This window comes from Saccharospirillum sp. MSK14-1, from assembly GCF_003054965.1.
In the GTDB taxonomy this organism is placed as follows: domain Bacteria; phylum Pseudomonadota; class Gammaproteobacteria; order Pseudomonadales; family Natronospirillaceae; genus Saccharospirillum.
In genome coordinates, this window is sequence record NZ_MIES01000026.1 from 680,959 (window position 1) to 911,644 (window position 230,686).

At 56.4% G+C, this 230,686-nt stretch carries 194 protein-coding genes, 1 other RNA gene and 1 riboswitch (2 of these 196 running past the window's edge); of the genes, 113 read left to right on the top strand and 82 right to left on the bottom strand.

Going from position 1 to position 230,686, the window contains the following annotated elements; translation table 11 throughout:
- Positions 1-1,809, bottom strand: the 5' portion of a protein-coding gene (locus tag BGP77_RS07175; RefSeq protein ID WP_108164026.1) for an NADH:flavin oxidoreductase. The gene continues 228 nt to the left of window position 1, outside the view; the window shows 1,809 of its 2,037 coding nt (coding positions 1-1,809); its start codon is at positions 1,807-1,809; the stop codon falls past the left edge of the window.
- 105 nt (positions 1,810-1,914) lie between these two features.
- Between BGP77_RS07175 and BGP77_RS07180 the strand changes: the two genes are divergently transcribed.
- Positions 1,915-2,598, top strand: a complete 684-nt coding sequence (locus tag BGP77_RS07180; RefSeq protein WP_108164027.1) for a TetR/AcrR family transcriptional regulator — start codon at positions 1,915-1,917, stop codon at positions 2,596-2,598.
- A gap of 6 nt (positions 2,599-2,604) precedes the next feature.
- On the opposite strand, the gene BGP77_RS07185 is transcribed toward BGP77_RS07180, so the two are convergent.
- Positions 2,605-3,021 (bottom strand): GFA family protein, encoded by a 417-nt coding sequence (locus BGP77_RS07185; RefSeq protein ID WP_108164028.1) that lies wholly within the window; start codon positions 3,019-3,021, stop codon positions 2,605-2,607.
- Between the two features lie 60 nt (positions 3,022-3,081).
- On the opposite strand from BGP77_RS07185, the gene BGP77_RS07190 reads away from it, so the two are divergent.
- The 3 genes from BGP77_RS07190 (at position 3,082) to BGP77_RS07200 (ending at position 4,940) form a co-directional block, all read left to right on the top strand.
- Positions 3,082-3,882 carry a pyrroline-5-carboxylate reductase gene (locus tag BGP77_RS07190; protein WP_108164029.1) on the top strand — a complete coding sequence of 267 codons (801 nt, stop codon included), beginning with the start codon at positions 3,082-3,084 and terminating at the stop codon, positions 3,880-3,882.
- Between the two features lie 71 nt (positions 3,883-3,953).
- The gene (locus BGP77_RS07195; RefSeq protein WP_108164030.1) at positions 3,954-4,304 is read left to right on the top strand and encodes a MerR family transcriptional regulator; all 351 of its coding nucleotides are present in this window, start codon (positions 3,954-3,956) and stop codon (positions 4,302-4,304) included.
- 54 nt (positions 4,305-4,358) lie between these two features.
- The gene (locus BGP77_RS07200; protein ID WP_199224211.1) at positions 4,359-4,940 is read left to right on the top strand and encodes an NAD(P)H-dependent oxidoreductase; all 582 of its coding nucleotides are present in this window, start codon (positions 4,359-4,361) and stop codon (positions 4,938-4,940) included.
- Between the two features lie 5 nt (positions 4,941-4,945).
- Here the strand turns inward: BGP77_RS07200 and BGP77_RS07205 are convergent, their stop codons facing one another.
- The 18 genes from BGP77_RS07205 to BGP77_RS07290 all read right to left on the bottom strand — a co-directional run bounded on the left by BGP77_RS07205 (position 4,946) and on the right by BGP77_RS07290 (position 19,555).
- Complete coding sequence (locus BGP77_RS07205) at positions 4,946-5,521, bottom strand: HupE/UreJ family protein (RefSeq protein WP_108164032.1); 576 nt, start codon at positions 5,519-5,521, stop codon at positions 4,946-4,948.
- Positions 5,522-5,536: 15 nt separating this feature from the next.
- Positions 5,537-6,184 carry an urease accessory protein UreG gene (gene ureG / locus BGP77_RS07210; protein WP_108164033.1) on the bottom strand — a complete coding sequence of 216 codons (648 nt, stop codon included), beginning with the start codon at positions 6,182-6,184 and terminating at the stop codon, positions 5,537-5,539.
- Between the two features lie 12 nt (positions 6,185-6,196).
- A complete protein-coding gene (locus BGP77_RS07215) occupies positions 6,197-6,874 on the bottom strand; it encodes an urease accessory protein UreF (RefSeq protein ID WP_108164034.1) in 678 nt (225 codons plus the stop codon).
- Positions 6,855-7,298: an urease accessory protein UreE gene (gene ureE / locus BGP77_RS07220; protein ID WP_108164035.1), complete on the bottom strand. Its 444-nt coding sequence runs from the start codon at positions 7,296-7,298 to the stop codon at positions 6,855-6,857. Before ureE ends, BGP77_RS07215 begins: the two co-directional genes overlap by 20 nt.
- A gap of 146 nt (positions 7,299-7,444) precedes the next feature.
- Complete coding sequence (gene ureC / locus BGP77_RS07225) at positions 7,445-9,151, bottom strand: urease subunit alpha (RefSeq protein ID WP_108164036.1); 1,707 nt, start codon at positions 9,149-9,151, stop codon at positions 7,445-7,447.
- A complete protein-coding gene (locus tag BGP77_RS07230; RefSeq protein WP_108164037.1) occupies positions 9,148-9,471 on the bottom strand; it encodes an urease subunit beta in 324 nt (107 codons plus the stop codon). Before BGP77_RS07230 ends, ureC begins: the two co-directional genes overlap by 4 nt.
- Positions 9,472-9,481: 10 nt before the next feature.
- Complete coding sequence (gene ureA / locus BGP77_RS07235) at positions 9,482-9,784, bottom strand: urease subunit gamma (protein WP_108164038.1); 303 nt, start codon at positions 9,782-9,784, stop codon at positions 9,482-9,484.
- A gap of 27 nt (positions 9,785-9,811) precedes the next feature.
- On the bottom strand, positions 9,812-10,678 hold the full coding sequence (locus BGP77_RS07240; RefSeq protein ID WP_108164039.1) for an urease accessory protein UreD: 867 nt from the start codon (positions 10,676-10,678) through the stop codon (positions 9,812-9,814).
- 11 nt (positions 10,679-10,689) lie between these two features.
- Positions 10,690-11,385 (bottom strand): urea ABC transporter ATP-binding subunit UrtE, encoded by a 696-nt coding sequence (gene urtE, locus BGP77_RS07245; protein WP_108164040.1) that lies wholly within the window; start codon positions 11,383-11,385, stop codon positions 10,690-10,692.
- Positions 11,382-12,203 (bottom strand): urea ABC transporter ATP-binding protein UrtD, encoded by an 822-nt coding sequence (gene urtD / locus BGP77_RS07250; protein WP_108164041.1) that lies wholly within the window; start codon positions 12,201-12,203, stop codon positions 11,382-11,384. Before urtD ends, urtE begins: the two co-directional genes overlap by 4 nt.
- On the bottom strand, positions 12,200-13,336 hold the full coding sequence (gene urtC, locus BGP77_RS07255) for an urea ABC transporter permease subunit UrtC (RefSeq protein ID WP_108164042.1): 1,137 nt from the start codon (positions 13,334-13,336) through the stop codon (positions 12,200-12,202). Before urtC ends, urtD begins: the two co-directional genes overlap by 4 nt.
- Positions 13,333-14,925, bottom strand: coding sequence for an urea ABC transporter permease subunit UrtB (urtB, locus tag BGP77_RS07260; protein WP_199224212.1), 1,593 nt, complete (start codon positions 14,923-14,925; stop codon positions 13,333-13,335). The genes urtC and urtB overlap by 4 nt, the downstream gene beginning before the upstream one ends.
- A gap of 74 nt (positions 14,926-14,999) precedes the next feature.
- Entirely contained in the window at positions 15,000-16,286 is a 1,287-nt protein-coding gene (gene urtA, locus BGP77_RS07265) for an urea ABC transporter substrate-binding protein (RefSeq protein ID WP_108164043.1), read from the bottom strand.
- A gap of 255 nt (positions 16,287-16,541) precedes the next feature.
- Positions 16,542-17,234 carry a GNA1162 family protein gene (locus BGP77_RS07270; RefSeq protein WP_108164044.1) on the bottom strand — a complete coding sequence of 231 codons (693 nt, stop codon included), beginning with the start codon at positions 17,232-17,234 and terminating at the stop codon, positions 16,542-16,544.
- A 1-nt stretch (position 17,235) separates the two neighbouring features.
- The gene (locus BGP77_RS07275) at positions 17,236-17,574 is read right to left on the bottom strand and encodes a DUF4810 domain-containing protein (protein ID WP_108164045.1); all 339 of its coding nucleotides are present in this window, start codon (positions 17,572-17,574) and stop codon (positions 17,236-17,238) included.
- On the bottom strand, positions 17,571-17,909 hold the full coding sequence (locus BGP77_RS07280; RefSeq protein WP_108164046.1) for a hypothetical protein: 339 nt from the start codon (positions 17,907-17,909) through the stop codon (positions 17,571-17,573). The genes BGP77_RS07275 and BGP77_RS07280 overlap by 4 nt, the downstream gene beginning before the upstream one ends.
- The gene (locus BGP77_RS07285) at positions 17,909-18,865 is read right to left on the bottom strand and encodes a CsgG/HfaB family protein (RefSeq protein ID WP_108164047.1); all 957 of its coding nucleotides are present in this window, start codon (positions 18,863-18,865) and stop codon (positions 17,909-17,911) included. Before BGP77_RS07285 ends, BGP77_RS07280 begins: the two co-directional genes overlap by 1 nt.
- A gap of 132 nt (positions 18,866-18,997) precedes the next feature.
- On the bottom strand, positions 18,998-19,555 hold the full coding sequence (locus BGP77_RS07290) for a nucleotidyltransferase domain-containing protein (protein WP_108164048.1): 558 nt from the start codon (positions 19,553-19,555) through the stop codon (positions 18,998-19,000).
- Positions 19,556-19,657: 102 nt separating this feature from the next.
- Between BGP77_RS07290 and BGP77_RS07295 the strand changes: the two genes are divergently transcribed.
- Entirely contained in the window at positions 19,658-20,287 is a 630-nt protein-coding gene (locus BGP77_RS07295; protein ID WP_108164049.1) for a response regulator transcription factor, read from the top strand.
- Here BGP77_RS07295 and BGP77_RS07300 read toward each other — a convergent pair.
- The 6 genes from BGP77_RS07300 to BGP77_RS07325 form a co-directional block, all read right to left on the bottom strand.
- Positions 20,284-22,029 (bottom strand): hybrid sensor histidine kinase/response regulator, encoded by a 1,746-nt coding sequence (locus BGP77_RS07300; protein ID WP_158269306.1) that lies wholly within the window; start codon positions 22,027-22,029, stop codon positions 20,284-20,286. The two genes, BGP77_RS07295 and BGP77_RS07300, sit on opposite strands and share 4 nt — an antisense overlap.
- 225 nt (positions 22,030-22,254) lie before the next feature.
- The gene (locus BGP77_RS07305) at positions 22,255-23,307 is read right to left on the bottom strand and encodes a hypothetical protein (RefSeq protein WP_108164051.1); all 1,053 of its coding nucleotides are present in this window, start codon (positions 23,305-23,307) and stop codon (positions 22,255-22,257) included.
- 171 nt (positions 23,308-23,478) lie between these two features.
- A complete protein-coding gene (locus tag BGP77_RS07310) occupies positions 23,479-24,540 on the bottom strand; it encodes a hypothetical protein (protein WP_108164052.1) in 1,062 nt (353 codons plus the stop codon).
- Positions 24,541-24,711: 171 nt separating this feature from the next.
- Positions 24,712-25,596 carry a hypothetical protein gene (locus tag BGP77_RS07315; protein WP_108164053.1) on the bottom strand — a complete coding sequence of 295 codons (885 nt, stop codon included), beginning with the start codon at positions 25,594-25,596 and terminating at the stop codon, positions 24,712-24,714.
- Between the two features lie 287 nt (positions 25,597-25,883).
- Positions 25,884-26,912 (bottom strand): hypothetical protein, encoded by a 1,029-nt coding sequence (locus BGP77_RS07320; protein WP_108164054.1) that lies wholly within the window; start codon positions 26,910-26,912, stop codon positions 25,884-25,886.
- Between the two features lie 179 nt (positions 26,913-27,091).
- Positions 27,092-27,706, bottom strand: coding sequence for an FMN-dependent NADH-azoreductase (locus BGP77_RS07325; RefSeq protein WP_108164055.1), 615 nt, complete (start codon positions 27,704-27,706; stop codon positions 27,092-27,094).
- A gap of 131 nt (positions 27,707-27,837) precedes the next feature.
- Between BGP77_RS07325 and BGP77_RS07330 the strand changes: the two genes are divergently transcribed.
- The 3 genes from BGP77_RS07330 (at position 27,838) to BGP77_RS07340 (ending at position 32,330) form a co-directional block, all read left to right on the top strand.
- On the top strand, positions 27,838-28,752 hold the full coding sequence (locus BGP77_RS07330) for a LysR substrate-binding domain-containing protein (RefSeq protein WP_108164056.1): 915 nt from the start codon (positions 27,838-27,840) through the stop codon (positions 28,750-28,752).
- Positions 28,753-29,058: 306 nt separating this feature from the next.
- Positions 29,059-30,696, top strand: a complete 1,638-nt coding sequence (locus BGP77_RS07335; RefSeq protein ID WP_108164057.1) for a DUF4034 domain-containing protein — start codon at positions 29,059-29,061, stop codon at positions 30,694-30,696.
- Positions 30,696-32,330, top strand: coding sequence for a tetratricopeptide repeat protein (locus tag BGP77_RS07340; RefSeq protein ID WP_108164058.1), 1,635 nt, complete (start codon positions 30,696-30,698; stop codon positions 32,328-32,330). Before BGP77_RS07335 ends, BGP77_RS07340 begins: the two co-directional genes overlap by 1 nt.
- Positions 32,331-32,336: 6 nt before the next feature.
- Here the strand turns inward: BGP77_RS07340 and BGP77_RS07345 are convergent, their stop codons facing one another.
- Positions 32,337-33,245: a response regulator transcription factor gene (locus tag BGP77_RS07345; protein WP_108164059.1), complete on the bottom strand. Its 909-nt coding sequence runs from the start codon at positions 33,243-33,245 to the stop codon at positions 32,337-32,339.
- Complete coding sequence (locus tag BGP77_RS07350; RefSeq protein WP_108164060.1) at positions 33,242-36,646, bottom strand: ATP-binding protein; 3,405 nt, start codon at positions 36,644-36,646, stop codon at positions 33,242-33,244. Before BGP77_RS07350 ends, BGP77_RS07345 begins: the two co-directional genes overlap by 4 nt.
- Positions 36,647-36,823: 177 nt before the next feature.
- On the opposite strand from BGP77_RS07350, the gene BGP77_RS07355 reads away from it, so the two are divergent.
- From BGP77_RS07355 to BGP77_RS07370, 4 genes are all read left to right on the top strand, one after another.
- Complete coding sequence (locus BGP77_RS07355) at positions 36,824-37,423, top strand: aminodeoxychorismate/anthranilate synthase component II (protein WP_108164393.1); 600 nt, start codon at positions 36,824-36,826, stop codon at positions 37,421-37,423.
- A 64-nt stretch (positions 37,424-37,487) separates the two neighbouring features.
- A complete protein-coding gene (trpD, locus tag BGP77_RS07360; protein ID WP_108164061.1) occupies positions 37,488-38,525 on the top strand; it encodes an anthranilate phosphoribosyltransferase in 1,038 nt (345 codons plus the stop codon).
- A complete protein-coding gene (gene trpC, locus BGP77_RS07365) occupies positions 38,525-39,328 on the top strand; it encodes an indole-3-glycerol phosphate synthase TrpC (protein ID WP_108164062.1) in 804 nt (267 codons plus the stop codon). The genes trpD and trpC overlap by 1 nt, the downstream gene beginning before the upstream one ends.
- On the top strand, positions 39,328-39,507 hold the full coding sequence (locus tag BGP77_RS07370; protein ID WP_108164063.1) for a hypothetical protein: 180 nt from the start codon (positions 39,328-39,330) through the stop codon (positions 39,505-39,507). Before trpC ends, BGP77_RS07370 begins: the two co-directional genes overlap by 1 nt.
- A gap of 123 nt (positions 39,508-39,630) precedes the next feature.
- Here BGP77_RS07370 and BGP77_RS07375 read toward each other — a convergent pair whose 3' ends face one another.
- Entirely contained in the window at positions 39,631-41,427 is a 1,797-nt protein-coding gene (locus BGP77_RS07375) for a DEAD/DEAH box helicase (RefSeq protein WP_108164064.1), read from the bottom strand.
- Positions 41,428-41,674: 247 nt separating this feature from the next.
- Entirely contained in the window at positions 41,675-43,330 is a 1,656-nt protein-coding gene (locus tag BGP77_RS07380) for a multidrug ABC transporter permease/ATP-binding protein (RefSeq protein WP_108164394.1), read from the bottom strand.
- Between the two features lie 173 nt (positions 43,331-43,503).
- Between BGP77_RS07380 and pepD the strand changes: the two genes are divergently transcribed.
- Positions 43,504-44,994 (top strand): beta-Ala-His dipeptidase, encoded by a 1,491-nt coding sequence (gene pepD / locus BGP77_RS07385; RefSeq protein WP_233252320.1) that lies wholly within the window; start codon positions 43,504-43,506, stop codon positions 44,992-44,994.
- Between the two features lie 118 nt (positions 44,995-45,112).
- On the opposite strand, the gene BGP77_RS07390 is transcribed toward pepD, so the two are convergent.
- The 3 genes from BGP77_RS07390 to BGP77_RS07400 form a co-directional block, all read right to left on the bottom strand.
- Positions 45,113-46,510 carry an aminoacyl-tRNA deacylase and HDOD domain-containing protein gene (locus BGP77_RS07390; protein ID WP_108164065.1) on the bottom strand — a complete coding sequence of 466 codons (1,398 nt, stop codon included), beginning with the start codon at positions 46,508-46,510 and terminating at the stop codon, positions 45,113-45,115.
- 120 nt (positions 46,511-46,630) lie between these two features.
- A complete protein-coding gene (gene recG / locus BGP77_RS07395) occupies positions 46,631-48,700 on the bottom strand; it encodes an ATP-dependent DNA helicase RecG (protein WP_108164066.1) in 2,070 nt (689 codons plus the stop codon).
- Between the two features lie 20 nt (positions 48,701-48,720).
- The gene (locus BGP77_RS07400; RefSeq protein ID WP_108164067.1) at positions 48,721-49,641 is read right to left on the bottom strand and encodes a hydrogen peroxide-inducible genes activator; all 921 of its coding nucleotides are present in this window, start codon (positions 49,639-49,641) and stop codon (positions 48,721-48,723) included.
- A 150-nt stretch (positions 49,642-49,791) separates the two neighbouring features.
- Here BGP77_RS07400 and BGP77_RS07405 point away from each other — a divergent pair, with 150 nt between their 5' ends.
- The 3 genes from BGP77_RS07405 (at position 49,792) to BGP77_RS07415 (ending at position 52,125) form a co-directional block, all read left to right on the top strand.
- A complete protein-coding gene (locus tag BGP77_RS07405; RefSeq protein WP_146171212.1) occupies positions 49,792-50,601 on the top strand; it encodes a sugar nucleotide-binding protein in 810 nt (269 codons plus the stop codon).
- A gap of 70 nt (positions 50,602-50,671) precedes the next feature.
- On the top strand, positions 50,672-51,319 hold the full coding sequence (locus BGP77_RS07410; protein WP_108164069.1) for a dienelactone hydrolase family protein: 648 nt from the start codon (positions 50,672-50,674) through the stop codon (positions 51,317-51,319).
- Positions 51,319-52,125 (top strand): ABC transporter substrate-binding protein, encoded by an 807-nt coding sequence (locus BGP77_RS07415; RefSeq protein ID WP_108164070.1) that lies wholly within the window; start codon positions 51,319-51,321, stop codon positions 52,123-52,125. Before BGP77_RS07410 ends, BGP77_RS07415 begins: the two co-directional genes overlap by 1 nt.
- Here BGP77_RS07415 and BGP77_RS07420 read toward each other — a convergent pair.
- The 3 genes from BGP77_RS07420 to BGP77_RS07430 are packed head-to-tail and all read right to left on the bottom strand — an operon-like array spanning position 52,122 to position 56,323.
- On the bottom strand, positions 52,122-53,924 hold the full coding sequence (locus BGP77_RS07420) for a diguanylate cyclase (RefSeq protein ID WP_146171213.1): 1,803 nt from the start codon (positions 53,922-53,924) through the stop codon (positions 52,122-52,124). The two genes, BGP77_RS07415 and BGP77_RS07420, sit on opposite strands and share 4 nt — an antisense overlap.
- A gap of 22 nt (positions 53,925-53,946) precedes the next feature.
- Positions 53,947-55,311, bottom strand: a complete 1,365-nt coding sequence (gene ppnN / locus BGP77_RS07425; RefSeq protein WP_108164072.1) for a nucleotide 5'-monophosphate nucleosidase PpnN — start codon at positions 55,309-55,311, stop codon at positions 53,947-53,949.
- Positions 55,312-55,366: 55 nt separating this feature from the next.
- The gene (locus tag BGP77_RS07430; RefSeq protein WP_108164073.1) at positions 55,367-56,323 is read right to left on the bottom strand and encodes a homoserine kinase; all 957 of its coding nucleotides are present in this window, start codon (positions 56,321-56,323) and stop codon (positions 55,367-55,369) included.
- A 148-nt stretch (positions 56,324-56,471) separates the two neighbouring features.
- On the opposite strand from BGP77_RS07430, the gene polA reads away from it, so the two are divergent.
- A complete protein-coding gene (polA, locus tag BGP77_RS07435) occupies positions 56,472-59,282 on the top strand; it encodes a DNA polymerase I (RefSeq protein ID WP_108164396.1) in 2,811 nt (936 codons plus the stop codon).
- Positions 59,283-59,391: 109 nt separating this feature from the next.
- The gene (locus BGP77_RS07440) at positions 59,392-60,111 is read left to right on the top strand and encodes a ZIP family metal transporter (protein WP_108164074.1); all 720 of its coding nucleotides are present in this window, start codon (positions 59,392-59,394) and stop codon (positions 60,109-60,111) included.
- Between the two features lie 140 nt (positions 60,112-60,251).
- Here the strand turns inward: BGP77_RS07440 and BGP77_RS07445 are convergent, their stop codons facing one another.
- The 5 genes from BGP77_RS07445 to BGP77_RS07465 all read right to left on the bottom strand — a co-directional run bounded on the left by BGP77_RS07445 (position 60,252) and on the right by BGP77_RS07465 (position 67,839).
- Complete coding sequence (locus tag BGP77_RS07445) at positions 60,252-63,869, bottom strand: hydantoinase B/oxoprolinase family protein (protein WP_108164075.1); 3,618 nt, start codon at positions 63,867-63,869, stop codon at positions 60,252-60,254.
- Positions 63,870-63,902: 33 nt separating this feature from the next.
- Positions 63,903-65,204 carry a TRAP transporter large permease gene (locus BGP77_RS07450; RefSeq protein WP_108164076.1) on the bottom strand — a complete coding sequence of 434 codons (1,302 nt, stop codon included), beginning with the start codon at positions 65,202-65,204 and terminating at the stop codon, positions 63,903-63,905.
- Positions 65,205-65,215: 11 nt separating this feature from the next.
- Complete coding sequence (locus tag BGP77_RS07455; protein WP_108164077.1) at positions 65,216-65,731, bottom strand: TRAP transporter small permease; 516 nt, start codon at positions 65,729-65,731, stop codon at positions 65,216-65,218.
- Positions 65,732-65,822: 91 nt separating this feature from the next.
- Positions 65,823-66,800 carry a TRAP transporter substrate-binding protein gene (locus tag BGP77_RS07460; RefSeq protein WP_108164078.1) on the bottom strand — a complete coding sequence of 326 codons (978 nt, stop codon included), beginning with the start codon at positions 66,798-66,800 and terminating at the stop codon, positions 65,823-65,825.
- Between the two features lie 535 nt (positions 66,801-67,335).
- On the bottom strand, positions 67,336-67,839 hold the full coding sequence (locus BGP77_RS07465) for a winged helix DNA-binding protein (protein WP_108164079.1): 504 nt from the start codon (positions 67,837-67,839) through the stop codon (positions 67,336-67,338).
- 103 nt (positions 67,840-67,942) lie between these two features.
- Positions 67,943-68,050, top strand: a riboswitch (TPP riboswitch).
- A gap of 174 nt (positions 68,051-68,224) precedes the next feature.
- On the opposite strand from BGP77_RS07465, the gene thiC reads away from it, so the two are divergent.
- The 8 genes from thiC to BGP77_RS07505 all read left to right on the top strand — a co-directional run bounded on the left by thiC (position 68,225) and on the right by BGP77_RS07505 (position 75,711).
- Positions 68,225-70,117, top strand: a complete 1,893-nt coding sequence (thiC, locus tag BGP77_RS07470; protein ID WP_108164080.1) for a phosphomethylpyrimidine synthase ThiC — start codon at positions 68,225-68,227, stop codon at positions 70,115-70,117.
- Complete coding sequence (thiD, locus tag BGP77_RS07475; RefSeq protein WP_108164081.1) at positions 70,110-71,594, top strand: bifunctional hydroxymethylpyrimidine kinase/phosphomethylpyrimidine kinase; 1,485 nt, start codon at positions 70,110-70,112, stop codon at positions 71,592-71,594. The genes thiC and thiD overlap by 8 nt, the downstream gene beginning before the upstream one ends.
- Complete coding sequence (gene thiS, locus BGP77_RS07480; RefSeq protein ID WP_108164082.1) at positions 71,591-71,800, top strand: sulfur carrier protein ThiS; 210 nt, start codon at positions 71,591-71,593, stop codon at positions 71,798-71,800. Before thiD ends, thiS begins: the two co-directional genes overlap by 4 nt.
- 2 nt (positions 71,801-71,802) lie before the next feature.
- Positions 71,803-72,579 carry a thiazole synthase gene (locus BGP77_RS07485; protein ID WP_108164083.1) on the top strand — a complete coding sequence of 259 codons (777 nt, stop codon included), beginning with the start codon at positions 71,803-71,805 and terminating at the stop codon, positions 72,577-72,579.
- Complete coding sequence (gene thiH, locus BGP77_RS07490; protein WP_108164084.1) at positions 72,566-73,678, top strand: 2-iminoacetate synthase ThiH; 1,113 nt, start codon at positions 72,566-72,568, stop codon at positions 73,676-73,678. The genes BGP77_RS07485 and thiH overlap by 14 nt, the downstream gene beginning before the upstream one ends.
- Before the next feature lie 90 nt (positions 73,679-73,768).
- The gene (locus tag BGP77_RS18225; RefSeq protein WP_108164085.1) at positions 73,769-74,140 is read left to right on the top strand and encodes a response regulator; all 372 of its coding nucleotides are present in this window, start codon (positions 73,769-73,771) and stop codon (positions 74,138-74,140) included.
- A gap of 3 nt (positions 74,141-74,143) precedes the next feature.
- Positions 74,144-74,752, top strand: a complete 609-nt coding sequence (locus tag BGP77_RS18230) for a histidine kinase (RefSeq protein ID WP_108164086.1) — start codon at positions 74,144-74,146, stop codon at positions 74,750-74,752.
- Positions 74,753-74,754: 2 nt separating this feature from the next.
- Complete coding sequence (locus BGP77_RS07505; RefSeq protein ID WP_108164087.1) at positions 74,755-75,711, top strand: diguanylate cyclase; 957 nt, start codon at positions 74,755-74,757, stop codon at positions 75,709-75,711.
- Here BGP77_RS07505 and BGP77_RS07510 read toward each other — a convergent pair.
- The 5 genes from BGP77_RS07510 to gshB all read right to left on the bottom strand — a co-directional run bounded on the left by BGP77_RS07510 (position 75,698) and on the right by gshB (position 82,018).
- A complete protein-coding gene (locus tag BGP77_RS07510) occupies positions 75,698-77,986 on the bottom strand; it encodes an ATP-dependent DNA helicase (RefSeq protein WP_108164088.1) in 2,289 nt (762 codons plus the stop codon). The genes BGP77_RS07505 and BGP77_RS07510 overlap by 14 nt on opposite strands.
- Complete coding sequence (locus tag BGP77_RS07515; RefSeq protein ID WP_108164089.1) at positions 77,979-79,604, bottom strand: VRR-NUC domain-containing protein; 1,626 nt, start codon at positions 79,602-79,604, stop codon at positions 77,979-77,981. Before BGP77_RS07515 ends, BGP77_RS07510 begins: the two co-directional genes overlap by 8 nt.
- A 160-nt stretch (positions 79,605-79,764) precedes the next feature.
- Positions 79,765-80,190 carry a Holliday junction resolvase RuvX gene (ruvX, locus tag BGP77_RS07520; RefSeq protein WP_108164090.1) on the bottom strand — a complete coding sequence of 142 codons (426 nt, stop codon included), beginning with the start codon at positions 80,188-80,190 and terminating at the stop codon, positions 79,765-79,767.
- Positions 80,187-81,065, bottom strand: coding sequence for an energy transducer TonB (locus BGP77_RS07525; protein WP_108164091.1), 879 nt, complete (start codon positions 81,063-81,065; stop codon positions 80,187-80,189). The genes ruvX and BGP77_RS07525 overlap by 4 nt, the downstream gene beginning before the upstream one ends.
- Positions 81,065-82,018 carry a glutathione synthase gene (gene gshB / locus BGP77_RS07530; RefSeq protein WP_108164092.1) on the bottom strand — a complete coding sequence of 318 codons (954 nt, stop codon included), beginning with the start codon at positions 82,016-82,018 and terminating at the stop codon, positions 81,065-81,067. Before gshB ends, BGP77_RS07525 begins: the two co-directional genes overlap by 1 nt.
- A gap of 300 nt (positions 82,019-82,318) precedes the next feature.
- Here gshB and BGP77_RS07535 point away from each other — a divergent pair, with 300 nt between their 5' ends.
- The 6 genes from BGP77_RS07535 (at position 82,319) to BGP77_RS07560 (ending at position 93,083) form a co-directional block, all read left to right on the top strand.
- On the top strand, positions 82,319-82,699 hold the full coding sequence (locus tag BGP77_RS07535; RefSeq protein WP_108164093.1) for a PleD family two-component system response regulator: 381 nt from the start codon (positions 82,319-82,321) through the stop codon (positions 82,697-82,699).
- A 63-nt stretch (positions 82,700-82,762) separates the two neighbouring features.
- The gene (gene pilH, locus BGP77_RS07540; protein ID WP_108164094.1) at positions 82,763-83,140 is read left to right on the top strand and encodes a twitching motility response regulator PilH; all 378 of its coding nucleotides are present in this window, start codon (positions 82,763-82,765) and stop codon (positions 83,138-83,140) included.
- Positions 83,141-83,150: 10 nt separating this feature from the next.
- Entirely contained in the window at positions 83,151-83,693 is a 543-nt protein-coding gene (locus BGP77_RS07545) for a chemotaxis protein CheW (RefSeq protein ID WP_108164095.1), read from the top strand.
- Positions 83,694-83,751: 58 nt separating this feature from the next.
- A complete protein-coding gene (locus BGP77_RS07550; RefSeq protein ID WP_108164096.1) occupies positions 83,752-85,848 on the top strand; it encodes a methyl-accepting chemotaxis protein in 2,097 nt (698 codons plus the stop codon).
- 268 nt (positions 85,849-86,116) lie between these two features.
- Positions 86,117-92,623, top strand: a complete 6,507-nt coding sequence (locus BGP77_RS07555) for an Hpt domain-containing protein (RefSeq protein ID WP_108164097.1) — start codon at positions 86,117-86,119, stop codon at positions 92,621-92,623.
- Positions 92,607-93,083, top strand: coding sequence for a chemotaxis protein CheW (locus BGP77_RS07560; protein ID WP_108164098.1), 477 nt, complete (start codon positions 92,607-92,609; stop codon positions 93,081-93,083). Before BGP77_RS07555 ends, BGP77_RS07560 begins: the two co-directional genes overlap by 17 nt.
- On the opposite strand, the gene BGP77_RS07565 is transcribed toward BGP77_RS07560, so the two are convergent.
- On the bottom strand, positions 93,060-95,954 hold the full coding sequence (locus BGP77_RS07565) for a class I adenylate cyclase (protein WP_146171214.1): 2,895 nt from the start codon (positions 95,952-95,954) through the stop codon (positions 93,060-93,062). The two genes, BGP77_RS07560 and BGP77_RS07565, sit on opposite strands and share 24 nt — an antisense overlap.
- A 183-nt stretch (positions 95,955-96,137) precedes the next feature.
- On the opposite strand from BGP77_RS07565, the gene BGP77_RS07570 reads away from it, so the two are divergent.
- From BGP77_RS07570 to glpX, 5 genes are all read left to right on the top strand, one after another.
- Positions 96,138-96,863, top strand: a complete 726-nt coding sequence (locus tag BGP77_RS07570; protein ID WP_108164100.1) for a response regulator — start codon at positions 96,138-96,140, stop codon at positions 96,861-96,863.
- Positions 96,863-98,308, top strand: coding sequence for an ATP-binding protein (locus BGP77_RS07575; protein WP_108164101.1), 1,446 nt, complete (start codon positions 96,863-96,865; stop codon positions 98,306-98,308). Before BGP77_RS07570 ends, BGP77_RS07575 begins: the two co-directional genes overlap by 1 nt.
- A 95-nt stretch (positions 98,309-98,403) precedes the next feature.
- A complete protein-coding gene (gene deoD / locus BGP77_RS07580) occupies positions 98,404-99,114 on the top strand; it encodes a purine-nucleoside phosphorylase (protein WP_108164102.1) in 711 nt (236 codons plus the stop codon).
- Positions 99,115-99,116: 2 nt separating this feature from the next.
- The gene (gene cdd / locus BGP77_RS07585; RefSeq protein ID WP_108164103.1) at positions 99,117-99,521 is read left to right on the top strand and encodes a cytidine deaminase; all 405 of its coding nucleotides are present in this window, start codon (positions 99,117-99,119) and stop codon (positions 99,519-99,521) included.
- 262 nt (positions 99,522-99,783) lie between these two features.
- A complete protein-coding gene (gene glpX / locus BGP77_RS07590) occupies positions 99,784-100,806 on the top strand; it encodes a class II fructose-bisphosphatase (RefSeq protein WP_108164104.1) in 1,023 nt (340 codons plus the stop codon).
- A 55-nt stretch (positions 100,807-100,861) separates the two neighbouring features.
- Here glpX and BGP77_RS07595 read toward each other — a convergent pair whose 3' ends face one another.
- Positions 100,862-101,395: a GNAT family N-acetyltransferase gene (locus BGP77_RS07595; RefSeq protein ID WP_108164105.1), complete on the bottom strand. Its 534-nt coding sequence runs from the start codon at positions 101,393-101,395 to the stop codon at positions 100,862-100,864.
- A 108-nt stretch (positions 101,396-101,503) separates the two neighbouring features.
- Between BGP77_RS07595 and rraA the strand changes: the two genes are divergently transcribed.
- The 3 genes from rraA to BGP77_RS07610 are packed head-to-tail and all read left to right on the top strand — an operon-like array spanning position 101,504 to position 103,002.
- The gene (rraA, locus tag BGP77_RS07600; RefSeq protein WP_108164106.1) at positions 101,504-101,980 is read left to right on the top strand and encodes a ribonuclease E activity regulator RraA; all 477 of its coding nucleotides are present in this window, start codon (positions 101,504-101,506) and stop codon (positions 101,978-101,980) included.
- A complete protein-coding gene (locus tag BGP77_RS07605; RefSeq protein WP_108164107.1) occupies positions 101,980-102,495 on the top strand; it encodes a GNAT family N-acetyltransferase in 516 nt (171 codons plus the stop codon). The genes rraA and BGP77_RS07605 overlap by 1 nt, the downstream gene beginning before the upstream one ends.
- The gene (locus tag BGP77_RS07610; protein ID WP_108164108.1) at positions 102,496-103,002 is read left to right on the top strand and encodes a GNAT family N-acetyltransferase; all 507 of its coding nucleotides are present in this window, start codon (positions 102,496-102,498) and stop codon (positions 103,000-103,002) included.
- Positions 103,003-103,014: 12 nt separating this feature from the next.
- Here BGP77_RS07610 and BGP77_RS07615 read toward each other — a convergent pair whose 3' ends face one another.
- Both BGP77_RS07615 and BGP77_RS07620 read right to left on the bottom strand, forming a co-directional pair.
- Positions 103,015-103,899, bottom strand: a complete 885-nt coding sequence (locus tag BGP77_RS07615; protein ID WP_108164109.1) for a DMT family transporter — start codon at positions 103,897-103,899, stop codon at positions 103,015-103,017.
- A 107-nt stretch (positions 103,900-104,006) separates the two neighbouring features.
- Entirely contained in the window at positions 104,007-105,149 is a 1,143-nt protein-coding gene (locus BGP77_RS07620; protein WP_108164110.1) for a hypothetical protein, read from the bottom strand.
- A 172-nt stretch (positions 105,150-105,321) separates the two neighbouring features.
- On the opposite strand from BGP77_RS07620, the gene BGP77_RS07625 reads away from it, so the two are divergent.
- Positions 105,322-105,780, top strand: a complete 459-nt coding sequence (locus BGP77_RS07625) for a GNAT family N-acetyltransferase (protein WP_108164111.1) — start codon at positions 105,322-105,324, stop codon at positions 105,778-105,780.
- 126 nt (positions 105,781-105,906) lie between these two features.
- Here the strand turns inward: BGP77_RS07625 and BGP77_RS07630 are convergent, their stop codons facing one another.
- The 4 genes from BGP77_RS07630 to BGP77_RS07645 all read right to left on the bottom strand — a co-directional run bounded on the left by BGP77_RS07630 (position 105,907) and on the right by BGP77_RS07645 (position 111,149).
- Positions 105,907-106,749 carry a carbohydrate ABC transporter permease gene (locus BGP77_RS07630; protein WP_108164112.1) on the bottom strand — a complete coding sequence of 281 codons (843 nt, stop codon included), beginning with the start codon at positions 106,747-106,749 and terminating at the stop codon, positions 105,907-105,909.
- A 9-nt stretch (positions 106,750-106,758) separates the two neighbouring features.
- Entirely contained in the window at positions 106,759-107,679 is a 921-nt protein-coding gene (locus BGP77_RS07635) for a carbohydrate ABC transporter permease (RefSeq protein ID WP_233252321.1), read from the bottom strand.
- 184 nt (positions 107,680-107,863) lie between these two features.
- Positions 107,864-109,117, bottom strand: a complete 1,254-nt coding sequence (locus BGP77_RS07640; protein ID WP_158269307.1) for an ABC transporter substrate-binding protein — start codon at positions 109,115-109,117, stop codon at positions 107,864-107,866.
- A 166-nt stretch (positions 109,118-109,283) separates the two neighbouring features.
- A complete protein-coding gene (locus BGP77_RS07645) occupies positions 109,284-111,149 on the bottom strand; it encodes a beta-N-acetylhexosaminidase (protein WP_158269308.1) in 1,866 nt (621 codons plus the stop codon).
- A gap of 159 nt (positions 111,150-111,308) precedes the next feature.
- Between BGP77_RS07645 and BGP77_RS07650 the strand changes: the two genes are divergently transcribed.
- From BGP77_RS07650 to BGP77_RS07690, 8 genes are all read left to right on the top strand, one after another.
- Positions 111,309-112,205, top strand: a complete 897-nt coding sequence (locus tag BGP77_RS07650; protein ID WP_108164115.1) for a BadF/BadG/BcrA/BcrD ATPase family protein — start codon at positions 111,309-111,311, stop codon at positions 112,203-112,205.
- Positions 112,205-112,984, top strand: a complete 780-nt coding sequence (locus tag BGP77_RS07655; protein WP_108164116.1) for a GntR family transcriptional regulator — start codon at positions 112,205-112,207, stop codon at positions 112,982-112,984. Before BGP77_RS07650 ends, BGP77_RS07655 begins: the two co-directional genes overlap by 1 nt.
- Before the next feature lie 27 nt (positions 112,985-113,011).
- Positions 113,012-114,151, top strand: coding sequence for an N-acetylglucosamine-6-phosphate deacetylase (nagA, locus tag BGP77_RS07660; protein WP_108164117.1), 1,140 nt, complete (start codon positions 113,012-113,014; stop codon positions 114,149-114,151).
- Positions 114,152-114,180: 29 nt separating this feature from the next.
- Positions 114,181-114,963, top strand: a complete 783-nt coding sequence (nagB, locus tag BGP77_RS07665; RefSeq protein ID WP_108164118.1) for a glucosamine-6-phosphate deaminase — start codon at positions 114,181-114,183, stop codon at positions 114,961-114,963.
- 52 nt (positions 114,964-115,015) lie between these two features.
- Positions 115,016-115,939, top strand: a complete 924-nt coding sequence (locus tag BGP77_RS07670; RefSeq protein WP_108164119.1) for a glyoxylate/hydroxypyruvate reductase A — start codon at positions 115,016-115,018, stop codon at positions 115,937-115,939.
- 435 nt (positions 115,940-116,374) lie between these two features.
- On the top strand, positions 116,375-118,156 hold the full coding sequence (locus BGP77_RS07680) for an acyl-CoA dehydrogenase C-terminal domain-containing protein (protein ID WP_108164121.1): 1,782 nt from the start codon (positions 116,375-116,377) through the stop codon (positions 118,154-118,156).
- Positions 118,157-118,344: 188 nt separating this feature from the next.
- A complete protein-coding gene (locus BGP77_RS07685; RefSeq protein WP_108164122.1) occupies positions 118,345-120,105 on the top strand; it encodes an acyl-CoA dehydrogenase C-terminal domain-containing protein in 1,761 nt (586 codons plus the stop codon).
- 265 nt (positions 120,106-120,370) lie between these two features.
- Complete coding sequence (locus tag BGP77_RS07690; RefSeq protein ID WP_108164123.1) at positions 120,371-121,981, top strand: methyl-accepting chemotaxis protein; 1,611 nt, start codon at positions 120,371-120,373, stop codon at positions 121,979-121,981.
- On the opposite strand, the gene BGP77_RS07695 is transcribed toward BGP77_RS07690, so the two are convergent.
- A complete protein-coding gene (locus BGP77_RS07695; protein WP_108164124.1) occupies positions 121,978-123,417 on the bottom strand; it encodes a YdiU family protein in 1,440 nt (479 codons plus the stop codon). The two genes, BGP77_RS07690 and BGP77_RS07695, sit on opposite strands and share 4 nt — an antisense overlap.
- Before the next feature lie 369 nt (positions 123,418-123,786).
- Here BGP77_RS07695 and BGP77_RS07700 point away from each other — a divergent pair, with 369 nt between their 5' ends.
- Positions 123,787-126,108 carry a DNA polymerase II gene (locus BGP77_RS07700; protein WP_108164125.1) on the top strand — a complete coding sequence of 774 codons (2,322 nt, stop codon included), beginning with the start codon at positions 123,787-123,789 and terminating at the stop codon, positions 126,106-126,108.
- Here the strand turns inward: BGP77_RS07700 and BGP77_RS07705 are convergent.
- The 7 genes from BGP77_RS07705 to BGP77_RS18055 are packed head-to-tail and all read right to left on the bottom strand — an operon-like array spanning position 126,105 to position 132,645.
- Complete coding sequence (locus tag BGP77_RS07705) at positions 126,105-127,025, bottom strand: glycosyltransferase (protein WP_108164126.1); 921 nt, start codon at positions 127,023-127,025, stop codon at positions 126,105-126,107. The two genes, BGP77_RS07700 and BGP77_RS07705, sit on opposite strands and share 4 nt — an antisense overlap.
- A 3-nt stretch (positions 127,026-127,028) precedes the next feature.
- The gene (locus BGP77_RS07710; RefSeq protein ID WP_108164127.1) at positions 127,029-127,946 is read right to left on the bottom strand and encodes a glycosyltransferase; all 918 of its coding nucleotides are present in this window, start codon (positions 127,944-127,946) and stop codon (positions 127,029-127,031) included.
- The gene (glf, locus tag BGP77_RS07715) at positions 127,943-129,085 is read right to left on the bottom strand and encodes a UDP-galactopyranose mutase (protein WP_108164128.1); all 1,143 of its coding nucleotides are present in this window, start codon (positions 129,083-129,085) and stop codon (positions 127,943-127,945) included. Before glf ends, BGP77_RS07710 begins: the two co-directional genes overlap by 4 nt.
- A gap of 14 nt (positions 129,086-129,099) precedes the next feature.
- Positions 129,100-130,839: a glycosyltransferase family 2 protein gene (locus tag BGP77_RS07720; RefSeq protein WP_108164129.1), complete on the bottom strand. Its 1,740-nt coding sequence runs from the start codon at positions 130,837-130,839 to the stop codon at positions 129,100-129,102.
- Complete coding sequence (locus tag BGP77_RS07725) at positions 130,836-131,555, bottom strand: ABC transporter ATP-binding protein (RefSeq protein ID WP_199224213.1); 720 nt, start codon at positions 131,553-131,555, stop codon at positions 130,836-130,838. Before BGP77_RS07725 ends, BGP77_RS07720 begins: the two co-directional genes overlap by 4 nt.
- Entirely contained in the window at positions 131,552-132,373 is an 822-nt protein-coding gene (locus tag BGP77_RS07730) for an ABC transporter permease (RefSeq protein ID WP_108164131.1), read from the bottom strand. The genes BGP77_RS07725 and BGP77_RS07730 overlap by 4 nt, the downstream gene beginning before the upstream one ends.
- Before the next feature lie 20 nt (positions 132,374-132,393).
- Positions 132,394-132,645, bottom strand: a complete 252-nt coding sequence (locus BGP77_RS18055; protein WP_158269309.1) for a hypothetical protein — start codon at positions 132,643-132,645, stop codon at positions 132,394-132,396.
- A 117-nt stretch (positions 132,646-132,762) separates the two neighbouring features.
- Here BGP77_RS18055 and mrcB point away from each other — a divergent pair, with 117 nt between their 5' ends.
- Positions 132,763-135,015, top strand: coding sequence for a penicillin-binding protein 1B (mrcB, locus tag BGP77_RS07735; RefSeq protein WP_158269310.1), 2,253 nt, complete (start codon positions 132,763-132,765; stop codon positions 135,013-135,015).
- The gene (locus BGP77_RS07740; RefSeq protein ID WP_108164133.1) at positions 134,994-135,482 is read left to right on the top strand and encodes a tetratricopeptide repeat protein; all 489 of its coding nucleotides are present in this window, start codon (positions 134,994-134,996) and stop codon (positions 135,480-135,482) included. Before mrcB ends, BGP77_RS07740 begins: the two co-directional genes overlap by 22 nt.
- Before the next feature lie 85 nt (positions 135,483-135,567).
- Here BGP77_RS07740 and BGP77_RS07745 read toward each other — a convergent pair whose 3' ends face one another.
- The 5 genes from BGP77_RS07745 to BGP77_RS07765 form a co-directional block, all read right to left on the bottom strand.
- Entirely contained in the window at positions 135,568-136,578 is a 1,011-nt protein-coding gene (locus BGP77_RS07745) for a peptide ABC transporter ATP-binding protein (protein WP_108164134.1), read from the bottom strand.
- The gene (gene dppD, locus BGP77_RS07750; protein WP_233252322.1) at positions 136,575-137,570 is read right to left on the bottom strand and encodes a dipeptide ABC transporter ATP-binding protein; all 996 of its coding nucleotides are present in this window, start codon (positions 137,568-137,570) and stop codon (positions 136,575-136,577) included. The genes BGP77_RS07745 and dppD overlap by 4 nt, the downstream gene beginning before the upstream one ends.
- A gap of 9 nt (positions 137,571-137,579) precedes the next feature.
- Positions 137,580-138,464 carry a dipeptide ABC transporter permease DppC gene (dppC, locus tag BGP77_RS07755; protein WP_108164135.1) on the bottom strand — a complete coding sequence of 295 codons (885 nt, stop codon included), beginning with the start codon at positions 138,462-138,464 and terminating at the stop codon, positions 137,580-137,582.
- Between the two features lie 10 nt (positions 138,465-138,474).
- Positions 138,475-139,485: an ABC transporter permease subunit gene (locus BGP77_RS07760; protein ID WP_108164136.1), complete on the bottom strand. Its 1,011-nt coding sequence runs from the start codon at positions 139,483-139,485 to the stop codon at positions 138,475-138,477.
- 77 nt (positions 139,486-139,562) lie between these two features.
- Positions 139,563-141,194 (bottom strand): ABC transporter substrate-binding protein, encoded by a 1,632-nt coding sequence (locus BGP77_RS07765; RefSeq protein WP_108164137.1) that lies wholly within the window; start codon positions 141,192-141,194, stop codon positions 139,563-139,565.
- 576 nt (positions 141,195-141,770) lie between these two features.
- Between BGP77_RS07765 and BGP77_RS07770 the strand changes: the two genes are divergently transcribed.
- The 5 genes from BGP77_RS07770 to astE all read left to right on the top strand — a co-directional run bounded on the left by BGP77_RS07770 (position 141,771) and on the right by astE (position 146,081).
- Entirely contained in the window at positions 141,771-142,544 is a 774-nt protein-coding gene (locus tag BGP77_RS07770; RefSeq protein WP_108164138.1) for an ABC transporter ATP-binding protein, read from the top strand.
- Positions 142,545-142,700: 156 nt separating this feature from the next.
- Complete coding sequence (locus BGP77_RS07775) at positions 142,701-143,459, top strand: transporter substrate-binding domain-containing protein (RefSeq protein ID WP_108164139.1); 759 nt, start codon at positions 142,701-142,703, stop codon at positions 143,457-143,459.
- Between the two features lie 142 nt (positions 143,460-143,601).
- The gene (locus tag BGP77_RS07780; RefSeq protein WP_108164140.1) at positions 143,602-144,309 is read left to right on the top strand and encodes an ABC transporter permease; all 708 of its coding nucleotides are present in this window, start codon (positions 143,602-143,604) and stop codon (positions 144,307-144,309) included.
- Between the two features lie 3 nt (positions 144,310-144,312).
- Positions 144,313-145,026: an ABC transporter permease gene (locus BGP77_RS07785; protein ID WP_108164141.1), complete on the top strand. Its 714-nt coding sequence runs from the start codon at positions 144,313-144,315 to the stop codon at positions 145,024-145,026.
- A 50-nt stretch (positions 145,027-145,076) separates the two neighbouring features.
- Positions 145,077-146,081 carry a succinylglutamate desuccinylase gene (gene astE, locus BGP77_RS07790; RefSeq protein WP_199224214.1) on the top strand — a complete coding sequence of 335 codons (1,005 nt, stop codon included), beginning with the start codon at positions 145,077-145,079 and terminating at the stop codon, positions 146,079-146,081.
- An 18-nt stretch (positions 146,082-146,099) separates the two neighbouring features.
- On the opposite strand, the gene BGP77_RS07795 is transcribed toward astE, so the two are convergent.
- Together BGP77_RS07795 and BGP77_RS07800 are read right to left on the bottom strand one after the other, a co-directional pair.
- A complete protein-coding gene (locus BGP77_RS07795; RefSeq protein ID WP_108164143.1) occupies positions 146,100-146,795 on the bottom strand; it encodes an LrgB family protein in 696 nt (231 codons plus the stop codon).
- Positions 146,792-147,133, bottom strand: coding sequence for a CidA/LrgA family protein (locus BGP77_RS07800; protein WP_108164144.1), 342 nt, complete (start codon positions 147,131-147,133; stop codon positions 146,792-146,794). Before BGP77_RS07800 ends, BGP77_RS07795 begins: the two co-directional genes overlap by 4 nt.
- Before the next feature lie 123 nt (positions 147,134-147,256).
- Here BGP77_RS07800 and smpB point away from each other — a divergent pair, with 123 nt between their 5' ends.
- The 5 genes from smpB (at position 147,257) to BGP77_RS07825 (ending at position 150,423) form a co-directional block, all read left to right on the top strand.
- A complete protein-coding gene (gene smpB / locus BGP77_RS07805) occupies positions 147,257-147,742 on the top strand; it encodes an SsrA-binding protein SmpB (protein ID WP_108164145.1) in 486 nt (161 codons plus the stop codon).
- Positions 147,743-147,919: 177 nt separating this feature from the next.
- Positions 147,920-148,305, top strand: a transfer-messenger RNA (tmRNA) gene (ssrA, locus tag BGP77_RS07810).
- 164 nt (positions 148,306-148,469) lie between these two features.
- Complete coding sequence (locus BGP77_RS07815) at positions 148,470-149,852, top strand: replication endonuclease (protein WP_158269311.1); 1,383 nt, start codon at positions 148,470-148,472, stop codon at positions 149,850-149,852.
- Positions 149,853-149,873: 21 nt separating this feature from the next.
- On the top strand, positions 149,874-150,119 hold the full coding sequence (locus BGP77_RS07820) for a hypothetical protein (protein WP_108164146.1): 246 nt from the start codon (positions 149,874-149,876) through the stop codon (positions 150,117-150,119).
- Positions 150,112-150,423: a hypothetical protein gene (locus BGP77_RS07825; RefSeq protein WP_108164147.1), complete on the top strand. Its 312-nt coding sequence runs from the start codon at positions 150,112-150,114 to the stop codon at positions 150,421-150,423. The genes BGP77_RS07820 and BGP77_RS07825 overlap by 8 nt, the downstream gene beginning before the upstream one ends.
- Here BGP77_RS07825 and BGP77_RS07830 read toward each other — a convergent pair.
- Positions 150,412-151,371 (bottom strand): hypothetical protein, encoded by a 960-nt coding sequence (locus BGP77_RS07830; protein ID WP_108164148.1) that lies wholly within the window; start codon positions 151,369-151,371, stop codon positions 150,412-150,414. The two genes, BGP77_RS07825 and BGP77_RS07830, sit on opposite strands and share 12 nt — an antisense overlap.
- A 121-nt stretch (positions 151,372-151,492) precedes the next feature.
- Here BGP77_RS07830 and BGP77_RS07835 point away from each other — a divergent pair, with 121 nt between their 5' ends.
- The 3 genes from BGP77_RS07835 (at position 151,493) to BGP77_RS07845 (ending at position 153,300) form a co-directional block, all read left to right on the top strand.
- Entirely contained in the window at positions 151,493-151,678 is a 186-nt protein-coding gene (locus BGP77_RS07835) for an excisionase (RefSeq protein WP_108164149.1), read from the top strand.
- Positions 151,651-152,733 (top strand): site-specific integrase, encoded by a 1,083-nt coding sequence (locus BGP77_RS07840; RefSeq protein ID WP_108164150.1) that lies wholly within the window; start codon positions 151,651-151,653, stop codon positions 152,731-152,733. The genes BGP77_RS07835 and BGP77_RS07840 overlap by 28 nt, the downstream gene beginning before the upstream one ends.
- 123 nt (positions 152,734-152,856) lie before the next feature.
- Entirely contained in the window at positions 152,857-153,300 is a 444-nt protein-coding gene (locus tag BGP77_RS07845) for a Panacea domain-containing protein (RefSeq protein ID WP_108164151.1), read from the top strand.
- 843 nt (positions 153,301-154,143) lie between these two features.
- On the opposite strand, the gene BGP77_RS07855 is transcribed toward BGP77_RS07845, so the two are convergent.
- On the bottom strand, positions 154,144-155,169 hold the full coding sequence (locus BGP77_RS07855; RefSeq protein ID WP_108164152.1) for a M48 family metallopeptidase: 1,026 nt from the start codon (positions 155,167-155,169) through the stop codon (positions 154,144-154,146).
- A gap of 54 nt (positions 155,170-155,223) precedes the next feature.
- Complete coding sequence (locus BGP77_RS07860; RefSeq protein WP_108164153.1) at positions 155,224-156,246, bottom strand: YjgN family protein; 1,023 nt, start codon at positions 156,244-156,246, stop codon at positions 155,224-155,226.
- A gap of 1,024 nt (positions 156,247-157,270) precedes the next feature.
- On the opposite strand from BGP77_RS07860, the gene BGP77_RS07865 reads away from it, so the two are divergent.
- From BGP77_RS07865 to BGP77_RS07935, 15 genes are all read left to right on the top strand, one after another.
- Positions 157,271-157,747, top strand: coding sequence for a hypothetical protein (locus BGP77_RS07865; RefSeq protein ID WP_146171215.1), 477 nt, complete (start codon positions 157,271-157,273; stop codon positions 157,745-157,747).
- Positions 157,748-158,144: 397 nt separating this feature from the next.
- On the top strand, positions 158,145-158,456 hold the full coding sequence (locus BGP77_RS07870) for a hypothetical protein (protein WP_108164155.1): 312 nt from the start codon (positions 158,145-158,147) through the stop codon (positions 158,454-158,456).
- Between the two features lie 305 nt (positions 158,457-158,761).
- Positions 158,762-160,753 carry a hypothetical protein gene (locus BGP77_RS07875; protein ID WP_146171216.1) on the top strand — a complete coding sequence of 664 codons (1,992 nt, stop codon included), beginning with the start codon at positions 158,762-158,764 and terminating at the stop codon, positions 160,751-160,753.
- A 243-nt stretch (positions 160,754-160,996) separates the two neighbouring features.
- The gene (locus BGP77_RS07880) at positions 160,997-161,506 is read left to right on the top strand and encodes a hypothetical protein (RefSeq protein WP_108164157.1); all 510 of its coding nucleotides are present in this window, start codon (positions 160,997-160,999) and stop codon (positions 161,504-161,506) included.
- Between the two features lie 938 nt (positions 161,507-162,444).
- Positions 162,445-164,250 (top strand): ShlB/FhaC/HecB family hemolysin secretion/activation protein, encoded by a 1,806-nt coding sequence (locus BGP77_RS07885; RefSeq protein ID WP_108164158.1) that lies wholly within the window; start codon positions 162,445-162,447, stop codon positions 164,248-164,250.
- Complete coding sequence (locus tag BGP77_RS07890) at positions 164,228-175,066, top strand: filamentous hemagglutinin N-terminal domain-containing protein (RefSeq protein ID WP_158269312.1); 10,839 nt, start codon at positions 164,228-164,230, stop codon at positions 175,064-175,066. The genes BGP77_RS07885 and BGP77_RS07890 overlap by 23 nt, the downstream gene beginning before the upstream one ends.
- A 1-nt stretch (position 175,067) precedes the next feature.
- The gene (locus BGP77_RS07895; RefSeq protein ID WP_108164160.1) at positions 175,068-175,640 is read left to right on the top strand and encodes a hypothetical protein; all 573 of its coding nucleotides are present in this window, start codon (positions 175,068-175,070) and stop codon (positions 175,638-175,640) included.
- Positions 175,641-175,666: 26 nt separating this feature from the next.
- Positions 175,667-176,569, top strand: coding sequence for an adenylate/guanylate cyclase domain-containing protein (locus BGP77_RS07900; RefSeq protein WP_108164161.1), 903 nt, complete (start codon positions 175,667-175,669; stop codon positions 176,567-176,569).
- Between the two features lie 19 nt (positions 176,570-176,588).
- Positions 176,589-177,338: a PP2C family serine/threonine-protein phosphatase gene (locus BGP77_RS07905; protein ID WP_199224215.1), complete on the top strand. Its 750-nt coding sequence runs from the start codon at positions 176,589-176,591 to the stop codon at positions 177,336-177,338.
- A 13-nt stretch (positions 177,339-177,351) separates the two neighbouring features.
- Entirely contained in the window at positions 177,352-181,839 is a 4,488-nt protein-coding gene (locus BGP77_RS07910) for a protein kinase (protein WP_108164162.1), read from the top strand.
- 50 nt (positions 181,840-181,889) lie between these two features.
- Complete coding sequence (locus BGP77_RS07915; protein WP_108164163.1) at positions 181,890-182,081, top strand: SHOCT domain-containing protein; 192 nt, start codon at positions 181,890-181,892, stop codon at positions 182,079-182,081.
- Positions 182,082-182,130: 49 nt separating this feature from the next.
- On the top strand, positions 182,131-183,024 hold the full coding sequence (locus BGP77_RS07920; RefSeq protein ID WP_158269313.1) for a hypothetical protein: 894 nt from the start codon (positions 182,131-182,133) through the stop codon (positions 183,022-183,024).
- Positions 183,025-183,159: 135 nt separating this feature from the next.
- The gene (locus tag BGP77_RS07925; protein ID WP_108164402.1) at positions 183,160-184,329 is read left to right on the top strand and encodes an MFS transporter; all 1,170 of its coding nucleotides are present in this window, start codon (positions 183,160-183,162) and stop codon (positions 184,327-184,329) included.
- Between the two features lie 60 nt (positions 184,330-184,389).
- Positions 184,390-185,355, top strand: coding sequence for a calcium/sodium antiporter (locus tag BGP77_RS07930; protein ID WP_108164165.1), 966 nt, complete (start codon positions 184,390-184,392; stop codon positions 185,353-185,355).
- Between the two features lie 99 nt (positions 185,356-185,454).
- The gene (locus BGP77_RS07935; protein ID WP_108164166.1) at positions 185,455-186,372 is read left to right on the top strand and encodes a DMT family transporter; all 918 of its coding nucleotides are present in this window, start codon (positions 185,455-185,457) and stop codon (positions 186,370-186,372) included.
- Here the strand turns inward: BGP77_RS07935 and BGP77_RS07940 are convergent.
- Positions 186,369-187,922 carry an FMN-binding glutamate synthase family protein gene (locus BGP77_RS07940; RefSeq protein WP_108164167.1) on the bottom strand — a complete coding sequence of 518 codons (1,554 nt, stop codon included), beginning with the start codon at positions 187,920-187,922 and terminating at the stop codon, positions 186,369-186,371. The two genes, BGP77_RS07935 and BGP77_RS07940, sit on opposite strands and share 4 nt — an antisense overlap.
- Positions 187,923-188,088: 166 nt before the next feature.
- Between BGP77_RS07940 and BGP77_RS07945 the strand changes: the two genes are divergently transcribed.
- On the top strand, positions 188,089-188,982 hold the full coding sequence (locus BGP77_RS07945; RefSeq protein WP_108164168.1) for an NAD-dependent protein deacetylase: 894 nt from the start codon (positions 188,089-188,091) through the stop codon (positions 188,980-188,982).
- A gap of 95 nt (positions 188,983-189,077) precedes the next feature.
- Here the strand turns inward: BGP77_RS07945 and BGP77_RS07950 are convergent, their stop codons facing one another.
- A complete protein-coding gene (locus BGP77_RS07950) occupies positions 189,078-189,425 on the bottom strand; it encodes a hypothetical protein (RefSeq protein ID WP_146171217.1) in 348 nt (115 codons plus the stop codon).
- Positions 189,426-189,888: 463 nt separating this feature from the next.
- Here BGP77_RS07950 and BGP77_RS07955 point away from each other — a divergent pair, with 463 nt between their 5' ends.
- The gene (locus tag BGP77_RS07955; protein WP_108164170.1) at positions 189,889-190,872 is read left to right on the top strand and encodes an isopenicillin N synthase family oxygenase; all 984 of its coding nucleotides are present in this window, start codon (positions 189,889-189,891) and stop codon (positions 190,870-190,872) included.
- A gap of 49 nt (positions 190,873-190,921) precedes the next feature.
- On the opposite strand, the gene BGP77_RS07960 is transcribed toward BGP77_RS07955, so the two are convergent.
- Together BGP77_RS07960 and BGP77_RS07965 are read right to left on the bottom strand one after the other, a co-directional pair.
- Positions 190,922-191,734: an SDR family oxidoreductase gene (locus tag BGP77_RS07960; RefSeq protein ID WP_108164171.1), complete on the bottom strand. Its 813-nt coding sequence runs from the start codon at positions 191,732-191,734 to the stop codon at positions 190,922-190,924.
- A gap of 52 nt (positions 191,735-191,786) precedes the next feature.
- Positions 191,787-192,365 carry a TetR/AcrR family transcriptional regulator gene (locus BGP77_RS07965; protein ID WP_108164172.1) on the bottom strand — a complete coding sequence of 193 codons (579 nt, stop codon included), beginning with the start codon at positions 192,363-192,365 and terminating at the stop codon, positions 191,787-191,789.
- Positions 192,366-192,531: 166 nt separating this feature from the next.
- Here BGP77_RS07965 and BGP77_RS07970 point away from each other — a divergent pair, with 166 nt between their 5' ends.
- Positions 192,532-193,410 (top strand): sulfite exporter TauE/SafE family protein, encoded by an 879-nt coding sequence (locus tag BGP77_RS07970; protein WP_108164173.1) that lies wholly within the window; start codon positions 192,532-192,534, stop codon positions 193,408-193,410.
- Here the strand turns inward: BGP77_RS07970 and BGP77_RS07975 are convergent.
- On the bottom strand, positions 193,306-194,427 hold the full coding sequence (locus BGP77_RS07975) for a PQQ-dependent sugar dehydrogenase (protein ID WP_108164174.1): 1,122 nt from the start codon (positions 194,425-194,427) through the stop codon (positions 193,306-193,308). The genes BGP77_RS07970 and BGP77_RS07975 overlap by 105 nt on opposite strands.
- An 88-nt stretch (positions 194,428-194,515) precedes the next feature.
- Here BGP77_RS07975 and BGP77_RS07980 point away from each other — a divergent pair, with 88 nt between their 5' ends.
- Genes BGP77_RS07980 through BGP77_RS07990 form a run of 3 tightly spaced genes read left to right on the top strand, consistent with a single transcriptional unit; the run spans position 194,516 to position 196,654 of the window.
- Positions 194,516-195,889: a hypothetical protein gene (locus tag BGP77_RS07980; RefSeq protein WP_108164175.1), complete on the top strand. Its 1,374-nt coding sequence runs from the start codon at positions 194,516-194,518 to the stop codon at positions 195,887-195,889.
- Between the two features lie 35 nt (positions 195,890-195,924).
- Positions 195,925-196,356, top strand: a complete 432-nt coding sequence (locus BGP77_RS07985) for a type II toxin-antitoxin system RatA family toxin (protein WP_108164176.1) — start codon at positions 195,925-195,927, stop codon at positions 196,354-196,356.
- Positions 196,349-196,654 (top strand): RnfH family protein, encoded by a 306-nt coding sequence (locus BGP77_RS07990; RefSeq protein ID WP_108164177.1) that lies wholly within the window; start codon positions 196,349-196,351, stop codon positions 196,652-196,654. The genes BGP77_RS07985 and BGP77_RS07990 overlap by 8 nt, the downstream gene beginning before the upstream one ends.
- 18 nt (positions 196,655-196,672) lie before the next feature.
- Here BGP77_RS07990 and BGP77_RS07995 read toward each other — a convergent pair whose 3' ends face one another.
- Positions 196,673-196,948 (bottom strand): outer membrane protein assembly factor BamE, encoded by a 276-nt coding sequence (locus tag BGP77_RS07995; RefSeq protein ID WP_108164178.1) that lies wholly within the window; start codon positions 196,946-196,948, stop codon positions 196,673-196,675.
- A gap of 106 nt (positions 196,949-197,054) precedes the next feature.
- Here BGP77_RS07995 and fur point away from each other — a divergent pair, with 106 nt between their 5' ends.
- Positions 197,055-197,462, top strand: a complete 408-nt coding sequence (gene fur / locus BGP77_RS08000) for a ferric iron uptake transcriptional regulator (RefSeq protein ID WP_108164179.1) — start codon at positions 197,055-197,057, stop codon at positions 197,460-197,462.
- A gap of 92 nt (positions 197,463-197,554) precedes the next feature.
- On the opposite strand, the gene recN is transcribed toward fur, so the two are convergent.
- On the bottom strand, positions 197,555-199,228 hold the full coding sequence (gene recN / locus BGP77_RS08005) for a DNA repair protein RecN (protein WP_108164180.1): 1,674 nt from the start codon (positions 199,226-199,228) through the stop codon (positions 197,555-197,557).
- Between the two features lie 227 nt (positions 199,229-199,455).
- On the opposite strand from recN, the gene grpE reads away from it, so the two are divergent.
- The 5 genes from grpE to BGP77_RS08035 all read left to right on the top strand — a co-directional run bounded on the left by grpE (position 199,456) and on the right by BGP77_RS08035 (position 206,137).
- Complete coding sequence (grpE, locus tag BGP77_RS08010) at positions 199,456-200,049, top strand: nucleotide exchange factor GrpE (RefSeq protein WP_199224216.1); 594 nt, start codon at positions 199,456-199,458, stop codon at positions 200,047-200,049.
- Positions 200,050-200,140: 91 nt separating this feature from the next.
- On the top strand, positions 200,141-202,057 hold the full coding sequence (dnaK, locus tag BGP77_RS08015) for a molecular chaperone DnaK (RefSeq protein ID WP_108164182.1): 1,917 nt from the start codon (positions 200,141-200,143) through the stop codon (positions 202,055-202,057).
- A 116-nt stretch (positions 202,058-202,173) separates the two neighbouring features.
- Positions 202,174-203,301, top strand: coding sequence for a molecular chaperone DnaJ (dnaJ, locus tag BGP77_RS08020; RefSeq protein WP_108164183.1), 1,128 nt, complete (start codon positions 202,174-202,176; stop codon positions 203,299-203,301).
- A gap of 132 nt (positions 203,302-203,433) precedes the next feature.
- A complete protein-coding gene (gene dapB / locus BGP77_RS08025; protein ID WP_199224238.1) occupies positions 203,434-204,243 on the top strand; it encodes a 4-hydroxy-tetrahydrodipicolinate reductase in 810 nt (269 codons plus the stop codon).
- 652 nt (positions 204,244-204,895) lie between these two features.
- Positions 204,896-206,137 carry a hypothetical protein gene (locus BGP77_RS08035; protein ID WP_108164186.1) on the top strand — a complete coding sequence of 414 codons (1,242 nt, stop codon included), beginning with the start codon at positions 204,896-204,898 and terminating at the stop codon, positions 206,135-206,137.
- A 178-nt stretch (positions 206,138-206,315) separates the two neighbouring features.
- On the opposite strand, the gene BGP77_RS08040 is transcribed toward BGP77_RS08035, so the two are convergent.
- Entirely contained in the window at positions 206,316-207,215 is a 900-nt protein-coding gene (locus BGP77_RS08040) for a LysR substrate-binding domain-containing protein (RefSeq protein ID WP_108164187.1), read from the bottom strand.
- A gap of 101 nt (positions 207,216-207,316) precedes the next feature.
- Between BGP77_RS08040 and BGP77_RS08045 the strand changes: the two genes are divergently transcribed.
- Positions 207,317-208,147: a pirin family protein gene (locus BGP77_RS08045; protein ID WP_108164188.1), complete on the top strand. Its 831-nt coding sequence runs from the start codon at positions 207,317-207,319 to the stop codon at positions 208,145-208,147.
- 65 nt (positions 208,148-208,212) lie between these two features.
- Here BGP77_RS08045 and rpsT read toward each other — a convergent pair whose 3' ends face one another.
- Entirely contained in the window at positions 208,213-208,482 is a 270-nt protein-coding gene (rpsT, locus tag BGP77_RS08050) for a 30S ribosomal protein S20 (RefSeq protein ID WP_108164189.1), read from the bottom strand.
- Between the two features lie 168 nt (positions 208,483-208,650).
- Between rpsT and murJ the strand changes: the two genes are divergently transcribed.
- The 13 genes from murJ to BGP77_RS08115 all read left to right on the top strand — a co-directional run bounded on the left by murJ (position 208,651) and on the right by BGP77_RS08115 (position 221,618).
- Entirely contained in the window at positions 208,651-210,216 is a 1,566-nt protein-coding gene (murJ, locus tag BGP77_RS08055) for a murein biosynthesis integral membrane protein MurJ (protein ID WP_108164190.1), read from the top strand.
- Between the two features lie 75 nt (positions 210,217-210,291).
- Positions 210,292-211,209, top strand: coding sequence for a bifunctional riboflavin kinase/FAD synthetase (gene ribF, locus BGP77_RS08060; RefSeq protein WP_108164191.1), 918 nt, complete (start codon positions 210,292-210,294; stop codon positions 211,207-211,209).
- Positions 211,210-211,268: 59 nt separating this feature from the next.
- Positions 211,269-214,088 carry an isoleucine--tRNA ligase gene (ileS, locus tag BGP77_RS08065; RefSeq protein WP_108164192.1) on the top strand — a complete coding sequence of 940 codons (2,820 nt, stop codon included), beginning with the start codon at positions 211,269-211,271 and terminating at the stop codon, positions 214,086-214,088.
- A complete protein-coding gene (gene lspA / locus BGP77_RS08070; RefSeq protein WP_233252323.1) occupies positions 214,081-214,599 on the top strand; it encodes a signal peptidase II in 519 nt (172 codons plus the stop codon). Before ileS ends, lspA begins: the two co-directional genes overlap by 8 nt.
- A gap of 2 nt (positions 214,600-214,601) precedes the next feature.
- Complete coding sequence (gene fkpB, locus BGP77_RS08075; RefSeq protein WP_108164193.1) at positions 214,602-215,042, top strand: FKBP-type peptidyl-prolyl cis-trans isomerase; 441 nt, start codon at positions 214,602-214,604, stop codon at positions 215,040-215,042.
- Entirely contained in the window at positions 215,032-215,979 is a 948-nt protein-coding gene (gene ispH / locus BGP77_RS08080) for a 4-hydroxy-3-methylbut-2-enyl diphosphate reductase (protein ID WP_108164194.1), read from the top strand. Before fkpB ends, ispH begins: the two co-directional genes overlap by 11 nt.
- Positions 215,980-216,103: 124 nt before the next feature.
- Positions 216,104-216,634 (top strand): GspH/FimT family protein, encoded by a 531-nt coding sequence (locus BGP77_RS08085; protein ID WP_158269314.1) that lies wholly within the window; start codon positions 216,104-216,106, stop codon positions 216,632-216,634.
- The gene (pilV, locus tag BGP77_RS08090) at positions 216,631-217,083 is read left to right on the top strand and encodes a type IV pilus modification protein PilV (protein WP_108164195.1); all 453 of its coding nucleotides are present in this window, start codon (positions 216,631-216,633) and stop codon (positions 217,081-217,083) included. Before BGP77_RS08085 ends, pilV begins: the two co-directional genes overlap by 4 nt.
- 14 nt (positions 217,084-217,097) lie before the next feature.
- Entirely contained in the window at positions 217,098-218,075 is a 978-nt protein-coding gene (locus BGP77_RS08095; RefSeq protein WP_158269315.1) for a PilW family protein, read from the top strand.
- A 2-nt stretch (positions 218,076-218,077) separates the two neighbouring features.
- Complete coding sequence (locus BGP77_RS08100) at positions 218,078-218,740, top strand: hypothetical protein (protein ID WP_146171219.1); 663 nt, start codon at positions 218,078-218,080, stop codon at positions 218,738-218,740.
- Between the two features lie 26 nt (positions 218,741-218,766).
- Positions 218,767-219,258: a type IV pilin protein gene (locus BGP77_RS08105; protein ID WP_108164406.1), complete on the top strand. Its 492-nt coding sequence runs from the start codon at positions 218,767-218,769 to the stop codon at positions 219,256-219,258.
- An 84-nt stretch (positions 219,259-219,342) separates the two neighbouring features.
- Positions 219,343-220,965 (top strand): NAD+ synthase, encoded by a 1,623-nt coding sequence (locus BGP77_RS08110; protein WP_108164197.1) that lies wholly within the window; start codon positions 219,343-219,345, stop codon positions 220,963-220,965.
- A complete protein-coding gene (locus BGP77_RS08115; RefSeq protein ID WP_158269316.1) occupies positions 220,962-221,618 on the top strand; it encodes an HAD family hydrolase in 657 nt (218 codons plus the stop codon). Before BGP77_RS08110 ends, BGP77_RS08115 begins: the two co-directional genes overlap by 4 nt.
- A gap of 4 nt (positions 221,619-221,622) precedes the next feature.
- On the opposite strand, the gene BGP77_RS08120 is transcribed toward BGP77_RS08115, so the two are convergent.
- The gene (locus tag BGP77_RS08120; RefSeq protein WP_158269317.1) at positions 221,623-222,447 is read right to left on the bottom strand and encodes an outer membrane protein assembly factor BamD; all 825 of its coding nucleotides are present in this window, start codon (positions 222,445-222,447) and stop codon (positions 221,623-221,625) included.
- Positions 222,448-222,512: 65 nt separating this feature from the next.
- On the opposite strand from BGP77_RS08120, the gene rluD reads away from it, so the two are divergent.
- The 7 genes from rluD to BGP77_RS08155 form a co-directional block, all read left to right on the top strand.
- A complete protein-coding gene (gene rluD / locus BGP77_RS08125) occupies positions 222,513-223,484 on the top strand; it encodes a 23S rRNA pseudouridine(1911/1915/1917) synthase RluD (RefSeq protein ID WP_108164200.1) in 972 nt (323 codons plus the stop codon).
- Positions 223,481-224,209 (top strand): peptidoglycan editing factor PgeF, encoded by a 729-nt coding sequence (gene pgeF, locus BGP77_RS08130; protein ID WP_108164201.1) that lies wholly within the window; start codon positions 223,481-223,483, stop codon positions 224,207-224,209. The genes rluD and pgeF overlap by 4 nt, the downstream gene beginning before the upstream one ends.
- A 119-nt stretch (positions 224,210-224,328) precedes the next feature.
- Positions 224,329-226,908: an ATP-dependent chaperone ClpB gene (clpB, locus tag BGP77_RS08135; RefSeq protein ID WP_108164202.1), complete on the top strand. Its 2,580-nt coding sequence runs from the start codon at positions 224,329-224,331 to the stop codon at positions 226,906-226,908.
- Positions 226,909-227,036: 128 nt separating this feature from the next.
- Positions 227,037-228,098 (top strand): LacI family DNA-binding transcriptional regulator, encoded by a 1,062-nt coding sequence (locus tag BGP77_RS08140; protein ID WP_108164203.1) that lies wholly within the window; start codon positions 227,037-227,039, stop codon positions 228,096-228,098.
- Between the two features lie 68 nt (positions 228,099-228,166).
- A complete protein-coding gene (locus BGP77_RS08145; protein WP_108164204.1) occupies positions 228,167-229,417 on the top strand; it encodes a sugar ABC transporter substrate-binding protein in 1,251 nt (416 codons plus the stop codon).
- Positions 229,418-229,488: 71 nt separating this feature from the next.
- Positions 229,489-230,397 (top strand): carbohydrate ABC transporter permease, encoded by a 909-nt coding sequence (locus BGP77_RS08150; protein WP_108164205.1) that lies wholly within the window; start codon positions 229,489-229,491, stop codon positions 230,395-230,397.
- Position 230,398: 1 nt separating this feature from the next.
- On the top strand, positions 230,399-230,686 hold the beginning of the coding sequence (locus tag BGP77_RS08155; protein ID WP_108164206.1) for a carbohydrate ABC transporter permease. The gene runs 603 nt beyond the window's last position; only the first 288 of its 891 coding nucleotides appear in the window; it begins with the start codon at positions 230,399-230,401; its stop codon lies off the right edge, out of view.

Consider the following 230,686-nt stretch of genomic DNA (forward strand, 5'->3'; position numbering starts at 1 on the left):
GACCTGATCGACGCGCCGTTGTTGCGCAATACTGAGGTAGTCACTGCCGACGGTGGCCACCAATTCGGCGTCGTCTTTGGTGACCGAGGTTAATCGATAGGTCGGCGTAAAACGGACATTATCGCGCTGAAGCTTGCGCATATAAGGCACCAGATTCATCGCCATAATTTCTGGCGACACGCTGCGATCCGGCGTCATGATTTCCAGTTCAGCACCGCTGGCCGCGATGATCTCGGCAGCCTGCAATGCGGGATGATCACCGGCTTCATCGAATAGTAAAACGCGTGCGCCGGGTTTCACGTGGCCGGATAAAATGTCCCAGCTCGACACTGTTAATTCATGGCCGTTGCTGGGCTGATCGTCAATCGGGAAACCGCCGGTGGCGACAATCACCGCATCCGGTTTTTCGGCCAGCACGTCGTCGGCTTCCGCCCAGCAGTTATAACGAAATTCGACACCCAGTCGTTCGCATTCGGCCACGCGCCAATCGGTAATGGCGATCATCTCGCGACGACGTTCGCTTTGTGCCGTGAGCCGAATCTGACCGCCAGCATCGCTCATGGCTTCCATGACCACGACGGTGTGTCCGCGCTCGGCGGCCACGCGAGCGGCTTCCAGGCCGCCGGGCCCGGCGCCGATGACCACTACTTTGCGGGTCACGTCGGCCGGTTCAATATCCTGCGGCATGGTGGTTTCGCGCCCGGTCGCGGCGTTGTGAATGCAGTAAGCCGCGCCGCCTTGATAAATGCGGTCGAGACAGTAATTTGCACCAACGCACGGACGAATGCGATCTTCCTGGCCGGCCATCAGTTTGCGCACGATGTGGGGATCGGCCATGTGCGCTCGGGTCATGCCGATCATATCGACCTTGCCGGTTTCGATGGCGTAACGAGCGGTGCCGATGTCCTGAATTTTGGCGCCGTGAAAGGTGGGGAAATCGGTGTGCTTGCGAATCTCACCGGCAAATTCCAGGTGCGGCGCGCTGCGCATGCCTTGCACCGGAATCACATCCGTTAAACCCGGGTCGGTATCAATATGACCACGCACCACATTGAGAAAATCAACCAGGCCGCTGTCTTTTAAGCGCTGCGAAATGCCGAACCCTTCTTCAGCGGTCAGGCCGCCGTCGAGCATTTCGTCGCCGGTGTAACGCACCCCCAATAAAAAATCGGGGCCGACGCGTTCGCGGATGGCGCCGAGCACGTCAAAGGTAAAACGCAAACGGTTATCCAGATGACCGCCGTAAGGGGCTTCGAGTGTGTTGGTTAACGGCGACCAGAACTGATCCATTAAATGACCGTAGGCCTGTAATTCCAAACCATCGAGACCGGCTGCCTGCATGCGTTCGGCGGCATCGGCGTAATCACGGATCAGGCGTTCGATGTCCCAGTCTTCAACTTGCTTGGCAAAGGCACGGTGGGCCATTTCGCGTTGGCTGGATGCCGAAAGAGTGGGCAGCCAGTCGGCTTTGTCCCAGCGCGTGCGTCGTCCCAGATGCGTCAGCTGAATCATCACCGCCGTGCCGTAGTCGTGACATTCGTCGGTCAGATCACGCAGCCAGGGCACCACCTCATCCTGGTAGGCGAGGATGTTGTTGAACACCGGCGGGCTGTCTTTGGCAACCGAGGCGGAACCGGCGGTCATGGTCAGACCGATGCCGGCTTTGGCACGCTCAACGTGGTAAGCCCGATAGGCTTCCTTGGGCATGCCATCCACCGGGTAGGCCGGTTCGTGGGCGGTCAGCATCAGGCGGTTTTTCAGCGTCAGATGCTTCAGTTGGTAGGGCTGCAACAACGGATCAAGGGCCATGACGAGCCTCGGCTTGGGTGGGCGAGCCGTCAACTTAGCGATGACTGTACATAGGTGTCAATATATAAGACACTGATGTACATCTTGTGTCGTATATGGACCATCATGACCGCTCATACGGAGAAAGGCGCCGATAAGGGGCGCGCGGAAGACTGGCTGAACCTGGCCTATGAAACCCTGGTTCGTTCCGGTGTCGAGGCGGTAAAAATTCAACCGCTGGCTAAGGCGATGAACACCTCGCGCACCAGTTTTTACTGGTTTTTCAAAGACCGTGATGCCTTGCTCAGTCAGCTCATCGAGCGCTGGAAAAACACCAACACCCAGGGACTGGTGGGTCAGACTGAGCGCTATGCCGAAAACGTGATGGAAGCCATGCTGAATGTGTTCGATTGCTGGCTGGAGCCGAAGCTGTTTGATGCCGACTTTGAATACGCCGTGCGCCATTGGGCACTGCAATCGAGCGATGTCGCTGACGCCGTTGCCGAGGCCGACGAGCGTCGGTTGGCAGCACTGCGCGCCATGCTTAAACGTTATGACTATCCCGATGGTGAAGCCGATGTCCGGGCGCGGACCATCTATTTAACGCAGATTGGCTACATCTCCATGCGCACTCAGGAAGATTTAAGCGAGCGCCTGAGCCGGATGGCGGAATACGTGCGCGTTTTCACCGGACGAACGTGTACGGACGGTGATCTGGCGCGCTTTGTAGCACGCCATCACGATGACCCGAAAGGCTGGTTGGAAACACATCAAAGCCAGACGCTGGAAACCTGGCTGGCCGATCGTTGAGGTCGATCAGGGTTGGCGTGGGTGTGCTTCGACGCCGCTGGGTAGCTCGAACCAATCCTGCTTCTCACTCACCCAGACGTGCAAGGTCGGTTGAATCACCCGGGTGTCTTCCAGGGTGCTGGGTTTGAGTTTGATGTGCTCCGGGTCAGCCGGATTAAAGTGGTAGATACGATTGCCACAGTCAGGGCAGAAAGCGGCACCATTGGTGTTGCCGCTGTCGGATGTGCGTTCCCAGAATTTCAGTTCGCCATGAAGGGTGAGAGCGCTGGCTTTCACCAGGGCGGTCACACTGAACGCACTGGTCGACAGCTTCTGGCACTGGCGGCAATGGCAGGCCATGACTTTTAACGGCGGCTCGGCCAGTTCGTAGGTAATGCCACCACATTGGCACGCACCTTTGAGCGGATATTTAAGGTCGGTCATCGTCGGGATCCGGCGGTTGGCAAGGGGCTTTAATTTCCCTGCTTTTTGGAGATTTGGCAAATGCAAGATCACACACGCATCGGCATCATCGGTGGTTTTGGCTGGATGGGACGTTCGCTGGGGCGGGCCGCTTTGGCACAAGGCATTATCGAACCGGCGCAATTAATCGTCTCGTCGCGTTCACCGCAAGCGGCCGTTTATGCCGACTGGCCGGGCGTTGAGATTACCACTGATAATCAGCAATTGGTTGAGCAGGCAGACCTGATTGTTTTATCGGTCCGCCCGCAGGATTTGCCCGCGTTGTCGGTAAATGCACACGGCAAAACGGTGGTTTCTCTGTTGGCAATGACCGATGCCGATCAACTGAAACAGTCGTTGGGAACCCACCGCATCGTGCGTGCCATGCCGAATGCCGCCGCCGAAATTGGCCGGGCGTTTTATCCGTGGTGGGCCACCGAAGCGGTGTCGCCAGCGGATCGCGACAGCGTGCAGCAACTGCTATCCAGCTGCGGCACGGCGCGTGAAGTGCCGACCGAAGCCGCTTTCAGTTATCTGGCTGCTTTGTCAGGCCCCGGTCCGGCGCTGCCGGCTTTGTTGGGCCGAGCGATGTTGGCGCATGCCAAAGCTCAGGGGCTGGATGATGAACTGGCACTGGAGGCCGTCTTGCAAACGCTGGCCGGTGGCAGTGAACTGTTGCTGCGCGAAGGCACCGACCCGACCGCCATGGTCGATACGCTGGTTGGTTATCAGGGTGTCAGCGCGGCAGCCTTGCAGACGTTGATCGACAGTGGCTTCGAGCAAAACCTGGCCGAGGCTTTAACGGCTGCGCATCAGGTTGAACTGAAAAACTCCGCACGATAAATCACTGCCATCTGGAAAACCCGGCAGATTCCCCCATTTGCTAAGGTGAAGCATTTTTTCAGGGCTTGAGAATGTATATCGGGGAACTCGCTCGTCGCACCGGCACCACACCCAAGGCGCTGCGTCATTATGAAAGCCTGGGCATTCTGCCGGCGCCGAGACGGCGTGGCCGCTATCGCGATTACAGCGAAGAACATCACCACTATGTCGAGTTCATTCAGTCGGCCAAAGCACTGGGGCTGACGCTGAACGAAATCCGTGCTGCTGGCCCGGTCGATCCGCAAGCGCCGTATTCGACCGGCGTTGCCGCCTTGCTGCAACGCAAACGTCAGGCACTTCACGACGACATTCAGCGTCGTCAACAGGCGCTCAATGCCATCGATCAATGCCTTAACGATTGGCAACGTTGTACTGACGCTTGACTTTGCCCTTAGGGTCAGACGCCAGACTGACGGTTCATTGTTTGAGGAGTAATAATGATGAGTCGCAAGATACTGGTGTTAAATGGCAACCCGAAAACCGATAGCCTGAGTAAGGCGTTGACCGAGCGCTATGTCGCTGCCGCCAAGGCGCAGCACGAGGTGCATCAACTGAATATCGGTGAAATGGATTTCGAGCCGGACCTGATCGAAGGCTATGATCGCGTCCAGCCGTTGGAAACTGACCTGGAAATCTTCCAGACCGAATTGCAGTGGGCCGACCATTGGGTTGTCGTCGCACCCACCTGGTGGGGTGGACCACCGGCCAAACTAAAAGGCTTGTTCGATCGCGCCCTGCACCCCGGTTTCGGTTTTAAATATCGACCCAATTCGCTGTTGCCTGAACGTCTGCTCACTGGCCGTAGCGCACGCTTAATTCTGACCATGGATACACCCATCTGGTACGACCGACTGGTGTTGAAAAAACCGGGTGTGCGCTTGCTAAAAACCGCAACGATGGAATTTTGCGGCATCAAACCGGTGCGGGTGACCAGCTTCGGTCCGGTGGTGAAATCCACCGAACAACAACGCCGGCGCTGGCTGGAAAAAGTGGCCCGCCTGGGAGCGGCAGGCCGCTAGTTGGTTTAGCTAATGGCTAAGCTGGCGCCCAATAAAGCAATGGCGGCGCCAGCCCAACGTTCCAGTTCTCGACCGGCCAGTTTCTGGCTGAGCGCGCCACTGGCCAGGCCGGCCAAATGCAACAACACCGTCGCCAATGCAAAGCCAGCAGCGTAACCAAAGGCGCTGCCATTGGCCGGCATTTCCAGGCCGTGCGCCAGACCATGAAAGACCGCAAATAAACCACAGCCGGCGGCTGCTAATACTGTCGGTACGCGTCCGGCCAACGCCAGGGCCAAACCGATGGCAACGCTGGAGGCAAGGATCATCGGCTCCATGGCAGGCAAGCTGAAGCCGGCCATACCCGCAGCACCACCAAGCAATAACGCCAGGACAAAACTGGCGGGTACCCAAAAGCGGGCAGAGCCGCCTAAGTAGGCTGCCCAGATGCCCACGGCGACCATGGCCAGCAGATGATCATAACCACCCAGAGGATGACCAAAACCAGACGCCAGACTGGCTTCGTGATGGCCGCTGTGTGCCAAGGCGAGCGATGGCAGAACCGCTACTAAACTCAGACTGATTCGAAGCAGATTTTTCATAACGTTCTCCTGAATTTAAACAACCGCTTGAGCCGGCGGCAGAGTTTTCGATTCGAGCATGCCTTCGCGCACGATGACGTCGATAACGGCATCCAAGCCTTCGGCTTTCTTCAAGTTGCAGAACACAAAGGGTTTGTCGCCGCGCATTGTTTTGGCATCGCGATCCATCACATCCAGATCGGCACCAACCAACGGCGCCAGGTCGGTTTTGTTGATAATCAGCAAGTCAGATTTGGTAATACCCGGACCGCCTTTGCGCGGTATTTTGTCGCCAGCAGACACATCGATCACATAGATGGTTAAGTCGGATAATTCCGGACTGAAGGTGGCGCTCAGGTTGTCGCCGCCGCTTTCGACAAAGACGACATCTAAAGCGCCATGGCGTGCAACCAGTTCATCAATGGCTGCAAGATTCATCGACGCATCTTCGCGAATAGCGGTGTGCGGACAGCCACCGGTTTCGACGCCCAGAATGCGATCGGCATCGAGCGCTTCGTGGCGCGTTAAGAAGTCGGCGTCTTCGCGGGTGTAGATGTCGTTGGTCACCACGGCAATGTCGTAGTGTTCGCGCAGCGCAGCGCAAAGCGAGCGCAATAAAGCGGTTTTCCCGGAACCTACTGGGCCGCCGACACCGACGCGTAAGGTTTGTTTGTTGTGGCTCATTCTGTTGTCTCCTTAAGATCGAAACAGACGACTGTATTGATGTTCGTGTTGGGCGCTGGCGATGGCGAGCGCGGGTAAGCCGGCGCCGATGGCGTCGTCATTTAAGTTTTCTGCGCTGGCCAGTGCGGCCGGAATCTCCGGTTGTAATTCGCCGAGTAATTTCTGCGCATCGGTCTGGCCCAGTGGGACCAGTTTTGTGGCGGCGGCAACCTGGTTTTCCAGCCAGGCCCAGCTGTAGCCAAAGGCAGCGGCCTGCGCATTAATGCCCCAGCGCGACGCGGCGATGGCAAAGGCGGTAACAAAGCTCAACTCGGTCGCCGGGGCGAACGGCAAGGGCATATCGAGGTGTCGCAACAGTCTCGCCAAGGCGGCACCCATGGCAGTGTCGGTCAGGCGTAATTCTTTGGTTTCGCGACACGCCAGCGCGAGGTCATTCCATTCGCTGAGTTGGTCAACGTTGCCGTTCTCGTTAGCGTTGAGTGCGCGCAGCAGTAACGGCAAATCCAGCCGCGCCAGCGACAGTTTCATCTGTGCCGACAAGTACTCGCGTGTGCTGTCTCGGTCGGTCAGCCAACCGTTTTCGATCGCGCTTTCCAAGCCTTGTGAAAACGAAAATCCGCCCACCGGTAAGCTCAGACTCGCCAACTGCAACAGCCTTAACAGGCTGCCATCAGTGGTGGTGATGACCATGGCTATAAGCTCCGGATTCTGGATTAAAAATTGCCATCTCCGCTTCGGTGGTTAAACCCAGGCCGTGCAGCATGTCTTCCAATACATGGTCGGGTTGAATGCGCAACCAGCGCTCGCCAACTTCCACTTTGGTGTGGCGGTTGCCCAGGTGATAACAGGCGCGGGCGAAGGTTGGCCAGTCGTCGCAACGCGCGATCACGGTGGCTTCGAGCGCGCCTTTTACTTGCAGGTGACGGCCGCATTCACTCTTTAATATTTCGCCGACCGCAAGAGGGCGACCACGTTCTAAAAATAAGCGAACTTCTTCGCCGTTGTCAGCGAACACTCTGAGTCGGCCTTTTTCGCGTTGTTCAAAAGTCAGGGTGACACCGGCTTCGGAATCAACCGGGGTTTGGGTGCCTAGACGTTCGTGGATATTGAGCATGTGTTTGGTCCTGTGGTAATGGATCCGCCCCAGGCTCGGGTGCGACTTCAGTGACACGCTGTAAATCCTTCCCTGGACGCTCGACGGCAGCATCCCTGCTGCCGACGGTCACTGAAGTCGCACCCGAGCCCGGGGCTGTGTCTGTGCTAGAACAAACAATACCGCTGCGCTAATGGCAGTTCGGTGGCTGGTTCGCAGGTCAGTAACTTGCCATCGGCCCGCACTTCATAGGTTTGCGGATCGACGCTGACATCCGGTTGCCAGTCGTTCAGTTTCATATCGCTTTTGCGGATATTGCGGGTGTTTTTGCAGGCGACTAACGGACGCGTTAATCCCAATTGTTTGCCGATGTCGGCATCGAGCGATGCCTGGCTGACAAAGGTGATGGAGGTTTGTGCCGCGGCCTGGCCATAAGCACCAAACATGGGCCGGTAGTGCACCGGCTGTGGTGTGGGAATGGACGCATTCGGGTCGCCCATGGGGGCGGCGGCAATCATGCCGCCTTTTAAAATCATCGCCGGTTTGATGCCAAAAAAGGCAGGCTTCCACAGCACCAGATCGGCCAGTTTGCCTGGCTCAATAGAACCGATGTCTTCAGCAATGCCATGGGTGATGGCGGGGTTGATGGTGTACTTGGCAACGTAGCGACGGGCGCGGAAATTATCGCAACCCAGATCGAGATCTTCCGCCAATAAACCGCGCTGCTTTTTCATCTTGTCAGCGGTTTGCCAGGTGCGAGTAATGACTTCACCGACCCGACCCATGGCCTGAGAGTCGGAAGCGATCATGCTGAACGCACCGAGGTCGTGGAATAAATCTTCAGCGGCAATGGTTTCTTTGCGAATGCGCGAATCGGCGAAGGCAACGTCTTCGGGAATGCGCGCATCCAGATGGTGGCACACCATCAACATGTCGAGGTGTTCGTCGATGGTGTTGACGGTATAAGGCCGCGTCGGGTTCGTGGACGACGGCAATACGTTGGACTGCGCGCAGGCTTTAATAATGTCCGGAGCATGGCCGCCACCGGCACCTTCAGTGTGGTAGGTGTGAATCACCCGGTCTTTAAATGCCCCAAGGGTGTCATCGACAAAACCCGATTCGTTCAGCGTGTCGGTGTGAATCGCGACCTGCACATCGTATTTTTCAGCGACGCTCAAACAATTGTCGATGGCCGCCGGTGTGGTGCCCCAATCTTCATGCAGCTTTAATCCACACGCACCCGCGAGGATTTGTTCTTCCAGAGCTTCCGGCTGGCTGCCATTGCCTTTGCCCAAAAATCCCAGGTTCATCGGCATCGTATCGGTGCTTTGCAACATCTTGCCTAAATACCACGGGCCGGGTGTGCAGGTGGTCGCTTTGGTGCCGGTGGCTGGGCCGGTGCCGCCGCCAATCATGGTGGTCACACCGGACATCAAGGCTTCTTCAATTTGCTGTGGGCATATAAAATGAATGTGCGCATCAATGCCGCCGGCGGTGACAATGTTGCCTTCACCGGCAATCACTTCAGTGCCGGGGCCGATGATGATATCGACGTCATCCATGATGTCTGGGTTGCCGGCTTTACCGAGTGTTTCAATACGGCCACCGCGAATGCCGATGTCGGCTTTAACGATGCCCCAGTAATCGAGCACCAACGCATTGGTGATCACCAGATCAACCGCGGTTGCATTGCTCTGTTGGCTTTGCCCCATGCCGTCGCGTATCACTTTGCCGCCGCCGAATTTCACTTCGTCGCCGTACTGACTGTGGTCCGCTTCCACCTGTATCCATAAATCGGTATCGCCGAGGCGAACTTTGTCACCGGTGGTGGGGCCGAACATCTGCGCATAACTTTGGCGATCGATCGAACTCATTGTTGCTTCTCCTTCGGCAAAGCGCCCATGACTTCAGCGCGAAAGCCCTGAACAACGCGCTTGCCCACAAAGGGCACCAAGGTGACGGTGCGCGACTGCCCTGGTTCAAAACGCACGGCGGTGCCTGCGGCAATGTCGAGGTGAAAACCAAGGGCGGCGGTGCGATCGAAATGCAGAGCCGGGTTGGTTTCGGCGAAGTGATAATGCGAACCAACCTGTACTGGCCGGTCACCACTGTTTTCAACACTCAGCGTCAGCCGCTTGCGGCCGGTATTCAGTTCAATGTCGCCATCGGCAACCTGAATTTCTCCGGGAATCATGGTCGTCTCCTCAGGCAATGGGGTGGTGAACGGTGACCAGCTTGGTGCCGTCCGGAAACGTGGCTTCGACCTGCACCTCATCGATCATGTCAGCAATGCCCTCCATCACCTGGTCGGCACTGAGCAGCTCTTTGCCGTCGCTCATCAATTCGGCCACGGTTTTGCCATCACGCGCGCCTTCGGCAATCGCCAGACTGATGTAGGCCACCGCCTCGGGATAATTCAGTTTCAGACCGCGAGCCAAGCGACGTTCGGCCAGGAGTCCGGCGGTAAACACCAGCAGTTTGTCTTTTTCTCGGGGCAACAATTCCATAACGATTTCCTCAACCTAAGCGGTGATTCAGGTATTCCAAACACGGGGTGGACAGGCCGCCATACCGATCAATGCCGGCCGTAACAGCGACCAGCACTGGTTGAATAATTCACGCAGTGGTTCGGCTCGGTTGGCCAGGGCGCGCACGGTGATAAAGTGGCCCACCTGACTGACACCGGCCAAAGGTTCGCGCTGACACAGTGCGCGTAATTCATCCAGTAATTTATGGTTTTCCTGACCAAAAGGGCCTGCGACCAGCAACCCATTGACGGCGTGTTGGCGCAGACCCGCGCTGCCATAAACGGCTTCACGATGAGCGTGCTGTACGGCAAAGTTTTCGCGCAAAACCACTTTGCCAGCCTGACGTATTTGCAGGCGCTGTTGCAGTTCACCATCTTCCAGATCACGCGCGCTGGCAGGCCAGCCCAGGCTGGTAATTTCCCAACCGATAAAGCGCGACCCGGCATCGAGTTCAACGTCGGTATCCAGTCGTGCACGGGCGTTGGGGTAGATGATGTTTTCCTGTGGCAACCATTCCAGAACACCGGCGTTAGCCACGGTTAACTGATTGCGTTGGTACTGCAGGGCGCCATCGCTTCGAGCGCGATAAGCGCGGCCGGCTCCGGGTGTGGTAATCAGCGCATGAGCGTCAGACTCGACCTTGATGGCAATGCGCAGATCATCGCCCGAGACCAACCCGCCGGGTGGGTGTAACAAATAAGCGTGCGCGCAATGTGCGCCTTCTGGATAGAACGCCTTTTGCACATACAGCGGGCCCTGATGGCGGCAGCGAACCAGACGCGTACCGCGCGCGCTGTTGGCAAAGCCGAGGCCCAGCCAGGCATCCCAATGGCTGGCAACGGTGGTGGCGGGCAAGTCGACTCGGCTGTTCATAACGCGAGTCCTTACACCGCCAGATGTTGACGAATCAGATCGTCGGTCAGGTTGGCCATCTGGTCGCTGGCGACGATGCGGCCTTTTTCCATTAAGCGGAATTCCTGACCCACACGCCGGGCAAAGCCGAGTTTCTGTTCCACCAAAATGACCGTGAGCCCATCTTCGCGTTGCAGACGCTGAATCACATCGCCAATTTGCGCCACAATGTTCGGCTGAATGCCTTCGTTGGGTTCGTCGAGAATCAGCACTTTCGGATCGAGCACCAGGGCGCGACCGATCGCCAGTTGCTGCTGTTGACCGCCGGATAAATCGCCGCCCCGCCGGTGCATCATTTCTGCCAGCACCGGAAACAGATCGAAGATTTTTTCCGGGATCTTTTTGGCTTTGTCCGGGCGCGCCTTCAAACCGATGCGCAAGTTTTCTTCAACCGTCAATAGCGGAAAAATATCGCGGCCTTGTGGCACATAACCGATGCCGGTGCGCGCACGCGTTTCGGCTGATTTATGGTGAATGCTGTCGCCATCGAAAATAATTTCGCCACTTTTTATGGGCAGCAAACCCATCAGACATTTCAGTAAGGTGGTTTTGCCCACGCCGTTGCGTCCCATAATGCAGGTACAGGCGCCGGGTTGAATGTCCAGATCGAGGTCCCACAGAATCTGGGTGCCGCCGTAGAGTTGGTTAAGACCGCGCAGTTCAATCATGCTTCTTCCCCCAGGTACACCTCGATCACATCCGGGTGGTTCTGAATCTGGTCCATGGTGCCTTCAGCCAACACCGAGCCTTGGTGCAGCACGGTGACGGTGCGGGCAATGGAACGTACAAAAGCCATGTCGTGTTCGACCACTATCACCGTGCGCTCACCAGCCAGTGACGTCAGTAATTCGGCGGTGCGGTCGGTCTCTTCGGCCGTCATGCCGGCGACCGGTTCGTCGATGAGCAACAGCCGAGGGTCGGCCACGAGCAACATGCCGATTTCCAGCCACTGTTTTTGGCCGTGCGATAAACTGCCAGCTAGCATCAGGCGTTGTCCGCTTAGGCCTATGGTTGTTAATACCGAGTCAATGCGATCGATGTCGGAAGAGGACAGCCGTGCCATTAATGTGGGCCACAAACCCTTGCGGCTTTTCATCGCCAGCTCGAGGTTGTCGAAAACCGTCTGAGCTTCAAAGACGGTCGGCTTTTGAAACTTCCGTCCAATACCGAGCTGGGCCACTTCGGCTTCAGAGTGCTTGAGCAAATCGATGGTCTGGCCAAAAAATGCGCGTCCGGAATCGCAGGCGGTCTTACCGGTAATCACATCCATTAAGGTGGTTTTTCCGGCGCCGTTGGCACCGATCAGACAGCGCAATTCACCGTCGTTTACATAGAGGTTTAAGTCGTTCAACGCTTTAAAACCGTCGAAGCTGACGCTCAAACTTTCAACGTACAAAATGACTTGATGCGACACGTCTACCGGCACGTGAGACGGCGCTAAAAACGGCCAGACGTGATCGCGATCGAGAATAGGAGAGGTCGTCATGCGGCGGGCTCCTCAGTCGTCTTCGAGGGTTTAAAACGCGAGCGCAACTGGCCGACGAGACCGACCAGACCTTTGGGCAGAAAGAGCGTGACCAGTACAAAAAGACCGCCGAGAATAAATAACCATCCGTCGGGCAGAATGGCGGTAAAACGCGTCTTGGCGTAATTAACCAGCAGTGCTCCCACGACCGCACCATAGAGCGTGCCGCGACCGCCGACGGCCACCCAGACCACCAATTCAATCGACTTCAGCGGTGCAAATTCACCGGGATTAATAATGCCGACCTGAGGCACGTAGAGTGCTCCGGCAATGCCCGCAATGACTGCGGAATAAACAAACAGACCGACCTTGTAGCGTTCGGTTCGGTAACCGAGAAAACGCACCCGGTTTTCGCCATCACGAATGGCTTCAACCACCTTGCCAAAACGCGATTTCAGTATCGCCTGACTGAGGACATAGACCCCACCCAGAATCACGGCGGTGATGGCAAACAGGGCTACGCGGGTGGTGTCGGACTGCAGATCAAAACCGAGCAAGTCTTTGAAATCGGTCAGGCCATTGTTGCCACCAAAACCCATTTCATTGCGGAAGAAGGCAAGCATTAGGGCGTAGGTCAACGCCTGGGTGATGATCGATAAATAGACGCCGGTGACGCGTGAATGAAACGCCAGCCAGCCGAACACAAAGGCGAGCAAACCGGGTACAAATACCACCATCAGCATGGCGAACCAAAACTGGTCCATCCCCAGCCAGAACCAGGGCAGTTCGTCCCAGTTCAGGAACACCATAAAGTCGGGCAGGATGGGGTTGCCATAGACACCGCGATCGCCGATCTGGCGCATTAAATACATGCCCATGGCGTAACCGCCGAGCGCAAAGAAAGCGCCATGCCCCAGACTTAAAATGCCGCAGTAACCCCAGATCACATCCACTGACAGCGCCAGCAAGGCGTAGCTTAAATATTTGCCGAGCAAGGTGATGGTGTAAGTCGAGACATGCAGTGCCGAGGTTTCCGGTATCAGCAAATTACCCAGCGAAGCCAACAAGGTGACGCCGAATAAGATCGCCACGAACGGCAGCGTTTTGCTGCCCGGTGCGCGGCCCAGTGACAGAAAGTGCATAACGGCGTTCATTCAGCGGCCCTCCCACGTTGCGGGAACAGACCCTTGGGTCGCTTCTGAATAAACAGAATGATGAACACCAGAACCAACGTCGTGGCGAGCACCGTTCCGGTAATCGGCTCCAGGAATTTATTGGCAACACCCAGACTGAAGGCGGCAACCAAGGTGCCGTACAAATTACCGACGCCGCCGAACACGACGACCATAAAGGAGTCGATGATGTACGACTGACCAAGGTTCGGCCCGACGTTGGTGAGCTGGCTTAACGCCACACCACCGACGCCAGCGATACCAGAACCCAGACCAAACGTCAGCGCATCCACCCAGTCGGTTTTGATGCCCATGGCTTTGGCCATGGCGCGGTTTTGCGAAACAGCGCGCACCTGTAAACCGAGGGCGGTTTTTTTCATGATCAGAACCAGCAACGCAAACACAATGAGTGCGAAGATCAGAATGTAGAGTCGGTTAAACGTCAGCGATAACGCCGGGTTGATTTGCCACGAACCGCTGAGCCAATCCGGCGCGACAACGCGACGGTTCAAAGGTGAGAAAATGGTGCGCACCAGCTGTTGCAAAATCAGGCTGATGCCGAAGGTGGCGAGCAGAGTTTCCAGTGGGCGGCCATGCAGAAAACGGATCACGCAGCGTTCAATCAAAACCCCCACGCTGCCAGCCACCAAGAAGGCCATAGGAATCGCCACCCAGATGGATTGGTTAATGGCGTTGGGCATCAATTGCTGCACCACAAAGGTGGTGTAGGCACCCAGCATGAGCATTTCGCCGTGCGCCATATTGATCACGCCCATCACGCCGAAGGTGATGGCCAGACCAAAAGCAGCGAGCAACAGCACCGAACCGAGGCTCAGACCAAAAAAGAGTTGGTCTACGTAGCCGTAAAAGGTGAATTTTTGTTCGATGCTGTTTAAGGATTCAGCGGCAGCATTCTGTACGGCTTCTGGTGCGTCTTCGTCTTCAGCCAAGCGAGCTAGGGCATTGCGTACCGCGTTTTGCAAACTGCTGCTGAGTTCGCCAATGGCTTGTACTCGAGCGCCGACCTGATCGCTGCTTTGAGCGGTGTATAAATTCAGGGCGGTATCGAGCGCCTGTTGAACCTTGGCGTTTTGTTCGTCGGCACGCAGCACATCAAGTTGGGCGATGGTGTCGGCGTTGAGTTGAGTCAGTAATTCATTGACGGCGGCTTCGCGAATGGCCGGATCGGGTGCGGTCAGTTTTAAACGCGCCAGCGCATCGTTGAGGTAACGACGCAGGCGATTGTTAACGCGAACTTTGGTGACATTGTCTTCGTTGAGCGAGGCGATCACCTCACCACTGAGAATGCCGATGTAAGGTGCGTCGCCGGTATTTGGGTCGGCGGCAACCAGGGTTTGGTCAGCATCGCGGTAATAGAGATTGCCGTTAAACAGGGCGTCGAACAGTGGCAACAAACGCGGGTCGCCTTCGGCTTCCAGTGCTTCTAATAATGACTGGGTTTCGGCCAGGCTGGCTTCGGTTAGTTCACCAAGGCGTTGTTCAAACAGCGACTCCGCCAGCGCTGTACTGGTCAGCAGCCAGAGCGTGGCCCAAAGGCAAAGACGTTTCACAGCGAAACCTCCAAACGAAAGCAAAAAAGCGGGCGACAGAGTCGCCCGTAAAAGAGAGAGTCGGGCTTAAAAACTCAGTAGTTCTGTCCCGAGCAGGTTTCGGTTTCGGTGTTGTAGTTGCCGCAGTTGATTGGGTCGGTCCAATCGGCGATCAGCATTTTGGAATCCGGCAGGAAGTCGGACCAGGCGTCACCGGCGACTACGCCATCGGTGCTCCAGACCACTTCGAATTGACCGTCGTCCTGAATTTCGCCAATCAGAACCGGCTTGCTCAGGTGGTGGTTGGCGTTCATGACCGCCATGCCACCGGTCAGATTCGGAACTTCCTGGCCGATCATCGCGGCTTCTACCGCATCGACGTCGGTAGTGCCGGCGTCTTCAACGGCCTGTACCCACATTTTGAAACCGATGTAAGTGGCTTCCATCGGATCGTTGGTGACGCGGCTGTCGTCGCCGGTGAACTCATGCCACGCAGCGATGAATTCGTCGTTGGCATCGCTGTCGACGCTTTGGAAATAGTTCCAGGCGGCCAGGTGACCAACCAGCGGACCGGTGTCGATGCCGGAGAGTTCTTCTTCACCGACCGAGAATGCAACCACCGGAATTTCGAAAGAATCGATGTTCTGGTTACCCAGCTCACGGTAGAATGGCACGTTGGCATCACCGTTAATGGTGGAGACCACGGCGGTGGGTTTGCCGGCGCTGCCGAATTCTTTGATGTCAGAAACAATCGACTGCCAGTCGGAATGACTGAACGGCGTGTAGTTGATCATGATGTCTTCTTCGGCCACGCCATGATCCATCAAATAGGCTTCAAGAATTTTGTTGGTGGTTCGCGGGTACACGTAGTCGGTACCAGCCAATACCCAACGCTCAATGCCCAGATCGTTCATCAGATAGTCGACGGCCGGAATCGCTTGCTGGTTTGGCGCCGCACCGGTGTAGAAAATGTTTTCCGACGATTCTTCACCTTCGTACTGAACCGGGTAGAACATCAAACCGTTCAGTTCTTCAACGACAGGCAAGACCGATTTGCGCGATACCGAGGTCCAGGAACCGAAGATCACATCAACTTCTTCTTCCTCTAACAGTTCGCGCGCTTTTTCAGCAAACAGCGGCCAGTCGGAAGCTGGGTCAACCACAACGGCTTCGAGTGGGCGACCGAGCACACCACCGGCTTCATTTTGTTGTTCCACCATCATCAAAACGGTGTCTTTCAGTGTGCTTTCACTGATGGCCATGGTGCCGGACAGTGAATGCAGTACACCGACTTTAATCGGATCTTCTTCGGCCAGCGCGTTGCCGCCAATGGCCGCACTCAAACCCAGCGCCAGGCCGGGCAATAAATGCTTGGTGTTCATGTTAGGACTCCCCTTGCTCTTTTTAGGTAGGAAACGGATCAGCGATTCGTTCGAACCCACGCATTTTTAGACGCAGGCTCACTGAAGGCATCAGCACAGCCGATGGTGGGCGAGGGTGGCAAGCCGGCCTAGTGGCCGATTGGCGGGGAGGGGTGGGGTAATTGACGTATTGATTTTATCGAGCGCAGTTGGCTCGGTGATTTGTAGCGATAAAAAAGCCGGGCGATGCCCGGCTTTTTTGGTTTGTTTCTTGGGTTACTGTTCCGCTTCAGCGGCCGCTTTTTCTTCCGCCAGTTGCTGATAGTACTGTTCGTAATAATGCGAGTACGGCCCGGGTGGTAAGGGTGTGTAGCCGTAATAAAAGGCTTGCGCGTTGGCTTCGCGCGTCAGCGGTAAATAATTTGGCGCAGCGCGTTCTACTGCGGCGGTGATCGCCGATGAAAGCAGACTCGCCATGCCGCCACCCTGACTTTCGTTTTGCGGCGTGTAGCTCAGGTTTTCGCGAGCGGTCCAGAGTTCCACGCCGTTTTTGTCGACGATGCGGTATTCAAAATCGACTTCGGTGGTGGTGGAAATCACCACGTAACGCGAGGTCCATTCGTGAATGGTGACGTACAAAACGGCATCGGCTCCGAACCAGCTGGCCAGATCGCTGGTCGCCAGTTGGTGAATTTCTGCCGGTTCATAGAGGCCTTCGAATTCCAGAATGGTTTTCACCGTGTTCACCGGAAAAACGTAATAGCCTTTTTCACCGAGCAGTTTAGGCAAGGTGGTTAACACCGACGACGGGGCCTGCACATCGACCGATTCATTAACCACCGGCACTACCAGAATGGAGGTGGGTTTGACCTCGTGGTACGTCGCTAACGGATCGTTGTAGGGCAGATTCATACAGCCGGCGAGCAGGGCAGCAAACGCCAGCGAGACCATCAAACGCAGTGCGTTCATCTTATTGCCCTCCCAGGTTTTCAATCAGCGAACCCATCAGCGGTCGGCTTTCCGGCCAGGTGTCGTACTCCAGTTGGTAGTACTCCAGCGCTTGCTCGGTGTTGCCCGCCTGCAAATAAAAGGTGCCGGCTTCGGCCAGTAAACCGGGGGCGGGTGTCTGGCCGCGAGCCATCACTTTATCGAGAAAGGCGACGTGATCGGCGAGCACGGCGTCTTGCTCGCTGGGCTCGGTGTAGTACACGAAGAGGTCTTCTTCATAGCTGCCCCAGTCGTACAACTGGGTGGATTCGCAGCCCGCCAACACCAAGGCCGGCAGGATTAACCACAGAATACGCGTCATGGGGTGACCTTCAGAATGCGAGTGTCGCCTTCGCTGAGAAAGATTTCACGGCTGAGCTTGCGCTGGCCGTTGTACCAGACTTCCACCACGTGACGGCCGGTAATGACCCGCACGGCGCTGGCTGAACGAGTGCCAGCGAGGTATTGGCTCATGTCGCCGTATTCGATGCCATCAATCACCACCTGATAGCCATTGGCTGAGGTGCCTTCGGGCAGTTCAAAAGCGATGCGCGGACGGTCGTCTACGGTGGTCGTTACTTGTGTGGCTGACTGAGCGCAGGCGGCCAGCATAAGCACTGTCATCAGTGCGATCAGTACTGCGTTGAATGCTTTCATCAGTTGGCCTCCCGGACTTCCAGTTGATTCAGATCCTGACCAGCGATGGAGCCAGAGATCAGACCGCCATAGGCGCCTTCTTCCAGTTCGCTGTCGCCGAAGGTGCCGTCGATGCGCAGTTCTCCCACTTTATTGCCCGGCAGCGTGATAATGCCGCCGGTGGTTTGTGAGGTGACCTCGCGACCGCGAGTCATCACATCGAACACCATGCCAGCACGAATGCCCTGGCTGGCGCCGCCACTGATGTAAATCAGGCCGTCTTCCACCGCCAGTACGTCGGCCGACCAGGGTTTTTCCAGCATCAGCAGCGTGAGTTTTTCAACCGCCGCATTGACCGCCGCGCCGATGGCCTGATCATTCAGGCTGCCGTCGTAACTGGCGACCGAACCGAAGCCCATGGTGCTGCCGGTTTCGGTTGACGAAGAACCGGTGCCGGTAACCGATTCAGTGACCTGGCCGGTGCGGGTGTCGACCAAGCGCAGGTCAACCGTCGCGGTGGCTTCCTGGCGCTTGGAGGAGGACAGAAACCCGGATTCACCGGTGGTGGAGCGACCAAATTCAGTGAGTGAACCGATGACCAGCGTATCGACGCCAATGATGTTAACGCTCTGGCCCGAGAGTTCGGACTCGCGTTCCAGCAGTTCGATGTCCGGGCGCTCGAACACTAAATAGTTGTTCGAGTTGATCAGCGACTGCACGAACATATCGGTGATCTTCTGATCGATGTTATCGCCCGCGTTGGTACCCAGCAGGCTGCGGCCATAGGTGGTTTCATTCGATAACCGGCCGACGGCGATTTTACGTTTCAGCGCCAGGCGAGTAGGCGCGGCGGCTGCCTGTTGGGCGGCGCGTTGTTGTTCAGCGGAGACCGGCGCTTCGACGTCTTGAAGGGTCGGGCTCTGGCTGGCGCAGGCGGCCAGAACCAAAGGCAGCGTCAGTAGCATGAATTTTTTCATGGAATCGTCCTTTCCGATAAGCGCCGCCGGAATGGGGCGCAGAACAAGCGGTAAGCCGCGTCACCATAGCAAAAGCGGCCCGGTTGTGAAGTGACTTTTAGCCAAATATCGTACGCGAACGGGAAGGCCGTGCTAGAGCGCTCTGGCCAGCCGTTTCAGATAGTTCTTGGCGAATGCTGTTTGCCCCCGGCTTAACCACTTGATGCAGCTGAGTAATTCCCAGATTAAGCCAGCGTCGCCGTGTTCATAGACGGCAAAATCTTCATGCGTTGGAGCCGGTTTATCGGTGAGGCGTGCTGAAACAATATCGTCTTTGTCGAACAGAACTTGATAAGGTCGGGCAATGTCGAAGGGTTCGCTGAGATCGGCGCAGTGAATCTCTGCACTGGCGCAATCATCGAAGAGGTATTTTTTAAAACAGGCACGTTCATTATGGTTGCCGTCCAGTCGATAGAAGATGGTGAACGGTTGTTCAAAACGTGTGTGAGCTGCGTGGCTATTACGATGAAAATCATTGCGCGTAAACACCATGAGATCGAGGTCAGACAGACGATCGCCGCTACCGCCAGCCAGTGAACCGAGCAATACCGCGGCAACGACGTCGGGTTCGGGTTCGAAAGTGTTTATAAAATGTTCGAGCAGTCGTTGTTGGTGAGGCAAGTGGCTCAGCTTATTGGTGACATCGGTCATTTTTTTACCTCGGTTAATCGCGCTTTCATCACTTTGGTGTAGGCTAGCGGATAACAGTGCGTTAATTGCAGTTCCGTTTTGGAAATCACATGACGGCGATTTATGGATAGAATTCCACAGCGATGGTTGATCGTCGATGACCATCAGATGTTTGCAGAGGCGTTAGCGTTAACGCTTTCCAGTCTCGACCCTCAACTGACCATCACCACCGTCACTCAAGGTGATGCGGCCTTAGCCGAGCTTTCAGCCAATGGTGATATCACACTGGTGTTGCTGGATTTAGACTTACCCGATCTGCACGGCCAGAGCGTCTGTGAACTGCTGTTGCAGCATAACCCTGGCTTGGCCATTTTGGTGTGTTCGGCCAATCCAAGCCCGATCAGTGCGCAACAATTACGCGCCGCTGGTGCGCGTGGTTATCTGACTAAGGACCAACCCGCCGAAGCGTTGCTGGCAGCGGCGCGTGCCATTCTCGATGGCGAACGTTGGGTGACGACGCCGCAGTTGCGTCAATTGACGGAGCAGCATGATGCGGGTACGGATTTGCTGTCGCCGCGTCAGCGGTCGATTTTACGTCTGATGCAAAGCGGTCAGACGGTGGATGAGATGGCGCAGCAACTGCACCTGAGTTCGAACACCGTCAAAACCCATATCCGGTTAATGTACGACAAGCTCGATGCGCGCAACCGCAGTGACTGCCTGCGCATCGCCGAACGGCTGGGGCTGATTTAAGCCGACTTGGACAACGTCGTTTTGGTGCTTGCCAGTGCCGACAAGACGTGCGCCAGTTGTTTCGGTTGCACCGGTTTGAACAAGACTTCAACGCCGTCGCGCTGGCGCTGCTGGCACTCCAGGGCGGTGTTGCCCGAGAGGATGACGACAGGTACCCCTGGCTGATGTTCGTGCACTCGGGTGATCACGCGGTCGCTGTTGGTTTGGCTGTCGATTTCATCATCCGTAATTAGCAAATCGAACGGCTCACCGGCCGCTAAATGATGCTCCAGTTCTTCGGCGTTGCGCGCGGTCCAGACGTCGCAATCCCAGCCGACTAAGGTTGTCGATAAGGCGTTGAGTACGGTGACTTCATCATCCACCAGCAGCACTCGCAATGCAGGAATGTTCAGGTAATCGCCTGCCACCGCTTGTGTCGGCTTAATGGCGGTTTCCGAGGCCAGCGGCACATGCAACTGGAAGCGACTGCCAAAGCCAGGCTGTGATTCCAGTTGCAGATGAATGCCCAGTCGCTGGCACAGCCGAGTCACAATCGACAGACCCAAACCAAACCCTTGTACCTTGGCTTCACGGCCATCGGCGATGCGATAAAAGGCATCAAAGACATTCGCCTGATGACTGGCATCGATACCCGGTCCGCTGTCCCGCACGCTCAGTAAGCAAAAATGACCGTGCGGTTCGAGTTCTATTTCAACGCCGCCTTCGGTGGTGTACTTCAGGGCGTTATCGACCAGATTGCTGACAATTTGGCTGAGCATTTGCGGGTTGGTCTCGACCCAAAGGTCGGTATCGGCCGCTGTTAACGTTAAGCCTTTGCGTTCGGCCTGGGGCATAAAGCGGTGCCGCAAAGGCTGCATCCAGGCGCCAAGATTAAACGCCACTTTGTCGGGTTTTTGCGTGGGGGCGTCCATGGCGGATAAATCGAACAAGTGGCTGAGCAGATCGTTCACTGTGTGCAAGCTGTCGTCCAATCGTTCGATGATGCTCGGATCAATCGGCCCGTTTTTATGTTTGTTCAATAAACCACTGTAGAGTGCCGCCGCTTGCAACGGCTGACGTAAATCGTGGCTGGCGGTGGCAATAAATCGGTTCTTCTCCGCCACCGCTTGTTCGGCTTCGCGGTTGGCCATTTGCAACTCCACCCGCAAACGCATGTGTTCCATTTGTTTGCGCTGGCTGATCAGGCTGGAAAGCGTTAGTACTGCAATGGCAACCGGTCCGATGGACCAATATCGCCCTTCACTGTTCAAAATAAACTGAGCCGTAAATGACAATACCGTCGGTGCCAAAAATGCCAGGTAAATAATTGGGTAAGGGTAGGCACCCAGCGTGACTGAAGGCATTGCTGAAAACAGCATTAAAATGGATAACAGAGAAAAAACCTGGAACTGTGAAGCGGAACCAAAAAAAAGCCAAGGCGCCGTCGCCCAAAACAATCCCCACATGATAGCCAGAGAAAGGTTCTGGGTTCGCCAGCGTCTCAACTGATGTAAGTCTGTTGGTGGGTGAGCCTGAAAATGACGTAAGGCAAAGAGGGTTACGGTTGAAACAACGGCAAGGCAGCCGAACCAGAATACCAGCGTCCAAAGTGGTGCGCTGAGGCCAAATATTAATACCGGTAACGCCGATGCTGGAATAGATGACAACGCTCGGGGGCGCAGCTCTTTACTGAACTGCTGAAAACGCAGCCACTGAATCTGGTTTTCAACAGCGTGATTGTGCGACAAAGGCATATGCAGCATGGTTCTAGCCTGGCAAGGCCCGGATGGTGCCATATCCTGGGCGGGGTTCAAGCGAAAGTGTCGTTTCAACAAGGTTCATTAAAAACGCTTAGGGCTGGCCCTGCTTCACCTGAAAAGGTGAACGTTAAAAATCCTTGAATTGCGATCAGACCTGTCTGGCGCTACGAACACTGTCCGGTAACGCCAGTCAGGCTTTGACTGGAGAGCGTTAGCCTCCAGTTCGGCTTAGTTGATGGCCGGTGGGCTGAAACGAATCAGGCGGCCTTCGCTGGTGGCGTCGTGACACCAAAGATTTTCACCATCCCAGGCCAGGGCATCGATGCAACGGTTGCCGTCGCCACTGAGTTTTTGGGTGTCGCTAACGATATAGCCGCCGGAACTACTGATGGAGTTGCCAACCAGCCCCTGATCTTCGCTGACCATGTAGAGGCCTTGATCGGGTACCAGGACCAGGTCGGTGACGTTAAAGTTTTCCGTCGCGCCGGTAAACGGGTTGACGGCGCTGTTGTAGTAAAGTGACTTGCTGCCCGTCGGCGGTTTTCTTATTTCAATGTAGTTATTGTTGTTGCTCTGTACCGCGTACAGCGGAGCCGTTTGGTAATCGTCGTAGAAATAGCCTTCGATGGCACGAATTGATTCACCGGATGAGCCGGCACTGTATGTATAGGTGTAAGAAGGTGAGACGATCCTGCCGGTTATGGTGCTGGCGAACAAATCGACATTGATATAAAGGTTAGTGATTTTAGGGCTGGTGGTTTCATAAGCCACGCGATATGAAAAACGGTCGTCGCCATTGCTGTAGTTAACCGGGTCAACGGCAACACTGGCGCAACGGGTAGCGTCCGTTGCCAAGGTTGTTCGAATCTGGTTTGGGTCACTGGCTAAGAACAGCGCTACAGCGCCGTCTTGTGCGCAGGCGGCAATGGCGTAATCGGTTCTGGTTTCACCGTCCTGGCTTTGGGTAATTCGCACGGCAGCGATGTCGTTGTACGTGTCGCTGGTCGTCAGTTGCGTCGAGGTAAAGGTACTGTCACCGCGCTGGCCGCTGAGCAGGCGTTGTACGTTGGTGGTGTCGTTGCGAACCAAGGCAAAGATACTGGCTTTGGTATCGAAATCCGGAATGGCAATGGACGCCCAGGTATCGGCACCCGCACTCCAGTTGGGGTCGTTGATGGTGGCGCTGCCGCTGCCGCCAGAACTGTCGGATGATGAACCACAGCCAGTCAATATCAGGGCCGTCAGGGCAATACCTGCGCAGGCCAGTTGAGGAAATTTCATGATCACTCCATCGGGGAAAAGATGGAGCGATTTAAATGCTAAGGCGGCTTGGTTACTTCACCTGAAAGGGTGATTTGTAGGCAACTCCGACCAGATTTGTTTAGGCGTTCACACTTTTGCAAGGATCTGGATCCAGGCCCTCCCTGGCCTCGATCAAGTTGGGTTCGCTGGTTAGCCGGCGCCGCCGACCTCAAACTCATCGGGGGGCGTAAAACTGATCAAACGGCCTTCACTGGTGGCATCGTGGCACCAGAGTTTTTCACCGTCCCAGGCCAGCGCATCGATGCAGCGATCGCCATCGCCACGGAGTTTTTGGGTGTTGTAAACGATGACGCCGGAACTATTGATGGAGTTACCGACCAGCCCCTGAACTTCACTGACCATATAGAGGCCTTGATCGGGTACCAGGACCAGATCGGTGAGGTCAAAGTTCTCCGTTGCGCCGGTAAACGGATTGGGTGAGTTGTTGTAGTAAGCTGAGGTGTAGCCCGCCGTCGCTCTTTTTCCTTCAATGTAGTTGTTGGTGCTGCTCTGCATCGCGTAAACAGGAACCGCTGTGTAATCGTCGTAAAAATAACCTTCGATGGCGCGAATGGAATAATCGGATGCGCCGACACTCTCTCCAGTCGAGAAACTGGGTGTTCCGATCATGTAGGCGGAGGTGGAAAACAAATCCACATTGAAAGAAATGTTAGCGATATGGGGACTGGTGGTGTCATAAGCGATGCGGTATTTAACACCCTTGCCGTCGCTGTAGTTGATTGGGTCAACAGCAATACTGGCGCAACGGGTAGCGTCCGTTGGTGTGGGTGTTCGGACCTTGTTTGGGTCACTGGCTAAGAACAGTGCTACAGAACCGTCTTCTACGCAGGCCGCAATGGCGTAATCGGTTCTGGTTTCACCGTCCTGGCTTTGGGTTATTCGCACGGCAGCGATGTCGTTGTAGGTGTCGCTGGTTGTCAGTTGCGTCGAGGTAAAGGTGCGGTCGCCGCGTTGGCCGCTGAGCAAGCGTTGCACGTTGCTGCTGTCGTTGCGAACCAATGCAAAGATACTGGCTTTATTGTCGAAATCCGGAATGGCAATGGACGCCCAGTTATCGGCGCCCGCGCTCCAGTTGGGGTCATTGATGGTGGTGCTGACCCTGCCGCCAGAACCGTCGGATGACGAATCGCAGCCAGTCAATATCAGTGCCGTCAGGGCAAGGCTCGCCCAGGCCATTTGAGGAAATTTCATGATCACTCCATCGGGGAAAAAGATGGAGCGATTTAAATGCTAAGGCGGCTTGGTTACTTCACCTGAAAGGGTGATTTGCAGGCAACGCCGACCAGATTTGTTTAGGCGTTCACACTTTTGCAAGGATCTTGATCCAGGCCTTCCCTGGCCTCGATCAAGAAACATTCCCCCTTAGGACGCAGGCGCCTCTGGGGGAGTAAAGCGGATCAGGCGACCTTCACTGGTGCCATCGTGACACCAGAGCTGCGAGCCATCCCAGGCCAAGGCATCGATACAACGGCTGCCATCGCCGCTGAATTTGGTCATGCTGGATAAAACGCCACCGAACTGTTCATGATACAGGGCAGCCAAACCCTGATCTTCACCCACCATAAAGAGTCCGTTGTCAGGGATCAGAATTAAATCGGTCAGGTTGGCTTTGCCCAAACTGCCGGTCAGCGGGTTGGATGTGGATTTATAAATCTCACTGGAAGTCGTGCTGCTGGTACGTCTCTTGATTTGATTGGTGGATCCCTGAATGGCGTAGTGCGGGTAGATATCATTAAATAGATTTTCAATGCCCGCGACGGCTCGTATTTCAACCGCCGAGCCCTCTGGAATGACGGAGACAGAAGAATTAAAAGCGGTCACGTCAAAACCACTGTTGTCGAACAAATTGACTGAGAAGGTGATTTCACCAAGGCGTGAGTTGCCGGCGATATAAGCCTTCATGGCAATGCCATTGGTGTAGTCTTCCGGTTTGGCGGCAATGGAAACGCAGCTGCTCATGCTGCCAAGATCATTGCTATCAACCTGGCCCGGGTTGCTGGCGAGAAAAATATCCGCGTTGCCTTCATTGCTGCAAGCAACGATAACGTAGTCAGATTTGGTATTGCCATTGCTGCTTTGAGTGACCCGAAAAGCGGTGATGTCGTTGTAGCTATCGGTTGAATTGATGCTGGCCGAGGTGAAGCTGCGATCACCAATCTGGGCGCTGAGAAAGCGCTGTGAGTTGCCCCGAACCAACGCAAAAATGCCCGCTTGGTTGTCGTGAAACGGCGTGGAGATCGACTGCATTGTATCTTGACCCGCACTCCAGTTTGGATCGTTGAGGGTGGCGCTGCCAGGGCCATCGGATGACGAATTGCAGCCAGCTAAAACGAGTGCTGTCAGGGAAACGCAACTCCAAAAAAAATGGGGGAACTTCATAATGACTCCATAGCGGGGATCGTGTACGGACGAATTCAACAAAAAAGGAAGAGCCAGCCGCTTTATCTGAAAAGATGATTGGGTGTGAGCGCCGACACGCTCACACTTTTTAATGGCTGTCGCCTTAGCGAGGCGACGATTGGCCTCAGCCGGACTCAGTCAATCGATGGCAGTTCAAAGCTGATGACCCGGCCTTCGCTGGTGGCGTCGTGACACCAGAGTTGCGAGCCATCCCAGGCCAGGGCATCCGTGCATTGACTGCCTTCTCCCGTGATGCGCACGGCGGTGGTGGAAAAACTGGAGCCAAGCCCCTGGCTCAGTGCGGCCAAGCCTTGGCCTTGGCCAACCATAAACAGGGCTTGATCGGGCACAATGACGAGGTCGGAGAAAAAGGCGTTTTCATCGACACCGCTCATCGGGTTGATGGTCGAGGAATAAAGTCCCGCGGTCTGGTTGCTCGGCAGGGCTCGGATCACTTGGTTATTCGAACTACGCACGGCGTATATCGGCGTGATGCCGTTGTAGTCCTGAAAGGCTGTGACCGCTCTCATGGCCACTTTGCTGGCCAAGATTTCATCGGCCATCATGATTACCCCGGAAAAGGGTTCGCTGTTGGTCAAATAAACAGAGAGTGAAATGCTACCCTGCACCGCTGACGTGCCGTTGTAACCGGCAATATAGGCGCGTAGGCCGTTGCCGTTGGTGTTGTCGGTCGGAAAAGCGGTAATAGATCTGCATTCGGTTAAGTTCGCCGTGCTGTAGGTGCGTACGACGGACGGATTGCTGGCGAGAAAGGCGGTTACCTTGCCTGAGGCCGTGCAGCCCAGAATGACGTAATCGGTTACGGGTGAGCCACCTTCAGGACTCTGTGTGACTCGAAAGGCGGTGATGTCACTGTAAACTGCTTCGTTGCTGATGTTGCTGGATTGAAACGTCCGGTCACCCCGTTGTGCGCTGAGTAAACGGGGAGGGTTCGAAGGGTCGTCGACCAATGCAAAGATGGTCGCTTGGTTGTCGAAGTACGGAATGGTGATCGATTTAAATCGACTGTAACCGCTGTTCCAGTTCGGGTCGTTGATGGTGTAGGTGGTAGCACTACCGCCGCCGCCGGATGATGAGCTGCAACCGCTGAGTACTATCGAGGCCAGGACCAGGCTGGCCCAGGCAAGTTGAGTGAACTTCATAATCGCTCCGGATAGGGAAAGTAAGTGGGGCGATTAGAAGAGATAGCATCAGGGCACTTCTTCACCTGAAAGGGTGAAATGGACGAAGCGTGTTGTTGTTTTGAGGCAGCGTTAACACTATTGACCGCTGAGTCGGGGTGACTAAGCGGTCGAATTAAGTAATGCGGTAGATATCGGGTTCAGGCGGCGACCGTCAGCCGGTCAATCTGTTCGCCCGCCGCAGCCAGCGCCTGGTTTTTGAAGTCGTCACCCATGTTGACGCCTTCGGCGCGTACCGTCACCACATCGCTCAAGCCGAGCAAGCCGAATACCGAGGTCAGATGGCTTTCCTGGTGTTCCATGGCCGACGCCGGGCCTTGGCTGTAAACGCCACCGCGCGATGATGCCAGTATCACTTTCTTGCCAGTGACCAGACCTTCAGGGCCGTTTTCGGTATAACGGAAGGTGCGGCCGGATTGCGCGATGCGATCGATCCAGGCTTTCAATTGAGACGGCATACCAAAGTTGTAGAACGGCAATCCAATGACGATGACGTCGGCACTGAACAGTTCATTCAGCAGGGTTTCGGTCAGTTCAAATTGGGCGCTTTGATCGGTATTACGCTGATCGGCAGGTACCTGGCCGGCAGAGAGCGACGCCATATCGAGATGCGGAATAGCGTTGGCAACCAGATCGCGATAGGTGACTTGGGCAGCTTCGTGCTGTTGGCGCAAGCGCTCAACCACTTGGCGGCTCAGTTGGCGGGAAACGGACTGGTCGCCCAGAATGGACGAGTCGAGATGCAGAATATTCATGGTGGATAGCTCCGGGTTAGTTGAACGGAGCGCAGCATAGCCTTGTTCATTTGTTGCTATTAGTCATTTAATATTGGTTTCATTGTTCTGTTTTTGGAACGATCTTTCAGCACTCGACGGATGCAGAAACCATGCAGGATCTCACCAGTTTGGCGCTCTTCGCGCATGTCGTGGAACACGGTGGCTTCAGCGCCGCAGCCCGTGCTCTGGGTATGCCCAAATCGACGCTCAGTCGTCGCATCAGTGAACTGGAACGCCATCAAGGCGTGCAGTTGCTGCGCCGCTCAACCCGACAGTTGGTGCTGACCGATGTCGGGCGGGCGTTTCTGGTGCATTGCCAGGAATTGCTGGCGGCGGCCGAAGCGGCCGATCAGGTGACTCAGTTTGTGCAGGAAGCGCCGCGCGGCACGATACGGGTGAGCACACCGCAGCAGTTGTCGCAGTTGGTGTTGGCGCCGCTGGTGCCGGTGTTTATGCAGCGCTATCCCGAGGTGAAACTGGAGTTTCTGGTCACCAATGCGCCGGTGGATTTAATCGCTGAACAGGTGGATGTCGCGTTGCGGGTGCGCAGCCATATTGAAGATTCGTCATTGGTGGCACGGCCGTTGGCGTCGGGGTCGAATTATCTGTACGCCCAGCCTGCGTTGGTGGAGCGATTGGGCGAGCCCGTTCATCCGAACGATCTTCACGATTGGCCGACGGTGTCGGTGTCCTACAGCAGCGGTCGCTATCAGTATGAAATGATTGGCCCCGATGGCGTTAAGTCGACCTTGCGCCACCAACCTATTCTGATCAGCGATGACATGCGCATGCTGCGCGAAGCGGCGATTCATGGGTTGGGCGTGGTGATGTTGCCGGAGCAACTGGGCGACCCGCGTGTGCGACAGGGACAGTTGCAACGCATACTGACCGAGTGGACGTTACCGTCGGGTAATCTGCATTTGCTCTATCCCTCGCGGCGGGGTTTGTTACCGGCCGTGCGTGCCTTTATTGATTTTATTGTTGAGCATTATCAGACGCATCCGATTCATCCGGAATGCCAGTGACGGCGTCGGAAAGTTGTCAAACGGACGGTCGCGCTGATCAAGGCGATCAAAGAGCGTCAATAGCTGGTCATTCTGGGGGGCTGGCGGGAATTTCACTCTGGTTTGGGTATCACTTCTAGTGCATTGATTTCACTAAATTTTTCCTGTTGATAGGCTCATTTCTGTCCGTTTAGACACACAAACTCTTTGGACAAGGCACCCTGGGGTTGCGAAGCTGTATGGCCGTATCGCTGAGTGCAGCGGTGACTTCGCCTTAATTGGGTTATTGGGATTATCCATTGCGGGTGATCGCTGGGGAAAGTCGTTATGAAACGCCTACTTTTGCTGGGACTTTCAGTGTGGTTGGTGGCGTGCCAAAGCAATGCACCCATTCGTTCCTCTGTATTGAAACCAGCTCAGGATTTTGGCCCGATTGAGGTTATGTCTCAGGCCGAAACGCTGCAGGGCGCCATTCGCCAGCGTGATTATGCGCGGGTTAATGACGGCCTGCTTTCGTGTTTGAACGAAAGCTTCGATCAGCCGGTTCTGGAAGTTCGCTGTGCCGAATTGTATGCCGCCATCGCCGTCCTCGATCAACCCTTTATCGACGCCGTCAAACACTGGCTGGAAACCGAGCCGACCAACTATCACGCTCGTCTGCTGATGGGCGAAGTACAAGCGCATGCCGCCTGGGCTGAACAGGGACGGCACTACCCGCGCAACACCCCATCTTTTTATCGTCAACGCGCTACGGCCTTGCGTTCCTTGGGCCAATCGCATTTCGAAGTGGCCATGTCGCTGCGTCCGGATTTGTCCTACGCCTATGCCGGTGCCATTCATCTGCTCAGTGACGAAGATGAAATGGACAGCGTCGAAAGTGTGTATCAGCGTGCCCGTTTCTGGGTGCCGACAAGCCTGGTGGTGACCAAAGCTTATCTGGATGCCAATCAGGCGGGCGGGATGAGTGTGTATGGTCGGCTGGATAGCGTGGTGGCCGACTATGGTCATCAGGCAGACGATGCGATTGCCAATCGGATTGCGGCCTATGCCACGTTTTTGCAGAGCTGGAATACGCCGATGAATGGCGCTCTGTTTCAAAGCCCGAGCCATGCGCGTGAACAACTGCAATCGCTGGTCGATCTGGGATATGACTGGCCCCGTTTGTACTGGGCACTGGCGGATGTGAATGCTCGTTTGGGTGACTTGTCGGCGGCGCGCCATGCCATCTTGACCGCCGTCGAAGCGGCGCCTTACGACGAATTTATAGTAGCCACATCCGCCTGTACTTGTTTCGGGTTAAGCCTGGATGAGGCGGTGGCTTTAAATGAGCGTTATGTGGCGCGTTACCCAACCGCGTTTTATGGCTGGCGTAATCTGGCACGCGATTATTTAAATCAGGGCGATCACGAGGCCACCTTAGATGCGGCGCAACACGCCCTGACATTGCGCCCTCTGGATGCCGAAATGCAACGCTATCGACGCGGCGCTTTGGCCGTGCTGGAGCAACCGGAACCGAGCCCGCCGTCCATTGACTATTATCAGTCACTGGTGCTCGACAGTCTGCAATTGGAGCTGCAAATGGCGCAGGTGCGCAACAACGTCCGGCGCCAGGCACAACCGCGCTTGAGCACCAGCGAATTGCAGGCGTTCGACCGGGCTTTGATCGATCATCTGAATGGCACCAACCTCACGCCAAAGCTCGATCAGCAGCTTGCAGAGCTGGGTTGGGATTTGGAAACCTGGCAGGCGGTGAGCACCTTTTTGTTTGACCAGGCCGGAATTGCCGATGACCTGGACGTCGACTATCGCCAGCGTGTGCGACTGCGTTTTCCGAACGATCAGGACGACCATGCCGTGGCCGATCTTGACGTGCTGTTCCGCCAAACCGTGAATGCGTTGGTGCAGGAATTTATTTATCGGCAGAGTCAGGAACTGCCGCTGACCAGTGGTGGGATGACCAGTTGATGGGTGTGCAATACCGCGGCGGTTTTTGCCCGATTGATCTTTCGAAACTGCTCTGCCTGCTCCTGGCTTTATTACACCTAAAGGTGGGTGTAACCGCCGACCTGAATTCTCCATCGAATTCATCGGCATTCGATGACGCGACTCTGAATGAGCAGATTCAGCAGCTCACAGCACTCATTGCTGAGCGCAACATACCCGCAATTGAACTGTTATTGGCACCCTGCATTCAGGCGGTCGCCATTGACCCGCAAACGGAACGACAGTGCATTCGGCTATATACGGACAGCGTTATTCTCGACGACTCGTTTCAAGCCGTTATCCATCATTGGGCGCTGAGCGAGCCGGATAATTATCACGCTCTGATGCTGAAATCGCAGTTGCTGTATCTGTCGGTTTGGTCCGAAATGGGCTTAGAAGAGTTTGAAGAGATACCGCCGTACCAATTGCATCAGGCTGCGCTACTGCGTGAAGAAAACCGGGCCTTGCTGGAGTTTGCCATAACACGCCACCCGGATCTTCCATATGCCTATCGACTGCTTTTAAAAAACCTACATTGGACGGGCAGCCTTGAAGAACTTGAAACCGTTCGCCAGCAAGCCGTTCGGCGAGTGCCGGGCAGTTTTTATGTGGCAGCCGCGGTACTCGACAGTGCCCGGTTACATTTCGGTGGGTCTTATGATCTCCAGTATGAATTGATGCAGAGTTATTTAAAAAACGTCGATATCTATCCGTACCTATCAAGGCTGGCCGATTATCGGCGTCTGGTTTACGCACGCGACGTGCGTGACGGCTATGACGATGAAGCAGATCCTGAACGCGCCCTGGTTATTCTCAAGCCTTTGCTGGAAAAACAGTACCCGTGGCTGGAACTCTACATCGATATGATTGCCTTGTACTGGCAACTCGAGCAACCCGATCAGGCGCGGCGTCTGTTGTTAGAGGCCATGGAAATAGCGCCCGATAATGAAACGCTGTTAGCCATGGCCTTCTGTACGTGTTATGGCTTAAAGCCGTCTGAAACCATCACGGCGGCGCAGCGATATACCGAGCGGTACCCGACGTCATTCGATGGGTGGGCCAAGCTCGGCAACAAATATTATGACTCTGACGATTACCAGTCCGCGCGGCGTGCCTATGATAAGGCTTTGGATCTCAGGCCTCTGTCGCCTGCGATTTTGGTATACCGAAGTTGGGTCAGGGACGAGTTGGGGTTGTACACGCCGGACTTTCAAAGTACGGATTATTTTATTGACCTGACGTTATACAGTATTCCCAGTTTCGAGTTTGTTGAAAGTCTGGCGGAACGCGCACGCGACGCGCTGTATCCCGATATTCGAGGTCGACAACGCGTTCGATTAGACGCTCATATCGATGAGTTTTTTACGGCCAGTAAGCTGGATGCCGACGTTCGCCCGTACCTTGAAGCGCTCGACTGGGACATTGATACCTGGCGTGACGTAGCGTTTTATTTTGCAGATCGAGTTCGTCTCACAAGCCATCTTCAGGACGACTATATCGAGCCGGTTCGTGAACGGTATTCGGACCCGGAGGAAGATCACGAAGTGAGCCAGATACACCGAATTTATCAGAACGTAAGTCAGGACGTTTTAGAGGAATTTATCGCGAGATACTAGCGCTGTTCAGGCGTCGGCCAGTGCTAATTTCTTCAATGCCATGCCCGCCGCGGCCGTTCGATTATCCACCCCCAATTTAGCAAACACCTGTTCTAAATGTTTGTTCACCGTGCGCGGACTCAGCTCCAATATTTGAGCAACTTCGCGATTGGTTTTGCCGTTGGCGACCCAGTACAACACTTCGGCTTCGCGGTCGGTCAGTGGTAATTCGGCTTTTAAAACATCCGCACCAGACGCACGTTCGCCATCGATTAAGCGCAATAAAACTTCGTCTTCGCTGGGACGGGCAACAAAGCGCAGCGACAGTGGATACTCCGGGTGTTCCAGTGCCAGGCTGTGGCCGGGTTCGGGTTGGTGATTGAGCCAGTCACTGAGGCGCGGTGCCAGGTCGCGGCTGAGCCAGTCATCATTGGCACCGGCGCGGGCAAAAAGCGCGTAAGTTTGGGGCGTCGCCCAGCGAATCTGTCCGTCTTGGCTGGCGGTTAACAGGTTTTGCCCGGTGCGGTCGAGGGCGGTTTGCGCACTGGTGGTGAGGCGGGCATTGTTCAGGTGAACGCGCATTCGCGCCAGCAGTTCGTTGGGGTTGATGGGTTTGGTCAGGTAATCAACGCCGCCGCTTTCCAAACCGCGGACGATGTCGTCGGTGTCGGTCAGACCGGTCATAAAAATCACCGGTATGGAGGCCAGCGCCGGGTCGGCTTTGAGGGTTTCGCAGGCGGTGAAACCATCCATATTGGGCATGACCGCATCCATTAAAATGATGTCGGGTCGAATGCGTTTGGCGATGGTCAGCGCCTGTTTGCCTTCCAGTGCCAATAACACGTCTAGTCCGGCGTTTTCCAGGGCGTCATGAATCAGCCCGAGCGCATCGGGTGAGTCGTCTACCACCAACACAATGTCGTTGCGATCGGTCATTTCGGCTCGAACTCCAAGTGTTGCGCCAGTTTATCGAATTGCAGCCGCCCGGCCAGTGTTTCGAAATGGTGTTGCGCCTGAGCCGGAATCAGCGTGGCTTCGGCCAGCCGTTCCAGGGTGGTGATGACGCCACGCCGATGGCCGATTTCGGCGTAGGCTTTTAACTCTCGCAGCAGCGGATGATCGGGGAGCGGAATCGGTTTGTTCAGTGTTGGACTGGGCGCGGGTTGGTGGTGCTGGACGGGGTCGTCATCTTGTTGATACGTCCAATCGAGTTTCAGATGCACAGCGATTTTGTCGAGCAGACGCTGGTTGCTGACGGGTTTGACGAGGTAGTCGTCGTAGGCGTTTTGGTAACTCGGGTCGCGTTGGTGTTCCTGGGCGTCCGCTGACAGCATCACAATGGGCGCTTCGATGTCGCGGCTGCGCAGCGCTCGTGCCAGTTCCAGTCCGTCCATGCCGGGCATGGAAACATCGAGCAAGAACAGATCGGGGCTGACTTTGTCGAGCATGGTCAGGCAGCTTTCGGCGTCGTGGGCTTCTAAGGTGGTGAAGCCCAGCGGAATCAACAAGTCGGCTAACAGACCGCGTAGCACCGGGTCATCATCGACGACGCACAGGGTGCGTTGTAGACCTTCGTAACCGACAATGCGGCGTGGTTGATCGGTGGCATCGGCCTCGCTGGTCACCCAGGGCAGCATCAGGCTGACGTTGAAACGACTGCCCACGCCCAGTTCACTGTCGACATTCAGGTTGCCGCCCATAATTTCGGTGAGCAGTTTTACAATGGTCAACCCTAAACCGGTGCCGGGCAGGTTGGGTGTATCGGCATTCCGTACTCGTTCGAACGGATCGAAAATGCGTTCTAAAGCGGTATCGGGAATGCCGGCGCCGGTGTCGGTAATGGCGAAATCGGCGACCTGATTTTTGTAGTGAATATCGACGGTGACCGAACCGCTTTGCGTATATTTCACCGCGTTGGATAACAGGTTGATCAGGATTTGTCGCAAGCGCTTTTCATCGGTAATAACGGTTTTCGGCAGCGGGTCGTGACGGATGCAGGAAAACTCAATGCCTTTGGCGTCAGCCTGCATGGCGAACATGGTTTCCAGCTGATCGATCAACTCTGGTAATTGCACCCGGTTGCGATAAAGATCGAGGCGTCCGGCTTCGATTTTCGAGACATCCAGCAAGCCCTCAATTAAATCGGTCAGGTATTGGCCACTGCGGCGTATCGTCGCCAGGCCATGTTGGTGGTTTGCCGGTGTGTCGTTGCGGTCGGCCAACAACTGGGCATAACCAAGGATCGATTGCAGCGGTGTGCGCAGCTCGTGACTGAGACCGGTCAGGTATCGGCTTTTGGCTGCGTTGGCACGTTCGGCCAGTTCCTTGGCGCGTTGCAACTCCAGGTCAGTACGTTGGTGGGCTTCAATTTCGCGGGTCAGTTTTTGCGTTTGTCGATTGGATTCTTTTTGCGCCACCACCCGACTTTCGTGCGCTAATAAGAACAGCCAGGCGATCACGCCGGAGACGATCAATAACGTGAAAAACAACGTGCCCATGGTCTGATCAAGCAGTGCAATTTCGCCGGGCGTCGTTGGTGACATACGGCGATTGATCAGCGCCAAAAGTGCGGCGGTTAATAAATTGATGATCAGCAGAATGGCCACAAATCGACCCAGTCGCGAGTTCACCCAACGCACCGCTTTGACGGGTAATAACACGCGCAGCGAGTCGATCAATTGTTGTGACAAACGCGCCTGGGGTTTGCAGCTGTCGAGGCAGCGCACGTCCAGTGAGCAGCATAGCGAACAGATCGGTTGCTGGTAGGCTGAGCAGTAACTCATGTCTTCAACTTCAAAATCGTTTTCGCAAATACCGCAGGTTAACGTTTGATGAGCGGCGGCGGTTTTGGGTTGCGCCAGCGGAATCAGTTCGGGTGATTGTCGCGCCAGGTAGTAACGGCCTTTGGTCAGCCAGGCGATGGCGGGCACGCACACAAAGCAGGTGGCCAGGCTGATAAAGTGCGCCAGGGTGGCGGCGACTTCACCAAACAAGCCCAGGTACGCCACCATCCCCAGCGCGGTGGCAATCAGCATGGAACCAGTGCCGACCGGGTTGATGTCGTACAGATGAGCGCGCTTAAACTCGACGTGGACCGGGCTTAATCCGAGCGGTTTATTGATCAGCAGATCCGCCGACAGAGAACACAACCAGCTGACGGCGACGATGGCAAAGACGCCAAGAATGGCTTCCAGTGACTGGTAGATGCCCAGCTCCATCAGAATCAGCGCGATGGTGACATTGAACACCAGCCAGACGACACGGCCAGGATGGCTGTGGGTTAAGCGGGAGAAAAAATTCGACCAGGCGATGGAACCGGCGTAAGCGTTGGTGACGTTAATTTTCATCTGGCAGAGGATGACCATCAGCGCGGCCAATATCAGTGCCATGGCATCGGACTGAGTCAGGTAGAAAAACACCGTCTGATACATATGCGTTGGGTCAGACGCGGTTTCGGCCGGTATGCCCTGGCGAATGGCGAGAAACGCGAGAAAGGAACCGAGCAGCATCTTAATCACACCGAACACCACCCAACCGGGGCCTGCGAGGATCAACCAAAACCACCAGCGTTTGCGATTGGCTGAGGTTTTTTCCGGTAGAAAGCGCAGGTAGTCGACCTGTTCGCCAATCTGCGCCACCAGTGCAAAAAAGACTGAGGCGGCGGCGCCGAAGAGCAGAATATTGAAGTCGCCGGCGGCGGGCAGCTCGGCCGGGGCAAAGTGCGTCCAGTCGGGAATGGAATTGAAATCGTGCACAATGACGACCGCCAGCGCAGCGCATTGCAACGCTAACCAAATCCATTGCGAGCCAGCCTGGAATTTACTGATGGCGCGAATGCCGTGAGTGACGATGGGAATGACAGCGACCGCGCAGAGGAAGTAACCAATCGCTAACGGAATGCCCAGCAAGGCTTTTAGGGCGGAGGCCAAAATTGCCGCTTCGATGGCGAAAAAAATAAAGGTGAAGGAAGCGTAGATCAGCGACGTGATGGTGGAGCCGAGGTAGCCAAAACCGGCGCCGCGTGTCAGTAAATCGATGTCCAGGCCGTGCTTGGCCGAATAATAGGTAATCGGAAAACCGGTGATAAAAAACAGCGCACAGACCACCAGCATGGCCGCGACGGTATTAATAAAGCCATAACTCAGTGTGACCGCTGCAGCGATGCCTTCGAGCGCTAAAAAGGCGGTGGCACCGAGTGCGGTATGACCGACACGGTCGATGCTCATACGCCGGCCTTTGTGAGCGGTAAACCGCAGCGCATAGTCTTCCAGCGTCTGGTTGGCGACCCACTTGTTGTAGTGACGGCGTACCTTGAAGATTTTCTGGGAGGCGGTCATGCCATTGGCTCGTTAGCGTTGTTAGGGTGCGCGCACCGCCCTGTTTTGGTGCGTTGTGGGTGGGCTGGCGCTGAGGTGCCGCCGGGCAGTGTGCCCGCATTACCTGCTCACTGCCTCTACAGCAGTCTTTGTGCCAGTGCTAAACTCGCCAGCCGTTTCCGCCGGGCCGACCGTTTTATGCGCATTCTGATGCTCGATAACCACGATTCCTTCACCTACAACCTGGTGCACTACCTTCAGGAGCTGGGTGCGCAGGTCGTGGTTTGGCAGAGCGATGCCACCACCTTGGCCGACATTGACGCCCTGGCACCCGATGGTCTGATGATTTCGCCCGGGCCGGGTACGCCCGATGACGCCGGTATTTCGATGGCAGCGATTGAACACTGTGCCGGTCGCTTACCCATTCTGGGGGTGTGTCTGGGGCACCAGTGCATCGCTCAGCTGTTTGGCGGCCAGGTGATTCATGCACCGAGTGTCATGCATGGCAAGACGTCAGCCGTGACGCACTACAACGTTGGGGTGTTTGCCGGTTTGCCGACGCCGCTGAAGGTGACGCGGTATCACTCCTTGGTGGTCGATGCCGATCGTCTGCCGTCTGAACTGGAAGCCACCGCCTGGGTGCATGAAGGCGATGCGGCCGTGCTGATGGGCTTACGCCACCGACACTGGCCGATTGAAGGTGTTCAGTTTCATCCCGAGTCGATTCTGACTCAGGCCGGGCATGACCTGTTGGCGAATTTTCTGCGCCAGATTGAAGCCTGGGGCGGCTTGGAGTGAACCTCGCCGATGCGATCTGATATAGTCGGTCGTCACTGATTCAAGCCTGCCAGGAGCCGCCGTTATGGACATTAAAGCCGCGTTGAAACGCATCTCGGAACACGGACATTTCAGTCAGGATGAAATGCAGGCGGTGATGCGCCTGATCATGACCGGTGAATGCACCGATGCCCAGATTGGCGCCTTCCTGATGGGCTTGCGCATGAAGGGTGAAACCATCGAGGAAATCACTGGCGCGGCCATGGTGATGCGCGAGTTGTCATCCAAGGTTGAGGTGAACGGCGATCATCTGATTGATACCTGTGGCACCGGTGGCGATGGCCAGGATTTGTTCAACGTTTCGACCGCCGCGGCCTTTGTGGCCGCTGCTGCCGGTGCTCGGGTTGCCAAGCACGGAAACCGGGGCGTGTCATCCAGCTCTGGCAGTTCCGATCTGTTGGAAGCCGCAGGCATCAACATCAGCCTGACGCCGGAGCAAACGGCACGCGCGATTGATTCGGTGGGTGTGGGTTTTATGTTCGCTCCAGCCCATCACTCAGCGATGAAACATGCCATTGGCCCACGCAAAGAATTGGGCATGCGCACCATCTTTAATCTGATTGGCCCGCTGACCAATCCGGCCGGTGTGAAGCGCCAGGTGATCGGTGTGTTCAGCGCCAACCTGTGCGAACCGCTGGCCAATGTGTTGCACCGTTTGGGCAGTGACCATGTGCTGGTTGTGCATTCGCGCGATGGCCTCGATGAGTTCAGTATCGGCGGCGCAACCGAAGTGGCGGAGTTGAAAAACGGTGAGGTGACCACCTACACCGTGCGCCCGGAAGACGTGGGTTTGGCGACTCAGGGCTTGTCCGGTCTGGCGGTTAGCTCGGCGCAACAGAGTTATCAATTGATTCGCGAAGCGCTGAGCGGTGCCGACGATGAAGTCGCGGCCCGCGCGGCGGATTTGATTGCATTCAACGCCGGTGCGGCCATCTACACCGCGGGCGTAGCGCAAACATTGGAAGCCGGTGTGTCGATGGCACAGGATGCCATTTCTACCGGTTTGGCGTTTGAAAAAATGAAAGAACTGGCGGCCTTTACGGACGCGTTGGCAGGGGCCTGATGAACGACACTCCGACCATTTTAAAGAAAATTCTGGCGCGCAAAGCCGAAGAAATTGCAGAGCGCTCGGCGCAGGTTTCCGTCAGCGATCTGGAGCAACGCTTTGAGGAGCAGCCGGCACCACGCGGTTTCGCCCGCGCGATGACCGAGCGCGTGCAGCGCGGACAATCGGCAGTGATTGCTGAAGTCAAAAAGGCGTCGCCCTCGAAAGGCGTGTTGCGTGAAAATTTCGATCCGGCAGCCATCGCTCGCAGTTATGAAAAAGGCGGTGCGGCCTGTTTGTCGGTGCTGACTGATCGCGATTTTTTTCAGGGTCATGAAGACTATTTGAAAGCCGCACGCGCGGCCTGTTCATTGCCGGTTATCCGCAAAGATTTTCTGGTTGACCCGTATCAAATTACCGAAGCACGTGCCATCGGTTCTGACTGCATTTTGTTGATTGTCGCCGCCTTGCAACCAGCGCAATTAAAAGCCTTGCACGATCAGGCCATAGAGCTGGGCATGGACGTGTTGGTGGAAGTTCACAACGCTGAGGAAATGCGTCAGGCACTGATGTTGTCGACACCGTTAATCGGCATTAACAACCGTGATCTGCACACCTTTAATTTAACGCTCGATACGACATTGACGCTGAAAGACATGGTCGATGACGGCCGTACCTTGATTACCGAAAGCGGCATTCTCGAACCGGCCGATGTGCAGTTGATGAAGTCGGAAGGCATTCACGGTTTTCTGGTGGGCGAAGCTTTTATGCGTGCGGATGATCCCGGTTCACGTTTGAATGAATTGTTTGGAGTTGTCTGATGCCACCCATCGTTACCATTTTACTGGTTTTATTTGTTGCCATTGTGATCGTGCTCAAGGTGACCTCGGCGCGGGGTTCTGAAGTCTCTGACGAACAGATGGCAATGTACAGCAAATGGATTCGTATCCTGGTTCCGCTGGTGTTGATTGCCTTTGCGATTCGGTACTTTTTCTTTTAAGCGTTTAGCTTAAAAGAAAATGCAAGACGCTTAACGGGAGACGGGAGACGCTTAGTCGCGAAACCCGTCGTGACGCTAATCGGCGTCTCCCGCCAGCGAAGCATGCGTTAAGCGCCTCCCGTTTTAAGAAGCGTCCTTACCTTTGCGATGCGGCGCTTTTGCCCGCGGCTTGCGTGGTGCGCCTTTCGGCTTATCACCTTTGGGCTTGTCGCTGCGTGAACGATCACCGCGTGGCGCGTCCTTGTCATCGTCATGCCAGACACGCAGATGCAGCGGACGACCTTTCACCCGGGTTTTGCGCAGCTGCTCGAAAATTTCTTTCGGCATGCCGGTCGGTAAGTCGACCAGGGTGTAGCTGTCGCGGATGGAGATGTTGTTGATAAAGCGACCTTCGATGCCGGCTTCGTTGGCGATGGCGCCAACGATGTTGCCCGGTTCGACGCCGTCTTTGCGACCCACATCCAGACGGTATTTCTGCGCATCGTAATCGAGCGGTTTGTCGGGCTTGGGTCCGCGTTCACGGCGTTCGCCACGTTCGCGACGTGGACGCTCACCGCGTTCACCGCGCTCGGCACGTTCACGTGGTGGGCGTGGTTTTGGATCTTCCGGGATCTGCAGCGGACGATCTTCCTGCGCCATCATGGTCAAAGCAGCCGCCAGATCGCGCAGCTCGATGCCATCGCTTTCCACCCAGCCATCGACCAGCGCGCGGAAAAAACCGAGGTCGGCGGTTTCGATGCGGTTTTCCAGATCGGCGCGGAAAGCCGCGGCGCGATGTTCGCCCAGTTCAGCCGCGTTCGGCAGCGGATACGGTTTGATGACCGCTTTGGTGACGCGTTCGATGTCGCGCAGCAAACGACGCTCGCGCGGTTTGACGAACATGATCGCCTTGCCAGAGCGGCCGGCACGACCGGTACGACCAATGCGGTGAATGTAGGTTTGTACGTCACCGGGAATGTCCCAGTTGATGACGTGACTGATGCGTTCAACGTCCAGACCGCGAGCGGCGACGTCGGTGGCAATCAACAAATCCAGCTTACCTTTCTTGAACTGGTTGATGATGTCTTCACGCTGTTTCTGAGCAACGTCGCCACTGATGGCGGTACAGGCATGACCGCGGGCCGCGAGTTTTTCCGCCAGGAACTGGCTTTCTACCTTGGTGCGGACAAACAGAATAACGGCGTTCCATTCTTCCACTTCCAGAATGCGGGTCAGGGCATCCAGCTTGTCGATGCCGCCCACGTGCCAGACAAACTGCTCAATGTTGCCCAGTGAGGTTTCGTTCGCCTTAATTTCGATGCGTGTCGGGTTTTTCAGGTATTGCTGAGTCAGGCGTTTAACCTGCGGCATCATGGTCGCCGAGAACAAGGCGACCTGCTTTTCCGCCGGGGTGTGTTCGAGAATCCAGTCGATGTCTTCAACAAAACCCATGCGCAGCATTTCGTCGGCTTCATCGAGCACCAGATGGCGCAGGTTCGACAGGTCGAGGGAATTACGACGCAAGTGATCCATCACCCGGCCCGGTGTGCCGACGATGACTTGTGGGTTTTGCTTCAGGCCGCGCAACTGGTTGCGCATATCGGCACCGCCGTAAATCGGCAGTACGTGAAAGTTGGGCAGGTCTTTGGCGTACGCCTGGAAGGCCTCGGCAACCTGAATGGCCAACTCACGCGTTGGGCACAGCACCAGCGTTTGCGGTTCGCGGCTGTTGGTGTCCATGCGGCTGAGCAGCGGCAGTGCAAAGGCTGCGGTTTTACCAGTACCGGTCTGCGCCAGGCCAAGTACATCCTGACCGTCCAAAACCGCAGGAATGGCTTGTTGCTGAATGGGAGTGGGGGTTTCGTAACCCAGGCGGCTCAAAGTTTCGAGCAACGCCGGAGCCAGGCCCAGTTCAGAGAAATGGGGGCTTTCAGTTGTCATGCTATTTTCCTCGAGGTCCGGCATTGGCCGGATACAGACTGCGACAGGAGCCTGTGTTCGAGGGCGATACAGAGTGGAAACGTATCGGGCACAACCGCCGAAGCGGGATCGACTAACGGGCTCCTTACCAACCCCTGGCGCTGTGACGTTTCGTCGGGCCGGGGGCAAAGGGGCGCGGAGTATAGCGAAGCGCATCGCCGCTGTCTGTTTTTTTGTGCACCTAAGTGTCAATCAGTGGCTACAGGCGTTACAGCTCGCGAATCACATCCTGATGGGCATCGTCGCGTTGGCGACCGGTCAGTTCTTCGGCCTGGCCGTGTTGCATGCGAATCAGCCGGTCGGCCTGATCGAAATACTGATTGTCATGGCTGATGGCAATGACGGTGATGCCGGCGCGCTTCAGCTGCGGCAAGATGTCGCGATAGAAGGTGCGGCGGAATTGCGGGTCCTGATCGGCGGCCCATTCATCGAGCAGCAACACCGAGCGTTGTTCGGCCAGCGCCAGCATCAGTGCCAGGCGTTTTTTCTGACCTTGCGACAGTTTCAGGTGATCGAAGCGGTGGTTGTGCAGCGTGACTTTGTGATCGATTTCCAGACGACGCAGCCATTCATCAATACGGGCTTCATCGGCCTCGGCATCGTCTTTGCCGGTCACGCGGCTGAACAGATGGAAGTCGGTGAATACTGAGGCGAAGCAATGTCGGTAGGCGGCGCGATGGTTGTCGTCGATCACCACGTCGTCCAGCCGGATGGTGCCGGCGTCGGGCTGATAGAGGCCGGTGATCAGCATTGCCAGCGTCGATTTACCGCTGCCGTTTCCGCCGATGATAAACAGCGTTTCACCGCGTTCGATGTGCAGGTTCAATGGGCCGACGCTGAAGCTGCGGCCGCTGTCGTCGGCTGGATAGTCGAAACGCACCTGGTCGAATTCAATACGCTGCCAGTCGGGGTTGGAGCGAGCATCCAAGTCAAAAGACGCGCGATGTTCGGCCAGCGTCAGGCTGTCGATTTTGTTGAACGCCACCTGAGCGCTGAGCAGCGTTGGGAAAGCACCCACGGCTTGCAGCAAAGGCGTGCGCAGATACAGCAAGGTCAGCGAGAAGGTCGCCGCGACGGTGGTGTTGGCCCAGCCCAGACTGTTGGCGAGGAAGAACACCCAGCCGATGGCGGCCAGCATCATGATGTTTGACCAGTTGATGGCACTCAGGTGAAAGGTATCGGCGCGGATCACATGATGGCGATAATCGCGGGCGTTGCTGTCGTAGTCGTCGGTGTAATGACGGTGCGCTCGGTGCCGGTTCAGCCGCAGTTCCTTGCGCCCGAGCACCAGGGTTTCGAAATCCTGAAACAGCCGGTCTTCACTGTGACGCACCGCTTCCAGATGACGGTACACACGCGCTACCAGCCAGCTGCCGGCGATGATGGTCAACGCAATCCAGCCCGCAGCGGCAAGCAACAGGCGCGGTGATAAATAGAACAGATAGGCCGAGGCGGCGAGTGTCAGGATCACGCCCTGAAACAGTTCGGGCAGGCGCACAAAGGCGAGCGTAATGGCGCGAATATCAGACGACAGGCTGGCGATGAGTTTCGGGCTACCCAGGCGATCAAGCTGCAACACCGAGGTGTCGAGAATGCGTTTGACCAATTGGCCGCGAAAGTCATAAACGAAGTGATGACCCAGCCGCGTCAGTGTCCATTGCGAGGCCAGGGTGACGGCCATCAACACCAGAATCAGCAGCAGAAATTGTGGCAGTAACCACAGGCTCGGTTCGGGATGATCGATCAAACGGGTGTTGATAAAGGCGATGACGGCAACACCCAGAGCGGCGCTGATCAGGTTGAGCAAGAGGATGGCGCTGAACGCCAGGCGGAAGTGTCGAAAAACAATCGCCAACAATTGCATGAGCTTACCCGACCGTTGAATGGGCGGCGCAGTGTACTCTTTTTGTGACACAACAAAAATGATTTGCATCCGCGTTAAAAGGATTCAACGCCTGGGGAATGTGGTCATTTTCGCTGCGGATGAGTAAGCTACGGAGCCTTCGCAGCCACGGGTAGGGACAGCCGGGGCCATCCGTGTTTCATCCCAATTCAACAACCGGTATGACCATGATTCCCGAGCATTATCCGACTCAGCCTGAACATCTTTGGCGCCATTTCTACTCCATTACCCAGATTCCGCGTCCATCCGGTCGTGAAGAAGCCGTCCGCGCGCACATTGTCTCGCTGGCCGAGCAGCACGGCTTTGAGCACGCCGGCGATGCCGCCGGGAATCTGGTGGTGTACGTGCCCGCGTCGCCCGGCCATGAAGCCGCGCCGACGGTGGTGATTCAAAACCATCTCGATATGGTGACGGTCAAAACGGGCGACAAAGAACACGACTTCGACCATGACCCGCTGACGCTCAAGGTTGAAGATGGCTGGTTGAAAGCCGACCGCACCACCTTGGGAGCCGATAACGGCCTCGGTGCCGCAGCGGCGTTGGCGGTGATGACCGACCCGACGGTGGTGCATCCGGCGCTGGAATTGCTGTTCACCACCGAAGAAGAAACCGGATTGCACGGTGCGCTGGGTCTGGATGCGAGCCTGCTCAAAGGCACCCGCCTGATTAACCTCGACACCGAAGAGTGGCCGGAAATCTACATCGGCTGTGCCGGTGGATACGGCTATGCGGCCGGTCGGCAAATTATGATGAAGCGCCCGCGTCCGGGTTTGGTGAGTTATCGGCTGCATCTGAAGGGTCTGACCGGCGGCCATTCTGGCATTCAGATTCATCAGCAACTGGGCAATGCCAATAAGTTGTTGGGCGAACTGCTCAAAGACGCCGTCGAGCTGGATTGGCAATTAAGTCGGATGCGCGGTGGCGTGGCGCACAATGTCATTGCCCGCGAAGCCTCGGCGGATCTGTTTTTAAATACCGATCAACTGGATGACTGGCAGCGTTTGGCCGATGCCGCTCGCGAGCGCTGGCTGAGCTTTTTGCCCGACAGCGATCATGGCCTGCAATGGAGTCTGGAACCGGTTGAGGTCGAGGAACCGCTGGTCGCTTCCAGCGCCGATACCCGCACCTTGCTGAACCTGCTCAGCGTGATGCCGCACGGGGCGCAGCGTTATAACCTGAATCAGCCCGCTGACCTGGTGGATCTGAGCGTTAACCTGGCCACGGTGTCGCTGCGTGAAGACGAATTCAAACTGCAAACCAGCCTGCGCTTTTTCAACGCTGACGAAGCCAGACCGCTGCAACAACATCTGGAAGCGCTGTTTGAAACCTTCGGTCTGGTGCCGCAGGTGATTCTGGATTACCCGGGCTGGAACCCGGATTTTGGCAGCGATCTGGTCGCTCGCACGCGGGCCTTGGCGACTCAACAGCTGGACCGCGAACCGCAATTAAAAGCGATTCACGCCGGTCTGGAATGCGGCATTCTCAAAAGCAAAAAACCGGATTTGGATATGGTCTCGTTCGGCCCGACCATTCTGGGCGCACACAGCCCGGTCGAGCGTTTGGAGATCGCGACGGTGGAACCGTTTTGGGAATTGTTGAAGGCGTTGTTGGCGGATCTGGCGTAAGCCAGATCCGGGAAACGCTGGACGCACGCTTCGCTGACGGGAGACGCTTGTTAGCAGAAGACCTAGCTGGCGTCTCCCGTCTCCCGTCTAGCGTCAAGCAGAGTTAATCGCCAAGCGATTAACTCTCAAGTCCCTGCACAATAATCGCCAATTGATCACGCGCGTCGCGGATTTCCTGAATGGCGTCTTCGGCTTCTTCCGGGTCCAGATGCAGGTAATCATAAACCGCCGGATCGAACTCCTGTTCGGCGCCCGGCAGTAAGCCATGCTTTTGCAGCAGATGGTTGGCCAGGTACACCAGTTGGGCGTGATCGGCGTGTGCGCCCTGGTAATGCGGTTCGACCTGGTAGCGAATGCCCAGGCAAACCTCGTTTGGCATTTTCCAGTAGTGCAGGAGCGCGGCGGCAATCTGATCACCCGTGATGCCGAGCAGGTGCTGTTCAATGTGCTGATGCGGCAAATGTCGATTGCTTTCCATCATCCGGCAGGTGGCGGAAAAGTGCGGACGGAAGGCGTGCGCCAGAATCAGATAACCAAAGTTGTGCAGCAGACCGGTGAGGTAAACCAGACCAAAACCGGGACGGAATTCGCGCGGAATTTTAGCCAGTAAGGCACCGCAGGTTGCGGCCACGAAGACGGCGCGCGTCCAGTAAGATGAAAACCCTTCGGGCTGGTCGTCCGGCATGTCCAATGTTTTACCGAGTGCCAGGCCGAGCGCCAGATTCATCACCAGATCGTAACCGAGCACCCGCACGATGGCGTCCTGCACCGATTTAATCGAGCCGGGTGCGGCGTAATAGGAAGAGCTGGCCCAGCTGACCACCTGAGCGGCAAGGCTGGGGTCTTTTTCGACAATGCGACTGAGTTTGGTGATGTCGGCATCGGGGTCCGCGCGCAAACGAATGATCGACTGAGCGGTTTCGGACAGCGGTGGAATTTCCAGCGTTTCAGACAGCCGCTGACGAATGCGCAGCGCGGTAAAGCTGGTGACGGCGCGATCAATTTCCACCTGATCGTGCGCGAACACACCGAGATCATCGATGTCGGGCAGCGCGCCGGGCAGGTCGACGCACAGATCCAGAATGCGGGTGCTGTCTCTGTGTTTGAGTTCGGCGCCATTGCGCACCCGGATCAGCTTGTCGCTGTTGCCCGAGTGCACGAAAAAGTCTTCGGCCTGAAACAGCCGTTCGTCGATCAGGGTTTCGGCGTCGACCAGATCATCGAACGCTGGCAGGGTGTTGACCGATAACTTGGCTTTGATGCGATCGATGTCGAGCGTGGTCAGCGGTTCGAGTTTACGACCGGTCTGGCGCTGGATTTTCTCAAGGTCCAGTAACGTATCAGAGCGGAAAAATACCTGGACGAGACCAAAGGTATCTCTCAAAAGAGTCACTTCTGCGCGCATGTCTTTGACGTCGGTTGGTCCGGTTTCAGGCTGAATACCGTGTTTGCGTAGGTGTTGTTTAACCAGAAAGGGCAGGTCGGAAAGGTGCGGTTCGGCCATGGCTTTCTGCATGGGGTGTGGTTCCTTTTATCATCCGTGATCAACAGCCCACAAACTATGGTAGCCGTTTTGCCGTTCCGCAACCTTGGTTCGGCGTAAAAAAAGAGCCCTGCGACGAAAAGGCCGATTTGGTCACACTTGAGCGTAGCGGTCCGCGCCCCAGAGCCAGCGCTGCACCAAAGGTTCGACGTGAGATGGGTATTCCGCCGTCAAACGTTTGGCGAGATCGGGAATGACATCGAGCCAATGCCGGTCGCGCTCCAGGTCGGCAACGCGAAATTCCAAAGCGCCGGTCTGACGAGTGCCGAGCACCTCGCCAGGGCCGCGCAGTTTAAGGTCTTCTTCGGCGATGCGAAAGCCATCACTGGTTGAACGCATCACTTCCAGGCGTTGCTGACCCTGTGTCGATAACGGCGAGCCGAACATCAGCAGGCAATGACTGTCGACGGTGCCACGACCGACCCGCCCGCGCAGCTGATGTAATTGCGCCAGACCCAGCCGTTCCGGGTTTTCGATGATCATCACCGAGGCGTTGGGCACATCGACGCCGACTTCGATCACCGTGGTCGCCACCAGAATGTCCAGCTGCTGATCTTTAAAGGCCTGCATGATGCGGTTTTTCTCCGCCGGTTTCATGCGGCCGTGCAGCAAACCAACGCGCCGGTTGACCAAGGCGCGTTGCAGAACGTCCGCGGTCGCTTCGGCGGCTTCGGCCTGCAGTTCTTCCGATTCTTCGATCAGGGTGCACACCCAGTAGACCTGGCGTCCGTCGCCACAGGCTGCATCGACGCGGCGCACGACGGCATCGCGTCGTTCCTGACTGATGACCGTGGTGGTAACCGGCGTTCGGCCCGGTGGCAGTTCGTCGATGATGGACACGTCGAGGTCGGCGTAGGCGGTCATCGCCAGCGTGCGTGGAATGGGGGTGGCCGTCATGGTGAGCTGATGCGGCAGGCCGTGCACCGCCTTTTCTTTTAAAGCCAGGCGTTGATGCACACCAAAACGGTGCTGTTCATCGATGATCACTAAGCCGAGCCGTTGATACTGCACCGCCTCCTGAAACAGGGCATGGGTTCCCACCGCCAGATGCACGCGGCCGCTGGCCAGATCATCGAGCACTTCACCGCGCTGGCGCTTGCCCAGTTTGCCGGTGAGCAAACCACAGCTCAGGCCAAGCGGTTCGAGCCAGGCGCTTAAGGTGCGAAAGTGCTGCTCGGCGAGCAGTTCGGTGGGCGCCATCATCGCCGCCTGATGTCCGGCTTCGATCGCTTGCAGCGCCGCTAATACAGCCACCAGCGTTTTGCCCGACCCGACATCACCCTGCACCAGTCGCAGCATGGGTTTGCTGCTGGCCAGGTCGGTCTGAATGTCACCGAGCACACGTTGCTGGGCGCCAGTCAGTGTGAACGGCAGTTGTTTGAGCAGAGCGCTGACCAGTTGCTGGCTGGGGGGTAACGGCGTCGCGCCTTCGGCTTGGGTGCGTTGGCGCATCTGCATCAGGCTGAGGTGGTGTGCCAGCAGTTCTTCCAGCGCCAGCCGCTGTTGTGCCGGATGCTGACCGGAGAGCAGCGCTTCGGTGTCGCAGTCGGCCTGAGGGTGATGCAGGGTCAGCAAGGCATCCGTCAGCGACGGCAGTTGCCAGTGTGCCAGCCAGTCCGGCGGCAGCCATTCCGGCAAACCGCCTTGTTGCTTGAGCGCTGCGATGGCCTGATCGACCAAAGCGCGCAGCCGGTTTTGATTGAGACCGTCGGTGCTGGGGTAGAGCGGGGTCAGGGCGTTATCGAGTGGCGGGAAGTCGCCTTCATCGCGCACCTCGTATTCCGGGTGCATCATTTCCAGGCCAGTCGAACCCTGGCGCACTTCACCGTAGCAACGAATGCGGGTGCCGGCACGCAGGCGGTTCTGTTGCGCTTTGCTGAAATGAAACAGTCGCAGGCTGAGCAGGCCGGTGCCGTCCTGAATGCGGCAGATCAACGAACGGCGGCGGCCAAACACCACCTGAGTACCGCGTACCTCGCCTTCGATCACCACCGCCATGCCAAAACGCAACCGGCCAATGGGCGTGATACGGGTACGGTCCTGATATTTGTAGGGCAGATGAAACAGCAAGTCGCCAACGCTGTTCAGCCCCAAGCCCTGGCATTTTTCCGCCAGTTTGGGGCCGATACCGCTGAGCGCTTCTAAAGGTTGGTCGAGCTGCATCGAAGGTCGCCTTTCACAGGTCAGGCGACCTCAGGGGTTTTGCACTGACGGATGCAGGTTTCCAGCAGATCGATCGCCTTCGGCCGTGGGAAACTGGCGCGCCAGGCGAGCGCGATGGTGCGGCGTGGCGCCTTGCCAGAGAACGGCCGTACTGCGACTTGTTTGTCGTTGTACAGCGACGAGCCGGTGGCCGACTGCGGCAAGATGGTCAGGCCCAGGTTAGAGGCGACCATATGGCGCAACGTTTCCAGTGAGCTGCCGTCGGCCATGGTGCGGATGTGACCTTTAGGGTCGCGCGAAGCCGAGGCGATGTTCGGGCAGGCGCTGAAAATGTTGTCGCGGAAACAGTGACCTTCGCCCAGCAATAACAAGGGTTCTTTGATCAGGCGTTCGGCCGCTATGGCTTTTTCCTGAGTCAAGGGGTGATCGGCCGGCAGCAGCACTTCGAAGTCTTCGTCGAACATCGGCTTGGTCAGCACGTCAGGTTCTTTGAACGGCAGGGCAATAATGATGGCGTCGAGCAAACCATCGCGCAGCCGCTGACGTAAGGTGCCGGTGAAGTTTTCTTCAATTTCCAGCGGCATGTCCGGCGCCAGCTGACGCAACTGTGGGATAATGTGCGGCAGCAGATAAGGACCGACGGTGTAGATCACGCCCAGTTTCAGCGGGCTGGACAGCTGGTTTTTACCGGCGTGCGCCAGGTCTTCGATCTTGTGGCTTTCTTCGAGTACGCGCTGCGCCTGTTCGACGATGCGCTGACCAATCGGCGTAACCTGAACGCCGCTCTTGCCGCGTTCAAAGATGGCGACGCCGAGGCGGTCTTCGAGTTTTTTGATGGCGACGCTCAAGGTCGGTTGGGCGACAAAGCAGCGCTCGGCCGCTTTGCCAAAATGCCGTTCCTGGGCCAGGGCAACGATGTAACGCAGTTCGGTCAAAGTCATGGCGGGTTGTCCGATGCGGGCCGGCCGAGGGTCGGCTAGGTTGAACACAATCTGGATTGCAAAAATAGAGTTGAACGCCGGCTTGGGAACGCTCAGGCTATTAAGGCGTAAGCTATCGAAAGTTGGTTTTTAATACAAGTGGGTAATGATATGACAGCCGTTCATCTGTTGGCTGGTGTCGGCGATCTGAACCGCCGCGTCGCCCGACGTTTGCTGGAACGAAAACACTCAGTGGTCGGTCTGCGCCGCCGCGAGGCAGAACCGGCACTGGGCTTTGAACAACGCTCCATGGATCTTGCCCAAAGCGCCTGGCCAGATGTCTCGGCCGACACTGTGATCGTCGCGCTGTCGGCGGCTGAACGTACCGCTGAAGGCTACCGGCGGGCTTACGTCGAGCCGATCAAGCGACTGGCGGAGAGTCTGGATGGCTGGCAACAACCGCCGCGTCGGGTGTTGGTGGTCAGTTCCAGCCGGGTTTACGGCGCCGATGATGGTCGCCAGCTGGATGAAACCAGCGCGCCCGATCCGGACGGCTGGGCCGGTGCAACGCTGCTGGAAATGGAACAGCGGCTGGCGGAATTGCCGGTAACCACTGTCGTCGCGCGGCTCAGTGGCATCTATGGTCCCGGTCGTGACTGGTTGCGGCGTCAGGCGCGCCAGGCCGACAGCCAGCCGCCGGCGCGCAATCACTGGACCAACCGCATTCATATCGAAGACGCCGCTGCTGCCCTGGTGCATCTGGCGCTGGATGTTGAGCAGCCGCAGGACTGTTATCTGGTCACCGATCGTCAACCGACGCCCTTGTTCGAGGTGCTCAATTATCTGCGTGAACTGGAGGGATTGCCGCCTCTGGCCGATACCCTTTCCGTTGGCGGTGGCAAACAGCTGAGTTCGGAGCGTCTGGCAGACAGCGGTTTTCGCTGGCAATTCCCCGATTTTCGCGCCGGTGGCTATCGCTAAAGGTGGTCTCGGACGGTGTTTGATATAGAGTGGTAGCTGAAAACTGAGTTATCCGCAGGAGGGTCGTGCCATGAGTTCACAACCGGATGGTTACACTGCTTTTAGCACCGTGGACGAGGCACCGGGCGTGCTCGTGTTGCACGCCTGGTGGGGTTTGAATAAAGACGTTCGTGATTATTGTGACGCCCTGGCGCAGGCCGGGTTTAACGCCTTCGCGCCCGATTTTTATCAGGGCCAGGTGGTGACCACGGTCGAAGCCGCTGAAGCGGCCGGCGATGCATTGGATCATCAGCAAGCGACACAGCGCCTGGTCACAGCCGCTGATTGGCTGGCCGGGAAGACCGGTGAGCGTCACAGCGGTGTTGCCGCTGTGGGTTTTTCCCTGGGTGCCTTTCTGGCCCTGGGGGTGTCGATCAACCACGCCGATTTGCTGCATTCGGTGATCAGTTATTACGCCGCCCGGCCGGACGATTATGGCTCGGCGCGGGCTCGCTATCTGGCGCATATGGCGCAATCCGATGCCTTCGCCACCGAGGCTGAAATCGATGCCTGGCAGGATGTCTTGGCTGCCGCAGGCCGGTCATTGGCACTGCATCGTTATCCACAGACCGGCCATTGGTTCGCCGAACCATCACGCCCGGATGCCTATCAACCGGCGGCGGCAGAACTGGCCTGGCAACGCACCCTGAGCTTTTTGCGCAGTGGGCAAGCGGACTGATGTGGCGGCGATTGCGAACCGTCGTGGCGCTGTGCGCCAGCCTGTGGAGCATTGCCCTGGTGGCGGCTGAGCCCTTGCGGGTGCTTACCGAACATTCACCGCCGGGCGAATATCTGGACGACAACGGCCGGGTGACTGGCGCTACCGCCGAGATGGTGCGCGCACTGATGCAGCGGCAGGGGCTCGACGGCGATATCTCCTTGTTGCCCTGGGCCCGCGCCTATGCGCTGGCGCTGGAGGGGCCGAACATCATGCTGTTCGAAACCACCCGTACTGCCGAACGCGAAGCGCTGTTCAAATGGGTCGGGCCGGTTAAGCGGGTGGTGCACGGTTTATACGCCCTGGCAGATTCTGAACTGGAACTGATCAGCCTCGATCAGGCGCGTAACGTCACGGGTATTTGCGCCTATCTGGGCGGTTCCGGTGGCGATCAGTTGGAAGCTTTGGGGTTCACCAATCTGGAGCGGCCGGCGCAGCCGGAGCAGTGTCTGCGCATGTTGCGCCATGGCCGGGTGGCGTTGTGGTTATCCAGCGATATCGGCCATCGGCCGTATCTGCTCGATGCCGGCCTGGATGAAACGGCGTTGCGCCGCGTCTACAGCCTGGAGCATCGTTATTTGTATCTGGCGTTTTCGCGCGATGTGTCCGATGCCACCATCGCCGACTGGCAGGCCACCCTCGATGCGATGAAAACCGATGGCACGCTGGCGGGTTATTACCGCGGCCATTACCCGGCTTCGATGATCGAAGCGCTGAGCCATCCCGGCCAACCCGATTTTCCCTGGCTGCAATCGCCGTCGCCTTAAGAATCGCCGGCTTCGACGCGGTTACGGCCAGCTTCTTTGGCGCGATACAGCGCCTGATCGGCGCGGCGGAAGATCTGGGTTAAGGGCTGATCGGCCTGACCACTGGCCCAGCCGATGCTCAGCGTCAGTTGCACCTGGGGCGCTTCTTCAAGCCGTATCTGGCTGACCGCCTCGCGCACCGCTTCCAGCAGGGGCGGCAGTTGCTCGTCATCGAGGCTGTAACAGATTAAAGCGAACTCTTCCCCGCCGAGCCTGGCTACCAGTCGTTGATCGTGATCCTTGCTCAGCAACTGGGTTTCCAGACAACGCGCCACCGCCTGCAAAAACAGATCGCCGATGGGATGGCCATAGGTGTCGTTGACCCGTTTGAAATGATCCAGATCGAAGATGGCGGTGTGTAGCCGGGCCTGCGTCAGGCGGGCCAGGCGATGGTGCAGTTCGCCGAAATCGTCCAGCTGGCGACGATTGGGCAGACCGGTCAGCGGGTCGGTCAACGCCATCTGGCGCAGCCGGCGATTGCTCTCAGCCAACTGTTGAGTCCGTTCTTCCACTTCCTGCGCCAATCGGTCGGCCTGGGCGGTTTTCAGCTCCAGCGATTCCTGCTCCAGCCGTTGACGCCGCAAAATCGATTGGCGCAATTGAAAGCCGAGCAGCACGAAAAACCCCAGGCAGGTCATGCCCAGACCGGCCAGACAGAGCGTGATCAGCGCGTCGGTGTAGGCAATCCAGTCGAGCCAGGCGAGCAACAGCAGCAGCGCCGAGAGCAGCATCGGCGACCAGATCAGTGCGAATAACCGCGCCCGGCGCGAACCGCCGCGCACTTCCAGAAACAGCATGGTCAGAATCAGAGCCAGAATGACGAACAACCAGTAGATGGCGAACTGAATCAGCCAGGTGCGCTGACCGATCAGCGCCAGCACCAGACCGCCGGCCACCAGCACCGCCAGCAGAGTTTTGATGATGCCCGACAGGCGTGGCCGGTGATGACGCCCACTGAGCATAGTCGGCGCCATCCAGCCAAAACTGAGCGCCAGCAGATAGGTGCTCAGCGGCCCGGCAATGCGATTGACGACCAGAGCGTCGGGCCACAAATACTGAAAGCCGTAGCCAAACACCTGCAGGAAAAACAACATCGCCGCTATGTTGAACAGACCGAACGCCAGATAGGCTGGCAGCTGGGTAGCGACGTAGGTGACCAGACACAAACTCGCCAAGACAATAACGGTGGCGAAAAACAGGCCGTTGCGGATGGTGCGTTTTTCCGCCCAGGCTAGATAGGCGTCCGGGCGCCACAGCGAAATCGGCAAACGAATCTGCCGGCTTTCGATCCAACCGCTTAGGGTTTTGATCTCGCCGGCCTGCAGCACCAGCGGAAACAGATAGCTGGTGTGGGCGATGGGACGCGAGTCGAACGGTTGGTGATCACCGGTGTGCCAGTGCTGGTTGCCACCGATATTGAGACTGATGGTATCGAGCGTCGATTCATCGATATGCAGCCACAGCGTGGTCGCCTGGTCGGTGCTGTTGTGCAGCTGGGCGCGAAAATGCAGCCGCACATCCTGGCCGGTAAAACGCGCCGCTTCCAGGTGCTGATGCGCCAGCCAGTCATCCGCCTGCGGCAGCAGACCGGGCGGCTGCACCGCGACTTCCAGATGACCGTCCAACCACAGCCGATCCTCACCCTGCCACGACAGTGGCGGGGCGTGCTCATGCGCCTGTGACTGATCGATCAACAAGATCAGACACAGCGCAGCACCATAGATCAGGCGGTGTTTGGCAAAGCAATCAAGCGGTCGCACTGGGATCACCCGGGTTGCGCTCTCAGCGGCGCACCCGATAGCAGGGTACGTATTCGCTGCCCGGCAGCTTCATGCGTTGCTGGCGGACAAAGGCTTCGAGCAAATCATCCAAAGGTTCCAAAATGTCGGCATCTCCGTGCAAATCATAAGGCCCCTGTTCTTCAATCAGGCGAATACCCTGTTCTTTGACGTTACCGGCGACGATGCCACTGAAGGCGCGGCGCAAATTGGCGGCCAACAGATGCACCGGTATGTCTTTGCGCAAATCCAGCTTGGTCATGTTGGCGTGCGTCGGCTCGAACGGACGTTGATATTCCAGGTCGATGTGCAGTTGCCAGTTGAAATGGTAAGCGTCGGTGTGCGAGCGACGGAACGCCTGTACCTGGGCAATGCCCTGAGCCATTTCCCGCGCCGCCAGTGCCGGGTCGCCAATGATGATTTTGTAGCGTTGCTGGGCGGGTTCACCGAGCGTGCGACCGATAAAATCGTGCAGTTGCTGGAAATACGGTTCAGCCGATTTCGGGCCGCTGAGCACCAGAGGAAAGGGCAGGTCGGCGTTTTGCGGGTGCAGCAAAATACCCAGCAGATACAGCAATTCTTCGGCCGTACCCGCACCGCCGGGAAAGATCACTATGCCGTGACCCACGCGCACGAAAGCTTCGAGACGCTTTTCGATGTCCGGCAGAATCACCAGTTCATTGACGATGGGGTTGGGCGCTTCGGCGGCGATGATGCCGGGCTCGGTCAGACCCAGATAACGAGCGTGGCGAATGCGCTGTTTGGCGTGCGCAATGGTGGCGCCTTTCATCGGGCCTTTCATCGCGCCTGGGCCGCAACCGGTGCAGATGTCCATGCCGCGCAAGCCCAGTTCATGGCCGAGGTCTTTGGTGTATTCGTATTCTTCGTGGCCGATGGAGTGACCGCCCCAACACACCACCATGCGCGGTTCTTGCGCGGGCACCAGAACGCGGGCGTTGCGCAGCAAATGGAAGACATAGTCGGTGACGCCTTCGCCGCTGTCGTGATTGAGCCGTTTGCTTTCGATTTCACTCTGGGTGTAGACGATGTCGCGCAGCGCCGAGAACAGCATTTCGCGCGTTGAGGCGATCATTTCGCCATCAACAAAGGCATCGGCCGGTGCGTTGTTCAGGTTCAGGCGAATGCCTCGGTCCTGCTGCACGATGTCGATGGAAAAATCCGGATAGGTTTCCAGAATGGTTTTGGCGTTGTCGCTGTCTGAGCCGGTATTCAAGATGGCCAGCGCACAGCGACGGAACAATTCGTAGTGGCCGAATTCGACCGATTTAAGCTTGTGGACTTCGCGTTGCGACAGCACTTCCAGGCTGCCTTTTGGGGTTACAGAGGCGTTCAGTGTGGCACGTTGCATTCAGTCTTCCTGTGAGCGTACTGCATGGATGGCGAATGTTTGATCGCCCGGTCCTTTAGTCTAGCTCGTGAAGCAGCATCTCGCCGAATTTTGCGCCTTCTTGCAGTGCCTGATGCGCCAGAACTTTCATGGCGGTCGGGTCTTTAATGGTGATCTGGCTGGGGTCGGCGTGCTCATCAAACGCCAGCGCACGACTGAGCCAGAATCGGGTTGCCGCTTGCACGACCAGAGCCGGCATGGCCTCCAGTTCATCGCGTTGCAGCGGCCGTTGTTGGTGATACGCCTGTACAAAATCGAGGCTTTGTTGCCAGTCCAACTGGCCATCAATATTGAGGCACCAGTCGATCAGGCAGACGGCAATATCCAGCGCGTAATGATCGATGCCCGCGAAATACCAATCGATGATGCCTGCCAGATCGTCGCCGTCGAACAAAGCGTTGTCGTGAAACAGGTCAGCGTGAATCACGCCGCGAGGCAGGTTTCTCGGCAAGGTATCGATGCTTTGCAGTGCTTCAGTGAGCAGCGCCTGATCCGCACTGTCGAAGCCGGGTGCTAAGTGCACGGCTTGCTGATGAATCCAGGTGGCGCCATGGCTGTGTATGCGTTGGCCGTTAAATTTGGCGGTGCTGGTGTGGATATTGGCCAGCGCCCGAGCCAGGGTTTGGGCGTGTTTCGGGCTGGCCTGATGGTGCTGGCCAATGACTCGTTCAAACATCACCGCTGGCTTGTCTTTCAGTACAGTCAGCAGCTCGCCTTCGGCGGTGCGATAAGGTTGTGGTACGGCGCAATTGTCGTCGTGCAGGTGCTCGCCGAGTGACAGAAAAAACGGCAGTTCGTCTGCATGCAGCTTTTCAAAAATGGTCAGCACAAAGCGCGACAGGTTGGTATCGATAAAATAATTGGTGTTTTCCGTGCCCGCGGAAATGCCCTGATGATCGCTGTAGCGACCCAGGGTGTACTGATCGAGCAGGGTTTCGATATCGGAGCGTGTCAGCTCGGTAAAAACGGACATACCGTACCGTCGGCTGGAATGGGACCGCGAGTATAAACGGCCCGGGCCTGCGGGCCCAGACTTGAAAGCGTCATCGGGCTTATCGAGGGCGTCAGCGTCGGCCGTGCGTGTTAAGATGCCCGCCAGTTTAATCGAGGACTTTGCTGCTATGGCTGACAACAAGACCGGGCCGGTGGTGCTGGTGGATGGCTCTTCTTATTTATTCCGCGCCTTTCATGCGTTACCACCACTGACCAATTCTGAAGGTCGCCAAACCGGCGCGATCAAAGGCGTCATTTCCATGTTGCGGCGTCTGGTCGATCAGTATCCAGACAGCTGCATTGCCGTCGTCTTTGACGCCAAAGGCCCGACCTTTCGCAATGAGATGTACGAGCAGTACAAGGCCAACCGGCCGCCCATGCCGGATGAGCTGAGGGAGCAGATTGAACCCATTCATACCCTGGTGCGGGCGCTGGGGTTGCCATTGCTGTCGGTCAGTGGCGTCGAAGCCGACGATGTCATCGGCACGCTGGCGCGCGAAGCCACCGAAAAACGCCTGGAGTGCATCGTCAGCACCGGCGATAAAGACATGGCGCAGTTGGTCAGTGAGCACGTCACCCTGATCGACACCATGAAAAACGAAACGCTCGACATCCCCGGCGTGGAAAACAAATACGGTTTCCCGCCCAACCTGATGATCGATTATCTGGCGTTGATGGGCGATAAGGTCGATAACATTCCCGGCGTGCCCGGTGTCGGTCAGAAAACGGCGCTGGCGTTGATTCAAGGCCTGGGTGGTTTGGATGACATCTACGCCAATCTCGACAAGATCGCCGAACTCGATTTCCGGGGCGCTAAGACGATGGCGAAAAAGCTAGAAGAGCATCGTGAGATGGCGTACCTCAGTTACGATTTGGCCACCATCAAACTCGACGTTGAACTCGATGTCAGTCTCGACGCCTTGGCCCCGGCGGACCCCGATAATGAAGCGCTGTTGGCGCTCTATCGCCAGTTCGAATTCAAAACCTGGATTCGCGAACTGACCGGCGAGAGCGAAGACCCGGCGGCGGCCAAAGCGGCGCAAACATCCTCATCCGCGGGTGGCACGAAAAAAACCGATGCCCGGCCCAATCTGGAAGCCCCGAAAGAAACGCATTACAGCGTGCTGGCCAGCGCCGATGAACTGGAAACTTTTCTGAAACAGGCTGATGACAGCGGCAACCTGTCGGTGTTGGCGGTGCGTGAAATCGGCCACTATCACCAGTCCGATCTGGTCGGTCTGGCGCTGGCGGTAAAAGCCGGCGTCGGTGCCTATGTGCCGCTGAAAGCCGAGCAGGGCGACACGCTCAGCGAAAGCGAACTGTGGGACAAACTGGCGCCACGCCTGGGCCGTTTTTCAGTGCGCAAAACCGGCTACGATTTTAAATCGTTCTGGCATGTGCTGACGCCGCGCAAACTGAAAGCCAGTAACTTAGGTCGCGATACCCTCTTGATGGCCTTTGTTTACGACAGCACGGTGCGCCGCGACACGCGGCTGAGCAATCATTTCAGTTCGCTCAGTCTGGATAATTTATTTTTGCAATACCTCGGCGCTGAACCCAAAACCATCGAAGATTTTCTCGGTAAATTCGGTAAACGCCAGTTACCCATCGCCAGCGCCGATCCGGCCGAAATCGGCCCCTGGTTTGCCGAACGCGCCGACCTGACTTTGCGTCTTGGTGAATGGCTCGATCAGGGCTTGAGTGGCCGTGAACTGACCGGTGTGTATGAGCACATCGAACGACCGCTGTCGAAAGTGCTGGCGGCCGTGGAAGACAACGGTACGCTGCTCGATACCCATTACATCCGCAAACTCAGCCACGATTTTAAAGAACGTCTGGCCGAGCTGGAAAAGCAATGCCATGAACTGGCGGGCAGCGAATTTAACCTCGGTTCGCCCAAACAACTCGGCGAAGTGTTGTTCCAGAAAATGGCATTACCGGTGATCTCAAAAACCGCCAGCGGCGCGCCATCGACCAACGAAGAAGTGCTCACCGAATTGTCGCAGCAAGGTTACGAATTACCGACGCTGATTTTGCAGTACCGGCATCTGTCGAAACTGGTCGGTACCTACACCGATCCGTTGCCGGAATCGGTCGAAGATGGCACCGGCCGTTTGCATACCTCTTATAACCAGACCGGTGCGCAAACCGGTCGGTTGTCATCGACCGATCCGAACCTGCAGAACATTCCGGTACGTACCGAAGAAGGCCGGTCGATTCGTCGTGGTTTTGTCGCACCCAAAGGCTGCAAGGTGGTAGCCGCCGACTATTCGCAAATTGAATTGCGCATCATGACGCATCTGTCGCAGGACGAGAATTTAATCACCGCCTTCCGCGAAGGTCGTGACATTCACCGCGCCACCGCCGCCGAGGTGATGGGACTTGCTGAAGACGAAGTCAGCAACGAGCAGCGCCGTTCGGCGAAGGCGATCAACTTTGGGCTGATCTACGGCATGTCGGCCTTCGGTCTGGCCAAGCAATTAAACATCAGCCGCACCGATGCTCAGACCTATGTGAATACTTACTTCGAGCGTTATCCGGGCGTGCGCCGTTATATGGATGAAACCCGCGCCGAAGCCGCCGAGACCGGCTATGTGGAAACGCTTTATGGCCGTCGTTTGTATCTGCCGGACATCAACGCCGGCAAACAGATGCTGCGCCGCGCCGCCGAACGCACGGCAATCAACGCACCCATGCAAGGCACCGCCGCCGACATCATCAAACTGGCGATGGTCGATGTCGCCAACTGGCTGCATTCAGGCAAATACAAAGCCAGGATGGTGATGCAGGTGCACGATGAATTGATCTTCGAAGTGCCCGAAGATGAACTCGATGAAGTGTGCGAAGGCATTCGCTTCCGCATGCAGCATTGCGCCCATCTCGATGTACCACTGATCGTCGATGTCGGCATCGGCGATTCGTGGGAAGCGGCGCATTGATTGTTTGCTTTTGCCGCTGTCTTGATCCAGGACAACCGCTGCCAATCGGCGGCGGTCATAATACTAAGCCTAGAGCCAACCCTAGCGTTCAAGCGCGGTAAGGATCGTCATGGGTGCCACCTTAATTAACATTCTGATCGTCGCCTGGATTTCCGGTCTGGGCGCTTTCTTAGGCGCGTTAATTGCCGGCCTGGAACGCTTTCGTGAAACGCGGCTTAAGCGGGAAGTCATCCACGGCGTAATCGCTTTTGGTGGCGGCATTCTGTTGGCGTCGGTGGCTTTTGCACTCACGCCCGAAGGCATTAAAGATTTGAGTGCGTTGCATTTGGCGCTGGTCTTTGTCGCCGGTGGTTGTGTGTTTTGCGCCATGGATATCTGGCTGTCAAAACGGCGTGGTTCGATGGCGCAGTTGATGGCGTTATTGATGGATTACATTCCCGAAGCCATCAGCCTGGGTGCGGTGTTCGGTTATAACCCGAAGCTGGGTTTGCTGTTGGCGTTGATGATCGGTATTCAGAATATTCCTGAGGGGTTTAATGCCTATCGCGAGCTGCGTCAGAACCAGCGACGGTTGCGCATCAAGGCTATTCTGATCATCTTTTTCGGCATCAGTTTTTTGGGCCCGTTGTCGGCCAGCATCGGCTATTTTCTGTTACAGGAACGTTCGGTTATTACCGCCAGTATTATGATCTTTGCCGCCGGTGGCATTCTCTATCTGGTCTTTCAGGACATCGCGCCGCAAGCACGGATGCGTCGCCACTGGACGCCGCCCTTGGGTGCGGTACTGGGGTTTATGGTGGGAATGTTGTGTCATCAGGTGTTGATATAGGGTGCATCGACCCTGGGAGGCTTTGTTAGCAGGACGCCGCAAGTACATCCATGTAGGCTCGGCCGTCGCCATCCATGGCGACAGACGCCTGCCAACAAAGCCACCCAGGATCAATGCTGGCTGAGTGGTTGGGTTAAATTTTAAACCTTCCCGAACCCACCACCTCCCGGCGTTTCCACCTGCAACTGATCATCCACATCCAGTACCGCGCTGGCTTTGCCGGCCAGGGTTTCTTCGTTGCCATTGGCGCGAATCACGGTGTTGCGACCGAGTTCGCCAGGCGCGCCGCCGTCCATGCCGTAGGGCGGCACTTCACGGCGGTTGGAGAGGATGCTGACGTCCATTTTCTCCAGGAAACGAATGCGTCGGCTGACGCCGTTGCCGCCGTTGTGCTGGCCTTTGCCGCCGGAATCCGGACGAATGCGGAACTCTTCCAGCCGGACCGGGAAACGCCATTCCAGAATTTCCGGGTCGGTTAAGCGCGAGTTGGTCATGTGCGTATGCACCGCACTGACGCCGTCGGCCTTGGCTGTGGCACCGCTGCCACCGCACAGGGTTTCGTAGTACTGGAAGGCGTTGTTGCCCCAGGTCAGGTTGTTCATCGTACCCTGCGAAGCCGCGGCCACACCGAGCGCGCCGAACAACGCATCGACCGCCACCTGCGAGACCTCAACGTTGCCCGCGACGACCGCCGCCGGATAAACCGGATTCAGCATGCAGCCTTCCGGCACGATGATGTTCAGCGGTCGCAGGCAACCGCCGTTGAGCGGAATCTGATCGTTGACCAGGCAGCGGAATACGTACAAAACCGCTGCGTGCGTGACCGCCAAAGGTGCGTTGAAGTTGTGCGGATGCTGACCGCTGGTGCCGGTGAAATCGATGGTCGCTTCACGGTTGGCTTTGTCGACCGAAATCGATACGGCGATGGATGAACCGTCATCCAGCGGATACTCGAATTTGCCATCACTGAGCACGTCGATCACCCGGCGCACGCTTTCTTCGGCGTTGAACTGAACGTGGCGCATGTAAGCACTCACCACGGCCAGACCATACTGTTTCACCACGCCGTGCAGCGCTTGCATACCGGCTTCACAGGCGGCGAGCTGAGCGCGCAGGTCGGCGATGTTGACGTCGATGTTGCGCGCCGGATAACGCGCGCTGCTGAACAGATCGCGCACCAGCGCTTCCTGGAAAATTCCGCTGTCGACCACTTTAACGTTGTCGAGCAGCACGCCTTCCTGTTCGATGTGGCTGGAGTCAGATGGCATCGAGCCCGGGCTGGTGCCACCGACGTCAGCGTGGTGACCGCGCGAGGCCACATAAAACGCCACTTCGCCGTCCATAAACACCGGCTTGATGACGGTGATGTCGGGCAGGTGCGTGCCGCCGTTGTAGGGGTCGTTCAACATGTAGGCATCGCCATCGGTCATGCGACCGGCGTTCTTGGCGATCACCGCTTTGATGGAGTGACTCATCGACCCTAAATGCACGGGCATGTGCGGCGCATTGGCGACCAATTCGCCCTCGGCGTCGAAAATCGCGCAACTGAAATCCAGCCGTTCTTTGATGTTCACCGAGGTGGCGGTGTTTTGCAGCACCAAGCCCATCTGTTCGGCGATGTGCATATAGAGGTTGTTGAAAATCTCCAGCGTGATCGGGTCCGCCTCGGTGGTGTCGGGCGTGGTGTTGTGAGTCGTGGCAACCTGTTCGAGCAGGATGTCGTTGTTCTCGGTCAGCACGGCTTGCCAGCCGGGTTCGATCACCAGCGTCGCGGTTTTCTCAATGATCACCGCCGGGCCACTCAGTGCTTTGCCGACCTGCAATTGATCGCGCTGGTGGAACGGCGCCTGGTAACGCTCGCTGCCGGTGGTCAGGTCGTGACAGAGCGGCTCGGCTGAATCGGTGTTGCCCGCCGCAGCGCTGGCGGTGAGTTCGGTACCGCCACCGAGCGCTTCCACTTGCAGCGCTTCGATAATCAGCGGCGTTTGCGCCGAGATAAAACCAAAACGCTGACGATGTTCGGCTTCGAAAGCGGCCTGAATATCGGCGCGGCTGCCGAACGGCACCAGCAAGGTGGTGTCTGAACCTCGGTATTTCACATGCACCCGGCTGATGGTTTCGATGGCCTCGACCGGCACACGCTGATCGACCAGCTTGGCAATGCCGTTGTCGGCCAGCTCGATTTGCTGCTTATCCAGCCTGGCAACGCTGTCGTCGTCGAGCGGCAATTCGACGCTGACTTCACTGAGGTCGCGCACATCGGCCAACCCCATGCCATAAGCAGAGAGCACGCCGGAATAGGGATGCAAAAATACCTTCTTCATGCCCAGCGCTTCAGCCACCAGGCAAGCATGCTGACCACCGGCGCCACCGAAGCAGCACAGCACGTAGTCCTGAATGTCGTACCCGCGCTGGGTGGAAATGTGTTTGATGGCGTTGGCCATGTTATCGACGGCGATGGTCAGAAAACCTTCGGCGACTTGCTCGGGCGTGTAACGCTGCCCGGTCTGCTCTTCAATACTGGCTGCCATTTCGGTGAAGCCACGGCGTACCGCTTCCACATCCAGTGGCTGGTCGGCATTCGGTCCGAAGACTTTGGGGAAGTAATCCGGTTGCAGTTTGCCGAGCATGACGTTGCAGTCGGTTACCGTCAGCGGGCCGCCGTTGCGATAACAGGCCGGGCCGGGAAAGGCTCCGGCGGAATCGGGGCCAACGCGGAAACGGCTGCCGTCGAAATTGAGAACGGAACCACCACCGGCGGCGACGGTGTGAATCGACATCATCGGCGTTTGCAAACGGAAGCCCGCGACCTTGGTTTCGAAAGCGCGTTCGTATTCGCCCTGATAGTGGCAAACGTCGGTCGAGGTGCCGCCCATATCGAAACCGATCAGCTTATCAAAACCGGCCTGTTCGGCGGTTTTTACCATGCCGACTACGCCGCCGGCCGGGCCACTTAAGATGGCGTCTTTGCCGTTGAACAATTGCGCATCGGTGAGGCCGCCGTTGGATTGCATAAACATCAAACGGCCGGGTTCGTCGACGAAATCGTCGAGTTCGCTGGCTACCTGATTGACGTAGCTTTTTAAGATCGGCGACAGATAGGCATCAACCACGGCGGTATCGCCGCGGCTGACAATTTTCATCAGCGGGCTGGCTTCGCTCGAGGCGGTGACCTGCGTAAAACCGATTTCACGGGCGATGGCCGCTGCCTGTTGCTCGTGCGTGCCGTTGCGATACGAATGCATCAGTACAATGGCGCAGGCGCGCAGACCGTCATCAAACGCCGCTTGCAGAACCTGGCGAGTCTGATCCAGGTCGAGGCTTTCAAGCACCTGTCCCTGGGCGTCAAGACGCTCATTGAGTTCTTCGGCGCGGGCATAAATCATCTGCGGCAGCTCGATATTAATGGCGAACAAATCCGGCCGAGATTGATAGCCGATGCGCAATACATCGGAAAAACCGCGCGTGGTCAGCAGCAGCGTCGGCTCGCCTTTGTGTTCGAGCAAGGCGTTGGTGGCGACGGTGGTACCCATCTTGATGGCGTCGATTTGTTCGACCGGAATGCGCGCGTCTTTTGCCAACCCCATCAGGTGGCGAATGCCTTGAATAACAGCATCGCGGTACTGCGCCGGATTGTCGGATAAGAGTTTATGACTGATCAATTCACCGTCGGGTTTGCGCGCCACGATGTCGGTGAAGGTGCCGCCACGATCCACCCAGAAAGACCAGGAATTCGTTGCAGGGCTTGGCGTACTCATAGCGAAATAATCTCCGAAAAAATTCGTTCACACTCAGTTATTCAGAACCGTCGGTAACCACAGGGCGATCTGCGGGAAGACGGTGATCAATACCACGGCGAGAATCAGCAACAGGAAAAATGGCAATGCGTAACGGGCGACCGTGAAGATGTCTTTGCCGGTCAGCGACTGAATCACAAACAAGTTAAAACCGACCGGTGGTGTGATTTGCGACATCTCCACCACCAGCACCAGATAGATGCCGAACCACAGCAAATTAATGCCCGCTGCATCGACCAGCGGCAGAATCACCGAAGTGGTCAGTACCACCACCGAAATGCCGTCGAGAAAGCAGCCGAGAATCACAAACAGGATGGTCAAGGCGATCAACAACATGGCGACCGACAAATCCATGCTGGCCACAAATTCTGCGAGCATGGCCGGAATGCGCAGAAAGCCCATGGCGGTAGTGAGCAGGTGAGCGCCGGCGAGAATCAGCAGAATCATGCACGACATGCCGGTGGCACCGATCAGCGATTGGCGGAACAGCGCCCAGTTCAGATTGCCACCGAGTTTCGCCAGAACCAGTGAGCCGAGTACACCCAGCGTGGCCGCTTCGGTGGCCGTGGCCCAACCCATGTAGATGGATCCGATGACGAAGGTAATTAAGGTAGCGATGGATAACAGTCGACGCGATTGTTTGAGTTTTTCAATAAAACTCATCGGCTCACCGAGCGGCGCCGCTTTGGTCTTATTCAACAGCGACCACAACACCACATAGGCGATGAACAAACCGGCCAACATCAAACCGGGCAAGGCGCCGGCCATAAACAAACGCGACACCGAAACTTCAGCGGAAACGCCATAGACGATCAGAATGATCGACGGCGGAATTAAAAAACCGAGTGTGCCGGAACCGGCCAAGGTGCCGATGGCCATGGATTCGTGATAGTCGCGTTTTTTCAGTTCTTTCAAACTGAATTTGCCAACGGTGGCGGTCGTCGCCGCCGATGAACCGGACACCGCGGCAAACAAACTGCAACCGAGCACATTCACGTGCAGCAAACCGCCGGGAATTTTATCGAGCCAGGGCGCCAGGCCGTTGAATAAATCTTCCGATAAGCGCGTACGAAACAGAATCTCGCCCATCCAGATAAACAGGGGTAACGCCGCCAGTGTCCAGGAAGCGCTGCCGCCCCAGGTGGAGGTCGATACCACCATGCCGATGGCGAACTGATCGTTCAGGACCAGCGCCAGCAGCCCGATCAAAAACAGTGAGCCGGCGACCCAGACACCCAGGCTGAGCAGGGTAAACAGAACGACGACCAAAATGATGGAGATAACAATGGGATCCATGTTTGCAGCCTCTATTCGGTGCCTTCGCCATTCGCTTCGGCGATGACATAGCTGGGTGTTCGGCCGCTGATAACGCGCAACCAATCTTCAAAAACGGCGAGGCAAAACAGCGCCATGCCAAACACCATGGAACTTTGCGGAATCCACAACGGCACCGCGACCATGCCAGTACTGACATCGCCAAAGGCGTGGGTTTCCAGCACAAAACGGCTGAAGGCGATGGTCAGATAGAGGCTCAGACCGAGCATCAATGTCAGGCCGAACACTTCGGCAAAGCGGCGTTTGTTGCCGAGGCGATCCAGCAATAACACCACCCGGATATGAGCGTTGTGACGAAAGCTGTAGGCCAGTCCGTAAAACAAAACCGAGACCAGTAAAAAGCCGGTGAAGTCTTCGGCAGAGGGAACAATAATGCCGAACCAGCGCCCGACAATTTGCGCCAGAATCAGCAGGCCGATACCAGCCAGGCTGGACGCAGCCAGCACCAGACCGACCGCATAGAGGCCATTGAGCAAACGATTAATCATGGCGTTGGCTCCGAGAAAAAGCGGGGCGCGGAACGCCCCGAAGGGAAATTGGCCGATCAGTGACGCGTCGACTGACCGGCCAGCGTGTTACTTACTGACCGACGATGTCGGCGATGGGGTTATCGCTGTCGTAACCCATTTCTTCGAACCACTCGTTGGTCATGGTCTGACCAACGTTGCCCAGGGTTTCCGTCAGGTCAGCGTTCGGGGTGTAAACGGTGATGCCGTTGTCGGCCAGCTCTGCGGTTTTGGCATCGGTTTCGGCGATGGCCATTTCCCAACCGCGCGTTTCAGCGGCAGCGGCGGCTTCCAGTACCGCTTCCTGAACTTCAGACGGCAGACGGCTGAAGGCACGAGCGTTTACGAACACCATGTTTTTCGGAATCCAGGCGCGCGCGTCCAGGTAGTAATCGGTGTAATCCCAGGCCTGGCTGGAAACACCGGTGGTCGGAGAGGTCGCCATGGCTTCGATGATGCCGGTGCTGAACGCCTGCGGAATTTCCGGCGTTTGTACCGTCGTCGGGGTGGCGCCCAGCAGTTCAGACATGCGCGAGGTGGTGGCACTGTAAGCCCGCATTCTCATGCCTTCGAAGTCGGCACCGCTGGTGATTTCTTCCTTGCTGTAGAAACCTTGCGGCGGCCACGGCACGGCGTACAACAGTTGCAGACCTTGCTCGGCCATCGCAGCTTCAACTTCCGGACGGGTGGCATCCCACAGCGCTTTGGCGCCATCGAAACTGGTTACCAAAAAGGGAATATTGTCGGCTTGATAGAGCGGGTTTTCGTTACCCAGCAGGCCCATAAAAACTTCGCCGATCGGCACCTGGCCGGAGCGCACGGCGCGATGAATTTCCGGGTGTTTCACCAAAGACGCACCGGAGTGCACGATGATTTCCATTTCACCATCGGTTGCCGTGGCCACGTCATCGGCAAATTGGCGAACGTTCTGGGTGTGGTGAGTGCCGTCGGCGTAAGGCGTTGGCATGTTCCACTTGATTTCCGCTTGTGCTGCCGTGGCTGCAAAAGCCGTCAGAGCGCTTAACGCCAGGGGTTTGATCAGTTGTTTCATGTCCGAATCCTCAGTCATCAGTTTGTGTCCGCCGCAGCGAACGAAGGGTGCAAGGTGCGATCGTTCAGCGGCGAACCACGACAGTAAGACGGTTAATCGCCGTAGCGATCAGCCGGACATGGCGGGTTGGCTGTGGGTGCAAGGTCATTGGTTTTGACGCCTCTCACGGATCGCTTTTTTTATCGTTGTTAGTGATTCCTTATCCGGAATCTTTTTGGTGATTTAAGGCGTGATTTGCGATTTTTCGTTTTAGTGAGATCACTATAGCGACCAGTAAAATGCAGAGTCAATAAAAATTGAATACAAATTGTATTCAATGTCGTGCAGAGACAGTGGGCGTCGTTTTCAGGTGATTGGGTGGGTAATCCGCCACCATCCTGGGCAGGCTCTTTGGAGGCACGCCGTAAACCCATCCCTGGGGGCTCGGCTTTGACCATCCTGGTCAAAGACGTCCTCCAAAGAGCCTGCCCAGGACGGTGGCTACCTTCAGTGGTTTGAAAAACTATTGCCGGCGTTGTTGAGAAACCACTATGGGTTACAGCGACGCAGCGGCCCGAGCGGCCTGATCGTAGAGGGTGGAGAGGGTGCGCAGTTTCTTCGCCATATCGCTCAGGTCGGCTTCGTCGATACCCAGGTTATCGAACCAGTCGAGCAGGCAGTCGTTGCGGATATCGCGGTAGCGCAGGCACAGCGCCTCGCCTTCACCGGTGGTGTTGTAAAAGGTTTCCTTGCCGACTTTCTTACTTTCTACCAGCCCCATCTTGCCCAGTTTGCGCAGTGAATAAGAGACCGTGTGGGTGTCTTCCACGTTCAGCACAAAGCAGATATCGGCGATGCGCTTGGGCCGCTGGCGGTGGTAGACGTTGTGCAGCACCAGGATATCGATGGGGCTCATTTCTTCGTTGCCGGCGGCGGTCATGCAGTGCACCAGCCAGCGCGAGAAGGTGTTCTCGGCGGTAATCAGGGCGTATTCGAATTCGCTGAGTTCGCTGCTGCGTTCGCTCAGATGGGCGGAGGAAACAATGGACGCCTTGGGCATGAGAAGTTCGACTCGGCAGTGGTGGAACGGAAAGCTGCGATCATAACCGCCGATTTTTGGCCTGTACAACTTGCCCCCGGTGCGGGCCTGGCGTTAGGCTTGCCCCGTCTTGTCGGAGTGCCGGGTTGATAACCTGGCTGAGATCGCATCAGCGGGATCCGTGGAACCTGATCGAGTTAAGGCTCGCGAAGGGAACAAGTCGAGGTGGCAGTGCTGTTTTTGTTGGCTTTTGGCCGCCTCGGGTTTGCTCAGTGCAAACCGCTTGTTTGGGTCCGCGTCGACAAAAGCGCCGCCCGAACCGCGTCGTTTTTGTTGGCGCGTACCGTTCATATTGTTTTGCCCCGGTGCGGTCGCTCCGTCGCTCAACCAGCGAGGAACGACCGAAATGACCACCTCTACCTACACCCCCGATCTGGGCCAGCGCGTCCAGACCATCAGTGCTGCTTCGCGCGAACCTTTGCCTGGTTCACGGCGGATATATGTGCACGGCAGCCGCAGCGATATTCGCGTCGGCATGCGCGCCATCGACCTGACCGATAGCCTGCTCAGCGATGGCAGCCGCCAGCCCAACGAACCGCTTTACGTCTACGACAGCGCCGGACCATACGCCGACCCGGAGATCGATATTGACCTGCGGCGCGGCCTCGAACCGTTGCGTCTAGGCTGGATCGAAGCGCGCGGCGACAGCGAAGCGCTCGCCGAACCGACGCTGCGCCCGGCCAGCGAGCGCGACGATAACCCACTGCGTTTCGCCCAGAACCGGCCGCCGCGCCGCGCTTTGCAGGGCCGCAACGTCACCCAGCTGCATTACGCCCGCCAGGGCATCATCACCCCGGAAATGGAATACATCGCGCTGCGCGAAAACGAAGGCTGTGCGCTGGAGAACGATGCCGAACGGGCGCGGCAGCATCCGGGCAACGCTCGCGGCGCCAGCCTGCGTGATCCGATAACGCCGGAATTCGTGCGCGAGGAAGTCGCCCGCGGTCGCGCCATCATTCCGGCGAACATCAATCACCCGGAAAGTGAACCGATGATCATCGGCCGTAATTTCCGGGTGAAGGTCAACGCCAACATCGGTAATTCGGCGGTGACGTCGAGCATTGAAGAGGAAGTCGACAAGCTGGTCTGGGCGACGCGCTGGGGCGCCGACACCGTGATGGACCTGTCGACCGGCAACAACATCCACGAAACCCGTGAATGGATACTGCGCAACTCGCCGGTGCCGATTGGCACGGTGCCGCTCTATCAGGCGCTGGAAAAGGTGAACGGCGTGGCCGAAGACCTCAGCTGGGACATCTTCCGCGATACCTTGATCGAACAGGCCGAACAGGGCGTCGATTACTTCACCATTCACGCCGGCCTGCGTTTGCACCATGTGCCGCTGACGGTGGATCGGGTGACCGGCATCGTCAGTCGTGGTGGTTCGATCATGGCGAAGTGGTGTCTGGCGCATCATCAGGAGAGTTTTCTCTACACCCACTTCGAAGACATCTGCGCCATCATGCAGGCGTACGATATTGCCTTCAGTCTGGGTGACGGCTTGCGCCCGGGTTCGGTGGCCGACGCCAACGATGCCGCCCAGTTCGCCGAACTCGATACGCTGGGTGAATTGACCCGTATCGCCTGGCAGCACGATGTGCAGGTGATGGTTGAAGGCCCGGGTCATGTGCCGCTGCATCTGATTGAAGAAAACATGCAGCGCCAACTCGACAGCTGTGACGAGGCGCCGTTCTACACCCTCGGCCCGTTGGTCACCGACATCTCGCCTGGCTACGACCATCTGTCGTCGGCTATCGGCGCCGCCCAGATCGGTTGGCACGGTTGCGCCATGCTGTGTTACGTCACGCCCAAAGAACACCTGGGCCTGCCCGACCGCAATGACGTCAAAGAAGGCCTGATTGCCTACCGCATTGCCGCTCACACCGCCGACCTCGCCAAGGGTTTTCCCGGAGCGCAGCGACGCGACAACGCCATCAGCCGGGCGCGTTTTGAATTCCGCTGGGAAGACCAGTTCAACCTCGGCCTCGATCCGGAACGGGCGCGCGAATTCCACGACCAGACGCTGCCCAAGCAAGGCCACAAGGTGGCGCATTTCTGCTCCATGTGCGGCCCGAAATTCTGCTCGATGAAGATCAGCCAGGAAGTGCGCGACGCCGCCCGCGCCGAGCGCATTCCCATTGCCGAGGCCAACGACGGCATGGCGCGCAAGGCCGAGGAATTCCAGGCCAGCGGCGGCGCGCTCTATCAGCCGGTGGGTGAGGGCGCCGATCATGACTGAGCCCAGGTCGCGAGTGTGGAGTATTGCCGGCAGCGACAGCGGTGGTGGCGCTGGCATTCAGGCCGACTTGGCGACGCTGGTCGATCTCGGTGTGCATCCGTGCACGGTGATCAGCTGCATTACCGCCCAGAACAGCCTGGGCGTGCAGGCGCGACAGGCGGTGGAGCCGGATATGTTCGCTGCCCAACTCGATGCGCTGGAAGCCGACTTGCCGCCAGCCGCGATCAAGATTGGCCTGCTCGGTTCGCTGGGTCAGGTGCAGCTACTGGTGCAGCGCCTGCCCGGCTGGCGGGCGCGCTGGCCGGGTTTAACGGTGGTACTCGACCCGCTGACGGCGTCGTCGAGCGGTGACAGTCTGGCTGACGTCGAGCTGCAAGATGGCCTGAAACAACTGCTGCCACTGGTTGATCTGGTAACGCCCAACACACCGGAACTGGAGCAACTGACCGGCCATCGCATTACCTCAACCGACAGTGCCCGACGCGCTGCCCAAGCCTTACTGAAGGCGACGGGCAAGGGCGTGCTCGCCAAGGGTGGGCATCTGGAAGACGCCGCCCGCAGTCTGGATCAGTGGATCAGCGCGAAGGCCTGTTGGTGGTATCAGCAACCGCGCCAGAACACGCCGCACAGTCATGGCACCGGCTGCACGCTGAGCACTGCCATTGCTGCGTTTTGCGCGCAGAACTGGCCGCTCGAAGATGCCATTTTGCTGGCCAATGCCTATCTGCGCCGGGCGCTGGCGCAGGCGTATCCGACCGGTCAAGGCAGCGGCACGCTGGCGCGGCCGGGTTGGCCAGCGGTGGCGGACTTCGCGCAGGTTCGCTTGGCTGACGATCCACAGGAACTGGGCGCTTTCCCCGCCCTGAAAGCCCCCATCGGTGTTTATCCGGTGGTGGCGGATATCGATCTGCTCGAAGCGCTGTGCGCGGCCGGTGCCACCACGGTGCAGCTGCGCCTCAAAAGCGGCGAGGCGGCGGTGGTCAAAGCCGCCATCGAACGCGCCGTCGCCGCCGGTCAACGCCACGGCACTCAGGTGTTCATCAACGACCACTGGCAATGGGCCATCGATGCCGGTGCTTTTGGCGTGCATCTGGGGCAGGACGATGTGGCGGAGGCGGATTTGCCCGCCATTGCGCGCGCCGGTCTGCGCCTGGGGTTATCAACCCACGGTCACGCCGAGTTGGCACGGGCGCTGCGTTTGCGGCCGTCTTATCTGGCGCTCGGGCATGTCTTTGCTACCCAAACCAAATCGATGCCGAGTCAACCGCAAGGGTTGAGACGGCTGGCGATGTATCGGCGTCAGGTGGGTGATCAATGCCCGACGCTCGCCATCGGCGGCATCAAACACCTTCACTTTGCCGAGGTCGCGGCGACTGGCGTGGAAGGCGTGGCGCTGGTGACCGCTGTTACCGAAGCCGCCGATCCGGTCGCCGCCTGGCAGCAACTGAATCAACACTGGCAGGAGGTTGGCCGATGAAACCCATTGCGCTGTTTGTGAACGGCGAGGTCGTGCAACTGGACAGCGGCACCACGCTGGCCGCCTTGATGAACGAACGCTATGGCGAACGCGACAACATGGCCGTGGCGTTGAACCGAATGGTGGTGCCACGTGCCGACTGGGCCCGCACCGAACTGAACCAGGCCGACCGCCTGGATGTGTTTCACGCCGTGGCCGGAGGCTAAGCATGCTGACCATCGCCAATACTCAGTTCTCCAGCCGGTTACTGACCGGTACCGGTAAATTCAGCCAGCCGCAGACCATGATCGAAGCGTTGCAGGCCAGCGGCACCGAACTGGTCACGCTGGCGCTGCGCCGGCTGGAACCGCAGCACAGTGACCACATTTTTCAGCCGCTGAGCGCAGCCGGTTATCGCCTGCTGCCCAATACCTCGGGTGCGCGCAGCGCCGACGAAGCGGTGCAGGCAGCGCGGCTGGCGCGCGAAGCGCTGGGCACGCACTGGCTGAAACTGGAAATCCATCCCGACCCGCGCTGGCTGATGCCCGACCCGGTGGAAACGCTGGCCGCCGCTGAGCAATTGGTGCGCGAAGGCTTTGTCGTCTTGCCCTATGTGCACGCCGACCCGGTACTGTGCAAACGGCTCGAAGAGGTCGGCTGCGCGGCGGTGATGCCGCTGGGCGCGCCGATCGGGTCAAATCGCGGCCTGGAAAGTCGCGCCTTTCTCGACATCATCATTGAGCAAAGCCAGGTGCCGGTGATTGTCGATGCCGGCATTGGCCGACCCTCGCACGCCGCCGAGGCCATGGAACGCGGCGCTGATGCGGTGCTGGTCAATACCGCCATTGCCACAGCGGCCGATCCGATTGCGATGGCGGCGGCGTTTCGTCAGGCCGTTGAGGCGGGACGGTCGGCCTATCTGGCGGGTCTGGCAGGCACCGCGGCCAGTGCCGCCGCCTCCAGTCCACTGACCGACTTTCTGGAGGCCGATCATGAGCTTCGCTGATCATTTAAACGGCATCGACTGGAATGCCGAACGGCTGTCGTTGTACAGCCAGAGCGCGGCGGATGTGGAACGCGCTCTGGTGGGTAACGGTGAACCTCTGGCGCGTTTCAAAGCGCTGCTCAGCCCGGCCGCCGATGCCCATCTGGAAGCCATGGCGCAACGCAGCCGGACGTTAACCTTGCAGCGTTTTGGTCGCGTGCAGCAGTTGTTTGCGCCGCTCTATTTGAGTAACGCCTGCGCCAACGAATGTCTCTACTGCGGTTTTTCGATGAGCAATCCGATTCGGCGCAAGGTGCTCAAACCGGATGAGATTCGCACCGAAGCCGCTGCCCTGCGCGAACGGGGCTTTCAGCATGTGTTGTTAGTCGCCGGTGAAGCGCCCAAGGTGGCGGGGGTCGATTATTACTATCAGGCATTGAGTGCGTTGCTGCCGGATTTTTCGCAACTGAGTCTGGAAGTGCAGCCGCTGAATACCGACGACTACCAGCGTCTGCGCGACGCTGGTTTACACGCCGTGCTGGTTTATCAGGAAACCTACGATGCGGCCTGTTATCAGCAGTTGCATACCCGCGGTCAGAAACAGGATTTTGCCTATCGGCTGGATGCGCTCGACCGTGCTGGTAAAGCCGGCGTGCACAAACTCGGGCTGGGCGTGTTGCTTGGCCTGACCGACTGGCGGCTCGATTCGTTAAAATGCGCGCATCATTTGCAGTGGTTAAGCCGACGTCATTGGCGCAGCCGTTTTTCGGTGTCGTTTCCGCGCTTGCGACCGGCCGAAGGTGGCTTTTCGGCCCCGGCGCCGGTGAACGATCGACAACTGGTGCAACTGCTCTGCGCCTGGCGATTATTTGCGCCGGATCTGGAGCTGACGCTGTCGACGCGTGAATCACCAGCGCTGCGTGATCGTTTGATGTCACTGGGCGTTACCAGCCTCAGCGCCGCCTCTTCCACGCGTCCCGGTGGCTACGCGGTTGAGCCGGGAGGCGCGCTGGAGCAATTCAGCACGGACGATCAACGACCGGTAGCCGAGGTTGTGCAATCCTTGCGCAACCAGCACTATCAACCGGTGTGGAGTGACTGGCACCCGCGGCTTGGCTAAGCCGCTGATTTCTGGTTTGCTGTTTGCCCATCCATCAACTTTACTGACGCTGTTGGCTCGGTTAGGCCCGGGCCGATCTTTGGAGTAGGCATGTCGATCCCAGTGCTGATTTGTGACGATTCCAGTTTTGCCCGTAAGCAAGTGAAACGCGCGCTGCCCCCCGGTTGGGAGGTGAGCGTTGAATTCGCGGGGAATGGAGAAGAAGGTCTGGCCGCCATTCGCGAGGGCAAAGGCGAAGTCGTTTTTCTCGATCTGACCATGCCGGTTATGGACGGCTATCAGGTTTTGGAAACCATCAAAGCGGAAGATTTGCCGTCGGTAGTGATCGTTATTTCCGGCGATATTCAACCCGAAGCGGTCAGTCGCGTGAAAAAAATGGGCGCTTTGGAATTTATTAAAAAACCGGTGGACCAGGCTCAGTTAACGAAGGTGCTGAGCGATTTCGGACTCTATGCGGAGTGATGCATGAGCGATTACCAGTTGGATGACGAACTGCGTGATGCGTTGCGCGAAGTCACCAATGTCGCCATGGGCCGGGCGGCCGATCTGCTGGCGCGCCTGCTCGATACCTATGTGGTGCTGCCCATTCCAGTGGTGAATCTGCTGGAGCGTTCGGAGCTGAATATGGCGCTGTCGTCGTTGCGCAGCGTGTCATCGGTCAGCGCCGTTTGCCAGGGGTTTGTCGGCTCGAGGATCTCCGGCGAGGCGTTGTTGATTTTCAATGACACCAGCTTTGCCGACATCGCCGAACTGACCAGTTACAGTGGCGATGTCACACCAGAAATTGAACTGGAACTGTTGATGGACATCGCCAATATTTTGATTGGCGCCTGTCTGAAAGGTCTGGCTGAGCAGCTTGATTTAACCTTCAGTCAGGGCCAGCCGGTGTTGCTGGGTCAGCATGTGAACATCGAAGATCTGGTGCGCAATTCTTCCTCCGGCTGGCAGCGCGCTCTGACCGTGGAAATTCCCTATCGCCTGGAAGGTCACAGTGTCGATTGCGACTTGCTGCTGTTGTTCACAGAAGACAGCATTAACGTGCTCGAAAATAAGATTCATTATTTGATGGAGTAAGGATGTCGACCGCAGATTCAAATCTGGCCGAATTTCATTGGCTGATGGATGTGTTGCAGACCATCGACGTGGGCATCCTGGTGGTTCGTCTCGATAACCGCATCCTGGCGTGGAACAGCTTTATGGAAAACCACAGTGGCATCTCACCGGACGATGCCATTGATCAGGATTTGTTCGAAGTGTTCCCCGACTTACCGCGCGAATGGTTTGAGCATAAATCGCGCACTGTCGTGCAATTAAAAAACCGCGCGTTTACCACCTGGGAACAACGGCCGTATTTGCTGCGCTTTAAAAATAACCGGCCGATTACTGGTTCGGCCGAGTTTATGTATCAGAACTGCACCTTTATTCCGGTGACCAATATCCGTGGCGAAGTCGAAAGTCTGTGCATCATTATTTATGACGTGACCGACGAGGCAATCAACAAGCTTGAACAACAGCGCACCAACGCTCAGTTAAAAGAACTCTCGCGTCTCGATGGTTTGACCGGTTTGTACAACCGCAGCTATTGGGAAAAACAGCTGGAGCAGGAATTTCGTCGTCAAAAACGCGCGGTTCAAACGACTTCTTTGATTATTTTCGACATTGATCACTTCAAACAACTCAACGATATTAATGGCCATCTGGCGGGCGACCATATGTTGCGCCAAGTCGCCGATGTGGTCCGTAAAACAATTCGTACCAGCGATATTCCTGGCCGTTTTGGTGGCGAAGAATTCGCGCTGATTCTGCCCGATACACCGCCAGACGATGCCGTGCGTTTAGCCGAACGGCTGCGCGAACAGGTGGAATCGCTGGTCGTTGAAGATGAGCAAGCCGGGCCGCTTCAGGTCACCATCAGTCTTGGCGTAGCCGGCTGGCACAGCCGCTATGAACGCCATCAGGACTGGATGGTCGAAGCCGATCAGGCGCTGTATCGATCCAAAGCCGCCGGCCGTAACTGCGTTACTCTTGCTTAAATGACGGCTTAAGCAACTCCTGACGGCGGGCGTGTCGCACTGTCCAGTGCGGCGGCAGCCAGCCGTTTTGCTGGTACTGACGAAAGCGATCATCCACCAGCCAGATATCCCCACGATCACTTTCATTGCGTACGCAGCGACCGGCTGCTTGCAACACTTTATGCAGGCCTGGAAAACGATAGGCGAAATCAAAACCGGGTTGGCCGTCAGCATCGAGCACACCACGGATGCGATCGTTCAGCTCGTTCACCTGCGGCAACCCTGGCCCAACGACCAACACACCGGTCAGCGCGTCGCCGGGTAAATCCACACCTTCGCCCAGTACGCCACCGAGCGGTGCCAGTACCATTAAGCCGCGTTCAGTGCGTAGCCGGTCCAGCAACGCCAGGCGTTCCAGCAAGGTGGTTTCGCGCCTTTGTGCGATGACACCGGGGTCATCCGCCAACTGCATTTCACAATCGGCCAGTTGCCGGTAGCTGGAAAAAAATACCAGTGCATTGCCGGGCGTACTTTGGCGAAATGCCTGAATCAGCGGCACGATTTGCTGTGGCAGTGATTGCCGGTCGCGAAATCGGGTCGACACATCGGTTACCAGCGTTACCTGAAATTGCTCGGCCTGAAAGGGCGATTCTAGCGCCAAGGGCACCGCCTCGGCTAAGCCAGTCATGGTTTGGCTGTAGTGCCAGGGGGCGAGCGTTGCGCTGAACGCCGCCACCGAATTCACCAGTTGATGCTTTTCACTGAGCAGCCGCGCCGGGTTTAAACACAGCGTTTCGACGCCGCGTTCGGCGGGTTTTCCCTGTGCATAGCGCCAGCAGAAATCGCGCGGGTCAGAGAGTTCGTGAATGCGGATAAAACGACCGGCGTCGAAGATCAGCCGTTGCCATTCCGGCGGCGGTTCCCAGAACGGCGACTCTCGTAACAGTCGGGCGCTGGCCTGTAACCAGGTGCGCAGGCTTTGCACCAAAGCGTCCGGTGCCTGATCCGACAGGCCGGGCACCTCCGGCTGACAACGTCGCAACGCATCGCGCACCGGACGCAGCGATTGCTTAATGCTTTCCGGCGCTTTTTGCCGAACGGCTTCGACGACCGCGCCGGTCAGTTCGGCGCTGTACATGGCGCGACCGCGATCGATCAGGTTGTGGCTCTCATCGATCAGCACTGCGACTTGGTTGTCGATTTCTTTTAGCAGGTATGGCTGTACCGCCGTGGTGTCGTACAGATAGTTGATGTCGCCCACCACCAGATCGGCCCACAGCGCCCAGTCCTGACTCAGGTAATAGGGGCAGATTTGTTCGGCTTCACCGAGTTCTTTCAGCGTCGCTGAGTCCCAGCGATTGCGGTCAAACAACCGCTCACGCAGCCGTTGGCGTTTGCCGAAATAATCGTTGGCATACGGACAGAGCGCGCCGTCGCAGGGCGTGTCCGGGCTCAGGCAAAGGCGATCCTTGGCGTGCAGATTAACGGTGTTGAGGCTGCCTTCATCGATTGCCAGTTGCTCAACCGTTTCCAATACCAGCGGCTGGCCGGTGGTTTTCATGGTCAGGTAATAAACGCCCTGATGATGATTTTCGCCGAGTGCTTTTAATGCCGGAAAAAGAGCCGCCAGGGTTTTGCCGGTGCCGGTGGGCGCTTCGATTAATGTCTGCCGATGTGTGGCCTGGGCTTTATAAACGGTTTCGGCCATCTGACGCTGTACCGGGCGCATGGTGGCGAACGGAAAGCTCAGTTGATTCAAGGCGACATCACGCTCGCGTCGGTGCCTGAGCAACCGTTTTAGCCAGGCATCATAACGCGCCAGCGCGGCCATGAGTTGATCGACCAGATCGAGCCGCGTGTGGGTTTCATCCTGCGGCCATTCCTGTTGAGTCTGGCTGTGAATGTAGCTGAGCCGAACGATCCATTGTTCGGGCTCGCTGTGCTGTACCGCCCACAGGCCCGCATAAAGCTGCGCCTGCAAACGGTTCAGCGCGCGGGTCGAATCCGGTAATTCTTCCGGCGGAACGCGACAGCTTTTGATTTCTTCGATGCCGTCGGGCCAGACGCCGTCAATGCGTCCCCCAACGATCAGATCAAACTCCGGTTGTTGCCACAGCAGTTCGACTTTCTGTTCGGCGCGATAATGACCCGGCCGTTTTTTCTGCGCCAGGCCGTGAATTTCCCGACCTTCGAGTGCGCTGGGGGTGACTCTGAAACCCGAGACCAGATCGCCTTCGGCCAGACAAAAATCGGCCAGGGCTCGCACCGATACTTTAAATCTGGCCCGTTCACTCATAACGGATATACCAGACTTCGGCGTCGATGCCGGCCTGCTCAAACACGGCCAGCCAGTCGCGCTGGTTGTCCTGCAGTCGGTCGCCGGGGCCTTTCACTTCAATAAAACGGCCGCCGGTTGCGGTGAACTGAAACAGATCGGGAAAACCCGCGCGGTGGCGTTTTAAATCGAGCCAGAGGTGATTGAAAATCGCCTGCCAGTGTTGCCAGGGCAATGCGTCAAAGGCGCGCAATAGCAGTTCTTTTTCCAGCGCGCCCCAGTGCACGAACGGATTCTGGCGACCGACTTTGGCGTCCCAGTTTTCGCTGATCCATAGCCGCGCCTGATCCACCGTTACGTCGGCGTAAAGTTGTTGGCTGCTGATACCGCGCCGCGCCAAAAAATCCGCTTCGTACAAATCCGCCGGTGCCTGTTGAAACGGATGGTGAAACGCGCCGGCTACGGGCTGAAAAATCCACCGCCAGTGAATCAAACCGAACACCCCCAACGGCAGTAAATTTTCCAGCCAGTAAGCGTCATCGAGCCGTGAGCAGACCAATTGTTCAACGCTTCCTTCGCCCTGCGGCCATTGGTGCGTTTGTTCGATCAGTACCGGCGCCGCAACCGGATCGATGGTGAGCTTGAGTTTTTTTGCCACCCGCGCTGCGAAGCGGCTGATAAAGCGCGCTTCGGTGGCGTCTTTGGGTTCAATGCGAATGGCGTCGAGTTCTTCCTGAGCGGCAACAAAACGTTCGGCTTTGTAGTGAATGCGACAACGGCGTTCGCGCGCCGGTGGCTGGTGGTTAGTCTGAAATAATTGCAGCGCCAGTTCCGGTTCGCCCCATTGTTCCAGCCGAAAGCCGAGCCGGTTGGCGAGGCGGTCAGCGCGGGCTTTGGCGCTGCCCAGCCAGTCGGTTTGCAGAATGGGTTTGGCGAGTCCGACCAGCGTTTCGACATCACCGGCTTCGCGCGCTTCATAGACCGCGCTTTTCAGGTCGCCGATGAGCAGATGCTGTTCCAGTTCATCGCTGTGTTCGAACCAGCGGTTGGCTTTGCCGAGCGGATAATTCTCGTACTGAAACAGGCCGAGGTCGGAGAGCACAAAGTCGGTGAGGCTTTGGTATTCGTTGCCGAAGTAGAGCAGTTGCAGGCGGCGTAAGGTCAGCCAGTGTTGCGGTTGGATCAGCCGGTCTTGGAGTTGCCAGTCGCGCGCGCAGCGAGCGTCGTCCCAGTCTTCCAGTTCGACCAGTAGTTCGCTTTTGGGGCGTTTGGAGCTGGGTACCCAGTCGAGTTGGCGCAGCTCGGCGAGCGTCAGCAGTTGGGCAATTTCTGCAGCGGTGAGCAGCGGATCAGCGTCGAGTAGAACGGTATCGGCGAGCTCATCGATGGCGCTGTCGAGATCGGGGATTTCGGCGTAGTTCAGTTTGCTTTGCCGGAAGGTCGGACCTTTGCGGGTGTAGAGCCGGACCAGTAAGCGGGCGCTGGGTAATTCCAGGTTTTGATAGGCGCTGACAAAAGCACGGTCTTCGTCCGACAGCAGGTCGTCGTAGCGCTCGACGACGGTGGCGAGCAGACGGTCGAAGTTGTCTTTGTAGTAGCCGGTGGGCAGGTCGGGTTGTGGGACCGTTTGCTGTGGCATAGGGCGGAAATTCGGTTTAGTGGTGCTTGGCTTTTATGAGTACGACGCCTTCCGGGGCCGCTGTAAATACATCCCTGTACGCTAGACGGCAGCATCCATGCTGCCGACACCCTCATCAGGCGCCGGATCTGCCCGAGCCGGTGCGTTGGTTGCTCCGTCGTTACTGAGAACCCAGTAAAAACGTTTCCAATATCAATTGCGCCGCAATGCTATCCACCTGCGCCTGCCGTGCCTTGCTTAAATTTTTGCCGCGTTCGCCCAGTTGTGCGCGGGCTTCGCGGCTGGTCAGGCGTTCGTCGACCGCCTCGGCGGGCAGGCCGTAACGGCCGTGCAATCGTTTGCGGAATTTGTTGGCGCGGGCGCCCATTTCGCTGTCGCTGCCATCCATATTGTAGGGAATACCGACGACAAAACCGGCCGGTTTCCATTCGGCGACCAGCGCATCGATGTCGTCCCAGTTGGGAATGCCGTCGCGGGCGCGAAGGGCGGGCAAGGGGCTGGCGGTTTGGGTCAGATGTTGACCGGCGGCGACGCCGATCCAGGCGAGGCCGAAGTCGAAGCCCAGCCAGCGGCCGTCCTGACTCATGAGTCTTCCCGGCCGAAGCGGTTGTCGGTGCGGAATTGCCAGGTGCGGATGATTTCCAGCTGATCGTATTCCTGGCGCATCTCCAGCGTAAAGGGTTCGAACGGCGCCGCTAAATGCACGATGCGCTGCGCCGCTTGATCGAGCACGGCGTGGCCGGAGCTGCGCGTGACCGACACATTGCCCAGACTGCCGTCGGCGCGGATGGTAACCGCCAAACGCACGTTGCCGGTCAGGCGTTGCTGACGCGCCGCTTGCGGGTAGTTCTGGTTGCCGATGCGTTCAATCTCTTCCAGCCAGCCATAAACGTAGGCGGCATCCAGCGATTGCCGGGCGGAGACCGCGGTCAGCGTCCGGGTACGCGGCGCTTTGGCCAGGTTCTGGCGGCTTTCATCGAGCATGGCGCGCAGGGTGGCGATGTCGCTGACTTGGCTGACCAGCAGCGCTGAATCGCTGGCTTGGCTGGGATCGGTGATGGCTTCTTCGCTGGGTTGATTGGCGATGCTGCGCTCGCTGTCGCCCGTTGTGGTGACCAGGGCGCGTTGGGCGTCCTGTTGCGCAAAACTGATTTGTTGAACTTCCGGTGTAGTGCGGAAAATCTGGTTGTCTTCGATCTCGGCCTGTTCCGTCGAGGTCAGCTGGGCTTTGTCTTCCTGGGTGCCGCTGCCTTGCTGGTTGGCGTCGGCCAAAAAGTCGGCTTCGTCCAGGGGTGTGCTGCGGTCACTGGCGTGTTGAGCCAGGGTGACATCCAGCGTCGGCGGTAACGGTTGTGATTCGGGATTGCTGAAGCCAATGCCGAAAATCACCAGTGCATGGAGGCCAACCGCCACAAAGAGCGTAAAGCTGAGGCGGTCGACCGCGCCGACGCTGACCGCCATCAGTTCAGACCTCGCTTGGCGGCGATGACGTCCATCAGTTTGCCGGCGATGTCGGTGTCATAGGCGTTATCGATTTCGCGGATGCAGGTCGGACTGGTGACGTTGATTTCGGTGACGTAGTCGCCAATCACATCCAGGCCAACAAAGATCAAACCGCGTTTTTTCAGTTCCGGTCCAATGTGCTCGGCAATGGCGCGGTCGCGCTCGCTCAGCGGTTGCGCCCGGCCAGTGCCACCGGCGGCCAGATTGCCTCGGGTTTCGCCCTTAGCGGGCAGGCGCGCCAAACAGTAGTCGATCGGTTCACCGTCGATCATCAGAATGCGTTTGTCGCCGTCCTTGATTTCCGGCAGGTATTTTTGCGCCATCGTTTGCTGCTGGCCGTGGTCGGTCAGTGTTTCGATGATCACCGAGACGTTCGGGTCGTCGGCTTTCAGGCGGAAAATCGAACTGCCACCCATGCCGTCGAGCGGTTTAAAAATGACGTCGCCATGTTCCTGGTGAAAGGCCTTCAGCCGGGCTGCATCGCGGGTGATAACGTGCGGCGGCGTAAAGTCGGCGAAGGCAGTGGCGTAGAACTTCTCGTTGCAGTCACGCAGTGCCTGCGGCTTGTTGACGATCAGTACGCCAGCTTCTTCCGCACGCTCAAGCATATAGGTGGCGTAGATGTATTCGTTGTCGAACGGCGGATCCTTGCGCATCAGAATGACGTCGAGGTCGGCCAGTGCTGAGGTCGTGGCGTCACCCAAATCGTAAAAATGCTCGGGATCGCGATGCACCTGTAACGGCCGTGTCGTCGCCAGCGGTTTGCCGTTGTCCAGATACAGGTCGGTCATCGTCATGTAGTGGATGTTCCAGCCTCGGTCCTGGGCGGCCCAAAGCATGGCCAGGGTGCTGTCCTTTTTGTAAGTCACGGCTTCGATGGGGTCCATGACGACGCCGATGTTCAGACTCATCTGTGTGTTCGCCTTACGCGTTAATGTGAGGGCTATGGTAATGGATGCCGTCGATAGCAAAAACAACTGCGTGCGTTTGTCTATGTGGTGGCTTGTCGCCTTGCGGTCAGCGTACCTTGAGACGGGGTTCTTATAGCGAATGCCACCGATCTGTGATACAAGAATTGACGGTTTTAGACGGAATATCCCGGCGCTTTCTGCCAGCGCTTTGACACTTGGTTTGCGCGCTGATGTGAGCTTTGATGCACCGCAGAATAAGCCGGCCCGACAACCTCAGGCAGTATTAACCTGGGCTACGCCATGGATTACAGCTACGAGAGTCTGACGGTGATGGTCATCGACGACTCTAAAACCATTCGCTTCAGTGTCAGCCGGGTATTGCTCGATGCTGGCTGTCAGGTGGTCACCGCCAGTGATGGTTTTGATGCATTGGCCAAAATTGCCGATTCCAAACCGGATATTATTTTTCTGGATGTCATGATGCCGCGTTTGGATGGTTATCAAACCTGCGCGCTCATTAAGAACAACAGCCGGTTTCGCGAAACGCCGGTCATCATGTTGTCGAGCAAAGACGGTTTGTACGATCAGGCCCAGGGCCGAATTGTGGGGTGTGATCATTACCTGACCAAACCCTGTGACGATGCGGACCTGTTGCAGATTGTTCGCGATTACGTTCAATAACGAAGATACTAAGCTCCAGATAGCGGGCATGGCGCTCGCCTGGATTGAAACAATAGGAAACTCATGGCACGTGTTCTGATAGTAGACGATTCCCCCACCGAGACGTATGCCTTCCAAGGCATGCTGGAAAAGCACGGCTACGAGGTGCTGACCGCGGATAATGGCGCCGATGGAGTTGCTCTGGCGCGTCAGGAATTACCGGATGTGGTGCTGATGGACATCGTTATGCCGGGCCTCAATGGGTTTCAGGCAACGCGCCAACTCACCAAGGGCAGCGATACGGCCCATATTCCCGTCATCATCGTCACCACCAAAGATCAGGAAACCGACCGTGTTTGGGGTAAGCGCCAGGGCGCCAGCGGTTATCTGGTCAAGCCGGTGACCGAAGACCAGTTGGCTGCCGTTATTGCCGGTGCGCTGACCGGTCACACCCAGGACTGATCGCACCACCATGGCGGAACTGACGCCCGTGCAACTGCTGCGTGATATGGCTCGTCGCTGTCACGCTCAGGCCGCTGAATTGCCGGAAGGGACCGATATGGAGGCGGCCTGGCACGGCATCGGTTTCCGCCTCGGTGAGCAGTCATTGGTGGTCGCCATGTCGGAAGTCAGTGAAATACTTCAGGCACCGGCGACCACGCGCTTGCCCAATGTGCAGCCCTGGGTGCTGGGCGTGGCTAACGTGCGTGGCCGGTTGATCCCGCTGGTCGATTTGAGTCGTTTTTTCGGCTTCAGTGAAGCTCGCCACCCTCGATCGGGTCAGCCGGTGCTGGTTATGGAGCAGGGCGAGCAGACCGAAGGCTTGTTGGTCGATGCACTCGACGGCGTGCAGCATTTCGATGACGCCGATTTCAACCCCGCAACGCCCGATGTCGATGAACGCTTAAAACCCTTTATTCGCGGCCAATACCAACGTGATCAACGCCATTGGGCGCTGATCAGCCTAACCGCACTCTATGCGGATCGCCGTTTTCAGGAGGTGGCACTGTCGTGAAGCGATTGCCGTCTCCGTGCTGTCCGTGCAAGCCGATTTGCCATCCTGAGGCCCGTTCATGAAACATAACGCTGGCAACGTTTTGACCATTCTCAGCACCAACCGCCAGCTGGGTTTGCTGCTGGTATCGCTGCTGGTGGTGATTCTGGCGCTGGTGGCGTTGGTGGTGCAAAACGTCCGGCTCAACCGCTTCGATCAGGATTTGCTCGATCAGGTGGGGGAAATGCGCGTGCTTTCTCAGGAAATCGCCAAAAATGCCTCCGAAGCCTCGGCCGGTCAGGCCGATGCCTTTATGTTGTTGCAACGCGCGCGAGACGACTTTCAGGCGCGCTATGACTATGTCCTCAACGGCGATGCCAGCACTGAGACACCGCCGTTAATTGAGCACGCAGCCAGCATTGATACCGAACAGCTGGCGCGGGTCTGGGAGCCGGTCAGTGACAATGCCAGCCGCATTGTGGAATCGCGCGAGACCATTTTGAACCTGCTGGCGACCGCCGAGGTTCTGGCCGCGCGGGTGCCGGAGATGCAGGTCGAGTACGACGAAGTGGTTGATATCATGTTGCGCGGCGACGCCGAACCGGAACAGGTGGCGCTGGCGACGCGGCAAATCTGGCTGGCCGAACGCATTATGCGCTCGATCAACCGGGTACGGGTGGGTGGCGAAGGCGCGGTGGTTGCCGCCGATACCTTTGAACGCGATGCGGCGCGTTTCCAGCAGGTGCTGAACGGTATGCGCGTTGGCCGCGTGAATCCGAGAATTGTTCGGGTCAGTGATCCGGCGGCGCGGGAAACGCTCGATGAAATCAATCGACTGTTCGATCGCGTGTCACAGTCGGTGAACGAAATCATCGCCACGTCGCCGGAGCTGTTTGCGGTGCGTGCCTCAGCGGCCGCCATCTTTATCGATTCTCAGCGGTTGCTGGAAGAAACCTCGGCGCTGGCCGCGCGCATTCAGCAGGCGGCCAATCAACGTCCGCTCAGCAGTACCTGGTTGCTCTATGGTCTTGGGGTACTGGCGCTGGTGTTGGTGATGCTGGCGGTCTTTGTCATCGTGCGCGATACCCAGCGCGACCTGCGCGAAACGGCCGAAGCCAATGAACAGAATCAGAACGCCATCTTGCGCTTGCTCGATGAACTGACCGACCTGGCCGACGGTGATTTGACCACTCAGGCGTCGGTGACCGAAGACTTCACCGGCGCCATCGCCGATTCCATCAACTTTGCCATTGATCAGATGCGGCAATTGGTCTCATCCATTAACTCCACCGCCGTGGAAGTGTCGTCGGCAGCGCAGCAGACGCAGGCGACCGCCATGCATCTGGCAGAAGCCTCCGATCATCAGGCGCATGAGATTGCCGGGGCATCATCGGCCATCAACGAGATGGCCGCCTCCATTGATCAGGTATCGGCCAACGCTCTGGAATCGGCGAGTGTGGCCGAGCGTTCGGTAGGCATTGCCAAAAAGGGCGCCGATGGCGTGCAGGCGACGATCAGTGGCATGGACAACATTCGCGAACAAATTCAGGACACCTCCAAACGCATTAAGCGCTTGGGTGAGTCGTCGCAGGAGATTGGCGATATTGTCTCGCTGATCAATGACATTGCCGACCAAACCAACATCCTGGCGTTGAATGCCGCCATTCAGGCGTCGATGGCGGGCGATACCGGCCGGGGGTTTGCGGTGGTGGCCGATGAAGTGCAGCGCCTGGCTGAACGCTCGTCGGCCGCGACCCGTCAGATTGAAGCGCTGGTGACCACCATTCAGAACGACACCGTTGAAGCGGTGATGTCCATGGAGCAAACCGTGGCCGAGGTGGTGCGCGGTGCTAAGCTGGCGCAGGATGCCGGGGTGGCGCTGGAAGAGATCGAAACCGTCTCCAGTAATCTGGCCGACCTGATCCAAACCATTTCTAACGCGGCGCGCCAGCAGGCGTCTTCGGCCGGTCACATCTCCAATACCATGAATGTGATTCAGGAAATTACCTCTCAGACGTCCGCAGGGACCACCGCCACGGCACGCTCCATTGGCAATCTGGCGCAGTTGGCGCGCGATCTGCGCTCGTCGGTCGCCGGTTTTAAATTGCCACCGGAAGAGACGTTTCCCGAAGTGCCATTTCTGCCGGCATTAGATGATGATGGCACGGTCCGCTGAGCGCCTTAGAGGGCTTCGGATTGTTCTCACAAAAACGGCATTGCGCATTACAGCCTGCGGGCTGCGCGCCGATAACTGATAGATGTCGACTCAGAGCTGGCCGGGTCGAATTGGGCAAGAGGGCCGGACTTGAGTCAAAATACCGTGCTAACGGAACACAACAGGCTTGACGGGCGGCGCCGCCCGTCGAGTGAATCAAGTGTCGCCAACGCTCAGTCTGCCTGGGTCGATGGGCAGATGATCGATACGCAGGACAAGAGGTAACGGCATGGTCGAGCGCCGTGATTACATGGCATTGGAATGGGTCCGCGGTGAGATCGACACCACCTTGCGGACGGCGACGGATGCGCTGAAAAGCCATCTCGATGCGCCCGATCCCGCTGTTTTAGAGACCAGTTTGCAGGCGTTGCACCAGATCAGCGGTTCGCTGCAGATGGTGGAGTGTCACAGTGCTTCCCTGCTGGCCGACGAATTGGAACAATTGAACCAGGCCTTGCTGGATGACGAGGTCGAGAACCCCTCGCACGCCGTACAGACACTGCTGGATGCCAGCGCACAATTACCGGTTTATCTTGATCGCCTGGCGCAGGGTCAGGACGACAGTCGAACGCTGATCTTACCGGCGGCCAATCAGTTGCGCGCGGCGCGCAGCGAAGACGAACTCACCGAAGCGGCTCTGTTCCACCCCGACCTGGAAGCAGCGTATTTTACCAGTGACAACTCCGGTATTGAGTTGTTCCGGCAGAGCAATGTGCTGCAATTGGTGCGTAAGTTGCGCCAGATGTACGAACTGGCGCTGTTGGGTTGGCTGCGCGAAGTCGATGTGGACGCCAACCTGGGCTATCTGGGCAAAGCGGTTTCCCGACTGGCGCTGCTGACTGAAAAAACGCCGGTGGCGGCGCTGTGGCGCATCAGTGATGTGTTTACCTCCGCGCTGTCGTCGGGGCGGCTGACTCGCAATACCGCGGTGGTGGAGTTGCTGCGTCAGCTCGACAGCGAACTCAAACACCTGCTGGAAAACCCGGTGGAAGTGGTCAGTCTGCCGCCGGATGACGACCTGCTCAAAGCCTTGCTCTATCAATTGGCCGAGGCTGACCGCCAGACAACCGACGACACCGCCGCACCGGCGGAGCTAGAAACCACCCCGCTGGACAATACCTCACCGACAGAGGAAAGCGCCGACATCGAGGCCCCTTCGTCGGGCCTGAGTCCTGCCCAGGATGCCATTATTCAGGATGCCAGTTCCGGTCTGGAACGCATCAAAGATGCCTTGGCGGAATTCGCCGATTCGCGCTGGGATACCTCGACACTGGCCACCGTACCGGCGGAAATGGGGTCCTTGCGTTCGGATCTCGACGAAGTGCCACTGCCGGAAGCCGACGAGGTATTGCGCTGCATTGATGGCTACATCAGCCAGCAACTGATGGTGGATGACGAAGTGCCGGAAGCGACCGATATGGACGCCCTGGCCGATGCCATCATCGGTGTTCAGTATTACCTTGAGCAGTTGGCACGCGAAGGCGCCGCCGATGTCGGCCTGCTGGAAAATGCGGCCGAAGCCATCACCTCGCTGGGCTTCCCGGCCGACCTGCAAGCGGCCAGCAGCAGCGATCTCGATGATGACCTTGATAGCGTGTTCAGCGCGATGGAATCGGACGACGATTACAGTTCGGTGCTCGATGAGCTGGATGGCTTTAACGCGGCCTCGGAACACGAAGAACCCGACACTTTGGCGACGCTGGAAATGGACGCGGGTGACGTGCGTCGCCCCGTCGAAAACCCGGACGCCGCCGACGACGAAGTCGACTCCGCCGCGACAGCAGAGCAGGAACAGGACGAGGACGGCGAATCGCTGGATGCCGATGGCATCGACAGTTGGCTGGCACAAGCCGAATCGAATTTTGCCACCGACCCGGATCTGAACGACATCGAAGGCGAAGACGGCGATGACGAAACCGCCGCCGACGAAGCCGCGTTAGAGAACATCGGTAACCCGGCCGCAGCTTCAGCGGAAGCAGCGGATGCAACGACGACAGACGAAACCGAGTTCGACGAGCCGGAGGCGGAAGGCAGCGACTACGATGAAGCCGACGTTGCCAATCTGCTCAGTGACGACGGTGATGACGACGCGACAGCAGACGACACCGATCTGACCACTCTGGAAGAACTCGATGAGGCCGGTGTCGCCAATCTGTTGAGCGATGAGGACGCTGACTTCAGTGATCTGGATGCCTTGCTGGATGACTCAGACGATGACGACGACGCCATCAGTGCCGAAGAACTCGATGAAATTGCCGCGCTGGCGGCCGCCGGGCTGGATGACGACGAAGACGAAGACGACGAGCTTGACCTGACTCGGGCCATCGACGATGCCTTTGAGGTCGACGATGAAGACCTCGATCTGGACGACCTGCCCCTGACCGACCTGGAATTGGCCGACCTGGGCAACAGCCTCGATGACGACGCTCATCTCGATGCGCCGGGTCTGGGCCAGACCGACCTGGATCCGCGGGATCTGGAACCGACCGATCTCGATCCGAGTGACCTCGACGGCATCGAGCTGGATCGTGCCATCGACGCTGAATTGGTCGCCTCCGACATCGTCGATATCTTTATTGAAGAAGTCGGGGCGGTGCTCGATGCGCTGGCTGAATACTATCCGCGTTACCGCGATCAGGCCGATGACAGCGACGCACTGGGTGAGTTACGAGGCGCTTTCTACACGCTGAAAAGCAGTGGCGAATTGGCCGGTGCCGAGGTGATTGCCGAAACCGCCTGGGCGGTCGAGAACATGCTCAGCCGCCTGATCGACGGCACCATCAGTCGCAGTGACGATCTGCTGCAGGTGCTGGAGGGTGTGATCGATGAACTGCCAGCACTGGTGGCCGCCTACCATCAACGCCAAACCCCCGATGCCCGTCGCGCTGACGACTTGGCCGATAAGGCACATCTGCTGGCGCGCGGTCAGCCGATCGATTGGAACGCCAGCAGTGACGTTGATGACACCGATGTCACTGAGCCCGAAGACGCCACCGACGCATCGGGCAGCGATGATGAACTGCTGGCCGTGTTCCAGCAGGAACTGGACGAGCATCTGGAGTTCATCGAACACTTCCTTGAAGAAGCCGATACCGATCAGCCGGTGCCGGAACGATTGCATCGCGCCTTACACACCATCAAAGGCTCAGCCCGAATGGCCAGCGTCGATGCCGTTGCTGATCTGGTCTTGCCGCTTGAACAACGGGTGCGCGAGCTGAATGAACAACGTCAGCCGCTCGATGCCGAGATGATCGAATTGCTCAACGAAGGCGTGCGGCGTCTGCGTGCAGCGGCGGATGGCCGCAGTGAGCCGGACGATCTCGACTTTATCGACCGGGTGGTGCGTGCCAGCGGCGCAGCCACCGAGCTTACCGCCGAATTTGAAAGCGAACAGGCGGCGGATGCCGAATCGTCGACAGAACCGCCGACCACCGACCTGAATTCACTGCTGATGTCGAAGAGCGTCGATACGCTGCTGGATGCGCCCCGTACCCTGGCGCAATGGCAGGACAGTGGCGAGCCGGGCGAGGCAGTCGAAACCCTGGGGCACGAACTGAACCGCCTCTCGGAGCAAGGTCGTGATCTGAATCTGCCCCCGGTAGTGGAAACGAGCCGGGGTTTGGCGTTGATGATTGAAATGGCGCTGGCCGGTGAAGTGGAACTCGACGATAACTTCTTTGCCCTGGCGCAAAGCGGGCAGGAAAAACTGATTGAGCAACTCGATCAGTTGGCCGCTGGTCAGGAGGTCTCGGTCGACAGCGATTTTGTCACTCAGTTGCGCCGTTATCGCTCTGACGCCGATCCGCTGAATCAGCCGCCGCAGCGGTTAACGCCGATGGACACCATGATCCGTCATGACCTGATACCTGAAGAGGGTGACCTGCCACCCCCTGATGCGACGGCGGACAGCAGCGACCTGAGCGATGCCGAAGAGGTGTTCCGGGTCAGCGGTGACAGTGAGCTGGTGGATATCTTCCTCGAAGAAGCGCGCGATCTGGTCGACAGCATGCAGACGGCACTGGAGCAGTGGGAAGCCGATACCACCAACACTCTGGCGGTGGAAGGATTGCAGCGCGATCTGCATACCCTCAAAGGCGGCGCGCGATTGGCCGAGATCGAGCCGGTGGCGGAGCTATCGCATGATATGGAGTCGATGTACGAGGGCCTTAGCCAGGGAAAGTTGCAACCCAGCAAGCGATTGCTGGGACTGATGCAACGCAGCCAGGATCAACTGGCGACGATGATCCAACAGATCACGACGAGCCGGAGCTGCTATCGGGCGACGACGCTGAGCCAGAAGATTCGTCAACACCATCAGCCGACGACGAGCCGGACGAAGGCGACAGCGAAGCCGACGACGGCGCCGCTGGCCGAAGCTGATGTTGGCGCGCGTACGGCCGTGTCAGCGAGCTCAGCGGTGACGCCGTCGACCGATGAAGTGGATCTGGAGATCCTCGACATCTTTGTGGATGAAGCCGGTGAATTACTGGTCGAAATCGAGCAATTGCTCGAAGCCTGGCAGAGCAACCCCACAAACCCCGAATCACCAGCGGAACTCAAACGCGTGCTGCATACGCTCAAAGGCGGCGCGCGTCTGGCCAAACTCAAGCGATTGGGCGATCAGTGCCACGAATTCGAGACCGAAGTCGAGCAAGGTGAAGCGGAGCCCGCACAACTGAACGAGGCGTTTTTTGCCGCCCTGCTGGCACGTCAGGACCGGTTGGTGCAGGGCGTCGACAGCATGCGTACCTTGCTCAGCCACGACGACAGCGGTGCGCAGAATTTCGCCCCCAGCATAGAGGCGCAGGCTCCGCAGCCGACGCCGGTCGAACCCTCCGAGCCGGCATCAGCACCGGCGTCGCGCGCTCCCACTCAGGACAGCATTAAGGTGAATGCTGATTTGCTCGAACGGTTAGTGAACCTGGCCGGTGAATCGTCGATTGTGCGAGCGCGACTGGAGCAGGAAGTCAGCGATTTTCAGTTTACCCTGACCGACATGGACGCCACCTTAGAACGACTGCGCGAGCAGGTGCGCCATCTGGATATGGAAACCGAAGCCCAGGTGTTGTTTCGTCAAGAGCGCGCCATCGATAAGGGCGATGCCGATTTCGACCCACTGGAAATGGACCGCTATTCGCACATCCAACAGCTGTCGCGCTCATTGCTCGAAGCCAGTTCCGACCTCAGCGACCTGAAAGACACCCTGGCTGACAAGAGCCGCGCGACGGAAACCTTATTGCATCATCAGGGACGGCTGCATTCCGAGTTGCAGGAAGGTTTGATGCAAACACGGCTGGTGCCGTTCAGCCGGTTAGTGCCGCGGCTGCGTCGTATGGTGCGCCAGCTGTCGTCAGAATTGGAAAAAGAAGTCGAGTTCGTTGTTGCCAACGCCGAAGGCGAAGTCGACCGGACGGTCTTGGAGCGCATGATTTCGCCGCTGGAGCACATGCTGCGCAATGCCGTTGATCATGGCATTGAAACACCGCAGCAGCGGCGCGCAGCGGGTAAGTCCGCGGTCGGCCAGATTGAGTTGAGTCTGGCGCGTGAAGGCGGCGATATTGTGTTGCGGCTGAGCGACGACGGCGCCGGTCTCGATGTTGAGCGCATTCGCCAGCGTGCTCAGCAAATGGGATTGATCGGCCAGGATACGGCGCTCGATGATCACGCCATTTTGCAGCAGATTCTCGAACCCGGATTTTCCACCGCTGAGGCGCTGACGCAGGTGTCCGGCCGCGGCGTTGGCATGGATGTGGTGCACGCGGAAGTCAAACAGCTCGGTGGCAGTATGAGTCTCGATGGCCAGCCGGGTGAGGGCAGTCAGTTCACCATTCGCTTACCCTTTACGGTTTCGGTCAACCGGGCGCTGATGGTTCGCATCGGCAGCGATCTGTACGCGCTGCCACTGAGTACCATTGACGGCATTGTGCGGGTTCCGGGCCAGCAGCTCGATGCCATCGCTCGCGGTGAACAATCCGGATTCGATTACGCCGGAACTCGTTATCATACGCTTTATCTGGGCGCCTTGCTCGATGCCGACGACCTTCCCGAAATCCATGCCGACGCCGCTCCGGTGCCATTGATTCTGGTGCGCGGCAGTGACGCCAATGCGCCGGTTGCGCTCTTTGTTGATCAATTGCTGGGTTCGCGCGAGATTGTGGTCAAAACATTGGGCCCGCAGTTCAGCGCCTTGGCCGGGGTGTCTGGGGCCACCATTCTGGGCGATGGATCGGTGGTGGTGATTCTTGATCCGGCAGCGCTGCTGCGTCACCGCCCGCTCGATGCTCAGCGCGTCGCGCCCTTAATGCGGCGCGCAACCCAGTCCACCACGTCCGCCTCATCAGCCCAAGCGCTGAACGTTCTGGTGGTCGACGACTCGGTGACGGTGCGCAAGGTCACCAGTCGCTTGCTGGAGCGTCGGGGCTGGCATGTCTGGTTGGCGAAAGACGGTCTGGAAGCGATTCAGGTGCTAAAGACGCAAACGGTAGATGTGATGTTGCTGGATATTGAAATGCCCAACATGGATGGCTTTGAGGTGGCGCAGCAGGTGCGCCACGATGGACGTCTGCACCGGCTGCCGATCATCATGATTACCTCTCGAACCGGTGCGAAACATCGTCAGCGGGCGTTGTCGATCGGCGTCAATGAGTACCTGGGTAAACCGTTCCAGGAAGACGTGTTGTTCGAGTGCATCAGGCGTTTATGCGCGCCGGTGAGCGCCAATGACACGCCATCCTGAGTCGTCGTCAAGCGACGAGCGTCTGGCGACGTTCTGGGTGCCAATGCAGCAAAAAAGCCTGCTGGTGCCGCAGGTGGCCCTTGCAGAAGTCATGGCCAATGCCGCGTTAACCGACGCTGCTAACGCACCGGACTGGCTGCTCGGTTGGCTCGATTGGCGGGGGCAGACGGTGCCGGTGATCAGCTATGAAGTGGCCAACGGCCACAGTGCGGCGGCGGATTCACCCGGTGCCCGTTTAGCGATTTTTAATGCCGTGTCTGAACAGACAGAACCGCGTTTTTTTGCCGTGCGCATTCAGGGGATTCCACGACTGTTGCGCTTAAGCGACGCCGAAGTGCGTGAAGACAGCCTGGCGCATCGGGCGCCGCTGGAACGCATGGCGGTGATTACTCAGCTGGGCAAAGCCAGCATTCCCGATCTGGACGCCTTGGAGCGATTATTGACCGCGTTGCGCCGTTGATGGGCGGGTCGGTGCTGTGTCGGAAGGCTGACGCGAGGTCTGTTGCTGCATGGCTTCATTAATGCGGTGTTCCAAGCGCATCTTATAACGCAAATAGTGAATGCTCTGCGCTTGGCCATTGGGCAGGCTGGCGACCACGCGATCGGACAGCGACAGGTCGGTAATGTGCAGCGGGCAGGGTTCATTGTCATCGCGTGAACGCAGCATATGGTCGGCAACCTGAGTGAAAAACTCATCGCCCAGTTCCTGGCTGGAAAATTCCTGGTTGTTGCACAGCACCAGATATTCCGGGCTGCCGTCTGGGCTTAATTCCATCACCACGGGCACATGGGTGTCGTACTTGGCTTCCATCAAGGTCGAGGTGCGCATCCGTTTCATGCTCGGAATGCCACTGGGTAAGAGCGTCATTTCGTAACACTGAATCGGCGTAGTGCCGGGGGGCAAATCGCTGTCGTGAGCGCGCAAACGATGCTCGGTTACTTTCAGAAAACGCAGCAACGAGGCCAGCAGGCTGGTCTTGCTGCGCACCGCCTGACGGAAGCAAAACAGCGAGCCGTTTTCATCGATCACATGGACAGTGGCGATGCGTTTGGTCACCTGATACACCAAGGTGACACCTTCCTCTTCCTGTTGGTCGATCACCGCGCGCAAGCGGTTTTTATCGGTCTCGAAATGGCGGTCTGGCAACAGGCGACTGCGCCGGGGTTGCTCCTGGCCGAGCCAGTCGATCAGTTCATCTTCGGTATCAAAGCTCAGGCTGTTGAGCTGACGTTTATTGATGGTCAGCGCCTGATACTGTTCGCCCAGGTTGTAGAGGAAGCGGACCGGCTGTCGTCGCGCCACGTCGTACAGCGCGGCAACGGCGTCTTCGAACAAATCCTGAATGCGCTTAGCGATGGCCGACGGCCGGGTCTGATTGTGGCAAAACGATTCCAGCAATGGCCGGTGCACGTATTTTTGTCGTGCCAGCAACGACAACAGAAAGTGAATCGCCTGTGGCAACGCATCGGCTTGATCGAAGTGTTCGACCACCACTTCGCCCCAGGAATTAATCACCACCATATCGATGCTGGCGACCAGGTTTTCACGCAAGGAACTGAAATCGAGGCTGTTAGAGCGCGCGGAAATTTTTTGCAGGCCGCGTCGGGTCAGATGTTGCAGCGGGTCACAGCCCAGGTTGGAAAACAGCAGGACGCGTTCTACTTGCGCCGGTTTGTAGAAGTTCGACTGCGCCACCGGTGGCATGCCCAACGGCAGCGACTGACGCAAATCGGCCAGCGTTTTGCGCACTTCAAAGTTGGTTACCGCACTGAACTGAGAAAACACCGGAATGTGCAGGTGAGCTGCCAGCAGACCATTGAGATGACACCACAGCATGGTTTCCAGCAGACCGCTGGATTTCTTCAGCGTGCTGCCAATCTGGCCATTGGGCAGCTGACTGTGCGCGACCCAGTAAGACGGCTTGCCTTTGCGAGGACCGACTTCCTTGATGCGGATTTTCTCGTGGCTTAAATCAACCTGGTGGCCAAAGCTGATGAAATCGATTTTGCCACGACGGCGGTCGAAAGCAGCGTGCAGTTTGCGGCTGAGAATCAACAGATCCTGCTGACTCATCATGTGGTTGCTTTGGTGTTCGGCGGCGAACTGGGTGAGGAAACGGTAAGAGCGCGTCAATTCGTTAATCAGTAATTTGCGCTCGGCCATGATGTCCTGAATCGGCCAGCTGGTGTGGCCGTCGAGATAGGCCAGATAATCGCTTTTCCAGCCCCATTCTTTGGCCAGTTCCGACATCAGCGTGCGCCGCCAGGTGCTCGATTTTGCCGGTTTCGACAAAGGAATGCCGACTTTGAAATAGAAACAGCGGCGAATCAGTTCCAAACGGCTGGATTCTTGTTGCTCGCTTAAATATCGCTCGATGCGCCGGTACAGCATGACGTAAGGGTCGAGCGCATTGAGCTCGGTGGTGCCCTCGTGGATGGCGGTTTTATATTGGTGCGCCAGGCTGGTGACGTTCGGGAATTCGCGCGCGTAGACTTCCAACAGCAGCAGTTTCAGCACCGATTTATGCGGTGAGTCGATGCCCTTATAGAGCTGCCACATGCCAGCACCGATAAACTCGCCGGCGGGCAACGCCGGTAAGGCACCAAAATCGATGGACTCTTCCAGCCGGGCAACACCACGACCGCGAAAATCGTTCACCAGCGACTCGTAACGGTCTTCCTGGTCGGATGGCACAAACCACCAGGCCGGCGGTGCACCCGCCAGCAACTGACCGGTGCGATAGAACTCATCGAGTAATAAAAAATGCTGGGTGGAGCCGCAGTTTTCGCCGGTCAGCGAGCGTTGGTCGCCGGCCTCGAATTGCTGCGAATTCATCAAAAAGAAGTGCACTTCCAGATTAAAGCCTTCGGCCCAAAGGCTGATCATTTCGGCCTTGGTTTCCAGTAGATCGATCTGGCGCGGGGTCAGGTCGGGCCGGTAGCACAGCCAGATATCCAGGTCGGAACTGGTCGATTGCGCCACCGAGCCGGAGGAGCCCATCAGGTATAAGCCGGAAATCTGCGGATTCAGGGCGCGGGCCGTGCCCGGGCGGGCTGAGAAGTTAATGGCTTGCAGCAGGTTCAGGGTGCCCTGGGTGGGCTGGTATTGAATCAGCCCTGTGGGCACATCCGCTTCAACAAAGTAACCCGGAGAGCCGCGCAGATGGGTATGGAACAGCAGTGGCAGCAGTTCTAGGCATTGTTTCTGTTTGGTCTGCAAACTTTCGCGCAGGCGCGTCAAACGCCCCTCGTTGATCGCCAGAAACCGATCGCGATGGGTGCGCAGTGCTTGTTGGGCGGGTGCCGGAGCAGCCTGAGCTTTTTTGACCACAACTGAGCTCGAATACGCAGCAGACGATCTTGCAGTGTAATGCAAATTTTGCACTTGAACCGAGGCCGTCGTCTCATTCGTGGCCACGATGATATACTTTGTTACCGAATTAGCCGGCGAGCACCGTTAGACTTTCCCGCCGTGCCAATTCTGGCTCAGTGAACGGAAAGCAGTGGAACCAAGATGCACGCAGAACAACAAAAGCGCATCCTGGTGGTGGATGACGACGAAGAAATCCGCAATCTGCTCAAGGAATACCTTGAGAAGAACGGCTTTGTGGTTGTCACCGCCGCCGATGGGCAGCAAATGCGCCAGTACTGGCCGCAGGAACGACTGGACCTGATCGTCCTCGACATCATGATGCCCGGCGACGATGGCTTTACGCTGTGCAAGGAAGTGCGCGCCCGTTCCCGCATTCCCATCATTATGCTGACCGCTGGCTCCGATGAAACTGACCGCATCATCGGCCTGGAATTGGGCGCCGACGATTACGTTGGCAAACCCTTTAACCCCCGTGAACTGCTGGCGCGCATCAAAGCCGTGCTGCGGCGTTACGAAGAAAGCCCTGACAGTTCACCGCTGGACGCCCGTCAGCGGCTGCGTTTCGGCGATTGGTTGCTCGATCTGACCAACCGCGAACTGACCGATCCCGGCGGCACGGCCCATTCGCTCAATGGCGCCGATTTCAATTTACTGCGGCTCTTTGTCAGTCGCCCGGGCGAAGTGCTCAGTCGCGATGACTTGAGTAATGAGTTGCGCGGTCGCGATTCCTCGCCGTTTGATCGCTCTATTGATGTTCAGGTCAGCCGGCTGAGGTCGCGTCTGAACGACGATGGCAAGTCACCGCATTTGATCAAAACCGTGCGCGGTGCCGGCTATATCCTGACGGTGCCGGTTTCGGCTGAATAATGCCGCGCTTCAGTTTCACCTCGCTCTACAGCCGCTTGCTGGCACTGATGGTGTTGGGTCTGATCAGCGCCTTCAGTTTCAGTAACTACGTCTGGCTGTATTTCCTCGAAGGTCAGCGCCAGCAGCAGGGCGAATCGATGGCCCGCGATATGGCGTTTTCGGTGGGCTCAACCATGGAGTTCATCCGCGCCTACCCGCGCGATTACCGGCATCTGATCATCAATCAGCTGCGTGATATGGGCGGCTCGCGCTTTCTGGTGTCGGTGAACGACAACTTCATTCCGGTCGAACCGATTCGCGATAGCCTGACGAAACAGCAATTTCTCGATCAGTTTCAGCGCTCCATCGAAGAAAAGCTCGGTCAGCGTCTGGCCGATCTGAATGTGGAGTTTGCCGACCCGCGGTTTCTGCACGTCTATGAAGCCGATATCCGCCTGGTCGATCTGCCGCCGCGCTGGGCGCAGAACACCTTGATTTTGGAACCCGATCCACCGCCCGTACTGGTGGCCCAAGTACCGGTGGGCGACGGTGAATGGCTCTATCTGGCGGGCTTGCTGCCTGATCCCTACTTTCTGTCTGAAAACGAATACCTCGATCAGGGGCAGTTGTTTTTTCTGACCATCCTGCTGATCGTCCTGGTGACCATCGCCTGGTTTGTGGTGCGCTGGATGACCCGGCCGTTGTCGAATCTGGCCGCTGCCGCACGTCAGCTCGGCACCGACATCCACCTGGCGCCATTGGACGAAAAAGGCACCCGCGAAGTAAAGGAGACTGCGCGCGCTTTCAACCTGATGCAGGAACGCGTACTGCGTTTCGTTGATGATCGTGAACGGCTGTTCTCGGCCATCTCGCACGATCTAAAGACCCCCATTACCCGCTTGCGGCTGCGCGCCGAAATGATGGATGACGAAAACGGCGTTAAGCCCAGCATGATCAAGGATTTAGAAGAGCTGGAGGCCATGGTTAAAGGCGCGCTCGATCTGGGCCGCAGCACCGATGTGCACGAAAATACCCACCCGATCGACATCAATCAGATGGTCAATACGTTGAAAGACGACCTGGCGTTGCTTGGTTATCCGTTGGAAATCCGCGGCATGGCGCGTTGGCCGTTTTATGGCAAACCACTGGCGCTTAAACGCTGTCTGTCAAACCTGGTGCATAACGCGGCGTTTTACGGCACTCAGGTGAAGCTGGAGATTGTAGACAGCCGTCAGGAACTGAAAATCTACGTGGTCGATAACGGCCCGGGCATTCCCGAAAGCGACATCGATAAGGTGTTTGAACCCTATGTCCGGCTGGAAACGTCTCGCAACCGCAATACTGGCGGTGCCGGACTGGGTCTGAGTATTGCCCGTAATATTGCCCACGCCCATGGCGGACAGCTGAAATTGCGCAATCGCATCAGCACGGGTTTGGAAGCGGCGGTGTTGTTACCCCGGCGTTAAACCCTTGCGACGACGCGCCGCCACTGGTCGCCCGGCGGGCAAGCCGTTATAGTGCGGCAAGTTGAACAATTGGTCAGAAAATTCACGAGGACTTTATGCCCACTCCCCATATCAATGCCAACGCCGGCGATTTCGCCGAAACCGTCCTGATGCCCGGTGATCCGCTGCGCGCTCAATACATTGCCGAAAACTTTCTCGACGACGCCAAACGCGTGACCGACGTGCGTGCCATGTTCGGCTACACCGGCACCTTCGATGGCAAACCCGTCTCGGTGATGGGGTCGGGCATGGGCGTTCCATCGATCTCCATTTACGCCAAAGAACTGATCACCGAATACGGTGTTAAAAACCTGATTCGTGTCGGTACCTGTGGCGGTATCGGTGACGGCATCAAACTGCGCGACGTCATCATTGCCAGCGGTGCCAGCACCGATAGCGGTGTTAACCGCACCCGCCTGCTGGGCTACGATTTCGCCGCCACCGCCAGTTATTCACTGTTGGAAGCGGCGGTCAACAGCGCGCGACACGCTGGCGTTGAAGCTCAGGTCGGTAACGTATTCACCTCTGATCTGTTCTATTCACCCGAAGAAGCCTTGATTCCGACGTTGCGCAAGATGGGTATTCTGGCGGTGGAAATGGAAGTCGCCGGTCTGTACGGCGTGGCGGCTGAATTCGGCGCGCAGGCGCTTGGCATTATGACCGTCAGCGACCACATCGTGCGTGGCGAAGCGACCAGCTCGGACGAACGCCAGACCACTTTTAACGAAATGATCCAGATCGCCCTCAAAGCGGCTGTGAGTCTCTAATCATGGCGGCTCCCAGCGATCTGAAAGCGGCCGCCAAGTCGGCCGCCGGTAACGCTTACGTGCCCTACAGCGACTTTCCGGTCGGTGCCGCCCTGCGCACCGCGGATGGTCGTATCTTCAGTGGCTGTAACGTGGAAAACCGCTCTTATCCGCTGGGCATGTGTGGCGAACGTACTGCCATTGGCACAGCGGCGTCGGCCGGCGTGCGCCCGGGCGAGATAGTGGAACTGGTGGTGTTCATGCCAGGCACCAATCTGTTTTCGCCCTGCGGCGGCTGCCGCCAAGTGATCGCCGAGTTTATGCCTGCCGATGGCAAAATCTGGGCAACCAACGATGGCGAAGGCCAGCGGGAATGGACCGCCAACGATCTGCTGCCCGACGGTTTTAGTTTCGACGGATTGAGCTGACCGAACGGTCAAATTAAAGGAATAAAACTACAACTTAAACGTTTAGGCCCGGCCCATCACCAGGCCTTTTTCGTCATTAAATTTCTTTTCCGCCTGAAACCGTTTTCCGTGCTTGTGCCGGGTCTTTGCGCCGGTATAGTCGCTGCTACCGGTCGGTCTGATTCCCCCCTTGAGAAGAGCCAGCTAACTGGCCACGGAGCGCCCGACCGGTGCCTATCATTTGACGATCCTTAGGAAACAAGATGAAGCCGCAGGTAACACCATGAAGCAGCAGCCCGATCGAAACCTGGGCATGGAGCTGGTGCGGGTGACTGAGGCGGCGGCCCTTTCCGCATCGCGCTTTATGGGCGCGGGCGATAAGGAGGCCGGCGACGGCGCTGCCGTGGACGCTATGCGTGCTGTACTGCAAACAGTCAGCATGGATGGCGTCGTGGTCATCGGCGAGGGCGAGAAAGACGAAGCGCCCATGCTCTATAACGGGGAAAGCGTCGGTACCGGCGCCGAACCCAAACTCGACATTGCAGTAGACCCGGTCGAAGGCACCCGCCTGTTGGCCACAGGCCGCCCCAATTCCATTGCCGTTGTCGCCGCGACCGAACGCGGCGCCATGTGGGACCCGGGACCGTCCTTCTATATGAATAAGATCGTTGTCGGTGAAGACGCCCGCGACGCCATCGACATCACCCAGTCAGTCGCCCGTAACCTCTATTCCATTGCCGAAGCACTGGAGCGCAAGGTCAACGAAGTCACCGTCTTCGTGCTCGACCGGCCGCGCCACAAGACGCTGATCGAAGAAATCCGCGCGGCGGGTGCCCGGGTGCAACTGCACACCGATGGCGATGTGATGGGCGCTTTGATGGCGGCCATTCCCGGCACCGGCGTCGATGTGCTGATGGGCATTGGCGGTACGCCGGAAGGCGTGATTTCGGCAGCCGCGGTCAAAGCGCTGAACGGTGGCATGGAAGGTGTGCGCTCACCTCAATTGGAAAGCGAACGGCGGAAGTTGATGGAGTTGGATATCGATCTGGACCAGGTGGTTCGGCTCGACGATCTGATTGCCGCCGATGACGCCTTCTTCGCCGCGACCGGCATTACCGGTGGGCCGTTCCTCGATGGCGTGCATTACGATCGCGACGGTGGCATCACCACTCATTCGATTGTGATTCGTGCTGAGTCCGGTTCGCTGCGCTTTATCAAGGGCATCCACCGTCTCAAGCGTTCGGTCGAATTCGGTCGGCCGTCAAAGCAGAGTTTCCAGGACATGGTGGATATCGCTGCTAAGTGATCGGTGGCTCGGTGAGCGGAGTTCCGTTCCGCTCACCGGTTTCCTGTTAGAGGTGTTACCAGTCCGTATTGACCAGGGCGGTCAACACATGATCGCGCCATTGGCCGTTGATGAATAAATAATCCTTGGCCAGGCCTTCGCGTTCGAAACCGAGTTTTTCCAGCACGCGACTGCTGGCCACATTCCAGGGTTGGTAGTTGGCCATCAACCGATGCAGGTTGAGCGTATCGAAGGCGTAACCCACAACCGACACCAGCGCTTCGGTCATCAATCCTTGCCCTTCGTGCGTTTGCGCAGTGCGGTATCCCAAATGAGCCGCTTGAAAGGCACCCCGGACAACATTGGATAAACCCAGATCCAAGACCAACTCGCCGTTTTGGAAACCATAAAAGCGATATCCGCGACCTTGTTTCCACAACCGTTTCTGCGCCTTAAGCCGGGCGCGTGTCAGTCCGACTCTGGCTGGCAAATCGCCGCCCCCTTGGGCAAAATGATCGGCGTTGCGTTGATAGTAGCGATGCAGTTCGCGAGCGCGAATGCCATGCGGGCCGGTCACGGTGAGGCGAGGCGTTTGCAGTTTGACGGTCATAAAGCGTTCCTTGTACAGACGTTATCAACGAACAAAATTCAGTGCCCGGTCGGTGCGTTTTAATGCCGCCGAGTCTTCTTCCCCCAGTCGAATAAGCGAGTCTACCTCATGTGGAATACGCCTGACCTTTGTGATGATCATCCCGATGCCGTTCACGTGCTCGAACCTCTGTTTCAGGATTTTGGCGGCAAGCCAGCCTTCTTCGGCCAAGTGGTGACTGTGCATTGTTACGAAGACAATTCCCGGGTGAAAGAACTGGCCGGAACCGAGGGCGATGGCAAGGTGATGGTGGTCGATGGCGGTGCATCTTTGCGTCGCGCATTGATCGGCGATCAGATCGCACTCGATGCGGTCAATCACGGTTGGCAGGGCGTTGTCATCAACGGCTGCGCGCGCGATATTCATGAGCTGCGTCGTATGCCGATTGGCGTGCGGGCACTGGCCAGTATTCCGGTACGCACCGAGAAAAAAGGTCTGGGCGATGTCGATGTGCCGGTCGAATTTGCCGGTGTCACCATCGAGCCGGGTATGTGGCTGTACGCCGACGAAACCGGCATTGTGGTGAGCAAGGATAAATTGTTCTGATGGTCACTGAATGGTCTTACGAGCTGACCTCGCCCGACGCCGTCAATGCGAAACCCTGGCCAGCCAATGTGCCGTTGCGCTTTGAGGAAGTCGAAGTCAAGCAGGGCGAGTTCAACCGCTTTTTGTATCAGTGGATTGGCCAGCACTGGAACTGGTTTATGAAACTGGAATGGTCGCTGGAGCAGTGGCGCGAACACACCGAACGTCCCGAGCACCGCATCTGGCTGTTAACGGTGCGCGGCACACCCGCCGGCTATGTCGAAATGGAACGTCAGGATGGCAACCAGGTTGAGTTTATTTCGGTCGGTCTGGCCAAGCCGTTTATCGGTCAGGGATTGGGTGGACCGATGTTGTCCGAAGCGTTAAAGGTTGCGTTCGAATGGACCGATGATGCCGGGCAACGTCCGGATCGCGTCTGGTTGCATACCTGTTCAGATGATCATCCCACTGCGCGCAATAACTACGAAGCGCGCGGCTTCAAGGTGTTTAAAACCGAAGAATTTCCCGACCCTTAAATGACAACCGTCTGGTATTACGCGCTGGATCAGATGGACGATTTGCAAGCCAAAGCCTGGCCTGACAATCGCTCCTTGCGCTTTGCTGAAGCCGAACTCAAAAGCGGCGAATTGAACCGCTATTTTTACCAAAGCGTCGGTCGTGCCTGGCAATGGCAGGACGCTGATGACTGGCCACTCTCTCGCTGGCAAACACACACCGAACGCGCTGAGCTGCGTGTGTGGGTTTTATGGATTTCCGGCAGTCCGGCCGGTTATGTCGAGATGGAACGTCAGCAGGACGGCAGCGTGGAATTTATTTCCTTCGGACTGACGCCGCCGTTTTTAGGTCAGGGTTTGGGTGGGCCGTTATTGAGCGAGGCCGTCAAGGTCGCCTTTAACTGGCAGGATGATAATGGCCAGATTCCAACGCGCGTCTGGCTGACCACCTGCAGCGATGATCATCCCAACGCGCGCACGAATTACCAAGCGCGCGGCTTTCGTTTATTCAAAACCGAAACGGAATAGGGCATCGAATCATCAATTCGACCGCGCCTTACTCTGTTGAATCCACAGACCTGCGATGATCAAACCCAGGCCGCCAAAGGTGAGCCACTGTAAGGGTTCACCGAGCACGATGTGAATTAAAAACAGGCTGATAAAGGGCGATAAAAAAATCAGCGTGCCGATGCGGCTGGCGTTGCTGGTGTGGTGCATCGCCAGCTGCCAGAACACAAAAGTAATGCCCATTTCGAACACACCCACGTAGGCTAGACTCGCCGATACAGGCCATTCATTCAGCGCCGGCAGGCCATCGCGCCACAGCATCCACAGCACCAGCAGTGGAAAAGCGTACACAAAATTCTGGAACAGACCGATGATCGGCGGGCGATCATCACGGGTGTTCACCAGCCAGTAACCGGCCCACAACAGCGTTGAAGCCAACGCCAGAAACAGGCCGAAATAATCGAGCGAGCCACTGACGTTTTGCCCGGCGATCGAGATAAACACCACGCCGGAATACCCGAGTAGCATGCCCGTTAAATCCCAGCGCGTCAGTCGATGGCCGAGAAACGGCACCGACAATAAACCGAGCGTGATGGCCCAGGTGTAATTCACCGGTTGTGCAACCTGCGCGGGTAACCGATCGTAAGCCTCAAACAGCACCGCGTAATACAAAACCGGATTGATCAGCCCCAAGCGAAACGCGGCTGTGCGATCCGACCACAGCCGGTTCAGGGCCGTGCGCAATTCATCGCGTATAGCCAGTGTTGCTAACAGCGCGATAATGGAAAACAGCGCGGCACCCGCCATTAACTGGCTGACGCTGACGTGCTGCAACGCGACTTTGAAAGCGGTGGCGACGGTGGACCAGAGCAGGACGGCGATCAGGGCGTAACCCAAAGCGCGGCGTTCGGATGACATGCAACAACCTCGGCAGACAGCGATTCAAACAACAACAACGAATCGAAAACGGGGCAAGCCAGACTAAGCGGGAAGCTCGCTGGCTGCAACGGTGTCAGTGTTGGTTGTTAGAATTGCCACTCCACATACCAGCCACCGGAGAGCGCGTTGTAGTCGCTCAGATCAGGGCGCAGTTTCCAGGTGAACATCCAGCCAACGTTGGGGCCGAAACTGGAATTGGTTTTGATGTTGATATTGGTCTGAATGTAATCCTGAGTTTCATACACCCGGCCGTTGTCGAGTGTGACGTCAAACGGTTCGGTATCTACGTAGTAGAGGCTGTTTTCAACCGTCATGTCGCGGCTATCGAAGAGGCGATAACCGAGGCCGATACCGAAGACGCCATAGCGACTGTCGTCGTTACGAACGTAGTGGTTGTCGTTGGCGATGCCCGGCCGCTCTTCTCCCCAGAAGGCCGATACGCCCAGACGGTTATTAACCCACAAGCCCAGTCCCCAGCGGTTGGTGCTCAGTGCCAGATCATTCGGATCGGCCGCGTTATTACCGTCCCAGACGTAGAAGACGGTGACATCCAGATCGTCGTAGCCGTTGTCCTTTTCTTTGCGCTCGATGCGCAAATCGCCCTGAGTTCCGGGTGCCGGTGTAATGGGGCCGAATTCGCTCTGGTCGAGTCGGAAATAAAACAGGCCGTTCATGGTGACGCTAACTCGTTCACCTTTGTAGGTAAATGCCTGATCACCTTCGAAGCCGTCGAAGGCCAGGCGGTAACCGTTGAGGCGTTGCGGATCATCGGCCTGCAACAGAGTGCGCAAATCACTGGCCGCCTGAGTTTCAATGCGGCGCTTGCAGGCGGCGGCTTCATCGGCCGCGCTGCATTCGGAGCTGTATTCGCCGTCGATGGTTTCAATGCGACCGTTGAGGGGTTCGGGTTCGGCATCGTCCGACGCCACGGCAATGGCCGCCCAGCGACCTTCAACACGACAGCCGGGTTGGGCGTTCAGGGCATCGGCGGGCAGTCGTTCATCGGTGCGTTCACGCAGCTCAATACGCCGAGCCTGAGGCCGGTTTTCAGACAGAAAGGCGGCTTCGAAATCGGCCAGCGCTTTGGCCTCGGCCTGTTTAAAGGCATCGTCACAGGCCTGGGCAACGGTCGCGGCACGCGCGCTGGCACTGGCGTCAAAGGGGCCTTCTTCTGCCAACAGTCCTGGGCTGATGGCCAGGGCTGAAAGCGCAATCAACAGCGAGCGCATGCACGATCCTCGTTGGGTTTTGATGCTCTAGGTGAGCACCATAATAACAGGGCACTGACGAGAAACAGTGCTGGTGGTCATCTTTGTTAGCAGGAGGCCCTTAATGGTCTGCTTTTCCAAGCCAGAGTCGCTACTGTTAAAGTAGCCTCGCCCCCGGCCCTAGGAACCCAATATGCCCGACCTGATTGTTTCCCTGCAGCAATTACCGGCGCCGCCTGACCTGCCACAAGATTGTCAGCTGCAATCCGCCCAGGCGTGGGATCGCGAGGTAATAGTCGACTGGGTGCGGCGTGAATTTGGCACCGGCTGGGCCAGTGAAGTGGCCAATGGTTTAAGCGGACATCCCAGTCGGGTGTTGGTTGCTCGTCACGGTGCGCAACTGCTCGGCTTCGCCTGTTTTGATGTCACCTTTCCCGGTTTTTTTGGTCCGACCGGTGTCAGTGAAGCCGCGCGTGGTCTGGGGTTGGGCAAGGCCCTGCTGGTGGAATCGCTGCATCGTTTAAAGCAGCGTGGTTACGTCTACGGTTTTATCGGCGATGCCGGGCCGGTTGAATTTTATCGCAAAACGGTGGGAGCCGTCGCGGTGCCGGATGAACTGACCGGTGGCTATACCGAACCGTTGCAACCCTAATCAACGGTCCTTTTTCTGTGCAAAAAAAAGCCCTCGCGCGGAGGGCAATAACGAAGACGGCGTTGCGGACAGATCGACAACGCCTTGCAGGACCACTTAATGTCTTAGGTTGTTTTTCTTCACGCTTTATTCTTTAACCCCACCTTGGGTCAGGCCAGCAATAAACTGTTTCGACGCCAGCATAAAGGCGATGATGGTTGGGCCCATCATGATCAGAATGCCCGCAAACATCATGTGCCATTGAATCGCGAACTGCTGATTAAAACGTTGCAACCCCAACGTTAATGGGTAGTTGGATTCACTTTGCAAAAAGATCAGCGGCAGGAAGTATTCGTTCCAGGCTTGCACGAAGGTGAGCAGGGCGATGGTGGCAATGGCCGGACGCACCAACGGGAAAATAATACGACGGTAAATGGTGAACGGCAGCGCGCCATCCATCTTGGCCGCTTCTTCCAACTCGGTGGAAATGTTCTTCATAAAACTGACCAGAATAAACACGGCTACCGGCATCATGCTGGCGCTTTGCACCAGGATCACACCGAGCAGTGTATCGAGTAACCCCAGGCCACGAACGATGTCGAACAGCGGTGCCAACGCCAGCCGAATCGGAATGATCACACCCACCAGAAACAGCATAAAAATAAAGGTACTGCCGCGAAACGGCATACGCGCCAACACAAAGGCGGTGGTGCTGGCACAGAAGGTGACCAGAATCACCGAGCTGATGGAAATGATCGCCGAGTTCAAAAAGTACTGTGCGAAATTCGCGTTGACCCAGGCCTTGGCAAAGTTGCTCCAGGTGACTGGGTCGGGCAGACCGAATGGTTCACGAAATACCTGACCAACGTTGGGTTTTAAGGCGTTAAGAACCGCGGCACCAAAGGGCACCAGCACAACCACGACCCAGGCCAGCATGATCAATTGCACGACCATCTGTTCGCGCTTATTGAGTTTGAAAATCTTGTCCATGGGTCGTCCTTAACTGCTGCGCAGGTTTTTCAGCGCCAGGAAGATGGCGGCCGGTAAAATTAACAAGGCGGTCATCAAACCAATTGCCGCGGCCATGCCGAAGTTGGTGTCGGTGGTGTCGGCGTTGCCACCGAAGGCGGTGCGAAACAGGAAGGTGCCCATGATGTCGGTCGAACGCAGCGGGCCCGCTTCGGGTCCCATGATCAGCAACACATAGTCGGCGTTGTTGAACACATCGACCATGACGATCACGGTGATCAGCACGAAAGCCGGACCAAGCACCGGCAGCACCACGTTGCGGATCGATTGCCAGCGGTTAGCGCCATCGAGCATCGAGGCTTCGAGCAGGTCAGAACGCACCGCCAAAATACCCGACAAAATCAACATGATGGCAAAACCCATGCGGTGCCAGGTGTAGAACATCGCCATGGTAATAAGCGCGGTATCCTGGTCGCCTAAGAACGGAATGGCGCTGTCGACTAAACCGGTTTGTACGAGAAAGGCGTTCAGCGGACCGCGTGGGTGAACGAACAGATCGAGCAAATAAGCCACGGCTGCACCGGCCATGGGATACGGCAAAAAGAACAACACCTGGTAGGTTTTTCGGCCCCAGGTTTTAAAGCTCAGCAGTAACGCCAAAGCAGTGCCGATGATCAGAAATGAGCCGATGATGACGACAAAAAAGATAACGTTTTGCACCAGGGCGTTGAGCATCTGGTCGCGGTAATAATCCTGAGTCAGGACTTTGGCGAAGTTGTCGAAACCGACAAATTCTTTCGGGCCAATACCCGGCCATTTGACCAGACTCAGCGAGAATAAAGCCATCAGCGGGATGAAATTAAAAATGCCGTAGAGCAGCACGCCGGGTGTTAACAATAAGGTGCGCTGAATTTTTTCCAGAGCGGTATAACTGAGCCAGGAACGGGGCATGGTATCGGATCTCGATGGCGTCTGAGTGTCGGATTTTGCGTCCGCAGAATGATCAGAGTCAGAGTGTAGCGTCATGATGGTCACACGGGCTGAAGGTCGTGGAAAGGCAGTGGGCGGGTCAGACTGACCCGCCCCTGACCGGATAACCCGGTCAGCCTAGCGCACTATCAATCGTGGGTAACGATCAGAGTGCGCAGCGATCGGCGCCAATGTAACCGGCGTCGTTCAGGCCGCTTTGAATGTGCTCGGCCAGTTCACGGGCGGTGATTTCACCCGCCAGCAGTTGCTGCATGCCTTCAGACACCAGCGGGCGGTAACCCGGGTCAACGCTGATCAGCGCATCGTGGAAGAAGGGTTGAGCCGCCAGCGAGTTGCTGGAAATCATTTCCGCCGCGGCTTGCACGCGCTCGTTGTTCACATCCACCGGATGGTTGGAGGCGGGCACCGCTTCCACCATGTCGGCGAACAGCTGCGCGAACATGGGGGTGGTGTAGAACTCCATGACTTTCTTAACGGCATCGATGTCATCGGAATTGGGGTTGTACGCCAGGTGGGCATCGGTGAAACCGTAGACCTTATTGGCGTTACCCGGAATAGCCATAAAGCCCAGTTCCAGACTCGGATCAATCTGATACATCGGTGACGCCGGTGTGGCGGACCAGATGCCGTCGATCATCATCGCCGAGGTACCCAGTGCAACACCGGTGCGCATGGCGCCGTAGTCATCGGCCAGCGGGTTGGGGTTCAGGTAGCCTTCATCCTGCCAGGATTTGAAACGTTCCATGGCGTCGACATACAGATCGTCGGTGAAGCACGCTTCGCCGGTGACCACTTGCTGCGCCCAGTCGTCGCCAGTCATGCCGGCCAGAATGGTTTCGTGCAGCACCTGGTTCAGGTACCAGCCGTCACGACCATCAACGTGCATCGGCACGATGCCCTGATCTTTCAATTCGGCAAAGGCCGCTTCCAGTTCATCCAGGGTGGTCGGTGCGCCGTCGAAAACGGCCTTGTTGTAGAGGATGGATTCCATCTGCATGACGAACGGTACGCCATAGACTTCGCCATCGCTGCCGGTGGCGCCCGCTAAAGCGGCATCGCCAAAGGCACTCATATCGAGACCTAAGTCTGCAACCGGAGCAGCCACACCGGCATCGATCCAGGGCTGCATCCAGGCTGAACCGGCTTTGGCGTGGTACAGGTCTGGGCGATTGGTCTGCATATCGATCCGCAGTTTGGATTCAATGTCTTCGGTATAGACATTCAGATTGACCTGAACACCCGGGATCAGGTTCTTTTCGTTGATGTAATCAAACAGCGCTTCGTCTTGGACGCGCCAAGTATAGAGTTCCACCACGGTGTTTTCGGCGAATGCCAGCTGGCTGGTCGCCAGGGTAGCCGCGGCAGTAGCCAGTGCCAGGGATTGCTTGATGAGTTTCATACGAACCTCGTTTGTTTTTTTCATAATGGATCATGCGAAATGGGCAAGCCCAATATAGTACCAATGATAGGACCAAGCAATACCCAATGATCGGACCGATCATTTTCACCGAAGTTGGTTTCTAACTTATTGTTTTTCGGTCGTTTTTTGCTTTTTTTGTGTTCTTTTACCAGCCCAGGCTGGCGTCCCGGCCGGTCACGCCCAGGTGCGCCAGCAGGTTCATCCAGTGCGTGGCGCGCGCTTCAAAGTCGGCATATTCACCGCTTTGATTGCTGCCCCAGGCAACCTCGGCCAGACCCAATAATCGGGGGAACCACATAAATTCGGCTTCGGCAGGCGTGGTAACAACCTCGGTCCACAGACACGCCTGAACGCCCTGGATATAGCCAGCAGCGTCGTCAGACAGGCCCTGTGTTGGGTTGTAATGCCAGGCCGCGGCCAGATTAACGGTACCCGCCCAGTAGTAGCCCGGGTCTTCCGGCCGGTCGGTTACTGCCAGATCCAGGTAGCAATGTTGCGCGGGGGTCATGACCACCGGATGGCCGGCTTCGGCCGCGGCCTGACCGGCTTCCACGCCTTGCCAGGAGAGAATCCAGGTGGCCGGACTGACCGCGTTGCCGGTGCGAATTTCTTCCCAGCCCATGGCGGTTTTGCCGTGCGCCTGAACCGCCTGTTCGAGCTCGGCCATAAAGACGCCGTGCAGGTCTTCCGGCGTGCGCTGCTGCGCCTGTGCCCAGCTTTTCGCCGCTGGCGAGCCCAGCCAGGCGCCTTCGGGAACTTCGTCGGAACCGAGGTGGAATAAGGGGCCTTCGAACAGCTCGCACCATTCGTCGATCAGGGTGCGGATGACGCTTTGAGTGGCGCTTAACGCAGGGTTGATGACGTTGTCGTCGTGGTGTTGAACGCTGCGATAGACCGATTGGTCGTCGCTTTCAACCAGCTCCGGCAACGCTTTGAGCAGCGCCCGGCAATGGCCGGGTACATCCATTTCCGGCACCACGGTGATGCCCAATTCAGCAGCCCGCTGTACCGTCGTTCGGATTTCATCGGCACTGTAGCAGCCGCCATAGCGCTGCTCACCGGTGCCCATCTGTGGTGGCAAAGCCTCATCAGGTCCGCGCCAGGCGGCCGTTTCAGCGATTTGCGGATACGCCTTGCTGGGCACGCGCCAGCCGTCATCGTCGCTCAGGTGCCAATGGAAATGGTTCAGTTGGAACAGAGCGAAGAGGTCGAGCCATTGCTGGATTGGCTGCGCCGCAAAGAAGTGGCGCACCACATCCAGGTGGACGCCGCGATAGCCGAAACGAGGTGTACCCGAAAGGCTGCAAGCGGGCAGCGAACCGGCAAGCGTCCACTGCAACAGGTATTGCATCAGATAGGCCTGGCCTGCCTGAAAACCCGCGTCGTTGCGGTAATCCAGCTCGATGCCGTGGTCGGAAATCTTGAGGTGGAAATCGGTGATCAGGTCCGTTTGATGCTTCTCAACCACGCTCAGGCCGTGCTCGGATTGGGTCAGAGCGGAGCTTTGACCGAGCCGATCCAGCAGTCGTTGTAGCCAAGCGCGGTTCCAGCGCTCACCTTGAAAATTCACTTCGTTTGGGCAGTTCAGTTGAGTGGTGCTGGTTTCAACCTGTTCTGGTTGGGGCAGCAAGACCAACTGGCCTTTCGGTACTGATTGCGGCGAAAACGCCAGGCGTTCAGCTTCTCCAGGCAGCATCACGGCACGGCGCTGGTGACCGTTTTGCACATAGATGCCGCTGGGCCGGTCGGTCAGTTTGCGCAAGCTGCCGACACCGGCAAAGCTGATTCTTAGCGGCTGCTGGCCGTCCCAGGCGCTGTCCAGTTGCAGCCGGTGCCAGTCACCCTGGCGTTCAATCAATTGGCCGCCTTCGATGCGATCGGCATCCAAGGGGTGCAGCAGGCTGAAGCACAGCTCGGTGGCGGCGAACGCCTGTGTCTGAGCCGGCAAATGCAGGCTGACGTGATAGCCGTTGTCAGTGGGTCGAATGTCGGCAGTGGCATTGAGCGTCATGATGGGTGTCCTCAGTCCGGGTGCTGGCATTGCAAAAGTTAAAGGTATTATATTGGTATTGTTGTGGGTAGTGAAAGGTTGTAATCTACCGATCTTACAGCGACCTCTTTTTTAGGGTCGGCATAACAATGACACGCGAATACAGGAAGCTTCGATTCGATGACCGCGGGAACTTCGTTGCCGACGTTGTATATGGGCATTGATGGTGGTGGAACCGCTTGCCGGGTGCGTCTGACCGACGCCGATGGTCAGGTTCTGGCGCACGCCCGCAGCGGCAGTGCCAATGTGTTTCAAAGCGCCGACGTCAGTTGGCAGTCGATCGATGCAGCCACCGCCCAGGTGTTGACCCAGGCGGGCTTGCCGGCCCAGGCGCGTCAGCAATTGGTGGTGGCCGCCGGACTGGCGGGCTCTGAATTCGAATCGGCCGCCGCGCAGTTTTTGCAGCGTGACCATGGTTTTGCCCATTTCGATTTATACAACGACGGTCAGATTGCCTGCGTTGGCGCCCATGGTGGCGCCGATGGCACCTTGTTGATCGTCGGCACAGGCATTATTGGATTTAACTACAACGCCGGTGACTGGCGCCGTGTTTCGGGCTGGGGTTTTCCGCTCGACGATGCTGCCAGTGGCGCCTGGCTGGGGTTGCAGGCAGTTCGGCGCGCCCTGGCTCAGCGCGACGGACTGGCGCCATCCTCCGCCTTAACCGAGGCCGTTTGGGCGCGGTTTGAAGACTCCGGCAGTGGTCTTATTGGGTGGGCCCAAAAAGCCCGGTCGGTCGATTACGGTCAGTTGGCGCCCATGGTCGTGGCTTGCTTTGAACAGAACGACCCTCATGCCCATGCCATCGTGGCTGAACAAACCCGAGTGCTCGATGAGTTACTCGATGCCTTGCAGCAACCACCGCAACCGCTGGTGGTGCAGGGCGGTCTGGCGGCGTTTGTATCGGCGCATCTGGCGGCGCGGCATCGCGACCGTCTGCGTGAACCCAAAGGCGATGCACTCGACGGTGCGTTGCGCTTAGCCCGGTTATCGTCTCGAAAAGGGAGTGTTTCCTGATGTCATCATTACCGGTTCGTGGTGATCGTGAACTGATCGCCTTCCTGACTCCGGATCCCAATCAAGCCGGGTCGCTCTATACCCAGCTGGCGCGTTCATTAAGTCAGGCCATCCACGAAGGCCTGCTCAAAGACGGCGATTATTTATTGCCGCAACGCGAACTGGCCGAAGCGCTGGGCGTCTCCCGCGTGACGGTGCGCAAGGCGATTGAAACCCTGGTCAGCGAAGGGTTGCTGCGCCAGCGTCAGGGCGCGGGCACCGTAGTGACCTCCGGCGGTAAGCAATCGATTCATAAGAATTTGTCAGTGCTCAACAGCTTTACCGAAGACATGGCGATGCGCGGCATGCGGCCGTCATCGCGCTGGGTGAGTCGTCAGAGTCTGCAGTCGTCGCCGCGCGAGGCGATGGCATTGAACCTCTCGCCCGGTGCGCGCATCGGGCGCTTTACCCGGGTGCGTTTTGCCAGTGAAACACCCATGGCATATGAAATCGCCACGGTGCCGACCAGCATCATTGGCGATGCTGAGAAAGTCGGCGATTCCCTCTATCAGGCGCTCGATACGGTACGTGCCCGGCCGGTGCGTGCGCTGCAAACCATGACCGCGCATAACGCCGATGCCGAAGTGGCGCGCTACCTGAAAATCGCCCCGGGTGACGCGGTGCTGTACATCGAGCGCCAGGGCTTCGACAGCAACAACCGACCGGTGGAATTTACCCGCTCCTGGTATCGCGGCGACATCTACGACTTTGTGACCGAGCTGTCGGTCAGTACTGATTAACCGCCCTTGGCGGAAGGACACCTGCTTATGCACACGGCTCTGATCGCACCCAGTCTCTTTGATGGCGTTACCCGCCATGGCCCGTCAGCGTTGCTGATCGAGGGCGAGACGGTGCACGGGCGCGTGCCGGTGTCTGAGGTGCCGTCGCATTATCAGCAAGAAACGTTGAACCGTGGCGTGCTGACGCCGGGTTTGCTCGATTTACAGGTCAACGGCGGTGGCGGTGTTTTACTGAATAACCAACCTGACGCCGAGGCGTTGGCAGCCATGGCCAGTGGTCACGCCAGCGCCGGTGTGGCGCGTATTTTGGCGACGCTGATCAGCGATCGCCTGGCGGTCACCGAAGCCGGTGTGATGGCCGCCGTCGAAGCGGCGAAGGATCTGCATTCAGGCATTTTAGGCGTGCACGTCGAAGGGCCGTTTTTCAGTCAGGAACGCAATGGCGTGCACCACCCCAACTGGCTACGCCGACTCGACGACGCCGACTGGGTCTGGCTGAAACAGGCCGCCCATGTGCCGGCGATCATTACGGTGGCGCCAGAGCAGATCGACCCAATCGACATTCAGCGCATGGTCGCGCTGGGACTTCGTGTCAGCGCGGGCCACACCAACGCGCTGCACGATGAAGTGCGGCGCGCCCTCGATGCCGGTTTGTCCGGTTTCACCCACCTCTACAACGCCATGCGGCCGATGACCGGGCGTGAGCCGGGCGTGGTGGGCACAGCGCTGGCCGATCAAGACAGCTGGTGCGGCATCATTGCCGACGGCATTCATGTGCATCCGACCTCGGTGCAATTGGCGCTGCACGCCAAACCGCGTGGCAAGCTGTATTTGGTGTCCGATGCCATGGCAACGCTGGGTGCGTCCGACAAAACTTTCGAGCTGTACGGTGAGCAGATTCACGAAGACAACGGTCGGCTGGTGAACGCCGCCGGGCGCCTGGCAGGCAGTGCCATTTCCCTGGTCGATGCGGTGCGCTATTGCGTGCAAACCCTCAACGTATCGCTCGATGAAGCGGTCGCCATGGCCAGTCGTTATCCGGCTGAATATCTGGGCATTGATGATCGCTTTGGCAGCTTGCGCGAAGGCCGGGTGGCGGACATCAGCTGGTTCGATGACGACCTCACCGTTCAGGGACTTTGGCGCGCCGGCAAACGGCTGTACTGATTCAATCGCGCACGGAATTCGACGCTCTTATGCAGATAGTGATTCTCGATACACCCGAAGCGGTGGCCAACTACGGCGCCGATCAATTTGTCGCCCGCTTGCAGAAAAAACCGCAGGCGGTGCTGGGGCTGGCCACCGGTTCAACCCCCATCGCCCTGTACCGCGAACTGATTCGCCGCTATCAGGCAGGTGACGTCAGCTTCGCGCAGGCGCGTTCTTTTAACCTCGATGAATACCTCGGTTTGGATGGCGATCATCCGCAAAGTTATCGCCACTTTATGAACGCAGAGTTGTTCAGCCAGATCGACATTGACCTGGCCCATACTCAGGTGCCTGATGGCGCTGCTGACGATCCGCTCGCCGCGTGCGAGGCGTATGAAACCGCGATCAAAAACGCCGGCCTCATAGACCTGCAATTGCTGGGTATCGGCCGCAATGGGCATATTGGTTTTAATGAGCCCAGTTCCAGTTTGGCGTCACGCACGCGGGTAAAAACCCTGACACCGGATACCGTCGAAGCCAACAAGCGCTTCTTTAAGCCCGACGAATTCCAACCCAACCTCGCCATCACCATGGGCATCGGCACCATTATGGAAGCGCGCCATATTTTGTTGCTGGCAACCGGTGAGTCCAAGGCCGAGGCGATCCGCGAAGCGGTCGAAGGCCCGGTGGCGGCACGCTGCCCGGCGTCGATTCTGCAAATGCATCCGCGCGCAACGCTGGTGCTCGATCGCGCTGCGGCCCGAGGCCTCAAAGACGTCGATTTCTACGAATACATCGAGCGTGAGAACCAGCGTTTGCTGGGCGGCTGAGCAGCGCCTCGCTGTGTTAAAGTGAGGCCTCACTTCGTACCTTGGTTGATCCATGTCTGTTCTCGTTCTGATGAGCGGCGCCGAAAGCCGTCTCGATGCCATCGCCCAGGATTTCGCCGATCGGGGGTTTAATGAACCGGTCTGGACAGCGGCCGATGCGCTTGATCCGGCGGCGGTGGAGATGATCGTCGCCTGGAAACCCGAGACGCTGGATTGGTCGATCTTTAATAAGCCGTTGGTGCAAAGCTTCGGCGCCGGTGTCGACCATCTGCTCAGTGCGAGCTTGCCAACGGACTGGTCGGTGGCGCGTTTTATGAGCCAGAGCCTCAAAGACCGGATGGCGCGTTACGTCGGCGCGCAGCTCAATAACTGGCAACTCGATGTGCCACGTCTGTTGCGCGCCGAAGATGCGCGCCAGTGGGCCTGGCACAATGGCACCTATGGCGAACGCGTGCTGGTACTGGGCATGGGTGAGCTCGGCCAGACGGTGGCTCGGGCGTTATTGGCTCAGGGCTATGCCGTGGATGGCTGGAGTCGCTCCGGCCGCACCATTGACGGTGTGCAAGCGCTGACTGGGGATGAGGGTTTAAGCGAGGGACTGGCGCGTTGTGATTATCTGGTTAATCTCTTGCCACTGACCGAAGCCACTCGCGGCTTTTTAAACGCCGAGCTGTTCAAGCGCTGCCAGCGTCAGCCGGTGGTGATGAACGTCGGTCGTGGTGGCAGTCTGGTCGATGCCGACCTGTTGGCCGCCATCGATAGCGGTCGACTCAGCGGCGCCATTCTCGATGTCTTCAACACCGAACCGCTGCCGGCCGATCACGATTTCTGGTCGCATCCGCTGGTGCGAGTCACGCCGCACATCGCCTCGACCAGCGAACCGTCCGAAGTGATCGATCTCGCGATCGAAAACCTGAGACGGCACCGGGCAGGTAAAGCGCTGTTGTTTCCGGTGGATTTGTCCAGAGAGTACTGACACCTAAGGAGTGGGGCGTGTTAGTGCCGCCAGGGCCCGAACTGGGCTTCAAACGGGCACGCTGCAAGTACATCCCTGTACGCTCGACGGTCGCCCTCCATGGCGACCGACGGCCAGTTTGAAGCCCAGTTCGGGCCCTTGCTCCGTTCGTGCTGAGCGCGAATGTCTTCGTCGAGTTGCTTTCCTTGTTAATCACAGGGCCTCTCCCTAACGCCGGCACCACCCATTCACGCCGCTGTTCAAACCTCGAATCTTTCCCCCCAGGCACCAATCGCAATCTGGTCTAGGCTACCTGTGAATGCGGGTGCGTCATCGCTTGACAGGTTACTAAGCCGAACGTATGTTTCAAACGCTCGTTTGAACCCCTTTCCGACCGCCTGCTGCCGCAGTCGGTCTTGGCCGATACCGGCCCTGTTATCGATTAGAGGTGACATCATGCCCGAATACAAAGCGCCCTTGCGTGATATGCAATTCGTCCTGCACGAAGTGCTCGACAGTGAAGCTCATTACCAGTCCATCGGTGCTGAAGACGCCAGTCGCGATATGGTCGACGCCATCATGGGCGAAGCCGCCAAGTTCTGTGAAGAAGTGCTGGCGCCGCTGAATCAGGTCGGTGACAAAGAAGGCTGCACCTGGAACGACGGTGTGGTCACCACGCCGACCGGCTTTAAAGAAGCCTATCAGCAGTGGACTGAAAACGGCTGGCCGTCGCTGTCCAACCCCGTCGAATTCGGTGGTCAGGGCATGCCGGACTCCATCGGCAATATGGTCTCTGAGATGGTGTCCACCGCGAACTGGGCCTGGGGCATGTACCCCGGTCTGTCGCACGGTGCGATGAACACCCTGGAATTGCACGGCACCGACGAACAGAAAGACACCTACCTGACCAAGCTGGTCTCCGGCGAATGGACCGGCACCATGTGTCTGACCGAACCGCATTGTGGCTCCGACCTGGGCACGCTGAAGTCCAAGGCCGAACCGCAAGCCGATGGCACCTACGCCATCTCCGGCACCAAGATTTTCATCTCCGCCGGTGAGCACGACATGGTCGATAACATCGTCCACATCGTACTGGCGCGTCTGCCCGATGCACCGGAAGGCACCAAAGGCATTTCCCTGTTCATCGTACCGAAGGTTCTGCCGGACGGTACCCGCAACGCCGTTGAGTGTGGCTCCATCGAGCACAAGATGGGCATTCACGGCAACGCCACCTGCGTGATGAACTTCGACGGCGCCAAAGGCTTTTTAATTGGCCCGCCGAACCAAGGTTTGAAGTGCATGTTCACCTTTATGAACTTCGCTCGCCTGGGCACTGCGATGCAAGGCGTCGCCTCGGCTGAACTGTCGTTCCAGGGCGCGCTGGCCTATGCCAAAGATCGTCTGGCCATGCGCAGCTTGAGCGGCCCGAAAGCGCCGGAAAAAGCGGCCGATCCCATCATCGTGCATCCGGACGTGCGCCGTATGCTGCTGACTCAAAAAGCCTTCGCCGAAGGCGGTCGTGCCATGCTGATGCACGCCAGCCAGTTGGTGGATACCGTCAAGCGCACGGACGATGACGACAAGCGCAAAGAAGCCGACGACCTGCTCAGTTTCTTAACGCCCATCGCCAAAGCCTTCCTGACCGAAGTCGGCACTGAAGCGGCCAACCACGGTGTGCAGGTGTTCGGTGGTCACGGCTACATTCAGGAATGGGGCATGGAGCAAATTGTGCGCGATAACCGCATTGCTCAGCTCTATGAAGGTACCACTGGCATTCAGGCACTCGACCTGCTGGGCCGTAAAGTGCTGATGAGCCAGGGCGAGCTGCTGAAGAAATTCACTAAGATCGTGCACAAGTTCTGCAAAGCCAGCGACGCCAAAGGCGCTCTGAAACCCATCATCGGCCGTCTGGCTGAGGTGAATAAAGAGTGGGGCGACATGACTATGAAACTGGGCATGAAGGCGATGAAGAACCGCGAAGAAGTTGGCGGTGCAGCGGTCGATTACCTGATGTACTCCGGTTACATCACGCTGGGTTACTACTGGGCGCTGATGGCTGATAAAGCACAGGCGGCGATTAGCGCCGGTACCGACGACGTGGATTTCTACAACGCCAAGATCAAGACCGCGACCTTCTACTTCGAGCGCATCTTGCCACGCATCGAAAGCCACAAGCAGGCGATGCTGGCTGGGGTCGACAGCATGATGGATCTGGACGAAGAGCACTTCGCGTTCTGATTGTTTGCTAGAGGGCCGGTCCGTGCCAGCGGGCCGCCTTATCCGGGGTCGCTGTGAATACGTCCCTGTACGCTAGGCGGCGGCCGTCCATGGCCGCCGACTTCCCCGGATAAGGCAACCCGTCGTCCCGGACCTCCTGTTGTGCTCTGCGCTGTTAACCAAAATCCAAATAACAAAGGTTCATCACCATGGCGGAATACAAAGCACCCATTCAAGACATGCAGTTCGTGCTGAACGATGTCTTCAAGGCCGATCAGCTTTGGGCCAGCATGCCGCATACCTCTGAAGTCACGCCGGATCTGGTGTCGGCCATTCTTGAAGAAGGCGCCAAGCTGTGTGAGAACGAGCTGTTCCCAATCAACCGCAGCGGTGATGAGGAAGGTTGCACCTGGAACGACGGTGAAGTGACCACGCCGACCGGATTCAAAGATGCTTACACAACGTACGCCGAAAGCGGCTGGGTTGGCCTGGGTGGCGATCCGGAATTTGGGGGTCAGGGCATGCCCAAAATGCTCACCGTCATGTTCGAAGAGATGGTCTACGCCGCCAACACTTCCTTTGCGCTGTACCCTGTATTGAGTGCTGGCGCGACGCTGTGTTTGTTGCGTCATGCCAGTGATGAACTGAAACAAACTTACCTGCCGCCGATGTATGAAGGTCGCTGGAGCGGTTCGATGTGTCTGACCGAACCGCATTGCGGCACCGATCTGGGCATCATGAAATCCAAAGCCGTGCCCAACGATGACGGCAGCTACAACATCACCGGCACCAAGATTTTCATCACCGGTGGTGAACACGATCTCACCGAAAACATCATCCACCTGGTGCTCGCCAAACTGCCCGATGCTCCTGCCGGTTCCAAAGGCATTTCTTTGTTTGTGGTGCCCAAGTTCCTGGTCAATGACGACGGGTCTGTGGGTGAGCGAAACGCTTTGGCCTGTGGCTCCATCGAACACAAGATGGGCATTAAAGGGTCGGCCACCTGCGTCATGAACTTCGATGGCGCTCAAGGCTGGCTGGTCGGCGACGCCAATAAAGGCCTGGCCGCCATGTTCACCATGATGAATTACGAGCGGCTGTCGATTGGCTTGCAAGGTGTCGGCCTGGGCGAAGCGTCGTATCAGTCAGCGGTGGCTTACGCTAAAGATCGCATTCAAAGTCGCGCACCCGGTGGTGCGGTCCAGCCGGAAGCGGCGGCTGATCCGATCATTGTGCATCCGGACGTGCGTCGTATGTTGTTGACCCAGCGGGCGTATAACGAAGGCGGTCGTGCCTTTGCCGCCTACGTGGGTATGTGGCTCGACATTGCCAAAGGTCACCCGGATGACGCCGAGCGCAAAAAGGCCGAGGGTCTGGTCGCCTTGCTGACACCGGTCGCCAAAGCCTATTTCACCGATCGCGGTTTGGACGCGACGATTCTCGGTCAGCAGGTGTTTGGCGGTCACGGCTACATTCGTGAATGGGGCATGGAGCAGTTCGTACGCGATGCGCGCATCGCTCAGATTTACGAAGGCACCAACGGCATTCAGGCGCTCGATCTGGCCGGTCGAAAAGTAGCAGCCAACGGCGGACAGTGGTTTGAATTATTCCACGCAGAAGTTAAAACAGTGATCGATGAATTGGGTGATCAGCGCTATGCGGCATTGCTCAGTGATGCGTTGGAAAAATTGAGCGATGCGACCAAAACTTTAATAGACACAGCGTCCAACGACGCCAATGCCGTGGGCGCGGCCAGCTGCGATTACCTCAATCTGTTCGGCCTGACGGCATACGCCATGATGTGGTCGAAGATGACCCTGGCCGCCACGTCCGACAGCGACTTCCACCAAGCAAAGCGCACCACGGCTGACTTTTTCATGCAGCGGTTGCTACCTGAAGTGCAGGCCTATCACACGAAAGTGATGGCCGGCAGCGCGTCTTTAATGGCCCCTTCGGTTGAGCTTTTCTAAGTAACGATTCTCATCCTCTGACATCTTCTTTTTAAAAGCCGACGTTCTTCACAAGAGCGTCGGTTTTTTTTCGTTTTTTCAGCGGCGGTTTTAAAAACCTTGTCTAAACTACTTTGAATATAGCCAAACGCTAATGTATTTCTGAGGCAGCTCTGCACTCCCTCGACTGCTCAGCGGCTGCAAGGATGGATGATTCGACCTGACAAGGAAGGGAATCCAGAAAAGTTTGAACGTTGTTAAAAGATTTCAGTGTGAGGAACGTCGTATGAAGTTTGTTAAAAACTGGTCGATTCGCAATAAGATCCGTGTGCCGCTGGTGTTGGTAGGTGTCTTTTTGTTGTGGATGTCCTGGTCTTCCTATCAAGCCACTTCCTCGGTAGGTGATCAGGTTCATGATTTTGATGTTGAATTCCTGCCGTCCATTTCGCTGGTGCTGAACGCCGATAGAGACCTCTATCAAAGCTTGGTCGCACTGCGTGAAATTATGGATCGCCGCCAGACGCTGAGCGCCTCACGCTTTGAAGCGCTGAATCAGGAACGCCTGGAGAATCATCAGCAGACGCTGGATCGTGGGTTGGAAGCGATCGATCGCATGGGTGCTTATATTGCACCGGGCCATGCTGAAGAGTTTGTGCAAAAAATGGACGCTTGGTTGCAGCATTCCAATGCGCTGGTCGCCGGTCAGGTTCAGGTTGAAAATATGGAGCTGTTTGAGTCGCCTCGAACATTGCTCGATAACCTCGGTGCGCGCGTTGACGAATTGGCGGGTCAGTCGTCCGCCTTGGCCAGTTCCATTGTCGATCGCCAAACCGTTTCACAATTGGTGCAATTAGCCATTCTGGTGGGCGTCTTCCTGATTGCAGGTTTCCTGGCGCCTTACTTCCTGGTGAAACCCATTGAAGTGTTGCGCGACCGCATGCGTGACATCGGTCAGGGCGAAGGCGATTTGACCGCACGCCTTTCCGTGGAAAGCAAAGACGAACTGGGTCAGGTTGCCGGTGCGTTTAACGGCGTGATCGAGAAATTGCAGAAGTCGATCACGGTGGTGAAGCAGGTGAACTTCCATCTGGAGCAGAGCACGGAATCTCTGCGCGAAGCCGCGGGCAACAACATTCGCATGGCCGATCAGCAACATGAAACGGTTGATCAGGTGGTCACCGCGGTGGAAGAAATGCACGGTGCGGCGCGTGAAATTGCCGCCAACTCGAATAACGGTGCTGACGCGGCAACCGAAGCCAACCAGTCGGTGGAAACCGGTGTTCGGGTATCGCGTGAATCAAACCAGCGGGTGGCGCAGTTGTCTGAACGGTTGAATCGTTCTTCGGAAGCGGTTGGACGTTTGGCGGATGAAGCCGTGAACATCGGTACCGTCTTGGATGTGATTCGTGGCATTGCCGAACAGACCAATTTGTTGGCCCTGAACGCAGCCATTGAAGCGGCACGCGCCGGTGAACAAGGTCGTGGTTTTGCGGTGGTCGCCGACGAAGTGCGCGCGCTGGCCAGCAAGACTCAGCAATCGACCGAAGACATTCAGGGCCGCATTGAAACGCTGCAAGGCGGTGTGGATGAGGCCGTTGATGCGATGCAAAGCGGTATCGAAATGTTGGATGCGACCGTGGGTGACGTGGCCAGTGCGGCGGAATCGTTCGAGACCATTCAGGGCGCCATTACTCGCATCACCGATATGTCGATGCAGATTGCCACCGCAACCGAAGAACAGACGCATGTGGTCGAAGAGATCAACAAGAACCTGCAGATGATCTCTGAGTTCTCCAGCGAAGGCACCGAGCAATCTCGTGGCCTCAGTGATCTGGCGGAGAAACTCAAAGGCCACACCGATGAACTGACCTCGGTGGTCGGCAGCTTCCGGGTTTAACTACTGCAACTGAGCGGCGCCGCCTGATAATCCTCCGGCGGCGTTTCGCTCCAGACGTGCCACTGTTCACGACGTTCAAAAGGCGATTGCAGCGCCGATAAATACTCTTTCAGGGAAGCGTAGCTTCCTTTTTTTGCGTCTTCGATAACGCTCTGAGCCAGATGGGTTCGCAACACCGAAACCGGGTTGCGCGACTGTGCCAGTGGGACGCCATTACGGTCTTCACGAAGACGTCGCTCAGCCAGGGCACTGCGCCAGCGTTGAAAGGCGGCACGGTCGATAAAGTCGTCATCCAGCTCAGTCCACTGTTGTGGGTCGCGATCGGCCAGTGCCCTGAAACTGTGGTGATAATCGCGTCGCTCACTGGCCAGCAGATGCATCCAGTCGCTGATCAGTTCCTGATCACGTTCATCGAGCTGGGTCAGGCCGAGCCTTTCTCCCATCAGCGTCAGAAAATGTTGGTTGTAGACATCGGCGTAACGATTTAAACCGGCTTTCAGATCGGCCGAGCCGACTTGTGATGACAAGGCTTGCGCCAGGCATTGCAGGTTCCAGAACGCGACTTCCGGCTGGCGATGAAACGCATAGCGGCCCTGAGCATCGGTGTGGTTGCAGATAAAATCGGGGATGGTGGCATCGAGAAAAGCGTAGGGTCCGTAATCGAAGGTTTCCCCGAGAATGCTCATGTTGTCGGTGTTCATCACGCCATGGCAAAAACCGTACGCCATCCAATGGGCGATCAGTCTGGCGGTCCGCTCGACCACCTCGTTAAAAAATTCAGCGGCATTCCGGCACTGCGGAAAATGATGCGTCAGACAATGCTCGACTAAGGCGGCCACTTGGTCCGGCTGGTTGCTGTAGGCAAACCACTCAAAGTGACCAAAGCGAATATGGCTGGGTGTGACTCGGGTGAGCATGGCCGCGCTTTCCATACGTTCGCGCTGCACCGGTTCGTCCGAGCCAATTAACGCGAGCGCGCGGGTCGTCGGAATGCCCAGTGCGTGCATGGCTTCACTGGCGAGCAGTTCACGGATCGACGAGCGCAACACCGCCCGGCCATCGCCAAAGCGGCTGAACGGCGTTTTTCCCGCGCCTTTCAGATGAAACTCCCAGGCACGGCCGTCGGCGTCGGACCATTCTCCCAGCAATAAACCGCGACCGTCACCCAAATCCGGATTCCAGACACCGAATTGATGACCGGCGTACTTCTCGGCAATGGGATCGGTGCCAGCAAAGAGACCCGCACCGGATAACGCGCGCAGGGCATCGTCGTCCGGTTCGATGGGTAAGTTCAGTTGCTCAGCCAGGGCGCTGTTCCAGCACACCCAGTGTGGGTTGGTGATGGCGGTCGGCATCACGCGTTCGAAGGTGCCGGGCAGTTCGCGCGGATAACGGCTGTCAAAGGCTGGAGCTGAGTCGGGTGTTGACCGAGTCATGGGCGGGCGTCACTGAACAGGATGTTCTTCCATCATGGGTGGCGGCGCGACCGATCTCAATGGGGGATAAGAAAGCGGGAATACGGTTAAAAGAAGGAGTGGCCTACCGTGGCCGGCTCAGCTGCCCACTGAGTGTTCCGTCGGTTGTCCAGATAACCGGGTATAAGTGGTATCACGTCCTGTAGAGAGCGCGTCCGGCGCTCACGGTTCGTCCTGAACCTGAGGCCAGTATCGGTGCAGCGGTGTTGCTGCGACAGCCGATTTTACAGACAACCTTTGTAAGAGATTTCCTACAAATCCATCGCATCCGTCCGCTGTGACCCGTTAAAACCGATACAATGTGCGCTGAGTTATTAATTGAACGAGCCGATGTCTGTCGCTGAATCCACCACCGCCTTTGTGTTAAGCCGCCACTGGAGTGAAGTTGGCCAGGCGCTGCAGCTGCGCTACTGGTTGAAGTCCGAGGCGGGCGTCGAATGCTGGACGCTGGATGGCGTTGAGTCGGTCTGTTTTGTACCCGAGGCCGAACTTGATGCCTGGCAGCGAGTCTGGACGCAACTGGCGATGTCGGTTCGTTTGGGCGAGGCCGGTAAGTTGTCTTCGCTGGACGGTCAGCCGGTGCGGGCCGCCTACAGCACTACCTTTGCTGAACAACGTCGCTGGGTGCGTCGCGGTCGCGATCAGCAATTAAGAGTCTGGGAAGACGACATTCAACCGGCCGACCGTTTTTTGATGGAACGCCTGATCACCGCTGGTCTGGAACGACGCGGCGATCGTGCCCGACCGGCGCACTATCAGCCGGCACTATCGGTGGTCTCGCTGGACATCGAAACCGCCTGGTTCGTACCCGGCCGCTGTCCCGATCTATACAGCATCGCGGTGGTCGCCAAAGATGCCAGCGCCGTCTGGGTGGTCGATCGCGGTCAGCAAAAACCCGAATCGTTGCCGGAGGATTACCACTGGGTCGCCAGTGAAGCCGATTGCTTGCGCGCCTTTATCGACTGGGTGCAGCGCTACGATCCGGATGTATTGGTGGGCTGGAGCGTGGTTGATTTCGACCTCAGCGTGTTGCAACAGCACGCCGATCGTCTGGGCATCGACATGACGCTCGGCCGTGGGCAAACACCCGTGCATTGGTATTCCACCGGCGGCAACCGCCAGCGCATTGAAGTGGAAGGCCGGCAGGTGGTCGATGGTCCGGGAACCATGCGATCGGCGGCCTGGTACCTGGACAGTTTCTCGCTGGAATTCGTGGCGCAAAGCCTGCTCGGACGAGGCAAAGCCATTGAAGACAGCGACGATCGCGTCGGTGAAATTGAACGCCTGTATCGCGACGCACCGCTCGATCTGTACACCTACAACCGCGAAGACGCCCAACTGGTGCTCGACATTTTCGACACCGCCGGGCTGTGGCATTTCTTAATCGAGCGCGCCGATTTAACCGGCCTGACGCTGGACAAAATTGGTGGCAGCGCCGCCGCCTTCAGTCACGTCTATTTACCCCGGCTGCATCGCGCTGGTCGCGTCGCGCCATCGGTGGGTGAACAATCACTGACCGACGCCAGCCCCGGTGGCTTTGTGATGGACAGCCGCCCCGGCTTGTACGATGACGTGCTGGTGCTCGATTTTAAAAGCCTGTATCCCAGCATCATTCGTACCTTTTTGATCGACCCGCTCGGCTTGCATCGCGGCCTCGACAGTGACGAAGCCGACACCGTGCCCGGTTTTTTGGACGCGCGGTATCACCGCACCGACCATTTATTGCCCGGCATCATTGACCACCTTTGGGCCGCTCGCGATGTCGCCAAAGCAGCGAACAACGCGTCGATGTCTCAGGCGATCAAGATTTTAATGAACTCTTTTTACGGCGTACTTGGCAGCCCGTTGTGTCGGTTTTTTGATCCGCGCCTGGCCAGTTCCATCACCCGGCGTGGCCACTGGATTCTTAACCGCAGCCGTGACTTTATTGAAGCGCGTGGCTACAGCGTTATTTACGGCGATACCGATTCGGTCTTTGTCTGGGCCGCCGGACACAACGACCCGGAAGCGCTCGGCCGTGAATTGGCGAGCGATCTTAACCACTGGTGGCAGGAACAATTGCGTGAGGAATTCCAGCTCGACTGCCATTTGGAAATGGAATTCGAAACGCATTATCGGCGCTTTTTGATGCCGACCATTCGCGGCCTCGATACGGGTTCCAAAAAACGCTACGCCGGTTTGATTGAACACAACGGCGAACAAAAACTGGTGTTTAAAGGATTAGAAGCGGTGCGTTCCGATTGGACGCCGCTGGCTAAACAGTTCCAGGAAGAGCTCTATCGGCGCGTGTTTTTGAATCAGGATTACCGGGCCTTTGTGCGCGAGGAAGTGGCGGCGCTTAAGGCCGGAGAACGGGATCATCGCTTAACCTATCGACGTCGTTTGCGGCGTTCACTGGACAGCTACGAAAAACAAAAACCACCACACGTTCAGGCCGCGTTGAAACGACGTGCCGAGCAACCCAGCTGGCACGGTCGTGAGGTACGTTATCAGATGACTCTCAACGGTGTTGAACCGGAACCGTTTATTCGTTCGCCGATCGACTATCAACATTACATTGAACGCCAGCTCGAACCCATTGCCGACGGCATTTTGCATTTTGTCGGAACCGGGTTTTCCGAACTGGTTGATGAACAGCTGAGTCTGTTTTAGTCGTTGCAGTACGACGCCTGAATGTGACGCGGTTTGGGTCGGCTGTGCATCTTGTAAGCCTCTGACAAGGCGCGCCAGATAATCGGTAATTCTTTGTGGCCGCTCATGGTAAAAGGTTTGACCAAGGTTGCTGCCAACACCAGCAGAAAGGGTTTTGCGCGCACCGCCCAGTTATTGCCATAGGCAAAGTGCACGTAGAAAAAATTGCGGTAGATGTAACGGCTTTTCCAACTCAATTCGGTGACATCGACCATATCGAGTTGGCGTCGCAAGATGGCTTTGTTCGCCAGCCGGATGGAAAAGCCGGCCTGTCGAATGCGCAGGCTGTAGTCGACATCGTCGAGAAAAATAAAGTATTTCGGATCGGGCCAACCAATGGCTTTGACGACGTCGCGGTGAATAAACAAACCTTCAAAGGTTGCGATGGCCAGTGACAGACCAGCGGGCACGGAATCGGAGTCCGGGTACAAATCTTCAATGCTGTCGCGTCTTGGATTCCCAACCCACCAGCGCTCTAAGTCGTACGTCAGACTGGCGCGTTCAACCAGCTTGCCATCACGGTCTTCGCGCAAGCAGACCATGACCGGGTCGTTTTGTGCCAACAACTGAGCCAGGCAATCGGCTTTGGGAACAACGTCATCATCCATTAACCATAAGCAATCGACGCCATCGCGGTAAGCCGCTTCCACGCCAATTGAAAAACCACCGGCCCCACCCGAGTTATCAATCATCGACAGATGGTGCAGGTTCAGCGGGCCGGTGTAGTGGTCGAGAAATTCGGTGGTGCCATCGGTGCTGGCGTTGTTAACCACATAAACCTCGTCAACGCGACGCGTCTGTTGCGCCAGAGCTTCCAGGGTTTCCTGCAACAACGACAGGCGATTAAAAGTGACAAGAACAACGGCTACGTCAGTCACGGGTTAACGTCCAATATAGTGAGTGTGTCGGGAGAAGTTGCCGCGCCAGCTGTCGAACAAACCGCGCAGTACCAACGTCAGATGTTTAGGATTCGGGCGAGTCAGGCTGTAAAACCAGAGCTGTTTAACAACAAAGGCCAGCGCCGCACGCCAGCCGAAATAGCGGCGCGCATTGGCGAAACCATTGCGGCTTTGGCAATATATTTTGAGTCGGCTGCGGCCATCGTTAAAGTGCAACCGACCAAACAGCATGGTTTGACCAATGCCGCCTTGATAGGGGTGATAAAAATTCACCTCGCTGAGCGTGCCAATACGAGCACCCGCGGCTTGTGCCCTTAACCGGTATTCGATGTCATCGCCCCAGATAAAAAACTCCGGACGGGGCAATCCGATTTGCTGCACTAATGGGCCCTTAATTAATACGCCGTTAAAGGGAATGAGCACGTCGTGAAGTACGCCATCGCTGGCGCGTTCTAAGGCATCTTTGCGATGACGCAGCGGCTGATGCTCACCTTTAAGCCGAATCGGGAAACTCAGTTGCTCGGCTTCGTTTACCACCAGCGGGCCGTAAAAATCGAAGTGCTGGTACTGCTCAAGCAGTTGTTCCAGGCAGTGTTCGGGTGCGTAGCCATCGTCGTCCATTAACCAGATGGCATCGACCGGTTGTGACATCGCCGCCTGAATACCGCGATAAAAACCGCCCGCGCCACCGGTGTTGTTGAACAACTTAATGTAGTGGGTGTTGTCGTCATCCAGCCAACCGGCCTGTTGCAGCGCCTGTTGTGTGCCGTCGGTGCTGGCGTTGTCGACGATGATGATGCGATCGACCGGCCGGCTTTGCTGGCGCAAGTGGTGCAAGCAATGTAACAGCGCTTGCTGACGGTTAAACGTCACTACGACGGCACAGATGCGTAAGCTCATTGGTGATAAAACGCTCGCAGTGACTGGTGATTGTTAAGCGCATCAATAACCTGATCCGACACTTCCAGCGCTTCGCGGACGGTCACATCCATGTCGAGATAACGGTAAGTTCCCAGGCGGCCAACAAAGGTCACCTGGGTTTCTGTTTGCGCTGCCTGAACATAGTCATCGAGCCGTTGTTTGTCGGCAGCCAATCGTTTGGGATAATAAGGCACGTCTTCCGGCCCACATTCGCGGCTGTATTCCTGGTAGCAAACCGTATCTTCGTGCTGTTCCCAGGGACTGAAATGTTTGTGTTCAGTGATGCGCGTGTAAGGAAATTCCGGATCGCAATAATTCACCACCGCATTGCCCTGATAATCGCCTTTGGCCGTGATGCGTTCGAAATCCAAGGTGCGGTAACCCAGACGACCCAGTCGATGGTTGAACCAGGCATCGAGCGGGCCCGACCAGAAAATATGGTCCACCGTTTCTGCCATAGCCGGTTCATAAGCGGTGTTAAGGTGCACCTCAATGTTGGGGTGGTCGACCAGGTTAGCGACCAGTTGGGTGTAGCCCTCTGCGGGCATACCTTGGTAGCGATGATTGAAATAGTTGTCGTCGTAATTAAAGCGAACCGGCAGACGCTTCAGAATGCTGGCCGGTAGTTCACGAGGTTCACAGCCCCACTGTTTTTTGGTGTAGCCGTAAAAAAACGCCTGGTATAAATCCGCGCCTATAAATTTCAGTGCCTGTTGCTCGAAATTTTCCGGATGCTCGATGGATGGGTCACCTTGCTGGGCGATAAACTGACGCCCTTGTTCGGGATTGAAGGTGCGACCAAAAAACTGGTTGATGGTGTGCAGGTTGATCGGTAATGAATAAACCTGCCCACCGCTGACGGCTTTAACCCGGTTCACATAGGGTTTGAATTTCGCAAAGCGATTCACATAGTCCCAGGTGCGTTGGTCATCGGTGTGAAAAATGTGCGGGCCATATTGATGCACCATGACACCGGTTTGTTGGTCGCGCTCGGTGTGGCAATTCCCGGCCAGGTGGTCACGCCGTTCAATGATGCGAATGCGATGCCCAGCCTCGGCCAGTTGCCGACCGATGACCGCATTGGAAAAACCTGCGCCAACTAATAAAAACTGTTTCATCGTTTCGATGCCACTCAGTGATCGGGCGTAAAGAGCGCGTCCCAATAACCATTGGGTACGTTCAGTTTGAGTTTTTGCAGCTGACGGAAGCGCCAGAGAAACCGCAGTGAAGCCCCCAAAAACATCAGGCTTTGTTGGCACAGCACCGACAGTCGACGCTCGCTTCGGTAGCCCTTGAATGTACTGGGATCAAAAAACAACAGGTTGCGGAAGCGGCCCGCTCCGGCGAGGGCTGAATCGGTCATGGCTACAGGGAAGGGTTTGCCGTCAGCCAGGTTGCGACGACGCAGCAACGGCAGGTAGCTAAACCCGCTGGCGACAACGAGTAGCTTGTCAAACAATCCGCGCCGCCGACCGACGTCCCGATGGTTGGACAGCAGGTTGGACACGTCCTGCATGGGAAAGTGTGTTATTGCTCGTTGATGCAGATCGGCCAGGCGCCGGGCATCGAGAAAGTAGTCGTCATTCAGCCGAGAGACTTCCTGCAACCCCCAGACAATAATCGATGAACGGTAGTGGTCACCGAGCATTAAATACTTCACGAATAAGCGCGCCATCGATGCCAGCATGGGCAGGGCGTGCGTTTTCTCTTTACTGAGAAAGCGCATGTAGCAGGCGTTACGGATTTCGTAGATGAACTGCCAGCTGAAGGGTTTTTTGTCGAAATCTTCGTGCCATAAAAAAGCGTTCGGCAATGTCACTGATGGAATGCCTTGATGGTCGAGCATCCTGCCGACCAGAATGTCATCGCTCTTGATGAACATGTTCGGCACGTAGGGCGTTTCTCGCACGGGTAGCACCGTGCCCCACCAGCCGGTAAAGGCCACGGGATGAACTCGATTCAACTTGTGCAAAGACTTGGTTTTGCGCGCGTTCAGTCCGCTGTTGTGTGGGTAAATGCGGTACACCCAGCTGTAGTCTGGAGTGCCACCTTGTTCCCAAACCATCCAGGGTTTACTGGCGCTCATCATCATCACACCCAGTGCAATCGGGTCGCGGGTCAGGGTGGAAAAAACCAGGGCGCGATACAGTAACTCCGGGTAAATCTCGACATCGTCATCCATGAATAAAATGCGGCTGGCCTCGATGCGCTTGGCATAGTGCAGCGAGCGCATAAAGCCGCCGGTGCCACCGAGGTTGTCCTGGCTGATCAGCTGCACACCGGGCGGCAGATCGTTGTTGCTCAGGGTGCGGCCGTTGTCGACCACTACGATGTCCAGGTTTAAACGGCCCAGTTCCGGGCAGCGGGTCAGTTTTTCCAGATTAGGCAGCACATACTGTTCACGCCGGAAGGTGGTGATGCCGATCACCAGTTTGTCGGTGGGCTCGGCGACCTGATCGGCAACCCAGGCCAGATCGCAGATCTCCAGGCTGGTGAGACCGGTGGTGATGCGCACAAAGAAGTAACCGCTTTCATGGCGCAGCGGGATATCGGGTGAGATAAGGTGGTCGCCGCGACTGATCGCCCAGTTCAGCACCAGGGTGTTAGTGCCCAGTCCATCGACGAAATACACCTGAACCGTGCCCTCGCCGATCACCTTTGAAAGGCGCAACTGAACCGCACCAATATCGGTAAAACGCACGTAGTGGTGATTGGGAAAACAATGCGCCAGCTGGTTCAGACGGATGTCCTGCTGGGCCGGCAGATTCAGACCGCCGCTGCCTCGAATAAATGGCCGGACGGTTTCACTGGCAAAGAGTACCCGCTTGTCGATGTGTTCGACGTTAAATTCAAAATGCTGCAGGCGGATCATACCCGGCAGTCCTCTTCGATAACGCCATGGACCATGCGGATGATGCGATTGCAGGAGCGTCGGGCCAGCTGTTCATCGTGGGTGGCCATCACCAGAATGCCGGCGGCATCGACGTAACTTTTCAGACGCGCTTCGGCTTTGTCGCGAAACTGTTCGTCACCCACGCTCATCCATTCATCCATTAACAGGATGTCGGGCGTGACGCTGGTGGAAATGGCAAACGCCAGGCGCAATACCATGCCGCTGGAATAGGTGCGTACCGGCATGTAGATAAAGTCACCCAGCTCGCTGAATTCGACGATGCTGTCGGTCAGGGCCGCCGTTTCGGTTTTGTTTTTGCCCATAAACAGCAGGCGCATGCGGATGTTTTCCAGCCCGGTTAATTCCGGGTCCATGCCGAGCATGGAATCGAGCAGGCTGGTGACGCGACCGGTGATGTCGACCGCACCCGACACTGGCGTATAAACACCTGCGAGCACACGCAATAAGGTGGTTTTGCCGCTGCCGTTGTGGCCGAGCAGAGCGACTTTTTCGCCTTGCTCAATGATCAGATTGATGTTGTTGAGTGCTTCAATTTCGACGCGGTGTTTGTCGCCTTTAAGGATGCGACCCCCCGCCGCCGAGAGCAGCGTTCGCTTGAACGACCGGTCGTCGGATTCGTAGATGGGAAAGCGAATATGGGCTTGCCGCAGGGTGATGTTCATGTGCTGCTTCATAACCAGTACACCAGTCGATGGCCGCTGCGCTTGAGCAGATAAACCGACATCACCATCAGCACCACTGCGCTGCCCAGAGCAAAACACCATTCGTTAACCGGCGGCGCCTGACCGATCACCGGTGCGCGAATCAGGTCGACATAAACGGCTAACGGGTTGAGTTCGGCGATCAGCCGGCGTTGTCCCGACAGTTGATCGGGGTGCCACACAATCGGGGTGACGAAGAAAAACAGATTCATCAAGCTGGTTAATACCGGCTGCATATCGCGAAAACGGGTGCAGAAAAAGCTGACGATCAAGCCGATAAAAAAGAAGTTGATGGTGATCAGAATCAGGCCGGGAATGACCAGCAGCAGGGTCATATTGACCGGCCGACCGAGAATTAAAAACAGCACCGGAATGATGGCCAGGTTGTGCGCCAAAATAATCAACTGCCGGTATTGGACTCTGAGAATAAACAGCGACAGCGGCAACTTCATATTGCGCAAGTAATGCGCCGAGTGCTGAAAGATCTCGCCGAACTCGATCAGCTGCGCCGAGATAAATCCCCAGGCGATCAGGCCCAGGCTTAGGTGCGGCAGAAAACTTTCCAGGTCGATGTTAAAGATGCTGCCGTAGAGCGGCCCCATGGCGGCAATGGTGACGGCCATGCTGATGGTCAGCCAAAGCGGGCCCAATACGGAGCGACGGTAGCGTGCCAGGATGTCGTTCCAGCCCAGCGCCATCCAGATGCGGAAAAGCCGTAAGGCATGAACGACGTCGTCCAGCGGAAAGCGCAGCGTTCCGGCGACATGAGAATTCAACTGTGGGTAAAACAAGGTTACTACTCGGCAGGTTACTATGTAGATACTTGTGGGGAAATCGGTGGCAATAAGGTATCAGATTTTGTGGTCTTGTCAGCAATGGTGGTCTTAAATGTGACTTTTGTCGCAAAAATATAGACAAAGGTATCTATATGAAATACCAAATCGGGGCGTGTTGGCACGTAACGGTGGGCAAGGTTCAGGATTGCTACGGGGCGTGGCGTCGGTCCGGTGTCGGGATGATCGGCGTTGTGGAACGTCAGCATCTGGATGAAGGTCGCAGACAAGTCATAAACCCGGCCTTATAATGCCGCGCCATGCCGAATCGAAAATCCCCCCGTCGTCCATCATCTTCCAAGTCACCATCAACCGACAGCCGCTGGCGTCGCTGGCGCTGGAGACTGTTGCAGGCCACTTTGATTGGTCTGGCGGTGTTGATTGCCTGGATGTTTTATCTCAACGCCGTGGTTCGCGAGCGGTTTGAAGGTCAGCGTTTCACCATACCCGCGCGCGTCTACAGTGAAGCGCAGGAGCTCTATGCCGGTGCGCCATTAAGTGCGGATCAGGCGCAGGTGTTGCTCGAACAGCTGGGTTACCGCACGGCCGGTCGCATCGATCAGCCCGGGCGCTATCAGCGCAGCGGGCAAACCCTGCGCGTTCATACCCGGGGGTTTAATTTCTGGGATGAAGTCGAACCGTCGCGCATTTTGGTGTTGGATTTCGCCGGTGATTCGCTGCAAAGCATTCGCGACATCAGCAACAACCCCATCTTGCTGGCGCGGCTCGATCCACTCTTTATTGGGCAGGTGTATCCGGGCAATCGTGAAGACCGGTTACTGATGCCATTGCAGGTGATGCCGCCGACGCTGGTGGCTGGTTTGATTGTGGTGGAAGACCGCCACTTCTTTGAACACCACGGGGTTTCCATCACCGGTATTGCCCGTGCTTTATGGGCCAATGTCACCTCCGGTTCCATTGAGCAAGGTGGCAGTACCCTGACCCAGCAGTTGGTTAAAAACCTCTATCTGTCGCCGGACCAGACCCTGTGGCGCAAAGGCAACGAAGCCTTAATGGCGTTGTTGATGGAATGGCATTACGACAAAGCCACCATCCTGGAAGCCTATCTGAACGAGGTGTACATCGGTCAGCAGGGCCAGCGCTCGGTGAACGGCTTTGGTTTGGGCGCGCAGTTTTTCTTCGGCACGCCGCTGCCCGCGTTGGATTTGCATCAGCAGGCCATGTTGGTGGGGCTGATCAAAGGGCCGTCTTATTACAACCCCAGACGTAACCCTGAGCGCGCTTTGACGCGTCGCAACCTGGTGCTGCGGCTGTGGTATGAAAGCGGCATCATCGAACAATTGGATTACCAGCAGGCTATTAATCAGCCGCTGGATATCAGCACGGCACCGGGCCAGGCCAGCTTTCCCGCGTTTATGGATCTAGTGCGTCGACAACTGGCCGAGGGCTATCGCAAAGACGATTTGCTGGCCGAAGGGCTGACCGTGTTTACCACCTTAAATCCGTTGGCGCAGTCGGGTCTGGAACGTGCCGTTGAGCGGCGGATGCCGGCCATTGAATCCGCCGCGGGTCCGGGTGAGCCACTGGAAACCGCCGCCTTGGTCTCGCGTCCGTCCACCGGGGATGTGCTTGCCATGCTTGGCGGGAGGCGTCCGGAAGTGGCGGGCTTTAACCGCGCACTGGACTCGCGCCGGCCGGTCGGTTCGTTGATGAAACCGGCGGTGTATTTGGCAGCACTGGAGCAGGGTTATACCTTGGCGTCGCCGGTCAGTGATGCCGAAGTCACGGTCTCCGGCGCCGATGGTAATCTTTGGCAGCCGCGCAACTACGATAAAGAAAGTCACGGCACACCGTTGTTGATCGATGCCTTGTCGAACAGTTACAACCAGGCGACCGCGCGATTGGGCATGGAAGTCGGGTTGGCGAATGTGTTCGATGTGATCGATCGGATGGGCATCGACGAAACCCCGCCGCCGGTACCGTCGGTGATGCTCGGCGCGCACGGTTTGTCGCCGTATCAGGTGGCGCAGTTTTATCAGACCATTTCCGGCAACGGTTTCTACACACCGCTGAACGCCATTCGTGCGGTGGTGCATCCACAGCAGGGCGTGCTGCAGCGTTTTGATTTGAGCGTGGAGCAACGCTTTGATCCGGAACAGGTGTTCCTGTTGCAGGATGCCTTGCATCAAGTCACCCTCACCGGCACGGCCCGGTCGCTGCAATGGCGTTTGCCGCAGAACTGGTGGCTGGCCGGTAAAACCGGCACAACGGATGACAACCGCGACGCCTGGTTCGCCGGTTACAGTGGCGATCGTCAGGCCGTGGTCTGGGTGGGCCGTGACAACAACGGCACCATGGCGTTAACCGGGTCATCCGGCGCCTTGCCGATCTGGGCGGAATTGATGGCTGAGCTTGCGCCCATTCAGGAACGCCGTGGTCAACCGGCACGGGTGGAATATCTGCACGTGAACCCAGTGGGCGCGGTGGTGCCTGCGCGCTGTGACGACGCTCGCTCGCTGCCGTTTATTAAAGGCACCGAGCCGCAAGCGCAGCGCCGTTGCAACGCCGACGGGCCAGCCAGTGATTTGATCGACAACGAAGTGGAGAAACCGTCGATATGGGAACGTTTGTTCAACTGATTCGCCCGGTTGCGCTGATCGTCAGTGCGGCGCTTTTGCTGGCCGGGTGTGTCAGTCAGCCCGGACCGAGCGAGCGCATGATTCAGCAGGAAAAACGGATTACGCCGGACCTCGATTCAAGCGCACCGGTTCTGCCCAAATCGCCGGTCGATAACTTGCGTCTGCAAGCCCAGGCAGCTCAGGCTGAAGGCAATTGGGATCGGGCCGCTGGCTTGCTGGAGCGCGCCTTGCGTCTGGACAGCCGCGAAGCCGATCTCTACGCCGAGATCGCCGAGGTGCGTTTGGGGCAGGGACGTTTTGTCGATGCCGAGCAGATTGCCCTGCGCGGTTTAACCGTCAACTCCGGAAATGAAGAACGCAGCGCCAGGCTCTGGTACGCCGTCGCTCAGGCGCGTTCAGGACAGGGAAATGTAGAAGGCGCACGCCAGGCCAGGGCACAGGCGTGCGAGTTCGGACGGTGTGAGTGAGGGTGCTTTGCACCCTCGGAAGTCGCTGAAAAGCAGCGACGGGGTTTGCACTTCGCTACTGGCGTCTCCCGTCCAGCGTCTCCCGTTAAGCGCTCACCAAATACGGCAAACGCCCTTCATCCACGCCAAAACACGCCACGGTCGAGGCGTCACTCTGCTCCGTAAGCACCGGCGTTTCTGCGCTGCAGCGTTCGTTAGCGAACTGGCAGCGACCGTGGAAGGCACAGCCTGACGGCGGATTCAGCGGTGACGGCAACTCGCCGGTCAGACGAATCTTGTCGATGCGTTTTTCCGGTTCGATGCGCGGCGTCGACGACAGCAGCGCCCGGGTGTAAGGGTGTTGCGGGTTGCCGAAAATCTGCTCGGTCGAACCGTATTCCACCACCTTACCCAGGTACATCACCATCACTTCATCGGCGATGTGTTCCACCACTGACAGATCGTGCGAGATAAACACATAGGCCAGGCCCAGTTCATCCTGCAAATCCATCATCAGGTTCAGCACCTGCGCCTGCACCGACACATCCAGAGCCGAGACCGGTTCGTCAGCCACCACCACTTTCGGGTTCATCATCAACCCGCGCGCAATGGCGATGCGCTGACGCTGACCGCCGGAAAACATGTGCGGGTAGCGGTCGTAATGTTCCGGGCGCAGGCCGACTTTCTGCAGTAAGGCAATCGCCTTTTCCTTGCGCTCGGCCTTGCTCAGCTTGGTGTTGATGACCAGCGGCTCTTCCAGAATGGTGCCGACTTTCTTACGCGGGTTCAGCGAGCCATACGGGTTCTGAAAGATGATCTGAATGCGCTGGCGCAGTTCTTTGCGTTTGGCTTTATCGAGCTTGAGCAAATCCTGGCCGTCGAATTCCAAGGCGCCTTCGGTCGGCGTTTCGATCATCGTCAGCAGACGCGCCAGCGTCGATTTACCACAACCGGACTCACCAACCACGGCCAGCGTTTTACCGGCTTCAACCGAGAAGTTTACGCCATCGAGCGCCTTGACGGTGCCCTTGGGCTTCATCATGCCCTGGTTAACGCTGTAATGCTGTTTCAAACCCAGCCCTTGCATGATCGGGCGGGTGCTTTGGGTGTCCGTCATGCGGCGGGCCTCCCGTTATCATCCAATGGGAAGAAGCACTTGGCCTGGCGACCTTCGGGGCCGATGTAACCAGGTTCTTCAGTTCGGCAACGCTCGGTGGCGTAGGGGCAACGCGGGTTCAACAGACAGCCGCTGGGGCGGTCGTTAGCGCCGGGTACCACACCGGGCAACGCTTGCAGTCGGTCACTGCCGCTGGCTGATTCGGGCAGCGAGCGCATCAACGCCTGAGTGTAAGGGTGACGCGGCGCCTTAAAGATTTCGCTGGCCGGTCCCGTTTCCACAATCTGACCGGCGTACATCACCACGACGCGATCGGCGGCTTCAGCCACCAACGCCAGGTCATGGGTGATGAGGATCAGACCCATCTGTTTTTCGCGCTGCAGCTTCAGCAGCAGTTCGATGATCTGCGCCTGAATGGTCACATCCAGCGCCGTGGTCGGTTCATCGGCGATCAGCAGTTTCGGATCGCAGGCGATGGCCATGGCGATCATCACGCGCTGGCTCATTCCGCCGGAGAGCTGATGCGGGAAGTTATCGATGCGGCTTTCCGGTGCCGGAATACCGACCTGACGCAGCAGATCGATGGCTTTGTCGCGGCGCTCGGCGGGTGTGCCGCCCTGATGCACTTCAATGGCTTCCATAATCTGATTGCCCACGGTGAACGCCGGGTTCAGCGAGGTCATCGGGTCCTGGAAGATCATCGAAATGTCAGCGCCGGTGATTTTACGGCGCTGCTTTTCACTGAGGGTCAGCAGGTTAGTGCCTTTAAAGCTCAGGCCTTCGGCGCTTACTTTGCCGGGAAAATCGATCAGGCCCATCAGTGCCAACGAAGACACACTCTTGCCCGAGCCGGATTCACCGACAATGCCGACAACTTCGCCTGCATCGACGTGATAACTGATGCGATCGACCGCGGTGAAGGGTCTCTTACCGGTGCCGAAGGCGACGCTGAGCTGATCGACCGACAGCAGGTGGTTTGCGTGATCTGTCACTGCGGTCTCCTATTGTTTGAGTTTGGGGTCGAGGGCATCTCGCAAGCCGTCGCCCATCAAATTAAATGCCAGTACCGTCAGCAGAATGACCAGGCCGGGGAAGGTCACAACCCACCAGGCGCTTTGGATAAATTCGCGAGCGGTCGCCAGCATCGAACCCCATTCCGGCAGTGGCGGCTGAGCGCCGAGGCCGAGGAAGCCCAATGCGGCCATATCGAGGATGGCATTGGAGAAGCCCAGCGTGGCCTGAACAATCAAAGGTGCCAGGCAGTTGGGCAGAATGGTGATAAACATCAGACGCAGCGAAGACGCACCCGCCACGCGGGACGACACCACATAGTCTTTGTTGATTTCGCTGAGCACAGAGGCCCGTGTTAAGCGCACATAGTGCGGCAGATACACCAGCGACAGCGCCAGACCGGAGTTGACAATGCTGGGGCCCAAAATGGCGACCACAGCAATGGCGAGCAGCAGCGGTGGCATGGCCAGTAGCACGTCGGCAACGCGCATCACTGCACTGTCAACCGCTCCACCGAAGAATCCCGCGGCCAGACCCAGGCAAATGCCCATCGCCAGCGACAGCGTCACAATGACCAGACCAATCAACAAGGACAGCCGCGCACCGTGGATCAGGCGCGACAGAATATCGCGGCCCACGCCATCGGTGCCGAGCAGGAACTGGCTGGTGCCGCCATCGGTCCAGGCCGGTGGTGTGAGAATAAAGTCACGGAACTGTTCGTGTGGGTGATGCGGGGCAACAAAGTCGGCAAAAATGGCCAGCAGAACAATAACCACGATAAAGCCCAGGCCAGCCAAGGCGCCTTTGTTGCTGGAAAAATAAGACCAGAATTCGGCCAATGGCGAAACCGGTTTGGTAGCAAGTGTTTGTGTCATGACCGGCTCCTTATTTGCTGTGGCGAACGCGTGGGTTGACCACGCCGTACATCAGATCAACCAGCAGGTTGATCACGATGATCAGCGTTGCAATCAACAGCAGGCCGCCCTGAACGACGGGGTAATCGCGTCGGTTAATGGCTTCGATCAGCCATTTGCCGATGCCCGGCCAGGCGAAGATGGTCTCGGTCAGAATCGCCCCGGAGAGCAGCATGCCCACTTGCAAACCCATGACGGTAATCACCGGAATCAGCGCGTTACGCAAGGCGTGTTTGGCGACGATACGGCCTTTGCTCAGGCCTTTGGCGCGCGCGGTGCGGATGTAATCTTCACCGAGCACTTCGAGCATGGACGAGCGCGTCATTCGGGCAATCACCGCCATCGGAATGGTGCCCAGCACAATGGCCGGCAGCAGCAGGTGTTGCAGCGCCGAGGCAAAAGCGCCTTTGGCCGGTGACAGCAGGGTGTCGATTAACATAAAGCCGGTGACGTCCTCGACCCAGAACATCACGTCCATACGACCGGATACCGGCGTCCAGCCGAGGGTGACCGAGAACAGCAAAATCAGCAGCAGACCCCACCAGAAGATGGGCATCGAATAGCCAGCCAGAGAAATGGTCATCACCGTATGGTCGAGCCAGCCGCCGCGACGGATGGCTGCCAGAATGCCCAAGGTCAAACCGACGGCGACGGCAAAGATGCCCGCGCAGAGGGTCAGTTCCAGCGTGGCGGGGAAGCGGGCCATAAATTCACTCAGCACCGGTTTGCCGGTGACGTAGGACGTGCCCAGATCGCCCTGAAGAATACCGCCAATGTAGATGAAGTACTGTTGCCAGAGCGGCTTATCAAGGCCGAGCATGGCTTCCAGTTCGGCACGGGTTTCGGCAGAAACACCGCGTTCGCCACCCATGATGGTGACGACATCGCCAGGGATCAGGTGGATCAGGGCGAAGGCGAACAAAGACACCCCGATAAAGGTTGGGATCACCATCCCCAGGCGTCGTAAAAAGAATTGCAGCATGTGGCTAACCTGAAACGAGAAAGGGCGGCAGTATAACTGCCGCCCTGAGAAGGTCTGTCATTATATTGTTGCCGGTCTTATTCAGACTCGGCCAGGCTGACACCGTAGAAAGTATGAACGCCGAACGGGCTCATCTTGTAACCCTGAACAGCCGGGCTCATCGGTTCGTATACAACAGAGTGAGCAACCGTGATCCACGGGGCTTCTTCTTTGAACACCAACTGAGCTTGTTCGTACAGCGCAGTCCGTTGTTCGCTATCAGAAACACGCAGAGCGTCGTTCACCAGCGTGTTGAACTCGTCGTTACACCAGAAAGCAATGTTGCCACCGGTCGCCGCAGCCTGGCAGCCGAGCAGGGTGTTCAGGAAGTTATCCGGATCACCATTGTCGCCAGTCCAGCCCAGCATGGCGGTTTGGTGGTCGCCATCGGACGTGCGGTCGAGGTATTCACCCCATTCGTAAGAAACGATTTCAGCGTCAACGCCAACAGCGGCCCAGTCAGACTGGATCAGCTCCGCCATACGGCGAGCGTTGGGGTTGTAAGGACGCTGTACCGGCATCGCCCAGATGTCGGTGGAGAAGCCGTTCGGGTAGCCCGCTTCAGCCAGCAACTCGCGCGCGCCTTCCGGATCGTATTCGTAGTCGACAACGTCGTCGTTATAAGACCACATGGTCGGCGGAATCGGGTTCTTGGCGGTTTCGCCAGCGCCCTGATAAACCGCTTCCAGGATGGACTCTTTGTTGGTCGCCATGTTCAGAGCTTGACGAACCAGCTTGTTGTCGAACGGCGGTTTTTCGGTGTTGAACGCCAGGTAACCTACGTTCAGGCCCGGTGCGGACATGACGTTGATGTTTTCGTCATCCTGCATTTCAGCGATGTCGGCCGGGTTCGGGTACACCATGTGGTGACACTCACCAGAGCGCAGCTTGGCGTAACGCACGCTGGCGTCCGGAGTGATGGAGAACACCAGACGATCGATGTCCGCAGCGCCTTCCCAGTAAGTCGGGTTAGCGGTGTAACGAATAACGGCGTCTTGCTGGTAATCGGTCAGCATGAACGGACCGGTTGCGATCGGCAGCTGGTCAACTTGTTCCGGCGTACCGGCTTCCAGCATGGCGTCGGCGTATTCGGCAGAACCGATGGAGGCGAAGTCCATGGCCAGATTAGCCAGGAACGGCGCGTTTGGAGCGCTCAGTTCGAAGACAACGGTCATGTCGTCCGGAGCGGTCAGCGATTCGATGGCATCGGCCATGCCCATGTAACCGAAGTAGGAGTAATCCTGGTTGGATACACCATGGTACGGGTGGCTTTCGTCCATTTGACGGTTGAAGCTCCACAGCACGTCTTCAGCGTTGAAGTCGCGGCTCGGCTCGAAACCGTGGTTGGTGTGGAACTCAACGCCTTCACGCAGGTGGAAGGTGTAAGTCAGACCGTCGTCGGAAATTTCCCAGCTCTCAGCCAGGCCCGGAACGACGTTGGTGCCGCCACGCTCGAACTCAACCAGACGGTTGAACATGGTGCGGCCAGCAGCATCGAAGGTGGTGCCAGACGTGTAGAACGCCGGGTTAAAGCCTTCAGGGCTGGCTTCTGAACAGTAAACAAAGGTGGTGGCTTCGGCGACCTGCTGGTCGTCAGAGCTGCTGAACCACCAAACTGCGGCGGCCAGAATAGCGATGACTACCACAAGAATGGGTATGCCTTTTTTCATTATTATGACTCTCCTAGATGGATGAACAGCCCACGATGGGCTTTGAACGAGTCGGACCCCGGTGAGGACGGCGTCCATGAACCAAAACCAACAGCAAAAACAGGGCCACCGTAGAAAGTGGCGGTTTCAGTTGTTTATAAGCTTATAACTGGTTCAAATTGGTGCGTGAGAATAAAACAAGCCTCACAATAGGGCAAACACTGGGCGGCTGCCAGCGGAGGGCGACATTACCCGCGTTCGCGGCAATAATGAGGCGCTTGGGCGATGGGCAAGATTCTGTCAGTGAAAGCTGTGCCTTGTCTGTAGCTTAGCAATGGAGCGGCGCTGTTAATTATGCTAGAAACGCGATTCTGGCTTAAGAGTTGCTTAGCCCGGCTTGGACTCTCGGCAAACGGGCACCGCCACCCGACGGCGTCGCTTTGGTGAAAAGCGACGGTCCCAGAGTGTTTTGCATCGCGCTGGGGCTTTGCGCACTATCGGTGCGCCAGAAATGAACAATAAACCATCCTCTCTCGAAGGACCTTCTGGTGAGTGATCCTTGCCAGTACCCAGGGAGAGACCGACCAGGAGAATCAGATGGGTCAGGCAAGCGCCCCGCTGTTGGCCACCGACATTTATAAGCAGTTCGGTGATGTCGAAGTCCTCAAAGGCATTTCACTGGAGGCAGACAAGGGCGATGTGATTTCCGTTATCGGCTCGTCCGGCTCCGGTAAGAGTACCTTCCTTCGCTGCATGAACATGCTGGAAATTCCCACTTCCGGCGAACTGCGCGTTCATGGTGACAGCGTCCGTTTTAAAACCAATCGGCACGGCCTGCGTGAACCGGCGGACATCCGTCAGGTTGAACGCATTCGCTCACAGCTGTCGATGGTGTTTCAGAGCTTTAACCTCTGGTCGCACATGACGGTGATGCAGAACATCATTGAAGCGCCGATTCATGTGCTGGGCGTCAGTCGCGCTGAAGCGACCGAACGCGCCGAAGAACACCTCAATCGTGTGGGTCTGTACGACCGCCGCGATTATTACCCGGCACACATGTCCGGCGGCCAGCAGCAACGCGCCGCCATTGCTCGTGCGCTGGCGATGAACCCGGAAGTGATGTTGTTCGACGAACCCACCTCAGCGCTCGACCCGGAACTGGTCGGTGAAGTTCTGAAGGTGATGCGCGGCTTGGCCGAAGAAGGCCGTACCATGGTGGTGGTGACTCACGAAATGGCCTTTGCCCGCGACGTCTCGAACAAGGTGATGTTTTTGCATCAGGGGCGCATCGAAGAAGAAGGCAACCCGCAGGACGTCTTCAACAACCCCAAATCCGAACGCTTTAAACAGTTTATTTCACCGAGTTACTGAGCCATCTAAGCTCAGCAATCGGAGGGCGAAGCTCGTTCTTAGAGCGGGCAACTAAAAGCAGTAAACCGAGAGAGCGCAAGCGCCCACAAGGCGCTTTGTTTTAACGATGAAGGTCAGGTACCACTGACCGAATGATAACAACTGGAGTCAAAGAGAATGAAAAAAGCACTGATGACAGTGGCCGCGTTGCTGGCCCTGAGCACAACCGTAAGCGCAGAAGATTACGACGTAATTCGTGTGGGCGTGGATGTGCCTTATCCTCCGTTCGAATTCCGTGATCCCAGCGGTGAACTGACCGGTTTCGAAATTGAACTGGGCAACGCCGTGTGCAACGAAATCACCGGTCAGGATTGCGAGTGGGTTGTGCAAGCATGGGATGGCATCATCCCGGGTCTGCTGGCGCGTAAATACGACATGATCTTCTCTTCTATGTCGATCAACCCTGAGCGTGCTGAGCGCGTTCTGTTCTCCGATCCGTACTACACAACGCCGTCTGCATTCTTCGCAGTTGAAGGCAGTGACTTCGATCATGAAAGCACCGAAGGCACTCGCATCGGTGTACAGCGCGCCACCATTCAGGACACCTATCTGACCGAACTGCACGGCGACGCTGAAATCGTTCGCTACACCACTGCTGACGACATTCTGGTCGATCTGGAAGGCGGTCGTCTGGATGCCATGTTCATCGACGCTCTGGCCGGTCTGGGTCTGATCGAAACCAGCGATGACGTTGTTCAGGTCAGCGACGACATCTCCGAGCCGGTCAGCATTCTCGGCGAAGGCGTTGGCGCTGCATTCCGTAAGCGTGATTCTGCGCTGGAAGAAGCGGTGAGCGAAGCGCTGGAGAAATTTAAAAATGATGGTACTTACGACGCCATCATGGAGAAATATTTCGAATCCAACATCAAGATCTGATCTTGATGCGGTGCAAGGGCCCGGTTTCGGGCCCTTTAGCCGGTTTACGTTTGGCAATGGCCAAACGCAAGCCGACTCGCAATTCATCGGGCCTGAAACTAAAACAATTAAGCCCCGACATTGACCTCACAGAGCACACACTATGCTAGACCTACACGGCTATGGCCCGTCGATTTTTAACGGCGCCATTCTGACCATTCAACTGGCGTTTCTGTCGTTACTGATCGCCGTCTTACTGGGGCTGTTGGGCGCCAGTGGCAAACTCTCTTCCAAGCGACCACTGCGGTGGTTGTCGACACTCTACACCACGTTAATTCGCGGCGTGCCCGATCTGGTATTGATGATGCTGATTTATTTCGGCGGTCAGATTGGCATTAACGCCGTCACCGATTGGCTCTACAACACCAGTGATGGCGCCATCGATATTTTCTTCCAGGTCAATCCGTTCGTCGCCGGTGTCGCCACCATCGGTTTTATTTTCGGGGCCTACATGAGCGAAACGTTTCGCGGCGCATTTATGGCCGTGGAAAACGGTCAGATTGAAGCGGGCAAAGCCTATGGTATGACCGGCTGGCAGGTGTTTAACCGCATCATGTTTCCGCAGATGATGCGTCACGCGTTACCCGGTCTCGGTAACAACTGGCAGGTGCTGCTGAAAACCACGGCGCTGGTCAGCGTCATCGGTCTGGCCGACATGGTGAACCTGGCCACCGAAGCGGCCAAAACGGTCCGCGAACCCTTCATCTTTTTCGTACCGGTGGCGCTGGTGTATTTAGCGTTGACCACGGTATCGGAATGGGTCTTTCGTCAACTCAAGCGGCGCTACAGCGTCGGCGTGATGGAGGGTTGATCGATGGATGCCATTCTCGCACTGCTCGAAAACAACGATATTTTTAATCCCACCACCCTGGCGCATTACTGGGATGGTTTGGTGAATACCGTTCAACTGGTGTTCTTATCGCTGGTGCTGGGCTTGGTGCTGGCGGTGCCGCTGGCCATCATGCGCACCTCGAAAAAACCCTGGATCAACTGGCCGGTCTGGTGTTTTACCTACGTTTTTCGCGGTACGCCACTGCTGATCCAGCTGTACATGATTTACTACGGCGTCACCTTAATTGACGGCATTCAGGAATCGGTTTTCTGGGTGATTTTCGAACGCGCTTTTTATCCGTGTTTGATTGCTTTCACGCTCAACACTGCCGCTTACACCACCGAAATTTTCCGCGGTGCCATTGAGGCTACACCACGCGGTGAAATTGAAGCGGCCAAAGCGTACGGCATGAGTGCGGCTAAACGCATGCGGCGCATTGTATTGCCCAGTGCTTTCCGGCGCGCCATTCCGGCTTACAGTAATGAGGTGGTGTTTATGCTGCACTCCAGCGCCATTGCCTCGACGGTGACCATCATCGATTTAACCGGCGCTGCGCGCGATATTTACGCGCGCTTTTACGCTCCTTTCCAGGCGTACATCTTTGCTGCGCTGATTTATCTGTGCCTGACGTTTACCATCTTCTATATTTTCAAGCAGTTGGAAAAACGCATGCTCGGTCATTTACGGCCGCGCTGAAGGTAACGACAAACAGGCCGCATCGCGGCCTTTTTTAATCGAGGTTCATTGTGTTCGGTGCCTACGAAAATTTTCTGGAACATTGTCTGGCAACGGCCGATGCCGAGGTCAACGCCAGTTTTGAAATACTCAGCGCCGGTACCGAAGTGGCGCTGCTCGACAGCGGCGTGTTGCGCGTTGAACCCAACACCGCCTGCGATACCTCACTGGTGATTTCCTGCGGCGTTCACGGCAACGAAACCGCGCCGATTGAAATCATCCGCGACATCGTGCGCGACGTGCTCGAAGAAGAGCAGAAAGTCGGTCAGCGGGTGTTATTTATTCTCGGTAACCCCTGGGCCATGCAAGCGGCCAAACGCTTTACCGACGTGAACATGAACCGGCTGTTTGCTGGCGATTGGCAGAACTACGACACCGCTTTAAAAGAAGTAAAACGCGCGGCCAAACTCGAAGCCTTTGTCGCCAACTTTTACGCCAGCGAACCAGTCACCGTCACCCGGCGGTACCACTACGATTTGCACACTGCCATTCGTGGCAGTCAGCGCGAACGGTTTGCAGTTTATCCATTCGTACCCGGTCGCGCCTTACCGAAAAACCAGCAAGCATTTTTGGCGCGATCGGACATTGATACCGTGCTGCTGCAAAACGAAGAGGGCAATACGTTCTCATCGTTTTCATCGCTGAAATACGGTGCCGAAAGTTTCACGCTGGAGCTGGGGCAAGTGAAGCCCTTTGGCGAGAACGATTTAAAACGCTACAACGGCATCGACTACGCCTTGCGTGAACTGATTGCCGGAGAACCCTTGCCTGCCGAACCCAAACAACCGGTCACGCAATTCGAGGTGTGCCACAGCATTGAAGTGACCAGCGATCAGTGGGAATTCTATGTGCCCGACGATGCGTTGAACTTCACCGAATACGAACCGGGTACCCTGATCTGGCGCGACGGTGAACGCGAATACCGCGTGGGTGAACAACCCGAAAGCATTGTATTTCCGAACCCCAAGGTCCCGGTCGGCCAACGCGCGGGTTTGATGTTGCGGGTGCTGTCTTAGGCCGGACTTAAACGCGCCTCACAGCAACCAAAACGGCACCAGCGGCGGTACCAGAAAGGCGGTGATGACCCCGGTTAAACTCATCGCCAGGCCAGCAAAGGCACCGCAGGTAATCGACTTCTCAAACGCCTGAGCGGTGCCGAAGCCGTGTGCCGTTACGCCCAGCACAAAGCCATACAAGGCGTGGTCGTGCAGACGACACATCCGCATTAAACCGGGTAATACCAGAGTGCCCACGGCACCAGCCAGCAACACCAAACCCGCCGCCAGCGAGCCGCTGCCACCCAGGCTGTCGGCCATGCCGATGGCAATGGGTGTGGTGATCGACTTAGCGCTCATGCTCAGCGCCAGTACGTCATCACCGGTGATCCACCACGCCAGCATGACCGCGCTGGCCGAAGCCACTAATGCGCCACTGAAACAAGCCAGTAATAAGGGCACTGCCATCTTGCGAATCAGCGCCATGTTCTCGTGCAGCGGCACCGCCAAAGCCACGGTCGCCGGGCCCAGTAGAAAATGAATAAAGCGGGTGTCGTGCTGGTATTGCGAGTAATCCCAGCCGAGCAGGGTGATCGCGCCCATCAAGGTGAAAATGCTGACGATCACCGGATGCACCAGTGGGCTGCGCCTGGCCTTGATATACAGCTGTTCGGCCGCCAAATAGACGCCCACGGTCATACTGATGGCCAGCAGGGTTTGAATCGAAGCAATCATGCGCCGGGTGCCTTCAGCAGTTTGAACAGGCCGATCATCACCAACGCCGCGCCGACGGTGCTGATGGTAATGATCAGGATCATCCACAAACCATGGCTCATCAGCCGATCCCAATGCTGAATCAGCCCCACACCGGCGGGCACAAACAGCAAGGTGAGATAACGGATCAGCGAGCGGCTGGCATCGGCCAAGCCTTCGGGCACACGTCGGTAAATGGTCAGGCTGATCCACAGCAGCACCAGGCCGACCACATTGCCCGGCACCGGCCAACCGATGGCTGCGGTTATCAGCTCACCGAGCAGCCAGTAAACCATCAGTATGAAAAACCCGAATAACATAGCGCACCACCCTCCACGGATGCCTATTGTGACTCAATCGCTGCGGTTGAGCCCAGCAAATGCACGAAGACAGTGTTGCGCCATATAGCCCTGGTGGCACCCGGGCCTGTATAATGGACGGTTATGAGTAAAGCCAAGAAAAAGCCGCAACCCGGCAGCAGTACCATTGCCCAGAACAAGAAGGCACGCCACGACTATGAGATTGCCGAAAAAGTCGAAGCGGGCCTGCAACTGATGGGCTGGGAAGTCAAAAGCCTGCGCGAAGGCAAGGCGCAATTAGTAGACAGCTACGTCATCTTCAAAGACGACGAAGCCTGGCTGATTGGTGCCCACTTCACGCCGCTGAACACCGCCTCCACCCACGTGATCGCGGATCCGACACGCACCCGCAAACTGCTGATGCACCGCCGTGAAATCGACAAGCTGAAAGGCCAGTCCGAACAGCAAGGCTACACCGTGGTGTGCTTATCGCTGTTCTGGAAGCGCAACAACGTGAAAGCTGACATTGCCTTGGTGAAAGGTAAAAAGCTGCACGACAAACGCGCCACCATGAAAGAGCGCGACTGGAACCGCCAGAAAGAACGGGTGATGAAAGCCTATAACACCTGATTGCGATAACGCAGCCTGTTTGGGTTGTGTATTGAAAGATGTTTTAACAGAGGGTGGCGTGCTAGACTCCGCCACCCGGCGATTCCGGGGCCTGCTGCCAACGCAGACGGGCCTTGAAATCACCGACCATCGGCAGCATTAAGCCGAGACCACCGGAACTTTCGGTGAACCGTTTTCGGGGGCGACATGGCTTCGACGCGGGTTACAAAGTTCAAGGTGCATGCCGAGATGGTAGCGAATCTCGTAAAACCAAAGCTGCAAACTCATAGTTGCAAACGATGACAACTACGAAGGTTACGCTCTAGCAGCCTAATCCTTCAAAACTGGACCCCTTAACCGGTCCGGCAGTCACTGGGCTGTGCCTGAACGGCCCAACTGACTGTCAAAAATTCAGGATCGCAGTGAAGGTTGTCTGGGCCGGAGCTGTTAAACAAACATCCCAGGCTCCCCGAGTCGCACCTGTCCTTCGGTAACGGCAAGGGTAAATTAAAGAAGAGACTAAGCATGTAGGACCGAGAATGGAGGACTTGCGGACGCGGGTTCGATCCCCGCCGCCTCCACCAATTACGGGGCTGGTCTAGGCCAGCCCCTCCCCCTTTCCACCCCTCTACCATGCGGCTTTCAGAACGCTCGGCAGTTTTGCCAGTTGGTCTGTGAAAGTCTCCGTGGGTCTCCAAAATGGCACAAATTGGGCACAAGCCCAGGCTCGACCGATTCAGTCCGTCTCTTGTCAGCGTCGCTGGCTCGCCATGTCCATTGGACGTTTAAACGCTTAGACGACCCGGCCGAAGCGTTAGCTTACGGTTCCGAGCTGGCTGACTTCATCGGTTTAACGGCACCCGATCCAAAGCAAGGCAGAACGGTGACTGGCTGTCTGTCGCGTTTGCGTGAGGCGTCATGGTGGCGCAGGAATCTTCACAAGCACTGTCAACGGCAGATCGAGAATAGCTACCGTCAGATCGGCCACGTTCACCATAAGCGTTGCGCCTATGTCTCCAGTCACACCTATAACCTCTATCAGCATTGCCAGAAGCTGAGCCGTGAATACCTCCTCCGCACCTACCTGCAAAGCCAGGACGGCGTGAACCTGTCATTGGCTGAGATCAGCGATTCCACCATAGCCAACCCTGCTAACCGGCGGGCGGAACTGATGACGCGTGTTCGTGGCATGGAGGAATACGCTCAAGCCCATGGCCAAGTCGGCCTATTCGTTACTCTCACTCTCCCGTCGGAATACCACGCCTCACTTAAAGAAGGTCACTGCAACTCCAAGTTCAATGGCTCAACACCGAAGCAAGGGAACAAACACCTAGTTGGGCTGTGGGCCAGCATCCGATCAAAGTTTCACCGTGACGACATAGCTCCCTTTGGCCTTCGGGTTGTTGAGCCTCATCACGACGGCACCCCGCATTGGCACCTGATGTTGTTCGTCGATCAATCACAGCGAGACCAGATTGAAGAAGTGTTCACGAACTACGTTCTTAAAGACGGCGCTTCGCCGGAGCTGCTGCCCTATCGGCTCAAAATCGTGCGTATCGATCCGAGTCGAGGGACTGCCGCTGGTTACGTTGCCAAGTACGTTTCTAAAAACATCGACGGCGCGGGCCTCGATTTCGACAAAGAAGGGCGACCGTTCAAAGACACTGCCTCTCGAATTCGTGCCTGGGCGAGTACCTGGGGCATCCATCAGTTCGACTTCATTGGTGGCCCGCCTGTGGGGGTATGGCGTGAACTTCGACGCCTGTCCGGCATGAATACCAGTGGCTCTATGGGATCGGCAATCGCAGCCGCGGATGAGGGTGATTGGTTTCGTTTTATGGAGGCTATGGACCTGCCACAGGACTGTGGAGGGGGCTTTGGCGTTCAGTTAATGAAAGCACACACTGAAGCGGTTAACCGTCGCACCGGTGAAGTTTGGTCATCGCTTAAGAATCGTTATGGAGAAGATTTGCCCGCCAGGGTGATCGGAGTGTGTGCCGGGGTCTTACGCCAGCCTACCCGGCTACGTCATTGGCTGGGAACCCAATTCGATCCGCTCAAGGTGATAGGGCTTGCCGGCCGGCAGGACGGCAACCCTATCAGTCTGAGCGGACATCTTGGACTTGTGTAAATAACTGTACGGAGCGATTAGATGCAGCCCATCAAGACACTTTTGACACCTACTTTTTCAATCGAGTCAGCCGTTCAGTACCTGAATTACACAGTGGCCGAACGTACCAAACCAGAATCAGAGCGTTATCGCCCTTCACAGCGAGGCGTCATTGTTGGCGTACTGACTATGAACGACGAAGTCGAATTGATCATCAAATTCATGGAAGGCGTGCGTCAGTACACCCTCTCTGAAGTAAGAGCCAGCCTAGAGGTGATCGATGACTGATTCGCGCATCGAATTCGAAGATACCTATACCGCTTTGGAAATATACCAGGCTGCCGGATGTGACTTCCCGTTCACCATGAAGTCTTGGGCACATCCTTATTACGACCGTCTCTCCGTGATCACTATTAAAGGCTGGTATGGAAAGGATGGTTATACACGTGAAGTCTTTTTCGACGATGAACCCGAAGAAGGCAAACCACTTGCGTTTGCCGGTGAGCGTCAGGGTGACCCCAATATTTTAAGAGTAGATCCGGTTGACGTTAAAGGCTGGCTACCCGGTGACTGGGAGCCTTTAAGGTTGTAGTGCGTAGCGGCCAGATAGGGTCATGTGATCAAAGGTGTACAGATGTTCAGGGCTGTATTGGCACTGACCTACAAAGCGTCCCTTGAGGTGCCTTTTGCCTTTTTGAATGAACACGGACCCGTTACAGATGGGGCAGTTGGCTTCAAAAGTTTTGATGCGCAATACCTTTTGGCTCGACAAGGAGTCGAGGGGTTCAAGTGTGAAAAAGGAAGTGCGGACAAAGGATTCAGAAAGCCAAGTCGGCGCTATGGAGATTCCTCGTTCCACTGCCAAGTAGATTGGATTGACGAGCCAGCTAGTAATGGCAAATACGGCACTGAAAATTAAAGGCAACCCTGGCCCCCAGAGCATGAAGCCGGGAAACAGGGACGCTAGGAACGTCAACAGACTAATGCTGAGACCAAACAAAGGAAGGCTCCAAAGTGCGCCTTTGGATTTGCTTAGAGCCAAAACACCGATTCGAGATACCAAACGGTTAGGTTTTGGAGCGGAATAAATATGGTACTCGATGGCTTTGTCCGAATCCTGGATGGGTTGTGATTTGGTCGGTGATCCAATCGGCTTTGTATCCAGGTGAAGGTACTTTCGCTTGCTTTCGGTGACTTCCGCAATAGCAAGATATTCACGGTAACTCCGCTTTTGGAGCTCGCGAGTGATCTTGGCTTCGTACTGGCTGAGCAACTTGTTCAGCTCTTTGAGGTGCCGATTGACGTAGCGACGGGAGTGTTCTTTGTCCTGTGGCCGAATCATCTGTTTCGCCAGGTCGTCGAAGGTGAATCCGATTTTGTCGACGTCTAGCCGTTGGCTAATCCGTTCTTTCGTAAGCGAGACAAGGCTCTCAAGCAGTTCGAGGGGTTTGCTACTGGAATCGACTTCGTCGAGGTCGCTCAGAATTTCGAGGGTTGCGTGGGCAACCTGTACCACTAAGCCATCTGTTCTGTTTTCCATTGGGGTCTCCCTAACCCTGAATTTTCGAGTCGCTAACCGGTTGTGTACCGGTTCGGGCCCGTCCGGTTAATGCCAGACCAATTGAGACTGGTCGAGAACCCATTGAAACAGGATTCGAGCCATGCGCCGGTTCGTCACCATCAAACGCTATTCGGAGCTATCAGGATATACCCAAGAAGCTATTCGCCAGAAGATCAAAAAAGGTGTTTGGCGACTACAAAAACATGTCTATCGCGCACCCGACGGACGACTGATGATCAATGTGGAGGAGGTCGAGAAGTGGATCGTAAGTTGCCAAGAGGCGTGACCGTCCGGGGAAACAGTGTCCAGGTCAGTTTTTCCTATCAGGGCCAGCGGTACCGCGAAACGCTTAGAATGGAACCCAGCACGCCCAACATCAAAGCAGCCGCCCGGCTGCTGGAAGCGGTAAAGCACGACATCGCAATGGGCAAATTTGACTACCTTGATCACTTCCCTAATAGCAAACACGCCATGCGCCTGTCATCCAAGGCCGGCCATCTGATCACGGTCGACAAGCTGCTGAACGACTGGCTCAAGCGAGTCGCCAACCGAGCTGCCTACAGCACGTTGAAGGACTACAGTTCAGCGGTGCGATACCACTTGATACCAAGGTTCGGAGCCATGCGTGTCGCAGAGCTGAAAACCTCACAGATCGAAGACTGGCTCACAGAGCTGCGCTTATCCGGCAAGCGCAAGAACAATATCCTAATCCCGCTGCGCCAGGCATTCGAAGATGCCTTGTTCGAGGGCCTAATCGATAGAAACCCCATGGACCGGGTACGCAGTGCCAAGCAGGTACGTTCTGAGCCAGAGCCATTCACCAAAGCTGAAGCACAAAAGATCATCGAGGCGCTGGAAGGGGTAGAGCGGAACTTCTATCAGTTTGCGTTCTATTCCGGCCTGAGAACGTCAGAACTGATCGCGCTCAGATGGGAGAACGTCGACATCGAGCGAAACGTTGTCCATGTGCGCAGTGCCTGCGTTCGAGGGATTATTAAAGAAACAAAGACGAAATCCGGCTGGCGCAGTGTCGAATTGCTGCCGATGGCGAAGAAGGCGTTGGAGGATCAATTCAAACGGCAGGCCAATTCAGATGGTTTTGTGTTCTTCGACCCCAAGCTATTAAAACGCTGGAAAAATGATCAAGTAGTCAGGAAGCGAGTCTGGATGAAGGCTATTCGGAAGTCAGGCGTTAGATATCGAAAGCCATATCAAACTCGACATTCATATGCATCGTGGTTGTTATCAGGTGGCGAAAACCCCCTCAAAGTCGCTAACCAGATGGGGCATTCAGATTGGGGAATGATTAGAAAAGTTTATGGGAGATGGATTGAGATCTAAATTATGATAAAAATACTTTTTTTATAACTAAAAAGTATTTTAAAGTTGAAGTATATGCTTGAATAGTAACTAATAGTGAATACTATACCGCACCCCCAAATTTAACATCTACAGGAGGCAGTCATGGCAAATGTTCAAGATGTCGCAAACTATCTCCTTTTTCTCGATCAGCAAGAAGCTGATGAAGAAGTTGGTAACATCTCAAATCTGAAGCTTCAGAAGCTTGCTTATTATGCTCAAGGTTTTTTTGCTGCCTTGAACGACGGCAAGCCTCTATTTGAAAGCAGAATTGAAGCTTGGACTCATGGTCCAGTGGTGGTTGAACTGTACCACCAGTATAAGGGCTTTGGTGCTAACCCTATTCCTTTTGATGAAAAGTCCGGATTTGACTTAGCTGATGAAGAAGCTGATTTGATCCAGGAGGTTTTTCAGGTATTTAGTCAGTTCTCTCCGTGGAAGTTGAGGAATATGACCCATGAAGAAAGCCCGTGGCTCAATCATTCTTCTGAAGCCGGTGAGATTCCAGTAGATGAGATGGCTGAATATTTTAAAACTAGGTTGAAATAATTGGCTAAGGGAAGAAAAAATAGAATCCAGACGCCTGCGGCTAATGAAGGGAAGAACGTCCAGGCGAAAGATCCGCCAGATTTTGATAAAAGGCCCCCAAAGTTCTCCCTTGAAAAGTTGCAGGATGGAAAATTCTGTTTCTCCAGTTTATCAAATGAGTGTAAGCGTCAGTTTTCCGAAGCCATGTTTGTTAGGCGTACCATGACATGGTCAGAGATGAGGAGTGCTGGTAGGCATGGGCTTGGTTACGAAAAAATAAGCAAAAGCGCTATACGTGCTCCGATTCCCCCATTTATTACTGAAGAAGTGAGCCAGTTAATTGCCTTTCGATACAATGGTAAGAGGGCTATGGTTGGTTATAGGATTCAGGATATTTTTTACGTGTTGTGGTTTGATTCTAAATTTAAATTGTACGACCACGGTTAGGCACTAAACAGACACATGTTGATCTAACTATCTGAAAGGTAAGAGTTTATGCAAGATTCGATCCCCGCCGCCTCCACCAATCAACAAAAAAGGCCACCCAACGGGTGGCCTTTTTTGTTGATCAGCAGACAGCGAGCGTCGTTCGCTTCACCGCGTCGGGTTCGACAAATTGGCGAGCAGCCGATTTGGACGCCCAAAGGGCGCCCCGTAGGGGTGAGGCCCCGAATGGGCCGAATCCTGCCCGCCGTCGGCCCGAAACCACCTATCGAGCCCATTCCACAAAACCAGTCGGGCTCAACAAACCGACACTGCCGATTTGGACCGCCGAAGGCGCTGGTGTGCCAGCCCAGCCGAAGGGGACGGGGCAAAGCCCCAAGTCCTGCCAGCCGCCGGCCCGAAGCCACCAAACATCCTAACCTACTCAAACCGCCGAATCCGCTCATCCGTTGCCGGATGACTGGACAGATATTCTTCCCAGACCTTGGCGTCTCCCTTACTAGCACCATGGCTTGCCATCATCTTGCGCAAGGCCGAGGCGAAGGCTCGGCGGTTCAGGCCGGCGGCTTGCATCAGTTCCATGGCTGTGGTGTCGGCTTCGCGTTCCATGTCGCGCGAATAGGAAAGCTGAGCCAGAGCATAAGGCGCGGTAACGATGATTTCAGAAAGGGCTTCGCTGTCGCCGGTCATCAGCATGGTGGTTGCGACCAGCGTAGAGGAACTGATGATGCCGCGCATGCCGTGATCGTGTTGAACATGGCCAATTTCGTGTGCGGCGACGGCCAGGAATTCGTCTTCGCTAACCAGCTCTACGAATTGATCGGTGAAGATCAAACTGCCGTCGGGCAAGGCAAAGGCATTGGCGCCTACGCCTTCGCTGTTGTAAAACAGCACGCGTACATTGAGCCCGTTTAACGAGTCGCCAAAATGGTCATCGAACGCTTGGCGAAGTGCTTGCTGGCGTTCTTCACTGAGTGTGGTTGGGGCGAGCCAGCTGCGTTCCATCCACTCCAACGATTCCTTCCCTGCCAGTTCCCGCACTTTGTCCGGCACTAAGGGCGCGGTTGCCTTGGCCATGGCCGGAATGCCATGGCGGTAAGTAGCCCAACCGGTAACCACCACCACAATCAGCAAGCCGAGAATCCACGAGGGCGTGCGTTCCAGTCTTGGCAACCAGAGCATGCGTTTGCTCGGGTGACCAAAGTGACGCAGGGCCATATCAATGAAGTCGTTGTCTCGGGTTTCCAGTTGTCCGATATCGGGCAACATCAGGAAGCGAGGTGCCCGGCCCAGCCGATCACTGACGGTGACCTTATCGAACGAGCACCGGTACTTCCGGCCGAAGGCTTTAAAATTCAGCCAGCCAGCGGCATCGAGCAAAACAGAAACGTCTTGGCTGTCGGCGAAGCCTTCGGGGTAGAAGTGGGCGTTGAAGGTTTGGGTCATTGCAAAAGACTGCCTGGTGGTGCCGACCGCCCGTGGCGGCCAGCAACGGGTTTGTTAGATGCCAAATCCAATATCCACATCGTAAACGTCGCCCAGTTCTTCACCCACCGCCGACATTTCTTTCGCCTGGCTGGCGGCAATGCTGCCGAGGTTACCCGCGTGCAGGAAGGTGAGGGCACTTGCATTCAAGCGCGCCATACGAACCTTGGCCCAGGGAAACAACAAGCCCAAGGTGATCAAGACCATAAAGGAACTGCTGAGGAAGACCCAGATAAAGCGAACTACCGACATATTGGCTTCAAAGCTGTTGCCCTTCAGGTTAACGCCCGGCCAGTACACGTTGAAATTCAATGGTTTGATGATCAGAGGCAGGCTGTAAATGGCCAGATAACCGGCAATAATTACGGGAGCGGCCATGGCACTGAAGCCGATGATGATGCAAGCCATGGCGGCAAAAAATACGGCCACCATGGTCAGCACAATCTTCACATAATCCCCAACCTGGGCGGTAAAGTTGAAGCTTTCGGTGCCATAGGCGTGGTTAGTGACCACGTACCGAGCGGTATAGTGCAGGGCATACGGCATCATGAAGCCCAAGGTAATTGGGCCGAGCATCGGGACCAGAATAAACGCCTTAAAAGCGCCCCAATAGGTGCCTGTGAACCGGAAGCGCACCCCTCGGTAGGCAGAATAGCGAGCATTGAATCGCAGGCCTGCATTGATCAACCAGGGCGTGCCCAGAAAAATCGCCAGCAAGAAAAAGAGCGGCGAAACAAAGATAAGCAACACATAGACGACGATAAACGCCGCCAGCGCAATCAGCCGACCTTTCAGAATTTGGCCGCCCGTGGCTAGGTACTCAAAAGAGGCACCGGCAACGTCGGTATTACCATAGAAGTACCGCTTGTTACGGACCTTCGCCCAGGCGGAATAAATGCCTAAGGTCAGTATTGATAGTGCGATATTAACAATCCAGATGCCGAAGTATTCGGCGCCACTGCCATTGAAGGTAACGGGAATCTGTTCCGGAGTAGATGGGGAATTGACTGGAGCATCGGTGGGGGATTGGCTCGTCATACTGCTTCCTTGTTCGCTATCAGATTGAATCACTACGCAGGCTTTTCGGCCTGTCGATCCTTCATGGAACGATCTTGAACATTACCTCTTTACAAAATCTTGATAAAGCATGAATTCGCCCAATAGCGGACAGATGTGCGCCTGTTCGGGTGGCAATGACGGCTTTGGGGTGGGGCAATATCATGCAACCCAACGGCACCGATAAGTACAACCTGACCCAAAAGATCACGACGGGATGGCAGGGCAAAGTTGAGATTCCTTAATCGCCTCCGAGCACGGTGGCGGCACTTCTTAAAGAGCCTTCCCCCCTAAAAACCACAGCCAGCCGGCAGACAGCGCGAGGGTGAAAACCGGCGCACCAGAAACCCACACCCCATCACAAAAGCCGGCACCCAATTCATAAAGCGGGCGACGGGTTGGCTCGGCGCTGCGTGTTCAGTGACTGCCCGCAATGAAGCAGGCGATGCATCGACCACCGTGGCGAACAAGTGGGTGCGTAAGCGCCAACGCCTCCCTGTGTTTAAAGTTCCATCCTTGTGAATAGCACGAGTCATATCTCTTTAACCTTTAATAACCAATTCGATGAACGCCATCGGTTGCTGCCACCTTTAACAGGGCAAATCTTCATGCGACTTTAGGCCGTTGCAACCGAACCTGGCGAAGCACTCTACAGAGCAAGCGTGTGAAAAATCGTTTGAAAAGCAGGCGTCGAAGTGTCAGGAAATGGCGAAAACCGTGTGAAAAGCGTGGTATTTGATAAAGGTGAGAGGTCAGTCACGGTTCTATTTCGAGTTCCCGCGCAGGAACACCGACCAGAGCAATTCGTGCGGCGCATCTCAAGCCCTTTAAGCCGTGGCCGGTCTCAATTGACAAGCAAAACCGCTCTCCGTTAGATACATCCGTCTCTTTCAGGCGATTGGCTGGGCGACCGATCGGTTGAACGAACGAAATGGCAAAGGTTGCTATCAGGACATCTCACCGGAGTTGTGAGGTGTTCCCCTCATCCAAACAATGGAGTGTTTAAATGACCCATATCCCTTCTACCCAACATCTTGTACCTGTGGAGCAATACGCCCAGCAAAACAACATGACCGCCGACCAGGTTATCCGCAAAATAAAGGCGGGCGACTATGCCGGTGAGCGCATCGGCGACCAATGGCATATCGACCCAAAAACCACCACACACGAAACCCCTGAACCGCAGCAGAAATACATCTTCGCCATCATCATCGCCAACCTGATTTCAGCCGTCGGCTGGGTAGCCTTGGTGGGCGGAATTGTTGCTTTGTGCGTCAGCGTTGCCTCTTATGGCAGTGGCACCTTAGCCTTTATAAAGTTGTTGGTGGTGGCTGTTGCCCCGAGTGTCGGCGCTATTCTCACTGGCATTTTATTCATCGCCTTGGGGCAGGTGATGCGAGCCACATTCGATACCGCCAACTACAACCGCGAAGTACTTCGGCTGTTGCAGCAGCAACGCACAGCTCACCCGCTGGAGTGTTGAAAAGAAACGTCAGCGAAGACCTCCAGCCAGGCGGCGTTTTAGCGCGGGGTGTCGACAGGCTGAACAAGAATAGGATGTGACACCTATTAAAAAGCCACCGAGCGACGGGACACCGCATCGCTCGGTGGCTTTGTTGTAAGCACCACCCCGCCACCCTGTAGCGCCCACATACTCACTCCCAACGACCGCTTTCAATCCGTTCCCCGCCAACCGCTCCTTGTGGATGCACCGACCCACTTGTCCCAACGCGAAAAGCGGACACAAGCGCGCTACCTAGCCTTGAACCACGTCACATAAAAGCGTCATCCTAGCCGAGCTCTACAAACACTCGACAATTCAAACGCTTGGCGTGCTCTGTATCCGGCTGGGCGGTAGCGTGCGGTCTTGATGTGAAAACATGGATAAGAAAGCGAAACGAGAAAAACTGCTTGAACATCAGCTAAAAGCCAAAGGCTATGTTGTTCAGGTAATTAACCGTGGTGAGCAGGTGAAGTACTTTGATGGTGTGTTTTATGTGGAAGGTGAGATTACGCGAAGCGGGCTCGATAGTAATACGGCGGCATGGATAACCGTTCACTGCAATACGCTTTATGTGGCTAACCCTTCGGAACAACGATGGCGAATTATAGAGCCGGTGGAGAGGCAAGAGATTGCAGCGCGTATTAGAGACTGGTTTGTTGAGAGTGGTACGGGTGCAGTTGTGGAATGATAGATTCCGATTGCCATAATGGGGTATTGAATTAAGCAATAAATTAATGTTGAGCTGATATTTTGCTCTTCAAGGAAATATTTATAGGAATATATAGCGCTTTATAAATAATACGGTGTCATACTATTTCATTGTATAGTATTTACGGTTGCATTGGCTGTTAAATATTAATATTTGATGTCATCGTCTAAGTGACCATTGGCTCTTATAGAATGCTGGAAATATTTTCTGGGGCGGCAAGGAAATACCTAATGCACTCTAGAAGAGTAACCTAAAATTGGATGTAGATGATAAATAGGTTTTTAATGAAATTACCAGGCTTCCTAGAAAGTATCGAGATTAAGAAAGTAAAGGCCCCTGCTACACACGATGATAAGAATCTTCCGTTTAATATGCTTGAGCCACGCATTTTTGAGCGGTTTTGTTGTGAGCTTCTTTGGAAGAAATATGAATCTGAACTAAATACAAATATTGTTGATATTCTTCCGATAGGCGTTTCAGGACAAAAACAGTATGGCGCTGATATCTTTGTAAAAGAGAGTGGCGGTTCTTCCAATAAATATGCTTTGTATGAAGTAAAAAGGGTTGGTTCATTTAGTATTGCAGAGTACAAAAAAACTGTATCGAGGTTCTTACATTACTATGAATCTTGGGGGCTTGAAATAACAGAGTTTAATGTTTTTGTGGCTGAAAACATTTCAGCTGATGAAATTATACTTTGGCAACGAGAGGCTAGTGCATTATCGGATAAGTCGATTAATTATAAAATCATTCCCTCTGTGACCCTTGATAGGTGGATAAAAGAATTCCCGGAGTTAGTATATAAATATTTCCACCCGGCTTGGACTCAACTTTTGTATGGAGATGTTGGTTTATGGCACTTGGAAAAATATGGCATTTGGGAGTTTAAAGAACCTACTAGCTGGAATGATTATGTCGAACCTAAGAAAAACCAATATGGAGATATCTTTGAGTTTATAAATGAACATGTGAATATTTATGCATTTTTGCCCTCTTTAGATAATAATAGTGCGAGTTGCAAAGTTGAGTTTAGAAATGGAAGGTTTTCTCATGTGACAATCACACTTAGTCATGAGCAATTGATTCAATCTTTTTTTAGTAGCGTGAACATCCCTATTGATCAATCGAAAAGACCTTTCTTACTCGAAAGACATTTTTCTGATGGTTATTACTGTGATATAGGAAACTGTCGGATAGAGCTTAGTTTCGGTGAAGCAGAAAGCCTTTGTGCTGCATTTGATGTCTTTTGGGAGGAATATAGAAAAAGAGTTAATAATATAGAAGAGGTTTGGAGGTCAAAATTCTTTAATTATCACACAGGTGTAAGCACAGATGTTGCCTTAATCAGGGTAAAGAGATGGCTATGGTCCTTACTTCTTGATTTTGCATATGCTCATGATGCTATTAATAATAATGATGGCGACAGTTGGGCTATATTTGACAGCTGTCCGGGTTACCTAAAGGTCTATACAAAAAGTTCATCCTTAACTATGGATGCTGGCCATCATGCATTCATTAAGCCACACAAGTATGATGGATGGTTTTCTAATTTTAGAAATAGTGATGATGAAGTGGTTTTGGCTTGGCAGCACCCCAGCAAATATTTTTTTGATAATAAAGGGGATAATATTAACCCGAGGGGCTATTGGGATGCTAAAACTACTCACGATTGGTTGATTCACAGTCTTATACCAAAGGCCCTGGAATGGAGAGTGTCATTAAAAAGTAGTAGGGCGGGTGGTTTTTTTGAAAGAATATTCTCATCAAAGAAAAATGCGGGCTTCAATAATTATGTTCCTCAAAACTATGTTGCATCTTTTTATGAGCCTCATATGGTAAGTGACCTAGATAATGTTGAGGATATTGACAGTCTTTTGGCGCTCTTAGAAAGGTTGCAAGGTTTTTTTAACGCAGCACCGGATTACATTTTTGTTGATTTGGATACTTATAAAGGGTTATACATTTCTATTGCTGATGTTTTTTTGAAATCCAATATAAAGAATTATTCATATTTTCATGGGAATTTAAGTTACCTCTCGGCAAGTGATATGCCCACATTAGTTAGATCAATTAATGAGCATGCTGCTGAGTCAGTGGTCGGGTGTGATAATTCATTTCAAATAGATTGTGCTTTGCGTTGCATTTTAGTCGCGTTGCGAGATTATGAAAGCTATCTGAATGGTTATGAAGTTAGGAATATAGTGACCAGATTGCGACCACTGGTTGATGTAATGGAAAATCGTAGGATGTTAAATCGTCAATCAAGGTTTGTTTGATATTGGGCTAATGGTTGGCGCGATGAATAACAATGCATGCTATCTGTTGATTAGATGCTCTTTTCTGCTAAAAACAGTATCGGCTATAAATTTATTTTTCATGTTTTTAGCGATTAGCGGTTGGTCTCAAAAGTGACTTTTGTTAAATATTAATTTTATATTTATCATCAAGGGTTTTAATAGCTAAAGTTACACTATAAAAGTAATTGATTGTTCAGGGATCAGTAATTTATGGAGGAAATTATGAAAAAGTGCATCTGTTTTCTTTTTGTTATTATGCCTGCGCTGTCTTATGCGGATTATTTCAGAGTAGTCATTGGATATGAATGTAACCAAGATGAAGACGAACTCTTAATCTATTATCGCGGCGCCTATAATGAGGAAGGCGACGCGTTGGTTGAAAGTGGCGTTGAGAACCGCTGGTCACCTTGGTCATTTATTGAGTCGATGGAAAGTGATGACCGGATCGGTACGTTAAGTTCGATAGAACGAGTTTGCTCGTTAGCGGGGAAGGATTATCAAATTCGTATTGGGCCTACTCCTGGCAGTATGAGCCTTCAAGGTGCCTGCGGTGTGGCGATGACGGCATGGGTGGAAGTGGCGTTAGACTCGGAAGTGATAGTGCCCAAGCAGGACATGGCTCCTTATTGTCATGACTTAGAAACCCCAACAACCACCGATATTCTTGTGAATGCTGCATCAGGTGATGTTGAAGTTAAAACGGTGACTCATAATGAATTTTATGGGTGGTAGTTGTTAATGTGCCTATCTTGGTGCCTGCTAACTTAAACTAGAGCAGGATGGAAAATCCACTGCTGACAGAGCGCTTGAGCCAGGAACAATAGAGTTCCTGGCACTGATAGGACACTTTTCTGATAATCCAATTTTAATGGAGATTTTTTCGACGACGAGTAAGACTCAAAAAGCCCAACCCCCGGTCAGGCTTTCCCACCTTTCTACCCTGTCTCTCATTCCCACTAATAAATAAACACCACACCCGTATTTTCTTGGCTGTCATCACCTGGGTTGCCATCAAAACGGTGGCGTTGTTCGCGTTCAGGAAGACCTTTTGTTGCCAGTTTTCTGTCCCTCGTTCGAATATATACACCGCACCACAGTCTGTTGGCGAGCCACTGTGTTGGCCGTCGTTGGAGGTACTGTCTTCATTGAGAGCACCAACTAACAATCGATTACCCGCTTGGTTGAGGATGACTGACCCTCCAATCCTCTCCCCTCACGACGTATTACTGGCTTTCAGGTAGTGGCCTTGTTACCGGGTGTCGTTGGTAAGTTCAAAGATATAGATCGCACCGTCGACAGGCGCACCATTATTGGTTGGGTCGGGGGCGTTACTGGTGTGCGGGCCCTGCTGTTCCTGTTTTGCTATGCGTAGCGACCTCCTACTCAATCCCCCCTCTCCCTAATCACTAAAAACGGAATCCGGTGCACCAAAAAGGCGCGTAGACCATTTTTCTCAAAAATCCAGCTCATTTTTTCATTATCTTGCTTTCAATCACTGGTCGATTGAAAAAACGTTCAAATATTGACCGATCAGTTGATAATTCCCATTGCCGTTTTGTGCTGAAACTGTCAAGCTATTTTGTGATACAAGTCATACTTCAGTTACTCAAATTGCCAACTTATTAGCGGAATTAAAGGAATCCGTGCATTCAAAGAGGAGTTGTTTGCAGATGAGTTGGCGTTGTAAAAGTCGTTGTAAGCTGCTCGCCTGGGCGTGTGTTCCCCTATTGGCGGGCCCTTGGCTGTGGTTGCCCGCTCTGGCAGAAGAACAAGAGCCACTGTCCGACAGTCTGCAACCCGGCGGAGTACGGCCGAACCCCTCGCCTCGTATTCCACCTGAATCGGCCAATCCGGTTTTGGATATCCCGCCTGTTGTTGAGCGACCACTGGCGGTTGATGAAGGCGAACGTATTGCTGTTACGCGCTTTGAACTGGTGAACGCCAGAGACCTGCCCGAATACGGTATCGCCCTGTCTGAAGTTGAAGCATTGGTGGAGCAGGCCCGCCTGGAGCGGCCCGAAGGCTTCACCATTGGTCAGTTGGAGGCGGTTACCGACCGCATCGTCAACTACTACCGCAGCCGTGGGTTGATTCTGGCGCAAGCGATTTTGCCAGTGCAGACGGTGACGGAGGGAGTCGTGAAGCTTGAGGTGTTAGAAGGTCGCCTGGGCCGTGTTCTGGCGGAAGGGAATCAGTTGTATTCTGAGGCGACGCTGCAGCGTCCTTTTAAGACGCTCATCAATGAGCCGGTCAGCCAGCAAGAGGCTGAGTCGGCGTTGCTGGTATTGACCGATTTTCCCGGCCTGACGGCCTTTGGCATGTTTCAGCCTGGTCAGCGCGTGGGCGAAACGAACATGCTGATTCGTGTGCCTAACGAGCAACGTTTTACCGCCACCGTACGCACCGATAACCACGGTTCCGACACCACCGGCGTTTGGCGCGGCCGTGCCAGTGCGCAATGGAATAACCCAACCGGCAATGCCGATCAGCTGGGCATGACGTTGCAGCATTCGGTGTTACCGGCGAACAGTCTGTTTGCTGAACTCAATTATCAGATCGTGATTGATCGCGATTGGCGCGCCAGCGCTTACGCCAACCGCAATGCCTTCTCAGTGGGTGGCGATTTTGAAAACCTGGATATCCGGGGCGATTCCAACCAGTTCGGCCTGGGCGCGGAACGCGTCTGGCAGCGTAGTCGTGAGCGCAATTTGTCATCGCGGTTTGAGGTTGCCTCGAAGCAGGCCACGACCGACCGGTTGGGCAGCCAGTCGAATAAAGACCAGCTGACGGTGATGACGCTGGCGGCCGATTATGATTCGGTCGATACCCGCTTTGGTGGTTTGAATTACGCCGGGCTGGAAGTATCGATGGGCTTTAACGGCTTGCTCGGCGCCATGGGCGATGCCGAGAGCGCCGAAGATTTGCCGGCTGGCGAACGGCCCAGTCGGCGTGGCGGCAGTGGCGACTTCGCCGAAGGCAGTTTTGTGAAAACGCTGCTGTTTTATTCGCGTTTGCAGAATATAACCGACAATTCCTCGATTTTAGCGCGTACCGAATTTCAGTATTCGCCCGACTTACTGGTGCCCATGGAGCAGTATGCCGTGGGTGGCGCTGACCATGTGCGTGGTTTCCCGTCGTCGTACGCGCTGTACGACACCGGGGGGTTGCTGTCGCTGGAATACATTGTTCAGGCGCCGAAAATTGGCGACCAGGAAGCCTTTGGTGGCTGGCGCTGGCGCGATTTGCTGCAACTGTCGGTGTTTTACGATCACAGCACCGGTAAAAAGAACGATCCGTTATTAAGCGAAGTGGAAGGCTGGTTCCAACTGTCTACCTTGGGTGTAGGTGTTCGTTTTGGCATTCCCGATCAACTGACATCGCGTTTGCAGTTTGCGGTGCCGGTGGTCGATGGCAGCCAAAACGATGACGAGGAGGCGCAGCCACGGCTGTGGTTTGACCTTGCCTGGAATTTTTGACCGCGCCCGTTTTCCCCGAGCGGCCTTGGCAACCGCCATTCTGGCCGCCACGGCATCGTTGGGTCGCGCTGGCCCAACCGGCGGTGATGTGGTGGCTGGCGATGGCAGTGTGTCGCGCCCCGATGCCAACACCACGAACGTGCAGCAAAACTCCGACAAGCTGGTGGTGGAGTGGGGCAGCTTCGACGTTAACGTCGGTGAGTCGGTTAACTTCTATCAACCGTCGTCCACGGCGCTGGTGCTCAACCAGATTCTTAATGGCGATGTCAGCGTTATTCGCGGGCAGATCAACGCCAACGGCCAGGTGATTCTGGCGAACCCCAACGGTGTTTATTTTGGCGACTCGGCGCAGTTGAGTGTGGGTTCACTGGTGGCGTCCGGCCACGCGATCGACACCGCCGACTTCCTGAACGGTGAGCTGAATTTTGAACATCAGGAAGGCACCGACGGCAGCGTGATTAACCACGGCACCATCGAAGCTGCCTCGGGCGGCAGCGTGACCTTGCTGGGCAGACGGGTGGAAAACCACGGTTACATCGTGGCGCATGCCGGGCGTATTAACCTGGCGGTGGGCGACCGCATTGCACTCGATTTTGACGGCGATGGTTTGATGCGTTTTTCCATCGACGAAGCGGTGCTGGAAAACCTTTCCGGTGCCGACAGCGCCCTGACCAACACCGGCGAATTGCTGGCCAATGGCGGCACCATTGTGCTGGAAGGCCAGGTCGCGCAGGACATTTTTTCTCAGGTCGTGAATAACGACGGCATTATTAGAGCCGGTCGTATCGACAACACCGGCGGCGTGATCAGCCTGGTGGGCAGCGGTGGCCGCGACAACTCGGTGGTGAACAGCGGGCAGATTGATGCGTCAGCCATGGACGCCAATAGCGACGGCGGCAAGATTACCCTGCACGCGGAAGACTCCACCTTACTGGTTCAAGACGGCAGCCAGATTTCAGCCAGCTCTAACAATCAGCAAGGCGGCCAGGTGCACTTGCTGGGTGACCAGATTGCCTTAACCGGTGACGCCAGTGTAGATGCCAGTGGCGAACTGGGCGGTGGCGAAATTCTGGTCGGTGGCGATTACCAGGGCAAAAGTACCGGCGTGCCCAATGCCGACAAAGTGATTGTGGGTTCGGGCGTGTTACTGAATGCCGACGCTCATCGATTAGGTGACGGTGGCCGCATCATCGTGTGGGCCGACGACTGGACACGCTTTGCCGGAACGCTCACCGCGCGCGGAGGTAGTGAAGGAGGCGACGGTGGTTTTGCCGAAGTCTCGGGTAAACAAAAGCTGGCGTACAACGGCTTTGCTGATTTGAGCGCCATGGTGGGTGAGTTTGGCGTGCTGTTGCTGGATCCGGAAACGATTCAAATTGTTTCCGGCGTGGGCGATGAAGACGATGAACTCAATGGCGACAATGTCGTTGATTTCACCGATGACGATGCCGGTGATCAATCGTTCGTAATTTCGGCCAGCGCGATTAATTCTCAGAGCAGCAGCGTGGTGCTGCAAGCCACTCAAGACATCACCCAAGACAGCGACGCCGCCATCAGTATGGACAATGTCGGCGTTGGCATTACCTTGCAAGCGGGTCAAAACATCGACTTGCAAGCCGGCATTACCACTCAAGGCGGCGCTATTGTTTTAGAGGCCGATTCCAGCAGCCAGCCCGGTGGCAGCAATGGCACCGGCACCTTAACGATTGCTGGCAGCGGGCTGACGACAAACGGTGGTGGCCAAGCCGGTGCCGATGTAACGCTGTCGGGTAATGTCGTGGATGTGGATTCGGCCATCGCGGCCGGCAATGGTGCGGTGGCGATGAGTGGAGCCGGTGACATCTTGCTGGGCGCGAACGTCACCACCACCGGTACGCAAACCTATAACCACGACGTCACGCTCAGTGGTGAACGCACGCTCGGTGGCAGCACGGTGAATTTTGCGGGCACTTTGACCGGCGATGGCAGCGACCTGACGATCAACGGCAACCTCGATCTGGATGACGAAGGCAGTGGTATTGGTGAGCTGGAGGTTAACGGCGACCTCGATCTCAATGCACTGGCGAATCTGAGCAGTTTGACGCGCCTGAACGTAACCGGTGCCTCCAGCCTGGGGGCCGATGTTTCCACCGCCGGCACTCAGACCTATGGCGGTGCGGTTACCTTGACCGATGCCGTTACTCTGACGGCCATCGACAGCGCTATCACCTTTAACTCAACGATTGGTGGCGCGCACCACCTGGCGGTGAATGCCGGGGACGATACTGTGTCGTTCGGCAACGGCGGTGATGACGACGATGTGAATGTCGGCAGCCTGGAAGTGACGGCCACCACCATCAATCTGTTCGACGACATCACCACCACGACCGCGAGCACGGGCAGCCAGATCTACACCGGTGACGTGACGCTGAATACCGGTGTGCAACTGGCAACCAATAACAGCGATATTACGTTTAACGGCAGCGTCGATGGCGCGTTCAGCCTGACGCTGACCGCGGGCACCGGCACGGTGACCTTTGGCGATGGCACCGATTCCGATGCGGTGACCATTGGCAGCCTGACCGCGACAGCAGGCACCATTAAATTTAACGACAACGTCACGACATCCGCCGGCGGCCAAACCTATAACGGTGCCCTTCAATTAGGCGCCAATACCACACTGGACAGTGGCGATAGCAACGTCGATTTTAACGGCGATCTGGATGCCGCTGGCAACAACCTGACGGTGAATGTTGATGGCGGGGATTTCAGTTATCAGGCACTGAACAATCTGAATGATCTGGCGATAACCGAAACCAACCTGACGCTGAGCCAAGACATTACGACCGCTGGCACGCAAACCTATAACGGCAGTGTGATGTTGGAAGGCGATCGGACATTGGCTGGGTCGTCGGTGAATTTTGCCTCGTCGGTTTCTGGTAACGACGCCGATGGTGATGACAGCCTAGCCATTACCGGTAATCTGGATTTGGATGGTGCGCTGACTGAGATCACCAGCTTGAGTGTCAGCGGTGATGCGAATCTGGCCGCCGACGTCACCACATCGGGTACTCAAACCTATAGCGGTGCGGTCACATTAAACGGCGACCGGATTCTGACCACCAACACGGATGTTCATTTCGTTAACACCGTTTCTGGCGACGGTGGCGATAACGACAGCCTCGATATCGATGGCAACCTGGATTTGGACGGCGCGGCGAGTGGCCTCACTGCTTTAGATGTCAGTGGCACGTCCAATTTGGCCGCCGACGTCACGACGACCGGTAAGCAAACCTACAGTGGCGCAGTCACATTAAACGGCGACCGTATTCTGACCGCGGGTACCGATGTTCAGTTCGTTAGCGCGGTTTCTGGCGACGGTGGTGATAACGACAGTCTCGATATCGATGGCAACCTGGATTTGGATGGCGCGGCGAGTGGCCTCACTGCACTGGATGTCAGTGGCACTGCGAATTTGGCGGCCGACGTTACGACGACCGGTAAGCAAACTTACACCGGCGCAGTTACATTAAGCGGCGATCGAATTCTGACCGCGGGTACCGATGTTCAGTTCGTTAGCACGGTTTCTGGCGATGGCGGAGACAACGACAGCCTCGATATCGATGGCAACCTGGATTTGGATGGCGCGGCGAGTGGCCTCACTGCTTTAGATATCAGTGGCACGTCCAATTTGGCCGCCGACGTCACGACGACCGGTAAGCAAGCCTACGGCGGCGCAGTCACATTAAACGGCGACCGTATTCTGACCGCAGGTACCGATGTTCAGTTCGTTAGCACGGTTTCTGGCGACGGTGGTGATAACGACAGTCTCGATATCGATGGCAACTTGGATTTGGATGGTGCGGCCAGTGGCCTCACTGCTTTAGATGTCAGTGGCACGTCCAATTTGGCCGCCGACGTCACGACGACCGGTAAGCAAACATACAGCGGCGCAGTCACATTAAACGGCGACCGTATTCTGACCGCGGGTACCGATGTTCAGTTCGTTAGCACGGTTTCTGGCGATGGTGGTGATAACGACAGTCTCGATATCACCGGTAACCTGGATTTGGATGGTGCGGCCAGTGGCCTCACTGCACTGGACGTCAGCGGCACAGCGAATTTGGCGGCCGACGTTACGACGACCGGCAAGCAAACATACAGCGGCGCAGTTACATTAAACGGCGATCGAATTCTGACCGCGGGTACCGATGTTCAGTTCGTTAGCGCGGTTTCTGGCGATGGCGGAGACAACGATAGCCTCGATATCACCGGCAACCTGGATTTGGATGGGGCAGCCAGCGGCCTCACAGCACTGGACGTCAGCGGCACTGCGAATTTGGCTGCCAACGTTACGACGACCGGTAAGCAAACTTACAGCGGCGCAGTTACATTAAGCGGCGATCGAATTCTGACCGCGGGTACCGATGTTCAGTTCGTTAGCGCGGTTTCTGGCGACGGTGGTGATAACGACAGTCTCGATATCGCTGGCAACATAGATTTGGACGGCGCAGCCAGCGGCCTCACAGCACTGGACGTCAGCGGCACTGCGAATTTAGCCGCCAACGTTACAACGACCGGTAAGCAAACTTATAGCGGCGCAGTTACATTAAGCGGCGACCGTATTCTGACCGCGGGTACCGACGTTCAGTTCGTTAGCACGGTTTCTGGCGATGGCGGAGACAACGATAGCCTCGATGTCGCTGGTAACTTAGATTTGGATGGCGCAGCGAGTGACCTCACTGCTTTAGATGTCAGTGGCACGTCCAATTTGGCCGCCGACGTCACGACGACCGGTAAGCAAACTTACAGCGGCGCAGTCACATTAAACGGCGACCGTATTCTGACCGCAGGTACCGATGTTCAGTTCGTTAGCGCGGTTTCTGGCGATGGCGGAGACAACGATAGCCTCGATATCATCGGCAACCTGGATTTGGATGGCGCAGCCAGTGGCCTCACTGCACTGGACGTTAGTGGCACCTCCAACCTCGCCGCCGACGTCACAACCTCGGGCGCACAAACCTACACCGGCACGGCCACCATGGAGGGTGATCGGGTACTGGCCGGTAGCCTGGTGACGTTCAGCGATACCCTCACCAGCAACAACAACGATCTCGATATCACCGGCAACCTGGCGCTGAACGGTGCCACCAGCGATTTCGCCGACCTCAGAGTTACCGGCAATCTCGACCTCAATGCTGACATCACCAACAGTGGCAGCCTAAGGGTTGATGGCACTGCCGATCTGGCGGCCGATGTCAGTACTACCGGCGGCCAAACCTACAGTGGCGCGGTCGATCTGAACGGTGAGCGTACGCTGACGGCATCCCTGGTGACCTTTACCACTTCACTGACGGGCGACTCGACCAACAACCTCATCGTGAATGGTGATCTGAGTCTGGGCAGTGGTGGTACGTCCAACATCGGTTTGTTGGATGTGAATGGTAATCTGACCAGTTTGACCGGTGCCATTACCAACACCGACAGCATTGATGTTTCTGGTACCGCCAATCTGGCCGCGAATATTTCCACCAATAGGACTCAGAACTATCAGGGCAATGTGACCTTGGCGTCGGGCGTTGATTTGGATGCCGACGACGACAACATCAGTTTTGGTGGCACCATCAATGGCAGCCACGATCTGACCGTTAATGCGGGCACGGCGGACGTTACTTTCGCGAACGCGATTGGCAACACCACGGCGTTGGATGACCTGACGGTAACCGGCAGCGACATTGCGTTGAATGGCAATGTCACCACCAACGGTGTTCAGACGTACAACGGCGCGTCGACGATTACCGGCAGTCGCACGCTGGATGGCACGACGGTCTCCTTCAACGGCACCCTGGCCGGCAACGGCAACAACCTGAACGTACTGCACAATCTGACTTTGGGTGGTGCGACGAGCAACTTTGGCGACTTGGACGTTGGCGGCAATTTGGATCTGGATGGCGCCATCACCAATACCGACAGCCTGGACGTGACCGGTACGTCTAACCTGGCGGCGGATGTGACCACCAGCGGAACACAGACGTACACCGGCGCGGTAGACCTTGTGGGTGTTCGCACCCTCAATGGGACGGCCATTGCGTTTGGTTCGACGCTGACCGGTGATAACAACGCGTTTAATGTGGATGGCAACCTGACCCTGGGGGATGACGCCACGGCTTTGGGTGCGGTGGACGTCGATGGCAATCTGGATGCGCAGGGCGAAATCAACAGCGCCAGTCTGGATGTGTCCGGTACTTCGTCGCTGGCCGGCAACGTCACCACGACCGGACTTCAGACGTACACCGGCATCGTCACGTTGGCAGGCAACGTCGATCTGAACAGCACAGGCAACGACATCACCTTCAGTAATAATCTGGTGGGTGCTGGATTTAATTTAGGCATCGATGTTGATGGGGGCGATTTCAGTTACCAAAGCCTGAGTGGACTCAACGATTTCACGCTCACTGAAACCAACATCCAACTGAGTCAGGACATCACTACCACCGGCAGCCAGACGTACACCGGCAACGTGACCTTGATGAACGACATTAGATTGGATACCACCAACGACGCTATCACTTTCAATGGCAGCGTCGATGGCAATGGCGATGGCACCGAATCACTGACGCTGGATATTGAAAACGCGACGGCGACGTTCACCGGTAATGTGGGCACCACCAACCAGCTTGAGTTTCTGGATGTCGAAGGTGAGACCCAGTTGGGCGGCGATGTTACGACGCTCAATCAACAGAATTATCAGCAGGCGGTCACGCTCACCGGCGATGCTACCTTAAGCACGTCCAACACCAGCCACATCACCTTTGGTTCCAGCATCGATGGCGCGGGTGCGCTGGTGTTGAATGCCGGTGCGGGTGCGATCAACTTTGGTGGGAATCTGGGTAGCGGTACGGCGTTAACCACCCTGGCCGTGAACGCCGACGAATTCGATCTGAACCACGATGTTACGACCACCGGCGGCCAAGACTACAACGGCATTGTGACGCTCACTGATGACGTCACGTTAACCGCCAATGGCGCGGTGGATTTCAGCGATACCGTCGATGGCGATCACTCCCTCATCATTGATGCCGGAACCGGCCCGGTGAGTTTTGGCAGTACCGTGGGTGTGGATGAAAACCTGGCGGCGCTGAACGTGACAGCCAATGCCATCAACTTGAACGCCAATGTCGAAACCACCGGTAACCAGGATTACACCGGTGCGGTGATCTTGTTCAATGACATCAGCCTGACAGCAACGAATGCCGACATCACTGTCGATGGTACGGTTGATGGCGACTCCAGTGGTGCTCAGTCACTGACGTTGAACAGTGGCAACGGCAACCTCGAATTTACCGGCGCTATTGGTGGCGGCACGGCGTTGAATAACCTCACCATCACAGACGCCAATGACAGCCAGTTCGATGCCATCAATTTGGCCAATACGTTCACCCAACACAATGGCGACGGCACCACCACCTTGGGTGGCGCCATTGATGCGCACAGCATTGATTTCACCGTAAGCGGATTAACCTTGCTCAGCGGCATCAGCCTGGATACCAGTGCCAATGGCAGCGGTGATATTACGCTGAATGTGGATGACTTATTAACCGTGGGTGGCAGCACGACGATTAATGCGGGCAGCGGCCAGGTCTCTTTGGCGCCATCCACCGATACCAATACGGTTCAAATCTGTCGCGGTGGTGCCTGTGATACGGGTGCCTACCAAACCGTTTATGATTTGAATGATTTGTCGATTACCGCCGATGCCATTCAGTTTGGCAGCAACGATCACACCGCAGACATCACCTTGGAAGGCATCGTTTTTGATTACGAACTGCTGGTGATTAACGACGGTGATATCAACATCACCGGTAACCTTGATGGCTCCAATGGCGGTGCGTTAATCATCAACCCGGGTGCCAGCGGCGACGCCATTTTTGAAGGCGGTGAGGTGCACACCGAATTTGATCAGACCTATTCGTCCAACGTTGAACTGACCGGCGATTTCCAACTGACCAGTGATTCAGGCGACATCAATTTCACCGGCTCAGTCACCGGTTCGGACAGCCTGACCATTACCCACGCCAGTGACGTTAACCTCGGCGGCACCGTCAACCTGGGTGGCGATTTCGACCTGCAAGACGCCGACGGCACCTTGACCTTGGTCGATGGCTTATCGCTGACGGCCGCCAACATCGTCTTGAACGCCGCTACCATTACGTCCGGCGGCGGCGCGACCATTACCTTGAGCACCACCGCCAATGGCGATATCGACTTGATCACCGATGATCTGAGCCTGGGCGGTGATCTGGAGTTGGATGCCGGGACCGGCACCATTACCTTGGCACCGCAAGACAGCACCGCCAGTCTGGAATTGTGCAGCGATGCGTCGTGCCCGGGTGCGGCCAGTGGCGGCGCTCTGTACAACATCGGCGCGGGCTTCAGTTTTAACAGCGCGGCCAACTTCCAGGTTGGGCAGGATAACCACAGCGGCGACATCATCCTGTATGGCTTTACCGCGAATTACGATTTAGCGCTTGCCAACACCGGCACCGGCAGCATCACCATTGAGGGCGATTTCACCAGTAACCATGACCTGTCGCTCACCTCCGGCAGCGGCGGCATTAGCCTGGGTGCAACAATTGATACCGGTGCCGGTACGCAAACCTATGACGGCGCTGTCACCCTGGCTGACAACACCACCTTAGCAACGGATGACGCCGATGTGTCATTCACCAGCACCGTCGACGGCACGCATGACCTGACCATTACCACCGGTGATGGCGATGTGACCTTTGATGGCGCTGTCGGGGGTGGCACCGCCCTGGCGTCGCTCGATGTGGATGCCGGTGACATCACTTTCACGGACATCGACACCAATAATGCCCTGTCGTTGCATGCTCAAAACACGCTGGGCTTTACCGCAGGCACCACGCTGACCGCGGGTGATCCATTGACGCTGGCCATCAACCAGGCCGGTGGTTCGGCGGTAACGCTCGACCTGAATGGACTGACGCTCGACAGCACCAACATTCAATTGCTCGGCAGCGGTGCTGATCGGCTGCAAGGGTATGACACCGCAGCCAACAGCTGGGCAGTGACCGGTACCGACAGTGGCACACTCGACAGCACCGATTTGTCGAGCACGGCGTCGTTCGATGGTTTCTCCGAACTGGGCGGTGGCGACGTCGGCGATACCTTTAATATCAGCGGCAGTTACGCCGGCAACCTGGTGGGCGGTGATGGTGACGATACCTTTAACCGACTCGGCACCGGCGCGGTGAACGGTCAGATCAATGGCGGCGCTGGCACCAATACCTACGATGTGTCGGGAACCAGCAGCGCGGTCACGCTGGTTTTCGGTCAGGGGTTCAGTAACATCCAGAGCCTGATTGGCGATGGTGACCTGCTGCGCGGCAGCGTCAGCGGTTCCACCACCTGGACGCTCAATGGCGACGACAGCGGCACCCTGGGCGTGGGTGGCGATACCTTCACCTTCGATGGCTTCGATACCCTGATCAGCGGCGCCGGTGGTACCAACACCTTTACCTCCGATGGTCAGTACGCCGGTGATATCGACCTGCGCGGCAACGACAATCGCTGGCACTACACCGCCGGGCAGACGCTGACTCAGGGTCAGGTGCTGGGCAGCGGTGCGCTGAGCATTCCGCATCGCGACGATCTCAGTGCAGGCGATATGAGTGTCAGCGGCGCGGATCTGTCGTTGCCCGACCTGATCAACTACACCGGCAACCTCTTTATCGGCGCCTTGATCACGCCGGGAACGCTGCCGTTGAATGCGAATTACAACAACCTCGACATCAACGCCAACCGGTTAACCATCAGCGATGCCATTCAGACCGGCGGTAACCTGATTTTGATGGCGTCAGAAATAATCCTGACCGGTGCATCCATTAACACCGGCAAAGGCGTCAGCTTTGTTGCAGTGGGCAACGACTGCGCCGTCTGTGGCGGTTTGACCGGCTCGGGCAATGTCATCGTTAACGCTGAGACGCTGGTTGAAGCTCAAAGTGGGCAGATCATTGCGGCCGGTGGTGTGAGTCAGTCTGACAACCTGATTCTGGATTTTAACGGTGGCAGCTTCGAACTGGCCGTCAGTGAAGAACAGCAGCTGACGTCGGAGCCGAGCAGTCTGTCGGATGCCGAAGGTGTTCCGCTGACCACCAACACCAGCGCCTTTATCAATCGGTTGGGTCTGGATCTGGTCAGCGTGTCGGTGAACTTCAGTAATCCGGCTGCCGCGGTGCTCGGTGTGCGTGCCATCGAGGTGATCGACCTGGCGCTCTTTGAAGAAGACCTGACGTTATTTGGTCGCATGGGTGAAGGTGTGGCTCTGGCGTTCGCGCAGTGCGAAGAAATTGAAGGGTGTACGCCAGATGTCACGGCGGAGGAATTAACGGCCTCGATTGATGATCTGCAAGAACGCATCGACCGCTTGGAAGGTGAGTTAACCACCACCAGCGATGCCCAGCGCCGTGAACAGATTCAGACCTTGCTGGCGGGTTTCCGTGCTCAGCAGTCGGAGTTCTCGACCTACAAAGCCGACCTGCAATCGTTCACCGGTTTTGAAGAGTTGATGGACGAAGAACTCGGCACCGATCAGGAAATTGATATGGAAGCGGTGGAGCGTCAGTTGGCGGTGATTGAAACCATCTACACTCGGGTTCGATTCCTGGAAAACTTGCAGTTTAATGCCGACCGTCGGGCGCAGTTTGCCGAAGCCACCGGCCTGGACTTAACCGAGCAGCGGTTGAACGAAATTATTGAAAGCACGCTGGCGGTGGCGAGCCGCGCCGAGTCTGAATTGGAAACCTTGTTGGATTGATATGAAACGACTTGTCTGTGCGCTGATCTGGATGTACTGGCCGCTGGTGATGGCAGAAGACCTGCCATTGCCGGATGAGTCGGCGCAGGACGCGCAGCCAGAGGTGTTGGCCGAAGATGGACGTGAGGCAGACACCGAGGCGGAAGCAGACACAGACGTCGAGACGGCACCGGTGGTGACGCTGGCCGAGGAAATTGAACTGCTCGAAGACGTTCAGGCAGGCCTGGCGTTAGCGCTGGCGGCCTGCGCGGAAGAAGCCCACTGCGTGACGGCACTGAACGAGCAGGAAATGCAGCACATGCGTGATGAATTGAGCGAGCTGTTGACTGAGCGCGAATTGCCGGCGGATGACCCGCTGCGTGAGCGTTACGAGACGCTGCTGCGCGAACAGGTGCAGATGCAGCAAACCATTGCCGTGGTGACGGCTAACATCGATCGAGACGAACTCGAAGGTGTATGGTCGGACCAGTTTGAAATTGACGAAATCGTTGTTGGCCCTCAGGTGCCGTTTCCGAATGAGGACATTACCCTGAGCCGATTCGAAGATCTTAACCAGCCCTTACCGATTGAGTAAGGCAGAACACGAAGGAAGCTTGAACCATGTCAGCCCAAACCAAAAAGTTAGCCATTTTGTTCGCCGATATTGTCGGCAGCACCCGGCTATACGACACCCTCGGAGATGAGCGCGCTCGACAGATTGTCAGCGTCACTCTGGATCTGCTGGCTGAAGTGGTGGCGCGCTATAAAGGCACCGTCATTAAGATGATTGGCGACGAAATCATGTGCACCTTTGATGACGTCGAAACCGCAACCAAAGCGGCCTGCGACATGCAGGAAACCATGGAAGAAGCGATTGCGGATAACGTTAACGAAGTGCCCGTCACCATTCGTGTGGGCTACCACTTTGGGCCCTGTGTGCTCGAAGACGGCGACGTTCATGGCGATGCGGTGAACGTCTCGGCGCGGATGGCGTCGCAGGCAAAATCGCGGCAGATCATCACCACCGCCGACAGCGTTAAATTGTTGCCCGCCATGCTGCGTGACAACGCTCGGGTGGTCGATTACGCCTCCATTAAAGGCAAGGGCGAAATGGAAATCGCCGAGATCATTTGGCAGGAAGAAGACGTGACGCGCATGCAGGTTGATGTGGCGTCGGTGTCGGCCAGCATGGGTCAAAGCGCGCACTTGCAGTTGGCGTATCAGGACAGCGTGATTCAACTGAATCACGATCGCGAATCGGCCATTCTTGGTCGCAGTGCGACCTGCGATATACCGGTCGCCGAGGCGCTGGCGTCGCGCCAGCACGTGCGCATTGAATTGCGCCGCGATCGGTTTGTGCTGATCGACCAAAGCACCAACGGCACCTATGTGCAGTTAGAAGGGGCTGAACCGGTGTATGTCCGTCGTGATGAGATGGTGTTAACCGGCACTGGTGTGATCAGCCTGGGGCGGGCGTTGGACAACAACCCGCAGGAACTGATTCGGTTCCAATTGGAAGGCTGATGCCACGGAGGGTAGCACCATGACCGAAATGACGGACGCAACGTCAACCGAATTTGCTCGTTCCTGTGGTCTGACCGACCGCGGACGGGTGCGCGAAGTGAACGAAGATGCCTTTCTGGATTTACCGCAGCAGGGTTTGTGGGTGGTGGCCGATGGCATGGGTGGCCATGATGCCGGCGATGTTGCCAGCCGCATGATCGTCGAAACATTGCGCTCCACGCCCATGGAAGGACCGTTGGCCAAACGTTTGGATCGGCTTGAAGACGCTGTTGAGCAGGTGAATGAACACTTACTGACCCGCGCTAACCAGAACGACGGTCGACGTCATATCATCGGCAGCACCATCGCCATTTTGATTGCTGAATCGGCGCACATGGGCGCTATTTTGTGGGCCGGCGACAGCCGTATTTATCGCTGGCGCGAGGGCAGCCTGACGCAGTTGTCGACTGACCATTCGCAGGTCGAAGCCTATGTTCGGCAGGGCATCATTACCCGTGAACAGGCGCGCTCACATCCGGAGCGCAACATCATCACCCGGGCGGTGGGCAGTCAGGACGAGTTATTTCTGGAAGCCGATGTCTGTGAGTTTAAGCCGGGCGATCGCTACTTGTTGTGCAGCGATGGCTTGAACCGTCATCTGGAAGACGACGAAATTGGCCAGATGCTGGCCAATGAAGCGCCGAAGTCAGTGTGCCGATCGCTGGTCGATCTGACACTGGAGCGCGGTGCCAAAGACAACGTGACCGTCGTTGTCGTCGAGATTAATTAGAGCGAGAGTCGCCATGGTTACCCCTCATCGACTGCTGCAAGACCTGTCTGCCAACGAGTTGGCGTTGCCGGAATTGCAGTCCATGTTGCCCAGCCTGATGAAACAGGGCGCATTCAGTGATGCCCAGTGGAAGGCTGCATTGGATGAGGCCGTGGCGCAGGGGTGGTTGTCTCCGACGCTCGCCGAGCGGGTGCGCGTCGCCTGTGCGGACGCCTTGAACGATGACGATGTGGGGGCCGAAGACGCCACGGTGGTCGCCCACCCATCGGCGCAACAGCCGGACGATGACAGCGAAGACGAAACCGTTATTGCACAGCCACCGCAAGCCGATGACGACGTGCCCGATGAAGAACAGCTCACGGTACTGGCGGACGCGCATCCGGTGGATAAAGATGTGCCGGACGATACACAGCTGACGGTCGTGGCGGATCCGGGCCCGGGTGCCAATAACGATGAGCCCGACGACACCCAGATGACCGTCATCGCCACGCCACAGGACGATGACGAAGACGACGACCGCACCATGATCAACACCAGTGCGACCAGTCAGTCGTCGGCACCGACCACCTCCAGCACCTCGCAACGTTCCTGGGACGTTCCCGGTTCGACCAGCCCGCAACTGCAAAACCTCGGTCCGGGCTCGATCATTAAAGACCGTTTTATTCTCGATAAAGTGCTCGGCGCCGGTGGCATGGGTAAGGTGTTCCAGGCGCGTGATTTGCTCAAGGTGGAAGCGAGCGATAACAATCCTTTTGTAGCGATGAAGGTCTTAACCGAAGATTTTCGCGCCCACCCCAAAGCCTTCGTTGCCTTGCAGCGCGAAGCCAGCCGTCAGCAAAAACTGGCGCACCCGAACATCGTCACGGTTTACGATTTCGACCGCATTGGCATGACCGGCACCCAGGTGTTTATCACCATGGAATTGCTGATCGGTAAGCCGCTCGATACCTTTATTCGTAAGGTGGTTCGTCCACGCGGCGGTCTGCCATTCGACGAAGCTTTTCCGATTATTAAACAGCTGGGTGCGTCGTTGTCGTACGCGCATCAGCGCAACATTGTGCATTCGGATTTCAAACCCGGTAACGCCTTTTTATGCGACGACGGCATTGTTAAAACGCTCGATTTCGGTATTGCCCGGGCGATTAACGTGCGGGTGTCTGATGATGAAGACGAGTCGGGCAGCAAAACCACAGGCACGGTGCCCGGTTTTGTCGACCCGCGTGAGGACGACGACACCACTGCAACGACCACCACCACGACCACTCAGATAGAGGACGATTTTGACGCCGGTTCTTTGGGTGCTTTAACACCGGCTTATGCGTCGCTGGAAATGTTGCAAGGCAAAGACCCGTCAACCCAGGACGATCTTTATGCGTTGGCTTGTGTGGCCTACGAACTGCTGACCGGTTATCACCCCTTTAATAAAAAATCCGCCGCCAAGGCGATGGACGCCAACCTGATTCCGGCGCCCATTAAAGGTCTGAAAAAACGTCAATGGCGTGGCCTGTTGCACGGTCTGGCGTTTGAAAAAGAGAACCGCACCGAAACCGTTGATGACTTCCTCGAAGAGCTGGAAGGCAAGGCCACCTGGTACCGTAACCCTTGGGTGGTCGGCCCGGCATTCAGTCTGATTTTTGCGATTGCGGCCTACAATCCGGTGATGAATTATCTCGATAACCGGCGCATCGAAGGCATCATCGATGACGTTTTGACAGGTGAACCGCAGGTGTTGGAGGAGACCATCGGTTTGCTGTCGGAATTGGATGTGAATGCGCAAAACCGCATCACCGACAGTGGCCGCGATATTTTCCAGGACTATTTCCGCAGCCGCATCGAACGCGTGGTGAATCTGGACGAGCAGCGTTATGGCTTTGATCAGGCTGAGCGCGAACTGGCACGAATGGAACGGCTGTATCCGGATTCGGTGGCGCTGGAAACTCAGCGCAGCGCCTTGGAGTTAGAGCGCAATCGTTACCTGCATCAACTCAGTCAGCAGCTGAACCAGGCGCTGGCCAATGAGCGTTTGTTGCCGACCGGTGAGGGCGACAGCATCGTCGATGTGCTCGATAGAGTAACGGCCGTGGCACCGCAACACAGTCTGATGAGTGACCCTCGGGTGCCGGATTTGTACGCCACCGTCGCTCAGGAAGCGATCAATCTCAACGAACTGGATGACGCTGCTGAGTATCTCGATGTGGGCATGACGCACATGCCCGAAGACATCGATTTGATCAATACACGTGACCGTCTGACGCTGGCGCGCCAACAGCAACAACGCCAAACCCGCATCGCGCAATTGCAGCAGCAATTTGGTGAACAGACGGCGCGACCGGTGAGCTGGCAATCGTTCGTGGATCAGCACGATGCCATTGTCGAGCTATCGCAATTGGCACCGGGTGATCGAGCCTTGCAAGCGCTGTCGAATCTGGCGCAGCCGTTGGCCAATACAGCGCTGGATGAAGACAGTGTGTTGCAGCCGGAGAATCAGGATTTATTGCTGGCGTTGAATTTGTCGCACCCCGATTTACCGCGCGATCAGGCGATCGAACAATGGCAGCTGCGATTGCAGGAACAGTTACAAAGCGCGCAGATGGATACCGTCTGGGAAGCGCAGTTGTACGGAGTGTTGAATCGATTGCAGGCGTTTCTGGGTCGCAATGATCCGACGCTGGTGCAAGCGCGCGACGACATTGCGGAACTCTATCTCGATTACATTGCGCAGTTGGAAGAAGAGCGTCGTTTCAGTCTGGCGGAAGCGGTGCTTGATCGTATCGACCGTTTTGCGTTGAACGAGCCGCAACTGGGGACGGCGCGGTCACGCATCCAGACCGCCTACAACGAATTTTTGGTGGAGCGCGAAGCCGCCGCTGAGCAAGCTCGGATTCAGGGTATGCAGAGCGATTTGCTGGTGCAGGCGGAAGCGCGAGCGGTGGATGACGCCGAACGGACATTGGCCGAATTACGCGCCTATCTCGACAGTGATGATCCGTTCCTGACCATTACCGCGGCCGATGCCATGGCTGAAGCCTATCTGGAATTGACCGAAGAATTGGGGTCGGACGGCGACTATCGCGAAGCGGTTCGGATGGCCGATCGCGGCCTCGATAATTCGCCGAATGATTTGCTGTTGCAGAACACCCGTGAGCAGTATTTGGTGGAAGGCAACATCGAAGAACTGAATGGTTTGTTCGCCGATTCCGATCACTTTGATACGCCGGCCGCTCAGGTGATGATTGATGAAATTCGCACCTTTGCGCCAGCGCGTTATCCCGATTTGGAACGTCAGTACATTGCCATGCTGGTTGAGCGCGTTATGGACTTGGCAGACACCGATCGCAAGCAGGGTGAAAGCCTGGCAACCCGGGCCAGTATTTTATTCCCGGGCAGCGCTCAATTAACGCAGTTGCGTGCGGAACTGGCGCCTGCGCCCTGGACCGATGGCCGGACTGCTCGGGTGGCGTTGCAGACCGGTCGTTTGTCGGAGGCGCGCAATATTCTGGAATCGTCCAAGGCGCGCTTACCGGAACATCCGGAGGTGCTCGATTTCGAAAAAGATCTCACCGCCCGAATTGCGCAGGCCGAGGAACAATTTGCGATGTTCGAGGCCAGTCTGGAGGCTCAGGAATATGAGCAGGCGCGTACGGAATTGTCGGAAGCGCGGCAGATGTGGACCGACAATCTGGATTACCGCAGCGCCATCGCGACGCTCAGTGAACAGATGGCGCAGCAGCGTTGGCAAGGGCGTATTTTGCAGCGCGATGTCGACATTCGTACTCTGCGTGATCAGTCGCAGCTGACCGGCGCGGATATTTCAGCGCAAGCCTGGTCGCCGGTGAACAGTTCGCGTCCCTGTACGGAAGACCTGGGTGGCTACGGTCGCCGGGCGCGAGCCATCTGTTTTGATATGCTGCACGATCAGGTTCGCGGTCCGTTGATGGTTGTGGTGCCCGGCAACGCCGGCGGCGCCGGTTTTGCGATGAGCAAGTACGAAATTTCTAACGAAGACTACAATAAATACTGTTTCTTAAGCGGCCAGTGCCCGGTGAATGATGCGTTGGATAAAGACTTGCCTCGCACCGGTTTGAATTATCAGCAAATTAACGACTATGTGCAGTGGGTGGCCGAGCGCACCGGACAACCGTATCGACTGCCGACGGCAGAAGAGTGGCATTACGCAGCCGATGCCGCCGGTCAACCGCCACCGCGCGACTATAATTGTCGGGTACGTTTGGGCGGCCAGATACTCAAAGGCGATCAGATGAACCGCGTTTCGACCGGTCACCAGAACGGCTGGGGTTTACAGAACGTCATTGGCAACGCTCAGGAAGTGGTGTTTGATGGTAATCGCCAATTGGCGATTGGTGGATCGTTCCAGGATCCTCATGCCGAATGTGGTCTGGAATTCTCTCGTGCTTACAGCGGTTCGGCCGATAGCATTACCGGCTTCCGGTTGTTACTGGAAAACGTACAACCGCCTGCGTTGCAGACGGTGAGTCAGTAACCAAAATTGAGTGACGGGAATAACAAGAACAGGTGTCGGGAATAATAACCATGCCAGCGAATCTGAAAACTTTATCACGTCAGTACGCCAACGGAGCTCTGAGCAAAGAAGAGTATCGCCGTGCCCGTATGGACTTGCTCGGCGGCGTGGACGACGACGACACCACCCGGCCGCGCAACACTCAGTCCGCGACGCCCACCGTGGTTCCCAAGACACGCCGGGATGAAAGTGACGACGCCTGATGATTGAGTTGGATGACGTTATTTTCCTCGGTTGGCTCAACTGATTTTCATGACCGTCTTAAGTGCATTGAAGCGACGCACCAGCAGCGGGTTTGTCGTGAACCCGGTTTATCTTTTTTGCCTGAGTGTGTTGTTGGTTAATGATTTCTATTTGAAAACGGCTTGGGGCAATGCCTTTACCGGTAAGTTGTCCGATGTGACGGGCTTGGTTGTGTTTTCCGGATTCTTGGCGTTCTTTTTCGGCTTTGGGCGCACTCTGATTCTCATTATTGCCGCAGCCTTTTTAATTTGGAAAAGCGAATTATCTGAGCCTTTTATCCAGTGGTTTAATCAGCTATCGCCGCTGACTATTGACCGGGTCGTTGATTTTTCCGATGGATTCGCACTTTTTGTGTTGCCGTTATATCGCCATTATTCGTTGCGTTATTCGACTTGGAATCAAAAGCAGCGATGGTTGCCCGTGGTGTTACCACTGGCAGTATTCAGTATTGCGGCCACCAGTGTGGTCGATCCAATGCATCAAACGCTTCGTGAACAACACACTTTGAGTTACTCCTATTCGGATGAATCGGTCTACTACTCAGTGGGACTCTCTGAAGAAGATCTGTTGGCGCGATTTGACACCCTAGGTTATGACGTGTCGGCCAGCCACCAAGGGAATTTACTGTATTACAAAAAAATTCACACGCTGATTCCGGCTGAGCGTTGTACCTCTCATTATGTGTTTGAAAAAGAGGGGGTTATGAATCGCTATTTAGACACCGCCGATATCATTATTCGAGCGTTTGGTAGCGAAACTGAAGTGCAGCTCTATCGTCTGACTGTTTGCTATGACCAAGCGCCGCCGAGTCAGGACGATGCGTTGTCCAGTTTTGAACGTAAGGTCTGGGGGGATTTGCAATCGATGGCCGAAGACCACGAGCCAGCAAATGGGTCTGACTGAGCCCGGTCACTTTATGAAACGCAAAGTTCACGAACGCTAGCCCCGCACCGTGATAACATGCCGCCGTTACCCAGCCTGGGTAACGCTGTAGATCAGCCCAATCTCTCGCTGTTGTTTCTGCCCTACGAGGCTTTCATGTCGTTGCCTATTATCGCTCTGGCCATTGCCGCTTTTGGCATTGGCACAACCGAGTTCGTCATTCTGGGTTTGCTGTCGTCGGTGGCGGCGGATCTGAACGTCACTATTCCGGCTGCGGGCCATCTGGTGTCGAGCTATGCGCTGGGCGTGGTCGTTGGTGGTCCGATTTTAGCGGTGGTTACCGCGCGCTGGCCGCGTCGGCCGACCTTGATTGTGCTGATCGGTATTTTCCTGCTCGGTAACGTGCTCTGCGCCTTGGCGCCGAATTACTGGAGTTTGATGGTGGCGCGCGTGGTCACGGCGTTTTCACACGGCGCTTTTTTTGGCATCGCGGCGGTTACGGCGGCCAGTCTGGCGGTACCGGAAAAACGCGGTCAGGCGATATCGCTGGTGTTTGCCGGTTTGACGCTGGCGAATGTAATGGGTGTACCTTCCGGTGCGGCCATCGGTCAGGCATTTGGCTGGCGGGCGACCTTTGCCTGCGTGGTGGTGATCGGTGTGATTGCAGTGCTAGCGCTGTTGCGTTGGTTGCCGACGGGTCTGAAACCGAGCGTCGGTGGTATTGTTGGCGAGTTCCGGGTGCTGCGTCAGGCGCCGGTGCTGCTGGCATTGGGGTTGAGCGCTTTGGCGTCGGTGTCGATGTTCACCGTGGTGACGTTTATTGAGCCAATGCTGCGTGATGTGACCGGCATTGGTGGGTTGTGGATCAGTCTGGTGATGGGCGTTTATGGGCTTGGCCTGACCGCGGGTTCCATTCTTGGCGGGCGCTTGGGGCATCGGGCTTTGATTCCGGTGCTGGCGTGGTTGATGGTCGGCATTGCACTGTCATTGCTGGTATTGGCGGTGGTGATTGGTTGGCTGCCGCTGGCGGTGCTGGCGATTTTTGTCTGGGCTGCGCTGTCGTTTTCCATTGTGCCGTTGCTGCAATTGTTGGTGGTCGATCAGGCGGGCGATGCACCGAATCTGGCATCGACGCTGAACCAGAGTGCGTTCAATCTGGGCAATGCGGTGGGCGCGGCGCTGGGTGGTGTGGTGATCAGTCTGGGGTTGTCGATGAACTGGATTCCGGTTGCCGGTGCGCTGGTGATTGCGGTGAACGCTTTGCTGGTGTTGATGACCGGTCGCGCGATGCGTCGTTCATCCGTTCCGGAGTCTGCGCCGGCGTAACGGCGCATGGCTGGTCTGCGGGATAGCCCGGCTCCGTTTGTGCGAACGTTGGAGTGAATCATGATGCTGTTTGGTCTGGCGATTGTGGCCGGTTTGGCTTTGTTGGTGTGGAGCGCGGATCGCTTTGTATTGGGCGCGTCGGTCACGGCGCGTTATCTGGGTTGGTCGCCGCTGATCATTGGCATGGTGGTGGTTGGTTTTGGAACCTCTGCGCCGGAGCTGACCGTATCGGCGCTGGCAGCCTGGCAGGGCCAGAGTGGCTTGGCGCTGGGCAATGCCGTTGGTTCTAACATCACCAATATTGCGCTTATTTTGGGGGTCACGGCGCTCATCTCTCCAATAGCAGTGCAGTCGCGTGTGTTGCGCATTGAGTTACCGGTTCTGGTGGCGGTCACTCTGCTGACCCTGGGTTTGTTGTTGGATGGCGTGATCGACCGCAAGGATGCCCTGGCTCTGCTGCTGGTATTTGCGGCGTTGATTGGCTGGATGCTGTGGCAGGCGGGTCGTACGCCTGAGGATCCTTTAGCCGACGTCGTGAATCAGGATCTGGCGCAGCAACAACTTCCAGTCGGGCGTGCGGTGTTCTGGTTGGTGGTGGGTCTGGTGGTGCTGGTGCTCAGTTCGCGCTTGCTGGTGTGGGGTGCGGTGTCGGTGGCCACCCGGTTGGGCGTCAGTGATCTGGTGATTGGCTTAACCATTGTTGCCATTGGCACGTCGTTACCGGAGTTGGCGTCGTCGATTTTGGCCGCGCGTCGTGGTGAGCACGATCTGGCGCTGGGCAATGTGTTGGGCTCGAACCTCTTCAATATTCTCGCAGTGCTGGGGTTGGCGGGCTTGATTCGTCCACTCCAGGCAGAGCCGGTGTTGTTGTCACGCGATGCGATTGTATTAGTGGCGCTGACCCTGGCGCTGTTTCTGCTGGGTATGGGGCGCCGGGGTAAGGCCGGGCGCATCAATCGCTGGGAGGGCAGTCTGCTGTTGGCGGTGTTCGTCGGTTATACCCTCTGGCTGGTGGTTTCGGCGTAATTCCCGTCGCTGCGCGTGGATTGCAACGCTCCGTATCGAACGAACACCGGTCTCGAATGATAAGCTGCGCCTTTGCTGCACCGATTGAGTCGATTTTCCATGCCCAATGCTTCCTCTCCTGCTGTTATTTCCCGCCCCTTGGCAATCACCATTTTGATGCTCGCGGCGAGTTTTTTTGCGGCCAATCATGTGTCGGCGCGGCTGGCTTTCGATCATGGCACGGGTTTGCTGCTGGCGATTTTGACGCGCGGCACGATGGCGTTATTGATCATGACATCGCTGGCGTTGTGGCAGCGTCATGCGTTTCGCGTACCCGCGGGCAAGCGAGGCTGGCAGATTTTGCTCGGGCTGATGATTACCGGCCAGAGCCTGTGTCTGTATTCGGCCGTCGCCCGTGTGCCGGTGGCGGTGGCGTTGCTGATGGTGAACACCTGGCCGATATTGCTGGCGCTGCTGAACTGGGTGGTCAGTGGTAAGCGGCCTTCGGGGCGATTGGTGCTGATCATGACGGTTATTTTGATCGGTGTGGTCTTGGTGCTCGATGTGCCCGCCTGGTTATCGGACCCGACTGCCATGGGACCGGATTGGTTGCCCGGTGTGTGCTTTGCATTAGCGGCGGCGTGCTTTTTTACCGTGGCGATCTGGACCACGGACAATAAATTGGCGGGCATGCCCGGTGCGGTTCGCTCGGTTTTTACCATGACTACGGTGCTGGTGGTGATGGTCGTCGGTGGTGTGTTTAATCTGGTACCGGGTGGCTTAGACCTGCCCGCGACGTCTCAAGGTTGGATTGGATTAGCGCTGCTGGCCGTGTTTTACGGGACCGGTTCGACGGTGTTGTTCGTGCTGGTGCCGCGTCTGGATATGGCGCGCAACGCCCCGGTGATGAACTTCGAACCGGTGGCGTCGCTGATTCTTGGGTTTCTGGTGCTCGGTCAGATGTTGTCGCTGTGGCAACTGATCGGCGGTGCCATCGTGCTCAGCGGCATCATCTGGTTGAGCCTGGCGCGTCATTAAGATTGCACCGGTACTTTTCGTTGCTCCGGGCTTTGGCTGGGTTCGATCATGGTGAGCGGAATGTGGCGCTGATAGAAGGTATCGAGCGGCATGGAAACTCCGCTTTGAGTGACGATGCGCACGTGTTTACGCGCCAGTTCTCGCGGTCCGGCCACGCCGCACGAATGCGCCAGAATCCCTAAGAAATGCACCATTTGAGCGTGGTAGTGCGCGACCCGCTCGGCTTTGTCGGCCGGAACCAGACCACGCTGCAAGCGAGGGTCGTGGGTGGTGACGCCGGTGGGGCAGGTGTTGCGGTTGCATTGCAGCGATTGCACACAACCGAGCGCGAACATGAAGCCACGTGCCGAGACAATAAAATCGGCGCCGGTGGCTAACGCCCAGCCGACTTTCGACGGCACCATTAATTTGCCGGAGGCGACGACTTTAATGCGCTCGCGCAAACCTTCGGCTTTGAGTGTGTCGATGAGCCAGGGCAGGCTTTCTTTAATGGGTAAACCGACGTAGTCCATCAGCGGCTGGGGCGCCGCGCCGGTGCCGCCGTCGGCGCTGTCGAGGGTAATAAAGTCGGGCGCGAATTCCAGGCCGCGTTCTTTGACCCGGCGCAGCAACGCCACCAACCAACTCGTTTCACCCAGCACGCATTTGAAACCGACCGGTTTACCGGTGACCGTGCGCACGCGCAGGATCATATCGAGCAGGTCGTCGCTGTGTTCGATGTCGAGGTGACGGTTCGGGCTGATGGAATCTTCGCCTTCGGGAATGCCGCGGGCGCGGGCGATTTCTTCGGTGACTTTCTCGCCGGGCAGGATGCCGCCTTTGCCCGGTTTGGCGCCCTGGCTGAGCTTGATTTCAAACATTCGCACCGTGTCGTGAGCGGCCACCTCGCGCAATTTTTCATCGCTGAGATTGCCGTTTTTATCGCGCACGCCGTATTTGGCGGTGCCAATCTGAAACACCAGATCGCAGCCGCCTTCCAGATGGAACCGCGATAAAGCGCCTTCGCCGGTGTTCATCCAGCAACCGGCCTTGGCGGCTCCAAATGACAAAGCCCGCACCGCCGGTTCCGAGAGCGCGCCATAACTCATGCCGGAAATATTGAAGAAAGATCTGGGCTGGTAAGGCTGTTGGGCGTCGGGGCCGATGGTAATCGGCAGTGGGTGATCGGCGCTGTCTTCCAGGGTTGGGAAGGCGTCGTTCATAAAGAATACCGAGCCGATGGGTTCTAGCGAGCGGGTGGACCCAAAGGCGATGGTGTTGTCGAGATTCTTGGCTGCACGATACACCCAGGAGCGTTCGGCGCGATTGAACGGCAGTTCTTCACGGTCCATGGCGAAGAAGTACTGGCGGAAGAATTCACCCAGGTGTTCGAACAAATAGCGAAAGCGACCGAGGATGGGGTAGTTACGGCGAATGGTGTGAGTTTGCTGACGCCGGTCACGGATGTAGAGGACGATTAAAATCAGACTTAACACAACGATCGCCGCGACGATCAATAGGCCCGCTATGGCCAATAAGGTCAGGCCTAACTGGGTATAGGAACTGCTCATCCAGACTCTCCTCGGACTTGAAGCCGACAGCCTAGCAAAAATGGCGGCAGGCGGCGCCGTTAAAACCGGCGAGGTCGATGTGTGGTCTGAGTCATCCGGATAATTGACCTGAGCGTAACTGACCTTATTAACTAAGGTCTGATCCGCCATTGCCAATGGAAACCTCATGACATTGCATTCGCCTGTGCGCAGCGTACAGCTGCCGCCTCTGCTCGAACCCGAACCGTTGCTCGACAGCCAGAGCGCGGGTGAGCAACTGGCTCGATTCCTTGAACGCCATCCGCGAACGCTGGTGTTGACCGGCGCCGGTGTGAGTACCGATTCGGGCATTCCCGATTACCGCGATGACCAGGGTGGCTGGAAGCGTAAGCCGCCGGTGCAGCATCAAATTTTCATGAGCGATGAGGCCATGCGCCAGCGGTATTGGGGACGCAGCCTGATTGGCTGGCCGGTGATGAGCCAGGCGCGACCCAATCCGGCGCATCGTTATTTGGCCGAGCTGGAAGGGCGAGGTTTTCTGACCGGTTTGGTGACCCAGAATGTGGATGGCCTGCATCAGCAGGCGGGTAGTCAGAATGTGATTGATCTGCACGGCCGTGCCGACGCGGTGATTTGCATGAACTGCGGTTATCAGTGTTCGCGCACCGAGGTGCATGACCGCTGCCATGAGCTGAACCCGGCGTTTCATCACTACCGTGCTCAGGCCGCGCCCGATGGCGATGCTGACCTGGAAGTTGATTTCAGCCAGTTTGAAGTCGCCGCCTGCCCGCACTGCGAGGGTGTGTTAAAGCCGGATGTGGTGTTCTTTGGCGATAACGTGCCGCGTGAGCGCGTGGATCAAGTGTTTGCGCAGTTGGCGCAGTCGGATGCGTTGCTGGTGGTGGGTTCGTCGGTGATGGTGTACTCGGGCTTCCGCTTTTGTCGCCAGGCGCATAAAGCCGGACAGTCGTTGGCGGTGTTGAATCTGGGGCGTACCCGAGCCGATCCGTTGGTGGATTTAAAACTGAACACGCGCATTGCCGAGGCGTTGTCGGTTGCGGTTGAGCAGTTGTCGTTTTGAATGGTCAAAAAAATCCCGGAACGATGAGAGCGTTCCGGGACAGGGTGGCCGCTGCTGCGGCCAGGGGATGGCAGACGGTGTGTTGATCCCTAGGATCAGGCCGCGTCGCTGTCGGCGTTCGGGACCGCTTTTAAGGTGCTGGCTTCCACGTCACCGGCGGCGGCTTTGGCAGCCACTTCGCGAGCAGCTTCCAACTGAGTACGCAACTCTGCTTCTTCGGCTTTCAGGTTTTCGGCCTTGACCTGATCTTTCTCCACCAGTTTGAGCAGTTCGATGGCGTCGCCAATGCGATCGGCCTGGATGTGTTCGACCGCTTCGGTTTTGCGCTCTTCGATGGCTTCGACTTCAAGCAGTTTTTCCAGGATTTTGTCGAGCTTGTTGTTCAGTTTCTGGATGTCTTTGCCGGCGTTTTCCAAGGTCTTTCCTATCAGTTGATAATCCACGTTCCAACTCCCGGATGGAGGCAGCCAGTGAAAGGGCTGCCCTTGGTTCGATATTCGATACTGGATATTAATACAGTATTTTGGCATCAGCAACCCCGACTGAGACTGCCTGTTTTTGGTGCGTCTTAGCGGGGTATTTGCTGTCAGGCGGGGCAGTGTATCGGAAGCGAATGTCCGGTGCGCTGGATATTTCGCGGCGTTGTTCGCTGGCACGAGCATTGCTGTGATCTCGCCAACATTGAGTAGAAGCGGTCAGGTTGGATGAAACCCGGGCATTGCTCGCTGTCGGATGGTCAGTCGAAAAGGCGGATCGGACGGACAGGGTGGCTGCCGGGCGCTGATGCTGACGACATGCTCATACCTTCCCTCTGTTTTCCTCGTTCAAGGCTGGCTCAATGATTTTGGGGCAGAAGCGGCAGACCGCTGTGTCAGGCATTGCTCCTTGGAATGATGGAGAACCCCTATGAATACATCGGATTACACCCTCGAAGAACTGCGTTTTGAGTCGACCCTCGGTGGCGAAGGCGTGGAGACAAACGATCGTACGGTTCCGCTCATCGACCTGAGTGATTTCGATAACCGCCGCGATGCGATTGTCGATGCCTTGTGGGCCGCGGCGACTGAAGTGGGTTTCTTTCAGTTAACGGGTCACGGCTTGGCGCAGCAGGACATTGATAACGCCTTTGCGCTGTCGGAGCGGTTTTTTGCGTTGCCGGAGCCAGAAAAAGCTGGCTGCGCGTTGAAGTCGGGCTTGAATGCAGGCTGGGAGTTCCGTACCCAGAAAAGACCTTCGACGGGCACACTGGACCAGAAAGAGTCGTATCAGATGACCCGGCCGCATATGGACGGCATTTGGCCTGCGTCATTGCCGGAGTTCCAACCGCAATTGTTGGCGTTTGAACGTGCATGTTGGGCGTTGGGCATGAAGGTGCTCGGTTGTTTTGCGCAACGGCTGGGGTTTGCGGCGGACTTCTTTACTGAGGCACACGACTGGGCACAACCGGATTATCAAAGCACCCTGCGTCTGCTGCATTACTTGCCGCTGGATAACGCGGAAACCGGGCCGGGCATTTGGCGAGCCGGCGCTCATACGGACTTTGATTGTCTGACCATGGTGTTTCAACGAACGGGTCAGGGCGGGTTGCAGTTGTGTCCGGGTAAAGATGCTCAGGGACAGCAAGCCTGGACCAGTGTTCCGGCGCGCGATGGCATCATCACCTGCAATATAGGCGACATGCTGATGCGCTGGAGTGACGACCAATTGAAGTCAACGCTGCATCGGGTGCGAATGCCGCGTGCGGACGAAGACCGCGGTGCGCGCTACAGCATGGCGTTCTTCTGCCAGGCCAACCGGAATGTGATGATTGAAGGTCCGCAGGGAAAGTATCCGCCGATCAGCGCGGCGGATTATCTGCAGCAACGCATCGCCGCAAACTTTAAGCCTTGAGGCGTCAATCACCCGCAGCGAGGAAAGTTGCTGCGGGTGATTGCTGTACTCACACCAAGCCCAGTTCGACGCGGCGCCTGGCAGCTTTGCCCAGCATTCGGGCGTTAACGGCTCGCATCAGAGATGCTGGCAACACTGCGGACAAGACGCGGAAGAGACGACCGGTGAGCACCGAAGAACGGTTCTTCCGCAGCGCGACCAGCGCTTCATCAACGCACCGTTCAACGCTCATTGGTGCCATGGGCATGTTGTCTTTGGAAAAGCCGAAGGCTTCGATGATGGGCGTGTCGGTTGGGCTGGGTAACAGAACGCTGACGTGCACGCCCTGACTTTTTAACTCCCAATTCAATGCCCGACCCAGCATCAGCAAATAGGCTTTGGTGCCGGATTCGTTGGCCATGAATGGCAAGCCCAGGTCGGCGCCCATGGCTGAAACCAGTTCGATGCCGCCGCGCCCGCGTTCGATGAGGCGTTCGGCAAAGTGACGCGTTAATACCAGTTGAGCGCTGATATTGACCTGAATGACAGCGCTTTGTTTGCTGGGCGTCTCATCGAGAAAAGCCGCCGGTGAGCCTGCGCCTGCGGAACTGACAAAGAGGCCAACATCCAGATCTGCTGTGGCTTCGCGGACGGTGGTGAGGCTGTCGGCGTTTGCCAGATCGGCGGTGATGACGCGGAATTCGACGCCGTATTCGCGTTGCAGTTTCAGGCCCAGCTGGTTCAACAGCTCCGTGCGGCGCGCTACCAGGGCGACGTTAATGCCGTTGGCGGCCAGTTGGCGGGCAAATTCGAGCCCAATGCCTGACGACGCGCCGGTGATGACGGCCCAGGGGCCAAAGAAGTGAGGGTCAATCTTTTTCATGTCAGCTCCTTTTCAGAATGACTGTTCTGAAATGCTCAAAAAAACGGATGGATTAGGGCAGCAATTCGATCGAGGTCTCCACGAAACGGCGGATATGCTCTTCAGAAAAGCCCGCTTTGGAACACAGCAGGTAACCCATGGCGACGCCCACTAAATAGTCGGCGAGCTCGGGAACCCGGGGTAGAACATCGGTGCGTTGGGCGTAAGCGCCCGTCAGTGCGTTTTCAAAGGCCGCGCGCATTCGTTCAAAGTGGGTGCTGATGCGTTCGGCAATTTGCTCATGCGGTTTAACCAGCTCGATGGAGGCATTGCCAATCAGGCAACCCAGTCGTTTGTCGTGGCTGGGGATGGTTTCGGTGAGGATGTCGAAATAGCGTTCGATCGATTCCATTCCCGCCCCGTCACGCTCCATGGGCCCGAGCATAAAGGTGATGTTTTTACGGGAGTAATGATCCATCACCTGGGCAAAGAGATGATGCTTTTCGCCGAAGGCCGAATACAGGCCGTAGCGGCTGACGCCGCTGGCATGAACAATGTCGCCAATGGAGGTAGCGCTGTAACCGGATTTCCAGAACACCGGCAGAGCTTGCTCCAGTACGTCGGTTTCGTTGAATTCGCGTTGTCTTGGCATCTGCTTTGATTTCAGAATGACTGTTCTGAAATGCAAGTTAGTCCTGCTTCAAAAGAATGTCCAGCGTTTTGTTGTCCGTTGTTATCGCCTCGCAACACAGCGTTCGCCTTGCTTTCATGACGCGCCGGGTAGGGTTCAGTAAGGTAGCCGCCATTGGAATGATGAAGTGGTTGGGGGTGTTGTGTTGTCGTTATCGGTTGCGATGGTGTTGGTATTGGCGGCGGTGATGTTGCTGTCGGGCGGCATAAAAGGGCTGTCCGGTTTTGGCATGCCCATGGTGTCGATTCCGGTATCGACGCTGGTGCTGGGGGCATCCATTCCTCAGGCTATGGGCTGGGTATTGGTGTCGGTGTTTGTGACCAATACGGTGCAACTGATTCAGCATTGGTCGAGCCGCGCGGTGTTGCGCCGGGTTTGGCCGTTGGTGTTGGGTATGAGTGCCGCCCTGGCGGTGTCGGTGCAATTGTTGGCGGCATTGAGCGGTAACGTGTTGTCGATTCTGGTGGGCGCGATGATGCTGGTATCGGTGGCTTCTCAATTGACCAAGCCCGTTCAGGTTCCGCGGCATTGGCAGCCTTGGACCTTGGGCATCAGCGGAGTGATCAGTGGTGCGCTGGGTGGCGTCACCTCCTTCTTTGGGTTCCCGGCGTTGCAGACGTTGGTGGCCTGCGGACTGGAAAAAGACGACTTTGTGTTTTCGGTGAGCCTGAGTTTCCTGCTTGGCGGACTTATTCTGGCCATTGGACTGGGCGGTCAGGGGCTGGTGAGTGGTCAGGATGCGATTGTATCGGTGTTGATGGTGGTGCCTGCGCTGGTCGGTTTGAACTTGGGGCGCCGGTTGCGGCATCGAATTTCATTGGAAACTTTCCGCCGCCTGATCTTTGTACTGATCCTGATAACCGGGTTGTCGATGGTCGTGAATGGCGTGGTGCGATTGTCATCAGTCGACCGGACGCAAGCGCAACAGCTTACCGCTGTCGGTGCTCAGGTAGAGCCAGCCTTCGGCCGGACTGATGGCCAGCGCCCGTATGCGTTCATCCAGTGATTCCAGCAAGCGTTCTTCGTCAGTGGGGTCGCCAGACTCGCTCAGAATAACCCGGTTCAGGTGACGTAATACCAAGGCTCCAGCCAGCAGGTTGCCCTCCCAGGCCGGGAAAGCGTCGCCGTGATAGACCACCAGGCTACTGGGGGCGATGGATGGAATATAGACTTTTTCAGCGTTGCGCATGCCCGGTTGTGAGTCGTCACCGACATCGACCGGCCCCCAGTATTCCTGGCCTCGAGAGACCACCGGCCAGCCGTAGTTAGCGCCTTTGATGATCAGGTTGATTTCATCACCACCGCGTGGTCCGTGCTCAATTTCCCAAAGTCGGCCCGTTAGGGCGTCGAAGGTTAAACCCTGTGGATTGCGGTGGCCGTAGCTCCAGATTTCGTCGAGCGCTTCGTTGTTGCCAACGAAAGGGTTGTCGCTGGGCACGGAGCCGTCCAGGTTCAGCCGCATAATGCTGCCCGCGTGATTTTGCCGATTCTGGCCATTAGGGCGTTCGCCTCGGTCCCCCACGCCAAAGAAAACATGGCCGTCACGATCAAAGGCGATGCGGCTGCCGAAGTGACGGCTGGTTGACGTGGTGGATTGAGTGATCAGTAAATCTTGCCATTGGCTCAGTTCGCTGCCGTTCAACTGGGCACGTGCGAGCGTGGTCGCTGCCTGGTCGCCGAGTGGTTTGCTGTAGGTGAAATAGAGCCAGGGTTGTTGCGCAAACCTTGGGCTGACCGCGACGTCGAGCAGGCCTCCTTGACCTTGGGCCGCGACATCAGGCAGCCCGCTCAGTGCTTGGCGTTCGCCGCTTTGGGTGTTAACGCGCCAGGCGCGGCCGTTACGGTCCGTGATAACCAGCCAGGTGTCGTCGATAAATGCCAGGCCCCAGGGGACGCCGAGATCCTCAGCGACGGACTCCACGACAAATGGCTGGCCAGCACTGCGACCTTCGAGAAGCGGCGCAGCATTTACCGCCAGTGCGGTGGCCAAAAGACTGATCAATACGAGCAAACGCGTCGGCATCTCGGAATCTCCAGCGGCAGTGCAATCTGTCGTTCACTGTGGACGGCTGACTGTCATTGCGCAAGGCAGGGCGCTTATACTGACAGCCATGAATCAGATGTTCATTTTGTTGATCCTATTCGGCAGTCAGATCGGGTTATCCGATTTCCTGTTGTTGCCTGTGCACGCGGCCCGCTCCGGCGAGCTCAGCTTTCTGTTGCTGTATGCGGTGTTCAAGCTCGTCATCGTCTTGCCGTTGTTGCACGCCGAGCTGGTGGCTGGGCGCTATCAGGGCGTATCTCCGGTTGAGCTGGCGACAGAGCGGCGTGGCCGCCCTTGGGCGCGTGCGCTGCTGGTGTGTTTGCTGGCCGCTGTTTTGTGTGTTCTGGCGATCAACCTCTATAACGCCAGCTGGACGTTGGCGGTGGGTTGGGACGGTTTAAGCGGTCGTGTCGCTGGTTTCGATCGTCTGGACCGGGTGTTGTACTGGTATGAACTGGGTCTGCAAAACGAACGTCTGATTGCGCTGATTTTTTTGCAGGTGCTGTTGCTCGGTGCGGTGGCCATTTTTGCCTGGACAGGTGCTGCCCTGGTTTATGCCGTTGTCATACCGTTGTGTTTGATCTTGATGCTGGTGCAATTGCCTGAGGTCGTTGTGTTGTTGCAGCAGTGGAATTGGCATCCCATTGGGGTCGGCGAAACGATCACTGCGTTGCAATACGCTCTGACCTCATCGATGGCGGGTTTTATGGTCTGGTATCTGATCGGCAGTCGACTGCCGTTGAGTTTGCCGACCGGGCGTTGGGTACTGGCCGCGCAATTGTTTGATCTTTGCCTGGGCCTGGTGATTGTTGCGACCTTGCACAGCGGTTTGGCGCAGACGGATATTACCGGTTCTGAGGCGGGTGTGGTGTTGCAGGCACTGGTGGCACAGCTGGCGCAGAGCGATGGCTTGTCGCCCACCTGGGCCACCTTTGTTGCCGTCGGTTCTGTGGTGGGTGCGCTCGGCAGTCTGCCTTTGTTGCTGCACTTTTCGCTGGTTCATACCGGCCGCAGCAGTCGGCGCTGGTTGATTGCTGGCTTGGCGGCTGCCTTGGTACTGGCCTTGCTGTTGCAGTTATCTGCACGGGTCGAACCGCGCCTGACTTGGTATGGATTACCATTGACCGAGCTGTTCAGCCGGTTTGCGTTTTCTCTGGTGGCGCCCGCCATGGCGTTGCTGACGACGCTTTGGGTGGGCTGGGGGTTGTCACCCAACCAGGTGCTTAAGCAGGTGAATCCGCGGACGGGAGGTCGCTATCTGGCCTGGCGTTTAGCGGTCAAAGTTTTGATCCCAATTGCGGTTGCGTTAGTATTCGTGCGCGCTACGTTGGGCTTTGGCGGTGCCAGCCCCACTCAAATATTAGCCGTAGCCATTTTGCTGTTGGTGCTGTGGCGACTGTTTGACTGGCTGCGTCATCAGTCCGTATATCCTCGCTTCTAAAGCCCCACTGTGGGCATCTGGCCAGACAGGTTGTCATGACAGAGATTCACCGCACCGCCCTGGTGCCTCATTCCGCCGAAACACTCTATAACCTGATCAATGATGTTGAGGCTTATCCTCAGTTTCTCGATGGCATTGTTGATGCTCAGGAAATTGAAGCCTCAGAAACGCATATGGTCGGCCGTCTGGTGGTGCGCAAGGCCGGTATTGAACGGACCCTGGTAACTCGGAATCAGTTGGAGCGACCGCATCGCATTGAACTGAAACTGGTCGAAGGCCCACTGAAAAGCCTCAATGGACTTTGGACGATCACGCCTTTGGGTGAGGAAGGCTGCAAAGTGGCATTGGATATGTCGTTTGAAACCGACGGCCGGATAATGGCGATGGCCTTCGGGCCAATCCTGCGTCAGTTGGGTGATCGCATGGTGGACGCTTTTGTGCGGCGTGCGGACGAACTCTATGGCTGATGCTGTGAAGACGATTGCGGTCGAAGTGGCCTTTGCAACGCCTGAAAAGCAGTTGATTGTGGCGCTGGATGTGCCCGTTGGGACGAATGCGACCGAGGCGGTTCGGCTGAGTGGGATCGACCAAGAGTTTCCGGAAGAGAATATACCCGCGGCGCCGCTGGGGATCTTTGGTCGTAAGTTGGCGGAGCCTGAAAAAACGGAGCTCAGTGCGGGCGATCGTGTGGAAATTTACCGGCCGTTGTTGATCGACCCTAAACAGGCCCGGCTCAATCGTGCGGCCAAGGCCCGTGAATCCTAATGTCTGAGATCGGTCGAGTTAGCTTCGGTTGATCCGAGCCACCTGGCCCGCTTCAAATTCGACTTCAAGGTGCTCAAAACGGCCGTCTTCTTGCTGAAGAGGATAAACCCACCGTTGTTCCGGACGTTCACCGGTTAACATGGGCGTGCCTAACAAGAATTGCACCTGAGCCGGAGTCATGCCGGTTTCCAGCTGTTGGAGCTGTTCCGGACGAACATAATTGCCTTGCTTTAACTCGGGCTGGTAGGGCTGAAAGAAACTGCAGGCGCTGATCGTGGTGACTATGACCGCCATTACAATTAACTTTGTGCTTTTCAGGTTCAAATCGTTATCATCCTCAACATAAATAGTGCCCTGTGTGGGCGCAGCGCAGTGTAACACCGACCCAAGGAGACGATAAGTGACAACACAAAATCAGGAGCTCAAAAAGGCGGGTCTGAAGGTGACTTTACCCCGGCTGAAAATTCTTCAGATGTTCGAAAGCAATCCGGATGGTCATCTGAGCGCCGAAGAAGTCTATAAAGCGCTGCAAGATGGTGGCGAAGACGTTGGGTTGGCAACGGTTTATCGTGTGCTCACTCAGTTCGAGTCTGCTGGCTTGGTGATGAAGCACAACTTTGATGGCACGCACTCGGTTTATGAGTTGGCCAGCGAAGAGCACCATGATCACATGGTCAATATTGAAAGTGGCGAAGTGGTGGAGTTTGTCGATTCCGTCATTGAAGAACGCCAGCATGCCATCGCTAAAGAGCATGGCTTTGAACTGGTTGATCACAGCTTGGTGCTGTACGTCCGGTCGAAGAAGTAATTCATCCGCTTACGTGTTCACCCTGGCTGCTTTTCTGATTCAGCCAGGGTGACCCTCCGCGTTCTATCTTAATGTTTTCTGATCTCTAACGATTAATGTTGCCGCTGATGGCGCATTAGCATTTCTTCGGCGTGGGCGCGTGTTTGAGCAGTGATATCGATGCCGCCCAGCATGCGGGCAATTTCGTCGATGCGTCGACTGTCCTGAATCGGCTTAATGTCTGTGCGAGTGCGATCGCTTTCCTGTTGCTTCGTCACGACACAATGGTGATGCCCCAAAGCCGCTACCTGCGGCAGGTGGGTTACACAGATGACTTGGCCACGCTCTCCCACTGCCCGTAACATCAACCCAACGATTTCTGCCGTGGCGCCGCTGATGCCAACGTCCACTTCATCGAATACCAGTGTTGGAATGGTCGAGTGTTCAGCGCAAATCACTTGAATGGCCAGGGATATTCGCGACAATTCACCGCCGGAAGCGACTTTGGCCAGCGGCCGCAGCGGTTGGCCCTGGTTCATACTGACCTGAAATTCGACACGGTCCAGACCATCCGGTGTGGCTTTCTCCAGCGCTTCACAGAGCACCGCAAAACGCGCTCCGGGCATCGACAGCTGGTCCAATTTGTCCATCACTTCGGCTGAAAAACGTTCGGCTGCCTGGCGCCGCTGAGCGCTCAGTTCAGTGGCCTGATCGCGGTATTGGGCCTCGAGTTGTTCAACTTCCTCGACCATGCCTTCCAGGTCTTCAGCGTCGGTGGTCAGGCTTTGTAATTCTTCAGCCAAGACTTGGCCGTGCTCCGGTAAGGCTTCGGATCGAATCTGGTGTTTGCGAGCCAGGCTGTGAATGCGGTCCAGACGTTCCTCCACCTCCTGTACTCGCGCGGCGTCGACGTCGAAGCTTTCCAGGTAGCTGTCTAAATCGCCGCTGGCTTCTTGCGCCTGAATCAAGGCGCTTTCTAGCAGACCAATGGCATTGTTCAGCCGTGGATGGGGGTCTTCCAGGTTGGTCAGTCGTTGCAGGGCGTTTTTTAACGCGGAGAGCGCATCGTTGCTGTCTTCATTTTCCAGTAACTGGCGGGCAGCGTAACTTTCGTTGACCAGATTCTCGGTCTGGTTGTAACGCTTGAATTCCTGCTCCAGGTCTTCCACTTCCCCAGTTTGCAGCGCCAGTTGTTGCAGCTCATCGACCTGGTATTCCAGTAATTGTCGGCGGGCGGCGTTTTCATCGGAGTTGTCTTTCAGTTGGCGATATTTGCGGGCGCGCCCTTGCCAGCTGATCCAGGCTTCGCGGACGGATTGGCGCAACGCTTCCTGGCCAGCGTATTCATCCAGCAAGCGCAGGTGGGTATCGGTGCGTAACAGAGATTGATGGGCGTGCTGGCTGTGAATATCGATTAAGCACTCGCCCAGAGCCTTCAGCTCACTGAGCGGCACTGGCTGACCGTTGATGTAGGCGCGTGACCGGCCTTCGGCGGAAACGGTACGGCGTAGAATGCAGTCCTCGCCTTGGTCCAGATCGCGCTCGGCAAGCCAGGTTTGAGCAGCAGGAATGCGGGCCACCTGAAAGCTGGCGGTGACTTCAGCGCGTTTTTCACCATGACGAACGATACCTGAGTCGGCCCGTTCGCCCAGCGCCAGAGACAAGCCATTGAGCAAGATGGATTTACCCGCGCCAGTTTCACCAGAAATAGAAGTCATGCCTCGCTGCCATTCAATTTCGATGTTGTCGGCGATGGCAATATTACGGATAACCAGATTCTGCAGCATGGGCGCTCCCCAGATACGTCGAATACTGGCTATATGTACAGTGTTTTTGGTGTGATATCAAGCAGGGTCATGAACAGCGGCGTTATTCCCTTGAAATAGCAGGTCCAGTCCCAATTAATTCGGCCAGCTTACTCACTAACGACTCCGCACTGGTGCAGTGTGGAGAGTGGCTTTATCGCCCGGCCACGGCCGGATAAGTACGGAATAATTAGAGTTGGGATCCGATGATGGCAAGCGAAGATAAATCAGTAGAGACCCAGGACGACGTAGCCCCGACTGAGGCAGCTCCTGAAGCCGCCGCTGCTGAAGAGGCGGCAACGGCCGATCTGGCAGAGCAGTTGGCAGCTGCTCAACAGCAAGCGAAGGAAAACCATGAACAATACCTGCGCGCTGAAGCTGAAATGGCCAATCTGCGTCGCCGGGTAGAAAAAGACGTCGAGAATGCTCATAAGTTTGGGCAGGAAAAACTGGTTAAGGAAATGCTGACGGTCGCGGACAATCTTGAACGTACCCTGGCCGCTATCGAGACGGAGACCGATGAGGTCGCCCCTTTAAAAGAAGGTGTCGAAATGACTCTCAAAGGTCTGCTCGACACCTTTGAAAAGCTGAATGTCGAAGTGATCGACCCTCAGGGACATCCTTTTGACCCTCAGTTGCATCAGGCCATGTCCATGGTTGAAAACCCGGACGTTGAGCCGAATACCGTTATCGCCGTCATGCAAAAAGGCTACACCTTGCACGAGCGTCTGGTACGCCCGGCCATGGTGATGGTCAGCAAGGGTTCTGGCGGTGGCGGTCAGAGTATTGATGAGACCGCTTAATAACCCTGCACATTGCAGGGTCTTGAATTCGAAACAGCCGCTCACATATAGCCAAGCAAGCAGTTAAACGAACTACGGAGTGTCAGTTAAAATGGGCAAGATCATAGGCATCGACTTGGGAACCACCAACTCGTGTGTGGCCATTCAGGAAGGCGACAAAGCGAAGGTGATCGAAAACGCCGAGGGCGATCGTACCACCCCGTCCATTGTGGCCTTCACCGATGACGACGAAACGCTGGTCGGTCAACCGGCCAAGCGTCAGGCCGTCACTAACCCCACCAACACCCTCTACGCGGTTAAGCGTTTGATCGGTCGTCGTTTTGAGGACGATGTTGTCCAGAAGGACATCAAGATGGTCCCGTACGAGATCGTCAAGGCCGATAACGGTGATGCCTGGGTTAAGGTAAAAGGCGACAAAAAAGCACCGCCGCAGGTTTCTGCCGAAGTCTTGAAGAAGATGAAAAAGACGGCGGAAGAATATCTGGGTGAGGAAGTAACCGAAGCGGTTATCACCGTGCCGGCCTACTTCAACGACTCTCAGCGTCAGGCGACGAAAGACGCCGGCCGCATCGCGGGTCTGGAAGTCAAACGGATTATCAACGAGCCGACGGCTGCGGCCCTGGCTTATGGCATGGACAAGAAACGTGGCGACAGTGTCGTGGCGGTCTATGACCTCGGTGGTGGTACCTTCGATATTTCCATCATCGAAATCGCTGAAGTTGATGGCGAGCACCAGTTTGAAGTGCTGGCCACCAATGGTGACACCTTCCTCGGTGGTGAAGATTTCGACCTGCGCTTGATTGAGTATCTGGCAGAAAGCTTCAAGAAAGATTCTGGCATCGACCTCAAAGGCGATCCGCTGGCAATGCAGCGTCTGAAAGAAGCCGCTGAGAAAGCCAAGATCGAATTGTCGTCCAGTCAGCAGACCGATGTGAACCTCCCGTACATCACCGCTGACCAGTCAGGCCCGAAACACCTGAATGTGAAGGTGACTCGTGCCAAGCTGGAATCGCTGGTTGAAGATCTGGTTGAGCGTTCACTGGAGCCGGTTCGCGCCGCGCTGCAGGATGCGGATCATGAAATCTCCGACATCAACGAGATCATCATGGTGGGTGGTCAGACCCGTATGCCTCTGGTGCAAAAACGTGTGGCTGACTTCTTCGGTAAAGAGCCGCGCCGTGATGTGAACCCGGATGAAGCCGTTGCCATCGGTGCTGCTATTCAGGGTGCTGTGCTTTCAGGTGACGTCAAAGACGTGCTGTTGCTCGACGTCACCCCGCTGACCTTGGGTATCGAAACCATGGGCGGCGTGATGACGTCTCTGATCGAGAAGAACACCACCATCCCGACCAAGAAGAGCCAGGTGTTCTCGACCGCCGATGACAACCAGGGCGCCGTGACCATTCACGTGGTTCAGGGCGAGCGTAAAATGGCCAGCCAGAACAAATCGCTGGGCCGTTTCGATCTGGCCGACATTCCGCCGGCACCGCGCGGTGTACCTCAGATCGAAGTCAGCTTTGACATCGATGCCAACGGTATCCTGAACGTGTCCGCTAAAGACAAGGGGACTGGCAAAGAGCAGTCGATCGTCATTAAAGCCAGTTCGGGTCTGAACGACGAAGAAATCGATCGTATGGTTAAAGATGCCGAAGCGCATGCTGAGGACGATCGTAAGTTCGAAGAGTTGGCACAGGCGCGCAACACTGGCGATGGCTTGGTTCATGCCACGCGTAAAACCGTGAAAGATGCCGGTGATAAAGCAACGGATGAAGAAAAAGCAGCCATTGAGAAAGCGGCTGAAGAACTGGAAGAAGCGCTGAAAGGTGACGACATTGAAACCATCAATGCCAAAACCGAAGCGCTGAGCGAAGCCTCGGCTTCTCTGGCTCAGAAGCTCTATGCTGAGCAGGGTGCTGATGCAGCGGCCGCGGGTGCCGATGCTTCGTCCTCGGCTTCGTCTGACGATGCGGTTGATGCCGAGTTTGAAGAAGTGAAAGACAACAAGTAAGTCGGCCTCTGGCGACTGGCTGCAACCTCGGTTGCAGCCCCATCGGCTCCGGGGTGTTCTGCGCTCCGGAGCCGTCCTGTTTTTGGAATATCAGCTGAACAAAGGCACAAGTGGCAATGTCCAAGCGAGATTACTACGACGTACTCGGTGTCGAACGCGGTGCGGACGAAAAAGAGATCAAGAAGGCGTATCGCCGCATGGCGATGAAGTATCACCCGGACCGTAACCCGGGCGATGCGGAAAGTGAGGCCAAGTTTAAAGAGTTATCAGAAGCCTACGAAGTCTTGGCTGACCCGCAGAAAAAAGCGGCTTACGATCAGTTCGGTCACGCTGGCGTTGATGGCCAAGGTGGCTTTGGAGGCGGCGGTGGTGCTGGTGCCGGCAGCTTCAGCGATATTTTTGGCGATGTTTTTGGTGACATTTTCGGCGGTGGGGGCGGCGGTCGTCGCTCGGGTGTGCAGCGAGGCTCAGACCTTAAGTACAACCTGGAACTGACGCTGGAAGAGGCGGTTCGCGGCACCGAAAAAACCCTCAACATTCCTACTCTGGTTAACTGCGACACCTGCGAAGGCAGTGGTGCTAAAAAGGGCACTCAGCCGGTGACCTGTTCAACCTGTAACGGCATGGGCCAGGTCAGAATGCAGCAAGGGTTCTTTGCTGTTCAGCAAACCTGTCCTTCTTGCTCTGGTACTGGGCAAATTATTCAAGACCCCTGCACCAGCTGCTATGGCCGGGGTGTCAAAGAAGAAACCAAAACCCTGAATGTGAAGATTCCTGCCGGTGTTGATACCGGGGATCGCATTCGCTTATCGGGTGAAGGTGAGGCGGGGCGCCACGGTGGCCCAGCGGGCGACCTCTATGTAGAAGCTCATGTTAAAAAGCACGATATCTTCGATCGAGAAGGGACCAATCTGTTGTGTGAGGTCCCCATCGGTTTTGCCGATGCGGCCCTGGGCGGCGAGCTGGAAGTGCCAACACTCGATGGTCGGGTGAAACTTAAGATTCCCGCGGAAACCCAGACCGGTCGCTTGTTCCGTCTTCGTGGTAAAGGCGTGAAGTCAGTGCGCGGTGGTCCGACGGGTGATCTGCTGTGTCGGGTTGCTGTAGAGACGCCGGTTAACCTGACGGCACGTCAGAAAGAGTTGTTGGAAGAACTCAGCGCCAGCCTTAATGATGGCAAAAAACACTCGCCTAAAACCAAAGGTTGGTTTGATGGGGTGAAGAAGTTCTTCGAAGAAATGTAATGTTTGTTTAGGGCCAGTTTGTACTGGTCTCACCGGGTATGGCGTTTTCTGCGCCGTATCCGGAAGCGTTCCCCTTCCTTATAATCCCCATTCTTTACGTCGTCACTTACAAAGTTTGGGGATCTACCAATGTTGAATATCGCCATAACTGGCGCTGCAGGCCGCATGGGTCGCGCATTGATCCAGGCAGTATCCGCTAATGACAATGCCCAGTTGGCCGTAGCAACGGTATCTCCGACGTCGAGTCTGGCGGGTGTTGATGCGGGTGAGCTGGCTGGTTTGGGACGGCTCGGTGTGACAACTGAGACGGATCTAAAGGTACTGCGTTCGGTTGATGTGGTCATCGATTTCACAACTCCGCAGGCAACCCTGAATCACCTTGAACAGTTAGCTGACAGCAACGTCGCGGTGGTCATCGGAACGACGGGTTTTACCGATGAGCAGCTGCAGAGACTGTCGGAATATGCCAAACAACAACGCATTGTCTTCGCAGCCAATTACAGCGTGGGTGTCACTTTAGCGTTGCAGCTGCTACGAACCGCAGCGAGGGTTATGGGCGATGAAAGTGATATTGAAATCATTGAAGCGCATCACCGCCATAAAGTAGACGCCCCCAGTGGCACCGCATTACGGATGGGAGAAGCGGTGGCTCAGACTCTGGGGCGCGACCTGAAACAGTGCGCTGTGTACGGGCGCGAAGGTCAGGAAGGTCCTCGCCGAGATGACACCATTGGTTTTGCGACTGTCCGCGCGGGCGATATTGTCGGTGAGCACACCGTAATGTTTGCCACTGAAGGTGAGCGATTGGAAATTGGCCATAAGGCCAGCAGCCGGCAAACGTTTGCGCGTGGTGCGTTAAGAGCAGCGCTTTGGTTAGCTGATCAACCTGCCGGTTTGTACGATATGGAAGACGTATTGACCCTCAAAAATACCGCCAGTTAAATCGTTTAATACAGCGTGGAATTGTTCGTTTTGCTGTGTGGGCACAGTCCAATTAACGATTGGTTCAGGCTGAGTTCAACAAGTGATGGTTGGGATCGGCAGGTGGTTTGAGTGGTGAAAAATCATCAGTCCAGCTGTCATGCGGGTTCCGGGCCACTTTTTTGTCAACCGTTAAGTTGTATAAGTTAGGCTGACGAACGTCAAAAAAACGCAAAAAAATGGGTTGACCACCCCCGGAGGCTCTGGTTTGATAGGCCTCGGACGTTGATTGAGGCATTCTCGATCAAGCCCGGAGCAGGAAGCGAACCGGGGTGGAAGGGCATCGGTTCAGTGTTGATTTTGATGTCGACAGTTAACCAATCCGCCTGACCCCGAACGCAGTTGGAAACTCGATAGGAGCCGATGTTGAATCGTCTGTCCGCCCAGAGTAGCCTTACTGCCAAGACGTTTTCCTCCGGTAACGTTTTGACTCTGCAATGCGGTTGTAATATACGTATAGCAGGATACAACGATAACAAGGGTCCTGGTTGACGTTAGATTCGTGTGTCGTTATTGGTTGCCTAATCGGTAGCGTACCGACTCAAGTGTCAGTCATGATTCATCGAGAAAGTCTGGTCACCAAACCAGTTAAATAAAAAAAGGGGAATCTTGAATGAAAGCGATCAAAATTGCTTCTGGTGTAGCGATTTCTGCACTGGCTGCTGCAATCTCTGCTCAGGCACACGCTGAAAGCGACACCGAATTTTCCTGGAGCGCTGTTGGTTCCATGGAAGCCATGTTCGTTTATGACTTCGAAGGCGAAACTAAAGACGTTGACCTGGATGAAGGCGATGACTTCGATTCAGCAACTGCTGGCGAAGCTTGGGGTTTGGAAGTTACTCAAACCATCACCCATGGTCCGTTCTCTGCCAACATCGTGACCACTTTGGATGATGGCGAAGGAGACTTTGCAGTCGAAGATCTGATTGTTACTGATGGTGCCATCTCTTTCGGTCAGGTTGGTAGCTTGCTGGAAACTGATGACTATGCCTACGACATGGGTGATTCCGAAATCATCATTGATGAAGCGTCAACCGCGGATTTGAATGATGATGGTGATCAAGACGACGAAGTCGACTTTGAACTGGACGACGGTGCTCCGATTGATGCTGGTATCCGCTACACCATGGGCGGCCTGCAGGTTCAAATCGAAGGTCAGGAAGGTGATGCTGCTCAGAACGGTACCGACTACGGTGTATCGGCTGCCTACGCTGGTAGTGTTGACGCTCTGTCTTACCGTGTTGATGCTCAGTTCCGTGCGTCTGACGAAGCTCCTGACAGTGCAGATCCTTACACCTATGCTGGTGCTGGTGTAACTTACACTGCTGATATGTTCTCCGTTAAGGCTGCCTACAACACTTACACAGCTCCGACTACTATCCCTCAAGCAGCAAGCTCTCAAGAAAAAGAGACTTTTGCTGAGTATGGTTTCGAAGTTGAAGTAACTCCGATGGCTGCTCTGACTGCCTACGTTAAAGGCCAAGACCTGGACGCTTCCAGTGTTCTGGTTGATGACTCTATGGAGTTGTTGTTCGGTGCCGCTTACACCATCGACATGATCACTCTGACTGGTGAGTATACTTACACAGCTGCCGAAGAAATTGGTGATGAAATCCTGGCTAACGTTACTTACACCGACGGCCCGTTGGAAGCCTACGGTGAAGTGACTCTGGCTAACTTCGATGCGGAAACTGCAAACGCTCCGTTGTTCGAAGCCGGTGTTTCTTATACTCAAGACAATGGCGTTGTTTACGCTGCCGACTACGACTTCCGCGCAGAAGAAGCTGACGCGGTTGACGCAGAAAACGCTGCAGCTATCAATGCTCTGAAACTGTCTGCTGCCTACGCATTCTAATTTAGACTTAGTCTAAACTTAGAAACGAAGCCGCCCTTAGGGCGGCTTTTTTATGTCTGATGGTTTGAGATTGGCTAATAGCCGTATCGCATTGCGTAGAAGTTTTCTGTTGGAATGCGGTGTCTTTGGAGGTTTTATCTGTGTGGTTTATTTGTGGTAACGCAGTTTTAGTCAGTGCTTAGAGCCCCAACTGAGCACCATCAATCTTTTCCAGAAACCATTTCAACGCTTCTCCATTCACGCCTTTACGCCAGGCCATAATCGCCGAGTCTTTCGCTTCGGGTGCGTCCACTTTTACCGGTACCAGTACACCGTTTTTCAGTTCGTCTTGAATGCGATGAGACGGTAAGTAGCCAACGCCTAAGCCAGCTTTTTGCGCTTCGATTTTATCGGTCATGGTGGGGACGGTAATCACCCGGTTTTGCCGAGTCCAGCCGACGGTTCTGGGGGCCATCAACTGGGTTGTATCGCGCACGACGATGGTTGGGAATTCCTCAATCTCCTTAACCGACACTTCACAGGCGCGTTCAGCCAAGGGGTGGCCGCTGGCAACAACGAACGTCAGGCTGGTGTCGCCCAGCATTTTGGTTTCATAGCCTTCCAGTTTGGGATCAAGATTGCTGGCAGAAAGGATTAGGTCCGCGCTGCCGTTGATCAACATTTCCCAGGTTCCCGTCAGCGAGCCATGCAATAAATGCAACTTGATGTAGGGGTGCTCGCCGTTGAATTCGCCAATCAGAGGAAAGAGACGGCTGGCTTCGTAGAATGTATCTACGCCAATACGTAGCTCAGGCTCCCAGCCACTGGCGATCTTTTTGGCGGAACTGGCCAGGCTGTCCATATCGCGGAGGATATCTCGGCCTTCTTCCAGTATCAGTCGCCCGGCGGGTGTTAGCTTGGCGCGATGGCCGGATCGATCGAATAAGTCGACGCCCAGGTCCTGCTCAACCTTTTGAACGGTGTAGGTCAGTGCTGATGGCACTTTGTGCAGCGCCTGTGCCGCAGCGGCAAAGCTGCCACGTTGATCAATGGCGTCCAGTGCACGGAGCAGGTCGAGCGATATAGGGTTATGAGCCATGGCATTCAGTATTTTTGAAGTGAAGGGGCAATATATTCCGCTTACAGCAATGCCTGCAAATGCTTACTTTGTTGCCATTCAACAAACGGCAGGAGAGCGAGATGAGCCAAGAGCGAAGTGTTCGACAAATTGCCAAAGGTATTCCCACGTCGGATGGTGCCGGTGTCAAACTGACGCGGGTAATTGGAAACCAGTACGTCCGTAATCTGGATCCTTTCTTGATGCTGGATGAGTTTAAGTCTGATGATAAAGCCGACTATATGGCGGGCTTTCCCATGCACCCACATCGTGGGTTCGAAACAGTCACCTACATGCTGAAAGGCGCGTTTCGTCATGGTGATAATCAAGGTAATACCGGTTACCTGGCGCCCGGTTCTATCCAGTGGATGACGGCAGGCAGAGGCATTGTTCACGAAGAAATGCCTAACCAGGAAGATGGCCCTGTCTGGGGGTTTCAATTGTGGGTAAACCTGCCATCAACGCACAAGATGACAGCGCCGCGCTATCAAGACATTCGCCCAGAAGATGTGCCTGAGGTTGAGTTGGACAACGGTATTGTCAAAGTGTTGGTGGGCAACTTCCAGGGCGTGGAAGGCCCGGTAGAGGATGTAGTGACCGACCCGTTGTATCTGGACTTTCATCTGAATGATGACGCGACTCAACGGGTTGATGTGCCGCTGGGTAAGACGGCGTTTGTTTATGTCTATCAGGGTTCGGCCGAGCTGTCCGGTACACAGTTGCCGGAGCGTCACTTGGGAATCTTGGGTGAGGGTGACTTTATTGAAGTCCTCTCCTTATCGCCGAAGACCCGTTTGCTGGTGGTCGCCGGTGATCCCATTGAGGAGCCGGTGGTGCAATATGGACCGTTCGTGATGAACACGGTTGAAGAGGTTCAGCAGGCCATCACTGACTTTAATGAAGGTCGCTTCTGATAGAAGGTATTTACCTAAGGCATAAAAAAACCCGCCGAGGCGGGTTTTTTCGTATCCGTCGATGCTTAAGCAGCTTTCAGTGCTTTAACGCGAGCGGACAGGCGGCTCATGGTGCGAGACGCTTTGTTCTTGCTGATGATGCCTTTGCGGGCCATGCCATCGATAACCGGCTGTGCGGTCGTCAGGGCCTTGGACGCTTCATCGTAGTTCTTAGCTTCGATCTGCTTCACAACCTTCTTTACGTAGGTGCGAACCATAGATCGTTGACTGGCGTTGTGCGCCCGGCGCTTCACTGCCTGACGAGCACGTTTCTTGGAACCAGCAGAGTTTGCCACGGGCAGCTCCTTTCAACTGTCTTGAGGGTCAAATTCGAGGGGCGCGATTCTAGGGTTTAGCTTCGGTGTTGTCAATGCTGGCTTGTCCGTGTCGATTTCGCCACTTCCGGCTGAGCGCCCGGATCGGCTAGACTGGGCCGCTTCGCCCTTCTGACCACGGATCGAATCATGGCTGCAGCCGACTCAAAACCTGTTAAAAGCCGATCGGGCTTGTTGAGTCATTCGATGGTGGTCGCTGCGGCAACCATGGTTTCGCGAGTTTTAGGCATGACGCGTGATGTCGTTTTTGCCGTACTGTTTGGTGCTGGTGGCGCGATGGATGCCTTTTTTGTGGCGTTTAAAGTGCCTAATTTCCTTCGCCGGTTGTTTGCGGAAGGCGCTTTTAACCAGGCCTTTATTCCCGTGTTGAGTCAGATCCGTCAGGAAGAAGGCGATGCGGGCGTGCGGCGTCTGGTCGCCGCCACTCAGGTGGCGTTGGGCTCTGTTGTGGGGCTGATTACCCTGATCGCCATGGTTGCTGCGCCTGCAGTAGCCTGGCTATTTGCACCGGGTTTTCATGACGATGGCGTCAAATTGGCGCAAACAGCCGACTTCCTCCGGTTAACCTTTCCTTATCTGTGGTTTATTTCGCTGACGGCATTGGGGCAGTCCGTTCTTAATACCTATAACCGCTTTGCCGCGCCGGCGATTACGCCGGTCATTCTGAATCTCTGTCTGATTGGTGCCGCATTCTGGCTGACACCGCAGTTTGATGTGCCGATGACGGGCCTTGCCATCGGTGTATTAATCGCGGGGTTGCTCCAGTGGCTTTGGCTTTGGCCGTCGTTGATTCGGCTGGGCGTTTGGCAACCGCTGGATTGGCGTGCTCGCCATGCTGGTGTAAAGCGGATCGCGGTGCTGATGGTGCCGGCCCTCTTTGGTGTCTCGGTCAGTCAGATTAACCTGTTACTGGACACCGTCTTGGCATCGTTGCTGGTCGATGGTTCTGTCGGCTGGCTGTATTATTCGGATCGTTTGTCAGAACTGCCGTTGGGCGTCATTGGTATCGCCATTGGTACCGTTTTGTTGCCACGGTTATCCAGTCAGTCCAGTGCTGAAGACCCGGACGCCTTTAAACGCACTTTGGGTTGGGCCTTGTCGCTGGTGTTGACCGTGGGTTTGCCGGCCATGGCGGCTCTGGTCGTGTTAGCCGAGCCGCTGTTGACGGCTTTGTTCCAATATCAGGCTTTTACGCCTTATGACGTCAGTCGCAGTGCGGCCAGCCTGATGGCCTATGCGGTCGGTCTTCCTGCTTTTATGCTGATTAAAATCCTGGCGCCGGCGTTTTTTGCGCGTCAGGACACTCGAACGCCGGTGCGCATTGCCATCTGGGCAATGTCGTTAAATATGGTGTTCAACCTGCTCTTGATTATACCGCTGGCGCACGTTGGATTGGCGTTAGCGACCGCGCTTTCATCCTGGGTCAATGCGGGCATGCTGGCCTGGACGTTGTCGCGTGAGCGTCGATTGCCTGCCTTAGCACTCTGGTGGCCCGCTGCCGTGAGGGCGCTTTTTGCGTCTGCCGTGATGGCGCTGGCCTTATTGGGCCTGATGCAGCTGGAGTGGATGGCGCTGCCCGCTGATATTCCCGGGCGCATCTGGCGAGTCGGTCTGTTAGTTGCGCAGGGATTGTCGGTGTTTGCCGTGGTCTGGGTATTGGCCGGTGGGCGGCCGCGACATTTAACGGGGCACTGAAACTGTGCACTGACGGGAGACGTCATCGGCACTTTTTTGTATACTGCGCGGCCCTGTTCGCCACCACAGATCGCTATGCGTATCAGTCGTCGACCTCGACCGCTCGGCCAGCCGGCCGCCGTGACCATTGGTAGCTTCGATGGCCTTCACCTGGGGCATCAACGCTTAATTGAAGCGCTTAATGAAGCGGCCCATTCCCGTGGCCTGGCCTCCACTGTTGTGACTTTTGAACCGCAACCTCGCGAGTTTTTCGATCCGAAAGGCGCGCCAGCCCGTTTGGCTGCATTGAACGACAAGGTTCGACGCCTGGGAGCCATGGGCGTTGATCAGCTGGTGGTGCTCTCCTTTAATTCCGCGTTGCGTGCCATGTCAGCGGCTGATTTTGTGCAGCATGTATTGATCGATGGCCTGAACGCGCGCTGGGTGCAGGTCGGTGATGACTTCCGCTTCGGTAACGATCGTCGTGGTGATGTCGATTTCCTGCGCCAATACGATTTTGAAGTGCAGCAGCTGGAATCGCAGCGCCTGGGTGACGATCGCGTTTCCAGTACGGCGATTCGCACCAGTTTGGCTGAGGGCCACCTGCAGGAAGCCGCTGAATTGCTGGGCGAACCATATACGCTCAGTGGTCGGGTTGTTCACGGCCGTAAACTGGGCCGTACCATCGGTGTGCCGACGGCCAATATTCTGTTGAACCATCCCAAACTGGCCACCAACGGCGTCTTTGCAGTGCGCACCCGGGTAGGCGATCGCTGGTTGCCGGGCGTTGCCAATCTGGGGCCTAAGCCGACCGTTGGTGATGAACGTAACTGGCTTGAAGTGCACCTGTTCGATGCTGACCTTGATTTGTATGGCCAGCGCCTCGATGTGCAGCTATGGCAGCGGCTGCGGGGCATTGAAAGATTTGATAGTCTTGACGCCCTGAAAAACCAGATTCAGGCCGATATCCAGGCTGCACGAGCCTGGTTTGATACGAATGAAGTAAACGGATAACTCATCCTTCCAACCCCGGTTGCCTGAGACAGGCCCATTGACCGAAGTGACCGACCTCCATGACTGACTATAAAGCGACACTGAATTTGCCGCAGACGGACTTTCCGATGCGCGGTAACCTGGCCAAGCGTGAGCCGGAAATGCTGGCTCAATGGGAGCAAAACGGCATTTACCAGCGCATTCGCGCAGCCAGCGCAGGTCGTCCCAAGTTCATTCTGCATGATGGCCCGCCGTACGCGAATGGTGATTTGCACCTCGGCCATGCGGTCAACAAGGTTCTTAAAGATATCATCATCAAGTCGAAGGGTTTTATCGGCTTTGACGCGCCTTATGTGCCGGGCTGGGATTGCCACGGTTTGCCGATTGAGCACAAGGTGGAGACCACCATCGGTCGTGCGGGTGACAAGGTCGACTTCAAAACCTTCCGTGCGGAATGTCGCGCCTATGCGTTGGGTCAAATTGACAATCAGCGCAAAGGTTTTATCCGCATGGGTGTCTTTGGTGATTGGCAGAACCCCTATCTGACGCTGAACCATCAGACCGAAGCCGATATCATCCGCGCGCTGGGCAAAATCGCCGAAAGCGGTCACTTAGTGCGTGGCTTCAAGCCGGTTTATTGGAGTGTGGTCGGTGGCTCGGCTTTGGCCGAAGCCGAAGTTGAATACAAAGACAAAACGTCGTTCAGCATCGATGTTCGTTACGCCGCCAAAGACCCGTCGTCAGTACTCAAGGCCTTTGGTACGGAAGCCGGCGAAGGCGAAGTCGGTGCGGTTATCTGGACCACCACGCCTTGGACCTTGCCTGCGTCCCAGGCCATCTCGGTGCATCCGGAACTGGATTACGTCTTACTGCAAACCGACGTTAACGGTTCGCCTGCGCGACTGATTCTGGCGGAAGGCTTGCTCGACGCTGCGACAGAACGCCAAGGTTTGACCAACACCAAAATCATCGGTCGGGCGAAAGGTCAGGCGTTGGAAGGGCTGGTGTTCGATCATCCGTTTTATCAGCGCGACATCCCGATTCTGCTGGGCGATCATGTCACGCTCGACGCCGGTACCGGCCTGGTTCATACCGCGCCTGATCACGGTATGGATGACTTTCTGGTGTGTCAGCGCTACGGCATTGAAACCTTAAACCCGCTGAACGATGGCGGTGTTTATCGCAATAATGTCGAGCTGTTTGCTGGCGAACACGTTTATAAAGTCGAGCCGCACATCATCGAGGTGTGCAAAGAGCACGATCGCCTGCTCAGCGAGGGCAAGTTGACTCACAGCTACGCTCACTGCTGGCGGACCAAAACCCCGCTGATCTACCGTGCCACGCCACAGTGGTTTATCAGCATGGACAAGCAAAACCTGCGCGGTCAGGCGCTGGACGCCATCAAAGGCGTGCGCTGGGTGCCCGGTTGGGGCCAGAACCGCATCGAAGCGATGATGGAACAAAGCCCGGACTGGTGTATCTCACGCCAGCGTACCTGGGGCGTGCCCATCGCCTTTGTGACCCACAAAGAGACGGGCGAGCTGCACCCCGAATTGCCGCGCATCATTGAAGCGGTTGCCGAGCGCGTCGAAAAAGAAGGGATGGATGCCTGGTGGGAACTCGACCTGGCCGACGTCATCAGCGACGCCGATCAGTACGAAAAAGTCACCGATACACTCGATGTCTGGTTCGATTCCGGCGTCACCCATGACACCGTCCTGCGCAAGCGTGCGGAGCTGGGTGAGTACCCGGCCGATATGTACCTGGAAGGGTCGGATCAGCATCGCGGCTGGTTCCAGTCATCGTTGAAAACCGCCGTCGCCATCAACGGCAGTGCACCCTATAAGCAGGTGCTGACGCATGGTTTCACCATCGATGAGAAAGGACACAAGATGTCCAAGTCGTTGGGTAACGGCATCGAACCGGAAGAAATCTTCAACACCATGGGTGCCGACATCATGCGGTTGTGGGTCGCGTCGACCGACTACAGCGGCGAGATGGCGATGTCTAAAGAAATTCTGAACCGTACCGCCGATGCCTACCGCCGCATCCGTAATACGGCGCGTTTCTTTATCTCCAACCTGAGCGGTTTTGACCCAGCCAAAGATCAGGTTGAGCCGGAGCAGATGTTGGCGCTGGACCGTTGGGCTGTTGATCGTGCCTACCGGCTTCAGCAGGAACTGTCGGATTGCTACGACAACTATCAGTTCGTTCAGGTGTATCAGAAAATCCATCACTTCTGCGTGCTGGATATGGGCGGTTTCTATCTGGATATCATCAAGGATCGCCAGTACACCACCCAGGCCGATTCGCTGGCGCGTCGTTCCTGCCAGACTGCGCTCTACCACGTTCTGGAAGCCTTGGTTCGCTGGATCGCACCGATCCTGAGCTTTACTGCCGACGAGCTCTGGCAGCACTTGCCGGGTGAGCGCAGCCTGAGCGTGTTCGAACAAACCTGGTATGAAGGCCTGACCACCTTATCTGACAGCGAACCGATGAACGGCGCTTTCTGGGCGCAGGTTCAGGCGGCCAAAGAAGGCGTCAATAAAGTACTGGAACTGGCGCGTAATGAAGGTCGCGTTGGCGGCAGTCTGAAAGCGGAAGTGACGCTGTACTGCGACAGTGAATTAAAAGCGGCTTTGGCGGAACTGGGTGACGAGCTGCGCTTTGTCACCTTGACCAGTGAGGCTAAATTGGCCGAGCTGAACGATGCACCGGCCGACGCCATCGATACCGACCTGGAAAGTTTGAAAGTGGCGGTCGTCGCCTCCGAACTGCCGAAGTGCGAGCGTTGCTGGCACCAGCGTCCAGATGTTGGCCTGCATCCGGAACACCCGGAGCTCTGTGGTCGCTGCGTCGAGAACGTCACTGGCAAGGGTGAGGTGCGTTACTTTGCCTAAGCTGAATCAGCTGTTTCCCAGTGGTCCTCGTCAGCTGCTGTGGCTGGTGATTGCCGCTGTCGTTATTGCGGTCGATCTGTGGACTAAATCGCTGGCGGTTGAGTTGTTGACCTATCGTCAGCCGGTACCGGTGTTGCCGGTGCTCGACTTTACCTTGTTGCATAACCGTGGCGCGGCGTTCAGTTTCCTGGGCGCGGCGGGCGGCTGGCAGCGCTGGTTATTTGTCGTTATTGCGCTGGCGGTGTCTGTTTTGCTGGTCGTGTGGATTATGCGGCTGAAGCCGACCGATCGCTGGGTGGCCGTGGCTTTGTCACTGATTCTCGGTGGTGCGCTGGGCAATCTCTATGATCGGGTAACACTCGGTTACGTGGTCGACTTTATCCATGCGCATTGGGGCAACAGCTACTTCCCGGCCTTTAATATTGCCGACAGCGCCATTACCGTAGGGGCTATCATGATATTGATTGATGCCTTCTGGTTGGAAAAACGACGTCGTGGAGCGGTGAGCTGAGCATGGATGTGATTCAGGAAAATGCCACCATCACGCTGCATTTTGCGTTGCGTCTGGACAGCGGTGAAACCGTCGATTCGACATTCGATAAAGCACCGGCGACCTTGACCATTGGCGATGGCAACCTGCCGGAAGGTTTCGAGCGCCATCTGATGGGGTTGGCCGTCGGTGATCACCGAACGGTTCGGGTTGAACCGGAAGATGCGTTCGGTCAGCACAATCCGCAAAACCTGCAAAACTTCAAGCGTGACCAGTTCGGCGCGGAGATTGAACCGGGTATGGTCATGTCGTTCGCAGACGCCGGTAACAATGAGTTACCCGGTGTGATTGCGGAAATCGAAGGCGACTTTGTTACAGTGGACTTCAACCACCCGTTGGCTGGCAAAACGCTGGACTTCGAAGTGGAAATTCTCGCCATAGAGAGCGCGACTGATGGACATTAAACTGGCCAATCCGCGCGGCTTCTGCGCTGGAGTGGACCGCGCCATCGATATTGTTAACCGGGCACTGGAGCTTTACGGTGCGCCGCTGTACGTGCGTCATGAAGTGGTGCACAACAAGTTTGTGGTCGACGATTTGCGCCAGCGCGGAGCTGTCTTTGTTGATGAGTTGGATGAAGTGCCAGACAACCAACTGGTCATTTTTTCCGCCCATGGCGTGTCCCAGGCGGTGCGTACAGAAGCTGACAAACGTGGTTTGAAAGTGTTCGACGCTACCTGTCCGCTGGTGACCAAGGTGCATCTGGAAGTCTCGCGCTACAGCGCCGACGGTATGGAATGCATTTTGATCGGTCACCGTGGCCATCCGGAAGTGGAAGGCACCATGGGTCAGTACGACCACAGCCAGGGTGGCGATATTTACTTGGTGGAAGACGAAGACGACGTCGCCAACCTGCCGGTGCGCGATGAATCTCGCCTGGCCTATGTCACCCAAACCACGCTGTCGATGGACGACACTGCGCGCATTATCGATGCACTGCGCGCACGTTTCCCGATGATTCAGGGGCCGCGCAAAGACGACATCTGTTACGCCACTCAGAACCGTCAGGACGCGGTGAAAACCCTCGCCGCCGAATGTGATATTGTTTTGGTGGTCGGTTCGCCGAATTCTTCCAACTCCAACCGACTGCGCGAGTTGGCTGAACGCATGGGCTGCGAAGCCCATCTGCTCGACGATGCCAGCCAGCTGCAAGCCGAATGGTTCGAAGGCAAACAGCGCATTGGTGTGACCGCCGGTGCGTCCGCCCCGGAAATTCTCGTCACTCAAGTGCTGGACGGATTAAAAGCCATTGGCGCTGAAGCCCCGGTCGAACTCGACGGCATTCCTGAAAACATCACCTTCTCGATACCTCGTGAACTGCGCATGAAGGATTTGGGTTAAGCCCGACCGGCGGCGTAAACCTTGAAGCGGTTGGCAAAACCGATACCCAGCCGCCACTGCCTGCTGACTTTTCGATCACCGCTCGATTAGCCTGTCTGTTCCACGCCTGACACGGATGAAAGGCATGCACACAGCGAAAGGACTGACGCTGATCGAACTGTTGCTGAGCCTGGCGCTGCTTGGAATATTGAGCGCTCTGGCGTTGCCCAGCTACCGTCAACTGATTCAAACCCAAAGCGCCGATCGGTTGCGTGATGATTTGTTTGCTGATCTCAGTTTCGCCCGTTCACAAGCCTTATCGCTCGGTTTGCCGGTGGCTGTGTGTACCAGTACCAACCTCTTTATTACCGATCCTTCCAGCCTGACTTGCCTTAATCCGGGTACCGATTGGTCCGCTGGCTGGATGATTTTTATCGATGTGAATAACGATAAAAATCATCAGAGCAACGAGCCTTTGCTGTCTGTCTACGAAGATTCACCCGGTGATGTCCTCATCCGTTTTAACCGCACGCAGGCAATTACGTTTGATCGCCGCGGCCGTGCCAATGCCGCGTCCTTTTATCTGTGCCGCCAAGACATTGAGTATGTCCAGCGCATTGCTGTCTCACTGCAAGGCCGGATTCGTTACGCCGCAATAGAGGACGATTGCGAATGACGACAGCCGTTCAACAAAAGGGCACCACACTGGTTGAAGTCTTGATTGCCGTGTTGTTGCTCGCCATCGGTTTACTGGGTTTTGCCAGTGCACAAAGCCAGGCATTGCGACTGAGCAGTGATGCTTTGCAATACTCGCGCGCTTCCTGGATGGCCGATGATTGGTTTGGCCGGATGCGGGCTAATCCGGTGCAGGCACTGAATCACAATGGCTATCTGTTTGATACCTCGAACAACACGCCATCAGCGCCGGATTGCGCCCGTCATGATTGCAGCCCGGATCGCATTGCCGACCATGACTTAAGCCTTTGGCTGCAGCAACTGGATGACATCCTGCCCGGCGCTACGGCGGCTAATCAGCGCGACGGACGGCAATTTCAGCTGACCATTCGGTTGGCAGCATCGGTCGAAGGTGTCCGTCCAGAATTCGTTTTTGTAACCCGGCTATGAATGCGCTGACCGTAATGCACCCCCGGTCTAAGCAACACGGCTTCAGTCTGATCGAATTACTGATCGCTTTGACGTTGTCTTTGGTCGTCATCGGCGGTGCGATTCAAATATTGTTGAGCGGCCAGCGCAGCTACCAGCTGTTGCTGCAGCAGGCGCGGTTACAGGAAAACGCCCGTATGGCGCTGAGTTATCTGGCGGCGGATATTCGTCAGGCCGGTTTTGTCGGTTGCGACCTTCAGTCGATCCCGATTGCCAACCTGGTTGGCAATCGCACCGAGTCCTGGTTGTACGGCTGGGACGACGTCGATGACTTTGGCAAAGGCATTGTCGATGGCACCGATGTGCTGGCGGTGCGACGGTTTCAGTTTGACCACAGTCGCAAGCTTATTAGTCAGAGCAGTAACACGGTCAGCACGCTGCTAACGACGACCTCGGGCATAGAGTTCGACAATGAACCAATAGTCGCCTTGGTTGATAGCGACTGTTCAAATATGGCGATCTTTCAAGTGACTGACTCCACCAACAGCAGCGTTGAGGTCGAAGCCGGCGGTGCTAACTGCAGTCATATTCTGCGCGGCAATTTTGACTGTGATCAGCTCGCCAACGCCGATCCAAGCCGTCGTTATTCGCCCGATGCTCAACTTTTTGCTATTGAGCATATCGGCTACGCCATTCACCCGCCGAGCAGCAAAAGCCTCACAGAGGGTACGTCGCTGTGGCGTCTTAATTTTAATGGCAGCAACCAGGAAATCATTGAAGGCGTGGACGACCTGCAATTGCGTTACGGTCTGGATACCTCCAACCCAGTCGACGGTGTGATTGATCGTTACTTTAATGCCGCGCAAATCAACGCCGCCAATCATCTCAGTTTCGATCAGTTGGTTGCCGTGGAAATTACTTTAACCATGCGCGCCGAAAGCCAGTCCATCGGCGGTGAAGATCTGACGCTCAGCCTGACGGCTCAGGTTCGTTTAGCGAACGGAGTGCTGTGACGGTGGCAAGCAAATCCCAACGTGGTGTGGTGTTAATACTGGTGTTGGTGTTACTGCTGGTGCTTGGGATCGCTGCCACGGCGGCCGTGCGGCTGGCACAGATCGAAACTCGAATGAGTGGCGGAATCGGTGAACGCAGCCGCGCTCGGCAATTGGCTGAAGCGGCTGTGTTACAAACTGAAAGCTGGTTGGATGAGGCAGGCTTTAGTCTCAGTGCCGAAGGCCAATTGTGCCAGCCCAGCGGCGAGTGTTTTTCCAGTTTGTGCGATAAAGGCTTGTGCTTCAGCGGCCGTCTAGAGTTGGACAGCGAGGATTTACATCGTTGTAGCCTTAACCCGTTATCGCGCGAAGCGGAGCTGTTTCAGCAGCGTTCACTTTGGACGGAGCCGAATAAAACTCAGGATTGGCCACTCTACGATGCCGATGGCGACCTTATTGCCAGCGCGCCGGTTTTAGTCGAGTGGCGCTGCTTTATTCCATTGAATCCGCTTGAGGCTGAGAACTCTGAAAAGCGCTATCAACTCAGTCACTGGCAACCTCTGTACCGTATCAGCGCCTATAGCCGCGGCCGCGATGGCCATTCTCGTCTTCTGCTGCAAACCCTTTATTCACCTCAACTGGGTCGGCAAAGCTGGCGTGAGGTACCGATTCTTTTTCTGCCCTAGCGGCGTTGATCAACAGGAGCGACAGGATGTTGCACTCTTCAATTCCTCACCGAACTCAATGGGGGTTTACCTTGGTAGAGATCATGCTGGCACTGGCTATTTTGGCGTTGCTGACGGCCATCGCATTACCCAATTATCAGCAGCAAGTGCGGCAAGCCCGCCGCAGCGATGCCCATGTCTTGTTGTTTAACGCTGCCAATGTGCAACAACAATTATGGGTGCGTGAGATGCGCTACAGTGAATCGCCCGCTGAATTGAGCGGTGTGAATTCACCTCAAGGGTTTTACCAACTGACAACCGTGCTGGCTGAACAGGGTGAGCTGATGCTAACGAACCCGGTGGGCATTCAAGTGCTTTGCAGTGGCGATCCTTGTTTTACGCTGGCGGCAACACCGGCGAAGTCACAAACGCCAGACGATCTCTGTGCTGTCTTCACCCTCGACCATCTAGGCCGCAAACGTTCTTACAACCAAAGCGGTCAACAGAACGACCCCGGTCCAGACGACCCCTGCTGGTAATGCCGCGCTCGTCCGGCTCGGACTTGTCCTGACCCGGTCTTTGCCGGACAATACCGCCCCGCTCGCGACAAGGGTTCGCCTGTCATGACATTGCGCGTCGCTCTGGCCCAGTTCCGGTTTCCGGTGGGCGACATTCCCGGTAACACCGACAAGGTGCTCGATCTGGCGCATCAGGCGCAGGCCGATGGTGCCGATCTTATTGTTTTCCCCGAGCTCACCCTGGCCGGTTATCCGCCGGAAGATTTACTGCTGCGCCCCAGCCTGGAATTACGCATCAGCGAGGCCATTGATCGGCTGAAAGCTGCCGAGCTTTCGATTGCGATGGTGGTGGGGTATCCCGAACGCGAGGCGGGCAAGCTGTATAACAAGGCGATGGTGGTGCAACACGGCCGGGTTATCGCTGATTATCGAAAGCAACACCTGCCCAATTATCAGGTGTTTGATGAAAAGCGCTATTTCACCAAAGCCAGTGAAACCTGCGTGTTCGAATTCAAAGGGGCCAAGATTGCGCTGACCATTTGTGAAGACATCTGGTACGACGGCCCGGCTCGTCGCGCAGCTGAAGCCGGTGCCGAGATCAACATCAACATCAACGGCAGTCCTTATCACATTGATCGCGAAGCCCAGCGCCATGAACAGGTGGGGCGGGTGGCGCGTTCGACCAATATGACCACGGTGTACGTTAACCACATCGGTGGTCAGGACGAATTGGTGTTTGATGGCGCTTCGTTTATTGCTGAAGCCGATGGCAGCATCAACCTGACGTTGCCCGCTTATCGTGAATGCTTGCACAGCTGCGATTTGGAACGCACCGAGTCCGGTTGGCGGGTCACCGAACCCGCTAAGGCACCGGTGTTGTCGGTTGAAGCATCGCTCTACGAAGCGCTGAAATTGGGCCTGGCCGACTACGTGAATCGCAATGGTTTTCCGGGGGTGGTGTTGGGTCTTTCCGGCGGCATCGACTCCGCATTAAGTGCCGCCATAGCCGTGGATGCGCTCGGCCCGGACCGGGTAACCGCGGTGATGATGCCCTATCAATACACCGCTAAGATGAGCTTGGAAGACGCCGAAGCTGAAGCCAAGCTGCTGGGCATTCGCTACGAAGTGCTGCCGATAGGCGATGCTTACGAAGCGGCTTACGCCACCTTGGCGCCTATGTTTGATGGCAAGGCCGTCGACACCACGGAGCAAAACATGCAATCGCGGTTGCGCGGTCTGTTTTTGATGGCGCTGTCGAACAAACTCGGTTCCATGGTGCTGACCACCGGCAACAAGAGTGAGATGGCCGTGGGCTATGCCACCTTGTACGGCGATATGTGCGGCGGTTTTAACGCCCTCAAAGACGTGCCCAAAACCTGGGTCTACCGGTTGGCACGTTGGCGTAATAGCCAGGGCGAAGCGATTCCGGAGCGCGTGATTACCCGTCCGCCATCGGCCGAACTTGCGCCGGATCAGAAAGATGAAGACAGTCTGCCGGGCTATGACATTCTCGATGCCATCATCGAACGCTACGTCGAACGTGATGAAAGCCTCGATACCATCGTCGCAGCGGGCTTCGAACGCGATGTCGCCGCTCACGTCATTCGCCTTATCGATATCAACGAATACAAACGCCGCCAGGCACCAGAAGGCGTGCGGGTTACACCGCGTGGCTTTGGCCGGGATCGACGTTACCCCATTACTCAAGGATGGAAGCCCGGCCGATGAATATTTTATGGGACTTGGATGGCACGCTGGTCGATTCCATGCCGGTCATCGCGCAAGCGATGAATCAAACCCGCGCCGCGTTCGATCTGGCACCCTTGTCGTTTGATGAATTGAGGCCCTTTATCGGACCGTCAATTCATCCCACTTTTGCACACTTTTTGAATACGAACGACGACGCGCTGGTTGACGCTGCGGTACGTCATTATCGCGCGCTCTGCGACGACACCTTGGCTGACATACCCGTCTTTGAAGGGGTTGAGTCAGTGCTCGGCGCGCTGGCAGAAGCCGGCTGTCAGCAGTTCGTAGCGACGGCGAAATATCGGCCTGTCGCTCGTGAATTATTGACATTGACGGGGTTGGATCGCTGGTTCATTGAGGTGTACGGCTCAGAAGACGGCGGGGTCTTCGGTCATAAGCCCGAACTGTTGGCGCATTTGCTGTCCGAAGAAGGGTTAAGCCCGGCGGAAACGCTGATGATTGGTGACACTCACTACGATATGGAAGCCGCCCGCGCCAACGACCTGACGGCCATCGGCGTTGCTTGGGGGTATGGTGAAAACAACGCCTTGCAAGAAGGGGGTGCCCACCGCCTGGTCGACACCCCGGATGAATTGCTGGCAGCTATTCGCGCCAGCTTAGTCTGCGTTTGCTGACGGTTTAGCTGAACCAACCGAGCGTCAGCAGTTTGACCCACCAACGCTCCTGCTCGATATAGGGCGAGCGGTATTCGCCACTGCGCAGGGTGGGGTGCTCAGGGTAGTGTTCGCGCAATTGCGCCAGAGCGATGGCGCGATCATCCGGGCGCTCCAGCGCATCATAAGATTCAATCAACACCACCAGAGCATCGCTCTGTGCACTGACACCCGGATAGTGTGTTTGAACAACCTTGGCGCGCTCTGCTGCAGCAATCCAGGCGTCGCGGCGCATGTAGTAGTCGGCGACCACTAACTCATGCCGCGCCAGCGCATCCTTCAGCAGAATCATCGTATCGATGGCGTCACTGCGATAATCCGAATTCGGGAACTGGTCGGTGTAGTCTTTCAGTGCCACGAAGGCCCGCTCGCCATCCTGTTGTGAACGCTGTGCCAAATCCCCGCGGCCCGTAATGCCGGCATTCTGTTCGTAGAGCCGGTAGTAGCTCATGCCCTTGAGGTACCAGGCGTAATCAACGCTGGGATGGTCTGGGTTCAAGCGCGTGAAACGGTCGGCGTCCAGCACGGCTTGGGCAAAGTCGCGGCTGCTGTAGCGGGCAAACATCAGGTCGAGCTGAGTTTGCTGGGCGTAGCGACCAAAAGGAAATCGGTTTTGCAATTGTTCCAGCGTATCGATGGCCAGGTCGAAATTGCGGCTGTCGATGTAGTCCGACGCCTGTTCGTAAAGCGCTTGTTCCGATTCGGCATCATTGGAACCGAACAGCGCACAGCCGCTGAGGCCGGTCACTAAAATGAACAGAGTAACGAGTTTGGTGAACAACGAAGGCATGGGTTGAATCCGGCCGGTGACGTACAATGGGCGGGTATTGTAACCACAGTCACCTAAGGGCACCAATGATCGCATCCGCCGAGCGCCTGATCGAAACGGTAGAAGTTCCACTGGAGCTGGGCCGTAAACGCTTTGACCAGATTGCCGCCACCCTGTTCAGTGAGCATTCTCGCTCGCGCATCCAACAATGGATCAAAGACGGCGAGTTGCTGGTCGATGGTCAGGTGCGCAAACCCAAAGACAAGCTCATCGGTGGTGAAACACTGCAGCTGGATGCCGCTTTGGAGGCCGATGAACGCTGGGAAGCCGAGCCGGTCGAGCTGGATGTGGTATACGCCGATGACGATATCATCGTAATCGATAAGCCGGCGGGTCTGGTGGTGCACCCCGGCGCCGGCACTCCCGGCGGTACGGTATTAAATGGTTTGCTGTATCACTACCCCGAACTGGCGCAGGTGCCACGAGCCGGCATCGTGCATCGACTCGACAAAGACACCACCGGTTTGATGGTTGTGGCGCGCAGTCTGACCGCTCACACCTCCTTGGTAAATCAATTGCAAACCCGAACCATGGGCCGCGAATATGAGGCGGTGGCCAGTGGTGTGATGACGGGCGGCGGCACGGTTGATGAACCCATCGGCCGTCACCCGACCCAGCGCGTGAAGATGGCGGTCACGCCGGTCGGTAAGGAAGCGATCACTCACTATCGGGTGCTGGAGCGATTCCGCAATCACACTCTGGTGCGCTGCAAGCTCGAAAGCGGCCGCACTCACCAGATTCGAGTGCATCTCTCGCACATCGGCTATCCATTGGTGGGCGATCCGCTCTACGCCGGTCGCCATCGTTTGCCCAAGGGGGTTCATCCGCAGGTGGCTGAAGCTTTGCGCAACTTTGGTCGGCAGGCATTGCACGCGGCACGGCTGGAGTTGCAGCATCCGAAAAGCGGTGAGGTAATGGCTTGGGAATCGGAGTTGCCGGACGACCTGATTGATCTTCTGGCGCTGCTGGAAGCCGAAGTGGAAGGCGATCTGCCATGAACGTTGTTTTCCCAGACTGGCCACTGCCTGATGGCGTTCGCCTGGCCTGGACACAGCGCACGGGTGGTGTCAGTTCGGCGCCGTTCGACCGTTTCAATGTGGCGCATCATGTTGGCGACGATGCCGCGGCGGTGGACGCCAATCGTCAGCAATTACTCACTTCACTGCCTGGTTGCACTGAGATTCGCTGGCTCAGTCAGGTGCATGGAACCGACATCAAAGATGTCCGCCTCAGTGACAACGGCGAGGCTGCTGATGCGGCACTTGCTGTTGAACCCGGGCTCGCCGCCTGTGTGATGACCGCCGACTGTTTGCCGGTGTTTTTCTGGCAGCAGGACGGCCGTCAGGTCGCCGTCGCTCATGCTGGCTGGCGTGGTCTCGCCGGCGGTGTGCTGGCCAATACGCTGGCACAGTTCGATGATCCGGCAACTGTGTATTGCGGACTCGGTCCGGCCATCGGCCCGGGTGCCTTTGAAGTTGGGGCGGACGTTGTCGAGGCGTTTGCTGGCTGGCCGCAAGCAGAAGCTGCCTTTCATGCCAACGATAAAGCCGGTAAATGGCTCGCCGATTTACCGGCCCTGGCCGCCGCCTGGTTGCAGCAGGCCGGAGTCGCCAAGGTCTATTTCAGTGGTGACTGCACCTTCGTACAGGCCGAGCACTATTTCTCTTACCGACGCGATGGTCAGACTGGCCGTATGGCGAATCTGATCTGGATTGAGGGCTGATTCCCAGCGGCTCCCCCCTTGCACTTGACCCGGGTCAAGCGTCGTCATTTCAAGTGCTTGTTATTGCCAAGTGCGCCCCTATCTGCTTGGTTAATGAAAAACCTCAATGAGGACGTCTTATGCGAATTGATCGTTTGACCTCGAAACTGCAGGTCGCGCTCTCAGACGCCCAATCCATTGCGCTTGGGCGGGATCATAATTTTATGGAACCGGCGCACTTGCTGCAGGCGCTGATTGAGCAAAAAGGCTCGTCCATCGTGCCGATGCTGAACCAGGCGGGCGTGAATCTGGGTCAGTTAAAGCAGTCGCTGGGTCATTATCTCGACGGCTTGGCCGTGATCGATAATCACGACGGCGAAGTGAATATGTCCAGCGACCTCGGCCGTGTGATGAATCTGGCCGACAAGTTGGCGCAAAAACGCGACGACCAGTTTATCGCCAGTGAACTGGTGGTTCTGGCCATGGTTCAGGATCGCTCGCGCATCGCCTCCTTGCTGCAGGAAGCCGGCGCCACCAGCGCCAAACTGGAAGCGGTCATCGATTCCATCCGGGGCGGCGAATCGGTGAACAGTGCCGAAGCTGAAGAAAGCCGTCAGGCCTTGGAACGTTACACCATCGATCTGACCGAACGCGCCGAATCCGGCAAGCTGGATCCGGTGATCGGTCGCGATGATGAAATTCGTCGCACCATTCAGGTGTTGCAACGTCGTCGTAAAAACAATCCGGTGCTCATCGGCGAACCCGGTGTCGGTAAAACCGCCATCGTTGAAGGGCTGGCGCAGCGTATTGTAAATGGCGAAGTGCCGGAGAATCTGAAGAATAAACGAGTGTTGTCGCTCGATTTGGGCGCCTTGCTCGCGGGTGCCAAATACCGCGGCGAATTCGAAGAACGCTTAAAAGCTGTACTCAATGAGCTGTCGAAACAGGAAGGTCAGATCATTCTGTTTATCGATGAGTTGCACACCATGGTGGGTGCCGGTAAAGCCGAGGGCGCTATGGACGCTGGCAATATGTTGAAGCCGGCGTTGGCGCGCGGCGAACTGCATTGCGTCGGTGCCACAACGCTCAATGAATATCGCCAGCACATCGAAAAAGACGGTGCGTTAGAACGGCGTTTTCAAAAGGTTGTTGTTAACGAACCGACGGAAGAAGACTCCATTGCGATCCTGCGCGGGCTGAAAGAACGCTACGAAGTGCACCACGGTGTCACCATCACCGACTCGGCCATTATTGCCGCGGTAAAACTGTCGCAGCGCTACATCACCGATCGGCAATTACCCGATAAAGCCATCGATCTGGTTGACGAAGCGGCCAGTCGCATCCGTATGGAAATCGATTCCAAACCGGAAAGCATGGACAAGCTCGAGCGGCGTTTAATTCAGCTGAAAATCGAAGCCGAAGCGCTGAAGAAAGACGACGATAAACTCACCCGAAAAACGCTCGATCAGTTGAACAGCACCATCGAACAACTGGAGCGCGAATACGCCGATCTGGAAGAAATCTGGAACACCGAAAAAGCGGCGGTGCAGGGTACGCAGTCGATTAAAGAAGCGTTAGAACAAACTCGAGTTGAGCTGGAAAATGCCCGTCGTACCGGTGATCTGGCGCACATGTCCGAACTGCAATATGGCCGCATTCCCGACCTGCAAAAGCAGCTCGATATGGCGAGCCAAGCAGAAATGATGGACATGCAACTGCTGCATAACAAGGTGACCGACGAAAGCATCGCCAACGTTATCGCGCGCTGGACGGGTATTCCGGTCGATAAGATGCTCGAAGGCGAGCGCGAAAAACTGCTGCGCATGGAAGATAACCTTCATGGTCGGGTAGTCGGTCAGCACGAAGCGGTTGAAGCGGTGGCCAACGCCATTCGCCGTTCGCGTTCAGGTCTGTCCGATCCGAACCGGCCGAACGGCTCTTTCCTTTTCCTCGGCCCGACCGGTGTCGGCAAAACCGAACTGTGCAAAGCGCTGGCCGGTTTTCTGTTCGATACCGAAGAAGCCATGGTGCGTATCGATATGTCCGAATTTATGGAGAAGCATTCGGTCGCTCGTCTGATTGGCGCACCTCCGGGTTACGTCGGTTACGAAGAAGGCGGTTACCTGACCGAAGCGGTACGCCGTCGGCCTTATTCGGTGATCCTGCTCGATGAAGTCGAAAAAGCACACCCGGATGTGTTCAACATCCTGTTGCAAGTGCTCGACGATGGTCGCCTGACTGACGGCCAAGGTCGCACCGTCGATTTCCGCAACACCGTCGTGGTGATGACCTCAAACCTGGGTAGCGACATCATTCAGTCGCTCGCCGGTGAAGAAAACTACGAGTCGATGAAATCCGCGGTGATGGAGGTGGTTGGTCAGCATTTCCGGCCGGAATTCATCAACCGCGTGGATGAAGTGGTGGTGTTCCATCCGCTGGCCGAAGATCAGATTCGTGGTATCGCCGATATTCAGCTCGATGCGCTGCGCAAGCGTCTGGCCGAGCAAGGTTTGAAGCTGCATCTGACTGAAGCGGCCATGGACAAGCTCTGCGCCGCTGGTTACGACCCGGTGTATGGCGCGCGTCCGCTCAAGCGAAGCATTCAGCGAGAGCTGGAAAACGGCCTGGCGCAATCGCTGCTGCGCGGTGATTTTGGTTATGGCGATGGCATTGAAGCCGACCTGCGTGACGACCAGATTGTCTTTACCGTGGGGCACTGAATCGCTCTTAACCACGACCCGGGCACTGCCCGGGTTTTTTATGGGCGGGATTTGACAGGGTTGATAAAGCGCTTTATCTTCACGGTTATCACTGCAAAACAACAACGCTTCTTAGGTGACTTGCTGCCATGTCCAACACCCGTAAACGCGCCACTCAGTCTGACGTCGCCCGCCTGGCAGGCGTGTCGCCGGCGGTGGTGTCGACGGTGATTCGTGGCAAGAGTAACCACAACATCCGGGTCAGCGATGAAACCCGGCTGCGGGTGCTCGAGGCGATGAAGCAGCTCAACTACGTCCCTGACGTCGTCGCCCAGACACTGGCCGGTGGTAAGCGCCGCATCATTGGCTTGTTCAGCTTTGAGGCGGTCTTTCCCAAAGAGCAGAATGACTTCTTCCGGCCATTCCTGCTCGGTGTCGAAAAAGCCGCCGAAGCCAATGGGTATGACTTGATGCTGTTTACCTCGGCGCCGGTGAAGAACGGTCGCCGCGCCATTTACAGCGATGGCATCAATCGTCTGGCACTGGCCGATGGGGTTGTGTTGCTGGGTCGTAATCCGGCGCCGGAAGACTTACAACGGCTCGACGACGAAGGCTTTCCGTTTGTCTACATCGGCCGTAAAGACGCCCCGGATCGCAGTCTCAGCTACGTCGCGGCTGATTACCGACGCGCGACACTGGACGTGCTGGCGCAGTTCAGCACCCAGGGTCACCGCCACGTGCTCTACCTGGGTGAGACCAAGCCAATTGAACGTCATCACGACCGTGAAGCCGGCTACCAGGATGCGTTGGGGCGCGAACTGATTGATGAAGACGCCACGCTGGTACATCGTTGTGACGTTAAAGACCTCGATGCCGCCTGGCTCGATGGCGTTTTGAGCGCGGGTGCCACCGCGGCGGTGGTCGAAGACATCCTGCATGCCGAACAACTGTATCGATTACTGGTCGAGCGTGGCCTGAGCGTGCCTGACGATTTCACCATCGGCCTGCTCGGCGAGCCTGACGCTCCGACCGAACTGAATTTGGACTGGTGCGGCTTTACCATTCCGCGCGAAGAGATGGGTTTTCAGGCCCTGATTTCGTTGCTGTCTCGGTTAGAGCGACCGTTAGCGCACGCTGCTATGCAGGTGACGTTGCCGTGCACCTTCCACCCTGGAGCCACTCTGGCTCCCTGTCCGGCGTTCACTGCCTGACAGTCTAAACCCTAGGAACCCAGCGGACAGCGGAGTCCACTCGTAACAAAAACAACAAAGAGGTTTAAATGATAATGCGCTTAATCAAAACCACCACTGTCGCTTTGGGCCTCGGCTTGGCGATCAGTTCTCACAGCCAGGCAGAAGACCTGAGATTCACCGTCTGGACTGGCAGCGCGGCTCATCTGGGCATGCTCAACGAATTCGCGGATGGCTTTCGTGAAACCCATCCGGATGTGAACGTTCAGTTCGAAACCATCCCCTTCGGCGATTACATCCAGAAGCTGACGCTGCAAATTGGCGGTGGTAACCCACCGGATTTGGGTTGGATGCTCGAAGGCGCAGCGCCGACCTTTATCGAATCCAACGTACTGCAGGACGTCGGTCCGACGCTGACCGCCAACACCGAGTATCAACTGGATGACTTTGCCGATTCCGCCATGGGGCTGTGGTACAAGGATGACGCTCTCTATGGTGTGCCGTTCTCCACCTCGCCCTTCGTTGTTTTCTACAACGCCGATTTATTCGAAGAAGCCGGTCTCGACAACCCATCTGAGTTGGCTGCCCGCGGCGATTGGACTTGGGAAACGCTGCGCGAGTCGGCCGTTCAACTGGCGGATGCCAGCAACGGCCAATACGGTTTTGAATCGATGGACGGTCAAGGCTACGACAGCCGCGTCTGGGACACCTTGGTACCGTTAATTCGCGCCTACGGTGGTGATGTCTGGGAAGGCGACACCTGCACCCTGGATAGCCCGGAAGCCGTGCAAGCGGTTGAGCTGTATCACGACATGATTTTTGCCGATCAATCAGCGGTACCGCCGGGTGAAATGGGCGACTTCTTCAACGGCCAATCGGCGTTGACCTACACCCAGATCTCACGCGCATCCAAGCTTGATGACGCTGATTTTGACTGGGGCATTGCTCCGATGCCGTCCGGTCCGGCAGGCGCCAGCCCGATCATCGGTCAGGCCGCCATCGTGGTGTTTAAGGGCAGCCCGAATGCTGAACTGGCGACGGAGTTTTTGGCGTACATGACCAGTCAGATCGGTGTTGAACGCATGGCCGAATACTTCCCGCCAGCGCGTACCTCCGTATTGGCATCGACCGCCTTTTTGAACTCTAACCCGCGCCTGAATGAAGCCATGATGACGGTGGTCGGTGAGCAAATTGAGCACGGTCGAGTGCTGCCGGCGCACGAGCGTCTGCCGATGATCAAGTCCGCAACCCGTGGCACGCTGGATCGTCTGTGGCTGCCTGACGTTGATGTCGCAGAAGTGTTGGGCGATGCCTGCCGTCGTATTGAACGCGAGCTGTAATCAGCGGCTGTCCTGAGTAAAACGGGCGTCGGTTGCTGGCGCCCCCTGTTTTGTTTCGTCTGGTAAGAACTATGTCTTCGACACCTGTCGTCACCACACCAACCAATCGATCGGCGCACTTTTACGAAAGCCTGTCGGGCTGGTTATTCATCAGCCCATTGCTGACCGGTTTCTGTTTGTTTTTTGTCGGTCCCCTGGTCGCCATCTTTGTGTATTCGCTGACCGAGTGGAATATTTTATCGCAGCAATCCAGCTTTGTTGGGTTGGAAAATTACCGCGACATTCTGTTTGAGAATCCTGAATTCTGGGAAGTGCTGCGCAACTCTCTGGTGTTCGCCGCTGGCCTGGTGCCATTAAATGTGGCGCTCGCTTTGGTATTGGCACTGGCACTGAATCGCGCGTTTCATGGTGTCATCGTGTTCCGCACTCTGTTCTTTGCGCCTGTGGTAACCGCCGGTGCAGCCTGGGCCATTGTGTGGACTTTTTTGCTGCAAAAAGAATCCGGTGGCATCAATCAGATGCTGGCGCTGGTCGGCATTGATGGTCCGAACTGGTTGCGGCAGCCGGACTGGGCCATGGTCAGCGTCATCGTTACCCGAGTACTGAAAAACGTCGGCCTGAATATGATTTTATATCTGGCTGCGTTGCAAACCATACCGCGTGACTACGCCGAAGCCGCGACGCTGGATGGTGCGGGTCGCTGGCATATATTCCGTCATCTGACCTGGCCAATGCTGGCGCCTACCACCTTAGTGATCAGCATCGTTACTGTCGTTGGTTCGTTGAAAGTCTTCGATCACATCTACCTGATGACCGGGGGTGGACCGGAAAACGCTACCCTGGTACTCGCGTATTACATCTACGAACGCGCTTTCGAATTTTTCGAAGTGGGTTATGCCAGTGCGCTCGCCGTGGTGCTGTTTTTTGTCACGCTCGGTCTGACCTTGGCGCAATGGCTTATGAAGAAGGAGAGCAATTGAGATGACTAGTTTCGTTCATTCTTCGCGCTCCTTTGATGCCGGTGACCGAAGTCGATTAATTCGCCTGTCGTTGAAAAAGATCTGCTGGTACCTGGCGCTGATCGGCCTGAGTATTCCGTTCGTGTTTCCCTTTATCTGGATGCTGTCCGGATCGCTGAAAACGCAAAGCGAAATCACCGCTTTTCCACCCAAGTTGATTCCGGAAAGTCCGGCCTGGGAAAACTACGTCGAGATCTTCAGTTATCAGCCCTTTGCGCAGCAGTATTTTAATTCGTTGTACATTGCTGCC

Bases quoted from the DNA above. Each gene is read 5' to 3' on its own strand.
- BGP77_RS07180 (WP_108164027.1), top strand. From the start codon at position 1,915: ATGACCGCTCATACGGAGAAAGGCGCCGATAAGGGGCGCGCGGAAGAC.
- BGP77_RS07185 (WP_108164028.1), bottom strand. From the start codon at position 3,021: ATGACCGACCTTAAATATCCGCTCAAAGGTGCGTGCCAATGTGGTGGC.
- BGP77_RS07190 (WP_108164029.1), top strand. From the start codon at position 3,082: ATGCAAGATCACACACGCATCGGCATCATCGGTGGTTTTGGCTGGATG.
- BGP77_RS07195 (WP_108164030.1), top strand. From the start codon at position 3,954: ATGTATATCGGGGAACTCGCTCGTCGCACCGGCACCACACCCAAGGCG.
- BGP77_RS07200 (WP_199224211.1), top strand. From the start codon at position 4,359: ATGATGAGTCGCAAGATACTGGTGTTAAATGGCAACCCGAAAACCGAT.
- BGP77_RS07205 (WP_108164032.1), bottom strand. From the start codon at position 5,521: ATGAAAAATCTGCTTCGAATCAGTCTGAGTTTAGTAGCGGTTCTGCCA.
- ureG (WP_108164033.1), bottom strand. From the start codon at position 6,184: ATGAGCCACAACAAACAAACCTTACGCGTCGGTGTCGGCGGCCCAGTA.
- BGP77_RS07215 (WP_108164034.1), bottom strand. From the start codon at position 6,874: ATGGTCATCACCACCACTGATGGCAGCCTGTTAAGGCTGTTGCAGTTG.
- ureE (WP_108164035.1), bottom strand. From the start codon at position 7,298: ATGCTCAATATCCACGAACGTCTAGGCACCCAAACCCCGGTTGATTCC.
- ureC (WP_108164036.1), bottom strand. From the start codon at position 9,151: ATGAGTTCGATCGATCGCCAAAGTTATGCGCAGATGTTCGGCCCCACC.
- BGP77_RS07230 (WP_108164037.1), bottom strand. From the start codon at position 9,471: ATGATTCCCGGAGAAATTCAGGTTGCCGATGGCGACATTGAACTGAAT.
- ureA (WP_108164038.1), bottom strand. From the start codon at position 9,784: ATGGAATTGTTGCCCCGAGAAAAAGACAAACTGCTGGTGTTTACCGCC.
- BGP77_RS07240 (WP_108164039.1), bottom strand. From the start codon at position 10,678: ATGAACAGCCGAGTCGACTTGCCCGCCACCACCGTTGCCAGCCATTGG.
- urtE (WP_108164040.1), bottom strand. From the start codon at position 11,385: ATGATTGAACTGCGCGGTCTTAACCAACTCTACGGCGGCACCCAGATT.
- urtD (WP_108164041.1), bottom strand. From the start codon at position 12,203: ATGACGACCTCTCCTATTCTCGATCGCGATCACGTCTGGCCGTTTTTA.
- urtC (WP_108164042.1), bottom strand. From the start codon at position 13,336: ATGAACGCCGTTATGCACTTTCTGTCACTGGGCCGCGCACCGGGCAGC.
- urtA (WP_108164043.1), bottom strand. From the start codon at position 16,286: ATGAACACCAAGCATTTATTGCCCGGCCTGGCGCTGGGTTTGAGTGCG.
- BGP77_RS07270 (WP_108164044.1), bottom strand. From the start codon at position 17,234: ATGAACGCACTGCGTTTGATGGTCTCGCTGGCGTTTGCTGCCCTGCTC.
- BGP77_RS07275 (WP_108164045.1), bottom strand. From the start codon at position 17,574: ATGACGCGTATTCTGTGGTTAATCCTGCCGGCCTTGGTGTTGGCGGGC.
- BGP77_RS07280 (WP_108164046.1), bottom strand. From the start codon at position 17,909: ATGAAAGCATTCAACGCAGTACTGATCGCACTGATGACAGTGCTTATG.
- BGP77_RS07285 (WP_108164047.1), bottom strand. From the start codon at position 18,865: ATGAAAAAATTCATGCTACTGACGCTGCCTTTGGTTCTGGCCGCCTGC.
- BGP77_RS07290 (WP_108164048.1), bottom strand. From the start codon at position 19,555: ATGACCGATGTCACCAATAAGCTGAGCCACTTGCCTCACCAACAACGA.
- BGP77_RS07295 (WP_108164049.1), top strand. From the start codon at position 19,658: ATGGATAGAATTCCACAGCGATGGTTGATCGTCGATGACCATCAGATG.
- BGP77_RS07300 (WP_158269306.1), bottom strand. From the start codon at position 22,029: ATGCTGCATATGCCTTTGTCGCACAATCACGCTGTTGAAAACCAGATT.
- BGP77_RS07305 (WP_108164051.1), bottom strand. From the start codon at position 23,307: ATGAAATTTCCTCAACTGGCCTGCGCAGGTATTGCCCTGACGGCCCTG.
- BGP77_RS07310 (WP_108164052.1), bottom strand. From the start codon at position 24,540: ATGAAATTTCCTCAAATGGCCTGGGCGAGCCTTGCCCTGACGGCACTG.
- BGP77_RS07315 (WP_108164053.1), bottom strand. From the start codon at position 25,596: ATGCAGTCGATCTCCACGCCGTTTCACGACAACCAAGCGGGCATTTTT.
- BGP77_RS07320 (WP_108164054.1), bottom strand. From the start codon at position 26,912: ATGAAGTTCACTCAACTTGCCTGGGCCAGCCTGGTCCTGGCCTCGATA.
- BGP77_RS07325 (WP_108164055.1), bottom strand. From the start codon at position 27,706: ATGAATATTCTGCATCTCGACTCGTCCATTCTGGGCGACCAGTCCGTT.
- BGP77_RS07330 (WP_108164056.1), top strand. From the start codon at position 27,838: ATGCAGGATCTCACCAGTTTGGCGCTCTTCGCGCATGTCGTGGAACAC.
- BGP77_RS07335 (WP_108164057.1), top strand. From the start codon at position 29,059: ATGAAACGCCTACTTTTGCTGGGACTTTCAGTGTGGTTGGTGGCGTGC.
- BGP77_RS07340 (WP_108164058.1), top strand. From the start codon at position 30,696: ATGGGTGTGCAATACCGCGGCGGTTTTTGCCCGATTGATCTTTCGAAA.
- BGP77_RS07345 (WP_108164059.1), bottom strand. From the start codon at position 33,245: ATGACCGATCGCAACGACATTGTGTTGGTGGTAGACGACTCACCCGAT.
- BGP77_RS07350 (WP_108164060.1), bottom strand. From the start codon at position 36,646: ATGACCGCCTCCCAGAAAATCTTCAAGGTACGCCGTCACTACAACAAG.
- BGP77_RS07355 (WP_108164393.1), top strand. From the start codon at position 36,824: ATGCGCATTCTGATGCTCGATAACCACGATTCCTTCACCTACAACCTG.
- trpD (WP_108164061.1), top strand. From the start codon at position 37,488: ATGGACATTAAAGCCGCGTTGAAACGCATCTCGGAACACGGACATTTC.
- trpC (WP_108164062.1), top strand. From the start codon at position 38,525: ATGAACGACACTCCGACCATTTTAAAGAAAATTCTGGCGCGCAAAGCC.
- BGP77_RS07370 (WP_108164063.1), top strand. From the start codon at position 39,328: ATGCCACCCATCGTTACCATTTTACTGGTTTTATTTGTTGCCATTGTG.
- BGP77_RS07375 (WP_108164064.1), bottom strand. From the start codon at position 41,427: ATGACAACTGAAAGCCCCCATTTCTCTGAACTGGGCCTGGCTCCGGCG.
- BGP77_RS07380 (WP_108164394.1), bottom strand. From the start codon at position 43,330: ATGCAATTGTTGGCGATTGTTTTTCGACACTTCCGCCTGGCGTTCAGC.
- BGP77_RS07390 (WP_108164065.1), bottom strand. From the start codon at position 46,510: ATGCAGAAAGCCATGGCCGAACCGCACCTTTCCGACCTGCCCTTTCTG.
- recG (WP_108164066.1), bottom strand. From the start codon at position 48,700: ATGCAGCTCGACCAACCTTTAGAAGCGCTCAGCGGTATCGGCCCCAAA.
- BGP77_RS07400 (WP_108164067.1), bottom strand. From the start codon at position 49,641: ATGACTTTGACCGAACTGCGTTACATCGTTGCCCTGGCCCAGGAACGG.
- BGP77_RS07405 (WP_146171212.1), top strand. From the start codon at position 49,792: ATGACAGCCGTTCATCTGTTGGCTGGTGTCGGCGATCTGAACCGCCGC.
- BGP77_RS07410 (WP_108164069.1), top strand. From the start codon at position 50,672: ATGAGTTCACAACCGGATGGTTACACTGCTTTTAGCACCGTGGACGAG.
- BGP77_RS07415 (WP_108164070.1), top strand. From the start codon at position 51,319: ATGTGGCGGCGATTGCGAACCGTCGTGGCGCTGTGCGCCAGCCTGTGG.
- ppnN (WP_108164072.1), bottom strand. From the start codon at position 55,311: ATGCAACGTGCCACACTGAACGCCTCTGTAACCCCAAAAGGCAGCCTG.
- BGP77_RS07430 (WP_108164073.1), bottom strand. From the start codon at position 56,323: ATGTCCGTTTTTACCGAGCTGACACGCTCCGATATCGAAACCCTGCTC.
- polA (WP_108164396.1), top strand. From the start codon at position 56,472: ATGGCTGACAACAAGACCGGGCCGGTGGTGCTGGTGGATGGCTCTTCT.
- BGP77_RS07440 (WP_108164074.1), top strand. From the start codon at position 59,392: ATGGGTGCCACCTTAATTAACATTCTGATCGTCGCCTGGATTTCCGGT.
- BGP77_RS07445 (WP_108164075.1), bottom strand. From the start codon at position 63,869: ATGAGTACGCCAAGCCCTGCAACGAATTCCTGGTCTTTCTGGGTGGAT.
- BGP77_RS07450 (WP_108164076.1), bottom strand. From the start codon at position 65,204: ATGGATCCCATTGTTATCTCCATCATTTTGGTCGTCGTTCTGTTTACC.
- BGP77_RS07455 (WP_108164077.1), bottom strand. From the start codon at position 65,731: ATGATTAATCGTTTGCTCAATGGCCTCTATGCGGTCGGTCTGGTGCTG.
- BGP77_RS07460 (WP_108164078.1), bottom strand. From the start codon at position 66,800: ATGAAACAACTGATCAAACCCCTGGCGTTAAGCGCTCTGACGGCTTTT.
- BGP77_RS07465 (WP_108164079.1), bottom strand. From the start codon at position 67,839: ATGCCCAAGGCGTCCATTGTTTCCTCCGCCCATCTGAGCGAACGCAGC.
- thiC (WP_108164080.1), top strand. From the start codon at position 68,225: ATGACCACCTCTACCTACACCCCCGATCTGGGCCAGCGCGTCCAGACC.
- thiD (WP_108164081.1), top strand. From the start codon at position 70,110: ATGACTGAGCCCAGGTCGCGAGTGTGGAGTATTGCCGGCAGCGACAGC.
- thiS (WP_108164082.1), top strand. From the start codon at position 71,591: ATGAAACCCATTGCGCTGTTTGTGAACGGCGAGGTCGTGCAACTGGAC.
- BGP77_RS07485 (WP_108164083.1), top strand. From the start codon at position 71,803: ATGCTGACCATCGCCAATACTCAGTTCTCCAGCCGGTTACTGACCGGT.
- thiH (WP_108164084.1), top strand. From the start codon at position 72,566: ATGAGCTTCGCTGATCATTTAAACGGCATCGACTGGAATGCCGAACGG.
- BGP77_RS18225 (WP_108164085.1), top strand. From the start codon at position 73,769: ATGTCGATCCCAGTGCTGATTTGTGACGATTCCAGTTTTGCCCGTAAG.
- BGP77_RS18230 (WP_108164086.1), top strand. From the start codon at position 74,144: ATGAGCGATTACCAGTTGGATGACGAACTGCGTGATGCGTTGCGCGAA.
- BGP77_RS07505 (WP_108164087.1), top strand. From the start codon at position 74,755: ATGTCGACCGCAGATTCAAATCTGGCCGAATTTCATTGGCTGATGGAT.
- BGP77_RS07510 (WP_108164088.1), bottom strand. From the start codon at position 77,986: ATGAGTGAACGGGCCAGATTTAAAGTATCGGTGCGAGCCCTGGCCGAT.
- BGP77_RS07515 (WP_108164089.1), bottom strand. From the start codon at position 79,604: ATGCCACAGCAAACGGTCCCACAACCCGACCTGCCCACCGGCTACTAC.
- ruvX (WP_108164090.1), bottom strand. From the start codon at position 80,190: ATGAGTCAGGACGGCCGCTGGCTGGGCTTCGACTTCGGCCTCGCCTGG.
- BGP77_RS07525 (WP_108164091.1), bottom strand. From the start codon at position 81,065: ATGGCGGTCAGCGTCGGCGCGGTCGACCGCCTCAGCTTTACGCTCTTT.
- gshB (WP_108164092.1), bottom strand. From the start codon at position 82,018: ATGAGTCTGAACATCGGCGTCGTCATGGACCCCATCGAAGCCGTGACT.
- BGP77_RS07535 (WP_108164093.1), top strand. From the start codon at position 82,319: ATGGATTACAGCTACGAGAGTCTGACGGTGATGGTCATCGACGACTCT.
- pilH (WP_108164094.1), top strand. From the start codon at position 82,763: ATGGCACGTGTTCTGATAGTAGACGATTCCCCCACCGAGACGTATGCC.
- BGP77_RS07545 (WP_108164095.1), top strand. From the start codon at position 83,151: ATGGCGGAACTGACGCCCGTGCAACTGCTGCGTGATATGGCTCGTCGC.
- BGP77_RS07550 (WP_108164096.1), top strand. From the start codon at position 83,752: ATGAAACATAACGCTGGCAACGTTTTGACCATTCTCAGCACCAACCGC.
- BGP77_RS07555 (WP_108164097.1), top strand. From the start codon at position 86,117: ATGGTCGAGCGCCGTGATTACATGGCATTGGAATGGGTCCGCGGTGAG.
- BGP77_RS07560 (WP_108164098.1), top strand. From the start codon at position 92,607: ATGACACGCCATCCTGAGTCGTCGTCAAGCGACGAGCGTCTGGCGACG.
- BGP77_RS07570 (WP_108164100.1), top strand. From the start codon at position 96,138: ATGCACGCAGAACAACAAAAGCGCATCCTGGTGGTGGATGACGACGAA.
- BGP77_RS07575 (WP_108164101.1), top strand. From the start codon at position 96,863: ATGCCGCGCTTCAGTTTCACCTCGCTCTACAGCCGCTTGCTGGCACTG.
- deoD (WP_108164102.1), top strand. From the start codon at position 98,404: ATGCCCACTCCCCATATCAATGCCAACGCCGGCGATTTCGCCGAAACC.
- cdd (WP_108164103.1), top strand. From the start codon at position 99,117: ATGGCGGCTCCCAGCGATCTGAAAGCGGCCGCCAAGTCGGCCGCCGGT.
- glpX (WP_108164104.1), top strand. From the start codon at position 99,784: ATGAAGCAGCAGCCCGATCGAAACCTGGGCATGGAGCTGGTGCGGGTG.
- BGP77_RS07595 (WP_108164105.1), bottom strand. From the start codon at position 101,395: ATGACCGTCAAACTGCAAACGCCTCGCCTCACCGTGACCGGCCCGCAT.
- rraA (WP_108164106.1), top strand. From the start codon at position 101,504: ATGTGGAATACGCCTGACCTTTGTGATGATCATCCCGATGCCGTTCAC.
- BGP77_RS07605 (WP_108164107.1), top strand. From the start codon at position 101,980: ATGGTCACTGAATGGTCTTACGAGCTGACCTCGCCCGACGCCGTCAAT.
- BGP77_RS07610 (WP_108164108.1), top strand. From the start codon at position 102,496: ATGACAACCGTCTGGTATTACGCGCTGGATCAGATGGACGATTTGCAA.
- BGP77_RS07615 (WP_108164109.1), bottom strand. From the start codon at position 103,899: ATGTCATCCGAACGCCGCGCTTTGGGTTACGCCCTGATCGCCGTCCTG.
- BGP77_RS07620 (WP_108164110.1), bottom strand. From the start codon at position 105,149: ATGCGCTCGCTGTTGATTGCGCTTTCAGCCCTGGCCATCAGCCCAGGA.
- BGP77_RS07625 (WP_108164111.1), top strand. From the start codon at position 105,322: ATGCCCGACCTGATTGTTTCCCTGCAGCAATTACCGGCGCCGCCTGAC.
- BGP77_RS07630 (WP_108164112.1), bottom strand. From the start codon at position 106,749: ATGGACAAGATTTTCAAACTCAATAAGCGCGAACAGATGGTCGTGCAA.
- BGP77_RS07635 (WP_233252321.1), bottom strand. From the start codon at position 107,679: ATGCCCCGTTCCTGGCTCAGTTATACCGCTCTGGAAAAAATTCAGCGC.
- BGP77_RS07640 (WP_158269307.1), bottom strand. From the start codon at position 109,117: ATGAAACTCATCAAGCAATCCCTGGCACTGGCTACTGCCGCGGCTACC.
- BGP77_RS07645 (WP_158269308.1), bottom strand. From the start codon at position 111,149: ATGACGCTCAATGCCACTGCCGACATTCGACCCACTGACAACGGCTAT.
- BGP77_RS07650 (WP_108164115.1), top strand. From the start codon at position 111,309: ATGACCGCGGGAACTTCGTTGCCGACGTTGTATATGGGCATTGATGGT.
- BGP77_RS07655 (WP_108164116.1), top strand. From the start codon at position 112,205: ATGTCATCATTACCGGTTCGTGGTGATCGTGAACTGATCGCCTTCCTG.
- nagA (WP_108164117.1), top strand. From the start codon at position 113,012: ATGCACACGGCTCTGATCGCACCCAGTCTCTTTGATGGCGTTACCCGC.
- nagB (WP_108164118.1), top strand. From the start codon at position 114,181: ATGCAGATAGTGATTCTCGATACACCCGAAGCGGTGGCCAACTACGGC.
- BGP77_RS07670 (WP_108164119.1), top strand. From the start codon at position 115,016: ATGTCTGTTCTCGTTCTGATGAGCGGCGCCGAAAGCCGTCTCGATGCC.
- BGP77_RS07680 (WP_108164121.1), top strand. From the start codon at position 116,375: ATGCCCGAATACAAAGCGCCCTTGCGTGATATGCAATTCGTCCTGCAC.
- BGP77_RS07685 (WP_108164122.1), top strand. From the start codon at position 118,345: ATGGCGGAATACAAAGCACCCATTCAAGACATGCAGTTCGTGCTGAAC.
- BGP77_RS07690 (WP_108164123.1), top strand. From the start codon at position 120,371: ATGAAGTTTGTTAAAAACTGGTCGATTCGCAATAAGATCCGTGTGCCG.
- BGP77_RS07695 (WP_108164124.1), bottom strand. From the start codon at position 123,417: ATGACTCGGTCAACACCCGACTCAGCTCCAGCCTTTGACAGCCGTTAT.
- BGP77_RS07700 (WP_108164125.1), top strand. From the start codon at position 123,787: ATGTCTGTCGCTGAATCCACCACCGCCTTTGTGTTAAGCCGCCACTGG.
- BGP77_RS07710 (WP_108164127.1), bottom strand. From the start codon at position 127,946: ATGAGCTTACGCATCTGTGCCGTCGTAGTGACGTTTAACCGTCAGCAA.
- glf (WP_108164128.1), bottom strand. From the start codon at position 129,085: ATGAAACAGTTTTTATTAGTTGGCGCAGGTTTTTCCAATGCGGTCATC.
- BGP77_RS07720 (WP_108164129.1), bottom strand. From the start codon at position 130,839: ATGATCCGCCTGCAGCATTTTGAATTTAACGTCGAACACATCGACAAG.
- BGP77_RS07725 (WP_199224213.1), bottom strand. From the start codon at position 131,555: ATGAAGCAGCACATGAACATCACCCTGCGGCAAGCCCATATTCGCTTT.
- BGP77_RS07740 (WP_108164133.1), top strand. From the start codon at position 134,994: ATGGGAACGTTTGTTCAACTGATTCGCCCGGTTGCGCTGATCGTCAGT.
- BGP77_RS07745 (WP_108164134.1), bottom strand. From the start codon at position 136,578: ATGACGGACACCCAAAGCACCCGCCCGATCATGCAAGGGCTGGGTTTG.
- dppC (WP_108164135.1), bottom strand. From the start codon at position 138,464: ATGACACAAACACTTGCTACCAAACCGGTTTCGCCATTGGCCGAATTC.
- BGP77_RS07760 (WP_108164136.1), bottom strand. From the start codon at position 139,485: ATGCTGCAATTCTTTTTACGACGCCTGGGGATGGTGATCCCAACCTTT.
- BGP77_RS07765 (WP_108164137.1), bottom strand. From the start codon at position 141,194: ATGAAAAAAGGCATACCCATTCTTGTGGTAGTCATCGCTATTCTGGCC.
- BGP77_RS07770 (WP_108164138.1), top strand. From the start codon at position 141,771: ATGGGTCAGGCAAGCGCCCCGCTGTTGGCCACCGACATTTATAAGCAG.
- BGP77_RS07775 (WP_108164139.1), top strand. From the start codon at position 142,701: ATGAAAAAAGCACTGATGACAGTGGCCGCGTTGCTGGCCCTGAGCACA.
- BGP77_RS07780 (WP_108164140.1), top strand. From the start codon at position 143,602: ATGCTAGACCTACACGGCTATGGCCCGTCGATTTTTAACGGCGCCATT.
- BGP77_RS07785 (WP_108164141.1), top strand. From the start codon at position 144,313: ATGGATGCCATTCTCGCACTGCTCGAAAACAACGATATTTTTAATCCC.
- BGP77_RS07795 (WP_108164143.1), bottom strand. From the start codon at position 146,795: ATGATTGCTTCGATTCAAACCCTGCTGGCCATCAGTATGACCGTGGGC.
- BGP77_RS07800 (WP_108164144.1), bottom strand. From the start codon at position 147,133: ATGTTATTCGGGTTTTTCATACTGATGGTTTACTGGCTGCTCGGTGAG.
- smpB (WP_108164145.1), top strand. From the start codon at position 147,257: ATGAGTAAAGCCAAGAAAAAGCCGCAACCCGGCAGCAGTACCATTGCC.
- BGP77_RS07820 (WP_108164146.1), top strand. From the start codon at position 149,874: ATGCAGCCCATCAAGACACTTTTGACACCTACTTTTTCAATCGAGTCA.
- BGP77_RS07825 (WP_108164147.1), top strand. From the start codon at position 150,112: ATGACTGATTCGCGCATCGAATTCGAAGATACCTATACCGCTTTGGAA.
- BGP77_RS07830 (WP_108164148.1), bottom strand. From the start codon at position 151,371: ATGGAAAACAGAACAGATGGCTTAGTGGTACAGGTTGCCCACGCAACC.
- BGP77_RS07835 (WP_108164149.1), top strand. From the start codon at position 151,493: ATGCGCCGGTTCGTCACCATCAAACGCTATTCGGAGCTATCAGGATAT.
- BGP77_RS07845 (WP_108164151.1), top strand. From the start codon at position 152,857: ATGGCAAATGTTCAAGATGTCGCAAACTATCTCCTTTTTCTCGATCAG.
- BGP77_RS07855 (WP_108164152.1), bottom strand. From the start codon at position 155,169: ATGACCCAAACCTTCAACGCCCACTTCTACCCCGAAGGCTTCGCCGAC.
- BGP77_RS07860 (WP_108164153.1), bottom strand. From the start codon at position 156,246: ATGACGAGCCAATCCCCCACCGATGCTCCAGTCAATTCCCCATCTACT.
- BGP77_RS07865 (WP_146171215.1), top strand. From the start codon at position 157,271: ATGACCCATATCCCTTCTACCCAACATCTTGTACCTGTGGAGCAATAC.
- BGP77_RS07870 (WP_108164155.1), top strand. From the start codon at position 158,145: ATGGATAAGAAAGCGAAACGAGAAAAACTGCTTGAACATCAGCTAAAA.
- BGP77_RS07875 (WP_146171216.1), top strand. From the start codon at position 158,762: ATGAAATTACCAGGCTTCCTAGAAAGTATCGAGATTAAGAAAGTAAAG.
- BGP77_RS07880 (WP_108164157.1), top strand. From the start codon at position 160,997: ATGAAAAAGTGCATCTGTTTTCTTTTTGTTATTATGCCTGCGCTGTCT.
- BGP77_RS07885 (WP_108164158.1), top strand. From the start codon at position 162,445: ATGAGTTGGCGTTGTAAAAGTCGTTGTAAGCTGCTCGCCTGGGCGTGT.
- BGP77_RS07895 (WP_108164160.1), top strand. From the start codon at position 175,068: ATGAAACGACTTGTCTGTGCGCTGATCTGGATGTACTGGCCGCTGGTG.
- BGP77_RS07900 (WP_108164161.1), top strand. From the start codon at position 175,667: ATGTCAGCCCAAACCAAAAAGTTAGCCATTTTGTTCGCCGATATTGTC.
- BGP77_RS07905 (WP_199224215.1), top strand. From the start codon at position 176,589: ATGACCGAAATGACGGACGCAACGTCAACCGAATTTGCTCGTTCCTGT.
- BGP77_RS07910 (WP_108164162.1), top strand. From the start codon at position 177,352: ATGGTTACCCCTCATCGACTGCTGCAAGACCTGTCTGCCAACGAGTTG.
- BGP77_RS07915 (WP_108164163.1), top strand. From the start codon at position 181,890: ATGCCAGCGAATCTGAAAACTTTATCACGTCAGTACGCCAACGGAGCT.
- BGP77_RS07920 (WP_158269313.1), top strand. From the start codon at position 182,131: ATGACCGTCTTAAGTGCATTGAAGCGACGCACCAGCAGCGGGTTTGTC.
- BGP77_RS07925 (WP_108164402.1), top strand. From the start codon at position 183,160: ATGTCGTTGCCTATTATCGCTCTGGCCATTGCCGCTTTTGGCATTGGC.
- BGP77_RS07930 (WP_108164165.1), top strand. From the start codon at position 184,390: ATGATGCTGTTTGGTCTGGCGATTGTGGCCGGTTTGGCTTTGTTGGTG.
- BGP77_RS07935 (WP_108164166.1), top strand. From the start codon at position 185,455: ATGCCCAATGCTTCCTCTCCTGCTGTTATTTCCCGCCCCTTGGCAATC.
- BGP77_RS07940 (WP_108164167.1), bottom strand. From the start codon at position 187,922: ATGAGCAGTTCCTATACCCAGTTAGGCCTGACCTTATTGGCCATAGCG.
- BGP77_RS07945 (WP_108164168.1), top strand. From the start codon at position 188,089: ATGACATTGCATTCGCCTGTGCGCAGCGTACAGCTGCCGCCTCTGCTC.
- BGP77_RS07955 (WP_108164170.1), top strand. From the start codon at position 189,889: ATGAATACATCGGATTACACCCTCGAAGAACTGCGTTTTGAGTCGACC.
- BGP77_RS07960 (WP_108164171.1), bottom strand. From the start codon at position 191,734: ATGAAAAAGATTGACCCTCACTTCTTTGGCCCCTGGGCCGTCATCACC.
- BGP77_RS07965 (WP_108164172.1), bottom strand. From the start codon at position 192,365: ATGCCAAGACAACGCGAATTCAACGAAACCGACGTACTGGAGCAAGCT.
- BGP77_RS07975 (WP_108164174.1), bottom strand. From the start codon at position 194,427: ATGCCGACGCGTTTGCTCGTATTGATCAGTCTTTTGGCCACCGCACTG.
- BGP77_RS07980 (WP_108164175.1), top strand. From the start codon at position 194,516: ATGAATCAGATGTTCATTTTGTTGATCCTATTCGGCAGTCAGATCGGG.
- BGP77_RS07985 (WP_108164176.1), top strand. From the start codon at position 195,925: ATGACAGAGATTCACCGCACCGCCCTGGTGCCTCATTCCGCCGAAACA.
- BGP77_RS07990 (WP_108164177.1), top strand. From the start codon at position 196,349: ATGGCTGATGCTGTGAAGACGATTGCGGTCGAAGTGGCCTTTGCAACG.
- BGP77_RS07995 (WP_108164178.1), bottom strand. From the start codon at position 196,948: ATGGCGGTCATAGTCACCACGATCAGCGCCTGCAGTTTCTTTCAGCCC.
- recN (WP_108164180.1), bottom strand. From the start codon at position 199,228: ATGCTGCAGAATCTGGTTATCCGTAATATTGCCATCGCCGACAACATC.
- grpE (WP_199224216.1), top strand. From the start codon at position 199,456: ATGGCAAGCGAAGATAAATCAGTAGAGACCCAGGACGACGTAGCCCCG.
- dnaK (WP_108164182.1), top strand. From the start codon at position 200,141: ATGGGCAAGATCATAGGCATCGACTTGGGAACCACCAACTCGTGTGTG.
- dnaJ (WP_108164183.1), top strand. From the start codon at position 202,174: ATGTCCAAGCGAGATTACTACGACGTACTCGGTGTCGAACGCGGTGCG.
- BGP77_RS08035 (WP_108164186.1), top strand. From the start codon at position 204,896: ATGAAAGCGATCAAAATTGCTTCTGGTGTAGCGATTTCTGCACTGGCT.
- BGP77_RS08040 (WP_108164187.1), bottom strand. From the start codon at position 207,215: ATGGCTCATAACCCTATATCGCTCGACCTGCTCCGTGCACTGGACGCC.
- BGP77_RS08045 (WP_108164188.1), top strand. From the start codon at position 207,317: ATGAGCCAAGAGCGAAGTGTTCGACAAATTGCCAAAGGTATTCCCACG.
- murJ (WP_108164190.1), top strand. From the start codon at position 208,651: ATGGCTGCAGCCGACTCAAAACCTGTTAAAAGCCGATCGGGCTTGTTG.
- ribF (WP_108164191.1), top strand. From the start codon at position 210,292: ATGCGTATCAGTCGTCGACCTCGACCGCTCGGCCAGCCGGCCGCCGTG.
- ileS (WP_108164192.1), top strand. From the start codon at position 211,269: ATGACTGACTATAAAGCGACACTGAATTTGCCGCAGACGGACTTTCCG.
- fkpB (WP_108164193.1), top strand. From the start codon at position 214,602: ATGGATGTGATTCAGGAAAATGCCACCATCACGCTGCATTTTGCGTTG.
- ispH (WP_108164194.1), top strand. From the start codon at position 215,032: ATGGACATTAAACTGGCCAATCCGCGCGGCTTCTGCGCTGGAGTGGAC.
- BGP77_RS08085 (WP_158269314.1), top strand. From the start codon at position 216,104: ATGCACACAGCGAAAGGACTGACGCTGATCGAACTGTTGCTGAGCCTG.
- pilV (WP_108164195.1), top strand. From the start codon at position 216,631: ATGACGACAGCCGTTCAACAAAAGGGCACCACACTGGTTGAAGTCTTG.
- BGP77_RS08095 (WP_158269315.1), top strand. From the start codon at position 217,098: ATGCACCCCCGGTCTAAGCAACACGGCTTCAGTCTGATCGAATTACTG.
- BGP77_RS08105 (WP_108164406.1), top strand. From the start codon at position 218,767: ATGTTGCACTCTTCAATTCCTCACCGAACTCAATGGGGGTTTACCTTG.
- BGP77_RS08110 (WP_108164197.1), top strand. From the start codon at position 219,343: ATGACATTGCGCGTCGCTCTGGCCCAGTTCCGGTTTCCGGTGGGCGAC.
- BGP77_RS08115 (WP_158269316.1), top strand. From the start codon at position 220,962: ATGAATATTTTATGGGACTTGGATGGCACGCTGGTCGATTCCATGCCG.
- BGP77_RS08120 (WP_158269317.1), bottom strand. From the start codon at position 222,447: ATGCCTTCGTTGTTCACCAAACTCGTTACTCTGTTCATTTTAGTGACC.
- rluD (WP_108164200.1), top strand. From the start codon at position 222,513: ATGATCGCATCCGCCGAGCGCCTGATCGAAACGGTAGAAGTTCCACTG.
- pgeF (WP_108164201.1), top strand. From the start codon at position 223,481: ATGAACGTTGTTTTCCCAGACTGGCCACTGCCTGATGGCGTTCGCCTG.
- clpB (WP_108164202.1), top strand. From the start codon at position 224,329: ATGCGAATTGATCGTTTGACCTCGAAACTGCAGGTCGCGCTCTCAGAC.
- BGP77_RS08140 (WP_108164203.1), top strand. From the start codon at position 227,037: ATGTCCAACACCCGTAAACGCGCCACTCAGTCTGACGTCGCCCGCCTG.
- BGP77_RS08145 (WP_108164204.1), top strand. From the start codon at position 228,167: ATGATAATGCGCTTAATCAAAACCACCACTGTCGCTTTGGGCCTCGGC.
- BGP77_RS08150 (WP_108164205.1), top strand. From the start codon at position 229,489: ATGTCTTCGACACCTGTCGTCACCACACCAACCAATCGATCGGCGCAC.